Origin of the sequence: Legionella sp. 16cNR16C (assembly GCF_021297775.1) — a bacterium.
Taxonomy (GTDB): domain Bacteria; phylum Pseudomonadota; class Gammaproteobacteria; order Legionellales; family Legionellaceae; genus Legionella_C; species Legionella_C quinlivanii_A.
In genome coordinates this window covers 576,717-807,402 of record NZ_JAJTMX010000001.1, presented here as the reverse complement: position 1 = coordinate 807,402, position 230,686 = coordinate 576,717, and the positions used below count along the sequence as shown (strand labels likewise).

The following is a 230,686-nucleotide window of genomic DNA, read 5'->3' as shown; positions in this document are numbered from 1 at the left end:
GGCATAGTCCTGTGTGGTTTCATTATAAAGCTGCCTGATAGCCTCAAATTTATCACAGGTAATTGGATTATTATCTCCAATCTGAATCATTTCATCCAGACGACTATAGAGCCTCTTTGCAATAGCCAGAGTTTTGGGATGCATGTTTGTAAATGCATTTGGCGGAGGAGGTAGCAGAAAGAAATGATCCGTTTCAACAAGCCCTTCATTTAATTTCATGGACAAAGGCAGTCTGCGAAAGAAAAATCGTGAAACTCCTTTACCAAGATTATCCAATAGAGTGGCGCGACGGGTCATATCGACAGCGGTATGTCGGCAGGTATTCCGCTGGCTTATTTCACAGTAATCGGGTTTAAAGCCCTCCTCTGTATCCGGAGAGGTTAAGTCTCTCAGAAATCGATGCTGAAAAATGATTTCATCCTCATTTTCCTTAACTGGCTGAAACGCTGATAAGTACTTGCTGGTTACTTTTCTCTTTACTTGTTCGGAAGAAAATGTAGCCATTTCCGCCATATGCCGCTTATAACTCTCATAATCGATTTCAAAGGCTTTATAGGTTACCTCCTGCAGATAGGCGCCTGAAGTATTTAACAGGATTGATTCATCATACATAACCCCCTCCGCCTGCCAAAAAGCCATTTCACAACGGGTAGCATTTTTTTTCTTGTATTTACCGAATCCAGCAAGGATCAATGGAATGTTGTTATGAATAACACCCAGACAACTAAAGGAATGTGGATTGTCCTTCCTTTTACAGATAGCCACAAAAAATTTATCGTCAGGCTTAATCTTTAAGGAAAATTTACCATCGGAATCTGTAAATAAAGAGTGTTTCATGGAAAGTCCTGGTTTTTACACACATTACTATAACTCAAACTTCTTAAGAAACCCTTAAGCGAGATAAAGTTTTGTTAGCGCTTATGCCATCTGCTTTAAAAATTCCTGACAATGCAGCCGTTCATTTTCTCCTGCCAGATAAGTTTTGAGAGTCACGATTGCATTCTCATACTCCTGCTGCGTTAAGCTTCCCCGAATTAACTCAAAGCGGAGATAGACACAATAGGTATTGAGAACGTCCGTTTCACAATAGTCACGAATACTTTTTAATTGACCTGCCTGATATTGATCCCAGACTTTTGAGCCGCTCATTCCCATTTTACCGGGGAAACCCAGCATATGAGCAATGTCATCTAATGGTGCAGAGGCGCGGCTCTGATAAGCTGCGAGCACGTCCATCAAATCAAGGTGGCGATAATGAAAACGGTTAAGATAATTGTTCCAGCGAAAATTCTGCTGATTTTCTCCATACTCCCAATAGGTAGGGGCAGGAATTCCATGCAGCAAGGCGCGATAATGCAGGACCGGCAAATCAAAACCACAGCCGTTCCAGCTCACCAGAATAGGAGTATATTTGTCAATACCGGAAAAAAAACGGCTAATCAGTTCTTTTTCATCGGCCTGTTCATCGCCCAAAGACCAGACCCTGACCTGATTGTTATTCTGAATCACCGCTGAGATAGCGACTACTCTTTGCAGATAATGAGGCAGGAAATCATTCCCGGTCTTGGCACGACGTAAGGCAAACATCGCTTTGGCCGTCTCTTCATCACTGAGATTGTTCAAATGAAACAGCTTTCTGCCAGAATGCACATCGGGAACCGTTTCAATATCAAAGACTAAAACACTCATAAAGTACTTGATAAATAATAAATCTCAAATTTTAGCACAGTTATTGCTGCCAGGATATTTGTTCCTGTTGCCAAAGGAAAAACTCGATGATATTGCGAGACAGTGGGATTTTTGTTACTAATACGCTCATTTATACTAACATGACATGGTCTTTTAATATGAAACGCCTTTTATTGCTTGTTCCTTTTTTATTGCTCAGCGCCTGTGTCAGTACACCGCCGCCGCGAGATGTTAATAACGTTTGCAGTATTTTCAAGCAATACCCTAAATGGTATCTGGATGCAAAAGATGCTGAGCGTCGCTGGCGGGTGCCTGTGGCTGTTCAAATGGCGATTATTCATCAGGAATCCAAGTTTGATGCCAATGCAACGCCCAAGCGAACCAAATTGTTATGGATTATTCCCTGGAAGCGTCCTTCTTCTGCCTATGGCTATACGCAGGCTTTGCGTGCTACCTGGGCTCAGTATAAGAAATCAGATGGCGGGGTATGGGCGGCTCGTGATGATTTTACCGACGCAGTTGACTTCGTTGGCTGGTATGCTAACCAGGCTTATCGTCGTGCCGGAATCCAGAGAGATGACACCTATAATCTTTATCTGGCGTATCATGAGGGAATAGGAGGTTTTATGAAAAAAACCTATTTGCAAAAACCCTGGCTTATTGGCGTTGCCCGCAAGGTTAAAACCCGCGCAATGATCTATCAGGCTCAAATGGCGCGTTGTGGCCGTGGCTCATCTTATTATAGCGGGTATAAATAAGCGTCTATTATTAAAGGATAGAATAGGCTAATGCGGAGATTTCCGGATACCGCGGCTTGTTCGCGGAATCCAGAAAAAGTGCCTGTTAGTGACATTTTCATTCAGGCAAGTTAAAATAATAAAGCCGTTTGACGGATGTTGCCTTGAGTCGATAGCACAGTACTCTTCTTTAAAAGTTGAGGGCTGCTTTTCAAGTCTGGTCAAGCTTGAACTTTCCATGTAGGAGTCACGAATGCGTTTAATGTTATTAGGTGGGCCAGGTGCTGGCAAGGGTACTCAGGCAGTACGGTTAATTGAATATTTTGATATTCCGCAAATATCCACAGGCGACATGTTAAGAGCCTCTATTGCAGCCGGTACTGAATTGGGTCGAAGTGCCAAAGCGGTCATGGATGCAGGCAAACTGGTTTCTGATGACATTATTATTCGCCTGGTAAAAGAAAGGTTACAGCAGCCAGATTGTACAAATGGCTTTTTATTTGATGGATTCCCGCGAACTATTCCCCAAGCTGAAGCATTAAGAACCGCTCGTATACGTCTGGATCATGTGATTGAAATTGCGGTTCCCGATTCTGAAATTATCAGCAGACTTAGCGGGCGGCGTGTTCATCCAGGCTCAGGCCGTGTGTATCACATTCGATTTAATCCTCCCCAGACTGAAGGCCGTGATGACCTGACCGGTGAAACACTCATCCAGCGGGATGACGATAAAGAAGAAACGGTTAAGAGACGGCTTGAAATTTATCATCAGCAGACGGAGCCTTTGGTTCAATATTATCAGCAATGGGCGGATAGCGACAGTTCAGGTGCTCCGGCATTCCATAGAGTTTCTGGATTAGGAAGCGTTGATACCATTTTCTCCCGCATTCTGGAAGCTATCACGACTAAGGAAGAATCATGCTCAAAAGCGTGAACGAAGAGCAGCTGGATGTATTGATTAATCAGAAAGGATTGTTCCTGATTGATTTCTGGGCTCCCTGGTGTGCACCTTGCAAGCAATTTGGCAGGATTTATGAACAAGTAGCAGAGCAAAATCCAGATATCGATTTTGTAAAGATCAATATTGAAGAGCAGCCACAAATCGCAGACGCATTTCAAATTCGCTCTATTCCCCATTTAATGATTATTAAAGAAGGTATCGCTATTTATTCAGAATCAGGCAGTATACCCGAATCAACTCTTAAAGAATTACTGCAGCAGGCCCAAGACATCGATGTCAGCGAGATCCTCAATAAAATGAATCAAGATGAAGGCTAGAGATTAAAAATCAGGTGTAACCTAATCATGATCGCAAGACAGTAAAATTCAACAGTTTAGGAAGTTTTCTATGTCAACAACACAGACAGTATTGCTTGAGATTCAAAAAACTGATAAAAAAAGGAATAACTTTTTTAAGCGTCAAAATGAACTGCGTTCTGGTGCCCCCGCTCCAACTCCGCCTGATGGAAGTAAAACAGTTTTTGAAGATAATCAGAAGGATTCCAATAACCGCCCCGGTAGTTGCTGTGTGATCAGCTAACTCTGAACTAAATTTGAATAATAATAACTATATGATTTTATTGATTATTAAAAGATTCACTAAATATTTTCTCCCAATGCTGCTGGCTGCTTGTGCACATCAGCAATCTAATACTCCGGATCACTATGTGGTTAAAGGAAAAACATATCAGGTGATGAAGTCAGCCAAGCACTACAAAGCGAAGGGAGTTGCTTCCTGGTATGGTGGACGCGGACGGAATCAAAAAACATCTACTGGAGAGCGCTACAACATGTATGCAATGACAGCAGCTCATCCAACACTCCCGTTTGCTACCCGAGTGCGTGTCAAAAATCTGAATAATGGCCGCTCAATTGTGGTTCGCATCAATGATCGAGGTCCTTTTTTATCGAACCGATTGATTGATTTATCCTTTGCTGCCGCTAAAAAACTCGGCATAAAAGGTATCGCCCCTGTTGAAATTGAAGTAGTTTAAATTGAGCTTCATTCAAGACAATTTTATCACTCTTCTGGTTGTTTATACTGTAAGAGATAAGTACATAAGACTGATTTCTGCACGAAGGGCGAGCAAAAATGAAAGAAAATATTACAAAGACCAGAACTAAAGGCAAAACAGACTGGAAAAAAGTAAAATCCATGAGTGAAGAAGAAATCGCCCGAAACGCAAGTGAAGATGGCGACGCCCCTTTTCTGACAGATGCTGACCTTTCTGGCTTTAAACGAGTAACTCCTACCTCTAGTATTGATGTGAAGAAAATACGGAAGAACTTACACATGACCCAAGAAGATTTTTCACAGTGTTTTGGTTTTAATCTCAAAACACTACGTGATTGGGAGCAGCATCGTAGAGAACCCAGTGGCGCCGCTAAAAACTTACTAAAAGTTATTGAGCTAGAGCCGAAAGTAGTTCAAAGGGCATTGTCAACAAACTGAGCGGGTAATCATCAAAAACCTTTGATTGTTAATGTCACTCAGAGTCTGATTATCATTTGAACTTATAATTAACTGCACCATTAATTTGCCGAGCACTTTCTTCCTTCCCAAGCTCCTCGCTTTCAGTATTAACAGGATAAGGCGTGGGAATAAAAAACCGTGAGTTTTGAGCTCCCGCCGCTTTGTTATGGTAATATCCTAACAAATCCAGCATGTGCTTATCCTGTTTACTGTAAGCAATATTGAAAGGGCTGCGGTTTAAAGAATCGACAGTAGTCAGCTGCAGCAGGCTTTGTTCTAAAATAGCCTCAACAGCTTCATAGGCTGATTCATAAACGGCCCGGTGTATTGCAAAATAGTGATAATCTCCTACTATGAATGAAGTATGAGCGGCTTCACTTTGCAGTAGTTCGTTTATAATTTCTTTGCGCTGATTACAGCAGATAGCCCAGTGAAGAACCGATGGAATAAATGCAGGCTCTCCCTGACTCGTCTGCTGTTGAAAAAATTTCATCCCCAAAGAGAAAATACAATCAATAACCTGCTGAGTATACGTTTCACGAATACAACTCAGCAGGGAGCGTCCTGAGCTCTCTGTATAGAATAATAGGGGAAGCAGGCCTTCATACATTGAACTAACAAGCATCTTTTCTTTTGCATAAATAAACATATCTATGACATTGTCAGGGAGATTTTGATACTCCTGAGCGGCAATAGCTGTAAATTGAGTAACAAATGATAGAGATTGATCAAAACCTGCTGCCTGGATCACTGATGGACGGAAATGCTGGTTTAATTTTAAACGCCAGAACCCGTTGTTTCTAAGTACAGAATGATGTTCCGCACTTAAGGACGAGCACTGATAACGCGCTCTTAACCCATATCTGTATACCAGAAGGACATCTTTGGGAGCAAACTGTATCTCTAAAGGATTGAACCTCTCGGTATTCACTACTTTTTCAACTACTGGTTCTCGTGCCGGCACTTGGACACTCTTCGCTGTTAGCTCTTGTTGCTCTGGCAAGGTCTCAGCAGATGCAGGTGCAGAGGATTCAGCTTCCGGTAATGTTGCCTGTTCTGGAATAGAAACAGGTTTCCGTAAGGCGTTATGATAATCGGCAGAGCTGGTTTTAAGCGCATTAATAATTTTTTTGGCTGTGTTATTTATTTGCTCAAGCTTAACCACTTTGTCCCATGCTATTTTGCACATTAAGAACTGATCAATGACTTCGACTTCTTTGTTACCCAAAATTTTGCTTATACTGCTCAGAAGCGCTGTGCCGAACCAGGTTTTTGTTGCATAAAAGCGGCTGACTCGTTCATTCGATTTGCTCGTTTTAACCTGCCAGTAACTATTAATTTCCGGGGGTTGAATTTTTAGTTTGAAATAATCAGTTTCCCGCAGTACAACGTCGATAATCAGGTTTTGTGCTTCTCCAAAAATAAGGCCAATTGCTTTTTTCCAGGCTTCAATTTGCTGATCCGGGCTTGGATGAGTCGTAGACTTGTCTTTTTCTATCTTCGATGCTGTTGATTCAGTCAGTTTAGCCTCTGCCAGTTTCTGGCTGATTTGTTCAACTTTTTCAGGAACGGGCGCTTTGGCTGACGGCTTATTTTCTGGAATAATTATCCTTGATTTTGGAGCTGGAGGGTTGTCGTTGGTTGTCAGCTCTGGTGCTGGGGCAGCTGTTTGTTCAATACTTATTCGCGGGCTAAGTTGCTGCTCAACCTTATCAGGGACGGACGCTTTGGCGGCCTGCTTATTTTCCGTAATAACTAAACTTGCTTTTGGAGTGGGGGGATTGGCTTTGGAAGTTGGTGATGGCACAGCTATACTTATTCGCGGGTTCAAGTGCTGCTCATATGTTTTTTTTAGCTGATACGGCAGCCAGTCGATCAGTTTAGGATTTAAAGTAAAAAAACTTCGCCTGTCAGGCCTGCTCATTAAATATTCAGCAGGGGATAAATTATCAAGCTTGGAAAACTTTTGCAAAAAAAGTCTTTGCGTAATTAACGATACCAGTCGAGGTTGATTTTTGAAGTAATTGAAATGTTGCTCAAAAATAAGAAACAAAATAAATACCGGGAATTCGCCCCTAATGGTGTTTTCTTTAATTAAATTGTTCATCGCCTTGGATGAAATAGCATTTGTAATTTCCGGTCTGATCTCAAATAGTAAAATAGCCAGAGGATTTTTTAAGAGACAAGTCAAAACACTAACATTTGTTTTTTTGCCTTCAGCGTATATATAACTTTCCAGTAGGGCTTTCAGGGAAATTGTTGTATGGTGTTGGATGTAACCAATAAAACTGGTCAGAGTGTCTATGTTTGACTGGCAAAGTTTAATGCTACTGGCCAGATAGCCGTATAAGGCGAAATCTATGGTAAGCTTCGAGCGCATGTATTCCAGTTGTGAAATTAATGAGGTAACAGAGTTAACCGCTTCACAATTGTTAAGGCGCTCTAATGCGTCTTCGCGGCTTTTAACTGCCCGATTCGTTCTGGTTAGTTCAGGCATATAAAGAGCTGGATCGGCATCTAAAAGTTCCAAAAGTTCAGCATAAGAGGAAGTCGCCTTATCTATAGAGTTTTCTATTTTTGGAGCGGAATTACTGGCACAATCAGCTGTAGGTTGTGGCTGCATAATTTCTTGTTTTCGTGTTCCTGATGCTTCCGCTAAAACTTTGTAGGCTGTCAGGAGTAAAATACACTGTAGAATCGCCTGAGTTTCCTGACTATCTGTTATTGAGTTTTTCAAAGCATACAGCGCTTCAATAATCTTAAGCAAAGCTTCATATTTGCGGTCAGGAGCCTGATGGACGATTTCAAATATTTTTGATGCCGTTTTAGCGCTTAAATTTTTACGCAGGCAACTATCCGACGCGATTTGTCGATTGATGCTGAGTTGCCAGTTATGAAAGTGCATTTTAGCCAGCATTGTTAGTTTTTGCCGCTCAATTTGCTGGCTTAACTGCTCACATTCAGAAGCGTTGGTCAGGCGTTTAAAATCCGCTTCAACGGAACTCAATTGTTCAGGTGCTGATCTCTCATAGCTCGTAATTAATTGTTTTAATTCATCAAAAAGCATTATTAACTCGTTATTATGACTGCTGAAAATAATGGTAATCAGGTTTTACAAATTATTGGCAATCGAATAAAAATAAGGAAAAAAACAAATGCAAAAAGCGAGTCATTATATTAATTAAATATTAACTAAACCTTAAGCTGTTTTCGTTTTGAAAAAGTATACCACATTATTGCTTTAAACACGTTCTATATGTATCAAATAAGCTCATCTTGTGATAAGATTCGCTACTATGTCTGACATTGGATCGAAACCAGGTCTGACTTATAACGCTTATGAAAACGCATTATTAAAGCCTGCCAGTAGTATAAAGTTAAAAGGTTAAGTATGAACTATTTTGATGAAATTTATAAACTTGCTATTGAAAACAAACCTGAAGATTTGAAAGCATTTATTTTTAAACACAATATCAGTATTGATATTCGTAAAAAAATAGTTAATACAGAGGCAACCCCTCTAAACCCTGAAGATCCTGAAAATCCCGTTTGGCCAGGAATTATTGTATCAGCGGCAGAGCTACTCACTTATGAAGGAAAAATAGACGCTGCCAATCTGCTTATGCATCTCGGAGCCAACCGTGACTCGATTGTACGGGGAGCAGCAAGAGCCAACAATACAAGGTTGGTAGAATGGATGCTTACATATAGAAATGCCAACATCACTACGGCTGCTCAAGGGTATGCACTGCGTGGTAACCGAGATGAAGCAAGAAAACTGATAGAAAAAGGGGCAAGGATTGATGGAGTTGCCATAAGTGCAATTCAAGGAAATGACTCTCATTTTGTAGATGAACTGTTTGCTATGCTGGCCGACATCAATATAATGGCAGAAGCTGCCGCAACCTGTGGGGATTGGAAATCAGTAAATCTTCTCCGTTCACTGGGTGCAAGTGAAGATTCTATTACACTGGGTATCGCCAGTGGCGGCTGGATTGATAAATTACCCTCAATTGATAAAAACGTCAGTATCAATTTAGTTGCCAAAGGGTTGGCGCGAGCAGGGCTTATTGATTTGGCCAAATCCCTGCTGGACCAAGGTGCAAGCCTCGAAGCAGTCGCAGATGGTGCCAAACAGGCAGGCTATGATTTCCTGGCAATGGAATGTCGTGCGCGTATTGATTACCATGAAATTATTTGCCGTCTTGCTGAAGAAGGAAAGGAAGCAGAGTTAATAGATTTGTTGAAAGACCCATTGGTTAGCATTGACGTGCGAAAGCAGGGAACTGATTGGACTCCTGCAGAAGTGTTAGCCTCGCAAAAAAAGGTGGATGCGGTCAAATTACTGATCAAACTAGGAGCGAATATTCATTTGGCAGCCAGAGGCGCTGCGCGCATTGGTGATGTTGAAGCCACAGAGGTGCTCAGGCGCGAATCAAACACTTGTATTCATCAGATTGCTAAGGGCGCAGGTGAGAATGGTGATCCGGTTTTTACCAATTGGTTATTAAATCAGGGAGCATGTACTTCAGCGATTGCTGAAGGCGCGGCAATAAAAGGAGATGGAGATAAAGTCTCAGAGATGCTATTGAAAAAGGCTAGTTTTAAAGCAGTTTTACGAGGGTATTTACAGGGAAAACATATAGAACCGATACTAACTTACTATAATAACCCCCATAACTACGGCAATCGGACTTTTTTGGCTACTTATGCTGCTGCAAGTGGTTTACACGAATTAGCTTACGAGCAACAGCAAGCGGGAGTTGAGTTTAAGTATATTGCTATGGGACTGGCCAAAGGCGGATATATCAATGAACTCTTGCCATTGATAGACCAGATAAGCGACATCAGTGAGGTTGCTGCCGCAGCCGCTCTCAGCGGTCATTTGTATTTAGCAGAGATCTTGCGAAGAAAAGGTGCGGACATAACCACGCTTGCCGTAGGCGCTATAAAAGGCGGACAAGTTAAATACGCTGAATTTCTGCGTTTATCGGGAGCTGATATCCACAGGATTGCAGCAGGGGCCGCTGAGGTAGGAAACATTGCTTATGCTGAGGAACTGCGTCTACTGGGAGCTGATATAGATCATATCGCTCATGGAGCTGCCAGAGGACGTCAGCGTGCTTATGCAGGAGCATTGCGTGAGCTCGGTGCTGACAAGCTTACAATTGTCTCGGGCGCTATACTGGGGGAGGACTGGGAATATGCAGAATACCTAGGGACGCTTGGTGTTGAGTTGAGTCATTTAGCTCGTATGGCTGCTTATTACGATTACCAGGAATATGCCGAATTCCTAAGAGCAAAAGCAAAAGGGATGAACCTTGATCTGACTGATCAAATGGCTGAAGCTGCAGCCCACGGTGGAAATATGTACTATACCTTGTTTTTAAAGAATAACGGTGCCAATTGGGCTGCAATTATGAGGGGGGCTGAAAAAGCGGGTATCGATTTTCTTAACTATATCAGGCCATTCCTTAATCACTCTGAAACAGAGGCCCATCAGGGAGCAGTGTTCCCTGCTGTGGATGTAAATCCTGTATCGGATATTTTGTCCGCTGATATTGCAACTCTGGATAGAAGCCCAGGGCCAATGACTCTGGAAGTTTTTGATGTTAGCACACTTCGATTTTCTGAGTCTGACTCATCCAGTCAAATTATTATACAAGATGACTCCGAAGAAGAGTGGCTATCCCTTCGATTTCCTGAGTCTAGCTCATCCAGTCCAATTATTATACAAGATGGCTCTGAAGAAGAGTCGCTATCCCTTTGGTTTCCTGAGTCTAACTCATCCAGTCCAATTATTATACAAGATGACTCTGAAGAAGAGTTGCTATCCTTTTCTGAAAATAGAAAACGATCGAGCGAACCTTCTTCCGCAACTGCAGCCCTCGATATTTCTCATGTTATGGAGCAGCAGCAGGAACTTCCTGAATCCAGGGAACAGAGTCCCATCCCATCCTTCCAGGGGAGCAAGGAGAATCAATCCATACTACAAAAGAATAAGCGATTGAGCGAGTCTTCAGCAGCAGAAGATATGCAATCAAAAAAACGAAGTAAGAAAACCAAAGATCCATCGCGGATAAAAAAAGCAAATGAAAAAAATGCCCTGTTTAGTGCGAAATATTCGCAGACATTTGAACGCATACCGGAAATCCCTTTTTTATTAAAGAAATCCCGCCGCAATATTAACTATTCCGGGGCATTCCAGTTCAAATCCCTTGATTCCTTCAAACAGACAATGGATGAACCTGAGTTTACTCATGAAATTAGCAGTGGTGGGTCAAAATTTCGACTAGTCAGCCGCAGAAATGATTTGCCGTCATCCGATGAGACAGTGACCTTCGTGTTTGCAGGACGTAAGCACGAAGCGATGATCCCTGACCCCAGTATGCTGGGCGATAAGCAGCGTCTGTTAGTGGTGGTCAGCGCTTATGAATATGAGAATCTGAGCGATCGAAATAAGCCTGAAAATGTCGAGTTTTTAATTACAGACGCTCTAAGTTATAAAACACACGGCAATTACCATCCAGAAGATATACAAACGCGCCGTCTGACGGCATTTATGCTCTCGTATTTATGGAAACTCAAGCATTGTGTTTACCTTGATGACAATCTTAGTCAGATACAAGCCACAGAGGAGTTTTGCGATGTTTCGACATGGTCTGGAATAACGAAATCGCTTGCCGCCGCACGAGAAAACGATAAGGCGATTATCTGTGGCATGCAAACTTTATCCTTTAAACGGTTTTACTTTTTAGAACCAGACTATGGATATAAGCTGTTTGATTTTGATTTTGAGCAGGCAGCCCGGGTTTTAAAATTACAAACTGCTGAGGATGTGTCTATTCTGGCATACCCTGGAGTGCATTCTCGCTTGTGTATGCAAGACTTTTATTTTCAAATGATTATTGATAATGCGCTGGAAGAAGCAAGAAAGGAGAGTGGTGACCAGGATAATGAATTAGCCAGAAACCTTCTGCATTTACCTGGACTGAAGTCAATCAGCTTAACGCGCTCAAAGAAAGTTAAAAACCAGGCAAAAGCAAATGCAGGTGGATATATTGAGCAGATCCTGGCTATTCAGACTGAGGACTTTCCTCCTGTGGGATTAAGCCCATTTTATAATCGACTGATGAAAAAAAGTCTTTCACATATGAAAAGTGAAATCGAAAGAAGTTTTAAATCGGTAGAGAAACAAAAACGCCAAGTTGAAACTCGCGATTTCCGTTCAATAGTGGAAGCGAATAATCAACCGAAATCAGACTCTAATCCTAATCTTAGAGAGTCCTTTGATGGGGGAGAACCGGAAGAATATGAGAAGCCGAATCTCCTCGCCAAACAAAAAAGATATGCGAAATCAGCTGCTCCATGTAATGAGACATTTCTCCAGAAACAATGGACTGGATCCAGGCTTAATTCACTTTTTGACCCCCATAAACTGGAAGAGTTCTTAAAGGAAGAAAAAGTATATCTTTATCCCTACCAGGCTGATGCGCTAAGAGCTGTAAGTCAATGCGACTCATCAAACGGAGTGGTCCAAATCACAACCGGCGGAGGGAAGACACTGACTGCTATTCTGATGCTCATCTACCTTTTTAAAAATAATCCTCATGCTGTGTTTCATATTGTGGTGCCCACACTTCAACTGGTAGATCAATATCATAAAGAGTTTATGGCAGTTCTGGAAAGGCTAGGGAAGTTTGCAGAAATTAAGCCAAAGAATGTGATTCCAGTCGATAGCAAAGAAAATGCAGTAACAATTAAATTGCTTCACAAGAATAAACCCCTAAGGGAAGAGGCAAGCGTTCTGATATTCTGTAAAGCCAGCTATGCAAAATTTGTCAGTGCACCGGATGATATCCTGAAAAAGCACCGTAAACCTTTGCTCACTGTCCTGGATGAGCATCATCTTTATCAGAAAGATGCTCAACGCATAATGGAAAGCGGGGTAACCTCGCTGGGCTTTTCAGCAACGCCGGGAAATTCGGTTAAACCACTATACGTGTTTACGCGAACGGATTCTCGTAAAGCGGGTAAAACAGCCCCGCTGATAGTGGGGCGTTTGCCTTATTCACTGGCTATTGATTCGGCCGAAAAATGTCAAAAAATTGCGGCTTTAATTAAAGAGCATCGCCATCCGATGGGTAAGGCACTCGCTTCCTACAAAGGCATCATTTATACTTCGAGTATTCAAGAAGCGAAATTATTAACAGCTGCAATCAATGAAGGAGCAGGAACTAAACTCGCCAAGCCGATTCACTCAAATGTCAAAAAGAATAAGGATTGGATTGAGCTTTTCTATAAGCGGCCAATGGACCAGCCTGGGATTCTGGTCGTCGTTAACATGTTAGGTACGGGTTACAATGACAAGAATGTGGCCTGGGGCCTGTATGCGAAAGAAAAAAACCCGGAAGAGAGTCAAAATAAAGGTTGCTCTGTTGATATTCGTACAAAGATTGATAAGCGCTCACAGGAGGTGGGTCGTAGTTTACGCATTCCCCCGGAATTTCCAAATAAAATTGCCTATTATCTGACTGGATTAGGAGTGCCGCTAAATGACGATGAAGTGTTTAATGACGAAGATGCTTTAAGAAATGCACATCCTGATTATTATAAACATAATCTACAAGTGATATACCTGGAACTTTTAAACGCAATCGAAACTCCACGGCCCTTTAAGCATTATTCGCCCATGTTTCAGTATGATAAGTTGAGCCCGCTTTGCAGTTTATCCAAAAATCTGATGCTGTTATTAAAAGCACTGGTTAGCGAAAACGAGGAATGGAGCAGAGGTCTGCTTGAATTGAACCAGGGGCTTAAAAGAAGCTGGAGAGACCAATGGGGTAAGGAATTCAATCTTTTGGAGATATTTATTAACGAGGCCATTGGAGCATCCCTGCGCCTCCGAAATGCCTCGCAAAAAGATCCCTTGAAAGACGCTTTGTTTAATACGGAAGTCTTCGATAAGTTATTGGACTTGCTGAGCAGACAAACTCCGGAGTTTTTAATGGAGTTGATGGCAAAAACCAGTCTGAAGGAGTTATTAAAAAGAGTTGATCCCCAGTATAGTATTATCCTGCAAAAATATAGCAGCCTGAATGTTGGAGAGTCTGCTGACATGACTTTATCCTGGCCAGATCACATACGAATAAGGACCACTACAACGGTATCCTTGTCATCGAATCGCTACAGTTTTGCGAATTTGCAGGCGACCTCAAGATCAGGAGAGGGACTGAGCAGGAGGGATGAGAAGACAGAAGATACTGGGTTTGGCTCAACTTACCAGTAAAGGGTAATCAATAGAAACTGTGTCATACCATGTCGTCTCGAACGCAGTGAGAGATCTCCCAGATTCTGGTTTGTGCCAGCATTCGGAGATCTCTCACTGCGTTCAAGATGACGGCGTGCCGGTGAGTAATGACACAGTTTAATGAACACTCTCCGGTGTCCAGTTCTACACACTCTGATACTATGCTAAAATTTCAATTTGTATAACTAATCTCAAAATATCAATGCAAATATGGATCGATGGCGATGCCTGTCCAAAACCGATTAAGGAAATCGTATTTCGGGCAGCAATCAGAACTCAGCGCTTACTCATGATTGTCTCAAACCATAATCTGACTATTCCTGCCTCCCCCTTTATCAGAAAACATCAAGTGGGTGCGGGGTTTGATATGGCCGATAAATACATTGCAGAAAATATAGAGCCTGGTGATTTAGTGATTACCGCTGATATTCCACTGGCGGATATAATAATCACTAACGGAGGTTTTGCTTTAAATCCGAGAGGAGAGATGTATACAGCAAACAATGTAAAAAGCCATTTGTCGATGCGTAACTTTAATGAAGTCTTGCGCGGTGCGCAAATGCTCTCTGGCGGTCCGCCTAAAATAAGCGCCAGAGAAATCCAGAGTTTTGCTAACGGTCTCGATCGATTTTTAGCGGGTAATGTCAAATAAACTGAGACTATTCTTGCGAACGATTGCAATACCTCTCCAGTTTGATTTTTTCCTCAACCGAGAGCTCAAGCCCCAGTTTGGTTCTTCGCCATAAAATATCATCGGCGCAGCTTGCCCATTCCTGATTCATTAAATAATCCACTTCTTTAGTATAAAGTCCATGACCAATTTCCGATCCAAGATCATTCATTTTTTTACAGCCCGCCAGAAGCAGCTCGGTTCTGGTTCCATAGGTTCGCAGGTAGCGGCTGAGTATACCAGGGGCAAGCCAATGATACATTTCCCTTGCATGAAATTGATATTCATTAAAGGACATCGATTCTAGTTTCGCACCAGGAAGAGCTGCTTTTGAACTGCCTGATGCAGGTAAACCGGGAAAAACCGGCTTTAGCTGATCAATCGTTTCAGTAGCTAACTGGCGATAGGTGGTAATTTTACCCCCGTAAATAGAGACTACTGGCGCAGGTGAGTAATTCATATGAAAAAGATAGTCCCTGCTTAATGCCTGAGGGCTTTCTCCCAGCTTGAATAGTAGAGGACGAACCCCGCTCCAGGTATTGATAATATCGCCGTGTGTCAGATGATGCTTAAAATAACCGCGAACGAGCTTAAACAGATAGTTTATTTCAATGGGAGAAATGGCTACGTGATCCAAATCGCCTGAAAATGGCACATCGGTGGTGCCAATCATGGTATGACCATAATAGGGAATTACAAAAACGATGCGGTTATCCGTATTTTGCAATAGATAGGCGTGATCTCCCTCATAGAGTTTGGGAACGACGAAATGACTGCCCTGAACCATCGATATTTTATATTCAGATTTAATTCCAAGAAGGGTATTCAGCGATTCCACCCAGGGGCCTGCTGCATTGATTACCGCCTTGGCCGTGATGGTTTCAATCGATTGATTTTTACTGCGTATGCGCAGTGTCCATTGATTATCATGGGCTTCGGCAGCACATAATTCCGTTTGAGGTAAAATGTGTGCACCATGTTCTCTGGCAAGCAATGCATTGACCAGGGTTAGACGGGAATCATCCGTAGTACAGTCCGAAAATAAAAAGCCCTTGTTAAATTCCGGATTGAGCGCGCTGAAATAATTCGGGCTTTTGTTGCGCTTAATTAAACGGCTTTTGGGTAATTTATTTTTACGACTGAGATTGTCATATAAAAAAAGACCAGTACGTAAAAGCCAGGTCGGGCGCATGGATTGCAGATAGGGCAGAACAAAGGTAGTAGGGTAGACAAGATGTGGAGCAAGACTGATTAGCAATTGTCTTTCGTCCAGTGCCTTTTTTACCAGAGAGAAATCATAATATTCGAGGTAGCGCAGGCCCCCGTGAATTAATTTACTGCTGTTTGAGGAGGTTTTTGAGGCAATATCATCTTTTTCCAGCAAAACTACGGAAAGTCCGCGCAATGCCGCATCCGCTGCGATACCACAGCCATTAATCCCTCCGCCAATCACCGCCACATCATATCCTTCAACCATGTATTTTGCTCTCCGTAAAAAGCGTATAGAATTATTTCCAGGGATAATACGAAAGAGAACAGGGCATGAAATACTTACTTGCAATCGATCAGGGAACAAGCAGTACCAGAGCCATGCTCTATGAAAGTAATGGCAGGCTTATCACCTCCAGTCAATACCCTCTCACTCAATATTATCCTGAACCCGGGTGGGTTGAACATTGTCCTGAAGAAATTTGGTCTAAAACCCTGGCCGCTTTAAAAGATGTTGTTAGCAGTGTTGAGTTAAAATCGATTGCTGCCTGCGGGATCACGAATCAGCGGGAAACCGTTTTACTCTGGAATAAAAAAACTGGCGAATGCCTGCACCGGGCTATTGTATGGCAGGACAGAAGAACCCAGGATTTTTGCGATAGCTTGCATGCTGAGAAAGAACTGATTCAGGCAAAAACCGGACTCCTGCCCGATCCCTATTTTTCCGCCAGTAAAATACACTGGTTAATTAAAAATATTCCTGAAGCCGCGAGGCTGGCGCATTCAGGTGAACTGGCAATCGGTACAATTGACAGTTTTTTAATCTGGCGTTTAACGAGAGGCAAGGCGCATGTCACCGATATTACCAATGCCTCAAGAACTTTATTATTCAATATTCATGAAAGACAATGGGATAAGGAATTACTCGATCTCTTCCATGTCAACTCCACACTCTTGCCGGAAGTGCTTGCCTCTGATGCTTATTTTGGAACAATACACAACTCATGGCTGGGTGCTGAGATTCCCATTACAGGAGTTGCTGGAGATCAGCAGGCTGCATTAATCGGACAACGTTGCTTTAATAAAGGAATGATTAAAGCCACCTATGGTACAGGCGGCTTTCTGATGATGAATACAGGTGGAGAACCGGTGTTCTTTGCCAGTCATTTGCTAACTACGATTGCCTACGAGATTAAGGGCCAGACTGCTTATGCGCTCGAAGGCAGTCTCTATCATGCCGGAACCACGATTAAGTGGCTGAGAGATGAGATGAAGCTTATCCAAACGGCTGCAGAAACGGAACAGCTGGCGGAATCACTGAATGATAATGCGGGTGTATATCTTGTGCCATCATTTACAGGACTCGGAGCTCCGTACTGGCTTTCGACTCCTGGCGCCATTATTGTGGGATTGTCTCGCAAGAGTAACCGTGCTCATATTGCCCGAGCGGCACTGGAAAGCGTAGCTTATCTCACGCGCGAGGTGATACGCTGCATGCAAGATGCTGTTGAGACCGACTTGAATGTTTTACGCGTGGATGGGGGAATGGCTGCCAATCACTGGCTTCTTCAGTTTCTTGCTAATCAGTGTCAGATGACTGTACAAAAGCCGCTTGATATTGAGTCTACCGCGCAAGGTGCTGCCATGCTGGCCGCTTTGGGCTGCGGTCTGTATTCTGAGCCTGGCGATGTGGAGAGCAGCTGGCAATGTGCAAAAGAATTCAACCCTGATGAAGGTTATCAACAGAGAGACTGTGATTTTACCGGCTGGCAAAAAGCGGTGGCTTTACTGCTATAAAATGCTCTTGCAAGTGCTGTTTTTGTTTATCCGTGGGGCTGTAAATCACAATTAGACCATCAATAGGATATGATAAAAAAAATATTGATAGCTGCCCATAAATTATCCAAAAAGTAAACTATAATTAATCATCAAATGTTTCCTGGAAGGATGTTGTTCTATGGCTGTTGCTGTAAACTCCGGGATCTTTAGTCAGCTGGCTTTAAATACACAGTTTGAGCTTCCACAGGTTGCTAGGATTCTTCCTTTCTTTCTTTCAAATACCCTGGTGATTTCCATTAATGATAGTTTTTTTGCAGTGCAACGTCCCGCCTATCCGCCAGCTGAGGCCGCTGAACGAGATGATGGCGCTGAGCAGACGGATCCTGATCTTTTCAATTATCTGCTTAATTTTCTGCCTCCTTCCTATCTGATCGTCGAACCTGATAATCTCGATGGGAGCACTTTCGTTTCATTCAATCCTTATTATTCTCTGGGATATGTGGATGCAGGATATGATACATTAGGTATTAGTCAGTCCATTATTAATACATTATTGGATAACTGGTTTTTTCTTACCAGGCATTTAACCTTACTCGATTCTGACGCTGATCAAACTAATAATACTGAATCAACGGAATCAAGAGAGTCGAATGCTTCGGTTAGTGTCTCTCTTTTTGAATCAGGACTTCAGAATGGACATGCCCCCGGTGCGGCTACAACTTATTCCGGGAACCTGACTCTGTTAAATCCAGAAAACAGCCCTGTTGCTTTAGCCGCAGGCTCGGGAGTTCTACCCTTCACTTCAAATGATCTTCCGATTAATTACATTATCGAAAACTCTCAACTGATTGCCCAGGCTGGTGGGGAAACGATATTTATTCTGCAGATTTTACCGAATAATCAGTTTAGCTTTCAGTTAAACAATAATCTTGATCATCCCTTACCCGGTGCGGATGCGATTGTTATTGATTTAAGCGAATTTATTCAAATAGGAAATATTAACTTACCCCCCGGTACTTTTATTGTCCGGATCAATGATGATATTCCTCTGGCTGTGTCTGGAAGCAATCAACAGTCGCTTCTGCATGAAGATGCTTTGCCTGGAGCCAATATGGATACTCCCAATCCCATATCCGAAATTAGTGGAGCATTATCCGCACTTGTTTCATTTGGTGCGGATGGTCAGGCCGGTTTTCATTTTATATCAGAACCTGTCTTAAGCACTGTTCTTGAGAGTTTTGGGCTGAGTTCAGGCGGGCAACCATTGGATTATCAGATTTCAGACAATCGATTACAGGCTTTGGATCCTGACGGGAATGAAGTTTTTACCTTAATAGTAAACTCAGATGGCAGCTACCAGTTTATTCTGCAGCAATCATTGGATCATTTGGGCTCTAATTCATCAGTTATTCCTATTCCCTTAGGTTTTCTAATCGAAGCAACGGATGGCGACGGAGACGGCATCACCTTAAATAATCAGTTTATAATTGTTATTGCTGACGATACGCCGTTCGTAGTCCTGTCCACTGACATTCCCGAGTCAATCCAGTTTAGTGATAGTGTTTTGAACGTCACATTAAGCACTTCTCTGGCCGATAGTTTTATTGGTCAGGGTGGAGCCGATGGCCTGTCATCCCTTGAGTATCAACTTCAACTTAATAATACTATAAGCGGCCTGACTGATAGTTTAACCGGACTGCCGATAATTCTTAGCGTAAACGCTGCTGGTGAAATAGTTGGTTATGCCGGAAGCAATCTGGTATTGGTATTTACTATTGATGCCAATGCTGAGCTTTCATTTACACAATTTAGGCCTGTTGTTCATCCGGATAATGCCCTCCCCAATGAAGTGATAAATTTTCCCGCCGGGATAGTGAGTGTTGTAGCTACCGCAACAGATGGTGATGGGGATCAAAATAACGCCTCTTTAGATATCGCTTCGTTGATATCCATTCAGGATGCCGGCCCTGGTTTATCATTGACTGATCCTGGTGTGGGTGCTTTGACTGTGAATGAAGCGGATCTAGCGGTAAATAGCTCGATTACTTTGAACAACGTATTTAACAGCAATGCAGGTCCTGATGGCGGCAGTGTTGATTATCATTTTGAACTGGCCAGCAATGACTCTGGTTTAATCGATAGCCTAAGCGGTTTGCCGGTACTGCTGAGTATCAATGCCCAGGGTAATGTCGAAGGACGAGCCGGCGGGCTTTTGGTGTTTACTTTGAGTGTGGACGCCAATGCGATTGTACTGGATTTAGATCGCGGGGTGATTCATCCGTCCGGCAATGGCACGAACTCGCTGTTGTTTGCTGAAGACCTGATTAGCCTGGTGGCTACAGTCATCGATGGCGATGGGGATACGGTCAGAGAGAGTCTCGATGTGGGCGCCCTGATTCAGGTGATAGATGGAGTGCCTTCGTTAACGGTGGATGCCGGTTTGGCCGGCACACTGAATGCCAATGAAAATAGCTTAAATACCACCGTCAGCACATCGCTGGCCACGGCATTTATTGCTGATTTAGGAGCGGATGCCGGGTCACTGACCTTTGGCTTGTCCATTATCAATGCCAATTCAGGCTTGACTGACAGCTTAAGCGGTGCCGCAGTTCTTTTAACTGACAACAATGGCGCTATCGAAGGCCGTGCCAATGGCGAGCTGGTTTTCACCATCAGTATTGATGCCAGCGGGGTGCTCAGCTTTACTCAGCTGCGCACCGTTATTCATCCGGATAGCAATGATCCAGCGGATACTCTGATCTTTCCTGCCAATATCGTAGAAGTGTTTGCCTCCGCTCTTGATGGCGACAATGATCAGGCAATTCAGGGTATTGATTTATCGGCCATAGTGTCCATTCATGATGCGGGTCCGAGTGTATCAGTGACCGATCCTGGCGTGGGTGCTTTGACTGTGAATGAAGCAAGTCTGGGAGTCAACAGCTCGATTGCCTTGAATACGGTATTTAACAGCAATACGGGTCCAGACGGCGGCAGTGTTGATTATCAGTTTGAACTGGCCAGCAATGACTCCGGTTTAATCGATAGCCTAAGCGGTTTGCCGGTGCTGCTGAGCATCAATGCCGAGGGCAATGTCGAAGGACGAGCCGGCGGGCTTTTGGTGTTTACTTTGAGTGTGGACGCCAATGCCATTGTACTGGATTTAGACCGTGGGGTGATTCATTCCGCCGGCAATGGCACGAACTCACTGTTGTTTGCGGAAGATCTGATTAGGCTGGTGGCCACGGTCACTGATGGCGATGGGGATACGGTCAGTGAAAGCCTCGATGTAGGGGCTTTGATTCAGGTGATAGACGGGGTGCCTGCATTAACAGTGGATGGGGATTTGGCCGGCACTGCATCGGTTAATGAAAACAGTCTCAATACCACGGCCAGCGTTTCTCTGGCGCTGGCCTTTGAAGCCGCGATTGGCGCGGACGGCAGCCTGCCGATAGATTACGCCTTGCAGATTAACAATGTTAACAGCGGCCTGTTTGATACCCTCAGTCAGGAAGCGGTGATATTAAGCTTTAATGGCACTGTAGTGGAAGGGCGCACGCAATTAGGTGATGAACTGGTCTTTAGTGTCAGCATAGACAGCAGCGGTGAACTGTCGTTCACCCAGTTTCGCGCGGTGGTGCATGGCGATGGCGGCGGCACTAACTCAATTAATCTGGATAACAATATTCTAAGTGTCATCGCCAATTTAACCGATCGCGATGGTGATAGCAGCAGCGCCCAGCTTGATTTAACCTCAGTCCTGTCTATCATCGATGGTGTGCCCCAACTAACGGTGGATCCCGGATTAGTTCCGTTATTAACAGTTAATGAAGCTCTGTTAGGCATAACAGGCACTACATCGGTTGCCGCAGCTTTCGGTGCGAATTTGGGTGCGGATGAAGGCAATCTTGATTATGCGTTGCAGATTAATGGCGGCGATAATACTGACTCAGGACTAATCGACAGTTTAACCGGCGCCTCCATTCTGTTAACTAACAACAATGACAGCATTGAAGGCCGTGCAAATGGACAGCTGGTATTTACTGTGAGTGTTGACGCTGCTGGGCTGGTCAGCTTTACCCAATATCGCTCGGTAATCCATGCTGATGCAGCGGGAGCTAATGCTCTAAATCTGGCTGTGAATAGTATTTTTGTCATTGCAGCGGCACTGGATGGGGATAATGATCAGCTTAGCGCTCAGATTTCATTGGGTGAACATCTCCAGATAACCGATGCCATTCCCTCGCTAAGTGGAGCTTCATTAAGTGAAACTGTACATGAAGATGTGCTGCCAGCGGGTAACAGCGAAGGAGGGCAGACCTTATCGGTCAGTGGTTCGCTGGCCGCTCTGGCGAGTGTTGGTAACGATAGTGGGCAATGGATTTTTGATACCAATTATGAAGCTATTTTAAGCGCCAATAATCTGACAGCGAACGGTGTCAGTCTTAGTTATTCCCTGAATGGGAATATTCTGACAGCCAGCGCTGCGGGTGTAGACATCTTTACTTTTGAATTGAATAGCGGCGGTATAGCAGGCAATTTTATATTCAATCTTTTAGCAGCGATAGACCACCCACTTACAAACGGCAATGATCTTGAACAAGTATTGGTTAATCTGGGCTCAGTGATTAATCTTATCGACAATGATAATGATCTGGTGAATCTGGGTAGTCAGTTTGTGATTGCTATTCAGGATGATGTGCCTATTGTGACCGCCAGCGCTGAGAATGCCAATGTGTATGAAAGCAATCTAAGTTTAGGGCCTGTTGCTGTTTTGGGTAGTCTTGATGCCTTGGTTGCCTTTGGCGGAGATGAGCAGGGCTTCTTTTTATTCCGTCCCCAGGCCGAACTGACTAACTTGCCAGCGGTAACTGTCAATGGTGAAGCGGTTACTTATGAAGTGAATGGCAATACCTTGTCGGCACTGGTTAATGGCTCGCCAGTCTTCACACTTGAGCTGGAAGCTGATGGGGATTATACCTTTACCCTCATTACAGCAATTGATCATGCTGCCAATCAGGAGTGGCTCGCTCTTGATTTCAGTACGGCTATTCGCGCCGTGGACCGCGATGGCGATCCGGTCAATCTCGGTGCTGCACAGTTTGTAGTCAATGTGGCTGATAATGCTGTTTTTAATCCCAATGCCGGGGATACGATGTATCTGACAACCTCTTTAGGCGGTGTAGTGCCTATGGAGGGTTTTTACGGCTTGTCGGCATTGGATCCGATTGAGGGTGACTTGCCGGCGTTGATAGCGGCGTTAATCGGCCCCGGGGGGATTCTTGCGGGAGGAACTACCGAAGATGCTCTGGCTCTGATTCTCGAGCAGGAAGGTGTGTTCTTTAATGAAGACATCTTAAAATTAACTGCCGATGGCTATGAGATGGCGTTTAATGGCAGCGAGAATTTCAATTTTGAAACCAGTCTTTTAAATCAGCTCTCGCTTTTAGGATTCAGTATTGACGGCTTGCATGTTGTGGGAAATCAGATTTTATTTTCTACGGCAACTGGGGGGAATTTACCGGGAATTGGCAATTTTGAAAATCAGGACATTGTTCTGGCGACCCAGGGCAGCGATGGACGGTATACTTTTGAACTGTTTCTTGATGGCAGTGCTCAGGGGCTTCAGGATGGTATTTTAAATGACGGGATATTCCAGAATCTGCTCGTTGACTTTAATATGGATGATTTTTCCTTTACCTCAAGTGATAACAGTTTTAATAACGGTACTTTGTATTTTACATTAAGTAATCTGGTTGACGTTGATTTGGCCTATGCTTTGCAGACATTGGATGTCTGGGGTGGAATTACCGCGAATGGCACCGAGGTTTTATCGATTAATCGCGTCAATGGCTCCTGGGATATTGGCTCTCTGGATATTTTCTTCAGCGGAGAGGATATTGGACTGACGGATGAATTGCTTGGCAATGCACTACAGGCATTGAACAATGTTGATTTAGCCGGTTTAGTCGCTGCCTTACTGGATCCGGACACCCGCTTAATTGAGATTGATGGCCTTGAGGTGAAAGGGGATACCTTGTATTTTTCTCTGGCTCCCATTCTGAATGTTGACCTGCTCTTCGGCTCCCTGGGTGAACTCTTATCCAATCCATTTGATCCGCTCTCGGCATTAACCTTTAGGGGTGAGGATATTTATTCTGTGACCAGGAATCCAGTTACTAATCAGTGGGATGTTAATACCCTTAAATTATTCTTTGACGGCAGCGAACACGGACTGGCCTCCAACGATGGTTTGCTTGGCGGTTTACTGGATAATTTGCCGGAAAATCTGAATGCCTTTTCCTTAACCGAAGGTACGGAAGTTCATGATACGATTCTGTTTTCTACTGAAGGAGGCGGAAATGAGCGTCAGGTCGGCGGCTACGACAATCAGACATTAATTGAATATAACAATGGACAATTTCATGAATCATTCGATTTAGCTGCAATTACAAATGGCAGTTTAAGCAATCGAAATATCAGTTCCGTACATATTCTTGATAATGGCTCAGTATTATTTACCCTCTCAACTGCTTCAACCTTGCCGGGTAATGTGCTTGCCGGCACCAATGATGTAATCCAGTGGAATGGCAACAATTTCAGTTTGTATTTTGACGGTTCCAGTCATGGTCTGGACGATAGCCAGAGCATCAATTCCCTGTATGTTTTTCCTGATAATCATGCCAATGCCGGACAGATGGTTTTCTCACTGGCTGCGGATAGTAGTCTTCCGGGTGTAGGGGATTTTGCCAATGAAGACCTGATTTTATTCAATCCTGTAAATAACAGTTACTCCCTGCTATTTGATGGCTCCACTGCAGGAATTAATGATCTGAGCCTCGATGTAACCGTGACCACTGATTTATCAGCCAGTGTCGGGTTGCAGGTTGATTTATTGTTTAACCCCTTACTGACTGAACTGGATGGGCTGGTGGATGATGCACTGGGAGCAATTGAAACTAATCTGAATACTCTGGATGGTTTATTACTACAATTACAAACGGTTCTAAACTCCAATCCCATTGCCATTTTACTGAATTTAGTCGGCGATTTATTGACTGGACTGGACAATTTACTGGGGACCGGCCTGAATAGTTTGCTCGATGGTTTGTCGACAGTGGCTGGTATAGATAATCTCATCGGCGATCTGACTGATTTAATCGACGAACTAACACCGACTCCTCTAAGTTTACTTCTCAATCAAACACTGGTTAACTCTATTACATCATTATCAACGACCATTATTGGCCAACTGGATGCTTTGGATGCCAATTATTTGTCCACTCTGAATAATGCGATAGATACTGTGGATCAGGGGATTCTTGCTTTGACCTCAACGCTTGAAGATGCGGTCTCAGCAGGTGCTCAGCTGGAAGTTAAAATACTGGATGTCTCAGTAAATGGCCTGCATATCAAAGAAAACGGTGATTATCTCTTAAGTTTTTCTCAGGATTTGCGAGCAGATATTATTTTAAATCTCGATACCAGTTTCCTGGCAGGTTTAGCCAGCTTAAATCTTGCGGTGAATACCGATACATTAATCACTGAACTCAATGATATCCTTGATCCAATTGTCGCACCCTTGCTAGGTGCTTTGAATTTAACGGATGTATTAAGTCCTGATCTAAGTTTGACCGGGATGAATATCTATCAATTGCATCAGGATCAGAATAGCGGTACCTGGCTGTTCAGTCTTTATTTTGATGGTGTCGATCACGGGCTTGATAATGGCGGATTAGGCGATACTGTGCTGGATTATGTCACGGCAATTGATTCCAGTCTTACTGTGCTGGATTTACAGGATTTGGGTGTATTGCATTTGAGTTCGAATGAAAATCTTGATGCCATTTATGTGAATGAGCAACATGGAGGCGCGGTTATTAATGGCAGCGATATAGGTGATTTACTGGTTGGTGATGCTGGAAATAATAGCTTTAATGGCGGGATGGGAAGTGATTTGATGATCGGAGGCAAGGGCGCTGATAATTTTCATTTTGATGCAGCATCTTTGACTGCGCAATCTCCACAACAGGATGTAATTGCCGATTTTAAGCCTGCAGAAGGCGATGTGCTCACGCTGGATCAGATATTTAATAATTATAATGCCTCCAATCCATCCAGCCTGAGTAACTATATCAATATTTCTGTCATTAACAGTGACAACATAGGAGGAGTGAATGACAGCCTGTTGAGTTTATCGGCTGATCCCAATGGGGCAGTGGTTCAGACGATTACGCTGTTAAACTATGTCCCCGCTGGTGCAACTTCCGTTGAAATGTTGCAGAATTTATTAAATCAGGGCAGTTTAGTGGTCAATTCCTGACCTCTGCCAGACCGGGTGTATTCATCAATTTGAGTACCATATCTTTTCCAATGGCTTCAAGCATGAAAATAAATAATCCAGGTTGACGTTCCTGTAATCGCTTGAGCGTTTCATATTCCCAGTAGATAAATTTCACAGGTTCTTTTACGATGACATCCGCAGTGGCAAGTTGATTATTAAAAAAACTCATTTCTCCCAGAAAATGATAAGGCTTCAGTTCAATGATCTGATTATCGCGGTAAATTAAGGCTTTTCCTTCAGTCAATAAGAGGACACGTGATACGGGTTGATCCCTGCTCATCAATGATACCGTGCGAGCTTCACCTTCCTTGCTGAGTTTAATTAACTTCACAAACTCGGAGGTTAGCATGTGAGTAAACAACTGGTCTTTAATCGCTTGCAGGGGGGGAGCGAGCTGGGCAGGTAATTTTTGTCTGAAAATTAATAAGATCTGGAAAATATTGACTACAAGATAAATAATCGACCACCAATAGATCTCGGGCAGATTGTGGTTCATGCCATAGAAAATATAAAGCAGGCTAACGAAACAGGCTACTATTCTTAGATGAAGCATGTCACGTAATAAATAGGAAACGAGTAGTAAAAGTTCTGCAATATGGTAAGTCAAATCCATTGCCGGTCTCCAATGAAAGTATCTCGGATGTTAAGCTCCTTTCAGTCAGCATTCATCTTAAACTGAATTGGCTTTACGCGCGAATTTTATTTCTGAAGCAGTGGTCAAAATAAGGTTTTCTTAATTATTTTCTGATAGAGTTTTGATCTGAATGAATATATCGAGTACCAAAATGCTTCAACTTATTACCAAGGGAAATTCAGATAATAATGACTATAAATTGTATTTGAGCGATACAGGCTTTTCCAGTCTTGAAGAGAGTTTGGAACAAGATGTAACCCAGGTGCTTACTTTTTTATGTAATGAAGAGATGATGCATGCCGGTTTTAAGAAATTCGCTAAAAGTTACTATGAATTTAAACAATCGGAAGTCGGAGAAGGCTGCACAGAGAAGCATACTATAAGAAAGTTTTTTGATGAATGGGGAAGTGTAAATCATTTTAATCAGGGATCAGACGAGCCTGTTACTGCAGAATATCGAACCAATACTAAATTTGATTTCCCCAAATCGACAGCCGTTTTAATCGATGAATTAACCACGGGTTTGTTTCTCGATGTGTTACTGAAAAATGCTTATCTATCCTCTGATCCGGGAGCTGGAGTCACTCATGGTAAATGGTCGCACTCAATTCAGTTATTCATATTGGAAGAAGCACGCAAGTCCGGCTTTTTACAGTTAAATGCAGTTAATACGGCTGAATTCATCAAGCAGATTTCACAGATTAAACCGGAATTTGGTTCCTTAAATCTGTGGTACCTTATTTTCGACAGCACATTGGAAGGAACATTCACTTGCCCCGATACGATAGTCAGAACCCTGGAGTCCGCCTTTGATGAAGCCGAGGAAAGCATTTATTTAAGTAAAAAAATGAATGTGTATAAGGAAAAATCTGAAAAGTCTGATGCGTCCACAGTTATAGATGAGAAACGCTATAATCCTTATGTTGCTAAAAAATATGCGCGAAGAACTCCTGAGCTGGGATTTATTGAAGCGGACCAGTCAAGAGGTTTATTATGGTTTACTCATAAAAAAATCACAGACAACGGGCAGGAAGGATCGCCTTCGATAAATATTGAGATTAAGTGAACGTAATCACAGGGATGCGAGGGGAGATAGATTCGATAAGCGGGTAATCAAACCAGCTTAAAGGGATCGTCATTCTCTGTTTCATAACTCATCTCTTCCTCATTTGCTGTCATAGCTGCCTTAATCACATTCCCAAGCGCCACTTCTTCTTTGGGGCTAAAGAAGCTGAATTTTGAAAGGAATTGATCAAAGGGGAGTCGGGTCGCCAGATAGATTCCGGCCAGGGCGCCCATTACAGCTCCAAACGTCGCAATGAAAAGAGCGCCAGGGCCTGTCATCTTAGCGCCAAGTGCCAAACCTACTACAAAGCCGGCCATGGTCGCTGCCATAATAAAAACGCTAATTAACAAAATTTTAAACAAAACACGAGAGTACCATTTTCGCCAGCGAAAGCTGGAGTCTGCATTATCATAAAGTATTTTTGTACAGGTTTGCTGGTAGTAATTAATGGCAGCGAGTTTGGAAATATTTTCATCCCGGGTAAAGCGCTCGACCAGATTGACTGTTTCATTCTCTATTCTGTTTCTCTCTGAAACTGGTAAATGGTTCAGGGCAGTATGCAGATCTCTCAATGCTTTTTTAAGCTCTGGATACTGATCATTCAGGAGCGAAATTGCGTAGTCGATTGGCTGTGTTTCCAAATGGTTTTCAACGGCTTGCCTTAGCAACCTGATTCCAGCAGCTCCTCTGGAAGGAGAATGAGTCTGGGTATTATCCGGTTTTGCAGAGGTAATAAATGTATTAAATCCGGCTGCAATTAATTGCCTTTCAAGTGTGTCCACTGAGTGAGTAAGTTTCTCGTCCAGCTTGTCATAATTTGTCAAGGCCACAAAAGTCAGAATACCTGATTTTTCGGTGGATAATTTCATCGCTTCTACGGTGGATATTTCGTAAGAATGGCCCTGATCTGGTTTTAAAAACTCTGGCAGGTCGATACAATAAATAAGAATATCAATATCCTTAATAAAGGCATTCCATTTTAAACTATCATTGGTCAGGATTAACTCCGAGCTTAATTCATAGAAATTAAACTTGGCATGAGATCCCGGGATCTGTCTGGTGCGAAAGAATAGAGAGGGTAATTCGCCAGTTGAAAAGGGAGCATCACATAAATACTTGATAAGCGCCGTTTTTCCTGATTTTTTTCCTCCAATTACTGCAATATTGGTTTTGTTTTGGAAAAACATAGGCCTTGATACTCTCAGGAATGTGTAATAATAATTGCATCATTGTACACAAATTAATCTAAAAAGTCATTGCTCAATTAATTGTCTTATATTTAATACAGTTAATTGTATTGCTTAACTCATTCTGAAACGGGTAAATTATTATTTTAACAGGAGCCTTTATGAAAACTAATGATTGGCCAGCAGAGGATTATGCCATTGGTTCTTATGTTCAGGCGACAGCCGCAAGGGAATATCTCCCCCGACTGCAGTTCAAGCCGCAGGATAAGATATTGGACATTGGTTGTGGAAACGGGTCATTCACCGAGCACCTGATTAGAATGTTACCAAATGGCTCAATTCTTGGGGTCGATGCCTCAGAAAATATGATTAGTCTGGCGGCAGAGCTTAGCCGGGTTTATCCCAATTTTTCAGTAAAACAAATGGACATGGAGTCACTGCAATTTGAGGAACAATTTGACTACATTGTATCATTCTGGTGCCTGCAGTGGTCGAAACATCTGATAGGGGTTTATAACAATATATTTCGCGCCTTGAAAAAAGGGGGCAGAATCTTTCTGCTTTTTCCATGCGGTGATGATCCATTTATTAATACAGCGGTCGCGGTAACCCAATCGGGGCAGTTCCCAGAGTTACGTGATTTCGTTTCGCCAGTGGACCGAAGCCAATACAGTGACTTTGATAAGTTAAAAGAGAATCTTAACAAAAATGGGTTGTTCAGCAAATTCCATATAGAAAAAAATCAGCATTCTTTGCTGTTGCCTTCACTGGATTTTTTCCGCAAATTTGTCAGAGGAGTGGGCTATTTTCAAGGCCAGGTTTCCCCTCCTGTAATCGATGAAATCAATGAGGCGATGGTAGCAATGTATGCGAAAGAGTGCGAGGAAAAATATAAGGGTCAGTATTATTTTAATTTCAGCCTTTATGTGATTGAGGCAGAAAAATAGCTAAAACTATAATTCAATCGAACGAATCTGATTTTTCCCTGATTTTTTTGCCTGATACAAGGCTTTATCCGCTGCAGAAATTATGTCTTCGGCCTCTATGTTCTCAGGTGGTACGCTTACTATACCAATGCTAAGCGTGGTGTTATTCACAGTCGATTCTTCTATGAAGCATTCCTGTATTTTCTTACAAATATTAATTGCCTCCGCAGCGGTACTGTTGGCGAGCATCGCGGCAAACTCATCACCTCCAATTCTGAAAGCGGCGTCGTTTGCCCGAGTAGCAGTTTTTTTAATGGCCCTTGCCAATTGTTTCAGCATTAAATCCCCAGCAGGATGGCCGAAGTTATCATTCACATATTTGAAATCATCCACATCGATTAATATCAAATTAAAATAATGCTGATTACGCCTGGCCCTTCGCAACTCTTCATCGAGACGCGCGTCAAAATATCTTCTATTATAAAGTCCAGTAAGAGAATCAGTTATTGAGATGCGATGAATTTCTTCAAGTACCGCATCTTTTTCATGATTTGTGTGATTCAGATTCTGAATCAGACTGTCTTTTTCTCTTCCCAACCTGATAGTTTCTGAAAGAAGCTGGGATGGGAACTTGGCAGTTACCATGAGCATTATTATAAAAAGAAGAAACATAGTGGCTAGTATGCTTTTATCTGCTTGTAGAAAGGAATAATTGTAAACAATTAAAGGGATAAACATAGGAAGTAAATAGGCATAATAAGCCGGTAAATAAATAGAAAGTGATGCAATACCGCCAGCAGCCATTCCTCCAAGCACCAGAGTGATTATATTTTGATGTGCAGCAGATAAATAATCATAAAAAAAAATATAACAGCTACCCCATAATCCTCCCATAATGAAAGTGAAACTGACGAATAGAGTCAGTTTTGATTTTTTGGAATGGATATAGGATTTGCTGGCAATACATTGTCGGCTGTAAATCCAGCGTATAATGCTTAAAATGGAGATTGCCAGAAACCAGACTGTGGATGCAGTAACAGGGGCGCCCCTAAAGATGAGATACCCCCAGATTATTATTGATAGAAAGATATTAAAAGGTATCGCTTTAAGTGAGCTTTGCAGCAATAATAAAAAAGATTCATCCTGGATTTGACGAATGTCTCTCATATGGTCTCCTGTCCTTTGCCGCTTATATCCTTCAACAAACTTGTCGTCTTTGCGAACGAAGTGAAGCAATCCAAGATCGAATCCTATAAACTAATGAGATGGATTGCTTCGCTGACTCTCGCAAAGACGGTTTTATGTATCATCTTCCATAAATGTAATAACACAGACTCAATAAGTATCGAAATACTTGACCTATTTGAATTATAGTCGAATCAGTTATGCACAGCTGAAATCAGATGAGTACCCGTCTGAATCAGAAGAGAGTTCGTCAGGAATCGGTTCAGGTTCAGCATCACCCATTATTTCCGAATACTCGGCCAATGTCCGTGCTTCCGCTGTGAAAGCAGTTTGCTGACGCTGGAAGGCGTGAATAAAACGATTAATGGACATAATCATGAGCATAAAAGGGGAGAGAATCGTTCCGGCAGTGGTCCCGCCAGAGAGAATTGTACCGGTTATGGTCACTGCAAAGAGTACAATGCTGGCCAGAGCTAAAAGGGATGCAATTAGGATATCTTTTTTATTTACACGGGTAGTCTCGTATCCGCCTTGATTAAGCAGTTTCACTAAATGCGCAATAGCCTGGGGATTTTCCGGTTGGCTAGTCACTTTTTGTGCTGCGTTCACGCATTCAGTTAGTTTCTGTATACGGTGCATCGAAGGTTCTTCTGCTCTTAATAAATCAAGCGCCAGATCCTGAGCGCAGCTTAGAACAGTCTGGGCCTGTTTTTTCAGCAGTTCTTGACTGGATAAATTGCTGGATTGCTGAAGTGCTCGCAAGGCAGTCATCAAATTGATGGCTTCTTTTGATAAATCGGAAGTGTCCTTGTATTTTTGCGCAATTATTTCATCCAGCAATTCAGTTCTGCGATTTACCAGATCATTTTGGTTTACCCAGTCCTGATGTGAGCTTGACAGGTTGGTGGCGCTACACATTTTTTCCATAGAATCAAAGAAAAAGGTCTTTCTCTGATCACTGTTAGAGAAATAGTGTAATTGACCAAGACCCACGCCAAGACTTACTCCCTCAGCGGAGATAATCCAGGCATGTACAGCCATGGATAAGCCATGACTGGCGACTGCTTCAAATATAGCTAAGCCTAAAAGGGCTGCAGACACCAGGATATGAATAACTGCATAACTGGTTTTTTCACGATCTGCTCGATAGCGGCTATAGTCACTTTGTTCCACCATCTCCGAAAGTTTAAGGACCTGTTCTTTGTTGCCTGGATTTTCAATGACTAATGCAGTTTGTTTGAAACATACAGACAATTGTTTGATTTTAGTGATTGAAACTTTCTTGTTATTGAGTATTTCAAGAACCAAATCCTGACAGGCCAGAAACGCTTTCTTTGCGGCGGCATGAATCACTTGATTATGTTCTGCACCAGCCAGCTGTTTTGCGATTCCATTTAATGAGGCAATTAATGTTCTGACTTCGTCCGTAAGTTTAGAATTAGCTTTATTTGCAGCAATAAAACGAGCAAAGGCCTCTGTGACCTCTGGATTCAAGTGACGTATTAGTTCGTCTTCAGGATTATCAGGGCATGAAGCAAGACGAGATAAAACCATTCGCGAACTAGCGCTACGATTAACGAGAGTGAAATGCTCCAGTGTCTCTGACACATAATCTTTTCTGGCCAAGTGAGAGCGTGGATAATCGGTACGGAAAATCCCACTGCGCCCGTAGTTAACCGCATTAACCACCGAATCAATCAAGACCAGGGGATAATGTTTCCAGGGAGAGGAATATTTACGAAACTCGAAAGCATTGCTATTAAGCAATCGACGCAATTTTTGGTGATACTTTATGTTGTCCTGATTAGTATCACTTTTAGTGATAAGCCTGGTGCAGGTGATAACGTTTTTGGCAATACGATTTTTTTCAGCATTCGAGAGATAATCAGCATTTTTTAAGACGTGAATGCTAATAAGATGCAGGCGAATTAGGAGCGATTTTAATGAATCGTTATACGCACATTCTTTAAGATTAAGCAGCTTCGCTGTATTTTCTAATTCTGTCGTTAAATGGTCAGGAAATCCATTAATTTTTTTTTGCTTGATGAGTTTATTAAGCTTTCTTGTTAATCCTGTAATTTCTGATGATTCTGCCATTATTATTTATCATCTTCCTTTGGGTGATAATTATGAAGGCGAGTTTATCAGGAAAAGCTTAAGGAATTCTTATCAGATTTTTTGTAACTCCCCAGGTACGTCATCCTGAGCGTAGCGAAGGATCTCAAACTGCTTAGAGCTAAGCCAGATTCATGAGATCCTTCACTGCGTTCAGGATGACGTTGAGACCTGGGGAGTTACGATTTTTTAACTTAAAATGGTTTAAATACCATCAGGTAAAAAATTGCTAATACCGAGAAAAATGCAGGCCAGCCTAAAATGAACCATAATTTTGCATAGCGGTGGTATTTTGCAGGCAAACCTTTTACGGATAGGGTAGTTTGATTTAGCAATTGATCCATTTTGATTTGCAGCCATACCACCGGAAGCCAGCAGGCGCCGGTAATTACGTATAGAATCAAGCTGAGAATAATCCATTTGCTGGTGATTGGATAATGCATAATAGCCATTAACCAAAATCCGGTAATCGGCTGAATAATGACGGCAGGCGCTGTAAAGATCCAATCGGCAATCACCACATTCCTGGCCGCAAAACGCATCGCCTCAACATTAGCGCTTTGATTGGCGCGCCACATATAAAAAGCACTGCCTAAACCTGTGCCAAACAATAAGGTGGAGCTGATGATATGAATATATTTCAGTAGGAAATAGGCCATGGTATCCGTTTATCAACGATAGTCATTTCATGCAGCATAAAATGCTTTTGCTATAAATAAAAGGAAATAGGAGAAAATTATGGGATCAATTAAAAAAGACAAAGCCAAGGATCATCCGGAAATTAAGGAAATCAAGAATGTTTGCGATATTACGCCTGATTCCAGCAAGCCGGTGTGTAATGAAATTAAAAAGGAAAAGAAGCAATCGCCAAAAAATTCCCCTAAGGGAATTTAAAGCGGCTTTTCCGGGATATTAAGGGGTTCGGGCTCAGGAATATGAACAGGTTCTGGCTCGGGTGTATTTTCCGGGCTGGGTTCTGGAGTGTCATTTGGTAAGGGTTCAAACTGGTCAGGAGAGGATGGAATCTCATCAGGTTTTTCAGAGATTTCACCAACTATATGTTGCAAGTCATTATTGCTCATGATAAATATTTCCTTATGTTGAGTTTAATCAATTCATAACAATTAAAAAAATATCAGTATGATTTCCGCTGGGCAGAAACATAATTACTCTTTATTAATTATGGCAGCTGAGAGCATAAGTTAAAGCAGGAAATCGATAGTCGGGGAGGACGCTATGTTTGAATTTGAGAAACTTGAAAAGCATCATCTGGAAATAATCTTTTCCTGGCTTGCCGAACCTCATATGCTGGAATTTTGGGATAATAGCCAGGAACATAAGGATGATATTATTAACTTTGTGGATGGCAGGAAAAAACCTTCAGCTTATTTTTCTGGAAATGTCAGCTATTGGATTGGCTCCATCAACAAGGAAAAATCCTGTTTCATTTTAACTTCCCCGCTTGGATCCAAAGAGGACTGCCCTAAGATTCTGGCTGAAAATCGCTCTGTAACCGGCGCTACCTATTGCATCGATTTTGGTATAGGTAACAGGGAGTTTCTTGGTAAGGGATTTGCCAGTGAAGCGCTTTGCGCCTTTATCGACTTTTTCCGTAAAAAGGTCGATCCTGCTGCGGATACTTTTTTTATAGATCCTGATGCAAATAATCCCCGCGCACAACATGTGTATACGAAGGCAGGGTTCAGAACAGTGGGAAATTATATAATGGACAAAGGCGTGTTTGAGGGGCAAAGAGCCTGTTTGATGGTGCAAAAATTTGAAAAATAGGACCTTGGAAAATTCGTCGAGATTAAAAAAAATTGTATTTAAAATCAAATGAATTTTCTGTTTCTTTCATGCTGATTCTTACTAAAAAATTGACAATTTTATTGAATTTGAGACAATGAGCTCGCGCATAACTAGAGTGCCGATTGATTGCCTCTGAATAACAATTAGGAAGAATTTTCATGCGAGCAAAAACTGACCTTGGCGATACGGTTCAAATTCCCGCGGGTATTCATCCTCAAATACGACTGTTGGCCTGTGATTTCGATAACACACTAGTCAATTTAAAGGGAAAGTATGCCTCTGTTCTCAATCATGATTTGTTAATCCCCATATTACGCTGGGCATCATTAACCATCCATTTGGGAATTGATACTGCCCGCGATAGAAAACTCGATAGCGATATTGGTTCCAGTGGAGGGGCATCAATCACTGATTTACTCAAACTGTTTGAACGATTTGGCATTCATTTTTCGGTAAATAATCCGAATCTTGTAATTGCCAGCGAAGATGTCACCGAGTTTAGAAATATTTTGATGAAAAGGTATGAGCATGATCTCGAAACAAAGAACCTGTTCACTAAACAAAAGAACGCGGATCTTCACTTCATCATGCAGGAGTTCAACAAGTCATCCAGCGGCATTCCTCTCAGACCTGAAGACGTTTTAATCCTTGATGACACTGAAGGGGTAGTAGAGTGGGCAAGAAAGGCCGGATTTAAGGCGATACATGTAAAGCATGAGTTTAACAAAAACACCGTAGATGAGAGCTATGCCTATGAACTTGCAAAAGTTTTAGGTCTTGAAGACTATGCAAACGATGTGCAGGAGCATCCTGAGAATCATTTCGATGATCCTGAAGTTTTTCTGACTGTCGCGAATGAATATTGGGCTGCGCAAAAGGCTCGAAAAGAGAATAAACTGCCTGCTACTTTACTGGTTCATCCTTTACTTAATGATTTATTAGGGCATTTCCGAAAAGATCCAAGACAGGTTTTTCCTTTATTAAAGCAATTGCATGGTCGAGCAGGGTATTCTCAGATAATTGATGAGGAATATGAAATTTCTGATACGCTTATAAGCTCGCCCAGACAGCAAATACTGACTTCAAGGCCAGTCAAACAAACCCTGTTAGGTCATTCGATACAGGCCGATGATTTTTACAGGGTCAGCGATTTATTAAAGTTAGGAGCAAGCTCTAACCATTGCTTCGATTTAGGACCAAACAAGAGACAAATCAAGCCCTTGGTCGCTGCCGTTATTCTGGATTGCTCTTCCGATATTTTAGCCGCACTGATAAAGGCAAATGCACAAATTGATTTGACTCATGGTGATGTGTCCATTTTAAAAATAGCGCTTGAAAATTTACACGGAAAGTTATTGCATCTTGTGCCGGGAAAAAGACAACCTCTCTATGAGCAATTACAATTGACAGTTGAGGTCATTCAGAAACAGCATGGTCTGAACAATTATTTTAATCATTTAGCTGCTATTTTCCCAATAATCCTGAAAATTGAAGACGCTAATATCCTGGCCATTTTTATGAATAATCTGAGCCTTAATCATAGACAGTCTCTTTATCATTTCGTGGATATTTCAGCGCAGAAAAATTCTGATTTTTCTCAGCAACTAACGGTAGAGTTCTTTTTTCAGCAGTCATTGAAATCGCTGAAAGAAAAGTTCGATCCCTTAGCCCCTGCGCCAAACGAACTTGCCCCCCCGGAAAAGCAGGGGAAATGTCCTCATTATAACTCAGCCAAGGCACTCTTTGAGCTTTTAAGACATGAATCCCTCAGTTCACCAAGGCAGACTAAAAAAACCGGGAGTGCAATTAAATTATTCCGCTCCTCCGCCGAAGCACTGGCTGATGTTAAGTCGCTTCAGCGGCAATTCTTTTTTAATGTTTTGGGTCATATGCTGCGAATGAATTTGAGTGAGTTCAGAGTTCAAAGTCTTTTAAACGTGTTCCTGACGATGTTCTGTAAAAAAGACACTGTGGAAAGTCCAAAAGGAGAAAAAAGAAAAGCGGAAGATCTTGATATTGATAAGGTTTATTCGTCTCGTGTTCCACAATTTGAATTAAGTTTACTTGGAGTAGCTGTCACACATAATAATTCCTGGTTTGCCGAGCGATTACTTGAGCTTGGAGCAAATTCAAGCCAATTATTTCTTTTGGATCAGACAAAAATCAAGATGTTAAACGCGGCAATAATTTTTGAGTGTGAACCTAGTCTTATCAATGGGCTCATAAAAGCTGGTGCTACAATTGGACAAATTGAGGGAACCTATATAAATGGTGTAAAAGAATCCATACTCAGCATAATGATTAAACGAATTTGTAGTACAGCAAATATTAGTCTTAGAAAGGAGTTAATTGAACAATTACATCCTGTTATTCAACTGTTTTTATCGCAACATGGTGTCGATAATTATTTTGCAGCCTTATATCCTGCTATTCAGTCCATTATAGAAAGTAAGGACAGTAAATTAATGGCAAGCTGCTTTGGCATGCTCCCAAGCCCATTCAAACAAAGTTTGTGGGATATCTTTGCAATCGAAGGTTTATATCCCCTGAAGCCTGCTACAGATGTCAAGCAGGAAGATTTTAAATTAAGATTCGAGATGGAGTTCTTTTTTCAGTTGAAAGAGGAGGAACTGCCTCTGCAGGGAAAGGCATTTCGTCGCATTCTTCCATTAATTCAATCAGAATATTGTCTGCTTGTTGAGCTGCGCGCCCGTTTGAGAATTGCTTTCGCAAATTTCGAGAAACCTGAATCATCAACCCAGGGAAAAAGAAGTTTTTTTAGCGTATCCGATGTGAATCCAATTGAAGAATGCAAACTGAATGCTCGAGTCAGGCGTTTGAAACTGTTTTTTAATACCGTGAATTGCTTAATCGAAACAGTTCCAATAGACTCGCTTCAAGCAAAAAGCCTTCTGCATTCCTGCTATTTCGCCATTAAGGAATTAAAAAATTTCTCAGGTTATGCCGCCTATTTCAAAGGGCAGACCAAGGTAATTGATGAGCTGCTCTTATTTTTGAAAAACTCATTAAAGGAAAGCCAGACAGCGGAATACCACATCCAGGCTCCACTCACCTCACCTGAGAGGGTCCAGATAGCGAGTTACAGAGAGCCCTTGCTGCCAGTATCTCCAATTGCTGGAGTTAATCCGGACGAATCTAATGTTTCATTGACTGGTAGTCGATGAAGCTAAACACTGTTTAGGAAAAATCCCCTTAAACACGTAGGTTGGGCCTTGGCCCATAGCCGTCATCGTCAGGCTAAGAAGTAATGTTATCCCCTCTCCACCACGCGCAGCGTGGGGGAGAGGGTAGGGGTGAGGGGGTTAAAAAATTTATCACGTTAGTGATTCCATTTTGTTGTAGCAATAAACCATAATCACAGAAATATGATTAATAAATCGCTACGCGAACTTGTTTATAGCCCCCTCTCCCTAACCCTCTCCCCCGCTGCGCGGTGGAGAGGGGATCAGATATTCTTAGCCTGACCGCTATGGGCCTTGGCCCAACATTGAGTTCTCAATCTATCATTTTTTGCAGATACTCGCGGGCTCTTAGAGCATAGGCGAGAGGCGGTGCTTTGGCAGGATCCTGCTCGGCTTCCACAATCATCCACCCTTGATAACCAGTTTTCTTAAGTTCTGTCATTATTGGTGCAAAGTCAATCATCCCATCACCGGGTACTGTAAAAACACCGGCACGCACCGCATCCATAAAGCAAAGTTTCTCTTGTGAAACTCTTTCAAAAACAGCTGCACGGATATCTTTTAAATGAATATAACGTATGCGGCTTCGATATTTTTGAAGCAGATCCATTGGGTTTATCCGGGCAAAGGCGGCGTGACCGGTGTCCAGTAATAAGGAGACTAACTCCGGACTGGTATGTTGCATGAGATAATCAATTTCTGAAGCATTGAAAACCCCGGTTCCGGCATGATAGTGATAGACAATCTGCATGCCATAATCATGAGCGATACGACCTATTGCATGCAAACCCTGAATCAATCGAGTCCATTGTTCATCGTTAAATACTGGTTTATTCTCACCTAGTACCGGCTGCCCGGTACCCTGAACTGCATATCCGCATTCACAAATATTAATAAATTTTGCATTCATCGCACGCATAAAACTTAAGTGATCCAGAAAACGCGACAAGGTTTTCTGATAATTTTCAGGTTCAGTAAAGTACGTACTGAACCAGGCACTGCTTAATACGAGGCCCACTTCATCGAGTGTTTTCTTCAAAAAAACAGGATCTTTGGGAAATTTATTTCCCAATTCCGTACTTTGATAGCCAGCTTGGACCATTTCATTGATACATTGTTCAAAACTAATATTTGATCCGAGGCTTGGATCATCATCATTAGACCAGTTGATCGGAGCAATACCCAATTTCATTGTTATTCCTTAAAACAATTTTGCGCTTTCAATTTGCTGCTGCATATTGGCGTGAGCAGCTCTTACTTTTTCAGAATTGGAGACAGCAGCCACTCCCACACGCCACCATGTTTCGTACCCCTTACTCATTGTTTTTGGTAAAACGGGGAGAACAATTACGGTGCTGCCTGTATTCTGTTTTGCATTTACGAGTGCCGTTTTGAAGTCGTCATAACTATCCGCATAAATGGCTTTTGCTCCCAGCGCTTCGGCATAGCGGCAAAAGTCAATTTTAATGTAATCGCCGTCTAACCGCCTGCTTTGCAAAGAGCGATAGCGGAATTCATTTCCGAAACCCATGCTGCCATTGGCTTCTTGCAGATTGCGTATGCATTGATAGCCATGATTATCAAAAAGAATAATCGTTATTTTCAACTGTTCCTGAATACAGGTGAGTAACTCCGAGTGCAGCATAATATAACTGCCATCTCCAACCAGTACATAGACTTCGCCTTCCTCTTTTTCCTTAGCCATACGAACGCCAAGGCCCGCTGAAATCTCATAGCCCATGCAGGAATACGCATATTCAAGATGATAGTCCTTGGCTGCTTTGGATTGCCATAAGCGATGCAAATCCCCTGGCAGACTGCCCGCTGCACCGATGATTACATCATTTTTAGTGGTCAACTGATTTAACAAGCCAAGAATAGCTGTTTGAGACAACCCATTCGCTCTTTTCTCAGGAATGGCGATAACTCGGGTTAATTCGTCCTGCCAGGCTTTTCGGTATTGCTGAATATGCTGGCGATAGCTCGGAGAGGTTTCAAAATTCTTCATTGACTGGCTTAATTGAAGAAGACCGCTTTTGGCATCGCCTTTTAAAATCAGGCTATCCATTTTGACGGCATCAAAGCGGCTGATATTTAAGTTAATCAATTGGCAGGTTTCGTTTTTAAACCCCCATTTGGAGGCGGTAGTGAAATCCTGCAGGCGCGAACCGACCACCAGAATCAAGTCGGCCTGTGCCGCTAACAGATTGGCAGCCTCCGAGCCAGTAACCCCAATACCTCCTACATTCATTGGATGTGAGGCGGGAAGGGCGCTTTTACCCGCTTGGGTTTCTGCCACGGGAATTTGATGCTGCGAGGCAAATTCAGCCAAGGTGTCTGCTGCCAGAGAATAGTGAACTCCTCCGCCAGCAATAATCAAAGGTTTTTTTGCTTTCAGTAGGAGAATGGCTGCTTCATCGGTAGCTTCCTGACTGACAGATTCTCTTTCAATTCGCCATACACGTCTGGCAAAAAAGGTTTCCGGGTAATCGTAACTTTCGGATTGAACATCCTGAGGAAGACAAAGGGTCACGGCCCCTGTTTCTGCAGGGTCTGTAAGAACCCGCAGTGCGTTCATGCAGGCGCTTATCAATTGTTCAGGTCTTTGAATCCTGTCCCAGTATTTACTCACCGGTTTGAAGCAATCATTTACAGAAACTGTGTAATCATGAGGCACTTCCAACTGCTGTAAAACCGGATCGGGCTGGCGGCAGCTGAATATATCGCCTGGAAGCAGCAATAGAGGAATTCGATTGGTAGTGGCTGTTGCCGCTGCGGTAATCATGTTGGTCGCGCCAGGTCCAATAGAGGAGGTGCAGGCCAAAATTCCCAGCCGGTTTTTTTGTTTGGCATAGGCTGTGGCTGCATGCGCCATGCCTTGCTCATTATGACCCTGATAGTATGTCAGACCACTGTCATCGTATTCCAGTGCTTCGCCAATCCCGGTCACATTCCCATGGCCGAAAATACCAAAAATGCCCTGTACAAAACGGTATTCTCTGCCATCAAGTTTAATATACTGATTAGCAAGAAAACGAAGTAAAGCCTGGGCGGTCGTTAATTTTATAGTTAGCATTAAACATCTCTCGTTAAATTAATCGCCATACTCTTTGGTTTGCCGAGTCTCTGCGAGTCCAGTCGTGTTCATCAACAAAAGTTGGATGCTCATAAGGTTCACCCGGCAAATGGCGTATAAACCACAGGGTGTAAAGCGAATAGCCTGGAGCAGTGCAGTGGGCATGGGTTTTATTGGCGGCTATCTGATAGGTATCGCCATGTGCTATGCGAATTGTCTGCGTTCCATTTTCTGCCAATGCGAATCCCTGCGGTTCTGAAAATCGATAATGGTAAATTTCAGGCTGTGCATGGTAGTGGGAAGGATAACTCGACCAGCGCCCCTGGAAACTGATAATCTCGCCCACAACAAGATTTGATTCTGGCCGATTACGCTTGTCAAAAACCGTACGAACTATACGATAAGCGGTATTCTCCAATTGCTTTTGTCCGCGATGATCGGTTTCCAGCATATTGTGCTCTGTAAAAACCATCGGTTCAAAAGGAGTAGGATTTTCAGTTTCCATAATTAAGAGCTCGCAATCGCTGTGAGCTTGTACGGAAGCTGTGGTGCCGCTTGAACAGTGTAAGACAATCGGGTTTTCAGCAAAATAATCGCAGCGTTCCGCTCTAAGTTGTTTATCTTCAAAGTGAAAATCAACTCGTCCAGTCATTAGCAGTACGGCAAATTCAAATAAGGGATTGAACTGAAAACTTTCTCCTTTATTTAAACGCAGTGATTTGAAATTCATTTGCATTTCAGAAGGATTATTGTCCATTTCGACAATTGAATTTATGCCTTCATTGAATGGATAAGCAGATGTAAGTACATTAGTTTTTTCGTGTAACTGATTTAATACATGACTTTTCCAAACCAGTGGATTATTAGTGAACTCGCGTATAAAGTACTGATGCTCTTCCCAATAAGGCATTGCGGGCGCACAGCCATGTCGCGTAACCAGCAAGGCGCCGCTGGCATTCGCCCACTGCATGGCAGTTTCCCAACTCTCTTCGCGCAGCAAGCCTCTTAACAAGCCGGCCATAAAACCATCACCAGCCCCTAGAACGTTTAGCACTTCAACCGGAAAAGGTTTTGATTCCAGGGTAAAAGCGTTTTTAAAATAAACCTGGCAGCCCAGCTGTCCGCGTTTAACTACAATCGGCGCCTGGCTAAGAGATTGAATACGATGAATTGCGGCAGGCAGATTGTCCGCACCTCCCGCCAATAACACTTCTTCCTCGGTGCCAATAATGAGTGAGCAGTCAGCAAGAACCTGTTGGTAAATAGCGGTGACTTCTGCCGCTGGCAGATAGCGGGTTTCGCCATCACCTGCTGTGGTCAGATTCCATAGAACTGGCCGGTAGTCCAGATCCATAATAATGAGTGTACCGGCTTTTTTAGCGAGAGCAATTGTATGCTGTGTCGTTGCAAGCATGGTTTTAGTGGATAAACCTGTGCCGGTGAAAAGAAGGGCCTTGGCCTTTTCCAAATCCTCTATTGAAATATGCTCAGCTTTAAGCTGCATGTCGGCGCAGTTATTTCGATAGAACATCAGAGGGAAATGATTCGGTGGACTAATACCCAAAAGCACCAGCCCTGTCAGGTGGGCATCTGACTCCTGAAGTAAATCGATATTAACGTTTTCGTTAATGAGTGTCTTCTTTAAAAAAGTGCCCATTTCATCCCGGCCCACACAGGAAAGCATCTGGCAGCTTAATCCCAGTCTCGCTGCACCAACAGCGATATTTCCAGCACATCCCCCCAGATATTTTTTAAAAGTACTGGCTTCAGAAAGGGCAAGGCCTATCTCTTCTGCATAGAAGTCTACAGCCACCCGGCCCATGCAAATCAAATCGATAGGCCTTGTTTTTAAATAATTTAGTTCTGACATTTATCGCTCTCATTTAGAATTACAATTTGACCGGCGCACTCATTTCCAGTGATTGTTTTGCCGCCTGAGCAATTTTTAATGCCTGAAGTCCATCGAAGGCTGAAACCAGCGCAGGCTTTTCAGAAATCCAGCTCTGATAGAATGCGGTTAATTCGGCAATAAAAGCCTGCTGGTAGCGCTCTAAAAAGAAATACAGGGGATTAGCAGAGTGAATGCCATTCATTGCATAACTTATTACCTGATTTGATGGTTGGTTTCCAGCGAGGAGCATCCCTTCTGCCCCCAGTACTTCAATTCGCTGATCATAGCCATAGACTGCTTGTCGGCTATTATTGATAATACCCAGTGCGCCATTCGCAAAGCGGAGTTGTATAGTTGCCGTATCGACATCATTCAAGGCTTCAAATTCAGGGTTTATCAGGATAGCGCCAGCTGCATAAACTTCAACCACCTCTGAATTGGCGAGGAAGCGTGCCATATCAAAATCATGAATACTCATGTCCATAAAAATGCCGCCTGAGGTTGCACAATACTCCTTTGAAGGGCAGGCTGGATCACGTGAGGTAATGCAGATAAGTTGTGTCTGGCCGATTTCCCCTGTTTTTATACGGTTTTGCAAGTTTGAAAAACTGGGATCAAAGCGACGATTAAAGCCGACTTGCAGGAGAGTATTATTTTTATTTACTGCTTCAATTGTCTGAAGGATTTCCTGTTCGGATAAGCCTAATGGTTTTTCACAGAAAATAGCTTTTCCAGACTCGCAGGCCGTAAGAATCTGTTGGCTATGCAAATGAGAGGGTGAAGCAATTAATACAGCGTCGATGTCCTGATTATCAAGTATATCTTCAACCGATTTGCTGCAGAGGGGGATATTCAGGGTTTTTGCCCAGTGAGTATCCAGCTGTGGGTCCGCAATGGCGTTCAACTCAAATTGAGGGAGTTGTGATTTTAAATTGGCGGCATGTAATTTCCCAATCCGTCCTGCACCGATGATTCCTATTCGACATTTTTTATTCATTTGAGACTTCCCAGTTTAATGCTAATTTATTTTTTTGCTTGTTAAGATTTTGCCCAAGATCCCTGATTTTGTGACCTTTAAGCAAATTGTCTTCAATTTTTTCGAGAGAAACACCGCTTGTTTCCGGTATAAAATAATAAATAAAGAAAAAAGCGAGTAAACAGAAGCCCCCGTAGATGGAAAAAGTGAATGAGGGTCCGGTATTGGTAAAGAATGTAAGGAAAGAAATCGATACAAGAAAATTCGCCAACCATTGAATGACGGTGGCGATACTCATGGCAAATCCGCGAGTGGCTTGTGGAAATATTTCAGAAATTAATACCCAGAATAGCGAGCCAACACTAATGCAATAGCCTATCACATAAGTACAGAAAAGCAGGAGAATGATTGCAGGCGATATGCGGTTAAAGCAGAATGCTATAGCGAACAGGCTCAGACTGGCGAGCATCATCCCGTTTAATAGCAGAAAACGACGGCCAAAGCGATCCACAAAGCAGAGCGTGAACGCGGTGAAAATAAAATTGACTACTCCAATGACAAAGGTGGCGAGAATAGCCGATCTGATAGATAGAATTCCTGCGCCTTGGAAAATCATCGGACCGTAGTACATCAGCGCATTAATTCCTGAGAATTGTTGAAACACGCCAAGCAGCGTTCCAACTGCCAGCACTGAAAGAAAAGGCTTGCTCAATAACAGCGCTTTAGACTGTTTGAGGGGGGAACTATTATTTTTTATTTCAGCGACCTCGCTCCTGAGATCTGCGTCTTTTGGTCTTATTTTTTTCAATGCGTCAATCGCTTTTTCAAGCCCCTGTTTTTTTACCAGCCAGCGCGGGGAATGAGGTACAAACAGCATACCGATAAACAATAAGAGTGCGGGTATTATCCCTGTCCATAAAATTAAACGCCAACTCGAGGCGGCGCTATCCTGCAATAAATAGCCAATTAAATAGGCAACAGCTTGACCAAAGGTGAGTGCTAGCCCATTAATCAAAACCAGTGCGCCTCTGTTTTTTGGAGGAGATATCTCCGCGATAAATAAAGGGGCGATGTATGAGGCAATTCCTATACAGACCCCGATGATAAACCGGCCGAGCAATAAATAATTAAGTGTATTGGCAAGCGCGCAACAGGCGGTTCCCAGAATAAAGCCAATGGCAACTGTTTTTAGCAGCGTTTTACGGCTAATCTGATCTGAAAGATATCCGCTTAGCGGAATGCCTGCGACTGAACCGAGCAGACTAAAACTGACAACGAGAGACCATTCCCATGAATTAAGGGATAGCTGACGGATAATTTGATCCTGCACATCGGCAATCACGCTTGAATCAAAACCAAAAAGGAAACCACCCAAACCTGCGATTATCGCAACCAGTATCATATACGAATTAATATTGCCATCCATTGCCATATCCTGTTCCACTGTTGAGCAGCCTGTGCTTCCTGAAAAGAGAGGCTTTATCCATCGAGGCAAATAGTATCACTGTCTTTTGCAAATGGAAAATCCTATTGCATTTTTTGTCTGATTCCATGACCATAAAAAAATCCCGTCTTAAATTAGTTACCTATGCTTCGTAAATCCAAACGACACTGGTATTGGCTCTTGCTGATTCCCATTCTGGCGGTTCTTCCTTTACACTGGTACAACAAGCTTGAACCCAGACTATTTGGTTTTCCCTTTTTCTACTGGTATCAGTTAGCGTGGATTTTTCTGGGAGCGGTGATTATTGCGATCGTGTATTGGGCGACTGAGGTTAAAAACGACTAAATGATGAAGTCTGTTTTAAACCGATGGTTTACTTAAAGAAGAGGATGTCTCAGGAGCTTGTTCACTGGATGCTTTTTCAATCGACAGGCGAGATTTGATGCTCTGGCCAGTTGCGGCTGGAGCATCTGCTAATGGAGTCGCAGACTTCACTTCATCAATCTGTGTCTTGTATTTTTGAGTAGATGAATCAGCCTCGGCTTTTGACGATCTAAAAAAACTGGCTATTTTATCTACTATCATGGAGATAACTTCTCTGAATGACGGCAATCTCCAGATAAAATGCTTAACTTCCTCTTCATTAGAAGGGTAGTTGGGCTGCTCATCCTCTGCCGAATTCAGGTCATTTGCACTGTCCTGAGCCATATCAGGTTTTTCAGCAACAAGATTTTTTAATATCTGAACACATTGGGGATTCCCCGCTTCCCGGGCGATTTCCAGCACATTACCGGAATTGATTAATTGAGCGAAATCCAGATCGGGAACATTATCCTTCAGAAAATCAGTTAAAATTCGGATACAATAGGGGTTACGTGATTTTGCCGCATTGCTTAGAAGTTCAAGCTGAAATTGGGTTCCCTGCGTATTATTTTGAAGTAACTGGCTGATAGATAAGCGGATGTCACTATCATTCAGCAATTTTCCAAGTGATTCTGTACGTCCTTTCTTAAGAGCCACTTTTACTGCATCATAATAGGCTGAGAGGGGGCTGTTTTCGGGATCGTTTAAGCAATGCCGGTATTGATTTTCAAGTAGCACTTCCAAAGATTCAAGCCTGTTATCCTGAACAGCTGCCAATAAAGCGACGTGTGAAGAAGAGCTGCCGTTCTCAAGCCACAATCTTAACATTTCTGTATCGTTGACTCTTGCTGCCATAGCCAATTGATTGTAGGGTGCCCCCTTGCTATTCTTTAAAGCGTCATTTTTTGCGTCAGGATACCTTCGACTAAGATTGTCGATGATAAAGCTTGCTTTATCAGGGAATGTAAAATCGATTGCTGCCTGCGGATGAGCTACTACGTCAATAGTCAATGCCATCTTATTGGTTTCCATTGCAAATCGTCTGAATAAAAAATTTTCCAGTTGACCTGCTGCTGTGGATTCAGGTTTTGGATGGCCATCTTTGAATACCGCTATTTTACGAAAGTTGGGATCATAAACCTCGAAATTACCCTCTTTATTGACATGAACCGCCACTGCGTGATCAAGAGAGCCTACGTGCCAGGCAGTATCAGGTGCCCTCATCTTATTGAAAATCTGTTTCCAGGCTCCCTTTTCTGCAACCAGTCCCAGCTTGTAAACAGATTGCAATTTCTGAGGTTCAGTGATTTTGGTTACATTTCCATCAGGGCTTTCTATATGCTTTTCCACAGGAACTGTTACCAGATGCACGGCGTCAACCTGACTCAATTGTTTGTTAAATTCATCAGGCAGAAAGCAAAAGACGACCTCCTGAATGAAGCGGTTGATATCACTATCTGAAATTTCATCATCTGAACTAGTGGACGGAGGAGGGGATTCAGTAATCCCCTCCATAATTGCCTGCTGACCTCTCTGATTAATGGCATTCAGCATGGCTGCAAACTCACTGCTTTTTCCCTGCAAAGCATATTTAATGTACACGGCTGCGAGGCCATTACATATTCCATCATCATTGGCTGTTAGGTTGATGCCTCCTTTTTCAAGAATACGATTTATCATTGGGATCAGGAAATCCTGGGACATTTCCTTGTTACTGGTGTAGCCCAATTGGGCTTGGAGATTTGAGCTTGGCATAAACTTCTCAATGCAACATCATATATTACAAATGTAGACCATATATTGAGCAATTCGAGAGGCCTTTCTCAAATAACCATAAGATTCAGAACTTACTGGTATTCGTTTGTATTTGTTATTTATAATGAGCAGGTTTCAGGGAGTGATACACAAGGGAGTAAATCGTGTCTCTTAGCATGTTGCTGATTTTTCTTTTCCTTTTTCTATTGGTAAGCCTCATCGGATTTATGGCTGTTCACTGGCGAAAGGCAGACATGGATTCTCTTCATGAATGGGCTCTGGCCGGGCGCAGTTTCGGAACCATTATCTCCTGGTTTCTGGTAGGAGGCGATTTATTCACAGCTTATACCTTTATTGCTGTTCCTGCGTTTATGTATGGGGCTGGCGCTCTTGGATTCTTCGCAATTCCCTACACCTTTATTGTTTATCCGCTCGGCTTTCTAATACTTCCCAAATTATGGACGATATCCAAACAACATGGATTTATTACTGCCGCCGATTTCGTCAGGGCTCGCTATGACAGTTCGCTGCTCTCTTTACTGGTTGCGATAACCGGGGTTATCGCGACGATGCCCTATATCGCTTTGCAATTAGCCGGAATTCAGATCATTATTGCTGCCTTAGGCTTCCCTACTACGGGTCTGGCTGGTGAGGCACCTCTAATCATCGCCTTCATTGTATTATCTGTTTATACATATCGAAGCGGGGTCAGAGCTCCTGCTTTAATTGCAATAGTGAAAGATATATTAATTTATATCGCTTTGATTGCAGCCATTCTGATAATTCCGGCGAAGTTAGGGGGATTCTCTGCTATTTTTGCTAAAATCCCCATTGACAAGCTGCTCTTAAAAGTCCCGACAGTGAATAATATGAATCAATACAGTGCTTATCTTACACTGGCATTTGGCTCAGCATTGGCATTATTGTTATATCCGCACAGCGTTAATGTGATGCTGAGTGCTAAAAGTGAAAACGCGATCAGGAAAAATATGATTCTTCTTGCGCTTTTCTCGGTGCTATTAGGGATTTGCGCTTTGCTTGGGTACATGGCTTTCGCGGCTGGTGTTGAAGCAAATCCTCGATTTACCGCCTATTTCCAGCAATATAAAGCGAATTTTGCAGTGCCTGCTTTGTATCTTGACAGTTTTCCGGACTGGTTTCTTGGCATTGCTTTCGCAGCTTTTGCCATTGGCGGCTTGGTGCCGGCTGCAATTATGTCTATTTCTGCTGCTAATTTATGCACCAGAAACATTTATAAAGAATATACCAGGGCTTCAGTATCGCTTAAGGATGAGGCGAAAATTGCCAAGATTATCTCCCTGCTGATTAAGGCTGGCGCGCTGGCATTTATTCTCTTTTTGCCGTTGGATTACATCATTCAATTACAATTATTGGGTGGAATCTGGATTAGCCAGACATTTCCTTCTGTTATCCTGGGTTTGTATACGCGCTGGTTTGATTATCGCGCTCTGATTTTGGGCTGGATTGCGGGGATTATCAGCGGCACCTGGGGGATCCTGTGGTTAAACTTTAAATCTTCCATTTATCCACTGAAAATAGGAGATTATATTATACCGGGATATTTATCCTGTTACGCATTAATCCTCAATTTTCTAATAGCTGCTTTGGGTACTTTTTTAATCAAAAAAATGCAGTTAAAACCATCTGATGATTTAACGATATTAATGCAAGAATAAATGTAATTCCCCCCGTCATCCCGAGCGCAGCGAAGGATCTCCTCGGAGTGGTACGGTTTTTACCATTTCGAGATCTAATTCATCCTGCCGGGATTTAACTCACTATTCGAGTGTGTGCAACTGCAAGGAAATCCCTCACGGTGCTCCGGATGACGTGATTCAAAAATATGCAAAAAAACAACTGTTTAGACTATACTAATAATATAGAAACTGTATTTTGGAGCACGCTATGGACATTACAATTTTCCTGGCGAAAGTAATCGGCTGGTATTTGGTGATTACCAGTTTATACGTGTTTTTCCGCCGCAGAAATATACACCCCTTAATCAATGCGATGGTTGCTGATTCACCGTTGATGCTTTTTATGGCCATTATAACGTTGATTCTGGGATTACTGCTTGTTGTCAGTCATAACGTCTGGGTAGTCGCCTGGCCATTGATTATTACCATTGTTGGCTGGCTTATTCTATTAAGTGCGCTCCTGCGTTTATTTTTTCCGGATCAGGCAGTAAGAATGGCTCACTGGTGGTCGGCACATGCCAATGGATTGATGATAATGGCTTTGATTTATTTGTTGATTGGTTTGTTCCTGTTATACAAGGGTTATTATTATCTGTTTACAACTTTTTAATCAGAAGCTTATCAGGACTGCAATTCTTGTAGTCCTGATAAAGAATGGTAGTGTTTTACATACAACGTTTGTTGGTATATTTAGTGCAGGTGTGAGCAAAATAATATTTCAAATTAGACACAAAAAGATCACCCTCATGGTCCATTACGAATATCCTTTCAGGCTGTAGCTCGACATAATTGGAAGAGCGAAGAATTCCAGGATAAATAGAGCTCGCATAGGGGCTAATCCATTTGTCGAGAAAAGGTAAAACGACTTCCGGATCGTTGGAATAGAAGCGGCTGTAAATATCAGCTATAAGCTCTTTCTTCAAATCATAATTGCTTTTAAAAAAATAATTCCCACGATCCTGGTGATATAAAGTATAAGTGTTTTTTCGCATGTTGTTCTTATAACCGGCATTGAGGTTCATGGAGATAACAACGCCTTTTGCGCTTTCAATATTAAAAGCCGTTCCTAGCAGATCTGAACCATTATATTCGGCCAGATAGTTATTTAAATAATCGATAGCATTATCTGAAAGCGGGTCAAAATAAGTATTGATTAAAAAGCTGGTGGCCAGACGAGTCTGAGGATCATAGCTGCAGGAAATATAAATATTGTAAGTAAATTTATCAGGAGTTATTTTTGAAACCATCGCCTTATCAATCGCTTTATTGACCTCATCGCAACTTAAGTTTTTATCTGCAAGGCTTCCTTTGATTCGCACTATTTGTGTGGGATAATCAATACTGCGCTGGAAACTGGCCAGTTCAGCTGTTTTGTCTTCTGTTGTATATTGGCGCAGAACTGTATTTTCAGGAGCCGCGTTTGCAGCAGGTATTACAGGTTGATTTTCAGGAACCTCATCCGCAAATGCTGACAGGGGAGACAGGAGCAGAGCCGCATAAAATAATCTGAACTTCATTACAACCTCCTTGTTGAGAGTTAAATCCTTTTAACATCTATGAAGCATGTGAGGTTTCAGTATACTCCAGCTGACTCATGAATCAATACATGTAAATTTGTGCATAATAATTCAAAAAGTATTCATATTTTAATATTTTGTTAATTTTTGACCTGTAAACTACTCGAAAATGTTCAGCTTTCACTGAAAGCAAGATTCAATTTCCGAGGTTTAAAATGCGCCAATCTCAGATTCAAGAGTTAATCCTTAATAGTGCTGCCGCACACCAACCAAAAATCAATATCTCCAATAGTAAAGCAAAAGGGATTGCTCATTATTTAACAGAGACTGGTGTAGAGGATAGCGACATCATCCATAAAATCGTTCCTGCAATAATTGATCAGTTAGCGTTGACACCTGCTGTGACGAATAAATTTCCGCATGCTGCTTTTCTTGATCAATTTATCCGTGACAATCATATCGCTGTTCCTCCTGAGCCACTGAGAACAAGTAAAAGCGCAGTAAAAGCACAACGGCGAGTCGATAGCTTGAGTCGTCTTATGGCGGTGCCTGATACGATTAGCCCCTGTGTTGCAGTCGTATTGCATGAAGGGAAATTTGTAATAGCCTCTAACTTTCCTCGTATTGCAGGTACTGACGAAGCGGAAACTATCAGCAAGTTTACTAAACTGATGGTGCGACGCCTGCAGATAGTGCAGGATTTCATCAAAAAAATGGAAGCCGATTTTCTGGCTGGTTCCAAATTTGAAGCCTCCGAAGATATCGATATGTTCCTTACCGACGATGAATCGCTTGCGGCTGAAGAGTTAAAGATTGCTTTTAATGCCAAGGGATTGGCTTTGGCAGCACTGGCAGTCAGGGCTTTAGGTAAGGATGATGCAGGCGGTTATGCTACGGTAGTGCCAGAGCGCAATAAAAAGTGCGAGAGTCAAAGAGAGCACCTGCAAAAAGCATTATTAAAGCTGGCGTCCTCTTATTTCCTCGCAAAATACTATGGTAAAACGGATACCGGGTTATCTGTCGAGCAAGCCAACGCATTAACATCTGGCAACTACGAAGTATTAGTCCGCTCAGACAGCATTGGCAAAGGGAACTGGCATGCAGAACAATTGATAGTTGACTATCTGCGTCAGAACAACTCGATAAACCCGGAGGAACCTGTTCATATTGGTATATCCAAGCTGTGCTGCCAGGCATGTGATAGTGTGTTATCTGAATTCAAAGGTATAGAATATCGTGGATCGCACGGAGTCAGTTTTCCGGGTGTGCACAATATGTTAACCGGGGAGGTTCATCAGGGACTTAGGACAGGAAAATCAACGCATCTTTGTGCGAGCGATAGTGATAGCGAAGTCGATTTGAGCAGTTCAAATTCTTCTTTGACCAGCTCAATGGATTTACCCAGTTCCAGTTCACAGATCACTGCGGACAGTGAATCAGGAATTGGAAGTCTGAAGCGATCCGTTGATTCGATGTATGGTTGTGGACAAACCTTTTTTATGGTGAAGAAAGCAAGAGAGGCGCATCGTTTAACGGCATCATGCGATGAAATTACAGTGCCTATAAAAGTCTAAATATAAAACTTAGTGGATAAAAATTGTTATTTGCTGTAAAATTATCAAAGTAACTAGCCGATTAAGGAGCGACTGTGCCGCGTAAATCTCAGGGTCATCATACTTTAAAGGGAGATAGAGGTGTGTACAACTCAGATCCCCAGCAGCCTCTGCCTCCCGGCCTCTATAAAAAGCAGAAATCTTCTGAAGAGGAGCTCAATGATGCCTCAAAAAACATTGAGTATAAACTCGATGGAGATTCAAAAAACAACGAGTATAAAATAGCCAAAAAAAATACAAAAGGGCTGGAGGCTTTTAATTCTGATATGAATGACATGAATAGCTTGATTCAAAACTGGGATAATTTTTTTAAGACACAATTCCCTGAAAAAGGCGTTCCCGGAATTAAGAATGTTCAGGAATTTCTTGTCAGCCAGATTGAGTTATTCCTGATCCTATTTGCAGACTCATACAAAGTCTTTGCAAATGATAGTCAGAACCCGGTTTATAGCACCTCTGAAAGGCTTGATGCACAGAAACCGCTGAAAGCACTTCATAATCTTGTGAGACCCTGGTTTGGTGAACTGCAATCTACTTTGAATAAAGAAATCAACTTTTTAAAGACCAATGCTGGAAATTTGAAACTTCATGCACTGCTTATCTTTTGTTTGAGTTTTATGGATAAATGCGCAAAGCTCATCCAGGATGACCTTAGCGAAAACAAGCTTCCTCAGGCCTATTTATTAGATTTGGAGTTGCATCTGATTGAGGTAGCTAAAGATACTTACAAACTGGGTAAGGACAAGCGTATCAGATTTAATGAAGATGCTCTTCGATCGTCTAACTCGCATCAGATAGCTAATCCAGAGCTGGCTGATAATCTTATTGGTACACTATTGGACAACATTACTAATATATCTGGTCCTGGCTTTAATATCAAAAATGATTTGTAGCCTGTCTCTTGCTATTGTAAACTTCAGGGATTGAAGTAGGAATGAAAGGATTCAATTCAAGATGTTGGTTAAACACAAACCCTGCAATCTTTTTTTATTCGGCACCCAAGGTGACCTGGCTCGCCGAAAACTCTTACCCGCACTTTATCAATTGGAAAGTTCAGGAATGCTGCATGCGGATACGCTTATCCACGGTGTAGCCCGCGAAGAGTTTAGTCTTGAGTCCTATGGGAATTTTGTTTCTTCCAATCTCAAAAAGTTTTTGAATACTCCTTTTAATAATGCAGTATGGGATCGCCTGGCTTCGCGTCTTCGTTATTCACAACTGGATTTGTTACAGATTGATGAGTATCAGAAATTAAAACGACAAACGGCAGATCATCTGATCCCGATTGGCTATTTTGCAACACCTCCTTCATTATTTGGCCATATCGCCGAGGGCATGGCGAAAAATGGTTTGGCTGATTTTCCTGCCCGTATAGTTCTTGAGAAACCTATCGGCAAGGATCTGGCTTCAGCGATTGTAATCAATAATCAAGTCTCCTGTTATTTTGCAGAAAACCAGATTTACCGAATTGATCATTATCTCGGAAAAGAAACCGTTTTGAATTTGCTGGCTTTGCGTTTTGCTAACTCATTATTTGTAAATAACTGGGATCATCAGTCAATTGACCATGTGCAGATCACTATTGCCGAAGAGGTTGGTGTTGAAGGGCGGTGGAGTTATTATGATGATGCGGGCCAGATGCGCGATATGCTGCAAAATCATTTGTTACAGGTTTTATCCCTCATCGCTATGGAGCCTCCGACCAGTCTCGATGCAGACAGTATTCGGGATGAAAAACTAAGAGTGCTAAAGGCATTGCGTCCAATAAATCATGCCAATGTTCAGGCCTCGACTGTTCGCGGGCAATATACTAGTGGATTTGTGAATGGAAAAGCTGTTCCTGCGTATCTCGAAGAAGAGGGAGCCCGTTCTGAGAGCAGAACTGAAACTTTTGTCGCAATGAAGGTCAATATAGACAACTGGCGTTGGGCAGGTGTTCCATTTTATCTGCGAACTGGCAAACGAATGCCGAAAAAGCACAGTGAAGTAGCTGTTTACTTCAAAGCTCCCCAGCACAACATTTTTCAGAAAACCTACAAACAGCTTGCTCCCAACAAGTTAATTATTCGCCTGCAGCCTGATGAAGGGGTCGAAATTCAAATCATGAACAAAATTCCGGGACTTGGGGAAACAATGCAGCTTCAGGAAAGCAAACTGGATTTAAGTTTTGACAAAACCTTCAACAAACAGCGCATCGCTGATGCCTATGAGCGTCTCTTATTAGAGGTAATGCTGGGTAATCAGTATTTGTTCGTACGCCGAGATGAAGTTGAGCAAGCCTGGGATTGGATTGACGGGATTTTAAAGGCCTGGCAAGAGAGCTCGGAAGCACCTCGCCCGTATCAGGCAGGAACCTGGGGGCCGGCGATGGCAACCAGTTTATTAGCACGGGATGCGCATAGCTGGGATGAATAAATGGATATACATCGTTTTGATAACTGTGAAATGCTTCACGAGGAATTTGCCAATCGATTGATACAAATTCTTGACGAGGCTATTACTGCAAGAGGTGAAGCCTATCTGGCTGTTTCTGGTGGTAAAACTCCGGCTGCATTATTTGAAGTGATGGCTGGCAAAGATTTAAACTGGAATGCGGTTTCGGTAATTCTGGTAGATGAGCGCTGGAATACCGCACAGGACAGCGATAGTAATGAATGGATGGTGAGGAACTGTCTTTTAAAAAACAAGGCCGCTGCTGCCGCCTTCATCAATTTTTCTACTCAAAATTTAACTATTGAAGAGGCTATTGGCGAAGCTGAGGCCAAACTTGCCAGGATTCCTTTGTTTGACGCAGTGATATTGGGAATGGGAGAGGATGGCCATACTGCCTCTTTATTTCCTGGCAGCAGAGAGCTGGAATATGGATTATCGAATTTCGCAAAGGACGTGATTGCACTAACACCAATTCATGCACCGTTTCAACGAATTACACTAACCAAACCCCGTCTGCTTAGAACCCGAAAGTTGTTTTTGCAGCTAGTCGGTGAGAACAAGATGCGTGTCTTTCAGGAGGCATTAGCAGACAATGACGCACTGACCATGCCTATTCGTGCTTTTATTAATCAGCCTGCGACCCGATTGCAGGTTATGTTTGCTCCCTCTTGAGGTTGTTATGCATTTTCGTATCAGAGATATCACCGATAAAATTAATGAGCGCAGTCTTAAGTTGCGTGAAAAATACCTTTCACAACTGACAGAGGCCAGAGTGCAAGGCCCTCATCGTAAAGGCCTGCACTGCGGTAATCTGGCACATGGATTTGCTGCCTGCCTTTTGCATGAGAAACAGATTCTCCGTGAAATGAGACAGCCTAATATCGGTATTATTTCCGCTTATAATGATATGCTATCCGCGCATCAGCCTTATGAGCATTATCCTTCACTAATAAAGAAGGCGGTTGCAGAAGCTGGAGGCATTGCTCAGTTCGCCGGCGGTGTGCCCGCCATGTGTGATGGTATCACGCAGGGACAGCCTGGCATGGAGTTAAGCCTCTTGAGCCGTGATGTGATAGCCATGTCCGCGTCTATCGGCTTATCTCATAATATGTTCGACGGCGGTCTGATGCTTGGCATCTGCGACAAAATAGTACCTGGTCTGTTGATTTCAGCCTTATCTTTTGGTCATTTGCCCTTTATGCTAATTCCCGCAGGGCCTATGCCATCCGGGATCTCGAACAAAGAGAAGGCGCGAATACGCCAGTTGTATGCCGAAAAGAAAGTGGACAAAGACAAGCTTCTGGACGCTGAAGCGGCTTCCTATCATTCTCCTGGTACCTGTACTTTTTACGGAACAGCCAACTCTAATCAACTCATCGTGGAAATAATGGGTTTGCAATTACCTGGCTCGTCATTTGTACATCCTAACACAGCTTTACGTGATGAATTAACCAAAGCCGCTGCACAGAAAATTATTGAACTGACCGATTTAAGGGGGGAGTATTTACCAGTAGGCAAAATTGTTGACGCAAAATCGCTGGTGAATGCAATTATTGGCTTACTGGCAACCGGTGGTTCAACTAATCATACCATGCACCTGATTGCTATTGCGCGTGCAGCCGGCCTGATTATTAATTGGGATGATTTTGCAGAGCTATCGAAGATTATCCCGTTACTTGCCCGTGTCTATCCGAATGGTGATGCCGACATTAATCAATTCCAGCAGGCAGGAGGTATGGGCTATCTGATAAAAACTCTGCTTGAAAATGAGTTACTGCATGCGGATGTGCACACTGTGGCTGGATTTGGTCTTCAGCGTTATACACAAAAGCCGACTCTCGATAACGGGCAACTGGCATGGATTGAAAGTGAACCTCAGTCAGCTGATATCAATGTTTTGCGCCCGGTGAGCAACGCATTTCAACCTCAGGGAGGATTGCAGGTATTATCAGGTAATCTCGGGCGAGCTGTTTTCAAAACTTCTGCAGTGGCTTCGGAAAATCAGGTGATTGAAGCGCCTGCTTTGGTTTTTTCAAGCCAGGAAGAGTTTGAAATGGCCTTTCATGCCGGCGAATTGGAGAGAAATTGTGTTATCGTTGTACGCTTCCAAGGGCCTAAAGCCTGTGGCATGCCTGAGTTGCATAAACTCACTCCGCCACTGGGTGTATTGCAGGATAGAGGCTTTCGCGTTGCCCTTTTAACGGATGGCCGCATGTCCGGCGCTTCCGGCAAGGTGCCAGCCGCTATTCATGTCACGCCTGAGGCTGCAGACCAGGGGCTTATTTCAAAAGTAGAAAATGGCGATATGATCCTTATCGATGGGCAAAGAGGTATTGTCGAACTGCTGGTATCTGCTCAGGAGTTAAAAAATAGACAACATGCTGTCAGAACGCTCGAACCAGTTAATGGAATGGGGAGAGAGTTATTTATTCATTTAAGAAATAATTTTTCAAGTGCTGAGGAAGGGGCCTGTAGTCTTTTTCCTGCGGGAGTTGCAATAAATGGCGAGTGAGCAGTATGCGGTTGCCGCTGACATAGGGGGTACAAATGCCCGATTTTGCCGTGTTGAGCTGAACAGTCTGGCTATAGATCAGATTAAAATCCTTCCCTGTGCCAATTATCAGCGCATAGAGGATGCCTGGATTCACTATTTGAACAGTTGCGAAGTGGAAGATATTAAGCATGCAGCGATTGCTATTGCCTGTCCCGTCAATAGCGATACAATTTCCATGACCAATTCCCACTGGCAATTCTCAGTTAACTCTGTAAAGCAGAAACTAGGTTTAAACCGCTTATATATGTTGAATGATTTTACTGCCACGGCCATGAGCCTTACTGTATTACAATCTTTGCATAAATTGCAGATAGGCGGCGGTTATCCAGAACCAGATCAAAATATGCTGGTTCTTGGTGCTGGTACGGGTCTTGGAGTGGCTCAGTTAATTCCCGGCAGTCATGGGTATATACCTGTTGCGGGTGAGGGAGGGCATGCTGACTGGCCAGCCCAGACTGAACAGGAGTGGTTCATTTACCAATATTTGTCCCGAAAATACGGACATGTCTCCTGCGAGCGTGTTTTATCAGGAGGAGGGCTTGAAGATCTTTATCAGGCCTTGGCAATGTTTCAAGACCAACCCATTGAGTTTCGATCTGCTGCTAAAATCGCAGAATTGGCGCTCACTACAGCTTGTCCTCTTGCAGTAACGGCGGTCAATCAGTTTTTTGCAAGTCTGGGCAGTTTTGCGGGGAATCTGGCTTTAACAGGTAATTCTCTGGGGGGTGTTTATCTCGCAGGAGGAATTGTTCCCAGGTTATTGCCATTATTGAGCGATAGTGAGTTTCGTGAACGGTTTGAAAATAAAGGACGTTTTACAGGCTTTAATCAGAAAATTGCAACATTTGTAATCACTGCGGAACAACCTGGCTTATTGGGAGCTGCTGCATATTTAAAACAAAGGATGAATGAGAATGGAGCCTTTTAACTGGAAACTATCGGCTGAGAAGGTTTTTTCTGCCAGTGCGCTGATTCCTGTCATTGTTATCAGAGATCTTAATCAAGCCTTACCCTTGGCTGAAGCCTTGTTAAAGGGAGGCATTTGCATCATGGAGGTGACATTACGCACTGAAATCGCTCTTGAAGCGATTCACCTGTTGAGCCAGGAAATGAAAACAATGGTTATTGGCGCGGGAACGGTGCTTAATGACTTACAGCTACAGCAGGTGCTCGACGCGGGTGCGGCCTTTGCATTAAGCCCAGGAGCTACCCCCAGTCTGTTATCAGCAGGGCGAGAAACTTCGATTCCCCTTATTCCGGGAATATCCAGTGTTTCTGAGGTCATGCTGGGTATGGAGATGGGATACAGGCATTTTAAATTTTTTCCCGCAGGCGCAATGGGCGGTGTTGCGGCATTGCAATCATTTTATGGCCCATTACCCGATGCTGTATTTTGCCCTACTGGCGGAATTAATAGCAGCAACTGTATGGACTATCTGGCATTGCCTAATGTACAGTGTGTTGGAGGTTCCTGGATGGTTCCTGAAACAGCGGTGCAGAACGGGGATTGGCAATTAATCACGGATCTTTGCAAAAAAGCCAATGCTCTGATTTACGACAAAGTGTAGATGGATCAGACTGGTAAACTTGAGCTGAATTAAGGATAAGAAATGGCATTATTAGTTGCAATCATTGGATCATTAGCAGGTTTTCTATTTGGCTATGATGAAGGAATCATTGCAGGCTCCCTTGCTCTGGTGAAAGAGTATTTCGCTTTGAATCATACTGAAGTTGGAATTATGACCTCCGCGTTGCCTTTCGGGGCACTTCTTGGCTCTATGTTGATTGGTGCTTTGCTGGTTTCCAAACTGGTAAAATATTTTGGCAGACGAAGTGCTTTATCGGCAGCCGGTCTGCTCTTTTTTCTCGGCGCTCTGGGGGCTGCTCTTGCCGCTGAGGAGTGGATTCTGATTGTGTCACGCTTTATTCTCGGCATCGCTATTGGTACTGCAGCAGTAATAACACCGCTCTATCTGGCTGAAACTGCTCCTGAAAAATGGCGTGGAGCGATGGTCGCTATTTATCAGCTTGCGATAACAATTGGGATTGTATGTGCTTATTCTGTTAACTATTTATTGATTGAACAGAATGCCTGGCGCGCGATGTTTGCTTCAAGTGCCATTCCAGCCGGTTTGTTGACTATTTTCATTATGTTTTTACCTGAATCTCCACGTTGGTTGTATAGTGTTGGAAGAAAAAAAGAGGCTGCTAATGCCTTACAGCGTCTGAGAAAAGAAAACTGCAGTCACGAATTACAGCATATTGAATTAACTTTAAGCCGTGAACCGCACACACAGGGCTGGAAGCAGTTATTCAGCCGCTCCATGCTGCCGGTGTTATCGCTCGGTATGATGCTATTCTGCTTACAGCAATTAAGCGGAATAAATGTCATCATCTATTATGCACCGGAGATTTTTAAGAATCTGGGTTTCAATAATGCAACCGGACAGATTCTGGCAACCATGGGGATTGGTTTGGTCAATATGCTGGTTACCATAGGCGCTATATTCTGGGTTGATCAACTTGGGCGGCGAAAGCTTCTTTTAATTGGTTTCTCTGGGGCATTTATCAGCCTTTTTGCGCTGAGCCTCTTTTCATTTTACCAGACCTCTTTAATCGCTTCTCTTTCTGTCATTTGCCTGACGGTTTACATATTTTCCTTTGCTATCAGCATTGGTCCCATCCCGCATATAGCAATGTCGGAAATCTTTCCCTTGCATGTAAGAGGGGCAGGGATGGGCTTATCCTCAATCAGCAACTGGGGTTTCAATACACTGGTCGTTTTTAGCTTCCCCCTTTTGCATGCCGGAATTGGAATTGAATATACTTTCGCATTGTATGGAGCGATCTGTTTCTTTGGGCTCATCTACAGCTATTATTTCATGCCTGAAACCAAAGGTCTCAGTTTAGAAACGATTGAAGATTATTTAATGAGTGGCAAACCGCTGAAAGAATTAGGTCGTACTGATTCAAGCTCTGAGGACTATGTTAAAAATGGATTAAGAGCTAGTTGATTCATCCAGGGAATGCTTGCTCTTGATGAGAAACTTCTGGATACCGCGAGCAAGACAATCACTTAGCCTCAACCCCTGGCTGCCATTAAGTTACAGAAATTTTGTCATTCCCGCGAAAAGCGGGAATCCATTCCTCAGCCGGCATTGTAGCTAGCTCAGAGATGGATCCCCGCCTTTCGCGGGGATGACAGTTTTTGCCTCGTAAGAGGCACAGTTTGCTCCCACCAACAATTAAGCTGAAACAGTATCTTTCACTGTTCGTGAATGATTAACAGGCAGCTGCTCCAGTGCCTCTCTCGCCTGAATTGCTCTTAATACAGCGACATAACTCCAGGTTAAGGAATAGGCGCCTTGCTGTACTCCGGTTTCAAGATTAATTTGCTCACTCATTAATAAATCAGGGGCGTAGTCTTTGATCAGACGTAAATAAGCATCACCAAGCTGGATGTATTGTTCGACAGTGCTCTTGTGGTGTGTATGTTTCAGTTCATTTGCTGCAAGGGTATAGTAATACTCAGCGGCAGCGGCCGTTAATATAAACCAGGGGTTTCCTTTACCGTCATTGCGATAGCCGTCATAAGTATCTCCCGGGTAACGTCCAAACAACAGGGCATGATCATATTGCTCATTAATTGGATACAGGGATTTAAATTGATCTTTGAGTGCCTCCACCGTGTGCTTAACATAGCTTGTATCGGCTGAAAAGAAATTGTCATGAGTATTGCCTAACAAGACACCCAGAATTACTGCGCTATCCAGCTCCAGAGTTTTTTGCGGGCCTGAGTGCGGGGGCAGGGTAGCCTGAATCAGGTTGTTTTTACAATCGATGTGTTTATAAAGGCGCTTTTCAATCAATCGAGCCTGTTCCAGATAGAATTGAGCAGCAAGCCTGTCATTGAATCGTTTGGCGAAGGCTGAACCCTCCAGCAGTGCTTTGCGCTGTACCATAGCAGTAAAGAAATGATCCCCTAAAACCTCTTCCCAGAGATCAAAGTTTTTATCCTGCCAATGATGAGCGGTATACTCGAGATCCATTTTGATAGCGCCCATCGTATCCGGGTTTAAGCCTTCAAAGTATAAGTGCTCACGTACATAATTACTTTCACCATCTGCAATAAGGCTATTTGCAAATCGCATCAGGGTAATCGCCCTTATCGCCGGACCATCGTTTTGGGGACGACCCCAGGGGCCTGTGTAGGGCTGGCTGGCTAATGGACTGTCAGGCATATAAAATTTGGGTTCTCCTAATATATCCTGTCCGGGTAACGGATCTTGCTGGTGTTGGAGACGTTCAACCCAACTGACATAGTTAAATAACTTTTGTTTGCTATCCTGATCCCGATATTGCTCATACCAGGAGGCAATAAGATTCATAGATATTGCTGAGTCACGTGCCCAGTCGAAATAGTAGTCAGGATTACTGCGTGAGGGGGAGGCCATAATCGCACCTTCCGCGCTGATATTCGCTTTGAAATGTTCTTTAAGCGTATTGACATCTTCTGCAGTGAAGATTGATGCTATTGCATTGCTGCCAATAACACTCAGCCATAAGACAAATAAAATCCTTTTCATAATTTCCTCTATCAGAGCATTAATATAAAACGCTCACATACTACAGGAAACCTGTGCCGGTGGCTATAACATGCTCCGGGCTTCGGCACACATTCTAGGGGCAGATAGCGATAATCTCGGCGAGCTCAACTGTTTCGCTTACTACTACCGGGAGTTGTGATTCAGTAACAATATTACTCACTGCAGTATTGATTGTCGTGTTTTCAATTAGTGAAGTGGTCAGGCCGATTGTCTCAGTAGCAATCTGGCTATTTTGCTCTATTGTACTGCTATTACTATTTCCTCCCGTTGTCCCCGCGGAGCTATCCGTACTGGAGGTTTGTGTGCTGTCTGAATATTTCCAGGGAATAGGACCGGGTGTAAAATTTCCACTTCTATCGAATGAGCCGCTGGAAAACTGCTGACCAGGCCCTACAAGCTGATTTCCTCCTTTCACCAGTCCCTGTTTTACATCCAGATAAGTATTGCTGGGAGTTGCAATAGCCTGAAGCTTTGTACCTAGAATGGCCAGTGCAACTACCGGCGTCTGGATGCTTCCTTTTTTCTTTTTACTGGAGGTATACTCGATCGCACCTTTATTTAATTTGGTTTTAAACTCTACATTCTGCTGACTGGAATAGGAGACAATCTGATAGCTGGTGTTTTCCTGTATACTGACCAGGGAACCATCCGTATATTTTATTTCGGCTTTGGCACCGGCGCCGGTGATGATGGTGTCGCCAGTAAACAGTTGCGATCCCCTACCTAATGTACGTTCCTTTCCTCCCTGCTGCGCGCTGACTTTACTGGTGACCGAAAGCACTAAAGCGGCAGGAGCAGTAAAAGCCGTTCCTGTAAATAATATAAAAATCAGCAGTATTATTTTCTTCACTGTCATTCCCTCATCATTTGCTTACATGTGTGAATGTGCCATCCCAATCCGAAGAGGGGGGGTGGCTGATAAATGCATTAATTCGCGCCAGATAGAGGCTATAGAGATAGCGTTCTGGATAAGAAGAATGTAAGGTTTCAAATTGCGTTTTTGCAGCCTGCCAGTTTTGCATATAGTAAGCTTGCAAACCCGCTTCATAATCCCTGATCTCATCTTTTTTTTCCTGGGGAACCTCCGCATAATACCCTTGAGGCTCATAAATTGTAACTGCTTTATGGGAGCCTTTAACAACTACTTTATCAACCGGCATCCAAAGAATGTCGTCTTGATGATGACGGCTTGCTTCTGAAACTAAAATATCCACTCGATAATATTTGGTTAAATCCTGCAGACGAGAAGCCAGATTAACTGTCTCGCCAATCACTGTGTAGGAAAGGCGAAATTTGGAACCCATATCGCCGACATTCATGATGCCGGTGCTTAGCCCCATTCCAATTTTTACAGAGGGGAGGTTAAGCTGGTTTAATTGCTGATTAATCTCGGGAAGCTTGCCTCTAATCGCCAAAGCAGCGGCTAAAGCATTATGACAGTGCTTTTCATCTACTAAAGGTGCTCCCCAGAATGCCATGACCATATCGCCGACATATTTATCGATAGTGCCCTGATGATCAAAGATAATATTGGTTAAAGGAGTAAAAAAGCTATTGAGCAAACGTTTGAGCTCTGTTGCTTCAAGTGATTCGCTTAAAGTGGTGAAGCCACGTATATCAGCAAAAAAAACGGTCATCTCACGTGATTCGCCTCCAAGATTTACCTGTTCCGGATGATCAGTAATTTCTTTCATATAGGAAGGAGGAATATATTGGCTGAACAATTGTTTAATACGATTTTTTTGCCGCCTTTCCTGAATAAAGGAATAGGTAAAGTTAGCGAGAGCCTGTAATGTAATTAAAGCCAGTAAAAGTCCTGGAGCTAGGAAGATATTTTTAAAATGAAAGAAGAGGTAGCTGGCTATTAAAATTACTGTGATGAAGAAAAGAAAAAGAATGGGAAGAAGAACAGGTCCCAGGTAGGGAAATAACAAGGTGAACACTATACCTGATAACAATATTAAGATAATCCCTGTATTGGTATGCCAGTCAAATTGGCTGGTGATCTTTTTTTCCAGAATTCCGGTAATAATATTGGCATTCATTTCCACGCCGGGAAAGCTTTGAGATAAGGGTGCCTGGTGAAGATCCCCCAGTAATACCATAGTAGAACCTAAAAGGGCTATACTGCCTGATAATTCCTGAGAGGATACTTTATTGTGAAGGATATCCGTAGCGGAGTAGGTTGGAATTGTTGCAGGTCCGCCCCAGAAAGGAATCAGCAGCTGCCCTTTGGAATTAGTAGGTATGAAAAGACCGCCCACTTTAATACCATACAACTCTTCTTTTCCCTGAATCCTATGAGTCATCAACTCGACATTGTCTGCTAATAAATAGCGCATGACACTTGAGAGGGCAAGACTTGAATATAGTTGGTTGTTATAAACTGCTAATAAAAGTCCATGACGAACCGAGCCATCGAGATCAGGAACATTGCTGACAAAGCCAGCATGACCTGCCGCCTTTAAAAATAGATTGAGTATACCGTTATAGCCAGTGAAGTGCAGAAAACTGAGTGTTAGTGTATTGACTGATTGTGAATTGTTAATCAGGAGCGGTGAGGGTAAAGCGCCCTTTTTAATATCGGGATTGTCATGGAAAAGAAATCCCAGTACCACTTCGTTCTCTGATAGACTTTTCGCAAAGGCCTGATCGTTATCTATCAGTGGGGCAGCTTTCATCAGTAAAGGCATTAGCTCTTGAGAAAGTGTCTGGTTATTTAAGCTCTGTAATTTTTTTTCCAGCCCCTGGGCATAATTAATTTCCGCCTCGGATAACACAATATCAAAGGCAATTACCACAACCCCCGCATTTTTCAGGTTGCTTAGCAGCGTTACAAATTTGTCTCTCGGCCAGGGCCATCTTCCCTCAGCCTGAGTGGAATAATCATCGATATCGATAATCACCACACGAGGCGGCAGGCTTTTATTGCCAACAGTCAGATGAAGGATCTGGTCATAGATAAAGCTGTTACTTCGGGTTATGAATTGATCAAGATAGGGAAAGGCATTTTTCTGCAGGGCAAAAATAAAAGCCAGCAGCAAAAAACCAATTCCGAATTGAAGTAATTTTTTTTTAAACTGACCTATCAAACAGAACTCCATTTCAACAAGCGGTAACGAACACTTTTTAAGCCATATTCATATGGAGTGAAAGCATTGTCAGATTACTATGATACACACTGCCTCGCTGGCTATACTGATGTTCAATACGCAGGCTTAATTGCTTATATTTGAATGATAAACCGCCTCCTGCGCGATAACCATTCTGATCCAGATTAAATTCAGGCAAAGCACCCACAAACTCACCCGAAATGCCGGGACGATTATTGGAAAATTGCAAGACTTGTATTAATCCCACATTCACAAATGGCTGTACCCATTCTTTTAACTGGTACCCGATTTCTGCGTTTTCAAGCGAAAAGGCCGATTTGTTACGTAAAAATGGCACTCTATTTACAATCTGATTAGGAATAAATGAATAGTTAAAACTGTCCTGATCGATCTGGCTGTATAATAATCCAACACTCCCCAGAAATTTCCAGTTTGAAAACGAACGGCTGTAAATTCCGTTAATGCTGGTAAACCAATTATTGCTGTTACTGTGTGCACGCCCTAATTGCTGGTTCTCAGTCTGGGCCGCAATAGTAGTGGAATAGGAAAGTGAGTTATAGCCCAGCCCCGCCATTAAATCGATAAGTAAATTGGGCGTAATGGTTTTCAGCAGGTGACCATAAATAGAATCATTTTTTACCTTTTGGTCCGTTTCACTGGGTAAACCGGGATCGATTCGCATGGATGAATGGACATTGCTTTTGACTTCATAAATATAAAGGCCGGCAGTTAATCCTTCGCGTAAGCGAAAATTATTACCGCCCGCCATATACAAATTTAAATGACCGCTAAAACGATTAAAACTGGTCGGTTTTGTGGAATCAAATTTAAAGCTTTGATAGCCATAGAGTCCACTGAGATTATATCCCTGTTTGGGAGAAGGGGCCGGGCTTTTCTCCACAGCAGCCTCTGCCTGTGTATATAAAAGTGCCAGTAAACAAACCAATGAGCTGTTAATTCTTTTTTTATTCATTTCTCTATAATACTTTATACTAATCACCATCAAGTATGGTATGAGATATCTCAACATCCCATACATAACCTTACACATATTCGTGTATCTCTAATTGATTAATCTGTCATTGAACTATCCTAATTAATTGCCAGGTAGAGAGGTCCCGTTAACAGTGTGGCTCCCGCATTAACACAAGCTCCCAGATTCCCGGTTAGCGAATCAATGGTGCATTTGGTAATGGTGGAGTTTCCAGGATTGCTGATGTAAGCGAATTCATTGGCATCGTCCAGAACAATTCCAAATGCCGTACTAAGTGCGGTGGCTCCTGAGTCGGCACATGCCAGAAACTGTCCGGTTACTCCATTCACAGTACACTGGCTAACACTAGGCGTATCCTGATTCGTGATGTAAGCAATGGTCTCAGTAGAATTAAAGGTCAGTGTTCTCACACCATTAAGCCCAGTCGCTCCGGAATTAACACAGCCACTTAAAAGGCCTGTACCCGCGTTGATATTGCAGACACTAATTGTATCGGTACCTAAGCTGGTAATGTAAGCGCGGGTACCCGCTGAATTGATAGCGATTCCACCGGGAGCAAACCCCACTACCGCTCCAGAGGGTACACATCCACTTAAGTTGCCAGCAGGGGCATTAACAGTACACTTGGTAGCTCCACCGGTGAAGTTAACAATATAAGCGAATGTGCCTGCAGGATTTAGCGTAATTTGCTGAGGCAGAGAAATTCCCGTGGCGCCCGAAGCCTGGCAATTTGTTAATGCGCCTGTTCCGGGGGTCACATCACATTGAGTTACCGAATTACTACTTTGACCGGTGATATATGCGATAGTACGAGCTGGATTGAATGTTATGCCGACAAGTTGCGCTGGTAACCCCCCAGTATTACTACAGCTTCCTAACTGACCTGTGATGGCATTGATAGTACATTGAGTTATATCCACTTGATCTGGTATATACATATAAGATGACTGAATGCTGATATTCGCAGTGATAATAATGGTGTTATTTCCAAAAATAGGAAAATTGGTAGGGGTTACAGTAGTGGTTCCAGCAGTATAACTGATTGTGCAACTTGCACCCGGATTAACTATTGCGCAGTTATTTGCTGTCTCGCTGACATTTCCCGCTAATGCAGTTCCTGTAAAATCAGAATGGATAGAAAACGCCGGAAAAAGAGGGGAATTATTGGTAATGGTTAGCGATTGTGTTTCACCGGAACGCATTACGATAGGAGAGCCTGTAACTGAAATGCTCAGCTGTGTTGGTGCGACGACAGACATAGTAACCGCCGTTGTCGCAGCATTCACTCCAACGATTGGAACTGAGGCTGGCGGATGGACAGTGTTGCCAGGGAGAAAAGAGAGAGTGCAGCTTGATTGTGGTGGTAACGTATTGCATCCCGAAGCATTTTGCACTACATCAGTCCAGTCTGAAGGTAAAATGGCATGAATTTGGGAGGCGGTAACTCGAGTTGAATTATTAAATAATGTCAGTGTGGCAGGAACTCCGGAAGCGGCGGTCATTTGAATAGAGCAGGCGGTAAGATTTTTTTTACCATAGCAATACTTGCCTTTGGGAGTGACTGATAATAAGGCTTTATCATCTGAAACCACTTTCAGATTAAGGATCGTGTTTCTACTTAAGGGCTGGGTACAGTAGCGTGGTTTTGTATTGTCCCTGGAATCAAATTCGCATAGTACAGGACCTGAACTAATCGCATCCGGTAGTTGGGCTGCATCTATTTCCAGGCTTAAAACACAGGATTTTCCTTCAGCGAGGGTAATTTGTGGATCACAGCTATTTTCCCCGTCAACTAGTTGAGTTATGCCATTGACTGGAATCATCTTTAGAAGACGCGAAGTATCGGAATGATTCACAAGGCGATACTTTATGATAATTTGACTGTCTTTGGGTAGCTCGCTGGAAGTAGAGTTAAGAGGGATGAACTCAATATGGTTTTTCGCATGGCCTGAAGCCATTCCCAGGGTAAGTAGTAAAAAACACAAAAGCCCCGTGAATTTTTTTTTTGATAGGTTATTAATCATTAATTGTAATGTCTTTCCTGAACTATCTTCATGATCTGAATAACACATTCAATAAACCCCTATCCATTTTAAGCAATCTATCTATCTACCGCAATTTAAAAAGAGAGTCAATAAACGCTCTCTATGATTCGCTGAAAGAGATCAGTATTCATGCAAGCTGCGTAAAAAGTTGATTGAAATCAATAGATATTATTTTTCAAGGTACTAGAAAAAATGATAGTCTTCGACTATATACTAATAAACCAGACTAATTTAGTTAAGGTCATATCATGGACATAAAGCGATACGTATTATCCCTCTCATTATTGGCTGCTCTGAGTCACCCCGCTTTCGCTACTACCCAGGAAGGGGAAGAGGCCTACAATCAGCAGCATTACGATAAAGCCTACATTCTTCTGTCAGAGGAGGCAGCAAAAGGCGATCCCAAGGCACAATACCTGCTGGGTAAGATGTATTACAATGCACAAGGTGTGACCTACAATCCGCAAAAAACTGAAGAACTTTTACTTGCTTCAGCGAATCAGGGGAATATTGATGCGCAGGTACTTCTGGCAGGATTTTACTGGTATCAGAAAACTCCGGAAGGTTACGCCAAAGCATTAACCTGGTATGAAAAAGCGGCATCACAGAATAATGCAGATGCTCAATACGCTTTAGGTTATATGTACAACTATGGCAATGGTGTGCCTCAAAATTATGAAACAGCGATGTCCTGGTATAAAAAAGCCGCTGATCAGAATCATTCGGATGCTTTGTTATCGATTGGCTATATGTATGACACGGGCACAGGGGTCACAAAAGATTTGCCAGAGGCTATCAAGTGGTATGGCAAGGCCGCTGATCTGGGTAATGCCAGTGCACAATACAATTTAGGTTCGATTTATGAGTATGGTGATGGTGTGCCTAAAGATGAGAAAAAGGCTTTTGAGTATTTTCAGAAAGCAGCTGATCAGGGACATGCCAAATCGCAGCTTGAACTGGGCAGTTTTTATGATACGGGTAAAACTGGTTCGGTGGATCTGCAAAAGGCAGCCTACTGGTATCAGAAAAGTGCTGATCAGGGGAATCCAACTGCCCAGTATAATATAGGGGATATGTATTTTTACGGAGACGGAGTCAGCAAAAACCTCGATACAGCCATGAGCTGGATCAGGAAGTCCGCAGAGCAGGGATTTGGCAAGGCTCAAAATCGTCTGGGTGTTTTTTATCGTGACGGCATCGGTATTACTGCAAACCCTGTGGAAGCCTATGCCTGGTTTAGCACAGCAGTAGCCAATAATTATGCGGATGCGAGCAAAAATCGTGATGATCTTGAGAAGAAATTAACTCCTGATCAATTGAAACAAGCCAAGGAGTTGTCTGATAAGTACTCCGCGCAATATCAGGCGCCTAAATAGCAGGTTTCACAGAGAGACGGTTGATTTTGACCCTTTCTAACTCTCACTACCATTTTTTGTCCTTCCCGCGAAGGCGGGAAACCATTCCTCAGTTGGCATTTAGCGAGCTCAGAGATGGCTCCCCGCCTTCGCGGGGAGGACAGTTTATTGGCGGGGAGAGAGGATTTAAAGAGCGAACTCCCTTGTATATTTTATCCTTCCGCAGTAAATCGTTTCTCAACATGGATGGTGCTGGCGGCTGGGGCGATGGCATCTTCTGCTTCTATAAATCTTACAACATCACCAATTTCAAGTTTTTCAAAATCATAGGAAACAACGCTGGCACTGGTAAAGCGAATTCGGCGACCGTCAATGGTTTCGATGAATCCATAATCAGCAGGTGGATAGATTTCGGCAATTTTTCCCTGAGGTGCAGTCTGGTGATGCTTGACATGCCCTCGAACCTTTTTTATATGGCTTTGAAGTTGCCGTTTCATCGCGTTAAAAGCATCGCGGATAGCAACATAAACGTCTTCATGCGCATGTTCATCACCGTGGCTTTTGCTTACCACTAATTCAGAGCCGGGTAGAGTCAGATCAATTCGTACATGATAGAGGTTGCCCTTATAATGATGCCGATGCTCAGATTCAATCACTACATCACAGCGAGTTATATTCTGATAAAATCGATTCAGCTTTTCTGCCAGGTGAATAGCTTTTTCTTCGGCGGTTAATGAACGATCCATATTTCTAAAAACAACATTGATAGGAAGTTTCATGGGTCCTACCTCCATTGTAAAGTTTATTATTAAGCGAAATGAAAAATAGATTTTTTCTCATCATTCATTATTAATTGTAGAGGAGTTTTTAAGATAGTAGTAATGTTTCTCTGTTATGGGCTATTTTAGGGAGTAAAGCGATGTCAGTATCCTGCTTGCACTGTTTTATATCAGGCAAAGTTCAAGGTGTATGGTTTCGGGCTTCTGCCAGAGAAGAGGCCGAACAGTTAGGCATTAAGGGCTGGGTCCGTAACCTGGCCGATGGCCGGGTTGAAGTAATGGCCTGTGGTGAAAATGAGAAACTGGAGGCGTTTTTTCATTGGTTGAAGCAGGGGCCAAGTCTTGCTCATGTCACAGACTGTGTCAGGGAGGATCTCCCCTGGAGAGAGTACTCAGAATTTCGGTCTTTTTAGTGAGGGTCTATACTTAAATTAAGAAAGCAGCTAAAGGAGAACCTCATGGCTAACAAAAATCATGAAGAAAAAAAGAAAGTTATTCCAAAGTCTGATGAGAATAAATCCAAACGGGCAAAAGATCCCATTCCTGAAACTGAAGAAGAATTGGATGAAACAATTGAAGATACATTTCCTGCCAGTGATGCGACAGCGCAATACTAGTGATGTGACGGCGCAATATCAAAACGTATTAATGAATAAAATAATAGCGGTTTATCACCGCTATTATTTTACTAGCTCTACTTAATTTGTAGTAAAATAAGTTTCATCATAGGCATAGCAGGTCCATTGGACTTGTTTTCCACCGACTTCAACGTTAATTACTTCATTGTTAAGAGACGCAAGGTTGGGTTGTTGTTGCAGGTAACAAACGCGATTCGTTCCACCGATTGTTACATAATTATAGTCAGTAGTAGCACTATAGGTTTCAGGCACATAATACACATTACCTTTTTGCTCTAACACTACGGGGGAACCAGTAATAACCACTTTATCAGCAAAGGAAGCTGCACTGAATAACATAGCTAAGGCTGCAAAGGCTATAGTAATAATCTTCATTTTGTAAATCTCCTTATTTACATGACTAAAAGTTTAAACTGTAGAGAGATGAATGAGTATATGAAAGAGTAACCTACGAAATTTCCAAACAACTTCCTCTACAGAAGATACATTTCGCAAACCTCTCCGGTTTACTTTTTAAGTATAGATTACAATTTAAAAATTTAAACCTCATAATTTTAATTTGCTGCTGGATGTTTACCTTTTCTTTGTGACTGCGCAAATTGGATGCAGATAGACCAATACAAAATCTAAATTATACTTTAAGAAGGAGAAAAATTGGTAGGGAGCTGATTATGAAAATCATGGAAGTGTATGTAAGAAAAGACTGGATTAATACCAACACATCACGAAGGCGTTACCGTCAATCAGATTTACAGGACTCCTTATCCATGCTGACTAAAAGCGCAAAGGCAGTACCCGCATTTTTACTGGCGGGTGCAGGAATGAGCAGAAATCTCCCCAATCAATCAATGTCTTTATCCAACTATGCTATGCATACACTAAAAGAAGTCCATAATGGCATTGGGAATGTCGGGAAAAATAAAGATTGTCGTTTCAATACCCTTGTCGAGGTATCCGGGCAAAATGAATTGAGAAAAGCAGTTGATTTGCATGGGGCTTTGCCTTATTCCAGGGTTTATATCGTAACAGATGACGATGTCACAGAAGATGAACTTGATAGAGGGGTGGTTTTTCATAGCAAAACAGAGGCAATTAAATTTAGTGAAATGTATAAGGATTTAGACGACTATAGGCAGTCCAGCTTCTATAAAGAGCCGGTTGGAATCTCGGTTACAATCAATAAAAAAGATATGGGTATTTTTTTAAAGGAAATGACTAACTTTATAGATAAAAGAAACAGAAGCTGGCGAGCTGATATGACGGTTATCCCGGAAATCAATGTAGACAGCTTCGATTTATCTTCGGATGGTGATAATTATATTATTGATTTTCCTGTGGATATTACTAAAAAAGAATTTAAAAAATATTTTAAAGGTACTTTTCAGGCCAGTACTCAATCAGAACCAGGGCTTTCATCACTGAATATGGCAGGGGGGAGAAGAGGAAAATGGGGCCGATTTTCAGAAGAAGAAAAGGAAAAAGAATCCTATGATTCAAAAGAAAGCTCTTCTGAGGAAGAATTAGTATTAAAAAGAAAGCATCCGAGAAGCGAGCCATCAGCCACTACAACTACCACGACTACTTCTGTTCAGGTTCCTGCCAGTGGATTGTTAGCAAAGTCAATGAGTAAAGGGGTATTCCAATCCGCAGGCGAAAAAATAGTGGGTCCTGAAACTAGTGATGAGGTTTCGGCTGAACTGCATAATAAAGGGGCAACGCCTTCTCAATGAGCGGATGAGACAGGCTCAGTGAAATAGAGAATAAGGATGGCAACCATAATCGGGATATTCTTTACAACGGAGCCAAAAGGCTCCAGCCAGTAATAAGGCAATTGAACGCTGATGATTAAGGTATAAATAACAATAATGAGCAGCTGAACCATACAATTGCTACGCGTCCTGAAATTGAATAACAGCCCTAGTCCAAGCAGAAAATTAATAAAGGAGGCACCAAACAACAGCAGGGATTGCAACGTGTCCGGAACTCCGGCCTGCTTTAAAATTAGATAGGATGTTTCCTGGGCAAAGAATGCGCTGGTCAAGGCACTGGCGAACCACATAAAAACCAGACTTAGACGAAGCAATGGTCTTAGCCATCCTAATCGTGCCTGCCAGCGATCTCCATCGGTACCTGGTTTTTTTTCAAGCCCCTCTTTAAAGGATTCGGGGTTGACGCCTGTAATCTGGTAAAAAGCTGAAGTCTCTTCGGCTGTCGCTATATTATTACTACTCAACATGCTGATAGCCGGGGAATTAATTTTTGATGAGGAACTGAAATTACCGAACCAGGCCATTGTCTTAATTAATACCATTGGAACTTGAACAAAAATCCTTTTTGGTAACTGAAGCCAGTGGCGTAAACTGCCCAGAATTGTTTTTAGTGATATTGCTGCAGGAGAAACTGCCGTTAAAACGTAAGATGGGCCGTGAGGTAAAGAAGCCATGTTTGAAATTGCGGTGCATAATGTATCGATATGAATAGGTTGTAGCAGCTGCTCGCCCTTTTCTGGCAGTGGGATAATCGGAAAAGAGGCCATTGTCATTAACAAGGCCATGCCTCCCTCTGAACCAGGCCCGTAAATAAATGAGGGTCTGAAAATCAGCGATTGAACAGGTAGTGTTAGTAAATAATTATCAAGCTCCAGTTTGCTTTTGGCATATTCTGAATCATAGTGTTCGACTGCCAGAGCTGAGAGCTGAATTATTTTTTTTACCCCGGCTTTTAAAGCTGCCTCGAAAATAACACGGGGAGAATTGAAATGAATTTGCCAGACTATGGATGGGTTTCGATGATAAAATATGCCGATACAGTTAATGACTACATCCACATTTTTCATGCGTAACATCCACTCTTCGAGGTTTTGCTGTTCTGTAAAGTCGCATTTTATCAGAGTGGCTGAGGGGAACAGTTCCTGACCTGTCTCAATCGTCCTGACGACTGCATGGATCTCATGCCCTTCATTTAAGAGTTTTCTCGTTAAATGAGTTCCAACAAACCCGGTTGCGCCAAGCACCATGATAATCATTACTTAACCTGCTTTTTCTGTTTTTTCTGAAAACCCAGGTAGCCTCCAAGGCTGCTGCACAAGGCGCCGTAAAAAAAGGTCAGAAAGCTTGCTTTGGGTTCAAGCGTAACCATACTGATATAGCCATGCGAGACTGAGAAACCATCATGTAATTCTAATGAGGTACGGACTATTCGTATGCTGATTGTCCTGAAATGAGCGTTTGAATATTGAATGCCGTTATTTAGAAGTATAATAAGCACTATTAGTACTATAGACCAGGCAAGGAAGCCAATGAGAAACCCAAAATACTGCTTCTGTACTCCTGAGGTGTAAAGTTGGCCGCTGATAAAGCCGGTGAAATACATGGCAACAGCATAGGAAAACGCCAAAAGAAAAAAAAGAGAGCTGGTATTGGAACTCTCCGGAGCTATCAGATAAACATTAATTAATATGGCAGCAAAGCCGAAAAGCGGTACCAAAAAGAGACCGCTGCTTGCGCCGATAATCAAAGGGATCCAGGAAAAATAGAATTTATTCATACTAGTGATTCAGCATTACTTATAGGCAAGTATATGCTGAATCAGAATTTTTGCGAATGGTATTCAGAAAACTCTATCTAGGTCGTTCAGGAGTCTGAAATATATCAAATTCCGCATCTGAGTCTGCCTGATACTCGGCATCATTAGCATAAACAGCAGTGGGCGAAGTACATTCTCTCTCAAAAAAACGCATACGATAAAACTCCGATCCTGATCGTGTCAGATTGACGGCAGGTTGTTCTTCCTCTTCTTTTTCCAGTTCTTCGTTCAGGTTCATAAGTACCAGATCGTCCTCTGCCTGAAAAAAATCATCCATTCCCTCAGGAGAAGGAGACTTTCTGACTTCTTCCTGTGCAAAAACAAAACCGGAAAGACGTAGCGCATTCTCTTGCTTAACCCGTAAACCAGTTGGACTTATAAGCGATGGCAGATTGCTGGTGCTGCCAGAATAGCTGGAACTCGCAGAGGTTAATCCCTCGTAATCCATATCTGGAAATTGAATTTTTAATCTCGTTTGAAAGTCCTTTATGTCCGGATTAAAATAGAAAACAATTTCTCCGACGGTGCAGGCCATTAGCTGTGTAAGAGGACTGAACATATTATAAAAAGAAGTGACGGAGCTTTCCACAAATGGGTCGGAATGTTCAAGCGCATTACGTAAAGAAATAAGATCTCCCAGTTTATCATGTAAGGTCTGATTGATCAGACTTAAATCACAAAGGCTGGATAATTTATTGATGCAAGAGATAATCTGACCAAGCAAATAGGCAATACTTTGTGAAAAACGGATATCATCCTTAATTCTGGTATGTAACAATTCCTGAAATTCACGAAGTGAATCATCATCGAGCTTTTCTTCTTCCAGCAAGGCAGTGAGCAGATCAAGACGATCGATCAATTTTTCCAGTATTTCGGAAAGATCATTGGAGTCAGTTGTCTCAGCTTTCCAGAATGTTTTTGCAACTTGAAGAATTCCTGGGTAATGCTTGGTCATCGCATCGGCCTGATTTTGTTTAATACGTTGATTATTAAGCGTATCTTCCTTTCTTTTTTTAGTTTCAAAATCGCTTTTATACACTCTGTAGATTTTATCGGCTTTCGTCAATAATTTCTTTACTTGTCTTTTATCTGCATTCTGTTTCTTATCTGTAGAGGATAGATTAGCAGTAATCTCGTCGAAAAGATTAAGGGGTGATTTTTTATTGGCGAAGAAAAAACTGACGTCATTGGCAAGACAGTCCTTGAGCATTTTATGATGAGCAGGGAGTACCAGTCCCAATAGGGTATCGCGCTCTGTTTCTTCCAAAAGCGGCTTGGTAAGAATGTGAGGGGATGTTTTTTTATCCAGAGAATAATGCTTTTTAATGGATTGCCAATACAGGTCCATGGCATCTTTCCAATCATCATATCCTGAGCTGGTATCCTCTACTTGCCAGTCCAACTCACTTTCGCGTGACACAACGAGTTCATAAACCGAGCCACTGAAAATCATTAATTCATTATGAAGCTGCTCAAGGAGTACTGGATCTTTTTCCAAATCTTTTATAACTGACAAATGCTCTCGTTCTTCAGGATGCGAAAGGGCGCTTCTGATTTTTCCAACCATATCGATGTCAATAATATCCAGTGTTTTTTGCTTATTTCCCCAATTTCTGGGCATAAAAAATTCACCGGTCATCTCCAGTACTCGCAAAAGCGATAAGCGATTTTTAATACTTTTAAAATCATCAAAACCCAGTATCTGGAAGCGGGTATGGGGAGCTAACTGATTGCTATCCTTGATAGCACACAACGTGAGTTGTTGTCTCTTGGTGGCTTTTTGAGTCGATTCCAAAAGTGATTGGGACCAGAAAGGATGTCCTTTTTCAGGTTCAGACTCTGGTTTTTTGTTATCGGCAGGTAAAAACTTGTCAATGGGGGTAATCGGTTCTGACTTATTAGCTAGCCATTCACATAATTTTTGCTTGTCAACTGATTCAATCGTATCAAGAGAGACGCCGGTTTCCTGGATAACTTCCAGGCTGTAAGTGGATTTAGCATAATTTCTCGGCAGTAGAGCGATGAGTTTAAGTAAAAGAAAACTATGCTTGCTAAATCTTAGCAGTGTTTCAAGGTTCTCAGGCTTCGCCATTGGGGTGAGGGGAGTGCCGGATGAAAGATGATTTTTAACCTGCTCAAAAAAGACAGACAAGACATCCAAATCCTTGGTAAGAATATCAGTAATGCTATGCTTAACCAGTGCACGAAATGTTAGCATTACAGAATGAAATTGAATCAACAGTTTCTGCTTTACAATGTCACCATCGAAATTAAAAGGTGCGATAGATAATCCATTTTCAAAACCGTCATTAATAAAGCAAAGATCAGTTGTTGCAAAAATGGCACTAAAAAAATCCAAAAGATACCAGGAGTGTTCTCCCCAGGGTAAATATTTTGTCAGAAGTCCGCGCTCATTACGTGGAAAGCGATAAATCGTCTCAAAGAGCATACGTAATATATCGACTGAATCCTCAAGGTAATAATCGTTCGCTGCATTTTTAAATGAACGATCGCACATGCGTTGCATAAGAATTGAAATCCCATTTCTATAACCCGAAAAATAAGGAAGTGTTATGTTACCCATGAATGAGAAGCGCTTTTGAGCCCCCGCTGCATTCTGCTGCAAGAATTCTTCCTTAATAAAGGGAAACGTATCGTTGGCTTTCAGCATGTGTTGTTTAAGAAACTGAATCAGACGCAGGACCCAGTCAACATGTGCTGAAAAGCTCTCTTTCATTTTGAGAGGATGCTGTGCAAATATTTCTTTCTTTTCCGCAAGATAGCTCTCCTTACATAGCACAGTTGAAGGTATTGTCTGATCAATTGTCTCTTTGGGTGAAAAAATGCCCTTGATCTTTAAATGTGCTTCAGCAACAGTCTCCTCCAGTAATTGCAGGATTTTTTGATAGGTATCAGGGCTTAAGACAGTGGTTTGGCTCAATTGTTCCAGGGATTGGATGGAATCAGCAAATCGTCCGATGTTGCGCATCACGATGGCTTTTTTAATTTCAAGGCTTATTGACTCTTCCTTGATCTTCGTTGCCGAAGTGGCTATTTTCGGAAAGGTTTTCAGCACTTTGGGATTGCTCAATATTGTGTCGCATAGCTGAGCCGCTTTGCTATATTGCATATCATTTTTCTGATTTTTTGCTTGTGTTAATAGTGTCTTATAGTGCCGGCGAAGTTCTTGTTTGCTTTTCACAATTTGTACCTGTTACAACAAAAGTCCAAAGTATACATTCTGTGAATAAATTAATCAATATGGTTTTTTTGCTGTCCATAAAGACCTTAAGTGCTCTCCGTAATTGGACATTGCCTAATTAATTTGCCTATTTTTCTTCAATACTGTATAAAGTGCGCCTTTTACTATGATTGGAGGTACGACATGTTTAAATTTAATTCTAAATCAATGCAGTGCGAAGAACTAAACTCTAAGTTCAATAGAACAAATTGCAGAGATGATGCCAAGGCCTATGTTGAATACAATGCAGGAAGCAGATTGTTTCGCATGGTCGTTGAGGATGTGGAATTCTTTTCTTACGAGAAAAAACAGGATCATGGATTTACAGCCAAATTGGAAAATAAAGCAGTTCAAATTGAAATGAGTGTTTCAGAAGATTCTGTAAAAGCAGAAAGTCAGTTTAAGGGGCTTAAGAATTTTATCGCCCGATTAGGCACTGACTCGCACAATAATAAATTTTATTTATCCCGCGCAGATTTTTTTCAGAGACAATGTGACGCTTTTGAAAAATTACTTTTTAATCGCTCGCAGCTAAAGGCTAACCGAGATGCTCAAAGCAGCCATGCTCAGGATCCAGGAAGTTATTCTTGCTGAGCCTGTGACACCTCAGGGTCAAAAGAAGCAGCTATGTATTAGCTAATGATTCCATGCCAGGGAGCTTGCTCATTAGCTAATTCATAGATAATATGGACTTATATTTTGAGCTTGGATAACAGGCTTACTTAGCTATAGGGATATTGTTGCTTCCATGTTCAAATATTGCTGTATATTTTTCTGCCTTATACTTTGTTCATGCATGGTGGGTCCAGACTATAAAGAGCCGCCAAAGCCTGTAGCTGGCCATTGGATACAGAACAGCCCCGTGGTAAAAGCTACTCCTGCCCAAACAGCAAACTGGTGGAATATCTTCAAGGATCCTGTTTTAACGGAGTTAATTCAGCGAGGCTATCAAAATAATCTCTCCGTACAAATTGCCGGCGTAAGGGTTTTGCAGGCAAGAGCACAATTGGCGCAATCTGTTGGCGAATTATATCCCCAACAGCAGGCCATGATTGGTGATTATACCTATTACCGTATTGGCGGCAGCCAACTGCAGACCGTGCTTCCCTCGAGTTTTGAAACCGCTTCGCTCGGTTTTACTGCCAGCTGGGAACTTGATTTCTGGGGAAAATACCGAAGAGCAATTCAATCCAATGATGCAATTTTTCTGGCCTCACTGGCGGCCTACGACAATGCCTTAGTCACCTTAACTGCCGATATTGCGGACACCTATGTCAATATTCGTACTCTTGAAAGACAGGTTGCAGTTACAAAAGCAAACATTCAATTGCAAGTGACCAGTTTGAAAATTGCAAAAGCACGATATCGGGGCGGTCAAACCAGTTTGCTTGATGTGGAGCAGGCAGAAACCCAGCTCACTGAAACACAGGCCAGTTTGCCCAAACTACTCAGTGAATTACAGCATCAGAAAGACATCCTCGGATTACTTTTAGGCACTGTGCCTACCCAGGTGAATCCGCTGATTAGTAAAAGCCGCGGTATTCCCCGGGCACCATCTCAGGTATCTGTCGGGATCCCTCGAGAGGTAATTGTAAGGCGGCCCGATATTTATCAGTCCCGCATGGAGGCTATTGCCCAGTCCGAAGCAATTGGCGCAATTAAAGCGAATTTGTTTCCGGCACTTACATTAACCGGAAATTTTGTATTTTCATCGAATAGTATCGGCAGTAATTCCATAAGTGATCTGTTCAACTGGTCTAATCGCAGTATTACAGCAGGTCCTTCGCTGACCTGGCCTTTATTAAATTATGGTCAGATTACCAACGCGGTGCGTGTGCAGGATGCGGCTTTTCAACAAGCGCTTCTTAAGTATATTAATCTGGTCTTACAGGCACAGCAGGAAGTACAGGATAATATCAGCCGTTATATCGAAAGCCGAAAATCAGTTTATTTTTTACAACAATCTGATCAGTCAGCAAGAACTTCTACCAGGTTAGCCCTGGTTCGCTACAAAGAAGGCGAAGCGATTTATACAACCGTTTTAGATGCTGAGCGTCAACAGCTAAGAGTTGAAACCTCGCTTACTAATGCGCAGGGCGAAGTTGCGAAATCATTAATTGCACTCTATCGCTCTTTAGGCGGGGGCTGGCAAATCAGAGGCTGTAATGACATCCTGCCCAATTATATCAAGCAACAAATGGACGAAAGAACCGATTGGGGTAATTTGCTGAAACAGCAAAATCACCAAAGGCCAAATACGCAAATGGATGTTTTAAAACAACTTTATCTTCCAAATTGGTGATAACGATGAATTCTGAGAAGAGACAAAAGCTAAAAATAGCAGCCCTTATAATCGCTGTTCTGCTAATTGTATATTTATATAGCCATTTTAAGTCTAAAACAAACACTCCGGTACTGCCGACTCCGGTCGTTTATGTTGAGCATCCAAAGCCCAGGAAAATGGGAGATTATGTTTCCCAGACAGGTAATACGGTTGCCTTTAACTCTGTCAATCTGGTGGCACGGGTTGAAGGCTATCTCGATGCGATTAAATTCGTGGATGGCTCGTTTGTGAAAAAGGGAACTGATTTGTTTATTATTGAGCCCCAGCCTTATCTGGACAAGGTGGACGAAGCCAAAGCGAGCCTGGCTGCACAGAAAGCCGCCTATGCGTTTGCGGTAGCTGAGTATGAGCGTCAGCAGCAGATGTATAAAGAAAATGCTACTTCATTAAAAAATGTGGAAAAGTGGGGTGCCAGACGTGATGAAACCAAGGCGGAAGTTGCCAAAGCTGAAGCTAATCTCAATTCAGCAGAAATTAATTATAGTTACACTCATGTAACCGCGCCTTTTGATGGGCGAATTGGGCGTCATCTGGTTGACGTAGGGAATCTGGTGGGGCATGGCGAGGCCACTCAACTCGCCACAATCGAGCAAATTGATCCAATTTATGTCTATATCAATTTGAACGAACTTGATTTAATCAAATTAAGAGAGGCCGGAAAAAGCAAAGGAGTTAATGCGAATAATCTTAATACGGTTCCGGTTTTTGTGCGTATGCAAAATGAAACAGGATTTCCACATGAGGGGAAACTGGATTTCGTCAACACGGGTTTAAATGCCTCGACCGGAACAATGCAGTTCAGAGCACTGCTTCCGAATAAAAACTATCCTCTGGTTCCCGGCTTATTTGTACAAGTCAGAATTCCTGTTAAGAAACCATCCATACAACTCACAGTACCAGATACAGCCATACAATATGACCAAATCGGCGCATACCTTCTTATTGTTGATAAAGAAAATCTGGTGCAAATGGCAAGAATTCAAATAGGCAGTATTGAAGAAGGGCAGCGAGCCATCCTTAAGGGAATAAGCCCTCAGGATAATATTATTGTTACCGGTACACAATTCGCAACTCCCGGAACTAAAGTGGACCCCAGAACACAAAGTTCTGCTGATAGTTCATTTGTGGAAAGCATCCATTAATCGCATGTAATCTCAAATCAAGAAGTGAGAAAAAAACAGAAATGATTTCTAAATTTTTCATTGAGCGTCCAGTACTGGCAAATGTTATTGCGCTTTTAATTGTTTTCATTGGGCTGGTTGCGATTGTTGTTTTACCAGTGGCTCAATATCCGGCGATTGTTCCGCCGACAATTCAGGTCACCACAACTTATCCTGGAGCCGATGCCAAGACATTGATTAACACCGTTGCTTTGCCGATCGAACAGCAGGTGAACGGCGTTGAAAATATGCTTTATATGCAATCTACAAGCACCAATAGCGGAAACTATAATCTGATTGTTACCTTCGCTATTGGAACAGATTTAAATTTTGCCCAGGTTCTGGTGCAAAATCGCGTACAGGCAGCAATGGCTCAATTGCCTATGGATGTTCAAAAGCAGGGCGTACTTGTTCAGCAGAAATCGACCGCCATTCTACAGTTTATTACGCTCACCTCTGAAAATAATGAATATGACGGCCTGTTTCTTGACAGTTATGCCACCATTAATATGCAAAATGAACTGGCTCGCCTGCCAGGCGTGGGTAATGTCATTATTTTCGGATCGGGAAGCTATGCGATGCGCGTCTGGCTGGATCCCCAGAAAATGATGGCCTATTCTTTAAATCCCAGTGACGTTTTAAACGCGATCAGTTATCAAAATAAGGATGTCTCGGCAGGGCAGGTCGCAGCGCCCCCCGTTGTTGGGAAAGAATCCTATCAGTTCACAGTGAATGTGCCTGGGCAACTCACTGATCCTGAAGAGTTTGCCAATATTATTATCAAAACTGTGGATACTAGTCCCGATGAAGATGCCAACGCCAGCAGTTCGGCCCAGGTGGTAAGGATTCGTGATGTCGGCAGGGTCGAATTGGGTTCATCAACATACAGCCAGTTAGCTAAACTCAACGGAAAACCGGCTGCTGCTATTGGCATATTCCAATTACCAGGTGCCAATGCGCTCGATGTCGCCAAAGAAGTGCGTGCCACTGTAGCGAAAATGGCGAAGAAATTCCCGCCGGGGTTACAATACTCTATTCCTTTCGATACAACGGTGTTCGTCGAAGCCTCTATCGAAGAAGTGTACAAAACGCTTTTTGAAGCGGGTATTCTGGTATTGATAGTGATTGTGGTGTTCCTGCAGAATTTTCGCGCTTCCCTGGTTCCAGCAACGACTGTACCAGTAACGATAATTGGCACTTTTTTCGGGATGATGTTACTTGGTTATACTATCAATCTCCTGACTTTGTTTGCGATTGTTTTGGCTATCGGTATCGTAGTGGACGATGCAATTGTTATTGTGGAGGGCGTGTCACAGCATATTGAAAGAGGCCTGAGTCCCAAAGAGGCTTCCATTATTGCTATGAAGGAATTATTTGGCCCCATCATTGGTATTACATTAGTGCTGATGGCCGTTTTCGTTCCTGCGGGATTTATGCCTGGATTAACAGGGGCCATGTATGCACAGTTCGCTTTGGTTATTGCAGTAACCGCATTAATCAGTGCCATCAATGCTATGACTTTAAAGCCCACCCAGTGTGCTTTATGGCTAAGACCGATAGATCCTAACAAAAAGAAAAATGTCTTTTTCAGAGCCTTTGACCGCGTTTACAACCCCATCGAGGAGCGTTATTGCCGTTTTATTGACCGGCTGGTCCATCATAGTAAAACCGTTTGCATGGTGGGCGCATTATTAGTGGCGGCTGCCATTTTTGGTTTAACACGAATACCTACCGGTTTTATTCCAATTGAAGATCAAGGGTATCTGGTGCTGAGTGTTTTGCTGCCGGATGGTGCGAGCCTGGGGCGAACGGATGAGGTATTAAATCGCTTAAGCAGTGAAATTTCCAAAATTGGGGGCATCGACAATGTGATTGGTATTGACGGTATTTCTCTCCTCGATAACAACGCCAATCTGGCCAACGCCGGCGTTTTGTACGTGATGTTTAAGGATTGGAGCCTCAGAGGAAAAGATGAGGATTTACTGGCTTTATATACCAAATTAAATGACATTGCCAAAAAAACCAAAGACGCAAAACTCCTGGTAGTCGTTCCGCCGCCTATTCAGGGTCTTGGTTTGTCTGGAGGCTTTCAAATGCAGGTGGAGTTACAGGACGGCAGCTTTGATTACCAGAAACTTCAAAGTGTGACCGATCATCTCATTGATAATGGCAACCATGATCCGGTATTACAAAACCTCATGACCTCCTTCAGGGCAAATGTTCCACAGGTAGCTGCCCCCATTAATCGAACCAAAGCAGAATCTTTAGGGGTTACAGTAGGCGATGCGTTTGGAACCCTGCAAACTTATCTGGGATCAAGTTACGTTAATTTATTCACTAAATTTGGACAAGTGTTCCCAGTTTATGTGCAGGCTGATGCGGGCTCAAGAGGGCAGATCGATGATTTACGAAATTATTATGTCAGAAATAAACAAGGGGATATGGTTCCTTTGGGTACCCTGACAGATATTGACCGGGCTGTTGGACCAGGCTTAATTTCACTTTACAATTTATATCCTTCAAGCAGCATTAATGGCATGGCCTCGCGGGGATTCAGCTCGGGGCAGGGTATTCAGGCAATGGAGGAAATGGCTAAAAACTTATTGCCGGCCGGGCTTTCCTATGAATGGACGAGTACTGCTTATCAGGAAAAAATCGCTGGTAATCTAAGCTATATTATTTTTGCCATGTCGCTGGTGCTGGTTTATTTAATTCTGGCCGGACAGTATGAAAACTGGCTGACGCCATCCGCCATTATTTTCAGCGTTCCATTGACGCTGATTGGAACAGTCATCGCATTAACCACTCTCGGACTGGCCAATAATATGTATACTCAAATTGGCTTGTTATTATTGATTGCGCTTGCTGCCAAAAATGCCATTCTGATTGTTGAGGTAGCGCATGAGCAGCGGCATATACACGGAAAATCCATTCTTGAATCGGCAGTTATCGGTGCAAGAACCCGATTCCGGCCTATTCTTATGACCTCATTCGCTTTCATCATGGGCGTCATGCCCTTGGTATTCGCCAGTGGTGCAGGGGCCAATGCCAGACGTTCTATCGGTATTGCCGTCAGCAGCGGTATGCTGGCCTCTACTTGCCTTGCAGTGGTCTTTGTTCCCGTCTTTTATGTGCTGCTACAGACCTGGCAGGAGAAGCGGTGGGCGAAGAAGCAGGAGAAGGCCAGGATTAAGGCGGAGTTGCCTTCACATTGATCGAATCAGATAGAAATACAGTGTAGGTAGACGCGCTTCGCCTGGGCTGCATTGGCTGAGGAGAAAGCCAAACAAAAAGACTTCAGTGTTAAACAAGATCTCTGTATTATGGATGAGTTGACTGTATATCGGTTCAGCAACCTCATAAATTAAGATGGAGTTTTACATGAAAAAAGCACACGGGCATCAACCACCAGCACAGGGGCATGGACATGTTACGCCGCATGGGCAGGTACCTTCTTCAGGTCATGTCCACTCACAACACCATGTTCCACCGCATCATAACTTTCCCCAGCCTCCTCATAGTCACAATCACCACCATGGACATGGGCATCCCTTACCGCAAGTCTATACTGTCGGTGGATATGGTGCCAGATCTACCTTTTTAGGACATGGATGCGCGCATCAGATGCCTCCTGTCGATGAGCATTATGGGCACACACATACACACGGTCATCCCTGATAGAGAAAATCCCCCTCTTCCTAGTTGAGAGAGGGCAGCCATTAAGTTAAGCCCAACTGTATATAAACTGTCATCCCCGCGAAAGGCGGGGATCTATTTTCTGAGCCAGGTATAATGCCAATAGATGAATGGATTCCCGCCTTCGCGGGAAAGACAAAATTTTCGTAACTTCTAGTAAGCCATTTAACGAGTCGCAGCAATAACCAGCGATAAAATATAAGAGCAGTAAATCAGAATTAACAATCCGCCATGCCAGCGAGTAATTTTTTTCTTATGACGCATGTTGAACCAGAATAATAGTAAAGTGGTCAATAACATGACGGGCATATCTCGCCAGATGATGGCATGGCTAATTGCCGATGGATGGATGATGCCGGGAAAAATCATTACTGCCAGCAGATTGAAAAGATTTGAACCCAGGATATTGCCAATAGCGATATCATCGGCTCCTTTGCTGGCAGCGACAATCGATGTTGCAAGCTCGGGAAGACTGCTGCCAATAGCGACTATGCTTAGACCAACAAGCAACTCGCTCATCCCTAAGTCCTTGGCAAACTGGGCACAGTTGGTGATAAGGAGATCGGCACTGAAGGGAAGGATGATTAAACCCACAACCAGCATAGCGACATGGTGTTTCAGGCTTTGCTGGCGCAGCTTTGCGCGCCAGAATTCATCAGTAAGATGACGCTGATGAGAGGATTCACGGGCGGATATTATCAGATAGGCGGTAAAAATCAGACAGACGATTAAGGCCAGACAACTGTCGAGGATTCCGAGATAGCCGTCCAGCATTAGCGAATATGCGAATAGCATTACAATGAATAATAAGGGAAATTCTCTTTTGAGAAAGCTAGACTGGGCGTTTAAAGGCCGCAGTAAAGCAATTAAACCCAACACTAATCCAATATTTGCAATATTGGAACCAACGGCATTTCCAACCGCCAGGTCTGTATAGCCATCAAGAGATGCGGATACCGCAATCACTATTTCGGGTGCAGACGTTCCCAGAGCGACTAAGGAAAAACCAATCCAAAGCGGTGATAACTTATAATAGTGAGCGATGCCTGAAGCGCCCACAACAAGATGATTAGCAGACCAAAGCAAGGCAATAAAACTAATGAGCAACAGAAAAAAATGATACATATTCCAGACTCAAAAAGATTAATGTAATGATGATACGTTAATTGACAGGCAAGACAATAGCTGCCAGCACATTTGTGGAATCTACCGTGAGTTGATCTCATGCCTTAAAGGGTTATTAATGGTCTAATTGTACACATAGTTTTCAAATAGTAGGCTTTTATGTTAGAATAGCCTGCTTAATAATTTTAATAACGAACCAGGGTAGGTGTTTGGCTCTGGGATTTTATCCAGGTGTTACTATGTTTTCCAATCAATATCGCGTGTTGAGCGATGCGAAGTTCAGACGGTTTACATTAAGCTGTATGCTGGCAATGTTCGGTAACGGCTTAACGTATATCATTATGGTCTGGGCTCTGATGCGTTTTGATACCTCTGTTGTCTCGACTTCAATATTAATGGCTTGTTTCTGGTTGCCCAATGTATTGCTTGGCCCATTCTTTGGTGTCCTGGCGGATCGCTGGAACCGAAAAACCCTGCTGCTTATGGCCAATGGCTCTCGTGCAATGGTTCTTTTTGGTTTTGCCTATCTGGCTAATGATCATATGACATCGCTTTCAATCTATATACTTGCCGCACTGATTGGAACGTTGTTGGCAGTTTATATTCCTGTAGCAATGAGTTTCGTAAGAGAACTGGTCAACGAAGAGGAGTTACTGGCCGGGAATGCGATGGTTGATATTGCCTATGAACTGGGAGCTGTGGCCGGCATGGGAGGCGCCGGATTTATATTGGCTAGCGCGTCCTTTGCGGGATGTTTTGCAATAAACGCGGTTTGCTATGTAATGGCAACTTTGTTGCTTTTAGGGATTCCTTTTGTAAAAAAATCCAATGAAGAGAAAAAGAGGACCTCTTTTTTCAGACAATTTATAGATGGAGGACGCTATATTTTAGCGCGCCGAACCTTACTATTACTGTATTTAACTCAAGGATTATTTTTTGTCTCCTATATGACGGCACCGGTGTTACTGGCACCTTATGCAAAGACTGTTCTAAACAGTAATGTAACCCAATTTGGCTGGCTTGAAGCAATGCTTTCACTGGGTATCATACTGGGAGGATTTTTCAATCCCTGGCTGGCTTCGAAGTTTTCAATGTTTAAAGTCATTGTCGCTGAAATTCTGGCAGGAGTAGTTGGGTTTTATTTATTCAGCCATACTTCAAATATCCATTTAGCCATCTTCTATCATTTCCTGATCGGATTGTCCTTTTCCTCCTGGGCATTGCTCACCACGTTGGCTCAGGAAATGACGGCTTTGGATTTCCAGGGGCGCGTTCAGTCTTTGTTTAACAGCGTCTCCGGTGTGGTGATCGTATTGTTTTATTATCTGCTGGCAAAATGGAAAGATATTCCAGTTCAAAAACTGTACTCTGGTGAAATCGTGTTACTGCTAACAGCCTTGATACTCCTGGGGATAGCGATACTGAAAAAAACCAGTAATGATAATGAGCTTGATTTGAATGTGGACGAGCTTTCTTTTGAGTAAACAATTCAGGTGCTTTGGATAAAATACTTTAGGATATCGCTCACAGGCTTGGCCAGTCCAAGCTGGCTCAATTCATGTTTATTATACCAGACACCTTGTTTTTCACTGACAGAAAGCACAGAGCCTCGTACTTCTAATGCCATGGCCTGAATGTTTAAGTGATAATGACTGAAACTATGCCTTATATGAAGAAGGGGAGTGAGTTGCAGACAATCCAGCGAATAGTTATCTTTGATGTAAGCATGAGGGCTGGCATCTGCTTCGATTGCCGGCAGGCACCAGAGCCCGCCCCAGATCCCGTGGGAAGGTCTTTTCTCAAGATAAATTTCGCCCTTTTCATTATGCAGCAATAGAAACTGCTCCAGTTTTTCAGGCAGGCGCTTTCTGGGTTTCTTCTCCGGAAAGTTACTCACTGCACCAGCCTGATACGCTTTGCAGGTTTTCACCAAAGGACAGTTGCCACACTGGGGATTTCTGGTGGTACAGCAGGTTGCCCCCAGATCCATAATGGCCTGCGTGTAATCAGCGCAGCGCTCATCTGGCATACACAAATCAGCATGATACCAGAACTGTTTTTTGGCAGCGCCTTGTTCCGGCCAGCCGGAAAGCATGAAATATCGAGCCAAAACGCGTTTGACGTTACCATCCAGTATAGCCTGAGGCAAATTAAACGCCTGAGACAAAATGGCTGCGGCTGTTGATTGACCCAAACCCGGTAATTCCATCATTTTAACTAAATCAGGTGGAAATTCACCGGCAAATTCCCGAACAATGATTTGCGCGCATCGGTGCAAATTCCTTGCTCGGCTGTAATATCCAAGCCCTGCCCATAGCGCCAATATATCGTCTTCTGGCGCATTAGCTAAACGCTGGATAGTTGGAAAGCGCTCCATGAAACGCAGAAAATAGGGAATAACCGTTTTCACCTGCGTTTGCTGCAACATGATTTCAGAAATCCACACACGATATGCAGAGCGCGGATGCTGCCATGGCAAGTTTTTTCTTCCGTATTGGTCAAACCAACTTAAAAGGGGTTTTGCAAAATGATTTGCCAGTGTTTTTTTATCCATAATTATCGGGTAAACATCGATTCGAATTGGTATTTCAATTTTTTTACAGGCTGAGCGACTGTGTTAATTAACCAGTATTTTCCCAGTTGTGCGTTTACTTTTATAATGTCAGGCGAAATCAGTGGCTTCACCAGAGTTCCTTTAACCTGTAAAGGAAAATTGCCACCCAGCATTTGCTGGATTTCTTCAAGCTTGCCAGTTGCGTTTAAGACGCTTGTCAAAAGTTCAGCCGATAAGCTGTAGTCAGTGAGGCTAAGATTTCCATTGCCTTTAAGATGAAGCTTATCAGTTTGTAAAATAATCGAATCAGTCCGCAGCCGGCTTTCAGCTAACTTGTAATTCATCGAAAGCAGCTTAAAGGGGGTAAATCCTTTATTGTTCATCAGTCCGGTGAATTGCTCAAAGTCCAGCATATTTTTAAGATTATCCGTCTTCATTGACGATAACTGATCGATCTTCTGACTCACTTGCTCAACTACCTGATGCAGGTTAACCGTGTCGATTCTTCCATCCTTTATCATTATCGTTCCGTCAGCCATACTAAGATTTAAAGCAGGTGGTACATTAGTAATAGCCTCTGCATGCAAAGAAAAGTCGAGCTTTCCTCTGACAATTTTTTCACCAAGAAGATCATTGAATAATTTTTGGGAGTCAAGACCGGCAGCAGTCTGGTTAAATTTTAATTGATGATTTTCAAAATTAAAATTCAAATCGCCGACCGACTCTCCTTTATAAAGGCTAAGAGTCAGGGGAGTTATCTTTAGCATTTTTCTTTTTAAAGAAGCACTGCCCTGAATGCGATTTATCGAAATTTTATTAAGCAGAACATCCTGTAATAGCAATTGCCCTTTAAGAGAAAGAGATTGCCAGTTGGCGAGTGGGTTACTTAAAAAGGTGGGGGAAAAGCGTGTGCTTCCCTTAAACTGGATTTGCGCACGGCCCTTGAGATTTCCTGCATTGGAAAGATTTAGGGCTGCTTTAAACTGTAAAGGGAAGGATGAATCATTTAAGTTTAAACTCTCTGTACCCATTTGGATATTTGAGAAAATCAATTCATTATCTGAACTGTGGAATTTAACAAGTCCCTTGCTCAGCATAAAGTGATCGATAGCGAAATGTTCTGTCAGAATTGTACCCGGCTTGCTATCCTTCGTTTTGGAGTGTTCAGCAGGAGCAGGGAGGTGATCTGTAGATACGTCAGCAGTAAATCCATCCACCTTGAATTCGCTAAAAACCAGAGTACCTCTTAACAGCGGGGTTATTCTCAGATTAAGAACAAGATTATCCAGAATTGCATGAAAATCAGCCTGCCTGTCACTGCCGATTTCTACCTTGCTTATCCTGATTCCTGGTTGTGGAAATAATTGCCAGCTTATGTTCCCTTTAATTGTGGTTGGTTCATGACTTAAAGTTGATAATTGACTACTCACGTAATCCCGGATGCTCTCAGCACTGATGGCTTTTGTAAGAAGCCAGAGAGACAAAAGAACGACTATTACTGTACTGAGAAGACCTATTGCCAGCTTCTTGAAAAGATTCATAAGAGGATCATACTGTAAAAATGTGAAGCATAACGATTCATTGATTGCTGTCAAGGATTATTAAAGAAAAAAAACTGAAACTAAGCTTTGAAATATGCTTGATATTAAATTTTTACGAAGGTAATCTGATAGTCTTCTCCATTAAAAATGGAAGAAAATAGCTAACTCCCCAGGCTGTGGATCGTCTCAACGTCAGTTTGAGATCCTTCGCTACGCTCAGGATGACGTGCCTGGTGAGTTACGAAAATAGACGTTGATTTTGCTTTAAAGAAGTACTCAGGATGAGTTCGGAATAAATCAAGGAGAGCGTCATGCGCCCAAGCCAATGGGAAATAGTCATATTAAAACCCACAAAACTATTTTTGTCTTTTTTAGCGTCACAATTACCAGAAGTAGACTTACCTTCTTTAAAAATGTTGCAAACTGATAATACAGCCTATGTTATCAGGAAGCAAAAAGATGACGAAGCGACTCTGGATGAGATCGAACGCCATTTCACTTTCATGTTTCGCCATGAAATCAGCCGCTGGTTAGGGGAAGATGCGCGTAATGAAATTGAGGGCAGTTTTCTCGATTTTTTATGCTGCTTTAAATTTGAATTGCATTCGCAAATTGTTCTGATGGAGCCAGCTATGGAAAATGGCCAGTCATTGCTCCGTGTTAAACCTCGCTCTGTCTTGCTGAAATGGATGCGATCCACTGTTGATGAACAAAGTGATCTGATTGAAGTTCTCGATCATATTAACCTTGCTCAATTAGCGGAAAATGCGACTGTGATCGTTAAAAATTTTGAAAATCTCACGGATATTAAACCCTTCTTAAAACAATATTATCGTCCTGTTTTCGAGGCCGAGATGTTGAGAATGTGTGAAAGCTCTGAGCAATGGCCAGAAGTTGACAGTTTTGAAGATTTCAGCCGCTATTTTATGGTAAATGTTCACACGCAATTGATCCATTTGCATTAAGGAGAGCCTGTTATGGAACCAATAACTATCGCCATAATATGCGCAACCGTATTTGGGGTTATTTCCGGTTTGGCAGCTTTTATCAGGCAGCTTATTCTTAGCCGCGATAAGGAAATGAATGATAAAGCGCAAAAGAGGGCCCTGAATCAGGAAGCCAGGGAACTCGAGAAGCTCAGAAACCAAATGGTTGATTTCAAGCGTTTTGACTCGCACTATCAGATGTTAGGGAACAATAAAGATGCCATTCAATACCTTGATCAGAAAATTGAAGAAATATTAAAAAGAAAATACGAGTTAATTGAGCGTTATGCCCAGGCTACTATGAAAGAAACTTCGGCGATTATGGCAGGAAACGGATCAGAGGAAAGAAAGGAACTTTGCAATAAATTAAAAGCTGAAATGGATAGCGAATTGTCATTCTATGACAGTGAGTTGCAACAATTGCAGAAAAGACGCGCTACGCTATGGGATTCGCACTCAGAATTACAACATTATCTGGTTGATCAGGAAAAGCTTAAAAATGAGCATCTCGACAATTTATACCAGCAACACACCAATGTTCTGGAAAAAGTGTATATAAGGCATATTGAAGACAGTGAAGCGATTGCGAAAGACAGTATCGATGCCAGTACTCAAACATTTAAATCCTTGTTCGCCTCGCCTATTCAGTACATTCTGGGATTATTCAAGCCTTCTTCCGGATTAGCCGCAGCGCAGGCGCCGAAAGAAGCTGCTGAACGAGGGAATGTCTCTGATATTGAGGGTAGTCTCAATGGCCCAGAGCCAGACATTAATACCCCGTTTAAACCTCAATTTAAATCTGCTGCAAGAAAGCTGGAATCCTTAATTTAGCATCCCTCTATCATCGGCCTGGTTATGTTTAACCAGGCGACCCTCATATTGTTCATAATACTAATAGTCTCCATAATGGATTTTTATTTGTCAATTGCGAGAAAATTATGCATAATTCGGTACATTACATAAAAAGGAATCAGTAAATGATATATGTCAAAAGGAATGAAAAGGGAGAGATCTGTGCTCTATTTGATAAGTCAATGCCTGGGTTAGAGGCTGTTGATTTGGAAAACCCCGAAATAGTCGAGTTTCTTAACCGCTGCGACGGAGAGCATAAATTCAAATTGATTCAGTCAGACCTGCAGCTAATTCGTGTATTGGAAGATTTAATCGAACTGTTAATCAGTAAAAATATTATTTCGATTACCGATTTTCCAGAGCCAGTAATCAGGAAGTTATTAGCAAGACAAGGTATTCGTAAAAAAATTTCAGGTGCAATTGGTATGGAGTTTGATGATGAAAGTTAAAGTTTTACTCGCAGCAGCTTTACTCAGCTTGAGTTTCACGCAGGCAAATGCGGCTAACGTTGAGGAATTATTACCCAATGAACGAAACACCGTGGAAATTTTCCAGAAATTTTCACCGAAGGTAGTGTATGTTCATCGTTTGACGACTGTTGTGAATCATTCCTTTGAGCGTAGCAGCGTTCCCGCAGGTGCTGGCTCAGGGATTATCTGGGATAACCAGGGGCATATCGTGACCAATTTTCATGTGGTCAATGGTGCAGATGGCTTAAGAGTCAGTCTGGGTAAAATGACCGTTCCTGCCAAAGTGGTAGGAGTTGAACCCCGTAAGGATATTGCCGTTTTAAAAATAAGTTCTCCTCAAGCCCTTGAGTATCTCAAAACCTTTGAAGCGTTTCAGTTAGCTCATAACAATGATTTATTGGTAGGTCAGAAAGTCATAGCCATTGGTAATCCATTTGGCCTGGATCACAGTCTTACTGTGGGTGTTATTTCTGCATTGGGCAGACAAGTTCCAGGTGCCGGCGGAGTCAATATCCGCAACATGATTCAGACTGATGCCTCGATTAATCCTGGAAATTCAGGAGGCCCTCTTTTAGACAGTAAAGGACGATTATTGGGAATGAATACTGCTATTTATTCCAATTCAGGTTCTTCAGCGGGTATTGGTTTTGCAGTACCTGCTGATGATATTGAGCGCATAGTTCCTCAATTGATTAAAAACGGACGCGTAATGCTGTCTGGAATAGGGATTCAGCGTGTTGAACCCAATGTGGCTTCACGTTTGGGAATTACCAATGGAATATTAATTGGCGACATTTTGCCACATACTCCTGCTGACACTGCAGGATTAAAAGCAACTTACCGTGATCACCTCGGTCGGGTAGTACTTGGCGACGTAATTGTTGCCCTGAATGGACATCCTGTAAAAGATTATGACGCTTTATATCAATTATTAATTGACATCAAAGTAGGAGAGCCTATTACTTTAACCGTGAATCGTCATGGAAAAAATCTGAACTTCAAGATGAAAACGATTGATATCGCCGCTTATTAATCCTTATATGCTGTCATCCCCGCGAAGGCGGGGAAACATCTCTGAGCTCGCTATAATGCCAATTGATGAATGGATTCCCGCCTTCGCGGGAATGACAAGATTTTCCGTAACTTAATTTGAGAGAGAGGTTTAAAACCAGGCTCTTAATTTCCAAATTGTCTTAAGCTCCATACTCTTTACGATAATCTTCAAGACTCTTCAACTCGACACCCATCTGTTTTTTCTTAAGGTAATCTACCAGGTCATGAAAGTTGATCACTGAGACTACTCTAATACCCTGCCTTTCAATTTCCTGAAGAGTGGATATTTCTCCCTTTCCCCTCTCACAGCGATCAAGTGCAATAATTACAGTCTCAAGGCTGCCGCCATGTGCATTAATGAGTGCCTGTGATTCTCGAAACGCGGTACCGGCAGTGATGACATCATCAACCATTATTACCGGACCATTTAATGGGGCGCCAATTAATTGACCGCCTTCACCGTGATCTTTAACCTCCTTTCGGTTAAAGGTCACGGTGGCGTTCACATTTTTTTCAGAGAGGGCGATAGCAGTGGATGTCGCAAGAGGGAGGCCTTTATAGGCGGGGCCAAATAGCTGACGGCAGTCAATGTCTTCTTCAATCAGTCTATTAGCATAGAACTGGCCTAAAGTACGAAGAGTTGCACCATGATAAAATAGCCCGGCGTTAAAAAAATAGGGGCTGAGCCGGCCGGATTTTAATGTAAAACTGCCAAACTTTAATACTCCGCAGCTTAAGGCAAACTCAATAAAGTGGTCCTTGGAAAAATTATCTATTGTGTTCAAAAAAAAATCTCCGCCAATGTTTTTAAAAAAAATCCTTAACAATCAATAAAAAACTGTTATGCTAAGACAAGCCAAATTGCTTTTATATCAAGTAGTATTCTAGCTTAAATGGCTCACACAAGATATTTATTCTAAGCTATAAATGTGGTATGTCTATTATAGAAGTAGACAGATATGACAGAAAGGGGATTGTGATGTCGCAAAGAGAAAGTGGAACTGTAAAATGGTTCAATGAGAAAAAAGGATTTGGCTTTATTGTTAATCAAAATGGTGACGACATATTTGTTCATTATAAAGATATACAAGGCGCAGGATTCAAAACACTTCATGAAAATGATGCAGTAACCTTCGTTCTTGATAAAGGGCCAAAAGGATTGAAAGCTCAGGACGTTATGGTTACTTCTGAATAATATCCCTGGCAACAAGGATTGTTCAGCAAACTAATCAAAGTTCATTACCTGGCGAGGGATGACTGTTCCCTCGCAAGAAGCTTTAGTATTTCCTTATTATTGCAACCCAAATATCATTCTCTGCATCCAGGTTTTTATTTATTTCTTGACCAATATCTTTGGTAGTCGTTATCATCTTATCCTAATAATTTCGAGACTTTCATCTTTCCCCATTTGCGGATTGTGACGCTTGCATTATCAACAGTCTCCTGAATACCCTATTAACCAGAGGAGAAATTGAATGGACTCCGAAAAGCGAGTAGCAGTGATCACTGGTGCTGCCAGCGGAATTGGATTGGCATTAACTGAAAAATGTCTGGCCGAAGGAATGAATGTAGTAATGGCTGACATATCCGTGGCGACTTTATGTGATAAAGTTGAACAATTAACTGCAAAGTTTGATTCAGATATCCTTGGGGTTGTTTGTGATGTCAGCCGCCCGGAAAGTCTTCGACATCTTGCCAAACAGACGATCGAGAAATTTAATCGGGTTGACTGGTTATTTAATAATGCCGGTATTAGCGGCCATCTGGCTCCTTTATGGGAGTTGACCAATGAGCATATCCGCAAAGTAATGGATATCAATCTCTTTGGAATTATTCATGGTGTTCAGGCATTTCTGCCTTACATGTTCAAGCAAACTCATCGAGCACATATTATTAACATGGCCAGTCTTTATGGTTTGTGCAGCGGTTCCCAGATGACAGCTTACGCTATGTCGAAACATGCTATCGTGGCTTTATCAGAATCTCTCCACTTCGATTTGCAAAGGCTTTCCAAACCAGTAGATGTTTCCGTAGTATGTCCTTCATTTGCAAACACTCAATTACTAAGCAACTCGTCTCCTTTGCATAATGATGTATTTCATGACATGTTAAGCGAGTTAATCGCACGAAGCCGGCCTGCAGAGGATGTGGCTGAGCATATTGTGAAAGAAATAAAAAATAATGTCTTCTATGTATTGCCAGATCGAGAAGTGAAAGACTATTGCGAGCAGCGTACTCAGGCAATATTAGAACAAACACCTCCGCATCAGCATAGTCTGGAAAAAATTCTGGCCTCTCTCAGTCGAAGAGCAATGACAATTGAATAAGGAAGCGATTATGAAACGTATCTTAGTACTTACTTTTGCCTTGTTGTCAGGCATTACACATGCCCAGGAGTTTAAAATTTTCTGGCGCTGTGCGGATACACATCTGGAGGCCATTGAGTCGCAAGCCAATCTGAACGGTAAACTTCGCGACCTCTATATTAATTATGCTTCACCGGGAAATAACAATTTTAATTTTTCACCGGTGAGCAAAAAAAGCCTTGTTGAGCTTCCCAAAGATGTGGTTCATGGTAACTATCTGATGCTGGGTATAAAAGGCGAATGGTTGATGAATTGCGTCGGCCAGGTTGTTGTAAGTCCCAATTATCATTATCCAAAAGTAGTGTTTGATGCGGGTAAAAATGCCTATGGTTGTCCGCTCATTCCCAAAAATTGTGCCGGAGAGGGCGGCGTGGTGCTTCTCGACTATTAATTTTGCTCGCACTTGCAAGAGGGGCTTAGTCTCTGCAGGTGCAATTCATCTACGAGCTTTTAGGTGTGCCACCACGGTGCTGCGATAATATGCTGGTCTGTGCCTGTTGTTCAGCGGGCCTTGCACTGGGTTTGAAAAACTGTTGTCTGGCTCCCGGGTTTGCTTCTGGCTGCTCTGAAGGTGGGGAAGTAGCAGCCTGCTGCGAAGGCATTAAAGGATCAGATTGGGTCACATCATAGTCGGGATCACTAATTACCGTTGGTAAGCTATTTGTTTTTCCCAACAGGTTACTAGCTGATTCGGAAGGCGGAGTGGGGAATGACCTGGCTTTATACTTTGATCCTTTTTCAGGCTCTTTCTCTTTATTTTTACTCCGTACAATATTTGGCAGATTAAGCAGGCTGCTCCCCATTCGATCCAGAAAACTTTTTTTGCTCTGCGCTGAGGACTCTGCAGCCGCTGGTGCAACTGATGCAGCGGGTTCTATAAAAGGGGTCTCATCGACAACCGCCTTATCACCTGGCAGATAGTGTTTTACACACTCAAGATGCCCCATCTGAAACCCTGCCTGATAGGCAGACAGATAGTCCCGAATGGGCCTGCCCTGCGTTGGCTCTGACAGCTCTCCTGGTGTTCGCCCCAGTTTGGTGATAGTAACCGCAACGATATTTTTCACATGGGCGATATGATCAATATCCAAACTACCTTCGCCGGCTATGGGGGCATATCGTTTAAATAATTCAGGATTTGGGGTACCATCCGGCTTTAGCGGGCCCTCATAACCAATTATATGAAGATTGATGTTTTGGGGTATCATTTGCGGATATTTCGACAAATAACTATGTAAGTCATTCAATATTTCCGGATTATCATCCAGGATATAAAAATCGTGTGTTTCAGAATCGTTGCGGTACTTTAATGCAAATTCATACATCTCCCAAATGGCAATTATTAATTTGCTTTTATCATGGGCCCATTCAAGATGCTTATATTGTTGTTTGCGCGCTTCACCAATTTTTTTAGGATCGTATTCATTCGCAGGATTAACAAACTGCTTTATTGCCTCCATTGCAGTTCCATAAGGCTGTTTATTAAAAACATCTGCCATGAGCATGTAATTTGGAGTGGCATCGATTGCTTTACAGATCAAATTAAAATAATAAAAGCCGGACCCGCTTTTATTAGTGTAAGAGTTCAACAGATCATCAGTATAACATTGCCTGTTGCTAAACACATAAGCATCAGAGGATGCGTACTCAGAAGCATTGTCATTAAAAAGCAGAATCAGCTCTCTATTCACTTTATAAAAGATGGCCGTTAATTTTCCCAGATGCTCCTGATAAATTGCGTCTAACTGTTCTGTGTTATTCGAGTTAATTGCTTCTTCTTCAAGCGAGCTTAGCTGTTTCTGCAGGTTCTTATAACCTTCTTCTGCTCCCTGGACATAACGATAAAAAGCTGCGTTTAGCAGGCAATTATCGATATCAAATGCAAAGCCGCGTCTTTTGGGCATAATTTGTTTCTCAAGAAAACGGATGTTGTGCTTAGATTAAAGCACAGATTGAGCAAAATGTCATCATATTGCGTGGTTTGTGTATACGCTGATAAATGCCGAATGTTGCCTGAGTTTGACATCACAGCGCTTTGTGATTAACTTAGCGAGTTTATATCATAAAATCGAATAAATAGAATGAGATGGTACGAATTATTAGCTAAAAGAAACTTTCTTCCCCTGTTTATTACTCAGTTCTGTGGCGCATTGAATGATAATGTGTTTAAGCTGTCAATGCTTACGCTAATCAGTTACCATCTTAGTACCTCTCAAAGTCAGTCCGAGCATTTTCAGGCCTTGGCCGGTGCCTTATTCACACTTCCTTTTTTTCTCTTTTCAGCGACTGCAGGACAACTGGCTGACCGCTACGACAAAGCAACAATTTCAAGGGTTGTTAAATTACTGGAAATTATTTTAATGATTATTGGGAGTATTGCGCTTTATCGAGGGAGTATAGTTTTGCTCATGTTAACTCTTACCGGAATGGGAATTCACTCGACTTTTTTTGGTCCTATCAAATATGCCATACTTCCCGATCACCTACCCAAAAGCCAATTACTGAATGCCACCGCATTAATTGAAGCCAGCACCTTTCTTGCCATTCTACTGGGCACAACCCTGGGCGCTTTATCGATTGGCAATACAGGCTCCAAGGTTCATCTGGCCGTGTTTATCATTAATTTTACTGCAGTTACTGGTTTGATTTTTAGCCTTTTTATTCCTAAAGCACCTGCTTCTGCAAGCCAGTTCACTGTAGACTGGAACGTTTGGAGGGCAACAAAAACCATGCTTCGGGAAGTTGTGCATAATCCGAAAGTATTACCCGCAATACTTGCAATTTCCTGGTTTTGGCTTATTGGGGCAGTTGTGTTAACCAAGCTACCGGATTATACGCATTATATTTTACGTGCAGATACAACCGTTTTCGCATTGTTTCTTACACTATTTTCAATCGGAATAGCACTTGGTTCAATGGCGATCAGCCGATTTCTTGCTGGACGAATTACCATACAGTTCGTGCCTTCAACTATGCTGCTTATGACCTTGTTCGCCGCTGATCTGTATTGGGCTACTCCAGCGCTCAATAGTCAATTGCCTTTGCAAAGCTTAATCCAGTTTATGTTAAAGATACAAAACTGGCGTATTATTTGTGATTTCTTCTTTTTCTCTGTATGTGGCGGGTTGTTTGTTGTTCCTCTGTATACCTATTTGCAAATTTGTAGTGAGGAAGGCCAAAGGGCGCGCACCATCGCTGCCAATAATATTTTCGGAGCGCTGTCGATGGTTCTTGGTAGCCTGCTTATCATGGTATTGCTGCAATTCAATATCAATATCGCTTCGATATTTATCATTCTTGCCGTGCTTAATGCCTTGGTTGCCGCCGCGTTCTGGGGCACATTAATTTATAGTAATCGAAAAATTACGATGGGGGCGTGAACCAGGGCATGTCCATTCGCCTGGTTTGAAATTAGCCACGCTGTTGTTTCATTTTTTCAGCCAATCTTTCGCAGGCAGAAAATCACTATACAAAGCAGCCTCCGGAGTACCGGGCTGTGGTTGCCAGTCATAGCGCCAGGAAACCTCCGGAGGCATGGACATTAGAATAGATTCCGTACGCCCGCCTGATTGGAGTCCAAACAGGGTGCCTCGATCATATACCAGATTAAATTCCACATATCGCCCTCGGCGATAAAGTTGGAATTCTTTTTCCTGCCGGGTGAAAGTACAGTTTTTTCTGGCTTCCACTATCGGAAGATAAGCTTTTAAAAAATGATCGCCAATGCTTTTCATTAGTCCAAAACTCTCTGTAAAACCCAGCTCATTGAAATCATCAAAAAACAGGCCGCCAATTCCGCGTGCTTCCTGACGATGCTTAAGAAAAAAGTAGTCATCACACCATTTCTTAAAACGTGGATAAATATCAGTTCCAAAAGGGTCGCAGGCCGCTTTGGCCGTTTGATGCCAATGGATACAGTCTTCTTGAAAAGGATAAAAAGGCGTTAAATCAAAACCGCCGCCAAACCACCAGAAAGCTTCATTCTTTTGATTTCTGGCTATGAAAAATCGAACATTGGCATGGGTAGTGGGAATATAGGGATTATGGGGATGAATCACTAATGAAACACCAAGGGCATCAAAGTGGCACCCAGCTAACTCAGGACGCTGGGCGGTAGCGGAAGGAGGCAGCTGATCCCCATGGACATGGGAAAAATTAACGCCAACTTTCTCGAAAATCCCGCCATTAGCCAGCACTCGCGTTAAACCACCGCCGCCCTGGGCCCTTTGCCACTCATCTGTGATAAAAAGGGCCTTCTCATCAATTTGCTCCAATGCGCCACAAATTTCATTTTGCAAATTAAGAAGATAGTTTTTTACCAGTTCAATGCCATTGGATGGAAGCTCATGCTGGTTCATTATTCTGACCCCCTGATGGACAACTCAAATTGGCACATTAATTGCTTGGGCATTAGCAGTTAATGAAGGAGTTGCTATGGTTGATTTGGATACTTATTTTGGCACGCATTCCAAAGCCTTGTTACTAAGAGAGCAGCGCGCTGCTCAGCTGGCTACCAATATAACAAATGCTGATACCCCTAACTACAAGGCAAAAGACCTTGATTTTAAGAGCGCACTGGAGAATGCAATGGGTTCTTCGCCCCGTCAAATGGTAACTGACCAGCCCGCCCATATCAATGCTTCCACTGATTTTTCAGCTCAATTAAAATTTCGTCAGCCCAATCAGATTTCATTGGATGGAAATACTGTGGATAAGGATTTGGAAACGACCGAATTCGCAAAAAATGCTTTATCCTATCAGGCATCCCTGTCTTTCCTCAGCGGTAAAATTAAAAGCATGCTCATGGCATTAAGAGGGGAATAATGTCTTTAGGTAAAATATTTGACATAGCTGGCACAGGACTCGCCGCCGAGACAACACGGATGACCGCCAGCGCCAGCAATATGAATAATGCCAATGTGGCAACTGGCAATCCTGACGAAACGTATCGTGCTCAGTATCCTGTCTTTAGTACAGTTCAGGAGCAGATGAGCGGTCTGGCTGGATTAGAATCCAGGCCAGGGGTTAAAGTGACAGGAATCTATGAAAGCGAAACCCCACCCATACAGCGTTATGAACCGAATAATCCCCTCGCTGATGCGGATGGATTTGTTTATGCACCCAATATCAGTTATGTTGAGGAGATGGCCAATCTGATTTCTGCCTCACGTTCCTATCAGATGAATCTGGAAATGATTAACACCACCAAGCAGCTAATGCAGCGGACACTGCAATTAGGTGAATAGTGTAAGGACAAAATTATGTCAATGGATCAAATTAATGGCATCAATTCAGTAGGCAGTAACATGACAACACCGGGTAATAATCTGGGGCAAAAGGATTTCTTAAGGCTCATGATTGCTCAGTTTAAAAATCAGGATCCCACCAGCCCTAAAACAAATGGCGACTTCCTGGCTCAACTTGCTCAATTCAGCACCAATGACGGAATAGGAAAAATGCAAGAATCAATACAACAGCTGGCCAATTCCTTACAATCGAATCAGGCACTCCAGGCTTCATCCCTTGTAGGAAGAAAAGTATTGGTGAATAGCAATACTGTCAAATTAGCGGCAGAAGGTGAGTCAAAAATATCCGTCGATCTTCCTGCCCCAGTTAATAAAATAACAGCTTCAATTTATTCAGAAACTGGTGAGCTGATCAGGCAAATTCCTCTGGGTCAACATGGAATGGGCTTATTTGATTTTAGCTGGGATGGTATGAATCAGCAGGGTGAGCGCGTTCCTGCAGGTAACTATGCGATTAAGGTAAATGGAATTTTTGACGGAAAGGAAGTCGCATTAAGAACAATGACTGCCGCTAATGTGGATAGTGTAAGCCTTGGACAAAATGGAGAAGGTGTTAAACTGAATGTAGCCGGTATAGGTTCATTAACGCTGGATCAGGTCAGGCAAATTACTGCTTAAATCAGCAATATGACTTTAGGAAATGGTCAGTGATGACCTGTTAAATAATGCAGGAGGCAAATATGGTTTTCGGAACAGCGATTAGTGGAATTCAAGCCGCTTCAAAAGACCTGGAGGTTACCGGTAATAATATAGCCAACGCCTCTACATACGGATTTAAAAGTTCGCGCGCAGAATTTGCAGATGTCTATTCTACCGGAAGTTTTGGCGGCGGACGTTATGCAATCGGCAATGGAGCGCGACTGGCGCGTGTCCAGCAAATGTTCGGGCAGGGCCAGTTCGTTTTCAGTAATAACAGTCTGGATCTTGCAATCAGCGGCTCTGGTTTTTTTGTTTTGAATGATCAGGGCTCAAGAGTTTATTCGAGAGCAGGGGCATTCGGTGTTAATAAAGACGGATATATTGTAAACAGCTCTAATCAGCGTCTTGTCGGATACACCGCTGATGATAATGGACAAATTACCACACTAAGCGGCGATTTAAAGGTTCAGACTGCTAATATTAATCCTCAGGCCACTTCCAGAGTGACTGCAGGTTTTAATCTGTATGCCAATGCGACACCGCCCTCTGTGGACTGGGCTGGCGGCAGTAATCCTGCCACCGATACCTACAATAATGTCGCCTCGTCAACGATTTACGACAGTTTGGGTAACTCACATGTTCTGTCAATGTATTTCATTCGAGCCAATGCGGATGCTGCTGTCGGTGATCCCAATGCGTCTTCACCTGCAGGAACTGCTAATCAATGGTATATCGCCTTCCAGATTGATAATCAGAATGTTCCAGCCAATGTGGGGAGTCAGAATATTGACAATTTATATCGTGTCAATTTTAATTCTGACGGATCATTTGCCGGGGTTAGCGATACTTCCAATACTCCCTTAGCCAATAACGTGATCCCATTGAGCATGGCCTTAAGTAATGGCGCAAATGCATTAAGTTTTGATGTGGATTTGTCCGATACAACACAATTTGGCAGTCCTTTCGCTGTACAGGAGAATGTTCAGGATGGCTACACAACCGGTAGACTGGATGGTCTTGATATTAATGAGGAAGGGATTGTTTTTGGAACGTATACCAATGGACAGTCGCGTGCAATGGGACAGGTTCAACTCGCTAATTTTGCCAATCCGGATGGTTTGCAAAATCTTGGCGATACCAACTGGGCTGAGACATCGGGCTCAGGACAGGCACTAATTGGAGCGCCCGGAACCGCGAGCCTTGGACTTATTCAGTCCGGTGCTCTTGAAAATTCCAATGTGGACTTAACGAGTGAGCTTGTCAATCTCATTACGGCGCAGCGTAATTTTCAGGCCAATGCGCAAACCATACGCACAGCGGACGCTCTTGCGCAAACCATTATTAATATTCGATAAACGGAGTTAAGATGGACCCTCTTTTGTATAATGCAATGAATGGCGCTCTGCATAATATGGATCGCCAATCCTTAATTGGGAATAATCTTGCTAATTCCAACACGCCGGGATTTAAGGCTGATATGGCTCAAGCCTCGAGTATGTATTTTAATAAAGAGAATCTGAATGGCGGAGCTCTGGTTGTTGCAGACGTGAACGCCAGCGATTTCACCCCCGGCCCCTTACTCACAACGGGAAGAGATTTGGATGTCGCTGTGCAGGGAGAAGGTTGGTTTGCTGTGCAGGATAGTTCAGGAAAAGAGGCTTATACGCGTGCGGGAAGTTTTCAGATTAATGAAAATGGCATGCTGATTACGTCTAATGGCAGGCCCGTTTTAGGCGATGGCGGCCCAATATCGATTCCACCGGCCCAAAAGATAGAGATCGGCAGTGACGGCACTATTTCAATCGTTCCGCTGGATGGGAAGCCTGATGAACTCGCTGTTCTCGACCGTTTAAAACTGGTAAGAGTCAAAAACAATGAACTGATTAAGGGAGGCGATGGCTTGATGCGGCTTCAAAAAGGTGGCGTGGCCCCGGCAGATGCTGATATTATGATTACTCCCGGCGCATTGGAAGGCAGTAATATCAATGCAGTGAACGAAATGGTTCATATGATTGAGGTGGGAAGAGAATTTGATGCGGAAATGCAGATAATTCAGACAGTTAATGAAAATTCACAGAAGCTGGCGCAGATTTTGCAACTCTAGGCGGCTATGTGAACAGGATTTGAGGAAAAGCAATGGAACCTGCACTGTGGGTCAGTAAAACCGGGCTAGAAGCCCAGGATAAAACAATTGCCAATATTGCCAATAATCTGGCGAACGTCAATACAACCGGCTTCAAGAAGGGGCGGGCAGTATTTGAAGATCTGATATATCAAAACCTGCGTCAGGCAGGGGCTCAGGCTACACAAAGTACAGAAATTCCTACGGGTATTAATATGGGAACCGGTGTGCGGATGGCCGCTACACAGAAAGTGTTCACTCAGGGAAGCATTCAAAATACTCAAAACTCTCTCGACATCGCGATACAGGGACGAGGCTTTATGCAGGTTCTACTGCCTGATGGCACACAGGCGTATACGCGGGATGGCACCTTGCAGATTGATTCACAGGGCCAGATTGTTACGGCGGATGGCTATGTCGTACAACCGCCGATTACCATACCCGAGCAAATGATAAGTCTCACCATTGGAACAGATGGTACTGTTAGTGCCTTAACTGCCGGAAATAATATACCGACACAGATAGGTCAGATTCAGTTGAGCGATTTTATTAATGCCACCGGTTTACAGCCTATTGGACAAAATCTCTTTTTAGAAACCCAGGCCAGCGGTCCGGCGCAGACCGACAATCCCGGAAATAATGGATTGGGAACCCTGCTTCAGGGATCGCTTGAAGCTTCCAATGTAAACGTGGTTGAAGAACTGGTTAATATGATTCAGGCTCAGCGTGCCTATGAAATTACAGCAAAAGGCATTCAGACTGTGGATAATATGTTGCAATATCTGACGCAAACGGTCTAATGGAACAGTAATGGGTTTATTACGCATTGTATCAACTGGTGTTTTAATCAGCCTCCTGGCAGGCTGTGAATTATTTCATCCACCAATTGCCGGTACTGATCCTGAGTATGCGCCCACTTATCCGGTGACCCCCGATGTCAAAAAAAGCAAATACATGAGCGGGGCTATTTACAGCGCTGAGAGTGCTTTGCCCTTATTTGAAACCCCCAGGGCCAGACATGCAGGGGATATTGTCACTGTACTGCTTATTGAAAAAACGGATGCGAAAAAACAAGCGACTACCCGACAACGGAAAAATGACAAAATGCAGATTCTGACCGCCAAATTTATGGGGCGGCCTATTGATTTTGGTTCTGGCTATAGCGCTGATTTTGACATTAATGCCAAGCGTCAATTTGACGGCGATGGGCAATCAGTACAAAACAATAAACTGGCAGGCAGCATCTCCGTGACGGTAGCCAAGGTACTTGCCAATGGCAATATGGTTGTCCAGGGTGAAAAATGGATCCAGATTAATCAGGGTAAAGAGTTTGTACGCCTTTCTGGAATTATCAGACCGCAGGATATCTCTCCGAATAATGTGATCACATCAGACCGTATTGCCAATGCGCGTATCTATTATGGTGGAACAGGACAAGTGAATAATACCAATGCTCAGGGCTGGTTTTCCCGTTTTCTATGGGGCCCCTGGTTTCCTGTATAGCGTCCTTCCGGTATGGGTTGATGGATTTGAATATGGATAGTACATGCTAAGAATTTATGCCTTACTTTTTTTATCATGCTTTGGCTCTGTTCATGCTGAACGCATTAAGGATGTCGCAACACTGGCGGGGGTACGTACCAACCAGTTGGTTGGCTATGGTTTAATGGTAGGTCTTGATGGCACCGGTGATCGAGCCGGCACCAAGTTTACAGAGCAAAGCTTCGGTAACATGCTGACGCAACTTGGAATTAATATTCCACCGGGTACAAAACTTAATTCAAAAAACATAGCTGCGGTAATGGTGACTGCCAATCTGACCTCGTTTATGAAAAAAGGGCAGACCATTGATGTCAATGTGTCGTCTATCGGTGATTCAAAAAGTTTACGAGGCGGCACCTTGCTGCTTACTCCCTTGAAAGGGGCTGACGGCCGGGTTTATGCGATGGCACAGGGTAACGTGGTGGTTGTGGGGCTTAGTGTTACCGGAGAGGATGGTTCCAGTGTCACAGTGAATGTTCCAAGTGGTGGACGAATTCCCAATGGAGCAACCGTTGAGGTGGATATTCCAAACCCATTCTATTTTTCGAGAACGCTTACCTATAATCTGCGGGTTCCTGATTTTACAACAGCAAAACGTATGAGTGACGCAATCAATGAGATGATGGGTCCCGAAACGGCCCATCCTCTTGATGCCGCCTCTATTGAAATCACCGCGCCTCGCCTGATGTCACAGCGTGTTGATTATGTGTCGGTACTGGAGAATATTGAGTTTCTTCCGGGTGAAGCTGAAGCCAAGGTTATTATTAATGCGCGAACTGGTACCGTGGTGATTAATCAATTGGTAAAGGTCAAGCCGGCAGCCGTTTCTCATGGAAATCTGATTGTCACTATCAGCGAAAACCCCCTGGTAAGCCAACCCAATCCATTTGCAAACGGGCGGACTGTGGTTACACCGGAAACACAAATCAATGTACAGCAAAAAAATAACCGCGCCTTTGTATTCGCGCCTGGCGCCAATTTGCAGGATATTGTGAAAACATTAAATTCAGTAGGAGCAGCCCCCGGCGACATCATCGCTATACTGGAGGCTTTAAAACAGGCTGGCGCACTGAATGCCACATTGATTGTGATATAAAATTAAAGCAGGAAAAATAATGACGATAGAAGGGATTGCAGTTAGCGATTTTAAACAATTGAATGACTTGAGATATAAAGCTCAAACGGATTCGAGGCAAGCGCTGCCCGAAGTAGCCAGACAGTTTGAAGCAATATTTTTACAGTCAATGCTAAAAAGCATGCGAATGAGCCAGCATTTCCTCGATGACAGTAACCCGCTAAGGGGAAAGCATCAGGAAACTTTCCAGGAAATGCTGGATGGCCAATATGTCAATAATATTACAAGCAGACAAACTATCGGTCTTGCGAGCATGCTGGCTCAGCAACTGGAAAAAACGATAAGTGGTGCTCAGGTGACAAATGCTGCGGACCCCACGCCAGGGATTTCAGCAGATCGCTATCTGAAAAACCTCCATCCAACAACTTCTTCCCTCAAGCCTGAAAATGCAGGCAGTATCGATGATTTTGTAAAATCCGTCTGGCCTTATGCACGTCAGGCTGCCAGTGCGATCGGTCTTGATCCTAAAATTCTGATGGCGCAGGCTGCCCTTGAAACAGGATGGGGAAAACACATTATTAAAGATGAAAATGGCTTAAGCAGTAATAATTTGTTTAATATAAAGGGAGTACAGGGGGATAAGGAAAACTCGGTAGAGATCAGAACGACGGAATACATCGCTGATACGCCGATTAGAATGAATGCGTCATTTAAACGCTATGCGACTCCAGGCCATAGTTTCAGTGATTACATTGATTTAATAAAAGGCGACAGCCGCTATGAGGCAGCTCTTGCGAATACCGCAGATCCCCAACGCTACATTAATGAATTGCATCAGGCGGGTTATGCAACCGATCCTTCCTATGCTTCTAAAATTTTGTCAATATATAATGGAGGCGAGTTGCAACAGGCTTTAGAACGCAATGGTTTATTGTAAAGTTGAATTGAGCCTGGTTCGCACTCACCTGTAAACTGTCGGATAGGAGAAAGACAGCATGGCAAATATTCTGAATATCGCGACTTCCGGACTCCTGGCCTTTCAGCGGGGCCTGGATCTCACTGCCAATAATATTTCAAATTCAAAAACACCGGGCTATAACCGACAAATGCTGCTTTTAAAAAGCCTGCCCTCACAGCGGTTTGCCGGATCGTTTATCGGGGCGGGAGTTAATCCGGCCGAAGTGAAGCGCAATAGTGATCGTTTTGCCACGCAGCAAGTCCGTGAAACCTTAACAACCAAGTCACAATACGATATTTTTTTCGAGCAGGCCTCTCAGATTGACAAATTGCTTTCCCAGGATGGCACCAGTATTTCGGCCACGCTGCAAAACTTTTTTAATGCATTGGGGCAGCTTAATGAGTCTCCTGATAATACGGCGTCTCGGGGTGTAGCCTTAAATCAAAGTCGTTTATTAGTTGAACAATTCAGAACAATGCAGCTTCGTCTGGATGAGTATCAGCATAACAATAGTCAGCAACTTGATGAAGCAGCCAATCAGATTAACCGTTTAACTGCAGATATAGCGAAGTTAAATGAAAAAATAAGCGTTGTCGGAAACTCCCCTGAGTTACTGGACACCCGCGATGAGTTATTACGTCAGCTTTCCCAATATACAGACGTTATTGTGGTTGATGATGGAAACGCAGGCATTAGTGTGGCTATTGGGAGCGGGGAGGTTTTGGTCAACGGCACCAATCAGCGGAATCTTGCTGTGCTACCAGGATTTAATGGACAAAGCGGGTCTCGTCTGGCAATTCAAAACGGAACTGCTTTCATTGACGTGACTGATAATCTTCATTCAGGGATGATTGGAGGATTGCTGGATTTTGAAGATACAGTGTTAAAGCAAGCTAGCGAGCTTTTGGGACAAATGGCAATAGGTTTGGCAAGCCAGTTCAACCAGCAGCAAAGACTGGGTATGGATATGAATAATGCAATTGGCAAAAATGTATTTACCGATTTCAATGATGCCATGAGCCAGATAGCCCGCGCCATACCCTCATCGCTTAACACCGGCACAGGTGTCATGTCAGTAAACCTCTCAGACCTTACTCAGCTTAAATTAAGTGATTACGAGCTATTTGTAACCGACACAGGAAGCAATGAGGTACGCATTTTAAGAAAATCAGATAATCAATCCTTTGTAATGAATTTAACAAGCTCACCCCCAGCACCTCCGGCAGGTCAATTGCAGATAGATGGGATGACCATTTCGATTGACAATCTCTCCAATATGGCGAATGGCGATCGTTATTATTTTAATCCAACCAAAGGAGCAGCTGGCAAGCTGGAATTGGCCGTCAGTGATTCCAAGGAGTTCGCCCTGGCTTCTCCCGTCCGTGTGCAGGCGGCACTTGGCAATTCAGGAGAAGGAAAGATACAGTTGGGTGACATACTGAATACCAGCAATGTTAACAAGGATTTTCGCATTGAATTTATTTCGGATACGCAGTATAACCTGGTCAATCTAACTGATGCAGTGACTAGTGGTCCCTTCAGTTTCACCCCAGATTCCGATAATCTGGTGCAAATACCTGATTCGTTCAATCCTTCCTATTCGATCGTTCTTTCAGGCAGACCCTCTGCAGGAGATCAATTTAATGCCTCCTATAATACCAATGGTTTTGGAGACAATCGCAATGGTCTTAAGCTTGCAGCCATACAGAAAGCAAACTTGTTTGAAGGCGGAACTGAAAATCTCTCGGATCGCTACGCTAATTTATTGGCGCAAGTCGGTAGTAAAACCAATCAGGCTAAACTGCGCAGTGAGGCTGCCGATATATTGCATAAGCAGGCACTGGATTTTAGAGACAGCAAGAGTGCGGTGAATCTGGATGAGGAAGCAGCCAATCTCATTCAATTTGAACAGGCCTACCAGGCGGCCAGTAAATTACTTACTGTAGCCAGTGAAATGATGGATGTCCTATTTGCAGCAATGAGGTAGATCATGCGTATATCAACTAACCAGATTTACAGACGCGGCCTGGATAATATCCTTGAGCAGCAACTACAGGTCTCCAAATATCAGGGCCAGCTCTCTTCTGGTAAAAAAGTTCAGTCGCCTTCCGATGATCCCATTGCCGCTGCCAAAATCAGTTTAATGAAACGGCGAATTGCTGCTACCGAACAACTTCAGAAGAATAAAGAGGGCGCCCAGGCGGCTGTCAGTCTTGAGGAGCAGGTTCTGGGAAATACAGTAAATGTGGTTCAGCGCATCAGAGAACTGCAGGTACAAGCCGGCAATTCTGCACTTTCAGAAGCAGATCGCCTTTCCATAGCCGGTGAAGCCCAAACATTGCTTAATCAACTGCTTGATTTGTCTAACAGTCAGGATAGTAATGGCTATTATATGTTCAGCGGCGGCTTAACAGGAATGCAGTCTTTTAGTAAAGACAGCAGTGGCCAGTATGTTTACAATGGCGATGACACCCAACGTTTTCAGAATGTAACAGACAGTATGGGTGTTGCATTAAATGACGCGGGTTCCGATGTGTTTATGCGTATTCGTAATGGGAATGGCTATTTTGCAATCAATGCAACCGGTGCGCCTAATACGGGAACCGGGGTCGTGAGTTCAGGAGGGATTGTTAACTCGACGCCTTATGTACCTGATAATTATACGCTGCAATTCAGTTTGAACAGTTCTAATCAATTGGTGTATATGGTAAGCGGTGCGAATGTGGGTAATGTCATCCCGCCTAGCGGAAATCCCGATGATGCGCCTTTATATTCAGACGGGGAATCAATAAGCTTTAATGGAATCCAGTTTAAGGTAAGTGGAATGCCCAATCCTGGAGATGATTTCTTAATTACCCCCGCCAGAAACGAATCTGTTTTTTCTACTGTGGAGCGGATGATTAATAATTTAAAACAGCCAGTGACCACTCCTGCTAATAAGGCGGCTATTGAAACGGAAAATAACCAGATTTTAGAACAGTTAGACAGTAGTATGGATAACTTGCTTGCTTTCCAGGCTCAAACGGGAACAAGACTCAATCAACTCAGTATTGTCGAAAAACTGAATGATGATTTGTTACTAGTTAGCAATACTACCCTGGATGGATTAGAGAATGCAGATTTAAATGAAACTGCTGTGAATTTAAATCTGCAGTTAATCTTTCTGCAAGCGGCACAGCAAAGCTTTGCCCGCATTCAGGGGTTAACCGTATTTAATTACCTCTAATCAATATCACTTCAATTCAACGTCCTCCTGAACGCAGTGAAGGATCTCCTGAACCTGGCTCAGCTCTAAGCAGTTTGAGATCCTTCGCTACGCTAGGATGACGTACCTGGTGAGTTACGTTAAAAGCAGCGTAGCCTGGTTGACGCCTTGCGACAACCGGGGTTTCTTGAAACTTATACTGAAAAACCCCGGTTGTCGCAAGGCGCCAACCAGGCTACATAGGATCTAAATTATAATAAGGACTCGCGGTCTTGCTTATACCCAAAATGGTTATCATCCCAAAGAAAGATTTTTAAATCAACTTTACCCTTTTCGACAATAACACCTTCTGCTTCGAGCTTGCTTTTCTGAGTCTCGAAAAGGGGAGAGGACTGTGGAAAAGAAAGTTGTCCGTTTGATTTGATAATTCTATGCCAGGGAAGATGGTGTTTATCAGTGCACGAATGAAGCAGCCAGCCCACTCCGCGAGCTCCCTGCGGACTACCGGCGAGTCTGGCGATAAGTCCATAAGTGGCAACACTACCTTCAGGTACCGAACGAATGAGTCTGATTACATTTTTAGAAAATTCGGTGCGATTGTCTTTCATGAATACTATTGTAGAAATCGTAGCAGATTATTGAATTCTACATTGATTTTAAATCATTTACAGAAGTTTGTATGCTACCAGTTTAGCAGGGACATTAAGCCCCAAAATATAAACTATACTAGATGTACATATTTCTATCAGAGATTACAATGGGAAACAAGAAATCAGGTCATAGATTTAAAGATAAACTGATATCGGATAAAGAATTAGAAAATGTATCTGGTGGTAGATCAGGCCCAGTAGCGCCAGGATTTTCACCCAGTCGTGCTTCTTCAAACTCGAACTACTCCTCATCATCTACCAAAAGAAAGCGTCCTAAATAAAGTGCTTGAGAGGCGCGCTAGTTCTGCTGAGCTATTTATTATGTACTTCTCAAGGTATAGGTTGAGGAACCTAATCCTCTTTTTTTGCGGCAATGCTCGCTTTTCTTAACAGTTGTTCCATTGAATCTGCGTTTAACGGTTTGCTAAGCAGATAGCCTTGAATTTCATCGCACTCCTGATCCTTAAGAAAGTTCATCTGGTTTTCGCTTTCCACTCCCTCGGCCAATACTCGAAAATTCAGGCTTCTGGCCATTGCGATGATCGCTTCGATAATGACTTCGTCGCTTCTGGATTTTGAAATATTCTGTACGAATGATTGATCGATTTTCAGGCGATCTATGTGAATTTGTTTCAGATAATTGAGGCTGGAATTACCGGTACCAAAATCATCCAGTACGATTTTTACTCCAATTTTATTCAGTTCATGAATCATGCGCTGGACCTCAACATGAGTAATGATCACATTTTCAGTAATTTCAATTTCCAGATATTCAGCTGGAATCTGATATTCATTAAGAATAGATTGAACTGTTTCAGCAAAATTCCACTGTTTTAGCTGATGTGTGGCGACATTTACAGCCACACGAACCAGCGGGAGCCCACGGTCGCGCCACTCAATTATTTGTCGGCAGACTTCACGAATCACCCATTCACCAATCGGGATGATGAGCCCGGAATCTTCTGCTACTGGAATGAAATCCAAGGGTAAAATAACGCCATTTTCTGGATGCTGCCACCGTATCAGGGCTTCTAATGCCAACAGGCGTGTCTGATTCACATCAAACTGGGGCTGATAAAGCAGGAAGAATTCCTGATTGCTTATTGCTCGGCGCAATTCATTTTCCTGTTTCAGGCGCTTCAAACTCTGATGATTTAACTGATTAATATAAAATTTGAGTTGGTTCCCGCCTTGCTCTTTGGCCATATACATAGCTAGATCAGCGTGTTTTAGCAAGGTATTCGCAGTTTTGCCATCAGTGGGATAAATACTGATGCCAATACTTGCACTGGTATTAATTTCCTTACCCAGAATCATGAAGGGTTGAGTAAAGAGCATTAAAATCTTATGAGCGACATTGAGGCTTGCTTCCGATTTATTCAACTCAGGAATCAGCATGACAAATTCATCACCACCCAAACGTGCCAAAGTGTCCTCTTCCCTCACTAATGAAGAAAGCCGTTTTGCTACAGCGCATAACAATTCGTCGCCAAATTGATGACTATAACTATCATTCACCAGTTTGAAACGGTCAAGGTCGAAAAAAATAATTGCGAAATAACGCTCATGCCTGGCTGAGGATGCAATTGCCTGCTGAATGCGATCATGGAGTAATACCCGATTGGGCAGCCCGGTCAGGGGATCGTGTGTAGCCTGATATTCGAGTTTCTGTTCCAGTAGTGCCTGATCGGTTATATCGCGAAAACTCCATACCCGACCCACCGTTTCATAATTTATTCTGTGGGGTTGAGAACGGCATTCGAGAATCCTTCCTGTTTTAAATTTAACCACAATTTGACTAATTTCATTGATATTATCAGACAAATGGTCAATCTGGCTTAACAATTCACCCGCATCCTGCAGTTGCTCAACCATATATTCCAGCATTAATGTCTGATTACCCAAATCCATGATTGATTCTGGTATTTCCCACATAGCAACAAATTTAGTATTGTAATCTATAATTTTTTTATCCAGATTAACCACCAGAATGCCATCGGCGGAAGATTCAATGGTTGCTCGCAATAGCGAAAGCGATTGTTGCAAGGACTCTGTTCTTTCTTTAACAATGCGATTTAAGGATTCTGTATGGCTTTTGGATTCTTTGGACAAGATCCATTTCTTGGTCAATGCACAGGCCAGTTGGCGCACAGCTACTTTGTCGAATGGTTTTTTAAGAACAAGCAGATTATCTGTCATCCCCAAATTAGTGACAGTTTCTTCCCAGGAGTAATCCGAATAGGCAGAACAAATAACGACCTGAATTTCCCGGTCAATTTCCCACATGCGCTTAATTGTTTCAATTCCATCCCAGCCTGGAGGCATGCGGATATCTACAAAAGCGAGTGCATAGGGTTTTCCTGAGTAATAGGCGGTCTTTATTTTTTCAACACCTTCCATTCCCTGGGATGCTGTATCAATTTGAAATTCCGGAAGTAAATTAAGATTTTCTTTAGGCTGGGTTTCGCCAAATAATTCCATATCCAGTTTATCAAACAGTGGAGACCTTTTTTCTGTGGTCAAAACTTTGATGAAATCCTGATGAATGGCGGGATTATCATCAATAATAATAATGCGTAATTCGATGTCATTCATTGAAGATCCGTTTCGGTTGAAGATAATTTTTCTGGGAGGGTAGTGTTAATCTGAATACTGCCCCTTTACCCAACCCTTCACTGTAGGCCGTCAATGAGCCTCCCATTTCCTGAGTGGACAATCCCGAGCTATGCAAGCCGAAACCATGCCCCTCTGCTTTGGTAGTAAAACCAAAGGAAAATATTTTATTCAAATTCTCAGGGTCAATTCCCGTACCATTATCTTTGACAGTAATATGAATGCTGTCATTATGCTTTTGAGCGATTAATTCAATTTCCTTATTCTTGTTAATATTGCTTAAAACGGCATCTTTTGCATTGCGAATTAAATTAACTAATATTTGTAGCAACTTGGATTTATCTGAAACGATAAAAACGGGCTCAAGATCTTTTTTAATTTCAATGAACGTATCTCGTGCCAAATTAATTGACAACTGTAAGGCAGTGTCGATGATATCCGGAATGAAAATTTTTTCCTGGACTCCGGGTACGCCGCTGAAACATTGCTGCATCGAAACGATATCTTTAATATGATGTAAATCTCTGCTGATATTGGCAATTTCTGCTTCGCATTTTTGATTGTTTTCTATAATGATCTCGCTTAATTTTAACAAGTACTGGGGGATCAATCTGCCCTTGGGATCCTCATCAAAGTAATTGGCTAAATCTTTTTCGTTATTCCTAATCATTTCAATGACCTGTCCCAATTTCTGATAATAAGGTTGTTTAAATTCATCTCTTAAAATATTTATAGAAAGATTGGAGCTGTTTAAAATATTGCCGATATTATGTAAAATTGACGTCGCTACTTCGGACATACCTGCTCGTCTGGCGGATTGCATAAACTGATCATGCAATTCTCGAATTTTTTCTTCTGCTTCTTTTTCTTTGTGAATATCTCTGATAATTCCGGTTAGTTGGCCAGGCTCTTCAAGACAGTGAGCAATAATGTGAAACCATCGGTATTCACCTGTAGAGTCTTTAATTTTAATTTCGCAGTCATAATTAATTTGCTTGTCTATAGCATTGCTCACCAGCTTTTGAAGCAAGTCGTGATGATCAGGGTGTACCAGTGTGAAAAACTCATTATAGTCTGGAGCTCCGTGCAAGGGGTCCAGATCAATAATTCTATAAAGTTCCTTCGACCAAACGGTATTACCGGTATTATTGTCATAAAACCAGTAGCCCATTTTTGCAATATGCTGAGCCTGTTCAAGTTTCTCATTGAGCATCTGCATTTCCCGAGAGGAAATATCCATCGACCGTTCTATCAGATATCTGTCCTGATCTGCTTCCTGATAGGTTTTATTAATACGAGAAATCAACTCTTGCCATTTATCCAAATCAGGCGGCAATTCATCAATCTTCAATTGCAGTCGGTTTAACTGTCTCGCTAAGAGCTTATGAACTTCCATCGCATTTCTCTCACATGTAACAGCGATTTACAATTAATTGCTTTCATAATACGTTGTCAGGGTCATGGTTTGATTATGTAATTCACAGCTTCCCAGATTAAAAGGACTAAGCTCGCCATAGGAGTAAAATCCAATCTGCGTGGTCATGGGAGGCAGGGCTTCCAAAGTAGATTCAGTTTCTTCTTCGATTCGCTCTCCTAACAATAAACGTCTTCCTACGCAACTTACGGCAATTGCCAAAACCGGACAATTTAATGGCTCTTCTTTGTCATAGAGCCTGTTTTTTGCCAATTCGCCTGCCTCATAAGCACTGGTTATCAAGCGATCGAAATTAGCCCGCATTAATTGAGCCTGATAGCCCATCGGCATGTCACCAGCAAATATCAGAGACTGAGTTTTTTCATCGACTCCCAGAATTGTTCTGACTAGCTGCACTGGATTTTTGGTATTTCCATCTTTTATCGCCAGAGGATACAGTAAACCGGAGGCAGGTAATTCTGCTGCCCGTTCCCCCAGATATTCTTTATATAACTGCAGGGCGGGTTGATTATCCAGCTCGTATAAAATATTTCCTTCAGATCGCGTGATGCGCCTTGCCGGACCAAAAATATCCCAGCCTCCCTGTGAGGCGTGGCCCACATGAATATGATTACCATAAAAACCCACAGCGACTACATAATTGTCAACGATTTCACCATTACATAATGTCCAGGTATGGCTGAAATGGCTGCCGTCTGCCGCCAGCCCTCCAGTAATAATTAAACCCTCCTGGGTATTGGCATTTAAACCTTTGACCAGGGCTGTGCCATTAACGGTTAAGCCATCAGATAAAACAAAAATACTCCGCAGAGAAGGGCTTTGTAGCTCATTAGCAATTAACTCACCAGCCTTATAGGATTCTGCGGGTTGAGCTACCCTGGCTGTGCATAAGCGAAGTGCGGTTTTATCAAACTTTATAACAGCAACTGCCAGGCTTTCATCAACAATGTGAGAACCGAATATTTCTCCGGCTGTGGAGCACCCTATGATTTTAGATTTCTTATAAGTATCTGCTAACTGCCTTAGAGGAACTTGATAATTAAGAAAAAAGGGGGAAGAAAAAACTAATACCAAAGTATTTTCTGAATCAATTTGTGGGAAGTTGTTGACACTCCATCCTTTATTTTTTATATACTGAAATGATTGAATTTGCATGCTTTATACTTTTCCTGGTTACTATTCAGCGATCACTAGGAAAAGTATAGTTTATAAAATCAACAATTTCTCAGGCTAGACAGCCGCTTCCTCGTTGGGCACTTCTATGTCATGGGCAAGAAGTCGTCGATAGGCTCGAAAATAAGTGATAGGGGATTGAGCGAACAAATCAGTCAGTTTTTCCATATATATACAGGCGAAACGATCCACTTGATAGGCAAAATAACTCTCTTCAGCGCCAGCTCGAAATGTTCTGCCCCAGCGTTTGTTATAAAAGGTTTGCTGTTTTTGTAACAAGGATGAGATCTCGGTGTCAATGGACACAATTTTTTGTTGCAGTTCGCTTAAAAGTTCTTTTCCTTCCTCAAAATGCTCTTCGATAATTCTGGAGTGAAGTTCGACATATTGTTTCTCCAGTTTTTTCTTTGAATTCATTGAGGCAATAATTTCCTCCTCAATCGGAAGAGAATTGACCTGTGCCTGAATTTCTTCGCCAAGCTCTTCAACAACCAGAGCAGTACGCCAGTTGCAATCTTTTTTCAGACGAAGTATGTCGCCGTAAATATGATCTCCAATATAGAGAATTTCGTCACCATTTAACTTCAGATCGTCGGTAAATTTTCTGGCATTACCTCCCTGGTAAACCCCATGACTAATCAAACCATTCGTGTTGGTCATCGTGCCATCCTGCGGATTAACCGTCAGAAAGCGAAGATTGTCATAAAAAAAGCGGGGTTTATTAGCAAGCGTTATAACTATCTCAAAAAAATCCTCCCATGTTTCGCTTTGGCCGAGGAAAGGATTGATGGCAAAATCGAGTAAAAGTTTGGAATAAAAATAATCGGAATTTGTCAGTATAAAAATCTTCTTACCATAGTGGACATAGCGTTTCAATCCAGCCACAAGTTCAGGATCCTTTTGGACGAAACTCTCGAGGTGCTGCGCGATATAGTTTTTGATACTGCCGTCCGAGTGGGCTGTATCGACACAATACAAAACGTCCCGGGCAATTTCTGAATAGCTGGGCAAATCATCCGGAGATTCATCCTTGTAATCCACTAATTGGCCATACAAAACGCAGAACGCAATCGAGAATGAGGTATCAATTGCCATATAATTGCTATCTTTTAAATCCACATAGGTGCTGCGATAGATTTCTTTCTGCTCGGCAAAGCTGATTAGACGGGTGCCGTGATAGCTTTGTCGTATAGCACCATAACGGCTTAACTTAAGAATATTTCCATTTTTGCTGTCTATAATCAGGCCGCGAATTGCATCTGAAAAGTTAAAGGTAAAGTTTAAGACAGCTGATGGATATTTTTTTTGCTCAACCAGTTTCCTGACGACGATTTGATAAACGAGAGCCTCAAAGTTCTCTGTATTATATCGAATAAGTGTATGATCCATATCCAGACCAATATACTTAATCTTTTTCATGTTCAATATTCGGTTCACAAACACAGGCTGAGACATCTGACTTTCCTTACCAGTTATTCAAATTGTGACAATCTGGCGCAATTATCCACAAAAACTGCTTCCTACCAATTATCCAACTAATGTTTCTATCACCAGAGGCGACGACAAAGGCCTTTATAGCACTACAGAACAAATTATTCTACTTTTGCATTAGTTAGAACGACAGGGTCTTATCCTTTTGCAGATTATTGTTTATTATTCATGCGGGCGTTAAAGCTAGCTAAGGAGTGACAGAATGACAATATCGTATGATGAGTTTGAAAAAGTTGATTTACGATCGGGCACTGTTGTAAAAGTTGAGCCATTTACAAGAGCCAGGAAACCGGCCTATAAAGTCTGGGTTGATTTTGGACCGGAGATCGGCGTACTGCAAACCTCCGCTCAAATCACAGTGCACTATACGCCAGAGTCTCTACGCGGGAAAACAGTGATAGGCTGTGTAAACCTGGGAGAGAAAAATATCGCGGGATTTACCTCACAATTTCTGCTGGTCGGCTTCTCAGATTCGGAAGGGGCCATATGCCTGGCTACGATTAATCCCCTTGTACCTAATGGAAAAAAAATGCATTAGGGTCGTGAAAGCGACCCTGCATTAATCGATTCAATTTGTTCTTTAAAAACGGCATTCTTCTCTAAGTCGTGTCGAATTTCTTTGAAGCTTAAATGATTGGAATGTCTAAAGGAATCAAGTACCTCATTAACATACTCAGTGCTCTTGAATTGACCTGCGTCGCGAATCTTTATCTTAATTGTAAGAAGTGTGTGAGAGATATTTTCTTCATCTGAATAATCAATAGCATTCGCTAAATCTCGTATTTCCTGAATAAGAATGGGTACAGTTCCATCCAGGCCTTTCATCAGATCATCATTATTTAATATATTACATACAGCAGTAATATTTTCTTTCCGATCATCTTCGGGCACTCGTAGAACATTATTTCTGATTTTAAAATTATTGGGAACGCTAACACTATTCGATGGGTTGCCTGGAGTGGGGGCATCTGTAGGTTTACTGGCTTTTATCAATTCATCTTGTTTTATACCCTCTACAATCTTCTGTAGTCGGCTTTCTATTTCAGTTAAAAAGGAAGGATCGATTTCTTTTTGCAGATCGTTTTGTTCCTTGATCTTTTCTTTTAAATTTCTTAGGTTCTGTAGAGATTGTTCTAAAATTCTCAGATATTCTGTAGAGTCTGATAATATAGACGGTACGTTCTCCAGAGCGGCTACATGTTTGCTAATCTCTGACAACAATTTCCTTACAGTCACTTGTTCACTTTGTATAATCCTCCAATTGGGTGTTATAACAGGAGCGAGTGTGGAGTAGCGCTCTGCAGCATGTTTGCTTAGTTTAAGGATGTTCTCTCGTAAATGGGTATCCATTATTCCTTTAACAAATCTATCTTTCGACAATAGCAAAAACTCTTCGGACGCAGTGGATAGATCATACTGCTTCGCCATCCTGATACTATAGTCTATAGCGCCTAACGCTGATTCAATCCCGGATCTGTTTCCTATCATTAATTTAATGATGTTCAAACTTTCTTTCGCGCGTTTCGCTTCTGGAAAGTCAAAACGAGCCCATTCTTCATCATCAGGAAATTTATGCAGCATATAGGATGCCTGATATCCGCTTCCTTGTAGAATCGCAACATATTCTTCTAACAGAGGATTAATTTTTGTTTTTAGAAATTCTTTGTATTCCTTAACGCTGTCACTCTGAGTTTCCAATGGCAAGAGTTCTTGTGTTTTGAGTTGAATATATAGCTTATAAACGGAATCTAATTGATTTTTCTGATTATTCTGTAGCTCTTTTAGTTCCTGGTCCAGGGTATTTTTTATCTTTATTGCATCAGCAATTATGGTGTTCACTTCATCCGCCAATGGAGCCAGGTCTATTACGGGTTGTATCGTTCCACTGTTTATCAGTTCCAGTTGTTCATTTAACGTATTCAATATTGGTAAAGTTGCCGCTGCTTGTAAATCCTTCAGGCTGGTATTGTCGTTTAATTCTGTTTGAGAACTATATTCTGGTACAACAGATTCTCCACCAATGCTAAATGATTTGATATGGTGCAAAAATTCATTGAAATCTTTTTGCGCTGAAGGAGTAAAAATATACTGTCTAAAGGAACTATTTTCCAGCGCAGCTATTTTTAGATTGTCTCTGCGGGTTTTGATTAACTCGGCATATGACTTTCTGCTTATTTCATTGTCTTCTGGTATGTAAAATTCAACAAATTTATCGACATAATCATCAGATAAAGCTAAAACTCTTAGCATTGCCTGATTTATTTCAGAGCGGTATTGTTCATTAATCGAAAGCGTTTTTGGAAGAAAACTCAGCCAATTACTTGCGGAAAATGTGCTTTTAGCGGGTAATTTAGCAATGGTTTCAGATGTAAGATTAAATTTAAGGTTATAATTCAATAAAGATGCGAGGCTCTGATCACCATCAATTTTTACAACTCTGTTCTGGCCATCAATACCTATGTTACCATTTTTTAAATCCATTTCCTCAAGAAAAACTGCAACCAACATGGCTTGACCCAAGCCTGTAATATCTCCTCTCTCAAAACGGCTGCTGTCATAAGGGAGGTCTCTATATGATTCTATTTTTTCTGAGCAGACAAAGTAGGTTGTTTCATCCTGTGCAATGCGTGTTTGCTGCTGATGAGGAATGAATAATCGAAAAAGCTCCTGTGCCAGCACCTCGTGTCTGGCAATCATGTGATCATCGGCAATCTTGACAATCCACTTCCCAGGCAGTTCTGAAAATGTTCCTTCAGAAAATAAATGAGTAGCTGCATGACCTTTTTCAGGTTTAGGACCTATAAAATTATTATAATTTAATAAGGAAAGAACCATGGGCTGCCCTTGCAATAACCTTTTTGTAATTATGGTGAACACAAATAAGAAAATCCAATTACAAGAAGTGTAGGAAAGCCGGGGAAAAGAGCGACGGTCTCATTTGGAGCTAGAATGTATATCCGATTGCTTTTCGCGCCTATTGCTTTGAAAAAACTCCAATAGAGCCAGCGTACTCGCTCTTTTCAAAACAGTAGACGTAAAAATCAGGTCGCTGGAAACTTGCCATTTTTTCAAATATTAACTAGCAGTAGCCAGGAGGTGTTCTGTCAGGTCATATTTAGTTTATCAATTTTCCATCTAATTGGTTTCCTAATATAGAGGTCCAGCTACATCGTAAAACTAACTTGGGAACGACTTCCTAAATCATTTTTTTCAATATCTTCATTACATAGTATGGCACGAGTGCTAATAGCAACTATATAAATATTAATAGTATTCTCTGAGTTCATAGATGCTAAATCCTGTGCAGTAATTGCTTTTTTTTGACATACAAAGTTGCCTGCTTCAATTAAATTAAGTTCATCTTCAAAACTGAACGTTGTGCCGTTATGATTTTCATAATTAGGTTCAGAATCGATTTCAGCGTTTAAAAAGTCCTTTAATACCAGACTCAAATACTCTCTAGCCTCTTCAAGATCCTCCGCAAATAACATCATCTCATAATAAATATTGGTTGTTTTTACAGTAAGTTTGAATAGTTCAAGTCTATGCGGTTTAAGTTTAGACATATAGTTATCGATAATTAAAAGATAAAAATCATATCAATTTATCAATATTTTCGTCAAATAGATATATGCGCTTGGAATGATTAAAGTGTGGGGATTCTCAGGTTAACCTCATAGTCTTTATTCACAATGGAGAAAAATATTACAGAAATTATGAGATTCAAATGCATAGCATTCAGATAGATCCGGCAAACCACAACTTATATTATATAAAATTTTTATAGTATCATCATATGCCGGACGAAATGGCCCGACATACGACAAAGATAATTTTTACATCTCCAATGTCTTGCTAGTGCAGGGAGATTCTTCAGACTCATTTCGTGGCTTTTTAAAGAAACCTACTTGATGCTCTTTTTCATTAGGTTGTAAAACATCCTGATTACGTTTCTTGCTATTATTATCAGAAAGAAGAGTTGGCGATAGATTTCCCTGGAAAATTTCTTCACATCGAGCGCGTAAAAAAGCAGCTTGTGGTAATGGATTTCCTAATAATAATTCGTACACATGCCTTGCTCTCTGGTTCATAATGGGCAGGTTTTTGCTTTCTTTTTCCCTTAATTGCTCGAGTTCTTGGCCTCTTCAAGTGTAGTTGGATGTCTCGCTCCAGAGGCTGCAAAATTAATACTATGATTGTCAAATAATATTATTTCACCACGGTAAATCAAATCAGCCATTTCAAATTCCGCTTCATGCTGTCGGGGCGAGTTATTGCGCCTCACAATACTTTCATATTGTAAAAATGAACGAATAAAATCAGTTCGTTCTGCAAGGAATCTGGCAATGACAAAATCTGCTTCATCGGAATTGCCAGATAACTTATTAATTTCCTCCTTAATAAAATTTACTTCAGCATAATTAACATTTTCTCTTGCATATAATTGGCATAATACAGATTTCATGAATGCAAGACACATCTCCTTCAACTCTTTGTGCTGATTGATCAGTTTTCTATAGTCATTAAGCCATCTTAAAGCATCCCCTAATCTTCCATTTCCTAATTGTCGCAGTTGATAACGGAATATGAACTTCAGCACTTCTAAATCGTCTGAATTATTACGCAATGCTTTTTCAACGTTAAATGGGAGCCCAAAACCGCCCTGAGAAATGGGTTTTATAAGCTCATTTAATATGCGGATTTTACCGAGCCTAACCGCTAAGGACACAGGGGTAAAGCCGACAATATCTCTTGTATTGAGTGAAAGGCCAAAACCACCTTCTGAGACAGGCTTTATTAGCTCACGCAACATCTCCACCTGATCGCCCATGACTGCACTTAATACCAAGTCACCACCATTATGATCTTTGGTATTAATCGAGAGTCCAAACTTACCGCCTTCAGAATGAGGTCGGACTAACTCTCTAAGCATCTCAATTCGCCCATGCTTAGCCGCTGTAAACAGATTGTCTTCCGCTTTAAAAATACCAATATGCATTGGAAGATTAAGTCCGCCCTCTTCCTTAGGATTGATTGGCTCGTGTAAAGCCGACACATTCCCGGATGCAACAACGAGTGAAACCGCTTCTAAAGCGTCTAGTGGGAGAAAACCATTTGGATGGGGATCTGCTAATCCTAAGCCTCCCTCCTCTGTGGGTCGAATCATATTTTTCAGTATGTCGCTTCGTCCAAGGGATGCCGCTATCACTGAGGGAAAGGAATATAAAGAAAATCAAGTTTGCTTTTTTGAAAAATTTGAGTCAGCTTCAGATTTTGCATCGCGACTTATCAGTCTGGTTGTCGCTCCAATCATTTTCACAGTAGTATCTGCGGGATTTGCTGTGTAGCAGCTGCTCAGTTTTTATGGGGGCTTTGCAACTATGTGGCTGGCAATATAAAAGGTGGGAATCACGCTATGGGGGAAGCTTGCGACACAATAGGTTTTTCTCTGATGAGCTCACTTGTAGCTATAGCAAGTGTTCCTTGCAATTTAGTGGATTTTGGTGGCGCTTTATGGAATTCACTGCCCTCATGTTCAGAAGAAGACTTTAGCGAAGCCCCAAGCCTTAATTAAACTTTGCAAGAACATACTTTCCCCTCCGCAAAAGCGGTGCGAATCATGATGTCTCGCATTGTGGAAGTCAGATGCTTAATTACAGGGGCTAATCTAGAATGCACCCGAGAGGTATTAAAGTAACCATCTGATCTATTGGCGTCCCGGAGAGGATTCGAACCTCCGACCTGCCCCTTAGGAGGGGGATATAATAAGCATCTCGATATATCTCTATGTATCTCCATGCAAGTAGTGCCCTTATAAATAATGGGTTTAACGGGTTTTTCATTGCATGGAAATACATTGTTATATAACCATACGCAATTAATTTGCACCCTATATGCACCCTAATTGAAAAAGTATATACTGCTTAATAGAAATAATCATCCATGGATAGAGAGCTGTTTGTGAACGAACTATCAACCCAAGACCTGCCAGAATATCATAGTTTTTTAAATCGAGTAGCTAGTGAGATTCGCCAAGCTAGAACACGTGCCGCTAAATCGGTAAATAAAGAGGCTATATCTCTTTATTGGTGGCTTGGTGAGCATATAGTGCAACATCAAAGTGAACACTCTTGGGGGAAGTCTTTCGTAGAGAAATTGTCTGTAGATTTAAGAAAAATCTTTCCTGAGGCAAAATTTGGTTTCTCTCCCAGAAACTTATGGGATATGCGGCGCTTTTATATAGAGTATAAAGATCACCCAAATCTGCGACAGCTTGTCGCAGAAGTTCCCTGGGGACAAAATCTACTCATTATGAATAAAGTCAAAAACAATGAGGCGCGACTTTATTATCTTACTGCGACTAAAGAACAGGCCTGGACAAGGGACGCGTTAAGCACACAAATTAATTCAAATGCTTATGAACGTCACCACTTAGCTGATAAAAAACATAACTTCAATGTCACGTTGCCAAGAGAGCTAGCAGAACAAGCGGATCAGTCCATGAAAGATGTTTACATGTTCGATATGCTTGGTATTACTAAGCCAATGATAGAAACTGAGATTGAAAGCCGTATGGTGGAAAAGATTAAGGATGTTATTTTAGAACTCGGTTATGGTTTTAGTTTTATCGGTAATCAATACCGCATTGTTACACCAGATTCAGAATACTTTATTGACTTATTATTCTATCACCGCAAACTGCAAGCACTTGTTGCTTTAGAGCTAAAAAGATCGAAATTTAAGCCGGAATATGCTGGTAAAATGAACTTCTATTTAAATTTGTTAGATGATTTTGTTAAAGAACCTCATGAAAATCCCTCTATTGGTATTATTTTATGTGGTGATCATAGCAAGTTTGATGTTGAGTATGCATTACGAGGTATTGATAAACCTGTTGGGGTAGCAGGGTATCAATTAACACGTGATATACCTAAACAGTTGAGAGATGCTTTACCAGACGCAGATCAACTAGAAGAAAAAATCATGTTTGAATTGGGGCTGGATAATGAAAGCCAAAATTAACAATACGTTACTAAAAAAATTAGTTCACCAAGACAAAGAATATGAGGTACATGATACCGATTTAAAAGGATTTATTCTTAGAGTATTCCCCTCTGGAACAATGCGTTATGTTTGTCAGTATAAACGAGGTGGCAAGATAAATATTGGTTCTGTGGGAGTAATTACTCCTGCTCAGGCTCGAGAAAAGGCAGTCGAAATCTTAAATGACTTTAATAAAGGGATTGACCCAAAAGCCAAAAGAGGAAGCAATAAGCCTAAAACGTTAGGGGAGTTCTTTGAAAATGAATATAAACCTTGGGTTTTAACTCATCATAAAAGAGGGGACAAAACGCTTGCCACAATCAGACGCTGCTTTGATAAGTTATTTTCTAAGCCTTTAGAAGAAATAACGCCTTCGCTTATAGAGCAATGGCGAATCAAACGATTAAATGATGGCATTTCTAACGCAACACTTAATCGAGATATTGGTACATTGAAATCTTTATTTACTAAAGCGGTAGAATGGGGATTTATTAAAGAGAATTACTTAAAAAATTTGAAGCTTTCTAAAATTGATAGAGCACCTAAGGTACGTTATTTATCTTTTGATGAAGAAAGGAACTTACGGCAAGCCTTGGCTGAGCGAGAAGAGCAATTAAAGCAAGATCGAAAAAAAGGTAACGAGTGGAGGCAAGCACGTGGATATAATTTGCTGCCGGAGTATGATGAAAATGATCATTGTGACTATCTAAGACCAATGGTTCTGATTTCAATTAATACCGGGTTGAGGCAAGGCGAGCTTTTTCACTTAACTTGGGAAATGATAGATTTACAAGAGCGCTCAATTATAATTACTGGCGAGATCACAAAAAATAGTAACTCTCGCTATATTCCTCTTAATGATGAGGCTTACAAAATAATTGAGCAGCTTTATAAAAAAAATACTGTACCAAATGGTCTGGTATTTCCAAGTAAGGAAAATAAGCCATTCAATAATATTAAACGATCTTGGACAACAATTTTAAAAAAGGCGCAAATATTTGATTTTCGCTGGCATGATTTAAGACATCATTTTGCTAGTAAATTAGTGATGGCAGGAATAGATTTAAATACAGTGAGAGAGTTACTGGGTCATTCTGATATAAAAATGACATTACGATACGCGCACTTAGCCCCGGAGCATAAAATTAAAGCGGTAAACAAAATTAATTGGGCTGGTTAAACCATTCTAGGAATCGCATAAAATTTAGCAGTTGATCCCATGAAGGGGGGGAATGTATTTACAGCCTTGGAATTACTGTAGCCTAGCGATTGAACGCTATCTAAAAACCATAGTGGATGATATAACCATAAATACTTCAATTCCTCCTTACGGACGGCACTCGCCAGGTTTTAAATCCCCCATGATCCTCCACTCATACATCTCTTAATACCAAGGAGAAGCATTACAAAAATGTTTGCAAGAATTTCTCCTTACTAATTCCGTAACTTCTCAAGTTAGAGGCTCAATATTTATTGTAGTACAAACAACGAACCTTATGCCGCGCGATGAATTATTTGCAAAGAAGAAATAAACGATAGTTGTTGCGTTTTATGATTGGATATATTCAAACTTTGTATTGGATGTAAGGTAAAGTAACAGCTTAGTTATGGAGAACCATGGAATAACCACCACTTCATTTTCGTTTATATAATTTTTCTTTCTAAATCATGTATTTGCGCATTTGTTCCAGTGAACTTAAAATACTTCTATTTTTTTAAATTAGTTAAGTTCGACTATTAAACTCTGAGTTTCCAACGGTGCCAAATAATGGGGGTAGCCACTAGAATTTTTTTTGTGAAGATTACCGGCTCTTCTGTTTCTGTTTGAGGATTTAGACAAGTTATGGCAAAGCCATCTTTTCTTTTCATTAAACGTCGGACATACGTTCCCTCACTGAGCTCAATTATACAATCATGCCCGATGCATTTTTCAATATCCGATGGATTAAAGTATTGAACACCCCCAACAAAATCACCCTTGGAATATATGGGCTCCATTGTGTCATCCGAAACCATGACGGCAATGGCATTTGGATTGTTTGACTTAAAAAACTCGATTTCTCTCTGGATGGAGCTTTCTTGACTAAGCAGGGGGGCTATATCTTTATCAAGTGCTGGGAAAGGTACAAAGTCAGAATTCAGTAGACTCGGGCTTTTACCTGATCCATTAAGAAGCCATTGCATTGAACAGCTAACGCCTGCGTTATGCAATATCTCTACTAGTTTGGATGCTGTTTTTTCATTCAGAGGGTTTCTGCCTAACTCCCATGATTGGAGAGTATGCATACTAATACCGAATTTCTCTTCCAAATCTTTACGAGATATACCAGCCAAACTTCTAGCGGTTTTAATACGCCGGCCGGCATTTAAACGTTGATCATCTGTATTTTCATTCATAGAAACCTAGTACAAATAATTTATATACCAAAATTGCGTATAATGTATTTACATAATACGCATTATAGGTATAATTTATTTTAATATACGTATTATCCCATAAAACACAACCCATTGAACTAATAGCTTTAACAAATTTGCATCAAATGGTCAATGAATTAGTCAAGAGTTAAGGGATAGTCAGTATCGATTCGCTCAATGTATGTGAGTGTTGGCTCAAAATCAAGTGCATTAAAACGTTAGGGATGAAGTGTTCGTTATGGATTTTTTTATTAATAAAGATGAGCTTGCAGGGCTTTATGGCTTACCGCAGGTTCAACAGTTGGCTTACTTAGTAGGAATACGCCCTTATATGGACATAAACACACGCATAACAGGAGTTAAGCGCAAGATCAGTTATCAATCGATAGCTGAGTCTCTCTATGCTGAACCTCATCCTGGTATTCAGAGCGGAAGCCCAAGCAAAGATCAGATCCGCCGAGCCATTAAAGGGTTAGAGAAAGCTGGATTAATCGAGATTCATAGCACTGAGCACGCCCTTATTTTTAAATGTTTATTAGCGACTGAGCGTTTTTCTGTCCAAAATAAACCCGCCACTAAGGCGCCACACCATTCCGCCATTGTGGATAACTCAAATAGCCCAGACGGGGCAAGGGCTTTTGATAAAGTTAATCAGCAAGCCGCCATAGCAAAAACAGCTCAACCCGCCATACCTCATATTAGTAATAATAATTATTTATTTTTATTAGCTAAGCAATTCGAGCAATTTTGGTCGGCGTATCCGGTCAAGCGCTCCCAGCCTCAGGCCTTGCAGGCTTTTCAGGAATTAAATCCCTCTGCGGAATTGTTTCAGCGAATGATGAATGCCTTGCAACTGCAAATCGCTTACTACGACCAACAAATTGCCCTCAAGCGCTGGATGCCGAACTGGAAGAACGCCGGCAACTGGATAACCCAGCAATGCTGGAACGATGAATTACCGACTCAAAACAAAAAGGACGACCACCATGCAACACATCAAAAATCTTATTCAGCTACCCCAAACCACGATCCGCTCTGGTCAGAATGCCAAAGCGGATGTGAAACCGAAAGCACAGACTCCAACATCATCCCCTTCAGGGGAAACGTTCGAGGCGCACATTAACCGCTTGTTTATGAAGTTTGCCTCGTTCTACGGCGCGGTTTGGCGCTCACAGCTGAAAGAAGAAGGCTTTATCGCGTTCATGAAAAAAGAGTGGCTAAACAGCTTGAAAGACTTTGCGCCAGAAATCATCGACAAGGCAATCGAATGTTGCCTGAAACAGAAGGAGTTTCCGCCAACACTGCCGCAATTTTACGACCTGTGCCGAAGCTTTCAAAAGCGGCAAGACGAGCAAAAAGAACAGGAAAACAAAAAGCAGGCGAACCCTGCGCCGTTAGAAGTAGGACTGGCGCATTTAAGATTCATCAAACAAATGTTAAACAGCAACTAAGGGAGAACACCATGCTGATATTGGGAAGAAGAGAAGGCGAGTTGATTCTGATTGATAAGGGTCAAATCCAGTTGAAGGTACTGCATCTCGATAGCGACCTTATTCACTTAGGCATTAAATCCTCGACTCGGATTGATATCGATACGCCGGCGGAGGGAACGCAGTTTATCAAGACCGACTCCATGCTGGTTTTACAATGCCGGCTTGGCGACAAACTGTTTTTAAATAACAGCCAAATTCAGGTGAAGTTATTAGCAGCACATCACGGGATAGTGTATCTGGGCATTCAAGCGCCTGTTCATATTGATGTCGACCGTGAGGAAATCTTTGCGCGCAAGATGGCCACCGCCCGATTAAGCGAGAAAGCCTGCAATGACGTGTACTTCAAAAAGCCTAATGTTCGCTAAGGAGAAGGCCATGCGCAAACTCAATGGTTTTAAACAGTTCGCAAAAGCGAAATACCTCGCCTTGTTAAGTTCTTTACTGCCTGTACCCTGTTTTGCGACCTCAGTTGAATCGGTGATTGATGGCGCCGTGCGTTATTTGCAAGGATCATTGGTGCGCTCAGTGGCGGTAGGCATTATCGTCATACTGGGCTACATGTGCTTTAAATTGCAAAAATTTCCCAAAGAGTATTTCGTGTATTTCTTAGTCGGGTTGGGGTTGGTGTTTGGTGCTGACGAACTTTATTCTCGCCTGGCAGGTTGATATGTCTGACTATAATTTACATCGCAACCCAGTATTTGGCGCCTTAACCCGCCCGGCAATGACCGGCGGGGTCACGCTTGAATTCCACGTGATGAATTTAATCCTGTCGATGGGTGCATTCATCGGCTTAGGCAGCATGCTGTATGGCCTTATTTTTCTGCCGATTCATGCCTTTGGCTGGTTAGCCTGCAAACAAGACACGGCCTTATTCACCATCTTAAGCAAACGCTTTTTCCTGTTGCCCAATATGCCTAATTCATCTTTTTGGGGAGTCCGCGCCTATGAGCCTTACTAAGATTAAACAGCGTATGCAACAGGAGACTGGAATCAGCAGCTTGTTTCCGATTACGCACCTTAATTCAGCGAGCCTTTTTGAAACCAAACAAGGCGCAATAGGCGCCACTTTGCAGGTCGAAGGCATATCCTTTGTCATGGCTGAACCTGACTATTTAAACGAGATGTCCTATCGCTTACACCAAGCGCTGCTCCATCTCGATGAACGCTTCATGGCGTATGTGACCATCCACCGCCATAAGGAAGATATTCGCTTAAACGGCGAATTCAACTCGCCCTTTGCCAGGCGGGTTAATGAGAAATACCACGCCCGTTTTCAGGGGAAAAGCCTATACCGCAATGCGATTTATATCACGGTGGTACTGAAAGGCGATAATTCCAGCAAAGCCGCACGCACCTTAAACTGGTGGAGTAAAATCAGTGCGTCTAAACATATCAGCGAGCGCCAACAAAAGCGGGAAGCGCAAATCGCCTTGCTGCTTGGGAAAATGGAGCAGTTAAAGACGAGCCTTTCGCCCTTTAAACCGCATTTGCTAGGCGAAAAAGACCGCCAAAAAGGCTACAGCGAATTACTGGCCTTTCTCTCCTTAATTCCTAATGCTGGCGAGCGCTTGCCCTTTACCGAGCCGCAATTTAACGCCATGACCGGCAAGGGCTTACTGGACACCTTAAAAGCCAATGCCTTATACCCAGAAGGGAATTTGAGCCAATACGTAACCAATAAGCAACTCTTCTTCGGCCAAACCATTCAGTTTCAAGGGGCAAGCGACAGCAGCTTTGCTGCACTGCTCTCTATTAAAAAATACGGACTGGAAACCAACTCGATTATTCTCGATAAACTGTTAGAACTTGATTCCGAATACATTCTAACCCACAGCTTCGCCCCGGTACCGCGCGAAGTCGCATTGGATTTAGTGGATAAAAAGCGGGGCAATTTACTGAATGCGAAAGACTTAGGCAGTAGCCAAATCCTGCAATTAAGCGCATTAGAAGATGGGCTTTCCAGTGAAGTGGCTCGCTTAGGCTTCCATCACAATAGCCTGATGCTCCTATCCCCCAACAAAGCACAATTAGAGGATGCCATTCGCGAAGCCGTCAAAGCCTATGCAGCTGCTGGCATTGTCCTGGTGCGCGAAAACATCGGCCAAGAACTCGCTTACTGGGCGCAAATTCCCGGCAACCATGCCTTTATTGCCCGCGCCAGCCTGGTGACCTCACACAACTTCGTTGATTTCTGCTCATTACATAATTTCGATACCGGCTTTCGCGATGGCAACCATTTAGGCGAAGCGGTAACCTTATTGGAAACACCGTCAAAAACCCCGGTATTCTTCAACTATCACAGCCAATCGTCAAAAACAAATCCCGCCAAAGGGCATACCGCCATCTTTGGCGCCACCAATGCCGGTAAGAACACCCTGGTTTCGTTTCTTGATGCGCAAATGGGGCGCTACAATAATCGAAGCTTTTTCTTTGACCGCGATGAATCCTCAAAGATTTATGTCTTAAGTGCGCCCAATAGCAGCTATACGGTGATTTCACCGAAACATGCTGACCGTATCGCCATGAACCCGTTCATGATGGCCGATACGCCTGGCAACCGCAGCTTTGTAAAAGACTGGTTCGCAGAACTCATCAAACAACCCAATGAAACCGACTTAGCGAGCAGCATTCGCGAAACCATTAACGAATGCGTTAATTACGCCTTTGACCACCTAGAGCGCCGTTATCGTAACTTAAGCAATATTGCCCGCTGTCTTCCGAAGGACTTCCCACGCTGGCCGGAACTCAATCGCTGGCTACGCGAAGATACCACCAGAGAGGCCGGCGAATACGCCTGGCTGTTTGACCACGACCATGATGCGCTCAATGTTAATTTCGACAAGGTAGGCTTTGACATTACCTATTTAATGGATGAAGTCTCGCCTTTAATATCGACACCGGTTTACATGTATTTATTACACCGGGTGCGCCAGTGCCTTGATGGGCGCTTAACCTCAATTATCATTGATGAGGCATGGCAGGTATTCAATTCCCCGTTCTGGCTCAAGCATTTGAAATCATGGGCAGCCACTATCCGCAAGAAAAACGGCCATTTCATTTTCATGACGCAAACGCCTGAATCCATCATTCATTCACCGATTGCAGCGGAAATCATTACCAATGTCGCCACCAGTCTTTATTTCCCTAACCCGGCAGCCAATGAGGCCACTTACAAAGACGCTTTAGGCTTAAGCAATGGCGAATATCAAACCATTAAATCCTTAACACCGGAATCAAGGCTTTTCCTCTACAAGCAAGACCGAAAGAGCATTCTCTGTAAATTGGATTTAAGCGATTTACCAGAGGAAATACGAGTTTTCTCGGGCAATGAAAGCGCTGTTCGATTGCTGGATAACATCATTGATGAAGTCAGTGCCAATGCCGACGACTGGCTACCGGTCTTTTTACAAAGGAGTGGCACATGACCATCCGACTACTGCTTGTAGGCCTTTGTTTAAGCGTCAATGTGCATGCCGATGTATTGGGTGTCTCCGATGCCGCCATGCTTGAAAAAGCCATTGAGCAATTAAACCACTTGAAAGCCCAATATGAGATGCTGGAAAAAACTTACCAGAACGCCGAATCCCAACTAAACAGCTTGCAGAAACTTCAAGACCTAAACACTGGAAATTACGGCTTTGGAAACTTAAACAATAGTGTCGCGGATTTAAAGAATCGCCAGTGGTCAGCCAATACCTGGGATGAAGCTTTAAAAAATATTTCAGGAGGTAATCCAACCCGTTATCAAGAGCTGGTCAAAGCCTATGAGCGCAACCACATCACCTTGGATGATGCGAGCTTCTTAAAAGGAGCCACCACAGAGCGCCTGAAACAATACCAGCAAAACAAAGCGGTGAATGAAGCGGTCAGCGTGCAAGCGACTTACGCCTATAACGAAATCAACCAGCATTTAAAGGCCATCCATGAGTTATCAGCCAATATTGAAAAAACGGCCAATACCAAAGCGGCTATTGATTTAAATTCACGCCTGATTGCAGAGCTTGCCTTCATTCAAACCGAACAGTTAAAGCTGCAAACCCTAATCGGACAACAATCGGCAATGGCAGGATTTAACGACATTAGTAGCGAAACTGACATGGCACGCTTTAACCGCTTGCCGGATGAATAAGAAGGAGGACTAAATGCGAATAATCCTTGTATGCCTTGTATTACTGAATGCCGCTGCTTGCAGCCAACCGCCGGACTTGGACTCCCCTTGTCCGAATTACGGAAGAACCTGCTCGCAGCACCCGGTGAACTAAATAAAACTAACTTGTTAAGGACGACCATGAATCGATTAGCCATTACCCTCACACTTGCCTGCACCGTGGTTTTAAGTGCTTGCGACAAGAACCCTTTGTACTCCCAGCCGCAAGCTGACCAGGTTAATGCACTATTGCAAGCATCCCGCGCAGCCGAAAAAGCCATGCACCTGTTTTCAGCGCCCGGTGGCGGTTATTACCTAAGCTGTATGGGCATGAATGAAGGAATGGTCGACTGCCCCTTGCTGTTTAAACTGATGGTCAATGAATTACAAACCCATCCCGCCTTTGCCTCCCTCAAGGTCAAGGATATTGCCGATAAGCCCTTCTTTAATGGCATTGCCCTCGCGTATCAGCAGCGCTTTTTCAATAGCATTGAGGACTAACCATGGAAAGCCCAACCTACGCCAATATCATCGGCCAATTGACTGGCCAGATTGATGAAGTTACTAAAACCTTCGTGATGAATGGTTATCAAGCGCTCGCCTCGCACTTGGAAAGGCCGTTGGCGAGTGCTTGTGTGCTCGCCTTAATTCTTATCGGCCTGGGCATTATGATGGGCTTTATTCGCACGCCGTCACAAGACCTAATGAAGTTGGCGTTAAGAATGGGCGTGACATACCTATTTGCCATGAACTGGGGCTTTTTTTCCGAGTATTTTGTGGGGCTTTTCGTTCATGGTGCCAGTGAGTTGGGCGGTGTCTTAATGAAAGCAAACCTTCCCGGGGTCTCGGTCGATGGTGTTAATAGTGGCTTGCAATCGGTATTGAATGAAGTCGTTCGCGTAGCGTCCTGGACTTGGGACAAAGCAAGCTTGAAACATTGGAGTCCAATTTTTGTTGCGTTAATGATTTACGCATCGGGTATTTTGGTGATTGGCCTGGCCTTATTCGAACTCATTATCGCCAAATTAATGCTGGCCGTGTGCTTAAGTACCGCACCTATTTTCATCATTTTCACTCTCTTTGACTTCACCAAATCCTTTTTTGAGCGCTGGCTAGGAACGCTGGTGGGCTTTTCGTTGGTGCTGGTATTTGTCTCATCGGTGGCGAGCTTTTGCATGCGCTTAATCCATTGGTCGGTCTATGCGCATTACGTCAATCACGCCATCGATATCGGCCTCTCGGATTGGATCCCGATATTATTGGTGGCCATCTTTTGCGTCATGGCTTTGCTGGAAGTCACTGGTATTGCCAAAGGCATTGGCGGTTCTTGTTCCACAAGCAGTGGGGCTGCCATGATGGGCGGGTTCATCCGTGGGGCAATGGGCGCCGGTCGTAAGGCGAAGCAAGCCGGTCAAAAATCGAAGGAGGCTTTAGGAAAAATGATGCCAGCCAGTGCCAAATCGGCCGTGCAAGTTTATCAGGCCGCAAATTCCCCTCTCAACCTTCAATCCTTTCGAGGTTAATCATGAAAACAAGCAAGCAGCCTTTGAACGACTACTTTAAACAAGCAAAACACTGGGCGGATGACCAGTTTGCCAGGGTAGAAGTCTCTCGAAACCGCTATCAAGTGGCCTTTTTAGCCTCTATGGGATTGAATCTTTGTGCGGTGCTCGCGGTCAGCGTTTTAGCACCCATGCAAACATTAATTCCCATGCTGGTACATCATTATGACAATGGGGTAATGACCATTGAGCCGGTGACGCAAGCCAATGCGCCAATCAATAAAACACAAGTGGAAAGCGATATTGTCCGTTATATCACCCAGCGGGAAAGCTATGAGGTTAGCGCCTATCGCTCGCAATTCGATTTAGTAAGCCTCTTATCAAGCGGCTCGGTCAATGATGAGTACCTGCGCGAACAATCAAAAAGTAACTCCCAGTCGCCGGTGGTGCAGCTCGGCAATAAAGCCATGCGAAGCGTTCATGTGTACAGCATCAACTTTCTCGATAATGTCTTATTTAACGACCAGGATTTTCCGAAAAATCATCACAATGTCGCGGAAGTCGTTTTTACCTTGATTGATACCGATAAAGCAACGGGGCAGCAAACCGAAACCCAGTACAGCGCTGTCATTGCCTGGGTTTATAACCAACCCTCGAATGCGCCAGATATCCGCTGGAAAAATTGGGATGGCTTTCAGGTAACCCGCTACAGCAAACAACTTCGTAATGTGTGAGGTGATGATGAAAAAATTAATAACGACACTGTTACTCGTTGCCAACGCGCTGGCGTTTGCGCAACAACTGCCACAGCCCACTAAAGAAGATGCGCGAGTCACGCGCGTGCCATTTCAAGAGCATAATGTGGTCAAGCTTAAAGCACGCACGTTTACCAATACGCAAATCCTCTTTAATCCCAAGGAGACGGTTTTAGTCGTGGAAGGTGGCGACACCGCTGGCTGGATGGTTACTTTCCATGAGCACTTGCCCTACATGGTGTTTGTAAAACCCACGCTGTTTAATAGCAATACCAATATGACCGTGGTGACTGACAAACATAACTACTACTTTCAGGTGACCAGCAACCAATCGATTGAGAATGATTCGGTAAACCCCATCTATGCCTTGCAGTTCACCTATCCCGAAGAAGAAAAAGCCAAGCTTGAAGCGGCAAGAAGGGCGGCTGTTCTTCGCAACACAGCCCTAAGCAAGCAACACAAAGACCCGAAAACACTTAACTGGAATTACCGCTTTAGTGGCAGTGCCGAACTCATTCCACAGCATGTCTATGATGACGGGCAGTTTACTTATTTTGAATTAAGCCCGACGCAACCGGTGCCTGCTGTTTTTGCCGTTGATAACAAGCAAGGCAAGGAGTCAGTGGTGAATACCCGCCGGCAAGGCCAGCTCTTAATCATTCAACGCTTAGCTCCTCAGTTTACCCTTCGAAGCGGTGGCCTGGTGGCTTCCATTTTTAATAGCAATGAGATTGTACGACTTCAACAAGGCAGGAGGTAGTCATGCAGGCAAGTGATAAAAATAACGATGAACGCTTAAGCGAATTATCACAGGTGACACCGCCCAAGAAGACCTGGTTAGGGATGAATGCCCGAATCGCAGTGACTATTGGCGTTTCAGTTACCTTGCTAGGTTATGCGTTTATCCCTAAGCATGCCCAATCAGTCAAGACCGATGAGCCATCGAGCCATTCACAGGGCGATTACACCTTGTCGCAGAATCTTGAGCTGATTGAGAAAATGAAGGCGGAAGCGGCAAAGCCTATTACTAATAGTGAAAAGAACGCCTCTTATTCAAAACCCATTAAGCCCCCTAAACTGCGGCATAAAGACCATTTAAGCAAGGAAATGCTTGCCCGCATGAATGCGCCGACCACCTTTCTGGTGAATCGGCAAGCAGCCAGTGGCACAATCGCACAAGGCAGTCCAGGAAACGCCAATGCCTTTGCGGGGAATAATCCCAATACGCAGTTCTTAAATCAGCAGAATGAAATTACTTCGGTGGTTGCCAAGAAATTACCGCATCCGGCGGCTACTGTACCCGCGGGCGAAATGATTGCAGCTACCTTGGAAACCGCCATTAACTCCGAATTGCCGGGCATGGCACGAGCAATTACCATGCGCGATATTTACTCGCTAGAAGGCCAGCATTGCCTAATCCCTAAAGGCTCGGTATTAGTCGGGCAATTTGATTCACAAGTTGTCGATGGGCAAAGCCGCATACTCGTAGTTTGGAATCGGATACAGCTCGCCAATGGTGTGATTGTCAGTTTGAATAGCCCAAGTACTGATGCGATTGGGCGCTCAGGCCAAGGTGCTGACTATATCAATCGCCATTTCGTTGAGCGGTTTGGCACCAGTGCCTTACTGTCAATTTTAGGTGCTTATACCGCAACCAGTGGCGTTAACGGCCAAGACCAGTATAACTCTGAAGCACAATATAGAACGGCGATTGCGTCCAGCTTTCAGCAAACCGCCGGGCAAGCAGTGAATGCGGGCATGGCCATTCGGCCAACCTTGCAAGTCAACCAGGGCAGCTTAATCAATGTCTTTGTAGCGCATGATTTGGATTTCTTTAGTGTGAAGGGAGGCCGGGGCTAATGACGGAGAAAGCCTTTTATGCGCCAGGTTCAGACGGGTTACTGCAGCCCTTATCGCCCTGGCTAAATGATTTAAGCGTGTCGGAAATTTTAATCAATCGGCCGCAGGAAGTGTTTGTTGAACGACAGGGTCAAATGGTCGCTCATGCAGTGCCAGCACTCGATAGCCTGCATTTAAAGCGCCTCTTTGGCCTGATTGCTAATGAGAACCGGCAGTTGCTCAATGAAGCCAATCCCTTATTATCCGGTAATCTAATGGATGGTTCACGGGTTCAGTTAGTCATTCCGCCAGCTGCCAAGCATTACACGTTATCGATTCGGCGCCAGACCGTAGCTAATCGCAGTTTAACTGATTACGAACGGGATTTTTATCGTGAAGCGAAGCCATTTCTTATTCATGATAAGGAAGCGCTTTTCAGTGATGCTGATAAACAATTGCTGGCGGTGTATCGCAAGCAATTGTGGCCAGATTTTATTGATATGGCTGTGTTAGCAAAAAAGAATATCGTTATTTCTGGTGGCACATCCTCCGGTAAGACCACCTTTTTAAATGCCTGTTGCCAGCGTATCCCCCAGGGGGAGCGCATTATCACCCTAGAGGACACTTATGAAGTGAGATTACCGCATAAAAATCAAGTGAATTTGCTAGCCCCTAAAACAAAGGATGAGAACGCGCTCACGATGCAAGACCTGGTGCAATGTTCACTAAGGCTGCGCCCCGACCGTTTGATGATGGGGGAAATCAGAGGCCGCGAAGTACTTGATTTTATCGCAGCTTGCTCGACCGGCCATGACGGCTCAATGACCAGCATTCATGCCAATAACCCACAAATCGCACTCATGCGCATGGTGCAACTTTATAAATTGAATAATGTGCCTTCGATGCGCGATGAAGACATCTTGCGCGAAATCAACCAAGTGGTCGACATCATCATTCAATTGCAAAAAACACCCAATGGACGCGGCATTTCATGGATTTATTTCAAAGGAGCAACCAGCGAACCGTTAGTGAGGTGATTCATGAAAAAATTAATTTTAGCTACTTTTTCTCTTTTAGGTTGGGCAGGAGTTACCCATGCCGAAGATAGTGAAATTTGGATGCAAATCGGCATTTTGCAGACCCAGATGGTTGTTGTATCCAATCAAATCATAGCACTGGCCAACCAAATTGCGTCTATTCCGGCAGGCCCTCAAGGTCCACAAGGCATTCCCGGGCAACGCGGTGAGCGAGGACCAGCCGGGCGTTATCAGGCAGGCAATGGCATTCGGATTGAAGGCGAAGTGATTAGTGCGAATACCAGCACTCATCAAATCGGCGAGCCGTACCAGGGCGGTATTGTCTTTTGGGTGGATGACACCGGCCAGCATGGCTTGATTGCCAGCAAGAATGACGTGTATACCCAAGGCATTCAATGGCGCAATGGCGAAAGCGGTAACAAAATTACCAATGCGCGAGCCGATGGCATCGGAGCCGGTGAATCCAATACCCGCTTAATCATTGCCGAGCAAACCATTGATAACCAAACAGGCGAATTTGCAGCGCTCCTGGCGAATCAATACAGGGTGGCAGAAGACGGCGAAACGCCTTGTGTGACACCGGCCAATCCGCAAAGCCTTTGTTATGGCGGCTGGTACCTGCCCTCTATTTACGAATTAAGCCTTTTAAAAGCCAATCTTCAACCGCAGGGCTTAGCCAGTTTTACACCGGATTATTACTGGAGTTCGACTGAATCAAGTGTGTCTAAAGCATGGTTACAAAACTTTAGCACTGGGGAAGTTATAACCAGCGATAAAGCTAGCACTCTAGGCCATGTGCGCGCTGTTCGTCAGTTTTAAGGTGTTCCCCATGAGCAAAAAAACGATAACGCTTGTCCTATGCTTACTGCTGGTGTTAGAAATTGCCAGCATTGTTTCCCTGTGGGGTTTAGGTCTTACGAATACGCCTTATCCCTGGTCGCTATTTATCCTGCTCCATTTTGGGTATAACGGCCTGTGTATAGGGGCGCTACTGGTGGCAACACTGCCATTCATTTTGACGGCCAGCTATCTGAAAGGCGGATTTACACGCTGGTTAAGCGGTATTGTACTGGTGTGTATAGTGCTTTCAGCATTAGCCTTGGTTGGTGGCGTTTTCCTTTATCAATGGTGGTCGCAAGAAACGTTTAACAGTACGGCTGAGCTCACGTCCTTTTTGCAGGCGCTTTCCGAAGAGCCCGAGCAGTTAAGGCGTTTCATCGGCTGTGAGTTGCTGAGTTTGTTGCTGGCTTTCGCAATCCCGGTGCACCATCTGTTTGAACGAGTTCGCCTTGGCAATAAAGTACTGGGGAATGCCCATTTTGCCAACGGCTATGAAATCCACAAAGCCGGGTTTTTTAAAAAAAAAGAGGAAAGTTTAATCATCGGTAAAAAATACGGGGTTCCACTGTACTCCAATGGCTTTGAACATGTCTTAGTCTTTGCACCGTCCGGGAGTGGTAAAACCCGCAGTATTGCCATTCCCAATCTGTTTAATTACCCCTATTCAGTCGTTTGTAATGATGTAAAGCTCACGCTCTTTGAAACTACCTCTGGCTACCGGAAAAACGTCTTAGGCCATGAGTGTTTTTGTTTTGCGCCAACCCATCCAGCAGGAAGAACCCATCGTTTCAACCCCTTGGCCAGTATTAGCTCAGATATTAATCACCGTATGACCGATATTCAGCGAACAGCGCATATTCTGATCCCAGATAATCCGAAAGGCGATGTTATCTGGACACAAGCCAGCCGTAAACTCTTTAAATGCATAACACTCTACCTACTCGATACACCCGAGCGCCCTTGTACGTTGGGTGAAATGAACCGCCTGATCAAACAGCAGCAATTTGATGTGTGGCTACAAGACATGCTCGATAATACAGACCAGCTTGATCCCGAGTTTTACCGCAATGGTTATTCCTACATTAATAACCATGAGAAAACCAGAAGCTCTATTTTGGAATCCTTCTCCGGCTATTTGGAACTCTTTGACGATCCCTTTATCGATGCAGCGACCAGCGCCAGTGATTTTGATTTTAAAGATTTACGGCGTAAGAAAATGACGATTTATGTTGGTTTTACCGATGATGACATGGAGCGCTTAGCACCCTTGCTGACATTATTCTGGCAGCAATTGATTTCTGCCATGATTCGAGAAATACCCGACCCAAAAAAAGAACCGTACCCCTTATTATGTCTTATTGATGAATTTTCATCCCTAGGGCGAATTGAGCGCTTGAGACGGTCGTTAAAGCTGCTTCGTGAATACCGGGTACGCTGTATTTTGATGTTTCAATACATTGCCCAAACCTATGAGAAATATTCTCAAGATGAGGCGAAAGCCTTTACCAATATCAAAACAAAAGTAGCATTTACGACTGAAGACTTAGGGGATGCCGAATTCATCAGCAAAATGTTAGGCACTAAAACGCAACGGGTATCAAATGAATCCACTTCTTTACAGACACAAGGCATTAGCAATAGTCATGGCAAAAACTATCAAGCCATACCCCTGATGCGACCTGAAGCGATTATGAAGATTCCGGCGCAAAATACCTTGATCATGCGTTCTGGATTCCCCTCTGTTAAATCAGCGCAATTCATTTGGTATAAGGAATCAATGAAGGCATTACCTCAGCCCTGTTTACGTATTCCTGTTCAATCTATCAAGAGAAATCCGTTTAAAAGAGAGTTATCCAATAAAACCAGTTCAGAAATGTTGGATCTATTGTGAGGGTGTCGGCGAGTTCGTTTTATTTTTCCTGAAATCCCAAGGTGGAACCGGGTTATTATCCTTCCATAAACCTGACTTCTTTGCCTTGGCGTTATTTTGTAATTCGTAGAGACTGCGATCAGTGGATATTGATCATAGACCCAAGCCATACCGCTTTTAACTTGCTCGGCACTGGTATCTTTATTATCACAGATTACCCGGCCTACTGTTCGCCTATAGCGATCCAGCTTGAGAATTTGAACTTCGGCTTTTTTCTTAAAACACATTGTCGATAAAGCCTGCCGTGAACGTGTACCAAACGCTTGATGACGTTCCGGGGCATCGATATCGGCAAATACAAGGTGGAACGGAGGAGCTTGCGACGAGTAGATCTTGTATTGGTTAGCCATGAAGTTATTTTTACTCACGAATGAAGATTGGGTGACGATTTTTGGAAGGGAGTTATGAACTGGTGGCTTTTATTTACTACCGGTTATTGAGTTTATACAGTCTTTCTTTATACAAGGTGGAATTCATCCTTTGTGTCATCGGAAATGAAATAAATCGAATGCCATTGGATCCTGCAATAATGTCTGAGCATCTTAAGCTGAGAATGATCAGAGGAAAGCCACTGCTGTTTTTTGCTATGATTTACAGAATGTATCCCTTTGTGATTATTATATAATAACCAAATAAACGGAATGTTTAAGGATAAATGCGAATGATGAAAAACTTGGCATCGCAAGAATTCATAAAAATCATGAATGAAAAATTAAAAAAATGGATGGGTATGAATATGGTATGAGGGTTTATCTTGTCCCTAATAGTGAAAACCCCTTGGGATATGGCTTTGATAGAAATTATTGGCATATTCAGCTTTTGGTCTCAAAAGCCAGGCAAGAAGTTGCCGAACAATTTAATATAACATTACTGTTAATTGAGCAAGAAGAACGGTAATCTGCGGATCAACACTCTCGAATCATTAGACAAAAAGCCTGTAAAGAGTTCGCTCTACAATGTAGGAAGATAGTTTTATGTAAAAAATTCGTTTTACTTATAGAATCAATTTTATAGTAAAAGTTTTTTTAATGTATGAGTTTTTAGAATCACATGTCAGCCATTATTGATATTGCTATGTATTATATAATTTGGATGCCAGGGTTTTAGCGCATCGTTTTATTCGTATTATTATATTTGTTGACTAGCATAAATCAATGTAAATAAAATGATCAGCTGCAAGGAGCTTAGTGCTGAAACTTCATGTAATTGAGATGCTATTATTATATAGAATGAATTATAAGAATTTTAGCAATGGATAAGCGAACTATGTTGTGCAAAACATTTGCCTGCATTGGGTTTTTACTCTTTTCTTTTATAGTTTTTTTTGCCCCACCATACTTTGCAAATCGTGCCGATTTACATCCAGTATACTCAATGGATTTGTCTATCATAGTTGAGATAGGTAGTGTGTATCTTAGTGCCACATTTATTACGTTCTCGTTTATATTTTTTGCAATGCAGGTGAATTATGAATACATGCCGTACGATTTATTCAAAAAATATAATGCGATTCATTTGTTTATTCGTAAATTTATCATTTGTTTTTTATTGTCAATTGGATTCATATGTCTGAGTTTTTTAAATGCCTCTAAATTGGAAATTGCCATTCTCGCACTTGAGATTACCATATTGCTAATTTTACTTTTTTTACAGACTTACTCTTGGGCTTTGAAATTAATTAATCCGCATGTTCAATTAGATTTTCTGCTAGAGGTTATTAGAAAAGATTTCTTAATGCTTGAGAAAAAAATAACAAGAAGTTACTATTCGAACGACTCTAAAGAAAAGTTTTTTGTACAAAACTCCAATTGGAATTTGTTTATACTTACTGGATTAAGAATATGTGAGGTTTATATTAAAAAATACTCGGATAAAGGCGATTACCAAGTGTTTGACAAAGTATTTTCAGTGATAAATAACATTACTGATGAATATATTTCAATAAAAAAAAATACCTTCCACTCAATTTCTTACACCCCGCTGCCTAGCGCGCACCCGGATAGGAATGACATAGTTATTTTAGAAAGTTTAGAAATACTTAAACGGTGCTTTTCTCACGCGATAATAAATCATGATGAGAAACTGATCCAGCGAGTAATTCAGGAAACATATGAATTGTTTAAATCTTATTCTGAAATTGAATATGTGGAGCCACATTCTGAGAAATATCATGCAAAGATAGCAGTGGAATACTGTTGTTATTTTTTTAGCAAATCCAGAGAAGGAGGTTATCAGAATTTAGTTAACATTGAGCTCTACGTCCTAGGGCTAATGGCTGAAGCATTGATTGAAAAAGACCCAAAATTATCCATTATTATCATTGATTATTTGTTCGATTTATCAAAAGATATCTTAAAGGAAATCCCTGTAAAACCTAACAACTTATTGGCAGAATGTGTTAAAGAAGAAAGCGCAATTTTATTTAAGGCAATTGTAACTTTGGAAACTAAAAGGAAAATCATACGCCAAATAAATGAAAGACTGTATTCTTTGTTGTCAATGGGAAAGGCTGACATTTATGATGATGATTTCAGACATTTTTTTTCATTAACTGGTTTCGATGTTCCTTTCCTCATTCGATTTTCATGGATACTTGATTTAGATGATATTAAATTAAAAAGACATGTTGCAGAAAATTTTTTCTACTGGGCGCAATGTAATCTATTCACCCAAGTTAGGTATATTAAAAAATTAATACAGGAGGGTTCAAACTATATCTTCATCATCTTTAAATGGGATATGTATTTAATTCATTACTTAGTTCTCTTTGCAAAATTTATGCAAACAGATAGTCAGCTACTAAGTATTTTTAACAATATACAAACTAGAATAACGGCTTGGTTTGATATCCTCAATACTAATTTTGGGTATACGGTCTTTATTCAATTTTTCATGATAAATGATCTTGTTCTTCTTGATGATGAATTTTGTAAATTAAATGAAACAGCCATACATAATTCTTTAATAAATGGGTTATTAGCATTGCTCTATTTATCGCTAGAAGTGAATAATTCGACTGGGGTACGAGATGCATTTTTGAGTATCTATTTTCTTCATTCAAAATGGGTTTCACGCTGCAAAACACAAATCAGTTTGATTGATCTATTGCGGAAGCATCCTGGATTTATAGCACAAAGAGCAAATTTAATGCAGGCGCTGGATGATTTAAAAGGCAGATTACTAATTAAGAGCTTGGACTCTAATCTTGATATAGAAATATTAAAGAAATTATCTAGTGCTGATATTTTGAAAAAAGTAGACTGCCTATACAACAGCTTTAATGAGTAAAGTTTAGTCATTATTATCTTGATTTTTTATTTTTTGTAATCAATTATTGTTTTCTTAAATTCGCTAATAAGACAACGAGGGTTTCTTTTACAATTCGAAATTTTGGATAAATTCTTTCGAGCTAAAATCCCTCAATTTTGCAAAATAGTTTTATCGCTAATACCTGGTGTCTTCTTTTTTTTCCAAAATAAAAGTTAACTTTGATATGAGATATATGACAGAAGAGCCAGTTATTGATTCAAATAATATACTATCGTTCATGCGCTTTGTTTTTATCCAGTGCATATATGTGCTTTGTAATCCTTTCAGTTAAATTGGGTAAATTTTTCTGTAATCTGTCATGCAGGGGTTTGTTTACCAGTATCATTTTGGCTGTTTTTAATAGTTCGTTATCTGCTTGTTCCGCATTCAATCCTGTCTGTTTTGAGCGCATGGCCGAAAGTTCATGATATCGTTTTAATAATGGGAACTCATCTTTTAATTTCTCATAAACTGTTCGCCTATAGTGTTGCTGTAACGATTCTAATCGCTCTGCGAACATTTCTTCACAGCATTTGGCCTTTTTAATTTCTTGAGCAATGCGCATCGCATCTTTTGTAGTCGATAGTGAATGTGCTCGTTTGCTTAGCTCGCTATCTTCTTGCCAATTGGGTTTTGCATTAATAATGGCTCGAATCGTTTTTACCTGCTCATAACGGGCTGCTTCTTTAGCCAGCTGGCCCACATCACAATGTTTAAGCTTTATTTTGGAAAGCAGTTTCTGTTCGGTATGCAGCAACTCGGACGCTTTCTTGTCGCGAGCACAGGCCAGCTTATAGAAATAATCGTATTCTTTTAGCTCGGGCATTTTGAGCCCCAGTGTTTCCGCTTTAGCTTTTAGTTGTTGGTGTTGCGTTGCTATTTGTGTCTTTAAATCAATATACTGTGCAACATCTTTCCCAACTTGTCGGAGGGTTTTTCTATTATCCGGTGTTAACTGCTGCATTTGAATAGCCTGCGCATAATGGTAGAGATAGTTAAACTTATCTTTAATGACGCGTGATGCTGCAGTAATGCGCTTCACAGCCCGCTCCACCAAGCTATCAAACTCAAATCCATGCCGAATGCCGTGATTCATCGGGTAATCAATTACGTTATCCTGCAAGGTTTTGCGCGATAGCTGTTCTACCATGGTTTTAAAATCAGGATGATTTTTACTGTTTGCGAATATTTTTAATTTCTCTTTGTGGCGGGTAAAGGCGACAAAGCTTAGCGCTCTATCCCACCATTGGGTATCGATGCAAACATAGGTATTTTCAACGGACATGCCTTGTGATTTATGAACGGTCATAGCATAAGCGTAATCAATTTGCTTGTAGCGTTTAGGTACGGTCACGGTAGCACCCGAATCCAAACGTGCGATGAAGCCTTCCTCATTAACTTGCAGAATAGTCGCTAAATCGCCGTTCTTTACCCCAATGTCTGTATCGCCTTTCTTAAAAAATATTCGCTCGCCTTTCGTTAGATAGAAATCTTGAAGGCCAGTTTGTTCGACATAGCGCCTTAAGTGAGCCGGCACTTTGATTTCCCGGTCGTCATTCATTTTTAGGGTCAAATTATGTTCTTCATCGACTGCTGCAATACGGCCTTGCTCGCCACCGATAAGCCCTAATTCGTTATCGCTGTGAGTCACCATGATGTATTGGCCGGATTGATATTCACGGTTTTTGCTTTTTATTTCTTTGATGAAGTTGGCTTGCTTAGTATCCAGAATGCCTTTTTGCATTAGTGTTTCGCGAGCGCTTAAGTTTAAGCTATCCACGGTCACGTTGGCATGGGCAAGGATGATGCTATTTCTTAAATCGTCATGCGTTGTGATGTGCTTTTGCCAGGAGTTAACCAAAAGGTCGGTTGCATAGTTATAACGCTCATTGTTGGCAATGATTATCGCATTTTGTTTGAGATAGTGAGTTAGCCCTGTTTCAATATTGCCTTTCGCCAATTCGATGCTCGCTTGGCGGTCGCCAGCATGCCGTTGTCGTTTGATATCCACCATGGTAAAGCAGCCCACCTGCGATGCAATCCCTTTGAAAATGGCACCTTTCTTAATGGGTTTAAGCTGGTCGGGGTCACCGACTAAAACGAGCTTAGCCTTGGCTTCTTTCACCCTACTAATGAGATAAGACATATTGGCAAAGTCCACCATGCCGGCTTCATCAATGATTAAAATATCATTGGCAGTTAATGTCAGTTTTCCTGACATCATTTGCGCAGTTAATGAGGCGATTGTTGATGATTCGATACCGGATTCAATTTGTAATTGCTTAGCCACTTTTCCAGAAAGGGTTGCTCCTAGCACGCGGCAACCTTGCTGCTGATAGAAGTCTTTGACTGGCGTTAACATGTAGCTTTTACCAACACCTGGGCGACCGATTATGCAACTGATGTCACCACCATTTACAATAAACTCAAAGGCTTGTTGTTGTTCTTCGGTGAGGGTCGTGGCCTGTAAAAACTTCACTGTATCGGTTTTATAAACATGTGCGGTTCTTGCTTGAAGACCTACGACATCCTCTAAGAGCTTGCTTTCCTGTAGGTACTGATGCCGAGTGGTAAAGGCTTTCTGGCCTTGCTCGTTTTCGCCCAGGCAAATGACATTTTTATTCGATAACACCCGTTCGACAGTAACTTGAAAGAACTCCCTATAATTTTCTTGTGTAATGGTTTTGAATAACAGCGTTTCGATATCTTTCCGTGTGAATACACTGTGTTCAATCGACAGAATATTGATGAAGTTTTCGATATCGTTTAGCGCTATTTCTTCACGGGCTTGCTTGATGAGTTCATTTTCTTCAGAGATATAGTGATTCGCTTTATCCCTAAAACCGCCATGGTGTCTTTCTGGAATGATGTGGTCAAGGTCAACTGTTAAATCAATTCCCTTTTCTTCAAAATACGCATTTTGGAAGTCTCGCCATTGGTGATGCCATTGTTCTTTTTCAGTGATAAAGCCCTTGGCGAACTGCGGATTTAAATCGCGTGCTTTGTGCTTGGAGAATTGATTTTGTTCTAAACGTCTGGTGGTGATTAGGATGTGCGCATGCGGATTGCCATCACCGTGGTCGTGAATGGAAACATCCGCCGGAATTCCCTTATCGACAAAATGAGTTTGAGCAAAACGCTTGGCTAGTTCGATTTGCTGAATCAAACCCAGCTCTTTGGGCAAGGCGAGCATGATATCTTTACAGACTTGGGCGTTTTTTCTTATTTCTGCCCGTTCGACTTCATTCCAGATAAATTGCCGGTCTGTGAAATCTTGCTCTGCGCCCTCAGGTAACAGGAGTTCGGAATATTTCACGTCATGCCTGTGGCTGAAGTCATAAGTCAGGCCAAGTCGTTCATCATATAGCTTAATCCCGGCACGGTACGCGGCGGCAGCCACGGCACTGTGCCCTTTGCTCCTGCTATGGACAGAAATATTCGCATAGGAAATAGCCATATGCGTGAATTTAGCAAACAAACGATAGTTTGTATATTGCGCCCTTAGAAAATTCTTTTCTTCGGGACAGGTGGAATTCGCTGGCGCTCATGGTGGTAAAAACTATTGAACTCGAAGATCTGTGGGTATATGATGTTTTTGATCTCGTTAAAATTTGCGGAGTAATTATGTCAAAGAAGACAGTATCGCAAATGGAAGCTGTACTTATGGATAAAATTCAGAAAGCAAAAGAAAGGCTGGATCTATTACAAGAAAAGCACCAGCTCAAAATCGGACACTTGGCCTATAAACATGGCCTCCACCAAATCGAACTCAATCAGCTAGATTCTCTTTTTGCCAAGTTAGCCCAAGAGGTGATTCATGGACATAACTAAGCAGATTACTAGACAAAAACAAATCATTTGCCGTGAAGAAAAATCCTTGGCTGCTGAAAAGCTAAAAAAACGGCGCGCAGAAACCCGGCGAAAAATTGAATTAGGTGGCTTGGTTGTTAAGGCTGGGATGGATGCTTATAACAAAGCTGTTATTCTTGGAGTATTGAACTACATTAATGAGCTTTTATCCAACGAGTCCAAACTCATAGAGCTATTTGAACAGAACGGGAGTCTCTTGTTTATGGACAAGCTCAAAAATTGAGCTGTCCGAGTTGAGATTCCATTGAATAGCCTATCCATCTCTTTTCACATACCATGAGTTAAATTCAGAACCATTCTACAAAAACCAAGCAGTTCTTCCTTGCTTGTTTCAGTAGACGGGTCTCCTTCAATCGCTGCATGATTATCTGTTCTTGAATAGCAATTAATTTCTTTCAAATCGTCCAAAGCACCTTTATATGGATGAGAAGAATCGGCCTTTTCCAGTCTTCTAATAATTTCATCAAGAGTGGCACTTTCATTAAACAGTTTGGGATCTCCTCTTCTATAAAAATCTTCACAAACTGTTCTTAATCGAGTCCTAATATATACTATTGAGTGCTCTTCTCCTTCCACGAACTCTTGAATTTCCATCCGCTCAGTGACGTGTCGCGGTTTTGTTTCCAACTCGATGTCAAATGGAGCTATAGTAGAAATTCCTGGCGAGCCAGTTTGTAAAGCCAATGAAGAAATAATCGAGCGGTCAATTTTATCCCATAATAAGCGTAAGAACATTTTGTCATGGGAAAGAACAATAGTCTGTGCACAAGATGAGCATAATTTTTTTATCTCAATTGCAGTAAAATGCCTTCTAAATTCATCTTGACTAGTGAAAGGATCATCAAGAACCACAATAGTTGAGTTTAAATCTTTGGATTGGTACAGCTTCGCAAGAAAAAATGCTAAAGCCAAAGTGGATTTATCTCCGGCACTTAATGTATTACGGAAAGAAGGTTTATAAATTTCAACTCCTTTGGGATGTATGGGTTGCTCGTTAATGATGATATGGTAGCTGGCGGCGGGTTCTTTTCCCTTGTAATCAGGTTCAAAATATTCAATTCGAAAACCGGCATTTAATCTTTTCAAGTAAGAGTTTATTGATTTACCCATATTTTCTGTGATTGTTTGGCCATGAGTATTAAGCTCTTTTCTGAGCCGTTGCTTCTCTTGGCTTAAACTTGTTTTTTTTGATTGTTGGTCGTGCAATTCTTTAATTAAATCGTTGCATTCTGGAGCGGAGCGCTTCTTATATGCTAGAAGCATAAGGTATTCATTCTCCAGCCGTGAAATAGGCGGGTCAATTAACGATTTTTTAAGTGAATCGAGCTCAATATTATAAGTCTGAATAGCTGCATTATAGTTTACAAAATCATTACAAATGATATTCCATTGAGCCAACAAATCAATAAAAAGCTCTTCAGAAATGGGTTGGGTAATATTTTCTAATTTTCTAGTCAAAAGTAATTCTATTTCTTTGCTGAGTATTTTTAGCTTGTTTAATGACTCATCAGTAGCAGGTAATTGGGGTATGAGCATTTGAGCGTTATCACACCAGTAATGAAATTGATCATCATTTATCTGGGTTTTCATCACTGTAGTTCTTTCAAATTCATTTTGAATTTTTTTTATGTGTTCTCTTGCTAAACTGATTTCATGCGCCAAATTTTGATAGGTCTTTCCGAAAAATATTTTGTAAGCTTCAAATAAGCTGTTATTGTTGAGTTCTTGCCCGCAAAAAGCACATTCATTACCATCTATAAAATCTAGCCCTATCTCAATCCAGCTTTCATGGGATAGTGAAGAATTAGGGCTTTCTTTATGTTCCTTAATATGGTCTCGTACAGTGGATGTTACTTTATTGCCTACATCCTCTAATGTAGACAAGAATAATGATTCAATATTAGGCGCTAGTTGTGGTAGCTCAAGTGGGGTCGGTATTTTAGCCGTTGGGAATTCTCTCGCCTTATTAACTCTGTCCAATTCAGCTTTTTTGGTATTGAGTAATTCATCAATATTGGGTTTTGTTTCTAGGATAATAAAATCTTCTAACCTCATATCTGAAGGTAAGCTTCCCTTTAGGGTTATTTGTAATTCTTGCTCAAGTGATTTGATTGCATTGTTGCAAACGCGATTTTCATCATCGATTTCCGCAATTCTACGTATTCGGGATACTCCTTCTTCGCCCACCACCAGGCCATATTGATTTTTCATGTGATCAAGAGAGACCATATCTCCTGAATAGATATTCTCGTTAATGAATGTAGTATCATAAACAACAACTTTTGGTTTATGGCCTGTCCAATTTTCTTTCACGAATTGCGAATGACCGTTCCTAAAATTGAGTGCAGCAAATTGTTCCCCTTCAGACCCCAAGGTTTTTCGCCCAATAAGGATGTCTGAATTTTTATTAGAGACAGAGCGAAATAAATCGGCCAACGTTGACTTTCCCCAGCCATTTTCTCCAAAAATTAATGTGCACTGACTTAAGTGTACATTAGGCAAAGACTTACATTCCGAAAATCTTCCGATATTTCGGAGGCATTTGATATTCGTCAAAATGGTGGGGAGGTGATTCAATTACGAACTCCTTATGGTGGCTATCCTTTGTGGGAATGCATTAATTATTCAATATACATCATCCAAATAAGCCTCACATCAGAGTGGGGTTGAAATTGGACATAATACGCATATGCTGATCAAATAGCTTCGTGTAATTACAAATTACTTGTTCCAGCTTATTCATATTTTCCAATAAGAGGTATCTCGCCAAATCATGCTCTCTCAATTCTGTTGCCAACGCAAAAATATATTTTCTGTTTCGAAACTGACGTGAAATAGTCATTCCATTGAACAGCCCGTGCGAAACCCTTGCACACATCGTTTTTTTCTCATTCCCATGGAGGTGAGTGATTTGAGCCCAAGGAACAAGGATAAATGTACCGCTTTCTGCAACTCGCCTAAGTGGATCATTTAAAATGAGCTTTTCAGTATTATAGATATCCATCCAATTTTCATGGGTACAAAATCGATAAGAAACACCATTCTCAACAGCAAGAAAATATAAATAATCACAACCTAATCTCTTAAGGGTATGAAAGGCTTGATAAAATTGGAGTTCAAATTTCTCATGAAAACTATTGTGTGGGTTTTTCGCTTTTGGAGCCGCCTGTAAATCCATACTGCTAATTAATTACGTCCAGTGTTATAATAATGTACTCAAACTTTACTGGGATGTAAATGAAAAAAGCTCCTATTATCTCTGTATTTTTAGGAACGATTATCGAGGTATATGATTTTACAGTATTTCCTTTTCTTATTCCTGTTTTGGCTGACGTTTTTTCTCATGAGTATTCGGGCAGGGAGAGTATAAATTTTACTGTTTTAGCTTATATAGTGAGCTATTTGATAAAACCTATTGGTGCAATTAGCTGTGGCTATTTAATAGATCAATTTGGGCAAAAGAGGGTGATGTTGTACGCGACGTTATTAATGACTATTGCCACATTATTGATTGGTTTGATGCCTACTCACTGGTTGTGCACCAGTTATGGTTCCGTTCTAATTGTTTGTCGAATAATGCAGGGTTTATCGATATCGGGCGAATTCTCATCCGCTATGATCTTTGCTGTTGAACATGGAAAAAAAACGCCGGCCTTGTTAGGAAGCTTGGCCTTTGTTGGGGGTTGTATTGGAATAGTGTTTGCAAATTTAGCAGCATTTATTCTTTTATATATGGTACCTCATGAACAAATAATTCAATTCGCTTGGAGAATTCCTTTTCTATTTGGGGCGCTTGGCTGTCTAGCTGTTTTGTTTATCATAAATAGTATCCAAGAGGAGGGTAAAGTGCAGGGCTCATCAGCTTTAACTTATCGGAGTCTGGTAAAAACTCATAAGCGGAAATTAACTGAAGCGTTTCTAATCTCAAGTTTATCTGCCTCAGCTTTTTATATTACCTTTGTTTTCTTGCCGACATTGTTAACGTCCTTATTAAATGTGCATTCTCATAAAGACTCGATTCTGATCACTCTATTAACGTTAGTTGTCTATTTATTGCTTTTGCCATTTGGAGGGATGTTGGCGGATAGGATTGGAATCAGAAGACAAATAAAAATCGCGTCTGTCCTCTACCTATTGTTTTCATATGCAGTATTTGCATTATTGCCGCAGCTGAGTGTTACCAGCTGCATTGCTACTTTAACACTGTTTTCAATAACTCAGGCTTTACTCAACTCGGCTCTTCCAGCATTTCTTGTGGTGCAGTTTCCGAAAGAACAACGTGGTAAGGCTCTCGCTGTTTCTTATAATGTCAGCCTGGCTTTATTTGCAGGGCTAATGCCTTACTTTCTCTTATCGTCAAACAATCAGTTTAATCCGGGTATCCCAATAACAATTTGTGCAGTTCTAAGTTTGTTAATTATTAATCATGAAAGGAAAAGCTATGGTTATCTACGAAGTAAATTTGGCTATCGATTCTGATATATATCCTCAATACCAAGAATGGTTAAAGAAACATGCAGAGGAAATGGTTCAGTTACCGGGTTTCATTAAGGCCAAGATTCTAAGGCCAGAAGGGTCGGTAAGTGGTCAAGAGAAATTGACAGTACAATACCAACTAGAGAGTAGGGCAGCGTTAAATCAGTATTTTACAGATTTCGCACCCAAGATGCGGGGGGATGGACTTGCACGATTTGAAGGTAAGTTTTCTGCTGAAAGGAAAGTATTTGAAGTTCAGCATAGTATGAAAAAATAAATATACCTAAATAATGTATCTATATTGAAATTATACGTAACGGCGTATAGTATAAGCTTACATCTGATTAAGTCTTCTAATATAAGGATACAACATGGAAAAAAGGGTTTTCAAAGAGGCGGAAGCAGCAAGCTATATCTGCATGAGTCGATCTTTTCTTTCTCAAGATAGAGCTAATGGAACATTAGCTAACCGCACACCCGGTCCGAAATATATTAAAATTGGTCGTTCTATTCGCTATTTAAAAGAAGATTTAGATACATGGTTAAATCAACAAAGAAAGCCGTAATCAATACGGCTTTTAAATTTCTTTCTAGTAATTTTCTGCTTCTGTATTTCCAATATCTAAATGGCGGAGTTATTTAAATAGATATTATAGTGGCAATTACACTTATGATGTGGCTCAAACACTTATTAATGCCATTTGCTCAAATTTTTGAGACCTTATTGGGGGAGGAGGTTTTTTTTAGTATTTTCGATAAACGTTTGTATTTCAACATTTGTCATATTATGTTTTTTTGCATTACTTATCATACGAAAAAAATTTCTTAGATTAACTAACTCTCTATCACTACCTTGGCAGACCTCACAAATATCATAGCATCGCCTGGCGCAAGAACATCTTTCAAGCACATCTCGAAGCGCAATTTTAAGTTGATTTTTTGTATCCTTAATTATTTTGGAGTCACTAATGTTGCTGTCACACTGGCTCATAGCGCTAATTGATTCAAAAAATCTGCGTAAAATGTTTTGTTCATTCAGCTTAACTGCTTGATTCATACGATCTAAACCTATACATGATGACACATTCAAATTGCACCCTGAGTGCACCCTAGAAAAGTATTTCCAGTTTACCCTATCCTCATTGCGCCTTGATAAATATGGCGTCCCGGAGAGGATTCGAACCTCCGACCTGCCCCTTAGGAGGGGGCCGCGCTATCCACTGTGCCACCGGGACTGAGTTACAGAGAGCAAGTCTACTCTCTGATTTGATAAATGACAATGAGATTTACATTTCACTGTAATTTGGGCCGCCACCGCCTTCTGGAGCTACCCAGACGATGTTTTGTTTGGGATCTTTTATGTCGCAGGTTTTGCAATGAATGCAGTTTTGCGCGTTAATTTGTAAGCGTGGTCCTTTTTCTTCCTCAACGATTTCATAGACGCCGGCTGGGCAATAGCGCGTTTCAGGAGAGGCGTATATTTTATAATTGACGGATATGGCGAGCTCGGGATCCCTAAGCTTAAGATGGACTGGCTGGTTTTCTTCGTGATAGGTATTGGTGAGATAAACTGACGACAGTCTATCAAAGGTTAGTAGACCGTCTGGTTTGGGATACACAATTTTTTTGCATTGAGCTGCCGGCAGAAGGGTGCTGTGATCTGCGTGGTGCTTGAATGTCCAGGGAGATTTGCCGGCTGTAACATAGGTTTCCACAAATGCATTTGCAAGGCCAATCCATAGTCCATGACGAAAAGCGGGGCGTATGTTTCTCACTGAATATAACTCATCGCTTAGCCAGGATTGCTTCACTTTTTCGGGGTAAATGGTCATTTCCTGGGGAGATGAAGTTTCATTCGCAAGAAGGCTAAAACAGGCTTCGGCTGCCAGCATACCTGATTTCATTGCGGTATGAATTCCTTTGATTTTGGGCACATTGAGAAATCCGGCAGCATCGCCAATCAGTGCGCCTCCTGGGAATGTTAATTTAGGCAATGCCTGCCATCCGCCTTCATTTATGGCACGAGAGCCATAGGCGATACGCTCTCCATCTTCAAGAAGCGGGCGAATCAATGGGTGAGTTTTAAAACGCTGCATTTCATTAAAAGGACTTAGCCAGGTATTTTTATAATCGAGTCCGATCACAAAGCCCAGGGCTACCTGATTATTTGCCAGGTGATAAACAAAGGAGCCTCCGTAGGTTTTCGTGTCCAGAGGCCAGCCAAATGTATGGATGACCTTTCCAGGCTGATAATGAGAGGATTTTACCTGCCAGATTTCTTTAATCCCTATCCCATAGGTCTGTGGCTGCACCCCTTCACGAAGTTGGAAGCGGTTCATTAAATTCTGGCTTAACTGACCACGGCAGCCCTCTGCAAAAAGGGTCTGTTTAGCCAGTAAATGCATGCCTGGTTGATAGTTAGGTGTTTGCCTGGACTCTTTATCTATACCAACATCACCGGTGGCCACGCCAATAACTTCACCCTGATCATTATAAAGGATTTCAGAGGCTGGAAAGCCGGGGTAAATTTCGCAGCCCAGATTTTCGGCCTGGGTGGCCAGAAAGCGGCATAATTCCCCAAGGCTGATGATATAATTTCCTTCATTTTTCATAGGAGGAGGAGTGGGCAGGCGAAAGCTCTTTTTAGCAGTCAGAAAATAGAATAAATCCTCTGTGACTGGCGTATTGAATGGTGCCGTTTGCCATAGATCAGGCAATAACTCTTTGAGGCTTCGTGGTTCAAGTACTGCGCCTGATAGAATATGAGCCCCCACTTGCGCGCCTTTTTCCAGGATACAGACACTGATTTCTTTGCCCGCCTGTGCGGCAAGCTGCTTAATTTTAATGGCTGCTGATAAACCAGCAGGTCCTGCGCCTACAATGACTACATCATATTCCATCATTTCGTGATCCACACCGAATTCCTTTACACAAACAAAAAAAGAATAATCGCCTGTCTGATTCTCAAGATCAAGCTTTTCCAGACAATGAGAGAATGATTTTTATGGCTAAAGTGTTCAAATTTACTCCATATTGTAGTATGATCGTTAATCTGCAGATAAGAGGATGGTTAGATGTCTCTTGATAATTGTTACGCTGGTGGTTTAACGCTTGATTTTTTCCCTTCTCGCGAATTAGAAAACGTAGATCCTTCTAACGAAGAACAATATGTTCTGGCGCAAGCTCGAAATGTGCTTCGTATTCTTATGATGGGCTGGCAAACGGATTGGAAGAAACTGTTATCATGGCGCGCTTTTAATGCCGTTTTTGTAGAACGGGATCATCAGCTGACCAGGGCCATGCGACGAGGCTTTCAGGAGGGTTTTGATTATGTGTATGAGCAGCTTAAGAGTCAAAAAGAATTATCAAAAGAGCAAATAAGACAGGCTCAGTTATATATCAGCAATTGTTTATGCCTGCTTCCCTATGGTGATATCACTCCTTACGAAAGCTTCCATATTCCTCAGTTTGTAAATGGCCAGTGGGTCAAGGTGGAATATAAAGTCACCCAAATTGAATTAACACCAACCTCCGGCCTGAAAAAATTATTTCTAAGCGACAATGACCGTGTTTTTGCTTATGGGCTTACCCCGGTCAATAATAAAGATGCAGAACCCCATTTAGTCTTTATGGGTACTACCTATCCTGCAGGACAAGGATTCTGGCAGCAAGTCAAAACCGACCTGGAAGATGTGGAAACCGCAGGGAAGGAGTTATATCGCTCGGGAAATGAAAAGGTGATTCGCTGGGCGGAAAAGCAAGATAAGAAAGTACATGTTTGCGGAACGAGTTTGGGGGGAGCGCTTTCACTGATATTCGCCTGCCACCGAGGCGATTTAATTTCGAGTGTGGATGCTTTAAATCCGCCTGGCCTTTATAAAGGCCTAAGAAAAAGCCGTTATGATAATTGGGATGCTCTGGTCGCCGAAGGGAAAGCCCCTGAGGTACGTGTTCAAAAGCAAAAAAACGATCCGGTATCCAAATTTGGGGAATGGAAAAATGAATGGATCATTCTGGAGGTTGACCCGCCACAGGAACTGGAAGGCCCGAATTCGGTCACAGCTCATGCCTTGAATTATGCTGGTTTACCCGGAACTGAATTTCATCAGATCAATACTGAAGAAGATAATCGTGAGCGCAAGCGTAGAAACTTCTGGTTATATATTTTGGCTCGCAGTTTGTTTTCCTATTTTGTCATGCAGCCATTCAGATATCTGATACTCCCAACGGTTCGTTTTCTATGGGAGCATAAATTACAGCTGTTATTTTTTATTCCTCTGGTGGCTGTATTTTATATGTTTCCTCCACTGGGTGTAAGCCTCACAATTACTTTGCTCGGAGCGTCCACTCTATTGCTGATTAATGCAGTGATTTCAGCGGCAATAACCAGCTATTTTATCGATTCGGTTTTACGTTTTATAGGTGATCAGGTCTCAGGTAAAAGTACGACACTCTTATCGCGAGCACTGGATTGGTTTGGACAGCATCCTTTTCTAAAAACAGCAGCGTATTTTGCAATCGGAGCTTCGGTGGTTGGTCTGCTTGCAGCGGCTGTTTTCTTTCCCCCATTTTTACCAGCAGTCATTCCTTTAATAAAACCGGTTATTATTCTAAGTGTTTTAAGTATCCCATTAGTTATCAGTATCGCTTATAAAGCCGTCACTAACTTTATGCTGCTATTTGGTTTGAAAAAGCCGGACCCAGCCGCCTGCCATGATCCTGCGCTTCCCAGAAATAAAGAAATGGATATTTACGCTAATAAACAGGAAGGAACCTTCACTATGAAGGAAATACATGATTATTATCATGTAACGCGCTGCCTGTTAAAAAATAAGCCCTTAATTAAAGCTGAAGATGGTTCGTCAACTGAAGTGGATCTTGAGTCTGGGAAACCACAGAAACTGAGTAAAAGGCAAATACTGACGAAGGGAATTAGCAAGGAAAATTCTAGTACGGAAGTGAAATGGACAGTTAGTAAAGCCAAGCTCTTTCACATAAAAGAAACTGTGAATATCTACAATAAATTAAGTGATCAGCCGCAACGATTAATGGATGAACTACATGAAGAAAAAGAAAATTATCGACTAGGAAAGAATAGGTAATTGCTGTGATGACTGGATCCCTCGGACAGCCCTGAGGAATCCCCCTCATTATTCCATTCAAAAAATACGTAGCTTATCAGGTCAAAATGACTGTAAACAGTGTCGTTTCCGCGTAGGCGGAAATCCATCTTGCAACCAACGTCAGGAATTATCTTGAGAAATAGATTCCCGCCTTTGCGGGAACGACACGATAATAGATCTGTTTGAGTAATTGGTAAGTGATCCGCTGACTATATAAATAATGAGGGGATCCGTCGGACAAGCCGTGGGATGCAGAAGCCAGAAGAAGGCTTTGTTATCGAGATATTTAGATAAGTATGCAACAAGTCGGGGGGCGAAGGTAGCGAGTTAATTTTTTCTTAATCTTCATTTCTTATAATCATTATATATTTATAGTTCCATGGCTAATTTATAATGACACATAATGAATTTCTTGATTGGCTGGATGAGCTTGACAGGCTTAATCCAGAGCAGCCTAAACTGGCGGTTTTAATTGAAAGACTGAAAGGAGAAGCGTACAACCTCAACCAAGATCAAGTTATCGCGAACATTCAGGCTTTACTCAACCAGATAAGTACCTTTGACGAGAGTATTGTCTATCCTCGTGCTCATCCGGTAGGTCGGGTACTAAACACCTTTATCAGAGGAAGTGAAACAGAGCTTTTTTTTAGCACGAGAACAGCGGTTGCAGCCATTCAAAGAGTGCTAGACGCTTTGCCATCAAACAGCTCTCCAGAATCAATACAACGGTTTTATACCCGTGTAATGGATTGGAAACAGTTTGGTACTAAAGATAGGGAAAATGCTTTAAGTCAAGAAGAACAAGCCTATATCAAGGCAGATTTTAAAAACAGGGCAACTGAAAGTGTTAAACAGACGCTTGCCACTATTTATTCTGTAAATGATAAAGTTTCCAGAAGAGCCGCGCATGAGCGTTATATCTCTGCAACAGCTTCAAGCGTCAATACAGCCATCTCGACTCTGTATAATTATGTTCTGGAGCCTAATGAGCGGATCTCACCTGAGAGAACTCTTTCTCCTCAGGAACTGGCGCGGGCAACTACCCAAATTTCCATGACGTCATTAAACTTCTATGCTCATAAGCTGAGCCTGATTGATCAACACCAGCGCGAAGTAAATCAGCTTAGGAAAAGAGCGGAAATAATCAGCGATCTGGCTGAAAGTGGATACAGGAGCACGAAGGATGTGAATCGCTTTTTAGATCTTTTAGTGTCGATTCCAGATGAACATATCAGCTTCCTAAGCTATATGAAATCATATAAGAAAGCGATACATAGGGCTTCTAATACCAATGTGTTTGCACAGGAATTGGCAAGTAAGGAAATCAATCATCTGATAGATCGATGCCTTAAATATTTTGAGCAGCCACAGACTAAGGAAAATGTAAGACAATTCATGGAACAGGCTGATTTAGAAATCATTGGCATCTACAGCGCTTTCCAAGTACACAGCAAGCAGATTTTTAGTACTTCGGCTAGCGATAAAATTACTGCTTTGCTGCAGCTTGAGAGTGATACAACTTATTTTGTCCGAGTGTTATTTGCATTACAACAAACAATTGACCATAGCAAAGATCGAGCTACTCGACAAAGAATTTTCGATATGATTTTAGACGCTGGAGTTGCTTATCACGGTGATATAGAAAATCGCTGGTCAATTGATACCCTGGCAATTTGCCTTGCAGTTGTTAGTGTGGCCTTGAAGACGCCAGAAGAAGCCCAGCAAGTTATTGATTTCGCAGCCAGGATCAAACCTTTAATAAAGCTGCAGGAAGATAAAACCGACCTGGTTAGTCAGTTATTCAAACTTCAGCTGAAAATTGATAGCAGTAACTCTCCTCAGGAAAAACAAACGCAGCAAGAGATCTTTGATATTATTTTGGAAGAAAGTATTGCCTATTTTTCCAATCCTAAAACGCAATGCTCAAGGGACTTTTTTGAATATTACATCGAAATATGTGGAGTTGATCATTTCAAAACAGCCGATCAGGCTCGTCAATTTATGGCATTTGCTTCTGCCGTCACCAACGATGGCACTGCATTGTTCAAAGAGCTGGCCGATTTTCATTCGAAAATAATCAGTATGGAAAAGAAAAATCCGGTTGTTTATCAACCAGCCGTTGACACGGCTACGAAGCTACTGTTTGATCTTATGAAACGAAGCACGGAATTTCTCGCAAAACCAAAAACCAAACAACTTTGCAAAGATTATGAGAATGACTGTCAGGAAATTATCAACGCGGCTCTTCCTGTACTGAAGGAGCACCGCGGTGCAAAGAACGTTTTGGCCTGGGCTGCTTTAGTAATGAGTGTGGGCATTATACCGTTGGCTGTAGCCACGTTTAACAAACTTTTTTATGGGGAATTTAAGTTTTTCCCTCAGACAGCAACAGAAAAAAAGGTGGATGGTTTAGAAGCGGTGATTCATATTGTATCGGAACCTCCCGAGGAAAAGCCGGAGGGAACGGATAGTTCTGAACCGTTTCAGAGTCCATGAGCTCAGATTGATTGACATTTAATTTTTCATACTCAAATATTAAACAATAGTCAGCGGTTTAAAACAGGGAACGTATTATGACTAAGCGCAATCATTTTGACAGGGATCCCAAGCTCTACCGGCAGCATCGTCCCCAGTATCCCGATAGCCTGTATCAATTTCTTTGGGAACAAACACTCCATCACGATACAGTATGGGATTGCGCTACGGGCAATGGCCAGGCAGCGCTGCCCTGGCTCAATCGTTTCAAACAAATCATTGCGAGTGATATCAGCCAGTCGCAGTTGGATGAGGCTTTCAAACATCCGTCTGTTGATTATCGCTGCTGCTCAGCAGAGGACTCTGGTATCAAAGCGCAAAGCGTAGATTTAATCACCATTGCCCAAGCCTTACACTGGTTTAATTTTGACTTGTTTTATCAAGAGGTCAGACGAGTAGCCAAACCTTCGGCCCTGATTGCCGCCTGGTGCTATTCGTTGGGACGCTTCGATTGCAACCTGGATACCATTGTCTGGAATTTGTATGAAAATATTCTGGGCGACAACTATTGGCCCCGTGAACGTCGTTATATTGATAACCGTTATACAGATATTCCTTTTCCTTTTGAAAAAATTGAAAGCCCTTTGTTTTTTATCGAAAAAGAATTTAATCTTGATGATTTTAAAGGTTATTTGAATACCTGGTCTGCTGTGAAAGAATACCAGCTTCAAAATCAAACCAATCCAGTTGAATTAATTTCCGATGAATTAACACTGGCATGGGGCGCAGCTGATCAAATCCGCAAAATGCAATGGCCTATTCATCTGCTGGTGGGGCGGATAGATGAATAAGCCAACTACGCTGAGATTAACGAAAACCTTCCAGTACAATTTTTCCAACGGATTTTCCACTTTCAAGTAAGCTGTGAGCTTGTTGCAGATTGGCTGCAGTGATTTTACCCAGATTTTCATTCAATGTGGTTTTGATCGTACCTGCATCAACCATTTTAGCCACATCGCTAAGAATCTGGTGCTGTTTTATCATATCAGGAGTTTTGAACATGGATCGTGTGTACATCATTTCCCAGTGAATGGAAATACTTTTTAGTTTGAACAATTTGATATCAAGAGACTCCGGATTATCGATGAGCGCGAATTTACCCTGAGGTTTAAGGCATTTTATAAGCTCGGCTGCATGCTCATCGGTGTGGGTGAGACTAATCACATAATCGACTTCACTTATCCCCAGTTGCTGCAATTGCTCTGATAGCGATTGCTGGTGCGAAATGACATGATGGGCGCCGTTTGCTTTAATCCATTGCGAGGACTCAGGGCGTGAGGCAGTGCCAATAATGGTGAGAGAAGTTAACTGTCTTGCTAACTGCACAAGAATGGACCCGACACCGCCTGCCGCTCCAGTAATAAGCAGAGTGCCTGCATCTGCCTTATCAATTTGCAGACGATCAAAAAGCAGTTCCCATGCTGTGAGTGTAGTAAGCGGCATCGCAGCGGCTTCCGCATTGGAGAGGCTATGTGGTTTTAATGCGGCAATACGTTCATCAATCAAATGAAACTCTGAGTTACATCCCGGGCGGGTTAAATCACCGGCATACCAGACTGTATCTCCTTTTTTAAATAAGCTGACTTTACTGCCGATATCTTTCACTATACCGACTGCATCCCAGCCTAGAATTTTATAGGGGCTGTTTTCGGGTTGAGTCCTTGAGCGTACTTTTGTATCAATAGGATTCACGGCTATCGCCTGAACTTCAACCAATAAGTCATGTTCCATCATTTCTGGCATTGGCAGCTCAATTTCCTCGAGAACATCTGCCACACCTGCTTGTTTATAACCAATCGCTTTCATAAATTGTCCTTAATAATAAAAGTTTGATTATACTTCAAATAGGATGAACTGAGAGGATGTAATATGAAAAAATGGATACTGCTGATTGGTTTATACTTATCAGGCCAATCGTATGCTGCAGTTTATGATTCCCCTGAAATATTCATGAATGTAGATATAAACCACCCTCATTTTTCGATTAGTTTGCCCTCTAATCCAACCACAGGCTATAGCTGGACCCTGAAAAAATATAATGACAAATTGTATGAACTGATGACGCATCAATTTCATCCCAGCAAACCCAAATTAATCGGAGCAGGGGGGAAAACTGTATTTGTTTTTGAGGTGTTAAAAGGAGTGACTCTTCCTAAGAGAAGCACCTTTGAATTTTTTTATGCTCGCCCGTGGGAACCTCAGAATGGAAGAACGCAAAAAGTGATCATTACATTTCAAAAAGGATTGAATACCGCTCCGCCTGTGCTGGAGCAGTAAAACCTGTTGGTTTAAAATCAACCCTCACCCTAACCCTCTCCCAGCTTGGGCGAGGGGATTTTCTCTTTAAATAAATTTTTCCTACAGTCCTCTCTCCCTCAGGGAGAGAGTTAGAGAGAGGGTTGATTTTTAAACATTATGCCTTGCGTCGAAAGGGCAAATACCGTGCTTCCCAGAACCGATCATTAATCAGCTTGACCAGATTTTCATTCTGATTGGTCTGTGCCAGTCCTTCCTCAATCGCGGCCTTCGCAACGCTTACAGCAATTTGTCTGGCAACCAGTTGTGCGTCATTCAATGAGGGCAGAAGCGGCAGAAAACTGTCTTTACGGCTAGGTGAAAACTCACTTAAGGTTTTTGCAGCAGCCCAAATCATTTTTTTGGAAAGACGAGTTGCCTGTACAGTTAATATGCCCAACCCAATGCCTGGAAATACCAGTGCATTGTTGCATTGCGCGATATCAATCAGGCGATTTTGATATTCTACCGCTGGAAAAGAAGTGCCGGTAGCGACTAGTGCCCGTCCTTGGCTCCACTGCAAAATATCGGCGGGTTGCGCTTCGCATTTTTCATCGGGATTGGATAAGGGGAAAATAATTGGGCGATCACAGGCTTGCGACATCGTCTCAATGATATCCTGTGAAAAAGCGCCTGGTTGTGCAGAGCAGCCGATTAAAATGGTTGGTTGTACATGGCGTACAGTATCCGTTAATGATGGATTTGAACCATTTAATGACCAGGATTGGATTTCACTGCGCAAACGTGCATAAGGCTGTTGGGCTTCAGTGAGATCCGAATCATCATTTATCAGTAAGCCCTGGCGGTCTATCAGCCAGAAGCGCTGATAAGCTTCTTCCTCAGTTAAACCTTGCTGGATTAGCGCATCAACGATCTGATCGCTTATACCTGTGCCTGCCGAGCCTGCTCCGAATACTACAATCCGGTGTTCAGAAAGCTTCTGACCGCTTACATCGGAGGCTGCCAGTAAAGCTGCCAGAGTAACAGCACCCGTCCCCTGTATGTCATCATTAAAAGTACAAAGCTCATCCTGAAACCGTTCCAGAATCCGTCTGGCATTGCCGCGTCCAAAATCTTCCCAATGTAAAAATGCGTTTGGAAAATGCTTATGCACCGTTTTAACAAAGGCATTAATGAAGTGATCATAGTCCGCAGCGGGAATGCGTGGATGACGACAGCCTAAATAAAATGGGTCATTCAGCAGTTCCTGATTATTGGTTCCCACATCAAGGAACACCGGCAGGGTACGGCTGGGATCAATTCCTCCGCACAGGGTATAAACCATCAGTTTGGCCACCGGAATATCCATACCGCCAATTCCCTGATCCCCAATGCCGAGTACACCTTCGCCATCGGTTACGACAATTAAGTCAATTTCAGGATTGGAGCGATTATTAAAAATTTCATCCAGTTGGTTTTTGTCCGAATGTGCAATGTACAAGCCTCTTGGCTGGCGATACTCATGGCTAAAACGCTTGACCGCCGTGCCTACGATGGGGGTGTAGATCGTAGGAAGCATTTCCCCGAGATGCCTGCTTAACAATTTATAAAAAAGGGTTTGATTTTTGTCATGCAGATTATTCAGATAGATATTTTGCTGGAGCCGGGTTTGATAACTTGAATACTGCAAATAGGCGCGCTTGACCTGTTCGTCCAGGGTTTCTACTCGATGCGGCAGTTTTCCCAATAAACCAAAGGCACGACGTTCCTCCTGAGTAAAGGCGGTTCCCTTGTTTAATTGCGGCAGAGTCAGTAAAGCTTTACCTGTGATAGACGTTTCAATATATATCTCATCGGTTTGTTTATCGCGAACAACACTAAAATCCAGCATAAATAGAATCTGTTGATTAGAAAGCTGACAACGATACCCAATTGCTGGCATTTATTCAATGAACAAAATAGCAATTAATGGATATTCTGAGCAAGATTTGGATGGTGAAGCTATTCCTGGCAATATAAACATCGTGGCATAAGTATTTGACTAATGATAACATGCAGGTTTTCAGTATTTTGTGAAGAGGTTGGGATGATAAAACATTTTGTCTGGGGGATGGCCGTTCTTCTCTCAACAAGCTGCTCTGCCCGAGACGAAAATTATTATCGACTAAATCCAGAGAAGGTTGAGCAGGCTTTAAAAAACTGTCCGGCGGCAAGCCCCGGCAAAATCAGCTGTAATGAGCTGAAAGCTTTGTCTGCCCGCCAAAATCAACTGGCTTATGAGCTACAATTAAGTCCACAGGGTTTTGGGCAGCGAATTTTGTCCTTGCAAATGAAGCTGGCCGGACAAAAACTGGAGCTGAAAGAAAACGCCAATCAGACTGAGTTACGGGAAATCATTGATCAGAATGAGCGGCAGCTGGCTGAATATCTGGCAATCGTAAAATGGTTAGAGTCTCCTGAGAGTTGATGAATGAGAATATTAGTAAGTAATGATGATGGTGTTTCTGCGCCTGGTATAAGAGCTTTGGCAAATGAAATGTCGACATTAGGCGAGGTCAGTGTGGTCGCTCCTGATCGCAATCGCAGCGGTGCCAGCAATTCCTTAACCCTGACTCGTCCGTTACGGATAAGACAAATGGATAATGGCTATTATAGTGTCGATGGGACACCGACTGACTGTGTGCATCTGGCTCTTACAGGATTTCTCGAACCAACGGTCGATTTGGTTGTTTCCGGTATTAATGATGGCGCAAATCTGGGTGATGATATTCTGTATTCAGGAACAGTGGCCGCTGCTATGGAGGGCCGATACCTTGGTTTGCCGGCTATCGCGTTTTCTATGGCGGGTGAAAACATTCAGCATTATGATTCTGCGGCAAATATTGCAAAGCAGCTTGTTTTGAACATGCACACTAATATGCTGCCTTCGCAAACGATTTTAAATGTAAATATCCCCGATCTACCCTTAAACCAAATTAAAGGATTTGAGGTGACGCGTTTAGGTACACGCCATTGTGCTGAACCTACGATTACCGAGCTTGATCCCCGAGGCCGGCCGATTTATTGGGTAGGACCCTCAGGCTCTCAGGCTGATGCTGGGCCGGGAACAGATTTTTATGCAATCGCAAGGCAATACGTTTCAATTACTCCCTTGCATCTTGACATGACCCACTATAAGGTTTTTGATCAATTATCAACATGGGTGGATAAGTTAAATTGGGAATAATGAAAATCTTCAGTTTTCTGTATGATAAAACGGTGCAGTGGTCCGGTCATGCGCATGCGCCTTATTATCTGGCAGGTGTATCGTTTGCGGAATCTTCTTTTTTCCCTATCCCGCCTGATGTCATGCTTATTAGTATGGGCCTGGCAAATCCCAGACGTTCCTGGCAATATGCTTTTATCACCACGCTTTTTTCGGTGCTTGGTGGAATTTTTGGCTATTTGATTGGTTATTTTTTTATCGAAGCGATACTACCCTGGATTGAAAGCTCTTCCTGGAGTGATAATTACCATTTGATTCAGCAATGGTTTACCCAGCATGGTATTCTGGTTATTTTTATAGCGGGTTTTTCACCCATTCCCTATAAATTGTTTACGATTGCGGCAGGTGCTATGAGCATGGCTTTTTTGCCCTTTGTTTTTGCTTCGATTCTGGGAAGAGGGCTGCGATTTTTTCTGGTTTCAGGCATTATGTATTTTTATGGTCATAAGCTTCATAATAATTTGCGGCAATATGTCGATATAATTGGCTGGAGTGTGCTGGCCCTGTTAGTATTGATCCTTTTAATAATGAAATTTGTTGCATGAGACAGACTATGCCTGCTTTATTTCTCCTGCTTTTAATTTCCTTTTTATCCGGTTGTGCGGTAAATCCGCGGCCGGTACCTGTTGAGGATATTCGTTCCCGGTGGGAGCTTAGCCATAAAACTATCCATGTAGTTCAGCCTGGCGACACCTTGTACGCAATAGCTTTTCGTTACGACCGGGATGTGCGTCAGCTGGCAGCCTATAATCATCTACGTATTCCATATTCTGTTCGCGCAGGTCAAACCATCCGTTTAAGCCCTAACGCACAAATCAGGACAGGCAGCAGCGTCAAACCTGCTCCACAACACTATGAAAAACCCTTTAAAACGGCAAAAACGCCACAATATATTCAAAAGAAACCAAATTCTGCCGTTGTTCCTCAACCTGTTCCCGCTCAGTACGTCGGTGGTCAATGGAGATGGCCTGCTCCAGGTCGTGTGGTTACAACATTTAATCCTGGGCAAGGAAAAAAAGGCATAGATATTGCTGGTAGTAAAGGGGCGGCAGTGTATGCTGCGGCAGATGGAGTGGTTGCTTATTCCGGGAATGGCCTCTCTGGTTATGGTAATTTAATTATCATAAAGCACAATGGCCAGTTTTTAACTGCCTATGCCAATAATTTAAAAAATAAGGTACAAGAGGGGCAAAAGGTTAAAGCGGGACAGATTATTGCCGAAATGGGAATTATAGACAGGCAGTTTTGGGGCGTTCATTTTGAAATTAGAAAATCAGGTCAACCTGTAAATCCAATGCTGTATTTGCAAAAAAGATAATACTGACCTAATTTATATAATTCAGTGGCTAATTTCAAATGAGACTGTGTTTTTTTCAGGCTGATATAAACACAAAAGGTGACAATCATGCAAGCCGAAGATGAATCAATAAAAGAACCAGAGATCGCAGAGACTGAATGGGAAGATCCTGTCGAGGAAGATTCATTGCTGTTGGAAGAGGAAACCTTGGCTACTGAGGATAATGAGCCTGATTTTACTGATGAAGAGATTTTCCCTACCTACCAGCGAGGTAGACAGACCTCCAAAGCAATGGATGCTACTCAACTCTATTTAAGTGAAATAGGTTTCTCGCCATTACTTTCCGCCGAGGAAGAAGTTCATTATGCTCGCCTGGCATTGAAAGGGGATGTTGCAGCGCGTAAAAAAATGATCGAATCCAACCTTCGTCTGGTGGTTAAAATTTCCAGACGCTATCTTAATCGTGGACTGCCTTTACTGGATTTAATTGAAGAGGGAAATCTGGGATTAATGAAATCCGTTGAAAAATTTGATCCGGACAGAGGGTTTCGATTTTCAACCTACGCTACCTGGTGGATTAGACAAACGATTGAACGAGCAATTATGAACCAGACTCGAACGATTCGTTTACCAATTCATGTGGTTAAAGAACTAAATGTTTACTTACGCGCAGCCAGACAACTGACGCAAAAGCTCGATCATGAGCCCTCTGCGGAAGAAATTGCCGAGATGGTGGACAAGCCTCTTGAGGACGTTGAAAAGTTACTGGGATTAAATGATAAGGTTGCATCAGTAGATACACCTATCGGCTATGACGATAATAAATCCTTGCTTGATACAATAGCTGATGAGAATAGTGTGAATCCGGCTGAATTGCTTACTGATGAAAATCTGCGAGCTCACATTGAATCCTTACTGGATAAGCTAACAGATAATCAGCAGCAGGTCATTGCCCGACGCTTTGGTCTTCGTGGGTTTGAAAAAGCGACGCTCGAAGATGTAGGTAAGGAGATCGACCTTACTCGTGAACGGGTTCGCCAAATCCAGGTGGAGGCTCTGAAAACCTTGAGAGGATTATTGGAAAAAGTGGGGTTAACTCAAGAGGATCTTTTTTAACTATACCCAAGCAACTTCAAAAATAGCATTTTAAAGTTGCCTGGGTATATACTGTATTTAGGAAGATCCGCATGCAGGTAAAGTATTATGATAAGGGATTTAAATTGGTTCCAGGAAGGCCCTTTGCCTGCGGATACTATTTATGGCAGCTATGATCCCAAACTGGTTGTTCTTTCATATATTATTGCTGTTCTGGCTTCTTATGTCGCCCTTGATTTCGCAGGGCGGCTAAGAGCAGAAAAAAATTCACGCGACAAAATATACTGGCTTCTGGGCGGCGCTTTTGCAATGGGAGCTGGTATATGGTCCATGCATTTCATCGGTATGCTTTCGTTTATTATGCCGATGGCAATGGGATACGATGTCTTCTGGACTGTTTTCTCCCTTCTCCTGGCCATCGCTGTCTCCTTCTTCGCCTTATTTATATTAAGGGCGGATAATCATTCTGTTCCAAATCTTATCGCCGGTGGGATTGTAATAGGTCTGGGAATTGCAGGAATGCATTATGCAGGCATGGAAGGAATGCGGGTGCATGTTCAAATCCACTATATAATGCCCACGTTTTTCCTCTCCATTCTGATTGCTATTCTGGCTTCAGAAGCGGCACTTTGGCTTGCTCTGGAAAGTAATCGAGGATCATCGCGAAAGCAGTTTTATACTAAAATGCTAAGTGCTTTAGTAATGGGAATCGCGATTTGCGGTATGCATTATACAGGCATGGCGGCAGCCGTATTTACGCCACTGGCAGCACATGGCCCGCATATTGAAACGGTTAATCAGGATTTCCTTGCTTTTTTTGTAGCAGGTATCACCGGTCTTATCATAAGTCTTGCCTTGATGGTTTCTACTTATTATAAACAGATGCTTAAAGTCGTGCAGAATGAGCGTGAGTTTGTAGACGCTATTCTGAATAACCTTGATGACGGAATCATTGCCTGTAATACGAGCGGGATCATTACTGTTTACAATAAAGCACTGAAAAAAAACTATCAGCACAGTTCACACGTTGCCGGCTTAAAATTATCTGATTACTTACATTTTGAATCATTAGACAATCAAAGAATCAATGACAATCAGTCGCCCTTGATTCGTGCTCTGCGCGGCGAAAAGATTCATGGTATGGAGTTGTTAATACAATTTAACAGTGGTGAGCGTCGAAATGTGATGGTAGATGGCCAGGCGATAAAGAGCGCCGATGATTCCACAATGGGTGCGGTAATTGCTATTCATGATATTACTGATTTAAAAGAAACAGAAAAAATGAAAAGAGAATTTGTTTCAGTGGTCAGCCATGAGTTACGAACCCCCCTTACATCTATCCGGGGGGCGCTCGGTCTGCTTTTAGGGGGGGCTGTAGGCAGTTTTACGGAAAAAGCGCAACGCCTGCTTGATATCGCCAATAAAAATTGCGAGCGTTTGTTATTATTAATCAATGATATTCTGGACATGGAAAAAATCCAGGCGGGTAAAATGGATTTCAAAATAACAAAAATAAATCTATCCAGTCTAATACAGGATTCGATTCAAGCGATAAAAATGTATGGTGAAAAATACAATGTGTCAGTTCGCTTTGAAAAATCACTGCCAGATATTATCGTACAGGTTGACCCGGATCGTTTGATGCAGGTTATCGCCAATTTATTATCCAACGCCATTAAGTTTTCACCATCAGGAAGTGAAGTCACGATTTCCATGAAACAGCAGGGAAATCAGGTTCGTGTGATTATTACCGATTGCGGCTCAGGGATCCCACCGGAGTTTCAACCGCGTATTTTCCAGCAATTCAGTCAGGCCGACTCCTCCTCAACGCGCGGAAAAGGTGGAACCGGGTTAGGTCTGAGTATAAGTAAAGCAATTATTGATAAAATGGGTGGCCACATTAATTTCACAAGTCAGCCGGGAGTAGGCAGCCAATTTTATTTTGATTTGACTACATGTTCTGAAGCACAGGAACAAACGGCGCCTCCAATTATTAATCAAAATCGCGACAGATTTTTAATATGTGAAGACGATCCGGATCAGTCCAAATTTCTCGCGCTATTAATGGAAGGTGCCGGGTTTGCTGTGGATATTGTAGATTCAGTGGCTGAGGCAAAAAAATATCTGAACACAACAAAATACAAGGCCATTTTGCTGGATCTCATTTTACCTGATCAGGATGGAATCAGCTTTATCAGAGAATTACGAAACTCTGAAAAAACAAGAGAGCTGCCTGTAATTGTACTTTCCGTTATTGCTGAAACAGGGCATTCAATTATTAATGGTGATGCCATTTCAGTAATTGACTGGTTAGACAAACCTATCAATTTTGACAAATTATTATTATCTATTGGGAAAATTAAAGAAAAAAATAAAGACAGGATCCCGCTTATTTTACATGTTGAAGATGATATCGACATGCAGAAAGTCGTTCGAACTGTGTTAGAAACAGAAGCAAGCTTAACCTCTGTCTCCACATTGCATGAAGCAAAAGAAGTCTTGGAAAAGCAGCAGTTTGATCTGATTATTCTTGATTTGCTTTTACCGGATGGCAGCGGTACTCAGCTTCTGCCTGTATTGGCTGAGAAGAAATTCCCGGTGATTGTTTATTCAAATACGGAGCTGGATCAGGAGTATTCCAAGTATGTAGTTGATGCTTTGGTTAAAGCAAAAACGACTAATGATGATCTTTTAAACAAGATTAAGCATTTGTTTAATGAACAGCAGGGAGGCCATTATGCCTGATAAAGAATTGTCGAGCATTCTGTATGCGGAGGATGAGGCCGATATTCGTGAGATTGCTCAGGTTGCACTTGAGGATTTGGGAAATTTTAAAGTCATTTTTTGCCATGATGGCTATGAGGTCATTGAGGCGGCAAAAGGCATTATTCCCGATCTTGTTTTATTAGATGTGATGATGCCAGGAATGGATGGTCCGTCTACGCTGATTGAATTGAGGAAATTACCGAGGTACACAGATATTCCAGCTATATTTATGACCGCAAAAATACAGCCGGAAGAGGTTGAACAGTATAAATCGCTAGGCGCTGTAGACGTCATTGCCAAGCCATTTGATCCGATGACCTTAGCCAGCGATATAAGAGCGATCTGGGATCAATTATGAAAGCTGAGGTTAAGGAAAAACTCCAGGCTTTATATACTGATTATGCCAGGGGCTTGCCAGATAAACTACAGTCTATAAAGGCTGAGTGGTTAAACCTTAAAGCGCATTGGGATAAGAACAGATTTCAGGATTTTCATAGAACACTGCACAGCCTTTGTGGTTCTGCAGGCACTTATGGTTATGACTCGCTTTCAAAAGCTGCAAGAAAGATTGAAATTTTCTTAAAATCAAAAACCAGTCAGGAATTTCTTTCCAGGGAAGACATGGATGAAATCTCCTCTCTGCTTGACAACCTGGAGGCTTCATTCAAACCAGCTCAATCACAAACTACCATTTCTGAAGATTTTTTTACTAGCAATGGAAAAATTTTACTGGTAGATAATGATAAGCGATTCATTCAGGAGTTAAATAGTAATTTGCAAGAGTCAGGTTATCAGGTTCATGTTATTTCCTGCGAGGAAAATATTAGAGAAGCTTTTTTTGAGATCTCTCCAGCAGCATTAATTGTAGATGTCGAAAACATCAGCCAATCGACGTCAGATTTCTTATTTGAAATTTATAATAAGGAGAAGCTATCAACTCCCTTGTTCTGTATGGCATATAGTGCCGATATTCTCACCAGGCTGAAAGCGATTCGTCTGGGTAGCAGTGCCTTTTTCCAAAAACCAATGGAATCCATTTATCTGACTCGGAAACTTGATCAGTTCTGTGCCAGCATGCCGGGTGAGCCTTATCGGGTATTGATAATCGACGATTCTCTGTCGCTGGCTGAATATTACGCGCTTATTCTTAAAGAAGCCGGCCTTATTGCGAGATACATTACGAATCCTTTGCTTCTGATTGAAACGCTTGGAGATTTTCAACCTGATTTACTGCTAATGGATCTGTATATGCCAGAATGTTCTGGCCTGGAGCTGGCAATTGTACTTCGACAAGAGCCCCAGTATACAGGGCTGCCGATTATATTTCTGTCAACTGAAGACGACAGATTAAAACAATTATCAGCCTTGAATCTTGGTGGAGATGATTTTCTTGTGAAACCAATTGTTCCCCAGCATTTAATCAAAACCGTATTTTCCAGAGCGAAGCGAGCGGAGATTTTAAACTCATTTATGACCAAGGACAGCTTAAGCGGATTGTATAATCATACTAATATATTACAGCGCCTTGACCTGGAAATCGCTCGTGCCAGCAGACAAAATGAGCAACTGTCATTTATCATGGTTGACATTGACCACTTCAAATTGGTTAATGATAATTATGGTCATCCTACTGGCGATAATATAATTAGAAAAATTTCTTCCATGCTTTTACTGTGTTTTCGTAAGACAGATATTATTGGACGATACGGGGGAGAGGAATTTGCTGTAGTGATGCCCAACACCAGCCCTGAGGACGCTTTTCGGGTGATAGAAAATTTTCGGATTAAATTTTCAAGGTTCAGTTTCCAATGCAATGGGCAAACCTTTTCAGTCACCATCAGTGCCGGTTTATCCAGCTTTCCGGCTATTCAGGACGTAAGCAGCCTCGTCTCCGCTGCAGATCAGGCTTTGTACGAGGCTAAAAATCATGGACGAAATCAGGTTATAATTGCTGACGGTGGTATTTAATCATCGATCGATGCTGCGAACAGGAAAGTTCTTCCAGCAATCCGTGTAATCCTTTTGTCTGGATGAATGCCTCATTGCCGCTTCGCTGACCTGCCATATCTCACGGGTCTCAAACATAAATGCCAGGGTATTTTCATAACGTACCGGCTTAAGATCCGCAGAAACCGCCTGCTCATAGCTTTCAATATCTGGGCCGTGACCACTCATACAATTATGAATGCTGACGCCTCCCGGTAAAAAGCCAGATTTTTTCGCATCATATTCTCCCCGAATCAGGCCCATTAATTCATTCATAATATTACGATGAAAATAGGGGGGGCGAAAACTGTGCTCTGCCACCATCCATCTCGGTGGAAAAATAACGAAGTCGAGATTAGCCACACCTGCTGTTTCACTTTCAGAAGTCAGAACAGTAAATATTGAGGGATCGGGATGATCAAAGCTTACCGTGTTAATAGTGTTAAACAGGGATAAATCGTAGCAATAGGGTGCCAGGTTGCCATGCCAGGCAACCACATTCAAAGGAGATGTGTCACTTTGAGCTGCCCATAAGCGCTGTTGTGATTTACAAACCAGCGTAACTTCTCGGCTTAGCGATTCAAAAGCTGCCACGGGATAGAGAAAATGCCTGGGGTTGGCCAGGGAGTTAGCGCCAATGACTCCTAAAGGCGGGAGTGTAAGAGGAGAGCCTCCATTTTCGCACAAATAGCCGCTTGCTGATGCGCCATTTAATTCCACGCGAAATTTAACTCCTCTGGGAATTACAGCAATTTGCCCTGGTTTGATTTTCAGATGACCAAACTCGGTGAGCAAAGACAATTCGCCTTCATAAGGGACGAACAATAATTCACCGTCAAAATTGCTAAAATAACGATGTACCATCGATTGATTGCACTGATAAATATAAGCCCGGATTAGATTGCTTCCTGCAATAGGGAATAATCCATCGATAAAATCCACTGAATTCTGAGGTGAGGGCAATGGCGACCAGCGGTAGGGATTAGGGGCCTGATATTCGAGCAAATCATTAAACTGAGCGCCTTCATAGGGAACATAATCCTGCTGTTTAACCGACGGAGCTGTTTTATAAAGCCAGCTGTGCAAATTTGCTGCACGCGCTTTGGTAAATGCAGAGCCGCTCAATTGCTCAGCATAAAGCCCATAAGCGCATTCCTGGGGAGAGTTCTGATTTTTGGGTAGTGCCCCTGCTATCGCTTCTGTCTGATGATGATTGCCAAATCCGGACAAATACACCGCAATTCTCCCTGAAGTTAGTTATTTTCTAGAATATCTCGATCGATTCAGCCTGTCGAGAACATAATTCTATCGGCAGAACCTCTATTCCGGAATCGGCTTGAATGCTATAATTTTTTCAATTTTTTTAGCATTGAGGTGTGTTGTGGCCGGTCATAGCAAATGGGCGAATATTAAATTCAGAAAAGGTGTTCAAGATGCCAAACGAGGTAAAATTTTTACCAAATTAATCCGTGAAATTACGGTTTCTGCTCGGATGGGCGGGGGAGACGAGTCTTCCAACCCGCGTTTGAGAGATGCGGTGATTAAGGCACTGAAAGCCAACATGAAGCGGGATACAATTGATAATGCCATTAAGCGCGGCGCCGGCGGTCTTGACGGTGACAATATGATGCAAATGCGCTATGAAGGCTATGGTCCGGGTGGTGTGGCAATTCTAGTTGATTGTCTGTCAGATAATAAAAACCGCACGGTATCAGAAGTTCGCCATGCGTTCACCAAAAATGGTGGAAATCTTGGAACTGATGGTTCCGTTGCCTATTTATTCAATAATCAGGGTGAGATTTTATTAGCTGCTGGTCAATCAGAAGATGCTGCTATGGAAGCTGCCATTGAAGCAGGGGCTGAAGATGTTTCCACAGAGGAAGGGCAGGTTGAAGTGATTACCGCTTCAGAAAACTATCATGCAGTACTGAATGCCCTGCAGAATGCTGGTTTTGAAGTTGAGCAATCAAGTTTGACTATGCGTGCGCAGACAATGATTCCCGTCGATAAAGAGACTGCAGAAACCTTAATTAAGCTTATTGACATGCTTGAAGATCTTGATGATGTGCAGGATGTCTATAGCAATGCTCAATTGCCGGACTCATTGTTTGAATGACTGTTATTCTAGGGATTGATCCCGGTTCAAGGGTTACCGGATATGGAATTGTCAGAGAAGAAAAGCGCAAGCTGGTTTATGTAGACAGTGGCTGCATTAGAACATCCGATGCTGAATTAAGCCAGAGATTGCTGGAAATCTTTAATGGTATCTGCCTCTTAATGGATAATTATACACCTGATGAAGTGGCTATAGAGCAGGTGTTCATGCATCAAAATCCTAATTCTGCTCTAAAACTGGGGCATGCCCGAGGCGTGGCTATGGTCGCCGCGGCTTCGCATCGCGTAAAGATCAGTGAGTATTCTCCCAGAGAAGTCAAGCAGGCGATTGCGGGTTATGGCGCAGCCGAAAAAGAGCAGGTTAAGCGAATGGTGGTCAGTTTATTAATGTTAAATAAAGCTCCACAAAGTGATGCGGCTGATGCGCTTGCTATAGCAATTTGTCATTGCCATAACCGGCGAACGCTCAAGGCATTGGCTTTAAGTTAATTGTTGTCTCTGAGGTTTGGACTGTGCAGACGGAGATGCTGATCGTTAATATAGAAAATCAGGAGTTATGCTTATGATTGGTTGGTTACAGGGAACGATTATCGATAAAACGCATCCCGGGCGCTTTGTAGTGAACGTCAACGGCGTTGGCTATGATGTGGAAACGTCACTTAATACATTTTTCCAACTGGAGGCTTCTGGCGGTCAAATTGCTTTGCATATTCATACCATCGTTCGTGAGGACGCTTTTCTGCTATTTGGTTTTGCCGATAAACTGGAGCGTTCACTATTCCGCGCTCTGATTAAAGTAAACGGGGTAGGGCCGAAGTTGGCAATTAATATACTTTCCAGTATTGCCCCCACCGAGTTCATCCAGACGATAATACAGCAGAATGCGGTCTTTTTAACTAAACTCCCTGGAATAGGTAAAAAGACAGCGGAGCGTTTAATCATTGAAATGAAAGACAGCATTGAAAAACTGATGGTTTCGGAATCTCTTGAAGTGCCTAAACGGGAGCAAATTGTTAGTCATCGCGAACAAGACGAAGCGATTCGCGCCCTGGAGGCTTTGGGCTACAAGTTGCAGGAAGCGACAAAAGTAGTTTCACGCCTGGATGACGGAACTAAAAGCTGCGAGCAATTAATCCGACAGGCACTGAAAGAATTGGCAGGTCGAGCCGTATTCGGCTGATACAAATGGATTAACTTAAAGGAAAAAGGACTCTGACGATTAAACCGGTACCTTCTTTAGGCGACTCCAGCTCGACTCTGGCGCCATGAAGGTCACAGATTTGTCTGACTATAGCAAGGCCAAGGCCGCTGCCTGGGCTTTTATTTCCAAGGACTCGGAAAAAGCGCTCAAAAACACGGCTCTGTAATTCTTCCGGGATACCTGGACCATTGTCAGATACTTCGAAAATAAGCTGACTATCTTTTTGAAACACTCTAACGATTACCTTGCCATTTTCCTTGCAATAGCGAATTGCATTATCAACCAGATTACGAATTAAAATTCCTATTGCTGTAGAATTACCTTCCAGAACTGGCAAGTTATCATCATGTTCAAATTCAAGTTCAATTTGTTTTTCTAATGCGCTAGGAGCGAGCATGGCCATGATTTCGCGAGCGACTTTAATCAGATTGACTTCATCGACATCATTAATACCTGTTGAGCCTGGAACCAGTTTGCTCATGGTTAAGAGCTGCTGGACAATATGAGTACTGCGATTGACGCTGGCTATGAGTTTATGCAATGCCTGATTTTTTTCATCAATATTGCTAGTATTTAATGCGACTTGCGCCTGAGCTTTTAAAGCAGCCAGAGGAGTACGCAACTCATGAGCTGCATCAGCGGCAAATCGTTTTTCGCGCTCAAAACCTTCCTGCAGACGATAAAATAGTTTATTTAATTCATCAATTACCGGCTTAATTTCTTCCGGTACCTCCTGGAGATCTACTGGCTCCAGATGGGTTGGGGCTCTATTCGCGACCTCTTGGGCAACTCTATCCAGGCTATCCAGCCCGCGTCCGATAATAATCCATATTAACAGGCCTGACAGCGGAAAGGTCAGCAGCATGATATACAGATCGTCCTGAGCGATGCGGTGTCCCAGTTCGTTGCGTGTGTCGTAACGTTCTGCAAGTACAGTGCGGATTCCGGCTTTATCATTATAAGTAGTGAAAACCCGCCATTTCTGATTCGATAAAAATCGATCGCTAAATCCATCTATTTCTGAGGTCAGGGGAATTTTGGGAGCCGTTGGTGAGTGCAGCAATAATTTACCGCCATTAGTCCATACCTGAAAATTAAACTTGTCCATGTAGTTTTTAGGCGGTAAATCATTTAAAAAACGGCGCTGATAATAATTCTCGATTTTCTCTGGAATGACCTCCAAAGCATCCTGAATCTTTGCTAAAGGACGCTGGTGCAGATCGTCTCCTAAAAGCGCCTGATAAGAAAGCGCGGATACTGCCATGAGTGTATCGAGATGCTCCTGGATATCCTTCTGGTCGAGATAATAGTTACCAATAGCAGTCAGGGTTGTTGTTATGGTAATTGCCAACAACAAATTGATTAATAGAAACTTGCGTATTGATGATTTCACAATAGCTAACTACTCTCGCTTTTATCAGTCTTTTCGGCCATGTAACCTACGCCGCGTATAGTTCGGATAAAGTTTGCATTGAGTTTTTTGCGAAGATTGTGGATATGTACTTCGAGTGCATTGCTATCCACATCCTCGTCCCAGCCATATATACTTTGCATTAATTGCTCTCGGGAGAGAACCTGGCCACTGTTTTCCAGCAGTTTTTGTAAAAGAGCAAATTCACGTCGTGGTACATTGACCATGACATCATCCACATAAACAGAGTGAGCTGCGGGATCAAGTGTAATATTACGGTATTGAAGCAGCGCGTCAGCTCGTCCCTGCGAACGCCTGACCAGGGCTCTTACTCTGGCGCTCAGCTCATTTAAGTCAAAGGGTTTGATCAAATAATCATCGGCCCCGGTATCCAGGCCTTTCACCTTGTCTTCTACCGAGTCTCTGGCTGTTAATATAATTACTGGTGTGGCATTGCCGTCATTGCGTAAGGATTGCAGAAAGCCCAGTCCTGAGAGTTTGGGTAATCCCAAGTCAAGGATGATTAACTCAAAGGACTCTGATTTCAAAGCAGCGCGAGCCGCTTCACCGTCTTTTAGCCAGTCAACCACATAACCAAACTGGGTAAGCCCTGCCTTAACCGCATCTCCAAGCAGTTCATCATCTTCTACCAATAGTAATCGCATTACAACTCCTTTATTCAAGGCAGACTCTTTCCTGAGTCACCGGAGGGTTGATCACTTACTTCTTTATCTAACAAATGCCTGGTCAGATAAAGTGCCTGAAGAAATACAAAAACCAGAGTTAAGCCTGCACCGCCAAATAATTTGAAGTTTACCCATATATCCGTACTGTAAAAATATGCAACATACAGGTTGATTGCGCCCATTATCGTGAAAAAAAAGAACCAGGCGTAATTAAGACGATACCAAATTTTAATTGGGAGTTGAACATTATTTTCCATCATACGCTGAATAAGCGGCTTGCTGGTTACGTAAGGGGAAAACAGAAAGGCCAGAGCAGTCAACCAATAAATTCCGGTAGGCTTCCATTTTATAAACCAGGGATTATGGAAAATCAAAGTGGCACCGCCAAGAACCGTTATTATAGCAAAGCTTATAACGTGCATTTTTTCAAAGCGTTGATGCCTGAGACGGTAAATAAAAACCTGCAATAAGGAGGCCACCATAGCTATTGCGGTCGCTGTGTAAATACCAAATAGCTTATAGCCAATAAAAAACAGAACAATAGGAAAAAAATCAAACAATAATTTCATAGTATTTATATGAGTTTACATAGTCTTAAGTATAACACACGATTTAAAATCAACTTGCAAGTTTTAAACATAGTATTTCGTTGTTATTTCTCGGTACAAACAGAGCAACAGTATTAAATGCTTATTCAATCAAATCGTCCCAGCGTCATCCTGAACGCAGTGAAGGATCTCCTGAATCTGGCGCCGCTCCAAGCAGTTTGAGATCCCTCGCTACGCTCTTGATGACGTGCCTGGGGAGTGGGGGAGTACTTTCCAGAATTAATGTTTTTTTGCAAACTGCCAGGGCAGCAATACAAATAATACTAAACCGCCCACTAAAAAACTTTCATAGGCAGCTACATTGCCTATAGGAATCTGACTGGGAGGAATGAAACCGATGAGCATGGCGAATAAACAACATAATGTGCCAATTCCTGCGATTATCCACATCATGATATTTCCGCCTGGAACTGTATAGGCGCGCGGTCTTTGCGGATCGCTGTAACGTAATTTAATAGCAGCTGCAAACATGAAGATGTAAACCAGCAATGCCATTTGCGCGCATAAATCGCTGAGAACCCAATAGGCTGCGTTTATTGAGTCAAAGAGAATGAAAACACTACTAAGCAGAGTAAAAATTATACCTTGGGCAATCAGTATTCTGACAGGTGCATTGTATCGATTAACTTTTGCAAAATAAGCAGGTAGGGAGCCATCTTCCGCGGAAACCAGCAATCCTTTTGTCGGACCAATAATCCAGGCTGAAACACCGCTTAATCCACCAAGAATAACCAGAATCGCAATGACCTTTGTCATCCAGGACAAGTGATAGGCATCAAAGAAAACGGCATAGGCATCAATTAACCCCGATACGACGCTTAAGCTGCCGCTTGGAACTACGATTACAATGGCGAGTGAGCCAAAAACAAGGGTGGCGAAGATCAGAATAGTGGAATACAAAATTGCTCTCGGATAGTCGCGCTGGGGATTTTTGACTTCCTCGGCATGAACTGCAGACATTTCCATACCAATTAATCCAAAGAGAACGACTGCAAAAAGCGATAAATTACTCAGCGAGCTTAAGTCAGGCAGCCAGGAATTATGAATTCCATCTGCCAGCGGACGGCCTTGGATGAGCCATACAATACCCAGGCCTATAATGCCGAGCATAGGAATAATTGTGCCAAAAATAGCGCCCAATATGCTCACAATACTGGAGAGCCGCATGCCAAAACAATTTAAAAAAGTGAATAGCCAGAAAAGGCCGATAACCGTGCTTAACAGGTAAATCTTATTATTGGCCAGCTCCGGGGAAAACAGATAGGAAAATGTAGCCGCAATAAATGCAAGAATTGTGGGATACCAGACCACATTATAAATCCATTGCAGCCAGATGGTGATAAATCCGGCACGTTTACCGAATGCCTCGCGCACCCAAACATAAAGTCCGCCAGTATTAGGATATGCAGTAGCCAGTTCAGCAGCGACCAGGGCAATGGGGATAAAGAAAGCAAAGGCGGCAAGCAGGTAATAGGAGACGAGAGAAAAACCCAGCGTAGCGCTGATGGGAAGCGTTCGTAAGCTGTCAACAGCAATCACATTAATCATAACCAGAGAAAAAATGGATAAAACTTTTTTGGGTGATTGCATTTAAAGCCCTTTTCGCAAGTAACAGCGAAATTTAGCAGTTAATATGAACAAAATCAATGAAGGCCTGTTAAATCTTAGACAGTAATTATTGTAGGTTGGGCCCTTGGCCCAACAAAAGGGGTTGAACCAGCACAGAGTTCAATGTTGGCCAAGGGCCCAACCTACAGGTAATTGCAGAACTCCCGTACTCTTATTGAGCGAGATTTCTTAACACATATTGCAGAATACCGCCATGACGGTAGTACTCCAGCTCATTGACAGTATCGATTCTGCAAAGCACTTTTACCTCTTCTTTTTTGCCATTGCTTCGCTCAATCTGCAGAGTCAGGCGGGCGGCAGGTTTCAAGGAATCATCCACCGCAATGCTAATGCGCTCATCGCCTGTTAAATGGAGTGATTTTCTGTTTGTTCCTTCCTCGAACTGCAGAGGGAGAATACCCATACCAATCAGATTGGAGCGATGAATACGTTCAAAACTTTCTGTAATGACCGCTTTTACACCCAAGAGATTGGTTCCTTTAGCCGCCCAGTCTCTTGAAGATCCTGTGCCATATTCTTTTCCGGCAATCACTACCAGCGGGTTACCATTTGCCTGATATTTCATTGAAGCATCGTAGATTGACATCGTTTCACCCGATGGAATGTAGCGGGTAACGCCGCCTTCTACTTCCGGAGTCATTTCGTTGCGGATTCTGATGTTGGCAAAAGTACCTCGCATCATGACTTCATGATTACCCCTTCTTGAACCATAGGAATTAAAATCAGCTTCACTGACGCCTTTGGATTTCAGATACAAACCTGCCGGCGAATTTGCCTTGATAGAACCTGCTGGCGAGATATGATCCGTGGTAATTGAATCGCCCAGCAAAGCCAGAACATAGGCGCTTTCGATGGACTTAATCGGTGCAGGCTGTTTGGGCAGGTTATCAAAGAATGGTGGATGCTGAATATAAGTGGAGTTTGAATCCCATTCATAAGTGGTTCCACTACTGGTTTTAATAGCTTGCCAGTGAGCATCACCCTGGAAGACTTCGGCATATTCTTTTCTAAACATGGCGCCAGTCACCTTATTAACCTCTGCAGCCACTTCCTCATTGCTTGGCCAGATATCTTTGAGATAGATTTCCTGACCGGAGGCGTCTTTACCGACAGGCTCTGTATTCAGGTCAATGCTGGTTGTGCCGGTTAAAGCATAAACCACTACCAGTGGAGGAGAGGCCAGCCAGTTTGCTCGAACCTGAGGATGTACACGGCCTTCAAAGTTACGATTTCCTGACAGTACCGAGCAGACAACAAGGTCGTTCTCACTGACGCTTTCAGCGATTGCATCTGGCAGAGGACCTGAGTTACCGATACAGGTTGTACAGCCGTAGCCCACCAGATTGAAGCCTAACTGATCAAGATAGGGCTGTAATCCGGCATGTTTCAGATAGTCAGTTACCACCTTGGAGCCTGGAGCCAGAGAAGATTTAACCCAGGGTTTACGAACCAGGCCTTTTTCAACTGCTTTTTTGGCAACTAATCCCGCCGCCATTAAGACACTTGGATTGGAGGTATTGGTGCAACTGGTGATTGCTGCAATCACCACATCACCGTGGCGTAATTTGAATGAATTGCCTTTGACCGGGAATTCTTTCTGTTTTTCGTCTGCTTTTCCAGATTGAGTAAGGAAGCTGTCAAATTCACCGGGAAGAGTAGCCAGATTGACCTTATCCTGCGGTCTTTTTGGGCCGGCCAGGGACGGCTCAACAGTTGACAGGTCAAGACTTAGCGTATCTGTAAATTCAGGATCAGCAGAGTTTTGGTCATACCACATGCCCTGTGCCTTGCAGTAGGCTTCAACCAGCTTGATACGATGTTCGTCTCGGCCAGTTAATTCAAGATAGCGCAAGGTTTCCTTGTCAACGGGAAAAAAGCCGCAGGTGGCGCCGTACTCAGGAGCCATATTGGAAATAGTCGCCCGATCAGCTAAGGGTAAAGCAGCAAGCCCTGTTCCATAGAACTCAACAAATTTGCCAACCACGCCTTTTTTACGCAGCATTTGAGTGACTGTAAGCACCAGGTCGGTTGCAGTGATACCTTCGCGCAGCTTACCTGTTAATTTAAAGCCGATCACTTCTGGAATAAGCATGGAAACCGGCTGGCCTAACATGGCTGCTTCCGCTTCAATACCGCCCACTCCCCAGCCAAGGACCCCCAATCCGTTAATCATGGTGGTATGAGAATCGGTACCTACCAGAGTGTCCGGATAAGCATAGAGATGGCCATTGTATTCGCTGGTCCAAACCGTTTTTCCCAAATACTCAAGATTGACCTGATGGCAGATCCCGGTACCAGGAGGCACCACCTGGAAATTGGCGAATGCTTTCTGTCCCCAGCGTAGAAATTCATAACGCTCTTTATTTCGCTGAATTTCTATCTCGGTGTTGATAGTCAGGGCATCGGCCGTGGCAAATTTGTCAACCATCACAGAATGGTCAATGACCAGATCGACTGGAGAAAGCGGGGAGATTTTACTGGCACTTCCGCCCATTTTTTCGAGAGCAGCCCGCATGGCTGCCAAATCGACTACAGCGGGAACACCGGTAAAGTCCTGCATCAGAACACGCGCTGGTCTATAAGCAATTTCATGCTGTGAGGTTTTAGTATTCAACCAATCGGCCAATGCTTTAATATCCTCGACAGAAACAGTAGTTCCATCCTCAAAACGGAGCAGATTTTCAAATAATACTTTTAGAGAATAGGGCAGGCGGTTAATACCTTTAAAGTGCTTGTTTTCAGCTTCTTTCAAGCTGTAATAATGGTAGGTTTTACCATCGACCTCTAATTGACTGCGAGTTGAAAGACTATCTTGTCCAACTATCATAAATCCACTCCAGAGTTCAAAAACGCTAATCATAGCCTAAAAATTCAAGCTTTTCATCGAAAACAATAAGGCTTGTACCAGGCAGATGAAAAAACTTATTTTCAAAAATAAAAGATATTTGCTATTAATAAGTAAATACCCGATGTTTATGACAACCAGGATGTCATTTATGATTAATCAGATTCCCCCAGACTCCTTTTTTATGGTATCCGATGAGATCCCTCCTCTTGAGACCAGTGGGGAAATTGAAGCTGGGCCTTCTGGTATCAGCAATTACTTTTTAGAATTAATTACTGACTACTTATCTGAAGGTACCCTCCCAGAGACAAAACCTGTTAAAAATGAGGTAAGCCTCCCGGTCGAACAAGAACTTTCTCCTGATTCAAATCCCAAAGAGGCGCTTGAATTGCCTCTTGAGAATGTATCTTCTGTGGAGACTGACAGTGAGGATGATGGTGAAGAACTGCTTGTTAATCCAGCGCTGACCTGGCTAAATGCTATTCATAATGAATCTTTGACTCTTCAGCAGTTAAAAGTCGGAGAAAAAGTCCCTGATGAAAACCTGTTGTTACAATCACCTGTTTCCGACAGATCGATTATAAATCAAATGCAAAACCCTAGCCTAAGCCCTATTGAGAACAATAGTCAGATACCGCCAAAAGAGGCGGTTGATATTGAATTTGCACCCATAGATTCAGAGGAAAAATCAGCGCAGGCAGTCGAGAGTGAGGCATCAACTAATCAAATAATCCAGGCTGAGCCAGTCAGTGAAGATCAATCGATTGATTCTCAAAAAAACCTGAATGCTGATATAAAAGAAACTCTTGTGAGAGTAATTAAACCAGATTTTGCGCTTTCTCATTCAGAAAGTAAAACATCAGTGAGTGCAGCGAACAGGTTTGAGATTTCGGCCGAAGTAAATGAAAGCAGCTGGCAAGAGGATTTCAGTACACGCGTCACATGGTTAGGGCAGCATAAGATTAATCAGGCCATACTCAAGCTGAATCCCCTGGAGCTTGGACCGGTAGAAGTTAAAATTCATTTATCAGAGGATTCGGCAAAAATAGATATCAGCACTCATAGTCTCCAGGTGCAGGACTTAATTGAGCAATCGATTCCGAGATTAAGGGAAATGCTGATGAGTCAGGGCGTACAGCTGTCCGAAGTGAATATTGAAACCGGAGATCGACGCTCGCGCCCGCAGAATACTCCCCAGCCCGATGAGACTTTTTTTCAACACCAGGAAGAAGAGGGCAGTGTTGTAACGAGACAGACGAAAGGGATTGTTGATTATTTTGCCTGATTTTGTAGCGCCTGCGTACCGGGGTTTGTCCGTGTTATTCACGTTGAGCAGTACGCAGGCGAAGGTCAGAGGAAGGGCTGGTCCAGGCTAACAACGTCTGACGCATTTTATAACTTGCCCATTCCACTGATTAATCAGACAGGTCTGGCGGCAATGGCCATATGGGCGCCATCCTGACCAATAATTTCGATAATAGTGTTTAGGATAATAGGTTCGGTTATAATAGCGGGGGCCATAGTAGATGTAGCCAGGGCCATAATAATTTCCGGGGTATCGATACCAGTGTCCTCCATAATAGTAAGCGAGTTGTTGTCCTGCCAGAGTAGTTTGTGGGTTATTGGGAGTTGTTTGGGCTTGTACAGATTGAATTGATCCAAAAGTCATTAATAAAACTAACAGGGTAGGCAGCATTTTCCTTATCCTTGCAATATAATGATTCATTTTTCACTCCCTAAATCACATGGTGCCATTAAAATTATAGCCCCGTTGGTAATTTCTTGCCTGATGTATTCAGCTAAACACTAAATCGAGCTTTATATGAAAATTTTTGACGCGATAGAGAAAAATGAATTCCTGGAAAACTATTGGCAAAAAAAACCATTCATTTTTCGTCAGGCCTTTGGCCAATTTGACAGTCCTCTCAGTGGGGACGAGTTAGCCGGACTAGCGATGGAGGAGGAGATTGAAAGCCGTCTGGTCTGGCAGACACCAGGGAAGACACCGAACTGGCATTTAAAAAGAGGACCATTTTCCGCTGGTGAGTTTAAAAAACTGCCGGCTTCTCATTGGACCTTATTGGTCCAGGCCGTCGATCGATTTGTTCCAGAGGTAACAAAATTATTGGACGCCTTTAATTTTTTACCCCAATGGCGGGTCGATGACGTCATGATTAGTTATGCGACAGAGCATGGCGGGGTGGGTCCGCATTATGATAATTATGATGTGTTTCTGCTTCAGGCCAAGGGGCGCAGGCGATGGCTGTTAACGACTCAAAACTGTCAACCCGATAATTATCTGCCCAACCTTGAACTGCGTATAATGAGCCAGTTCGAAGTGGAAGATGAATATATTCTGGAAGAGGGAGATATGCTATATCTTCCGCCACATGTCGCTCATAATGGTATATCGCTTTCAAAAGAATGTATGACCTATTCATTTGGCTATCGAAGTTATCCGGCGAGAGAGTTATGGGATAGTTTCAGTCAACATTGCTGGGATGCTCCGATTTTTTCGCAATTATATAAAGATCCCATCTGGTCAACATTGAAAAACAGCGCTGAAATCCCACAGCAAGCTGTAGATCAAGCCAGGAATCTCCTAAAGAAACTGATTGATGACAATGAAGCTTTCAGCTCGTGGTTTGGTGAGTTTGTTACGGGCCTGGATGAGCAGGCAGAGGCTTTTTTGCCCTGTGAAAAGCAAAAGAAAAAAGCGAAACTGTCCAATTATTTAAAAAAATCAGGAGAGCTTGCTCGAAATCCCTTCAGCCGCTTTGCTTATTACGAAAACCCTGATCTTGAATTATTTATTAATGGCGAGCGCTGGAATATTCAGGATGTTTCAGCAGAGTTGGTTAAACTGATTGCCAGTCAGCGGATTATTTCTACTAGTCAATTATCAGATTATTCCGGGAATAGCCGGGATATCTCTTTTCTAAATAGTCTATGGGATATGGGTTTACTGGAGCCGGTTTAAAGGCACAGGTTTTGCATCTTGAGGATTACTGGCTTGTTTTATCAAGGATATCCATGAACATTAAGTCTATTGTTGCGGCTATGTTTCTATTGTTCAGCTCTAATCTTTTAGCTGCCGGGAAAGAAATTGCAATAACGATTGATGACTTGCCTTTTGTAGGCTCCGCTAATAATGATCCAAAGAAATTGCAGCGAGAGCATGATCGGTTTATGGCCATTTTACAGGCCCTGGTTGATCATAAGGTGCCGGCAACCGGTTTTATTATTGCCGGTAGTATTGAAAAGGGTCAATGGGAACTTCTGGAGGAGTTTCGTAATCAGGGATTTCAATTAGGAAATCACACTTATTCCCATCGAAGCCTGAACAGTGTGACACCTGAAAAATACATTGAAGATGTTAATAAGGCAGATGAGATTCTGTCACGGATTATGACCAGCCCTAAGTATTTTCGATACCCTTATCTTGCCGAAAGCAAGGGAGAAAAACGGGAAAAGGTGTATCAATTTCTGGCCGAGAAGAACTATACCATTGCTCCGGTGACTATCGACAGCAAGGATTTCATATTTAATAATCAGCTTTTCGCAATCCCCTATCGTCTGCGCCCGCAAAGTTTGCCTGCGCTGAAAAAAAGATATTTGAATTACATCTGGGGGCAGACTCTGAAAGCGGAAGCACGCTCCAATAAGCTTCACCCGGGAACCAGCAAGCAAATATTACTTATCCATGCCAACCTGATTAATAGCCATTTTTTAGGAGATATTATTGATATGTATCAGAAAAACGGCTATCGAATTGTGAGTCTCAACGAAATTATTAATCAGGAAAATATGCCCGTTGCAGGCGAGGTGAGTGGGGTAGTGAGGAGTTTGTTTAAGCAGCAATGATTTATGGCTATGTTATTTTGAGGGAACTTAAGAACCCCTCTCTCTAACTCTCTCCCCTGAGGGGCGAGAGGACTATTAAGAAAATCCCCTCTCCCAAGTTGGGAGAGGGCTAGGGTGAGGGTTGATTTTACCCCCTAGATCAATCAAATTGCTTTGGCAATTTCCCCGCAGCCTGTCGAGGTAAAAATAACCAATAATGCCCCGGGTTTTTCATTAGGCCCGCGGTGTAAGTTGCTTCCTCTCCCTCTCCCCAGAACACATCACCACGCACCTGGCCGCGAATGGCACCGCCTGTATCCTGAGCAATCATAAGACGCTGGAATGATTGCGGTGTTGAATCATTGGGAGTGGGACGTGATGTATCTAGCCACAGGGGAGTTCCCAGAGGGATCCATTTCCGATCGACAGCAAGAGAGTAACCTGGCGTGAGTTGCACTCCCTGGGCACCCATCGCGGCGCTGTCCTTCAGTTTCTTGAAAAAAACAAAGGATTTATTTTGATTGGTAATCGCTAGTATTTCATCTGGATGAGATTCCAAATAAGCACGAATGCTTTGCATCGAAGCATTTTCCTTAGTCAGAACTCCTTTTTCTATCAACACACGACCCACCGGGGTGTAAGAGGCGCCGTTCTCTCCTGCATATCCCAGAAAGACAGTTTCGCCGTTTGGCAGTTTGACTATTCCAGAACCTTGAATTTCCAGGTAGAGGCGATCAATATGGCTATCCACCCAGAGCAACACCGGCGCGTTCTCTTTCAGTACACCCTTATTAATTTCCTTACGTACATGAAAAGGGAGAAGTTTGCCCTTCACTACACGGCCAACGAGTCGACGATTAATCCCGTTATAACCAAAGTCGGCCGGATTAACTGTCACAATATTGTCAGGAAGCCCATAGATAGGCACATTAAACTCATCTGTTTTAGCCAGGCTGCCGTGCAACAAGGGTAAATAATAACCGGTAAATAGCCCTTCAACGGATTTTTCCTGATAAAATTCATAAGGCTTAAACCATTTTTTGAAAAATGATCGCGCTTGTTTTTCTGAAATCAGGGATTTATGTTCTGCTGCTTTACAGGCTGGCAGCCAATCCTTGACTTTCAGAGGAATCTGACTGCTCCCGGCATCAGCAAGCGGATCCTGTTTCAAAAAAGTTTTGCAGGATTTCTGAAAAGCTATGAATGATTTTTTTATTTTTGTTTCTTTCCAGCCTGGCAACTGGCTAAAAAGAGCAGGTTTAAGCTGAAGTGGGGGGGGTAATGGAAGAACGGGTTCAGTTTGAGTCACTGCTGGCGGTATAATTTGAGGTTCAGGATCTTTCGACCAGAACTTGAAAATCAGGATTGCTGATAAACAGACGCACAACAAAATAAGAGAATAAATTAGTCTTTTCATGCTTTGAGCAAACAATATTCTAACTGGAATTAATTTCAGCAATTTATCATTATTCGTTCAAAAATGCTACTAAAAACCCTCAAAAGTTTGGCATGATAATTAAAATATTTAAATTATTCATATGCTTGCTGAAGCTACCCGCAAATTTTTATTTTGCTGACAAGATAATGAAAGAAAGCTCGCCAATCCCGACTGGGCTATTTTTTCCCCTAATTGATACATGGTATAGCATTCAAACTTATCCTTAATGGAAGCAACATGCCGCTCAACCGTTTTTCGAGAAACGCCCTTGATTTCCGCAATTAACTCTGCTGATTTGCCTAAACGAATCCATTGTAATAATTCCCGCTCTTTGGATGTCAGCAAATAATGATTACTATTGGTCCACTCAAAGCTGTTTTGCGCTACTTGCTCAAGCTCCATTGTTCTAAGATCGGCTTTTATATTGACGACTTTTTTCCCTATAGAAGCATGATCGATATCAATGTTAACAGGCAATTGATAGACTGAAGTCAATTCCGGAATCATTTGCAGACAATCTTTGAAGTAAGCAATAAAGGCATGCAATGAATCCATTTTTTCGAGATAAATCTGATTAATGCCCGTTTGACTAAGAGATGCGCTGAAATGATAGCAGTGGGTCATCTGTGGATCATGTGAGGTTATTGTCAATGTGTGGCTTTGATCAAATAATGCCGCCATTTGATAGAGTGATTGGGTGTGACTGTCTTTTTCAAGATAATCCCAGAAAGAGTATTCAAATTGATTTTTTTCTTTAGCATGATGGTAGTGGACATCATTCTGAGCATGATTTAATCGTAGATATTCTGATGCATATTCTGGTTTGGATCCCAGACAAAATGCTTCCCCCTGCGCATTGACGGCTGTATAACCAAAAAAATTGACACCCAATTGTTCAAGAGGATTACAAATCTCTCGAAGAATATTATGATGAGCAAGGCTAGGATTTTGTAAGATATGATCAATATTCATTAGTACTCCTTTATGATGGGAGAATAATAACATACAAAATGTATAAAATAAATACAAAATAAATAGAAATTAATCTCCTTTGTCTCCTTATGTCCGTTTTTCGACATTCCTATGTGCAAAATTTAGACATATCATTGTGTCATAAATGAGCAACAGGAGAATTTAATGAAATCCAAGCATGAGAACAAAGCGTTCTTTGAGAAGAACTCATGGCCTAACAAAAGAGGCCTGGAAAAAATCCGTAAACTTCATGCGTATAACACAGAAACAACCTTAAAAAACACGCCCAACTTATTAGATATCGTTAACAATATTAAGGATGGTGATATCGTAATGGATATGGGAATGGGTAACGGACAATTTTTAATTGATTTACGAATCGAACTCAATAAGGTAAAGAAAAGAGCAGAACTAATTGGTGTTACTGCTTCTGAGAAAGAAGTACGGCATCACACTTGTGAATTGGCTAAAATTAAGATTGCTAAAATGAAGCTGCCCTGCGATTCAGCACGATTCCAATTATTGCAGGACACGCCGCAATTGGAAGCGGTAAAGCGTCCAGAAGATGATCGCGCTCAGGAATTCTTGCAAAAGCGGGAAGGGACAGTAGGTTTTATTTTTGATACTTATGGTCCCGGTACCTACAGCTACAATGTCTTACACAATCTAATTTATGCAGCGATACTTTTAAAGCCGAGCGGAAAGTACTCAGCTATCTCGTCAACAGGAGGAGATAATGAGGCCGACTTGTCTGTGTTGGGTGATACTAATTGCCGCGAGAAGATTCAGAAATTTTTTGAAGAAAAACTGGGAATTAGCATTACTTTTGAAAAAACTGCTATTGTTTCTGAGGTAGATCCTGGAGCAATCAATAGTGACTGGTTGATAAAGTTTGAGAAAGCTGCTGAGCCATTAAAGGCTTTGACTGCGATGGATTACAATGTTTTATGCAGGGCTGCTGATGAGATGATCGGACTTCCCTGGAAAAAACAGAAAAGCTGGTTTAAATACCGTGAGTTTGAGATCAATATGCGTGATTATGCACCTTTGAAAAGTAAGGAACCTGAGGCGGCGAGCACTCTTGTTATGAAATAGCAGGTTGGGCTTTGAAGCCCAACCAAAAAACTAGGGTACATTCCTTTGTTTTTCACCAGTATATAATTGCCGTGGTCTGCCAATACGTGATTTGCTGGCCACCATTTCCATCCAGTGAGACATCCAGCCAACTGTTCTGGCCAGTGCAAAGATTACCGTATACATGTTGGTTGGAATACCTATTGCACTCAAAGTGATCCCTGAGTAAAAATCAACATTGGGATAAAGTTTTTTCTCAATGAAATAATCATCTTCCAGCGCAATACGCTCAAGTTCCATAGCGAGTTTAAATATTGGCAAGTCATGAGCGCCAACGGCATTCAGCACATCATAACAGGTTTTTCTCATTACTTTAGCGCGCGGATCATAACTTTTGTAAACCCGATGACCAAAGCCCATCAGACGGAATGGATCGTCCTTATCCTTAGCGCGTTTGATAAAATGATTAATGTTTTTTACATCGCCAATTTCTTTCAGCATGTTCAGACAGGCTTCATTGGCTCCGCCATGAGCAGGCCCCCATAGGGCACCTATACCGGCAGAGATACAGGCAAAGGGATTGGCTCCGGTTGAGCCGGCCAGACGCACTGTAGAAGTTGATGCGTTTTGTTCATGGTCTGCGTGCAGAATAAAGATTTTATCCATCGCGTCAACAATAACCGGATCAGGCGTTGTATCTTCTGATGGCACGCCAAACATCATGTGCAGAAAGTTTTCTGCATAGGACATTTTATTCTGGGGATACATGTAGGGCTGGCCCACAGAATATTTATAGCTCATTGCTGCCAGCGTAGGCATTTTGGCTATAAGCCGTATAGCAGAAATATAGCGATCATGTTGATTATTAAGATCCATTGAATCATGATAAAAAGCAGAAAGGGCACCTACAATACCGACCATAATCGCCATAGGATGCGCGTCACGACGAAATCCATTCAGGAAATTATACATTTGCTGATGGACCATTGTGTGGTTATTAACCAGGCTGACAAAGCTGGTTTTTTCATTCGGATTAGGCAGCTCGCCGTTCATTAACAAATAGCAGACATCAAGAAAATCTTTCTTTTCAGCCAGTTGCTCAATGGGATAGCCGCGATATAACAGGATGCCCTGATCGCCATCGATGTAAGTAATCTTGGATTCACAGGACGCTGTAGAGACAAAACCGGGATCGTAAGTGAAATATCCTGCTTCACCTAATTTATTGATATCAATAACATCATTGCCAATAGTAGGCGTTAATATCGGTAATTCAATAGGCTCCAGGCCGTCAATACAAAGTTGTGCGGTTTTGTCGGTCATCGTGTCTCCTCATAAACAGTTGACAGCCAGCGCTGCGTTAAGCGCTGAACTATATAAAAATGCCAGGGTTGAGTCAATTTATCATTTAGGCATGTGTTATGATTTAGTATGAAGCAGTTTGATTATTATTCACAGCGTTTTAGCCAAAATTTAATTGTCTCCTGATAATACAAGCATAATCCAAAAACAGTCTCAGAGGCGAACTTTGCGAGCAAAGGCATTTTTATTCAATTGAAAGGCTGCTTGTGGTATAATTCGTGGTTTATTTTGAGTGATGCAGAAGGACGCCAGTTAGCTATGATCAATTCAGCAAAAGAAATCATCCCGGTCAATATTGAAGACGAGCTCAAACAGTCTTATCTCGACTACGCTATGAGTGTTATCGTCGGCCGCGCCTTGCCGGATGTTCGCGATGGCTTAAAACCGGTTCATCGCCGAGTCCTGTTTGCTATGAGCGAGTTAGGGAATGATTGGAACAAGCCCTATAAAAAATCCGCTCGTGTGGTCGGTGACGTAATCGGTAAATACCATCCACATGGTGATACTGCGGTGTATGACACGATTGTTCGGATGGCACAGCCTTTTTCAATGCGTTATATGCTGATTGATGGTCAGGGAAACTTTGGATCAGTCGATGGGGATATGGCCGCCGCCATGCGGTACACGGAAGTGCGTATGTCCAAGGTCGCGCATGCCTTATTGGCGGATTTGGAAAAAGAAACAGTTGATTTCAGTCCAAACTATGATGAAACAGAGTTCGCTCCCGTCGTTTTACCTTCGCGCATTCCCAATCTGCTAATCAACGGCTCATCAGGGATCGCAGTAGGTATGGCGACCAATATCCCGCCACATAATTTAACCGAGGTTGTCAACGCCTGTATTGCACTGGTAGAGGAGCCCGATTTAACGCTTGAAGATATCATGGGATACGTTCCAGGTCCTGATTTCCCGACTGCGGCTATTATCAATGGTAAAGCGGGCATCCTGGAGGCATACCGTACAGGTCGGGGTCGAATTTCTATTCGAGCAAGGACTGAAATTGAAACCGACAGTCATTCCGGACGCCAGGCTATTATCATTAATGAACTTCCTTATCAGGTAAACAAGGCTCGTCTGGTTGAGAAAATCGCTGAATTGGTCCGGGATAAAAAGATTGAGGGCATTTCCGGACTGAGGGACGAATCGGACAAGCAGGGTATGCGCGTTGTGATCGAGCTAAAGCGCGGTGAGGTGGCTGAGGTCGTTCTAAACAATCTCTATGCTCATACCCAAATGCAAAATGTGTTTGGTATCAACATGGTTGCCCTGGTTGATGGTCAACCGCGAACACTGAATTTAAAACAAATTCTTGAATACTTTATCAAACATCGCCGCGAAGTCGTTACCCGTCGTACCATTTACGAACTGAAAAAAGCACGAAACAGAGCTCACTTATTAGAAGGACTGGGGATTGCCTTAGCCAATATTGACGAGATGATTGAGTTAATCAAAAAGTCTCCCACTCCACAGGATGCGAAGGAAGCCCTACTGGCCAGAGAGTGGCAGCCAGGCTTAGTCAAAGCCATGCTTGAAAATGCCGGCAGCGATGCTTGCCGTCCTGATGACCTCCCATCAGAGTATGGCCTTGGAAGTAATGGATATAAATTGTCTCCAGCACAGGCGCAGGCAATTCTTGAATTAAGATTGCATCGTTTGACTGCGCTGGAGCAGGAAAAAATCATTAATGAGTTTGAAGATTTACTCAAACAGATTAAAGATTTAATGGATATTCTTGCCTCACCCGAGCGATTAATGCAGGTGATTAAAGATGAATTAATTGAAATTAAATCACAGTTTGGCGATGAGCGCCGCACAGAAATTACGGCATCACAGGAAGATCTGACTATTGAAGATCTGATCACTGAAGAAGATGTTGTTGTAACTTTATCCCATCAGGGCTATGTCAAATACCAGCCTATTTCATCCTATCAGGCCCAAAGAAGAGGTGGAAAAGGCAAGTCTGCAACTAATGTTAAAGACGAAGATTTTATAGAACGTCTTGTGATTGCCAGTACTCATGACACGCTTCTTTGTTTTTCAAATCATGGCAAATTGTATTGGCTTAAAGCCTATCAACTGCCTTTGGCCAGCCGAATTTCTCGAGGCAAGCCCATTGTGAATATTTTACCTCTGGCAGAAGATGAAGCCATTAATGCCATGTTGCCGGTGAGAGAGTTCAACGAAGGATATTTTGTGTTTATGGCCACCCGTTTTGGAACCGTCAAAAAGGTTTCTCTGGAAGCCTTCAGCCGTCCACGAGCCAATGGGATTATTGCAGTTGATCTGGATGAAAATGATCGCCTGGTCGGTGTGGATATTACTGACGGCAGTAAAGATATTATGCTCTTTACAGATGCGGGCAAGGTGATTCGATTTGATGAGAAATTAATCAGGCCAATGGGGCGCACCGCGCGTGGTGTGCGGGGAATACGATTGGGTGAAGATCAATCGGTTATTTCTCTCGTTGTCGCCAAACCGGAAGGCACCATCCTGACCGCTACTGAAAATGGCTATGGCAAGCGAACCGATGTTGAAGAATACCGTGTGTCCGGTCGCGGCGGTCAAGGAGTTATTTCTATTCAGGTTAATGAACGAAATGGTAAAGTGGTAAGAGCGCTGCAGGTCAGTGAAGGAGACGAGGCGATGCTCATCACCGATAAAGGCACTCTGGTCCGCTTCAGAGTGGATGAGCTATCCATTATTGGACGAAACACCCAGGGAGTACGTCTGATTAATGTCAGCTCAGGCGAGCATGTGGTAGGAATGCAGCGCATTGAGGATCTGGGTGAGGCTGATAGCGATTCAGAAGATTTTGAAATGGATGATGATTCTGATGAGTAGAGGATACAATTTTGGGGCGGGACCTGCGATGCTGCCCGATGCAATCCTGTCAGAGGTTCAGGCTGAGTTATTAGACTGGAACAATACCGGGATGTCGGTGATGGAAATAGGCCATCGCACTAAAGAATTTACTCAGATAATGGAAGAATCAGAATCGCTTCTACGAGAGCTGCTGGTTATTCCCAGTGATTATCATGTGCTATTCATCAGTGGAGCCGCGCGTAGCCAATTTGGTATGATTCCCTTAAATTTTTTGTCGGAAAATCAAAAGGCAGGCTATTTTCAAACAGGGATCTGGTCAGAAATGGCCTATGAAGAAGCTTGCCGCCTAAGCAATGCCTATAGCGTATGTTCTGCTGATAAAAACTATAGCCGGATACCAGAACGCTCCACCTGGGAGATTTTGCCGGATACTCGTTTTTTATATTATACGCCTAATGAAACAGTCAATGGACTTCGATTTCCTCAACCGCCTATTATTAATGATATCCCTTTAATCGCTGACATGACTTCTTGCTTGCTTAGTGAGCCGATTAATATTAATGACTATGCACTGATATTTGCAGGTGCACAGAAAAATATAGCCAATGCCGGTTTGACGCTGGTTATTGTGCGAGACGATTTAATTAAAGAAATAAGCAATGACGCAATTCCGCGAATGCTTGACTATCGAACATACACCACAACTCGCTCAATGTATGCCACGCCTCCCACATTTAACTGTTATCTGGCGCTTAAAATGTTCCAGTGGATTAAAAGCCAGGGAGGAGTTGAGGCTTTGTATCAGTTAAATTGTACTAAATCCAGATTGTTGTACGAATTTATTGATTCTTCTGATTTTTATGACTGTAAGATAAGGAAAGAAGATCGAGCGCTGGTTAATGTTTGTTTTAATCTGAAAAAGCCTCAGCTGGAAGATGAATTTCTCGCAAAGGCTCGTGACCGGAGCTTGCTTGCTCTGGCGGGACATCGTACAGTGGGTGGCTTAAGAGCCAGCATGTATAACTCCATGCCGCTCGCTGCAGTGGAGAAGCTGATTGACTTTATGGCAGTATTTGCCAAGGAACATGAAAATGAATGCTAGTTATGATTTTGTAAGTTCACCGGTTAAAACAATTTCCGGGGAAATTTCTGTTCCAGGTGACAAGTCAATTTCTCACCGCGCAATTATTCTTGGTTCAATTGCAAAAGGCACAACCAGTATTCAAAACTTTCTGCAGGGGGAGGACTGCCTGGCTACTTTGCAGGCCTTTCGCAGCATGGGAATCGAAATCGAAGGCCCTTTTAACCAGCAGGTAATTATTCATGGCAAGGGTAAATATGGTCTGAACGCTCCCAAGCAGGTCATTGACTGTGGAAATTCGGGAACCAGCATGCGTTTATTAGCAGGTTTGCTGGCTGCCCAGTCATTTAGCAGCATCCTGACAGGGGATGAAAGTTTGCTTCGACGCCCTATGGAGAGAGTAAGCCGCCCTTTAACGCAAATGGGCGCTGATATCAGCACCGAGCATGGAAAACCTCCAATTACAATCAACGGTAAGCAGGAGTTAAAAGGAATTCATTATGTGATGCCAGAAGCCAGCGCCCAGGTTAAATCCTGCCTGCTTTTAGCTGGAATGTATGCAAAAGACGAAACAACGGTTACCGAGCCTGGGTTTACCCGGGATCATACAGAGCGTATGCTGACTACGTTTTCATACCCCATCCAAAAATGTGGCCACCATATTACAATTAATTCCGAGAGCGAATGTATTGCAACTGATATTATCGTGCCCGGCGACATTTCCTCAGCCGCTTTTTTCATTGTGGCCGCTACCTTAATTCCTGGTTCTGAAGTGCTCATCCGAAATGTAGGCATTAATCCAACGCGTACAGGAATTATTCAGATCCTTAGTCAAATGGGAGCTTCTATTGAGCAAAGCAATAAACGTCTTTTTGGCGAGGAATTAGTGGCTGATTTGTATATCCGTCATGCTCCTCTGGAGGGTATTGATATTCCGGTGGAGTTAGTTCCCTTGGCAATCGATGAATTCCCGGTAATTTTTATTGCTGCTGCCTGTGCTTCCGGCCAAACCCGTTTGCACGGAGCTAAAGAGTTACGCAGTAAAGAAAGTGATCGCATTGGAGCGATGGTTGAAGGGCTGATCAAGCTTGGAATTACGGCTCAGGCATTTGAAGACGGCGTATTTATAAAGGGTGGTAAACTGCAGGGAGGCGAGATAAGAAGTTATGGGGATCATCGAATAGCAATGGCTTTTGCTATTGCGGGTGCGGCGGCAAAAGAGCAGATTGTAATCAAAGATTGCAAGAACGTAGCCACTTCATTCCCTGATTTTGTCAAGACTGCGCAAGCCTTACAGTTAAATATCCAAGAGGTACATAATGACGCGTGAGAAAAAAGCTCCTGTAATAACCATTGATGGACCTAGCGGAACAGGTAAGGGAACCATATGTCATATGGTAGCAAAACATTTGAACTGGCATGTGCTGGATAGTGGGGCAATATATCGAGTCCTGGCTTACGCAGTTCGATTACGAGGCATTCCTTTTTCAGACGCGGCCGCGATTGTCAGTTTAGCCAATCAGCTGAACGTCAAATTTGAAATGGATGCTGAAGAGCAGCAAGTCATTCTCGATGGAGTGAATGTTTACGAGAATATTCGCAGCGAGCAATGCGGGCAAGATGCTTCGGTTATTGCTGCAGTGCCGGAAATACGCGCAGCATTACTTGAACGGCAGCGTGCATTTGCCACGATCCCTGGTCTGGTAACCGATGGTCGTGATATGGGAACAGTAGTCTTTCCAGAGGCTATACTTAAAATATTTCTTTTTGCTTCAGCAGAGGAAAGAGCAAAGCGGCGCTACAATCAGTTGAAAGATGGTGGAATTGATGTTAGCCTCGCGCAGGTGATCGATGAGTTGGCTCAGCGTGATGATCGTGATGCAAAACGAGTTCATGCACCACTAAAACCGGCATCGGATGCGATTTTAGTCGACACCACTGGATTAACGATTGTACAAGTCTTTAATAATGTTTTAAAATTGATAAATGGGCATTCGTTCTTCCGCTAGATTGGGTCATTATTTCAACAACCTGATCGAATAAGAAAGGATTATTTGCATATTGGCAAAAAGCTGCTTATGCTTAGTCCAGTGTTTGTAAGATAGTTACAAACAGTTTGTATGGGGGGAAGGGTAATTCGGAATTACACTTTCATTTTTTTACTAAAGAGTTTATTAACATGTCTGAAAGTTTCAAAGAATTATTTGAACAAAGTATCGCTGGTGCGCAATTTTACCCTGGCGCAATTATCACTGCAAAAGTTATCGGTATCGACGACGATTTTGTCACATTAAATGCTGGCTTAAAATCCGAAGGTATTGTCGCTGTTGAAGAGTTCCACGATAAAAATGGTCAATTGGAAATTAACATCGGTGATACGGTCGAAGTAGCTCTTGATTCAGTGGAAGACGGCTATGGCGAAACTCTGTTATCAAGAGAAAAGGCCAAACGTCAGGAAGCCTGGCGCAAGCTGTCGAAAAGTCACGAAAACAATGAAACCGTTACTGGTTTAATTTCGGGCAAAGTCAAGGGTGGTTTCACAGTTGAGATTGGTACAATCCGCGCATTTTTACCAGGATCTTTGGTAGATGTCAGACCTGTTCGCGATCCTTCTTACCTGGAAGGCAAAGAATTAGAATTTAAAGTGATTAAAATGGACCTGAAGCGCAATAATATTGTCGTTTCACGTCGCGCTGTTGTAGAAGAAGAAAGCAGCGCTGATCGTCAGGCCTTGCTTGAGTCACTGCATGATGGTCAAATTCTTAACGGTATCGTTAAAAACCTTACTGACTACGGTGCGTTCATTGATCTCGGCGGTATTGATGGTCTTCTGCATATCACTGATATCTCCTGGAAGCGAGTTAAGCACCCAGCCGAATTACTGACTGTAGGTCAGGATGTCAAAGTTAAAGTATTAAGCTTTGACAGCGAACGTAATCGCGTATCTTTAGGTATGAAGCAGTTAGGTAATGATCCTTGGGTCGACCTGGTTGATCGTTATCCTGTCGGTAAAAAACTGCAAGGTAAAGTCACCAACATTACCGATTACGGTTGTTTCGTTGAAATCGAAGAGGGCGTTGAAGGTCTGGTTCACATGTCTGAAATGGATTGGACTAACAAAAACGTTCACCCAAGCAAAGTCGTTTCAATGGGCGATTTAGTTGACGTGATGGTACTTGAGATCGACGAGGAAAGACGTCGTATTTCTCTGGGTATGAAACAATGTGTCGGCAATCCCTGGCACCAGTTCTCCCAAAGCCATAGCAAAGGTCAGAAAGTCAGCGGAAAAATCCGTTCTATTACTGACTTCGGAATCTTCATTGGCCTGGATGGCGATATTGATGGATTGGTTCACCTGTCTGACATTTCCTGGACTATTCCTGGTGAAGAAGCTGTCAAGCAATTCAAGAAAGGACAAGAGCTGGAAGCAGTTATTTTAGCCATTGACGCAGAAAGAGAGCGTATTTCTCTGGGCCTGAAACAACTTGAAAGTGATAACTTCTCAAGCTTTGTTGATGAGTTTACCAAAGGAAGCGTTGTCAAAGGACGTGTTACTGCCGTTGACGCTAAAAATGTGACTGTTGAATTGGCTCCAGAAATCTATGGTACTATTCGCGCGAATGAGTTATCTGAAGATCGTGTAGATGATGCCAGCCATATCTGCAAGGAAGGCGATGAAATTGAAGCGAAAATTATCAATGTTGATAAGAAAAATCGCAGCATTGCCCTTTCTGTTAAAGCCAAAGATGCTCAGGAACAAGCTGAAGCCATCAAGAAATACTCCAGAAGTGGAGAAGTTGCTTCGACAACTCTTGGTGATCTGCTTAAAGAAAAAATGGCAACCAAAGATTAATTCTTTGTGCCAGTAAAAAAGCGTAGTTAAACTACGCTTTTTTTTTATTTATACAATTCTTAATCAGCTTTTGATATGTTCCATGCCAAGACTTGATTGTCCTCCTGCGAGGGATGATAATACTTCGTAAATTTATGCATTGTTTGCATAGGAAGGTAAATAAAAATGCGTTTACTTATGTTTTTTGTTTATTTAATTCTTATAATTGTAGGTGTGACATTTGCAGCTCTAAACGCGAGTTCCGTGCCGATCAATTTATACGTAAAGACCTTTAGCATGCCAATAGCCGTGTTAATGGCAATAATGCTAGCTTTGGGGCTTGTCATTGGTTTTTTCCTTGCACTAGGCAAGTATTGGCGCCTGAAAGTTGAATTTTCAAAAATGCGCAATCAACTCAGGCTCACTGAAAAGGAAATAAAAAACCTGCGAGATATCCCTCTAAAAGATCAACACTAGAGTCTGCTAAGTGATGCAAGCGTCCGCAAATTACCATAAAGCTGAGCCCTCCAAATCAAAGTAAATCAGGTCTTGTGGAGGGCAATCATATGGATATAGTGATGGGGCTATTTGGGAGCTGGTGCTATTTTTCTGATGTGGATTCGGCTGTGGGCTCAATAGCGGTTGGTTGTTTTACAACTGGTTTTTCCACCTTCCATAATGAATACAGCATAAACTGCTCTATTTTGCTTCGAGGAAATTTACCATTTAGCTCCTAACTATATCCTTATGGGTGATAAATGTTAAGGCATTGTGAGCGTTTTTAGGTTTGATTGAGCAGCGCCAATTCGAGCGCTAAATTTGCCTTTTAAGAAGGTTTTTTAATTGGGCTGAATTTGATAGTCTATTGCCATTGTTCTGAACAACGTATTTTGAATGCAGCACTTGTCTTTAAATCCAGGACCTAGTGAATTAATGGAGTGTGTTAATGATTAACTTATGGCCATTGTTATTACCTGCTGCTGCCTGGTCTGGTTGGTGGGTTGCAAGCCGTAATTATTCAGGTAAGAAATCTGAACAAAACAATAAACTATCAAGGGAATATGTCGTTGGATTAAATTATCTGCTCAACGAACAGCCTGATAAAGCAGTCGATGTTTTTATCAAGCTATTGGAAATTGATAGTGAAACGGTTGAAACCCATCTGGCTTTGGGCAGTCTTTTCCGCCGTCGCGGCGAAGTTGACCGGGCCATCAGAATTCACCAGAACCTGATTGCGAGACCGCAATTAAGTCTTGCTGATCGAAAACAGGCCTTACTCGCACTTGGCCAGGACTATATGAGCGCTGGCGTGTTTGACCGTGCGGAACGTATTTTTCTGGAAGTCGTGGAGCTGGGAGGCAGCAAGGAAATCTGTAGTTTACAAGGTTTACTTGCTATTTATCAGCAAGAGAAAGCCTGGGAAAATGCCCTGGATACTATCAAGAAGCTTGAAGTATCCACTGGACAGAGCTTGCATAGTCAGGCAGCCCATTATTATTGTGAAATTGCAACACAAGCGCTTAAAGATAATGCCATTGAAAAAGCTCAGAATGCCGCCAGGCAGGCACTGGCCATTGATAAAATGTCTGTGCGCGCCAGCTTATTACAAGCTTCTCTCGATATGAAACATGGGCGGTACAAGCAGGCGATTCGCTCATTGAAGCGGGTTCCTCAGCAGGATCCTGAGTTTATTACTGAAATTATTGAGCCGCTGGTAATCTGCCACAAAGAATTGGGAATTATGGACGAATGCGTGGAGTTCCTTCAGCAAACACTGGAGAATCATCCGCGGGCTTCAACTATTTTCGTCATTGCCGAGTACCTGCGTAACACAAAGGAGATGGATTCTGCTGTGGATTTTGTAGCCGACAAACTGGGCAGTTACCCTTCAATCAGGGGTATAAATCGATTAATTTTTTGGCATCTTGAAACAGCGCATGGTAAAGTACGCGACAAATTACAAATGTTATACGATATTACAAGCAAGTTTCTGGACAATAAGCCAGTTTATCGTTGCGGTCATTGTGGTTTTGGAGGCAAGCATCTTCACTGGCATTGCCCAAGTTGCAAACAGTGGGGTAGAATGAAGCCTGTGCATGGTTTAGAGGGTGATTAAGACGAGTTTTGGAATTCCGTCAGACCCTGATACGAACAAAAATTACTGAGAACATTATGCAATTTATTGATTTAAAAAAGCAATATCAACTCATTGAAGCGGATATTTTAAAAGGTATACACGCAGTGTTAAATCATGGACAGTACATAATGGGGCCAGAGATAGCCCAGCTTGAAAAAAAATTAGCAGAGTTCGCCGGCGTCAAGCATGTTATTGTCAATGCCAGTGGTACTGACGCCTTGCTTATGGCATTAATGGCTATTGAAATTGAGCCGGGTGATGAAGTGATCACCAGCCCCTTCAGTTTTTTTGCCACTGCGGAAGTGATCACCCTGTGTCAGGCCAAACCAGTATTTGTTGATATTGATCCTCAGACCTACAATATCGACCCGCAAAAAATCGAAGCAGCGATTACCTCACGTACCAAGGCGATTATGCCTGTCAGTCTGTATGGCCAATGTGCGGATTTAACAGCGGTTAATGCAATCGCCAAGCGTTATGGTTTGGCGGTAATCGAAGACGCCGCCCAAAGTTTTGGTGCGACTCATCACGGGCGCTATTCATGTGCCTTGTCGACAATAGGATGCACCAGCTTTTTCCCATCCAAGCCATTGGGCGGCTATGGTGATTCCGGGGCCTGCTTCACTGATGATGATATTCTGGCTGAGCGCCTGATTGAAATTCGCAATCATGGGCAAAATACTCGTTATAACCACCGCCGTATTGGAATTAATGGCAGAATGGATACGATCCAGGCAGCGATTTTAATAGAAAAAATGAAGCTTTTCCCCAATGAGATTCGGCTCAGACAACAGGTAGCCAGCCGATATATTTCCCTGCTATCCGACCATGTTAAAACACCTCAGTTATCTTCAGAAAACACCAGTGTTTATGCACAGTTCACTATTGAAGTAGATAATCGTGACGAGTTTCAACAGGCGATGCAAAAACAAGGCATTCCCACGGCAGTTCATTATCCTATCGCAATGCATCAGCAGCCGGCATTGTCCTTCTTAAACTATAAAACAGGGGATTTCCCTATTTCTGAGCGGGCAAGTGGACGTGTGGTAAGCTTACCCATGCATCCCTATCTGACATCGAAAGAGCAGGAAACAGTCGCTGAGGCAGTGAAACTTGCATTGGAGCAGGTTTCAGAGGTGTTGGCTTAAAATGTCAGCTCAACTAATTGTCGCACTGGATTTTGATACCAGGCAGGATGCCTTGAATCTGGTCGAGCAGCTCGACCCAGGCCAATGTGCAGTTAAGGTAGGCAGTGAAATGTTTACCTTATTTGGCACGGAATTCGTGAATACTCTGGTTAATAAGGGATATAAGGTTTTTCTTGATTTAAAGTTTCATGATATTCCCAATACGGTGGCTCAGGCCTGCCGTGCAGCTGCCCAGCTCGGAGTATGGATGATCAACGTTCATGCCAGTGGCGGAAGCCAGATGATGCAAGCGGCGAGAGAGGCTTTGGAAGAGGGCAGGAACAGACCTTTATTAATTGCCGTGACTGTATTAACCAGTATGAATGATGATAGCTTTTCTGCTTTGGGCATTCCAGAATCGATAAATAGCCATGTTCAGCGTCTGGCCAGCATGGCCAGTGAGTCCGGTGTCGATGGTGTTGTCTGTTCGGCTTTCGAGGTTCCTGAGATAAAGGGACTTTGTGGAAAATCTTTTCTTACGGTAACGCCCGGTGTTCGGCTGGATTTGAACTCTCGTGATGATCAAAGCCGGGTAGTCACTCCACTCGAAGCAAGCAGGCTAGGGAGCGATTTTTTAGTGGTGGGGCGCCCTATCACCAGAGCAGCGAATCCCGCGAGAGTCGTTGAAGCAATTCTGCAGGAAATCGGCTAGTCTGTCATAAAATTAACCTTGATACACCTGCTGTATCAAGGTATATCTTTCCGTTTTTGTGCGAATGTTCAGTAATCCTGGTCATTTAGCTATTCATTTCTGACAAAAAGTATGCTAGTTATAAATTAGATAAGCAGCTTAGCAACTGGGCAGGATCTATAGAACCTGGAATTTACAGATATCAAAGCTCATCTTAAGTAAAGGATTACTCTATGGACAGAGACCAGGTATTGAAGGAATTGATTTCTCAAAACAGTGTCTTTCACCCCAATAGCCAATTATTAAAAAAGTTTGTTTTGATTGCATACTATGGATGGCTACGTATTAACGGGCAACCACCCGATGATCAGTTTTCTTTAGCTGATTACTTATTCGATGAAGAGAAAATAATAATTGATTACAATGGCCTAAGCGACAAATCACGCAAAAAATTCAACCATTGGTTTTGGAAATCCCACGCTAACAATGCCCATCGAGCTTTTTTAAGCGACGCCGCCACTACTGATTACCGAGGCTATACTGCGGAGGTAGGTTTAAGTTGGTGGGGTAGAATTGTTAATTGGATATTTTATCGAAAAAAATCATATCAATGGCCTTTATCCCCTGTAGAACTTACTTTTGATTATCAGCTTAATGGTTTGGAAATTTGCAAGGGGCAATACGGTTTGCTAGTTGGATTAAATCAATTTTGCACCACAAAACAAATCAACAAATACCATCAGCCAGGCGATCCGCAGGAAGAACCCCTATTAAATACCAAGCGTCTCCGATTAACGGATGATATGGTGGAAAGCCTCTCCTCTCTGGATATTGAAAATCAGGAATACGATTCTATCCTAAATTCACCGCATCCTTTTTCAATCCATGTCAGAGACCCTAAAAAGCGCATGAAAGCCATGTATGAATACCGAAAGGTGGAGCGCTTTATTACTGCTCCTGCCTGGTATCTGCGCTTATGGCAACGACTGGTGAACATCTACACGGACAAAAAAGAGTCTGTAAAGCCTGAAAAAAAGCGGTCCAAACCCAATACGTTTCGCCCTGTCTTAAAAAAAGATAAAGCAGAAGTATTCCAGCATCCGGATACAGGAGAAATATTAATAATTGAAAAACGCCCTGAAATAGACACAATGGTCTTTTGCGGGGGAGGAGCGAAGATTTTTGCGCATGTCGGCGCTTATAAAGCGTTCCAGGACAGTGGAATACAGCCCAGTAAATTCGCGGGTAGTTCTGCTGGTGCCATTATGGCGATTCTGTGTTATCTCGGATATTCATGGTCAGAAATCCTTACTTTCTTTCAGCAGTTTAAGGAAGAAAACATTGTCCATTATAATATTGACAGCTCAGGGATTTCGGATACAGATGCCTTAAAAGCAGCACTGGATTTCATGATTATCAAAAAAGTAGATCAGATTTTATACGATTATGAGCTGATTGCAGGCAAAGCAGAAGCCAAAGCCTTACGAAATCAGGTTTTTGAACGAGGGGTGATAAGTTTTGAATCCTTAAAGCGCCTAAAGGAAGGATATCCTGATTGTTGTTTGGGCGAAGAGCTTATCGTAACGGCAACGAATAAAGAAAAAAGAAAAACAGTTTATTTTTCCTATGAGCATTCGCCGCACAAAGAGGTCAGTAAAGCGGGGGCTATGTCGTCCAGTTTTCCTATTGTTTTTAAACCGACCTTGCTGCCGGATGGCAATACCTATAACGATGGCGGGATTTTGAGTAATCTGCCTACAGAAGCCTTTAGCGATGATAAAACTACTTTTTTAAAATCAGAGCATGAGAATTGTCTGAAACTGGTTGCTTTTCAATTTGATAATGGACCGGAGCGCAGGATTTTGAATCGGTTTGTCCATCGTATTTATAGAGAAAATTTTTTATGGAACTGGATTTATGGCCTGCTCACCGGGGTACGGGACCCTGTCAGCGGATGGGAACAGGACCGTTTAAAATTGTTGCATTATAGTGGACAAACTGTGCTTATTCCTATTGGGAATGTGAGCGCGACCCAATTTGATATCTCTGCAGAGGATCAGGATAAATTATTCAAAAAAGGCTATAAAGCCGCTAAACGCTATATCGATACCCGGTATCAATTTTCTGAAAACGGAGCTGAAAATGCAGAATACTTGCATGTAAAATTTTCTGGTATCGAGGAAGCGATTTATTACAGCTGTTTCAGAGGTAATCGTGACTGGTTTGAAGAGTTGGCAAAACTTGGCTTGAGCCAGGGTATATGTGCTAGAAAAATTGAACAATTAAGGGATATGTATTTCACAGATGTTGAAATCGAGAAAAAAGACCCTGTAAGGACATCAAAAAACTCAGGCGGGCTATTTGATAGCCAACTCCCTAAAGTCATCGAGAAGAAAGCAGTGAAAACCAATATGCGAATTTTTCAATCGATTTATCCTATATTTCTGGACATTCCCTATGGATGGATAAAAAAAAGCAGTGATTTAAGCTTATATAAAGACGGACGGCATGCGAACTCTGCTCATTCCCCATTACGGGCCTTGCACAGTTTGAGTTTGATTAAGGGAGAAACTCATATTTTATTCCGTATCTTTGTCGAATTACTAAAAAATAAAACTGAGAAAAATATAAATGAATTATGCCGTCAGTTTAAAATACTTGAGCAGTCTTTACTACATAAAAATGAATTGAATCAGGTTGCCTTATTTGGGCAATGGGATTTGCTGCCTCATCAGGTGAATCGTATTCTTAAAATTTGTGAAAATAAAGCCTGGGCGGCTTTGACCAGACTTTGTGAGTCCCTGAAAAATGGAGAAGAGCCCTTGCAGGATATCGTTCGAGAGGGTGATTTACAGGAAATAGATTCCACCACGGATTATTGGCAGATTAACTCCCCAAAAGAGCCCACACCAACGGATCATTGGTACGAGCATGCTTGCAGTTATACTATCAGTGCCTAGATCTGCATAATCTATAAGCCTCTAATTATTTCATTCAAGAAATAGGTAGCTTATCAGGTCAAAATGACTTTAAATAGTGTCATTCCGCGTAGGCGGAAATCCATCTTGCAAACAACGTTTCAAAAGTAATTTATTATTAATTATTAGGTTGTTAACGAAGTGTTTGCCCTCTAAAAAAGCACTGAAAAAAAGTCAAGACTGGTTCTTCTAAAAAAAAGAAGATACAATGCATTTCCAAAAATTCTATCTAATTCATGCCTTTTGTGGATAAGTTTTTTGGTCTTTCCCCTTGTTTCACCGCTTTAAAACACACTCTCCCTTCAAACTCCGTGACTACAAAGGTTTCTTAACTTGTATTTGCTTCAAATGGCAGGCTTACTTATCCACAAAATCTGTGGATAACGATGTGTATAGAATGTTAGAGCGTCGATAAGTATAGGAAAAAGGAGACTGCCCAGACATTTCTCAATCTGTGTCGTTGCGAAGGACGCTATGCCGCCTGTACTGCTTAAGATCTCAATTAAAGAATGGCACTAAACAAAGTTCTAATTTTGTAATCGTCCATTTGAGTATTGTAGTCAGATTGTATTAAAATAGCGCATTGCAATTTGTGGTGTATTTCATGATTACAGTAAAACAGCTTAAAGATTTTCTGACAACCTTCAAAGATGCACCAATAGAATTACCTCCAGGGGTTGAGGCAGCAACAGTTAAAACGATACAGGACGAATCTCAGTACAGCTTTTCTTTCTTTAGCCGGTTTATTGCTCGCGATGAAAGTTCCGTTTTGTCCGCAAGTGTTGTTCAAGAAATAAGACATTATCTAGCCCTTCGCTGGAAAACACTTAAAACAGAACAGATTGCTTATACTCGTTTCCCTTTTTTACCCATCAATCAATTTTGCCTCAAGGTAGCAGAAGGAATTGCTGGCCCAGGAGAGGCCGTGTGTCAAATATTAATGCCGGGACTTACTGGTTTAAACAGGGCCTGTTTTTCTCTCAAATCTGAAACTGAACACAATGGTCATTTTGAGGTTGAAAACTTTATAGTCAATCAAAACTATACCAAGTTAATCCCCATTCAGGAAGTATTTGAAACGGCCTCACTGGACAGTAATCATATATTACTGGACTTTCAGCCGGAAGGAACGACGCTGTCCTACGAATTTGGCGGGCAGGATTTTCTTAATCTGTCGAATGTTGCAGGGGATGCGAGCAGGGCCTTTATCCAGGCTTTAAAACAAAATCATATTCAACGCTATGATAATAATTCATTAGGCTTTGCGATAAAAAAGTTGGCGACTGAACTTAAAAAAGCTTCGGTATCGGATGCCGGTTCAGAAGAAATGGTCAACAATAAGGTCCTGGGCGATGCGGTACAGTCATTTTACACTCTTTGGAAACAGCTCCCGTCTGAACTAAGTATGCCTCAGGAGCAAGGTACTGCACCAGGTGAAATATGTTTTGTGAAAGATATTAAACTTGAGACCTATGGGTACGATTTACCATTGGAGAGTTATTTTCTAACGCTTTTTTTTCATATGCAGCTCGCTATCACTGAGGAAGAGGGTAGGCGTGTTCTGGCAGAGGACGTCTTCCCTTGTGCCGATCAGCTTTCTAATATTTTGTCCGAGTTTCTAAACCAATACCCAGCGCTTTATCATATCCCAATTCAAAATAACCCTAATGAGTCCGTGGAAAAGTTGCCGGCCATGGCAGATTTACTGCCTGCTGTGCTTGAAGTATTGCGCCAACGCCCCCCTGTATTCGATGGTGAGGGCAATCTTGATTCACAGTTCATGCAGCTGCTCATAGAAAGCAACTGCGGTGTTCCCGCACGTCCTGAAGGATTAGTATTTATAGGGGAGCGAATAAAAAGTTATAGTTGTTTGATGCGCCTGAAAAATACCCCTGCGCTAGTGTCATCAGTCACTCCCCTCATTCATGATCGTCTTGCGGCCTTCCCGTATGAATCCAGTTTACATAGCCTTTTCTCTTTCGTTCCTGAAGCGCAACAACAAGTGATTATCGAAGCGCATGTTAAGAAGCTGATTCAGGAATATAATACCCTGGAAAAATACAATCTGTTAAAGTCGCGTTTAAAGAGCGCGCCATCTAATTTTCTGAAGCAACAATATGCTGAAATTCTAGCGCCAGATGTCCACACAGTAGATGATTTTTGTGCCTTAACAAAGAAGGTCGATAGCTCGATACTGGACCTGGTCTTTGGAAAACTACAAAATAAATATACCGTATTGCTTGGCTCTTGCGAAAATACGCTTAAAGTTTTACCACTTCTTACAGAGGAAGGTAGGCAGCGAAAGACGATTATTAATTTTGTCGGTCCCCATTTGTATGAATGGATAACGCCCGATAATTTCTATTCTTTTGAAACTTGGGTTAAATGTTCAGTTATAGTCGCAAACCAGATAAAAACCCGCATCGATTCATTCAATACATGGTTAAAAGAATATATTCGCTGGCAAACTTGCTTTCCAGTACAGGATATTTTACGGGAGCAGCTGTTCACTCAGTTCCTTACGGAAGTAAACGATAGCGCCACGTTGCTAAGTGTGGTGAAGGCGACTTCCGGGCTTGAGCGCTTGACAGTAATCGCGAAGTATACATCCTTAATTAGCTCAAAAGAGCTATTTACACAATTTGCTAAATTAATCTCTGAGCAAGACAAAGAACGCTATCTGGATTTAATTCCCTGGGAACGCTTTATAGGATCTGTAAGTGAGCTTACAGATCTTAAGACTATTTTTAGCTGGGAAACAATTCAAAAACTGATTCCAACCCGGTTTTCAGCGACCCAATTAGGTTGTACTGAAGAAGAGTTTTCGGCTTTATTGCCCCATTACACTCCGGAAGAGAAGGCGTTGCTTGATAAATTCGATTGTAACTATGCCATTGGTGAACTCAAGGGCTATCTCGAACAGATAGGTTTTGGCAGTTCCTTTCTTTTTGTGTCGTTCGGGAGCCAACTTTCGGAAGAAAAACGGAAAACCGCAATAGAGTTGATTAAAACGATGGAGTCTGAGCGGCTGACTTCACTCGAAAAAATTAAAGCGTTGCAAACAGCCTTAAACGCGCTTGAACATCGATACAATTCTTCGAGGGGACGATTAGAACAGATTATCTCAGGAATTTTAAAAGGAAAGACGTCTCCCGCTTATTCAATCAATTCCGCTGCAATGTTCTGGCGTTATGAACACATCCCTGAGCATGAAGAACGACTCAATCCACTGCGTCATGGTAACTAAATTGCCAATGTACCTTCTTTATTTGTAAGGAGATGCTTTTTAGTTTCATCTAATAATTGAGTTGGATTTTTTGTTTTGCTCATAATCCAGATAGCATTAGAAGAAGGATTATAACTCCACTTCCAGGTAATCACAGATTATCTTCCTGTCTATGATGATTTGCTAAAAAAAAGTATATTTTGATATTATATAAACATATTTTTCAACCATACTCACTATGTCACTGTTTAATCAAATTAATACACTTCTAATTAGTTACCAACCAATATCAGACATTGAAGTTACTCATATTGATACAATCACAGTGGAGCGAATGCTGTGGGACGAAGCTATTATTATTCAAAGCCTAAAAAATCTAGCGGGAAAATCAGATCTGGAAATAAAAGCCTGTCTGCGAGAGCTGTTGGCTCGAAGATCCAACTACACCCAGAGAGAGCCATTTAATTATTTTTGCTATCCTGGTTACCCTTTAAATGAGTTATGTGTCGAAATTGCCCACTTGATTGCTGAAAAAGAGGAAGCAGTTTGTGGTGTATTACTTGGAAGAAGTGAAGATTTGCTGTGTTGGCCCGTTTATTCCCTCAAAGATGAAACTGAAGAAGAAGTTAATGGGGAGAGCCGCTTTAATCCAAGGCATTTTTTCTTAAATGCCAATGGTCAATTAGTACCTGTTCGTGAGATTTATGAACGAAGTGTATCGCATCCAGAAAAATTATTCTCCAAAGATCCAGCAGTTCGATTTCCTGGTGTAAGTGAGTGGGACATTAAGGTTTTATATAGCATTGCCGGTAATGAAGGAAATAATTATTTAAAGCAGGCAGAAATCTATTTTTACCAGGATAATTCGTTGGCTGCCAAACTTAGGGAACTAGCCCGCGGGCTGCATGCGTCTTCATGGGTTGGAAATGGCACAGAAGCTTTAGCCGATCAGGAGATGGCTAAAAAAGCTGCAATACAATTTTATCACTATTGGAAAGCCCTGCCGCCCAACCCCGAAATTGATAAGCTCAGTATTAAGACCGTTTATTTAGAAGATGCCACATTAAAAGACTATCTGCTGGCAGTGATGATGCGTTTTGTGGACCCCGATCAGTTTACTGAAGCTGAGCGTCAGCAGTTTAATGTTTTAAACCGGTTTGGAGGGCCAAGAATTACGCCTTGCGCATTCGACATTTCTCAGGTTTTGAATTTATTTGTGGACCGTTATCCGATATTAAAGACTTTTATTTTAATGGGAGAGGAACAGCAAACTGACAATTTACAATCACTAATGGAGAGCGCTTTAACCTCCTTAAGTAGCCGCAAATTATATGTAGATAATGGGATTAACTGCCCTGGGGCAATGAAGCGCTTATATTCAAGAGAAATGATCGCCAATCCATTACTGAGCATGGAAGAAAAAAGTAATATGGCAGCAGAATTAGTGATTGATTTTGAAACACTGTTCGATCTGGTCTTCCCTTATCGGGAAACAAGGAAACAGGGAGAAACTACTGAAAAACCGTATAAAGAATTCTTGAGTTCAGTATCTGCAAAACTAAAATCCATATCGGTTGATAGATATAGTTATGAAACAATTGCCCAACTATTGAATAACTATACGGAAAGCGAGCAGATAGAAATTTTGAAATTTCTTGCTCCAAGTTGGAAAGAGGTTTGCAAAAGTTCACAGTCGATAAATACATTAGAAAGGCATCTGAGAGTTGCAAGTGCTAATATATTTCGTGAACTTCTTGCTGAAAGCTTACTGGGTTCTTGCAAGACATTGAGTGAAGGGTTAGCGATTTTTCATCAATATGATAGTGCCACACCGTTTCTCTCGTCCTTCATTCTATTATTGATAAAAAAGTTCCCCAACCAGTTTTCAAAAGTTGAGGCCATCAATGAATTAATCGTTCGGGAAAATATTCAATTTTTGAAGCATTTTTTGAATTTGGTAATTAAAAATGCAGCAGACTGGTTTGTGAACGAAGAAGAGTTTTCACAGTTTATTAATAAATTGAATACTGTACTGGGTGAAAATGAATTAGCAGCCCTGGTTTCAAACCATCAATTTAATCAATCGGAATTAGATTTTATTTTGTATTCTATTAGTATTAAAGCAAGTTATTCCTCCATATTCCCATTCTCTCAAAGTGCTTCTAATGTTCTAAGAAAGTGGATATTACAGTTTAAGTCACTCACAGGGTTTTTAAAGCAGTTTACTGCCAATCAAAGTGCTCTCAGAGACTGGCTGGTGGATTATTGCTCAATTGATGATATTGTAAGCGATAAAAACGATTTACTAGCGAGTATCGAGCTTCTATCAGATCAGGAGAGTGTATCCAAATTATTTAGATTCTGGACAATGAAGGAGCTATTACTCGATATTACCGCCACAGAATTGCAAAACATTGACTTGACAGTTGACGCAGTAAATCATCTTTTCAATCTTTGGCTTGAGCCACGAATTCGTGATGCAGAGACTTTTGAGGAAGTAGCTGGTTTTCTACAAGAGATGCCCTTGGCAACGCGGCCCGTAAAAACCTGGGTCAGGCATCTTCCTGAGAGCTTGGTAAATCAGCAAGACTCGTTTATTCGCATGGCAACTGAGTTTGAAGGTGCAAAGGAAATGCTCGATTATCATGGGCGCCATATCAATTGCTTTAGCTGGTTAATTCTAAGTCTTGAAATGGTAAAGCCTGCAGAACGGGTTTCATCACTTAGCAATTTATTGGTTAATTTAAAAAAAGGTTATTTAATTGATAATGAAGAAAAATATGCTCGCTTATCAGCCTTAATCCCTGATTTGCCCAGTACAATTTCAACTCAATTAGAGAAAACTCTTCATGCTGTTTCTAAAATGGATGAGCCCATTGATATCCATTCTATTCTGAAAGAGATACTCGAGGAAATAAAGGACTGTGAACTTCGCGACAAAGCTATGTTCACACCTAAGTTCTTCAGTTTTATAAGCCGGAATAGATCAATGTATAATTCTAGCAATGTGACTTTAATATCGGAAATTACCCAGTTGTCAATGAATCCTTCAATGTCACAACAAAGCGTTATCAGCTATTTTGAAGCCCTCCTGCAAAATCCTGGCATGATGATATATCATGATTGGGTATTAAGCTCTGTACTCCCCCGACTGAATCCTGTTAAGTACTTGATTTCCGAATTGATATATCTTGCGGACAAGAACAGTGATACAGGATTTCATAAAAGAAGTTTTAATCAAATATTTACAGATCAGTCTGATAGGTCGTTTTTTGCATACGAACTCAGAAGGTTTCAAAATAAAGCATCCTGCAAACTTTCTGACATAGTTAGCGACTTGCAAACACTTTTGGAAGCAAGTAAATGGCAATTTAATTGCTTTGCAATGTTGAAAGAGGCAGAAAGTATTTTACACCGTTATAAATCGCATGAATTTCCTAGTCTGACTAATCTGGCTAATGCAGAAAGCTACCGACCATCTATTACGAAAGTAATTTGAGCAGTTCCGAATAGATGTCGAAATTTACTCATTAATCTGGCACAATTCACATGAATCACCGCATTAATTGATCGATGAATAAAGAATTACAGCAATATTATTTACAGCAGATGGGTATTGAGCTTTGGCAGGAGCGTTCAGAAGAGATGGCAAAAGCGCCGGATTCTGATGATTTGAATGTTCTCTGTCAGGAAGTGGCATCCTGCCAGCAGTGTGCTTTGCATAAAACCAGAAGACAAACCGTTTTTGCAAGAGGTAATTCAAAAGCCCGATTAATGGTAATTGGTGAGGCGCCTGGCTATCATGAAGATCAACAGGGAAAGCCTTTTGTGGGCAGAGCAGGGGGATTACTCGACCAAATGCTTAAGAGTATAGGCTTTTCTGAAGACGATGTTTACATCGCCAATGTATTGAAATGTCGCCCGCCTGATAATCGTGACCCGAATGGCGATGAGATTGTCCGCTGCAGTCAGTATTTAACAAGGCAGATTGCGATAATTAAACCAGTAGCCTTATTGGCCGTGGGGCGCTTTGCAGGACAGTTTTTATTAAAAGAGGCCCTCTCAATGGCGCAAATGCGCTCAAGCGTGCATCATTATGAAGGCACTCCTTGTATCGTCAGCTATCATCCGGCCTACTTATTAAGAAAACCAATGGATAAAAAGAAGGCCTATAAGGATCTTTTGCAATTGAAAACACTTCTGAACTAATTATCACATACTACATGTAGGTTGGTCCTTGGTCTTATGGCGCTGTCTTAAGGTGTACAAGATATACTTTATACAAAGTAAGATGAAATCAATTTTCCTTTTTTGTATTATGCGGTTACGAGACGCATCAAAGAAGGAAAATTGATAGATGAATAAACGAAGATAAGGCTGTTCTTCAATTTATAAATAAGAAGCAATATTGTTAGACGTTTTAGGTTTTCCAACTAATTTTATTTATCGCACCAATTCTATGCTCAATTGCTAAGCAAAATAAGAATCTTGTTGTTTGTAACACTGCGTTATTTTTTTCTAATATTTGCCTCATCATAAACTTCATTTTTATTCCGTTTGCCAACTGCAATAACAGTTATAATCAATTTATTATCATTAACTTGATACACTAATCGATAACCTGATTGACGTAATTTCATTTTATAACAATCTTTTAATGTCCCACTCAGCATAGCTGAAATAACGTGCGGATTTTCAAGACGTCGTCTTAATATTTTCTTAAATTGTTCTTGAAGTCCTTTTGCTAATTTCTTCCATTCTTTCAGTGCAATAGGGTGAAAATGAAGCTCATAACTCATCAATATCAACCTTAATTGACTCAAAGGGAGAAGATAAACGTTGCTCAACTACTTTGTATAATTCATTTTCATCGATCAGATCCATTAATCGCTCAAATGTTTCTACCGGGATTAGATAGGCTGCTGCTGTATTATGATTCAAAATAGCTATAGGTTTGCCATGAGAATCATTAATAAGTTTGGTAGGATTCTTTTTTAATTCACTAATACTTGCTACCTGTGTTGCAAATAATGTTTGCATGGTATGACCTTAATTAAAACCTTTAATATGACCGAATTATAGGTCATAAGATAAGTGTTGTCAAAAAGATTTAAAAACCCTATTGTGAGATTACGTATTTGGGTACGATATCGTTATACACTGTATGCGTACCTAGATCACGCACTTACAGACTAACCTGATTATTCATTAGCCCTACCTACACAAATTAGCTGAAAGCTACCATTGATTCTCTTATCGGAGTTATAATGAAATTATTATCTGCATAGCCCATGTAAAAAAGCTGTTAAAGTGAATATCCATTCAAAATCTTCAAGGAAGTCCAGTCGCCCACTTTATGCCGGCTTTACGCTCATTGAAAGCCTGATTTGCCTGGCACTCATCCTTATTTCATTCTCTATAATCTCTCCCTTACTAAAAAATAATGATCAGCAGATTCGCTTAAATGTCTGTCAGAATCAGCTGATTCAGGCGCTTCATTTTGCCAGAAATCAGGCCATTCTTTCAGGAAAACCGATGGTACTACAGGCTGAGCACGCCAGTGATGACTGGACAAAAGGAATGGTTTTGCTTGCTGATACCCCTGATCATCGATATGAAACCAGCTTATTGCAACACCAATGGCACTGGAATTGCCGGAATGTCCTGATTAAATGGCAGGGATTTCTTTCAGACAAGTTTCTGGTTTTTGCAGCCAATCCTACCCAGGCAGCATCCAGCGGGCGATTCAAGCTTTTTGCCGGGAACAGATATTCCGATGTGATCATCAATCGATTGGGACGAATCAGAAGCTTGTCACGGTCTTAGTCGTATATCTCAACTGTATGATATAATTATCAGAGGCAATTCAACGAACAACCAGCATGAAAAGGATAGTTGAAAAAGGATTTACTCTGACCGAATTGATAGTCACTCTTTGCATTGCTGCCATTTTTATCACCGTGGCGGTGCCGGGTTATTATGCTTTAATCCAAAATAATAAAGTAGTTGCCATGGTGAATCGATTGTCAGCCAGTTTGAATTTCGCTCGAATGGAAGCTATTAAGCGCGGAGTGCGAGTATCGGTGTGCTCTGCAGGAAATGCCGCTTTAACCACCTGCGGTTCCGCCAGCCAGTGGGCACAGGGCTGGATTGTATTTGTGGATGCCAATAACAACAATCTCATCGATAGCAATAATGATTTAGTGAAGGTCAATGAAGCCTTACCCTCAGGAACTCGGGTCAATGCCGATGCCAGTATAGTCAGTTACAATAGTATGGGCTTTGCATCCAGCGGGGCCATGAATTTAAGTGTTACCGCAACGGGTTGTAAGGGCAACAATGCCCGCTCTTTGAATATATCCGCCAGCGGGCGTCTCAGCATCAGCCGAATTGCCTGTCAGTAACTCGTGTTTCTTATGATATACTAGTCGAAATTTTGAATGAGACGATTCTCCTATGCAAACGCTATTACCGCCAGCCGAGTGGGCTACATGGCTGACTCATAAAGCGGCATTGACTGAAAAATTAAGGCAGGAGACGGGCGATGCGCGTCTGGAATTAATTCAGCAGGTCATGACAAAACGCAATTGGTGGGATCGATTTTTCCTAGGCATCTCGGAAGAAAGTGTAATTCATCGGGATGTAATGATGTTTTCAGGGAATCAATGCTGCTGGTTTGCACGTTCTGTGATACCAGAATCCACTTTTGAGCAGAATAACTCTTTTTTTAATCGATTACAAAAGGAATCCCTGGGGCAGATCGTTTTTAACAGCCCAAATGTGGAGCGAGTGTCTTTAAGTCATTATTCTATCGATAACAATTTTCAGGAATATTATTGGATTAAAGAAGAGTTAATACGAAACGCTTCTAAACTGTGGGTACGTTATTCACGATTTATTATCAACGGTCATTTTCCATTTTATCTGATAGAAATTTTATTGCCTGATTTGTCGAGGATTAAAAAATGAATTGGCATGCCTATTATCGATTAGGGCGTTTTGATAAACCTATTGGAATTATCTTACTGTGGAGTCCTTCCGCCTGGGGATTATGGTTTGCCAATAAGGGCCATCCTTCCCTGATTTTATTTCTGCAGTTTTTAGCCGGCACTATTTTAATGCGGGCTGCAGGTTGTGTCATCAATGATATTGCTGATCGAAAAATTGATTGTCATGTTCGACGCACACAACATCGGCCTTTGACCGCAGGGGAGATCCCGCTTAAAAATGCCTTGGTCTACCTGTTCTTTCTGCTGTTTGCTGCCCTGATGATCCTGGTTCAACTACCGCTGGCCTGCACATATTATGCCTTATTCGCATTACTCATTACCATTGTGTATCCTTTTTGCAAACGCTTTATTCAGGTCCCGCAGGCGGTGTTGGGATTGGCTTTTTCAATGGGTATCCCAATGGCTTATGCTGCTTCCCATGTTCCCCTGGATTCTATCGCAATCAGTTTGCTTCTCATCAATTTTCTGTGGACTGTCGCCTATGATACAGAATATGCAATGGCTGATCGTGAAGATGATTTGAAAATTGGAGTTAAATCGAGTGCTATCCTGTTTGCAGATAATGATCGTTTGATAATTGGTTTATTGCAGGCAGTCGTTCACGCCCTTTGGTTCTATTTACTGCTCAGTGCCCAGTTGTTTAATGGCGTGCTGGCACTGTGCTGGATAGCCGCAGGAGCCAATTTATTTTATCAGCAATATCTAATCAGCAACCGTGAGCCTGCTGCCTGTTTCAGAGCGTTTATTAGTAATGCCTGGTATGGTCTTTTCTTATGGCTGGGAATGGTTGTCGGTTTTTGAAACTCATGCCGTTATTAGCTCATCCAGCAGACTGCTTGCTCCAATTCTGAACCAGGAAGGGGCGATTTCTTTTTTGAGTAATAGCGTTGCCATTTCAGCGTAGAGAAATGCGTCCTCAGTTTTACGAACACCGCCCGAGGCTTTAAACCCGACTGAGGCGCCAGAATCCTGGATAGCTTTGAGAAGAGTGTAGGCAGATAAGGGTGTTGCGCCAATGGCAATTTTGCCAGTCGAGGTCTTTAGGAAATCACAGCCCAAATCTATAAGCTCGCGAGCCAGGATATACAAAGAGTCTGACTCTGTAAACTGACCGGTTTCCACAATTACTTTGAATAAAACATTTCGATGCTGACATAAGGATAGAGCTTGCCGACAGCGCTCAAGTGCTTGCTGTTTGTATCCTTTCAGGTACAGCGAGTAGGGAAACACATAATCTATTTCATCAACTGGATAAGCCGATAGAGTATCTTCCAGTTGTGACATTACCAATGCTGCTGGCAAATCGCCACTGGGAAAGTTAAGCACGGTCGCTCTTTTGCAGATATCCTGGGGTGCCAGAAAGGCTAAATGTTGCGGATAGATGCAAAGAGCGGCCACTTTATACTGATTCGCTTTGAATTGCAGCTCGCTAATCTGTTGTTCAGTGGCTTTCTCATCCAACAATGTTAAATCAATGCAGGATACAATAGCCTGCCGGGACTGTGCTGTCTTAATATCCTGCTTTTCCAGACAAAAGTCTGCAAATCCGGTTTCTATATTCATGCCAGACTAGCAATAAATTCTTTAACCAGAATATTTAAACGCTTGGCTGCCTGATTGGCCATTTCCACTACCGAATCATGACTATGACTGCAGCTTGCAAGCCCTGTGGCGTGGTTGGTAATGGTGGCAATAACTGCTACTTTCATTCCACAATGATTAGCGACCAGTACTTCAGGCACAGTTGACATGCCTACGGCATCCGCACCTAAAATGCGAAATGCGCGAATTTCAGCTGCTGTTTCATAATTAGGGCCAATCACTGAAATGTAGACGCCTTCATGCAGCTTGATTTGAGTCTTTTCTGCAATTTGCAAAAACTTCTGACGCATTGCCAGATCATAGGCGTTATCCAGCGGGAAGAAACGTGGTCCGAATTCTTCTTCATTATGACCTACCAAGGGGTTGCCTGGCTGAAAGTTGATGTGGTCGGTGATCAGCATTAATTCACCGGGGCCTACTTCTTCACGTAACGAGCCTGAGGCATTAGTGGCAAGAAAATACTCACATCCTAATAACTTCAGAGTACGTATATAATTTTTGACAATCTCATGGTTCTGACCTTCATAGCTATGCGCTCTGCCTTGCAGACATGCGATATTAACACCTGCCAGTTTCCCCAATACCAGATTACCGCTATGCCCTTTGACTGTTGTGCAGGGAAATCCGGGCAGGCTGTCGTAACTGATAGTCACCGCGTCTTCAATCTGTTCTGCAAAACTCCCCAGCCCTGATCCCAATACAATACCAATCAGAGGTTTAAAATCAGGCAGTATTTTGCGAATTTCTGAAACAGCCAGAGAAGGGGTGCTTTTAGTGATTTCGTTCATTTTACAATCGATTTAAAACTAAAAAGAGGAAGGAATATACTGGGTAATTGCAGTAATGACAAGTGGCGTATTTGATTTAAATTGATTCAGGCAGAAGCCTCTCGAAGGAGAGGCGCAGGCTGATTGCTTAAGATGGGTAGAATGATTCTTACCTGCAAACCACCGTGAGGACGATTATACGCCTTAATCTGGCCCTGATGCAGCTTCACTGCTTTTTGTGCAATCGACAGGCCTAGACCATATCCACCTGTTTTCTTTTCTCTGGATGTGTCAACCCGATAAAATGGGTTGAAGATATTCTCGAGCTGGTCTTCCGGAACTCCCGGGCCGCAATCACAGATATCTATCAGCAAATTGTCCTCTACTATATCTAAATGGACGGTAACGAGTTCGTTGGGAGGCGAATAACGTAAGCCATTGCGAATGATGTTTTCTATGGCTCTGTGAATCAGGCGCTCGTCAATATAGAGCACGCAATCCACACTGTTTTGTAAGCTTACCAGTGGTTTTGAATTGGCAAACTCATAATTTGCATCAGCAATAATCCGGGTAAGTAACTCTTTAATATTGCAGGGTGTACGCTGCAGTTCATCTGCGGATTTATCAAGACGTGCGAACTGCAGGATTTCACTGATTAAGGTATTTAAACGGAGGCACTCCACTTCCATACGGCAAAATTCTGTATCTGCAGCGCTTTGAGCTTTCTTGCGTCCCAGTTCTATCGCTATCTGCAATCTGGCGAGAGGTGAGCGCAATTCGTGGGAGATGTCCTGCAGCAATCGTTCTTTAGAACTGATGATCGCTTCAAGCTTCTCAGCCATACGGTCAAATTCTCCACTAAGCTCGGCAATTTCATCGCGACTGTGTCCTTTGAAGCTGCCTACCCGAGTATTTAATTTACCAGTGGCAATGGATCTGGCGGCCATTCTTAATGAACGAAGAGGTTGCGTCAGGTAAATTGAGAGCAAGTAGCATATAAGGCCGCTAATAAAAATGGCAATGGTCAGACGAATGGTGAGTCCTGCCCAGGGAATTTGTACAAAATGAGCCAGGGGTTTTTCACTGACAGCCACCAGACGGTAGGCTTTACCTGATGTTGACAGGATCTCATGACTGACAATAATTAAATTTCCATATTTTATCAGGCCGTCATCAAGTTCTTCTTTAACCAGATGTTCAGTAATATCCTTAACGACATGAGGCGGCGACTGATTACCAATAATTTCACCGGTGCTGCAAATTAAGAACAATTCCATATGCCTGGCAATTCCAATCTGCGCCAGCCAGGTTTTTAAAGCGGTGTGTTTACCTGATTCAAAGGTCGCTACGGCTGCATTGGCATAACTATCCATAAAAACGTGTTCGCGTGCCGGTATTGACGATTTTTGAGCAATTTCACTGGTTACCCAAGCGGTAGTTATAATAATCAGAATGGTAGCCAGCCAAAAGGAAAGAAAGATTTTCCAGTACAGACTACGCATTAAACATATACCCAAAGCCACGGACGGTCTTAATGAAAGGTTCGCCTTCCTGATTATCTCCAAGCTTTGTACGTAGATTGCTGATATGCACATCGATACTGCGGTCATAGGCGGTGTATTTTCGTCCCAGAGCATACTCGGTTAATTCTTCCTTGGAAAACGCCTGGCCGGGGGATTTAATCAGCATTTCTAATATATTGAATTCTGCATTGGTCAATTCCATCACCTCGCCATGATGGGTAGCGATTCGTTTGGAACAGTCTACCAGGATGTCATGATGCTCAATAACAGGACGATGAACTGGAATTTTCTGAGTCCGTCTTAATATAGCTCGTAATCTCGCGACTAATTCACGGGGATTGCAAGGCTTTGGCAGGTAATCATCGGCCCCAATTTCAAGGCCAACAATACGATCAATATCATCGCCACGAGCGGTAAGCATCAGAACAGGGGTTTCCAAATGCTCTCGAATCGCTTTTAAAACTTCAAAGCCATTGAGTTTGGGTAACATCACATCAAGAATAATGGCATCAAAGGATTGGTTTAGCGCCTTTTTGACCGCGCTGTCTCCATCATGAACACAGACTACATTAAACCCCTCTGGTTCGAGATATTGCTCTAAAAGATCGGTTAATTCTGTGTCATCATCAACAATTAAAATATTACTGTTCATGCTATTTTATCCTGGAAGTCATTGATCTGAGTCCAATCACAAAGCAAACGATTGATCCAGATGTTTATCGCGTGGTCGTTTGTCCAGACAGGATAAAAGCTTAATCCGTCGGGCATCTGCATTAATTACTTTAAACTCAAACTGATCTAGGGTAATTATCTCGCCGCGCTTGGGCAAATATCCAAAACCCGCCATCACGATACCGCCGATCGTATCATAAACTTCATCACTGAAATGGCAGTTCAACTGCTCATTGAATTCCTCAATTGGCATATGTGCTTTAATAATGTATTGTGAATCGCCGTGTGCTTTTAAATAGGCCTCTTCATCGATATCAAATTCGTCTTCAATATCGCCAATAATCTGTTCGATTACATCTTCAATAGTCACGAAGCCGCTGACAGCACCATACTCGTCTACCACCAGGGCCATATGATTACGGTTATTTCGAAATTCGCTCAGCAACACATCAAGACGTTTGCTTTCGGGTACAAACGTGGCGAGACGGATAATATCACTTAAATCAAATTCGTCCTCAGTGTGCCCATTAAATCTCAATAAATCCTTGGCATGTAAAATACCGATAATATCATCCTCATCGTCATCCATTACCGGAAAACGCGAATGGCCTGAGCTTGTGACTGTCTCAACTATTTTATTAAAATCATCATGAAGTGATATGAAGGTAATTTGCTTTTTGGGGAGCATAATGTCTCTGACACGCATCTGACTGAATTGTATAACGCCTTCAATCATCCCCAGGGTTTCAGAGTCAATAAGAGAGCGAATTTGTGCATCTCTTAAAAGGCTGATTAATTCGTCTTTGTTTTGCGGTTCAACCTGAAGAAACTGCTTCAGTCGCACAAACCACGAACCGCCTTCGTCCTCTTTATTCAAGATGCTCATCCTCTTCGTTATAGGGATTAGGAAAGCCGAATTGTTCAAGCAATTGGATTTCCTGTTGCTGCATTTGTTGCTCATCTTTGGCTTCGATGTGATCATAACCCAGCAGGTGAAGTACGCCGTGAATGATGATGTGAGCCCAATGGGATTCAAGCGATTTTTCCTGTTCACGGCTTTCTTCGTCCAACACCTGAGGACAAACGATGACATCGCCAAGAAAGGGGAAATCGAGTTCTATATGCTCAGGAATAGCGCTTGGAAAGGCAAGCACATTAGTTGGTTTGTTTTTTTTGCGATAACTGTTATTTAATTCCTGAATTTCCCCGGCATCTACAAATCGTAAAGTGATTTCTGCGGAGGGCTTATGAGTGAGTAATGCGGATTGTGCCCAACTGATTACTGTTTCTTCTGCAAAGGGCAGGGGTTTCTCGCAGGCTACCTGTACGTCAACGTGATAAGTCATTGTTTATCATCCTCGGATTGCTGCTGCTCGTAGCAATCCACAATTTTTGATACCAGAGGATGTCTGACGACTTCCCGGCTTGAAAAAGTATGTATGGCAATATCGTCCAGCTTTTCAAATAATTTTACGGCATGAATTAAACCGGAGTCTATATTTTTAGGCAAGTCAATCTGCGTCATATCGCCAGTAATTACTGTTTTAGAACCAAATCCCATCCTGGTCAGGAACATTTTCATCTGCATAATCGTTGTGTTTTGCGCCTCATCAAGAATAATAAATGCCTCATTGAGGGTTCTGCCTCGCATAAACGCCAGGGGCAGAATTTCAATAACGTCACTTTGAATGAGTTTCTGCGCTTCCTTGAAGCCGATCATCTCATATAAGGCATCGTAAACAGGACGAAGATAAGGTAATACTTTTTCGACCAAATCACCGGGTAAAAAACCCAGTTTTTCTCCTGCTTCAACGGCAGGTCTTACAAAAACAAGCCGTTGAACTTCGCCTTTTTCAAAACATTCAATGGCTTTGGAAACTGCCAGATAAGTTTTACCTGTACCGGCAGGGCCCACAGCAAAAATTATATCATGTGAATCAATACTTGAAAGATATTCTGCCTGCCTGGGATTTCGAGCCAGGATCGTTTTTCTGCTTAATCTGACTGGATGATGCATAGGTTTTTTAGATTCCTTAATTAACAACAGGGATTGAACATCGTCCCGACTTATTGGCGCATCAGCCATTTCATATAAATCGACAATAATGCTTCCAGCCTGGCTGATGGAGTCTCGGGAACGACCGGACAATGAAAAACCGCTCTGGCTCGATTTAATCGACACAGAAAATTTTTCTTCAATAAGGGAGACGTTTTCGTGGAAAATACCACATAGATTCGCCAGCCTTTCAACTGTTAGTTCAGGCAAACGAATATGTTTGTTATGTAGTGTACTGCTCAATGCAATATGGGGATTAAATAACGTACTTTAAGGATAGTCTAAGTGATGGGTATTTCGCAAGCTGTCTCGGTCGCCCTATGTCATTCCTGCGAAGCGATTAAGCGTGAATTAAGACCAAATCCCCTGCCATTAAGTTAAGAGAATTCATAACTCCCCAGGTACGTCATCCTGAGCGTAGCGAAGGATCTCAGACTGCTTGGAACTGAGCCAGAATCAGGAGATCCTTCACTGCGTTCAGGATGACGTTGAGACGGCCCACAACCTGGTAATTACGAGAGCTCTACAATGCCTTCTCTATGGCCTCTACAGGCTCTCTGGCAAGCAGCGTTATGCGTAAGCAAAGAGTACCTTTTCATGGACACTCAGTGGCTGTAATGCTTCTTTATAAGTGTTGATAATCTTTTGAAGCGTGTTTTACTGGATATTTAATTATTTATCCATGTTGTATAAAATTTAAGTTAATCAGGGGTGTGGAAAAACAGATAAGCTGATATAATCATCTGTTATACAGCCAGAAGAGTTTGCATTCTTCAAATCCAAAGCGATACCCAAATGATTGATTTACATTGCCACAGCACATTTTCTGATGGTCTGCACTCTCCCGAAGAATTACTGCTTAAAGCGCTCCAGGCAAAGCTTGAAATAATGGCATTGACCGATCATGACACGATAGAAGGCAGTATTCGTCTCATCGAATTGGCGCAACACCAAGCAATTCGTATAATTCCTGGGATAGAAATCAGTACACGGTGGAAGAAGTACGATATTCATATTCTGGGTTATCAACTGGATTTGCAGAGCGAACACCTAAGTGCACTCATTCAGAACCAGGAAGCCAATCGTCATCAACGCGCTTTGGAAATAGCGGAAAAACTGACTCAGCTTGGGATTGAAGACGTCATTACCAAGGTAAGTGCAATAGCCGGCCATCGCCGAATTGGACGTCCGCATTTTGCACAGTTGTTGATTGATGAGGGTAGAGTAGTAGAGAAACAGGCGGCATTTAGCCGTTTTCTTGGTCATGGAAAAATTGCCTATGTACCGACCCCCTGGGTTTCAATTGAAGAGGCGGTGCAAACAATTATCCAGGCTGGCGGACAGGCGGTTTTGGCGCATCCAGCAAAATATAAATTAACCCGTACCAAACTGCATGAGTTGATCACTGTATTTAAGGAGGCAGGCGGGAAGGGTATGGAAGTGGTTTCGGGTGAAGGAATGGCAAATGAAACCCAGGAACTCGCGGGGCTTTGTCTTCGCTATCAGTTACTTGCCTCAAGCGGCTCTGATTTTCATGGTGAGGGTATGTCCAGAATATCCCTGGGGCGACAGGCCAGACTACCAGAGTATTGCAAGCCAATTTGGCAGGAATGGTAGCTGATTCTCAGCGATTTAAATCAACCCTCACCCTACGCCCTCTCCCAGCTTGGGAGAGGGGACTTTTTAAATGAATCTTTCCTAAAGTCCTCTCTCCCCTCAGGGGAGAGAGTTAGAGAGAGGGGATTTTCTCTTGCTATCTTAGAAATCCAGTTTCAAGCTCCATACCTTCACTCTCAAGTTCCTCCTTCAACCAGTCATCAATTTCTCCATCGAATATAGAACTGAATGAGTTTGAAAGGGCGTCAGTCTTCTCCAGGGAATAAGTACTCTGTGGTTGTTCATGGCCAGGCTCCGCGCGGTGTTGCCGTTTGCAATCTTTCATGCGAACATCGGCATTTTTCCGCTTGAACCCAAAAAAAGCCTGTGGATTACGGCCAGGGTAATCGATTTGCTCAATATCCTCGCTGAGCGCTGGAAAACATTGAACTGTCTTCTGGTATTCAGCAGGGAGTAAACAATGGCTCAACCTGATTTTCTCGCTGGCCGATGGATTGAGCGTTTGTAAAAAAGGTTTGGCAGCCTCAAGAAACAAATCGGTATTCAGAAATAAACCTCTTTGCATGAAATAAAGGAAATCCTCGATGGTATGAAGCCAATTCGACAGAGGAAAATAAGGGTTGTTGCAAAAACCTAAAAATTTGTCCGGCGAATCATTAAGAGTTTCCAGCATAAGGCAGAAAATAGTGCGGGATAATTGCTTAGAAAGACTCCTGGTTATTTCTGGATAAATCAGACAAGCCTTTTCAAACTCCAATAATTCAAGGAAATTAAGATAATCACCTACCGTCGTTAAGCGAGGAGTGATTAGGTGATGCGTTTTTGAGATCAATAGCTGATAGGGTGCTGGCGGCAGATATCTGCCCAACTCGATTAGTATGCTCAGTGTGAGACCGCCCTGCGAAGCATCCGCAAATGCTCCAATCAGAGTATTAAAGACGGCTTCGGATATCAATTCCGGGCGTTTTTTGCAAGCTTCATGATAGATTAAAAAGCCCTGTACGCAATCTAGTGATTTGATAAATTGAAGGTATTCATTTACTCCAGACAGAAGGGGCGATAATTTATCCAAACAGCTTATAAATACAGCACCGCACTGAGTTGAACCCAGGAGTTTGCTGAGTTCAGAAAAGTCTCTGAGTGAATTAATCTGATCAGGCAAAAAATCAAAAATAGTATCCACTGCTGCCGCTCGTTCACCGGAAGACATATGGCGAAGCACATGCAATGTTTCTGTAATCGAATACTGGTCTGCTTTAAACTTTATTTTAGAGCGTATCTGTTCAAATTGGCTCTTGTTCAGAGACCGACAAATTAAAATCAGGTCTCTTGCTGAGCTAATATGTTCAGGTATAAATCTTTTCAAAAGATCGAAGGCTTCCTGAATTTGTGTATCCTCTAAACAAGAAAAGAGTTGACTGATAGTGTCCGCATCTTTGCCTTTCCAACGGCTTAAATTGTTTTTAAATAAATCAAACAGCTCCTTATTTTCTTTTTTGGGACGGGCTAAATTGGTTAATAACTGAGTGAAGGCTCCAAACGAATTAATACATTTTTGCAGGGAGTGTCTCTGACTTGAAAATATAATATGGATTTGTTCGGGTTCAAGAAATCTGAAGGGGCCATCTATGAAATCACTTTGTTTAGTAAATAACTGCGAGAGCTGAAGATTGTCAAAGACGAACTTATTAATAATTCGACGTTGAATAGGATTCAGATAAAATAACAGATTTGTCCAATCCTGAGGCTTGCGAATTAAAATAGCTAATTTGGGTTGAATATATTTGTCAAATACTCTATCACGCTGCGCTTCACTCAGTCCTTTCAGCACTTGTGAGATAACATAAGTGGAATTGTGTAATAATCCTCCGATGCGAAATTCAATACGTTCAAAAAGATAAGTAATATGGGCTCTGGAGATATTTAAAAAATGACGATCTGCTCCACTGAGAAGCAATTCATACTCAGCGCTTGTTTCCGGAAGAGGGCCGCTCATGTCAAAACGCTGGGCCTTTCGCATTACCTCCTGTTGCTCTTGGTTGATAGGTTCGATGGCATCCCATAAACACTGAAAGGAATGAACGTTTTCAATTCTAGTCAAAGGAACAATCAAAGAAAGATAATTATGAGGAATCTGATTGGAATATTTACTTGAAAGTGCAGAGCGTACCTCTCGAGAGCTCGTTTTTATTTCCAGTTTATCGAGCTGTATTTCTGAAAGCAGCTCATCAAATTGATACGATATCAGGATTTTAAATAGTTGCAATAAATGAGTTGATGATTTAATCCACGTTAGAAGCATAGGCTTGTATGAGGCGAACAAATGCTCTCGTTCCTGAAAATTTAAGCTATTGAAAAGTGCAATAAACTGATTGAGCGTTTTTACCTTATCTGATTGATTCAGCAGACCATCAGGAAAAATGAGATCACGATGCTCAGATCTCAGTCTGTTATACACCTGAGTGCTGCCATTTATTGTTCTCATCATACCAGGAAGTCTGGGTCGCATTTGATTGAAAAATAGTTCATTTTTCTCTATGCTGTTCGTATGAAGCAGCGAATAAACTTTACAAAAAGAGGCTGCTGTTTTAATCGAATCTGGAAGTTCATTGATTATGGTATCAAGCAAAAGTTGTTTTTTGGCCTGTCTAAGCGGCGCAAGAAGATCACCGGAAAAAATACTCGTTTTATCGGTACATAAACGAAGGATATAGTCCTTAATTCTTTCGTATATCAACTTGCACTGCTCAATCTCAAAGGCATCGGAAAGATGGAGCAACAAGGGAATTAATTTTTCCAGATTTTTTTGGTCCCCATTAAGTAAGGACTGACTTAGCCCGTCCAGAAGCGCATACAGTTTATCGGTTGATGCAGTCAGGGCAAAGAGAATTAGCTGGTCGGTATTCCTTCTGTGAAGTAAAGACAATACCAGCCTTTCATCACTACACAGGGAATTAATCTCATCTGCACTTAGCGTTTCTAAAATTTCCAGGTCCTGAGAATGCTCAAATGACAGTCTAAGATTCAACTCATTAAGAATGTTACGATTTAACATTAATTTGTCATGACCATTCAGTGGTTCACCCTTATCCAGTTTTTCCTTAAATGATTCTTTAACTGATCGGAAATCTTTGAGTGCTTTTTCCATTAACACTTGTTGCCGGTCATCACTCGTTTTGATTCGAGATAATGCTTCAGAATGCCTGATTAACAGATTATCCAGTTTGGTTCCCAAAATAGAGAGGCAGGTGTTGGGATCTTCCTGATTATTTTTTTTAAACGCGTATCGTTTGAGCTTGCCTAGTTTATGAGCGAGCGGTTCGGGAATGGCATGAGGAAGAGGGTTATTGTGTGTGGCGGTTGTGATAATACCTAATTGTACAAGCAATTGATAAATGATTTGCCTTGCCTCTTCCAGTTGCTCCGGACCGGGGTTATTCATTGCCACAATGGTTTTCAAAGGAGCAAAATAATGCTGAAACACATTTTTATCATCCGGAGATAATTGTTCAACGATTTGAAGGGTCTTGACAATGAGCGATCTTTTAAAAGGCCTGACCAGAGGACCGCTGAAATCACGAAGTGTTTGAATGAACAGCCTGACTTCATTGGGTTCTTCACTATGATCTTCAATTTCATTATACCAACTGATGAAATCCAGCATGCTATTATCAAAATACGCACCCGCCTCCAATTCAGTGCCCTGGCCTCCCTGCCTGCTGTTTTCTTTCATCTTCTTGCGCAGGAGTCTTAGCTGACCTAATAAACCCTCATTATTTTCAGCAAGCACATCAAAACGTTGCTTTGCTTCATAGATGATCTGTGTATCAAAAGAATAATGGTGTAAACGGAAAGTTTCCTTTTCCTTTAGTTCAACTAATGCCGGATCAGTATTATCATCGAAATAGGGGTTATAAATTACCGGCAAGCCCACCGTTTCATCCAGTTTAAGCAAGGTGCTTAAGGGAATAAGATGAGTGCCTGCATCATTCAAAATATGTGTGGACAGAATTTTCAGGAGATCCATTTCCCATTGGCCAGTTGTCTGATTATAAACCGGTGTTAGATCAGGATAATCAAAATGCTGAGAGATTACACACTGCAATTCAGGAATTAATAATAAAAGTGGATTTACAGGTTCTTCGGCTCTGGATCTGGAGGAAGCTATCAGCTTCGCCGCTTCACACCAGATAGCGGTCAATGGATGAAATGGTAAGGCTGTATATGAAAGTAAGCTGTTTCTTATCAACTTCCAATTATTCCGAAGGGCTTGCTCCAATGCTTCTAATGGATTTTGCGAATCAATTAATTCACGAAGTAGCTTTGCACAACGTATAGTATATGCCTGGATGGATTTTTCATGCATATTCTGCAAAGGACCCATTGAATCAAATTCTGCAATCACATTGGCAAGTGTTTCCAGGCTGTTGTCTAAAAATAATCGAATATCGTTGCTCATTGGGCCTCTTATTTGTCTAAATGGCGGTGTATATTTATCCACTTTACTGACCTTTTACAACTTGGGTGAAAGACCAGAGTGAACTCAAATTTATCTTATAAATCCAGCCTCGAAATCCATAGATTCACTCTCGGGTTCTTCCCTCAACCAGTCGTCACAAGTTTCATTCCATCCAGTGAATAATGATTCAATCGAACGTGCTAAAGAAGGCTCCTCTTCATCCGGAAGAATGTAGGTATGACCACAATCAATCATTTCCCGGCGTAGTCGTTTGCTGTCTCTGCATTCATTGACGGCTTTACGTTTCGTTGAGCCAAAAAAAGCATAAGAGTTGGTACCTGGAGAGTCGATTCCGGGTTGACCTTCTTGTTCCGGGGCTGGAAAACATTTAATTGTTGCCGCGCATTCGGCTGGTGATAAACGTTGTCTTAGCCTGTCTATTTCACTGGCTGATGGATTAAATGTTTGCAGGATGGGTGTGGCTGCTTTGAAGAGTAAGTCGGTATTTAGAAATAAATTTTTCTCCATGAAGTAAATGAAATCATCCAGG

The 230,686-nt window shown here is 42.3% G+C and carries 189 protein-coding genes and 2 tRNA genes (2 of these 191 only partly in view); 117 read left to right on the top strand and 74 right to left on the bottom strand.

Features of this window, described 5'->3' with window-relative positions; all coding sequences use genetic code 11:
* Both LXA66_RS03610 and LXA66_RS03605 read right to left on the bottom strand, forming a co-directional pair.
* A protein-coding gene (locus LXA66_RS03610) for a hypothetical protein (protein ID WP_233011954.1) crosses the window boundary here: on the bottom strand, positions 1-837 show its 5' portion. The gene continues 162 nt to the left of window position 1, outside the view; the window shows 837 of its 999 coding nt (coding positions 1-837); the start codon lies at positions 835-837; the stop codon falls past the left edge of the window.
* 81 nt (positions 838-918) lie between these two features.
* Positions 919-1,689, bottom strand: a complete 771-nt coding sequence (locus LXA66_RS03605) for a 3'-5' exonuclease (RefSeq protein ID WP_233011953.1) — start codon at positions 1,687-1,689, stop codon at positions 919-921.
* A gap of 158 nt (positions 1,690-1,847) precedes the next feature.
* Between LXA66_RS03605 and LXA66_RS03600 the strand changes: the two genes are divergently transcribed.
* The 6 genes from LXA66_RS03600 to LXA66_RS03575 all read left to right on the top strand — a co-directional run bounded on the left by LXA66_RS03600 (position 1,848) and on the right by LXA66_RS03575 (position 4,878).
* On the top strand, positions 1,848-2,447 hold the full coding sequence (locus LXA66_RS03600) for a transglycosylase SLT domain-containing protein (RefSeq protein ID WP_233011952.1): 600 nt from the start codon (positions 1,848-1,850) through the stop codon (positions 2,445-2,447).
* Positions 2,448-2,679: 232 nt separating this feature from the next.
* On the top strand, positions 2,680-3,360 hold the full coding sequence (adk, locus tag LXA66_RS03595) for an adenylate kinase (protein WP_112218591.1): 681 nt from the start codon (positions 2,680-2,682) through the stop codon (positions 3,358-3,360).
* Positions 3,345-3,704, top strand: coding sequence for a co-chaperone YbbN (locus LXA66_RS03590; protein ID WP_255665164.1), 360 nt, complete (start codon positions 3,345-3,347; stop codon positions 3,702-3,704). The genes adk and LXA66_RS03590 overlap by 16 nt, the downstream gene beginning before the upstream one ends.
* 70 nt (positions 3,705-3,774) lie before the next feature.
* Positions 3,775-3,966 (top strand): hypothetical protein, encoded by a 192-nt coding sequence (locus LXA66_RS03585; RefSeq protein ID WP_233011951.1) that lies wholly within the window; start codon positions 3,775-3,777, stop codon positions 3,964-3,966.
* Between the two features lie 31 nt (positions 3,967-3,997).
* Positions 3,998-4,420, top strand: coding sequence for a septal ring lytic transglycosylase RlpA family protein (locus LXA66_RS03580; protein ID WP_233011950.1), 423 nt, complete (start codon positions 3,998-4,000; stop codon positions 4,418-4,420).
* A 98-nt stretch (positions 4,421-4,518) separates the two neighbouring features.
* Positions 4,519-4,878 carry a DNA-binding transcriptional regulator gene (locus LXA66_RS03575; RefSeq protein ID WP_233011949.1) on the top strand — a complete coding sequence of 120 codons (360 nt, stop codon included), beginning with the start codon at positions 4,519-4,521 and terminating at the stop codon, positions 4,876-4,878.
* Positions 4,879-4,930: 52 nt separating this feature from the next.
* Here the strand turns inward: LXA66_RS03575 and LXA66_RS03570 are convergent, their stop codons facing one another.
* The gene (locus LXA66_RS03570; protein WP_233011948.1) at positions 4,931-7,966 is read right to left on the bottom strand and encodes a hypothetical protein; all 3,036 of its coding nucleotides are present in this window, start codon (positions 7,964-7,966) and stop codon (positions 4,931-4,933) included.
* 324 nt (positions 7,967-8,290) lie between these two features.
* On the opposite strand from LXA66_RS03570, the gene LXA66_RS03565 reads away from it, so the two are divergent.
* A complete protein-coding gene (locus LXA66_RS03565) occupies positions 8,291-14,188 on the top strand; it encodes a DEAD/DEAH box helicase family protein (RefSeq protein ID WP_233011947.1) in 5,898 nt (1,965 codons plus the stop codon).
* 223 nt (positions 14,189-14,411) lie between these two features.
* The gene (locus LXA66_RS03560; protein WP_233011946.1) at positions 14,412-14,861 is read left to right on the top strand and encodes a YaiI/YqxD family protein; all 450 of its coding nucleotides are present in this window, start codon (positions 14,412-14,414) and stop codon (positions 14,859-14,861) included.
* A gap of 7 nt (positions 14,862-14,868) precedes the next feature.
* Here the strand turns inward: LXA66_RS03560 and glpD are convergent, their stop codons facing one another.
* Entirely contained in the window at positions 14,869-16,356 is a 1,488-nt protein-coding gene (glpD, locus tag LXA66_RS03555; RefSeq protein ID WP_233011945.1) for a glycerol-3-phosphate dehydrogenase, read from the bottom strand.
* A 65-nt stretch (positions 16,357-16,421) separates the two neighbouring features.
* Here glpD and glpK point away from each other — a divergent pair, with 65 nt between their 5' ends.
* Entirely contained in the window at positions 16,422-17,885 is a 1,464-nt protein-coding gene (gene glpK / locus LXA66_RS03550; RefSeq protein ID WP_233011944.1) for a glycerol kinase GlpK, read from the top strand.
* A 160-nt stretch (positions 17,886-18,045) separates the two neighbouring features.
* Entirely contained in the window at positions 18,046-26,187 is an 8,142-nt protein-coding gene (locus tag LXA66_RS03545) for a DUF5801 repeats-in-toxin domain-containing protein (RefSeq protein ID WP_233011943.1), read from the top strand.
* Here the strand turns inward: LXA66_RS03545 and LXA66_RS03540 are convergent.
* Positions 26,177-26,821 (bottom strand): popeye domain-containing protein, encoded by a 645-nt coding sequence (locus tag LXA66_RS03540; RefSeq protein ID WP_233011942.1) that lies wholly within the window; start codon positions 26,819-26,821, stop codon positions 26,177-26,179. The two genes, LXA66_RS03545 and LXA66_RS03540, sit on opposite strands and share 11 nt — an antisense overlap.
* Positions 26,822-26,993: 172 nt before the next feature.
* Here LXA66_RS03540 and LXA66_RS03535 point away from each other — a divergent pair, with 172 nt between their 5' ends.
* Complete coding sequence (locus LXA66_RS03535; RefSeq protein WP_233011941.1) at positions 26,994-27,908, top strand: LirA/MavJ family T4SS effector; 915 nt, start codon at positions 26,994-26,996, stop codon at positions 27,906-27,908.
* A gap of 47 nt (positions 27,909-27,955) precedes the next feature.
* On the opposite strand, the gene LXA66_RS03530 is transcribed toward LXA66_RS03535, so the two are convergent.
* Entirely contained in the window at positions 27,956-29,095 is a 1,140-nt protein-coding gene (locus LXA66_RS03530) for a hypothetical protein (protein ID WP_233011940.1), read from the bottom strand.
* A gap of 161 nt (positions 29,096-29,256) precedes the next feature.
* Here LXA66_RS03530 and LXA66_RS03525 point away from each other — a divergent pair, with 161 nt between their 5' ends.
* A complete protein-coding gene (locus LXA66_RS03525; protein ID WP_233011939.1) occupies positions 29,257-30,042 on the top strand; it encodes a class I SAM-dependent methyltransferase in 786 nt (261 codons plus the stop codon).
* A 6-nt stretch (positions 30,043-30,048) separates the two neighbouring features.
* Here the strand turns inward: LXA66_RS03525 and LXA66_RS03520 are convergent, their stop codons facing one another.
* The 3 genes from LXA66_RS03520 to LXA66_RS03510 form a co-directional block, all read right to left on the bottom strand.
* Positions 30,049-31,188 carry a GGDEF domain-containing protein gene (locus LXA66_RS03520; protein ID WP_233011938.1) on the bottom strand — a complete coding sequence of 380 codons (1,140 nt, stop codon included), beginning with the start codon at positions 31,186-31,188 and terminating at the stop codon, positions 30,049-30,051.
* A gap of 216 nt (positions 31,189-31,404) precedes the next feature.
* Positions 31,405-33,303 carry a hypothetical protein gene (locus LXA66_RS03515; RefSeq protein WP_233011937.1) on the bottom strand — a complete coding sequence of 633 codons (1,899 nt, stop codon included), beginning with the start codon at positions 33,301-33,303 and terminating at the stop codon, positions 31,405-31,407.
* Between the two features lie 212 nt (positions 33,304-33,515).
* On the bottom strand, positions 33,516-33,980 hold the full coding sequence (locus tag LXA66_RS03510) for a DUF2269 domain-containing protein (RefSeq protein ID WP_233011936.1): 465 nt from the start codon (positions 33,978-33,980) through the stop codon (positions 33,516-33,518).
* Positions 33,981-34,059: 79 nt separating this feature from the next.
* Here LXA66_RS03510 and LXA66_RS03505 point away from each other — a divergent pair, with 79 nt between their 5' ends.
* Complete coding sequence (locus LXA66_RS03505; protein WP_165483030.1) at positions 34,060-34,215, top strand: hypothetical protein; 156 nt, start codon at positions 34,060-34,062, stop codon at positions 34,213-34,215.
* On the opposite strand, the gene LXA66_RS03500 is transcribed toward LXA66_RS03505, so the two are convergent.
* Positions 34,212-34,403 carry a hypothetical protein gene (locus LXA66_RS03500; protein ID WP_233011935.1) on the bottom strand — a complete coding sequence of 64 codons (192 nt, stop codon included), beginning with the start codon at positions 34,401-34,403 and terminating at the stop codon, positions 34,212-34,214. The two genes, LXA66_RS03505 and LXA66_RS03500, sit on opposite strands and share 4 nt — an antisense overlap.
* 154 nt (positions 34,404-34,557) lie before the next feature.
* Here LXA66_RS03500 and LXA66_RS03495 point away from each other — a divergent pair, with 154 nt between their 5' ends.
* Positions 34,558-35,109 carry a GNAT family N-acetyltransferase gene (locus tag LXA66_RS03495; protein WP_233011934.1) on the top strand — a complete coding sequence of 184 codons (552 nt, stop codon included), beginning with the start codon at positions 34,558-34,560 and terminating at the stop codon, positions 35,107-35,109.
* A gap of 179 nt (positions 35,110-35,288) precedes the next feature.
* Complete coding sequence (locus tag LXA66_RS03490; protein ID WP_233011933.1) at positions 35,289-38,315, top strand: hypothetical protein; 3,027 nt, start codon at positions 35,289-35,291, stop codon at positions 38,313-38,315.
* A 331-nt stretch (positions 38,316-38,646) separates the two neighbouring features.
* Here the strand turns inward: LXA66_RS03490 and iolE are convergent, their stop codons facing one another.
* The 5 genes from iolE to LXA66_RS03465 are packed head-to-tail and all read right to left on the bottom strand — an operon-like array spanning position 38,647 to position 45,702.
* Entirely contained in the window at positions 38,647-39,525 is an 879-nt protein-coding gene (gene iolE, locus LXA66_RS03485) for a myo-inosose-2 dehydratase (RefSeq protein ID WP_255665152.1), read from the bottom strand.
* 9 nt (positions 39,526-39,534) lie between these two features.
* Entirely contained in the window at positions 39,535-41,409 is a 1,875-nt protein-coding gene (iolD, locus tag LXA66_RS03480; RefSeq protein WP_233011932.1) for a 3D-(3,5/4)-trihydroxycyclohexane-1,2-dione acylhydrolase (decyclizing), read from the bottom strand.
* A gap of 13 nt (positions 41,410-41,422) precedes the next feature.
* Positions 41,423-43,279 (bottom strand): 5-dehydro-2-deoxygluconokinase, encoded by a 1,857-nt coding sequence (gene iolC, locus LXA66_RS03475; RefSeq protein WP_233011931.1) that lies wholly within the window; start codon positions 43,277-43,279, stop codon positions 41,423-41,425.
* A gap of 19 nt (positions 43,280-43,298) precedes the next feature.
* A complete protein-coding gene (gene iolG / locus LXA66_RS03470) occupies positions 43,299-44,297 on the bottom strand; it encodes an inositol 2-dehydrogenase (protein ID WP_233011930.1) in 999 nt (332 codons plus the stop codon).
* A complete protein-coding gene (locus tag LXA66_RS03465; RefSeq protein WP_233011929.1) occupies positions 44,290-45,702 on the bottom strand; it encodes a sugar porter family MFS transporter in 1,413 nt (470 codons plus the stop codon). Before LXA66_RS03465 ends, iolG begins: the two co-directional genes overlap by 8 nt.
* A gap of 162 nt (positions 45,703-45,864) precedes the next feature.
* Here LXA66_RS03465 and LXA66_RS03460 point away from each other — a divergent pair, with 162 nt between their 5' ends.
* The gene (locus LXA66_RS03460) at positions 45,865-46,065 is read left to right on the top strand and encodes a DUF3311 domain-containing protein (protein ID WP_233011928.1); all 201 of its coding nucleotides are present in this window, start codon (positions 45,865-45,867) and stop codon (positions 46,063-46,065) included.
* A 15-nt stretch (positions 46,066-46,080) separates the two neighbouring features.
* Here LXA66_RS03460 and LXA66_RS03455 read toward each other — a convergent pair whose 3' ends face one another.
* Positions 46,081-47,838, bottom strand: a complete 1,758-nt coding sequence (locus tag LXA66_RS03455; protein ID WP_233011927.1) for a hypothetical protein — start codon at positions 47,836-47,838, stop codon at positions 46,081-46,083.
* 164 nt (positions 47,839-48,002) lie between these two features.
* Here LXA66_RS03455 and mctP point away from each other — a divergent pair, with 164 nt between their 5' ends.
* Entirely contained in the window at positions 48,003-49,535 is a 1,533-nt protein-coding gene (gene mctP, locus LXA66_RS03450; protein WP_233011926.1) for a monocarboxylate uptake permease MctP, read from the top strand.
* Positions 49,536-49,764: 229 nt separating this feature from the next.
* Positions 49,765-50,166, top strand: coding sequence for a hypothetical protein (locus tag LXA66_RS03445; protein WP_233011925.1), 402 nt, complete (start codon positions 49,765-49,767; stop codon positions 50,164-50,166).
* Positions 50,167-50,221: 55 nt separating this feature from the next.
* Here LXA66_RS03445 and LXA66_RS03440 read toward each other — a convergent pair whose 3' ends face one another.
* Positions 50,222-51,073, bottom strand: coding sequence for an Lpg0189 family type II secretion system effector (locus LXA66_RS03440; protein WP_233011924.1), 852 nt, complete (start codon positions 51,071-51,073; stop codon positions 50,222-50,224).
* A gap of 215 nt (positions 51,074-51,288) precedes the next feature.
* On the opposite strand from LXA66_RS03440, the gene LXA66_RS03435 reads away from it, so the two are divergent.
* The 8 genes from LXA66_RS03435 to LXA66_RS03400 all read left to right on the top strand — a co-directional run bounded on the left by LXA66_RS03435 (position 51,289) and on the right by LXA66_RS03400 (position 60,687).
* Positions 51,289-52,647 carry a nucleic acid/nucleotide deaminase domain-containing protein gene (locus LXA66_RS03435; RefSeq protein WP_233011923.1) on the top strand — a complete coding sequence of 453 codons (1,359 nt, stop codon included), beginning with the start codon at positions 51,289-51,291 and terminating at the stop codon, positions 52,645-52,647.
* Positions 52,648-52,721: 74 nt separating this feature from the next.
* Positions 52,722-53,579: a hypothetical protein gene (locus tag LXA66_RS03430; protein WP_233011922.1), complete on the top strand. Its 858-nt coding sequence runs from the start codon at positions 52,722-52,724 to the stop codon at positions 53,577-53,579.
* A 61-nt stretch (positions 53,580-53,640) separates the two neighbouring features.
* Positions 53,641-55,101 (top strand): glucose-6-phosphate dehydrogenase, encoded by a 1,461-nt coding sequence (gene zwf / locus LXA66_RS03425; RefSeq protein ID WP_233011921.1) that lies wholly within the window; start codon positions 53,641-53,643, stop codon positions 55,099-55,101.
* A complete protein-coding gene (pgl, locus tag LXA66_RS03420) occupies positions 55,102-55,791 on the top strand; it encodes a 6-phosphogluconolactonase (RefSeq protein ID WP_233011920.1) in 690 nt (229 codons plus the stop codon).
* 7 nt (positions 55,792-55,798) lie between these two features.
* Entirely contained in the window at positions 55,799-57,631 is a 1,833-nt protein-coding gene (edd, locus tag LXA66_RS03415; protein ID WP_233011919.1) for a phosphogluconate dehydratase, read from the top strand.
* Complete coding sequence (gene glk / locus LXA66_RS03410) at positions 57,621-58,601, top strand: glucokinase (RefSeq protein WP_233011918.1); 981 nt, start codon at positions 57,621-57,623, stop codon at positions 58,599-58,601. The genes edd and glk overlap by 11 nt, the downstream gene beginning before the upstream one ends.
* On the top strand, positions 58,588-59,241 hold the full coding sequence (locus LXA66_RS03405; RefSeq protein ID WP_233011917.1) for a bifunctional 4-hydroxy-2-oxoglutarate aldolase/2-dehydro-3-deoxy-phosphogluconate aldolase: 654 nt from the start codon (positions 58,588-58,590) through the stop codon (positions 59,239-59,241). Before glk ends, LXA66_RS03405 begins: the two co-directional genes overlap by 14 nt.
* A gap of 42 nt (positions 59,242-59,283) precedes the next feature.
* Positions 59,284-60,687, top strand: coding sequence for a sugar porter family MFS transporter (locus LXA66_RS03400; protein WP_233011916.1), 1,404 nt, complete (start codon positions 59,284-59,286; stop codon positions 60,685-60,687).
* Between the two features lie 231 nt (positions 60,688-60,918).
* Here LXA66_RS03400 and LXA66_RS03395 read toward each other — a convergent pair whose 3' ends face one another.
* The 5 genes from LXA66_RS03395 to LXA66_RS03375 form a co-directional block, all read right to left on the bottom strand.
* Positions 60,919-62,259 (bottom strand): glycoside hydrolase family 15 protein, encoded by a 1,341-nt coding sequence (locus tag LXA66_RS03395; protein WP_233011915.1) that lies wholly within the window; start codon positions 62,257-62,259, stop codon positions 60,919-60,921.
* 94 nt (positions 62,260-62,353) lie between these two features.
* Positions 62,354-63,130: a FecR domain-containing protein gene (locus LXA66_RS03390; RefSeq protein WP_172458094.1), complete on the bottom strand. Its 777-nt coding sequence runs from the start codon at positions 63,128-63,130 to the stop codon at positions 62,354-62,356.
* Positions 63,131-63,143: 13 nt separating this feature from the next.
* Positions 63,144-65,372 carry a CHASE2 domain-containing protein gene (locus LXA66_RS03385; RefSeq protein WP_233011914.1) on the bottom strand — a complete coding sequence of 743 codons (2,229 nt, stop codon included), beginning with the start codon at positions 65,370-65,372 and terminating at the stop codon, positions 63,144-63,146.
* A 37-nt stretch (positions 65,373-65,409) separates the two neighbouring features.
* Positions 65,410-66,366, bottom strand: a complete 957-nt coding sequence (locus tag LXA66_RS03380) for an autotransporter outer membrane beta-barrel domain-containing protein (protein WP_233011913.1) — start codon at positions 66,364-66,366, stop codon at positions 65,410-65,412.
* Positions 66,367-66,485: 119 nt separating this feature from the next.
* Positions 66,486-68,459: a YncE family protein gene (locus tag LXA66_RS03375; protein WP_233011912.1), complete on the bottom strand. Its 1,974-nt coding sequence runs from the start codon at positions 68,457-68,459 to the stop codon at positions 66,486-66,488.
* Positions 68,460-68,680: 221 nt separating this feature from the next.
* Between LXA66_RS03375 and LXA66_RS03370 the strand changes: the two genes are divergently transcribed.
* On the top strand, positions 68,681-69,808 hold the full coding sequence (locus tag LXA66_RS03370; RefSeq protein WP_233011911.1) for an SEL1-like repeat protein: 1,128 nt from the start codon (positions 68,681-68,683) through the stop codon (positions 69,806-69,808).
* A 191-nt stretch (positions 69,809-69,999) separates the two neighbouring features.
* Here LXA66_RS03370 and LXA66_RS03365 read toward each other — a convergent pair whose 3' ends face one another.
* Positions 70,000-70,566 carry an HPF/RaiA family ribosome-associated protein gene (locus LXA66_RS03365; RefSeq protein WP_112218546.1) on the bottom strand — a complete coding sequence of 189 codons (567 nt, stop codon included), beginning with the start codon at positions 70,564-70,566 and terminating at the stop codon, positions 70,000-70,002.
* 140 nt (positions 70,567-70,706) lie between these two features.
* On the opposite strand from LXA66_RS03365, the gene LXA66_RS03360 reads away from it, so the two are divergent.
* Positions 70,707-70,979 (top strand): acylphosphatase, encoded by a 273-nt coding sequence (locus LXA66_RS03360; RefSeq protein ID WP_233011910.1) that lies wholly within the window; start codon positions 70,707-70,709, stop codon positions 70,977-70,979.
* 45 nt (positions 70,980-71,024) lie between these two features.
* The gene (locus LXA66_RS03355; RefSeq protein WP_233011909.1) at positions 71,025-71,183 is read left to right on the top strand and encodes a hypothetical protein; all 159 of its coding nucleotides are present in this window, start codon (positions 71,025-71,027) and stop codon (positions 71,181-71,183) included.
* 81 nt (positions 71,184-71,264) lie between these two features.
* Here LXA66_RS03355 and LXA66_RS03350 read toward each other — a convergent pair whose 3' ends face one another.
* On the bottom strand, positions 71,265-71,579 hold the full coding sequence (locus tag LXA66_RS03350; protein ID WP_133138718.1) for a hypothetical protein: 315 nt from the start codon (positions 71,577-71,579) through the stop codon (positions 71,265-71,267).
* A gap of 296 nt (positions 71,580-71,875) precedes the next feature.
* On the opposite strand from LXA66_RS03350, the gene LXA66_RS03345 reads away from it, so the two are divergent.
* A complete protein-coding gene (locus LXA66_RS03345) occupies positions 71,876-72,934 on the top strand; it encodes a hypothetical protein (protein WP_233011908.1) in 1,059 nt (352 codons plus the stop codon).
* On the opposite strand, the gene LXA66_RS03340 is transcribed toward LXA66_RS03345, so the two are convergent.
* The 3 genes from LXA66_RS03340 to LXA66_RS03330 form a co-directional block, all read right to left on the bottom strand.
* Positions 72,928-74,229 (bottom strand): SDR family oxidoreductase, encoded by a 1,302-nt coding sequence (locus tag LXA66_RS03340; RefSeq protein ID WP_233011907.1) that lies wholly within the window; start codon positions 74,227-74,229, stop codon positions 72,928-72,930. The two genes, LXA66_RS03345 and LXA66_RS03340, sit on opposite strands and share 7 nt — an antisense overlap.
* Positions 74,229-74,750 (bottom strand): hypothetical protein, encoded by a 522-nt coding sequence (locus tag LXA66_RS03335; protein ID WP_233011906.1) that lies wholly within the window; start codon positions 74,748-74,750, stop codon positions 74,229-74,231. Before LXA66_RS03335 ends, LXA66_RS03340 begins: the two co-directional genes overlap by 1 nt.
* A 73-nt stretch (positions 74,751-74,823) precedes the next feature.
* A complete protein-coding gene (locus LXA66_RS03330; RefSeq protein WP_233011905.1) occupies positions 74,824-77,991 on the bottom strand; it encodes a hypothetical protein in 3,168 nt (1,055 codons plus the stop codon).
* Positions 77,992-78,174: 183 nt separating this feature from the next.
* Between LXA66_RS03330 and LXA66_RS03325 the strand changes: the two genes are divergently transcribed.
* The 5 genes from LXA66_RS03325 (at position 78,175) to LXA66_RS03305 (ending at position 85,212) form a co-directional block, all read left to right on the top strand.
* Positions 78,175-78,624 carry a hypothetical protein gene (locus tag LXA66_RS03325; RefSeq protein WP_233011904.1) on the top strand — a complete coding sequence of 150 codons (450 nt, stop codon included), beginning with the start codon at positions 78,175-78,177 and terminating at the stop codon, positions 78,622-78,624.
* 154 nt (positions 78,625-78,778) lie between these two features.
* Positions 78,779-80,332 carry an efflux transporter outer membrane subunit gene (locus LXA66_RS03320; protein WP_233011903.1) on the top strand — a complete coding sequence of 518 codons (1,554 nt, stop codon included), beginning with the start codon at positions 78,779-78,781 and terminating at the stop codon, positions 80,330-80,332.
* 5 nt (positions 80,333-80,337) lie between these two features.
* On the top strand, positions 80,338-81,516 hold the full coding sequence (locus tag LXA66_RS03315) for an efflux RND transporter periplasmic adaptor subunit (RefSeq protein WP_233011902.1): 1,179 nt from the start codon (positions 80,338-80,340) through the stop codon (positions 81,514-81,516).
* 41 nt (positions 81,517-81,557) lie between these two features.
* Complete coding sequence (locus LXA66_RS03310) at positions 81,558-84,749, top strand: efflux RND transporter permease subunit (RefSeq protein ID WP_233011901.1); 3,192 nt, start codon at positions 81,558-81,560, stop codon at positions 84,747-84,749.
* A gap of 166 nt (positions 84,750-84,915) precedes the next feature.
* Entirely contained in the window at positions 84,916-85,212 is a 297-nt protein-coding gene (locus LXA66_RS03305; RefSeq protein WP_146740003.1) for a hypothetical protein, read from the top strand.
* 183 nt (positions 85,213-85,395) lie between these two features.
* Here LXA66_RS03305 and LXA66_RS03300 read toward each other — a convergent pair whose 3' ends face one another.
* Positions 85,396-86,355: a calcium/sodium antiporter gene (locus tag LXA66_RS03300; protein WP_233011900.1), complete on the bottom strand. Its 960-nt coding sequence runs from the start codon at positions 86,353-86,355 to the stop codon at positions 85,396-85,398.
* 239 nt (positions 86,356-86,594) lie between these two features.
* Here LXA66_RS03300 and LXA66_RS03295 point away from each other — a divergent pair, with 239 nt between their 5' ends.
* Positions 86,595-87,839: an MFS transporter gene (locus LXA66_RS03295; protein WP_233011899.1), complete on the top strand. Its 1,245-nt coding sequence runs from the start codon at positions 86,595-86,597 to the stop codon at positions 87,837-87,839.
* Positions 87,840-87,844: 5 nt separating this feature from the next.
* Here the strand turns inward: LXA66_RS03295 and mutY are convergent, their stop codons facing one another.
* A complete protein-coding gene (gene mutY / locus LXA66_RS03290; protein WP_233011898.1) occupies positions 87,845-88,909 on the bottom strand; it encodes an A/G-specific adenine glycosylase in 1,065 nt (354 codons plus the stop codon).
* Between the two features lie 2 nt (positions 88,910-88,911).
* Entirely contained in the window at positions 88,912-90,450 is a 1,539-nt protein-coding gene (locus LXA66_RS03285; RefSeq protein WP_233011897.1) for an AsmA family protein, read from the bottom strand.
* 311 nt (positions 90,451-90,761) lie between these two features.
* Here LXA66_RS03285 and LXA66_RS03280 point away from each other — a divergent pair, with 311 nt between their 5' ends.
* From LXA66_RS03280 to LXA66_RS03265, 4 genes are all read left to right on the top strand, one after another.
* Entirely contained in the window at positions 90,762-91,415 is a 654-nt protein-coding gene (locus LXA66_RS03280) for a hypothetical protein (RefSeq protein ID WP_112218531.1), read from the top strand.
* A gap of 12 nt (positions 91,416-91,427) precedes the next feature.
* On the top strand, positions 91,428-92,267 hold the full coding sequence (locus LXA66_RS03275) for a hypothetical protein (protein WP_233011896.1): 840 nt from the start codon (positions 91,428-91,430) through the stop codon (positions 92,265-92,267).
* A gap of 146 nt (positions 92,268-92,413) precedes the next feature.
* The gene (locus LXA66_RS03270) at positions 92,414-92,737 is read left to right on the top strand and encodes a hypothetical protein (RefSeq protein ID WP_112218529.1); all 324 of its coding nucleotides are present in this window, start codon (positions 92,414-92,416) and stop codon (positions 92,735-92,737) included.
* Positions 92,724-93,791, top strand: a complete 1,068-nt coding sequence (locus LXA66_RS03265) for a S1C family serine protease (protein WP_370637133.1) — start codon at positions 92,724-92,726, stop codon at positions 93,789-93,791. The genes LXA66_RS03270 and LXA66_RS03265 overlap by 14 nt, the downstream gene beginning before the upstream one ends.
* 160 nt (positions 93,792-93,951) lie before the next feature.
* On the opposite strand, the gene pyrE is transcribed toward LXA66_RS03265, so the two are convergent.
* A complete protein-coding gene (gene pyrE, locus LXA66_RS03260; RefSeq protein ID WP_112218664.1) occupies positions 93,952-94,587 on the bottom strand; it encodes an orotate phosphoribosyltransferase in 636 nt (211 codons plus the stop codon).
* A gap of 203 nt (positions 94,588-94,790) precedes the next feature.
* Between pyrE and LXA66_RS03255 the strand changes: the two genes are divergently transcribed.
* The 3 genes from LXA66_RS03255 (at position 94,791) to LXA66_RS03245 (ending at position 96,568) form a co-directional block, all read left to right on the top strand.
* Entirely contained in the window at positions 94,791-95,006 is a 216-nt protein-coding gene (locus LXA66_RS03255; RefSeq protein ID WP_112218527.1) for a cold-shock protein, read from the top strand.
* A 280-nt stretch (positions 95,007-95,286) separates the two neighbouring features.
* Positions 95,287-96,138, top strand: a complete 852-nt coding sequence (locus tag LXA66_RS03250) for an SDR family NAD(P)-dependent oxidoreductase (RefSeq protein WP_233011895.1) — start codon at positions 95,287-95,289, stop codon at positions 96,136-96,138.
* 10 nt (positions 96,139-96,148) lie between these two features.
* Positions 96,149-96,568 carry a hypothetical protein gene (locus LXA66_RS03245; RefSeq protein ID WP_233011894.1) on the top strand — a complete coding sequence of 140 codons (420 nt, stop codon included), beginning with the start codon at positions 96,149-96,151 and terminating at the stop codon, positions 96,566-96,568.
* A 49-nt stretch (positions 96,569-96,617) separates the two neighbouring features.
* Here LXA66_RS03245 and LXA66_RS03240 read toward each other — a convergent pair whose 3' ends face one another.
* Positions 96,618-98,081: a hypothetical protein gene (locus LXA66_RS03240; RefSeq protein ID WP_233011893.1), complete on the bottom strand. Its 1,464-nt coding sequence runs from the start codon at positions 98,079-98,081 to the stop codon at positions 96,618-96,620.
* Between the two features lie 177 nt (positions 98,082-98,258).
* On the opposite strand from LXA66_RS03240, the gene LXA66_RS03235 reads away from it, so the two are divergent.
* A complete protein-coding gene (locus LXA66_RS03235) occupies positions 98,259-99,557 on the top strand; it encodes an MFS transporter (protein WP_112218523.1) in 1,299 nt (432 codons plus the stop codon).
* A gap of 48 nt (positions 99,558-99,605) precedes the next feature.
* Here the strand turns inward: LXA66_RS03235 and hemF are convergent, their stop codons facing one another.
* Entirely contained in the window at positions 99,606-100,535 is a 930-nt protein-coding gene (gene hemF / locus LXA66_RS03230; protein WP_233011892.1) for an oxygen-dependent coproporphyrinogen oxidase, read from the bottom strand.
* Positions 100,536-100,611: 76 nt separating this feature from the next.
* On the opposite strand from hemF, the gene flgB reads away from it, so the two are divergent.
* The 11 genes from flgB to flgL all read left to right on the top strand — a co-directional run bounded on the left by flgB (position 100,612) and on the right by flgL (position 111,045).
* On the top strand, positions 100,612-101,001 hold the full coding sequence (gene flgB / locus LXA66_RS03225) for a flagellar basal body rod protein FlgB (protein ID WP_112218521.1): 390 nt from the start codon (positions 100,612-100,614) through the stop codon (positions 100,999-101,001).
* Positions 101,001-101,423, top strand: coding sequence for a flagellar basal body rod protein FlgC (flgC, locus tag LXA66_RS03220; protein WP_058507441.1), 423 nt, complete (start codon positions 101,001-101,003; stop codon positions 101,421-101,423). The genes flgB and flgC overlap by 1 nt, the downstream gene beginning before the upstream one ends.
* A gap of 15 nt (positions 101,424-101,438) precedes the next feature.
* Positions 101,439-102,101 carry a flagellar hook assembly protein FlgD gene (locus LXA66_RS03215; RefSeq protein ID WP_233011891.1) on the top strand — a complete coding sequence of 221 codons (663 nt, stop codon included), beginning with the start codon at positions 101,439-101,441 and terminating at the stop codon, positions 102,099-102,101.
* Positions 102,102-102,163: 62 nt separating this feature from the next.
* A complete protein-coding gene (gene flgE / locus LXA66_RS03210; RefSeq protein WP_233011890.1) occupies positions 102,164-103,477 on the top strand; it encodes a flagellar hook protein FlgE in 1,314 nt (437 codons plus the stop codon).
* An 11-nt stretch (positions 103,478-103,488) separates the two neighbouring features.
* Positions 103,489-104,226: a flagellar basal-body rod protein FlgF gene (gene flgF / locus LXA66_RS03205; RefSeq protein WP_133140708.1), complete on the top strand. Its 738-nt coding sequence runs from the start codon at positions 103,489-103,491 to the stop codon at positions 104,224-104,226.
* Positions 104,227-104,258: 32 nt separating this feature from the next.
* On the top strand, positions 104,259-105,044 hold the full coding sequence (gene flgG / locus LXA66_RS03200) for a flagellar basal-body rod protein FlgG (protein WP_233011889.1): 786 nt from the start codon (positions 104,259-104,261) through the stop codon (positions 105,042-105,044).
* A 10-nt stretch (positions 105,045-105,054) separates the two neighbouring features.
* A complete protein-coding gene (locus tag LXA66_RS03195) occupies positions 105,055-105,747 on the top strand; it encodes a flagellar basal body L-ring protein FlgH (RefSeq protein WP_112218515.1) in 693 nt (230 codons plus the stop codon).
* Positions 105,748-105,790: 43 nt separating this feature from the next.
* A complete protein-coding gene (locus LXA66_RS03190; RefSeq protein WP_133140709.1) occupies positions 105,791-106,882 on the top strand; it encodes a flagellar basal body P-ring protein FlgI in 1,092 nt (363 codons plus the stop codon).
* A gap of 19 nt (positions 106,883-106,901) precedes the next feature.
* Positions 106,902-107,798, top strand: coding sequence for a flagellar assembly peptidoglycan hydrolase FlgJ (gene flgJ / locus LXA66_RS03185; RefSeq protein WP_233011888.1), 897 nt, complete (start codon positions 106,902-106,904; stop codon positions 107,796-107,798).
* A 58-nt stretch (positions 107,799-107,856) separates the two neighbouring features.
* Positions 107,857-109,806 (top strand): flagellar hook-associated protein FlgK, encoded by a 1,950-nt coding sequence (flgK, locus tag LXA66_RS03180; RefSeq protein WP_233011887.1) that lies wholly within the window; start codon positions 107,857-107,859, stop codon positions 109,804-109,806.
* A gap of 3 nt (positions 109,807-109,809) precedes the next feature.
* Positions 109,810-111,045 carry a flagellar hook-associated protein FlgL gene (gene flgL / locus LXA66_RS03175; protein WP_233011886.1) on the top strand — a complete coding sequence of 412 codons (1,236 nt, stop codon included), beginning with the start codon at positions 109,810-109,812 and terminating at the stop codon, positions 111,043-111,045.
* Between the two features lie 230 nt (positions 111,046-111,275).
* On the opposite strand, the gene LXA66_RS03170 is transcribed toward flgL, so the two are convergent.
* From LXA66_RS03170 to LXA66_RS03150, 5 genes are all read right to left on the bottom strand, one after another.
* Positions 111,276-111,632: an MGMT family protein gene (locus LXA66_RS03170; protein WP_233011885.1), complete on the bottom strand. Its 357-nt coding sequence runs from the start codon at positions 111,630-111,632 to the stop codon at positions 111,276-111,278.
* Between the two features lie 393 nt (positions 111,633-112,025).
* Positions 112,026-114,269: an EAL domain-containing protein gene (locus LXA66_RS03165; RefSeq protein WP_233011884.1), complete on the bottom strand. Its 2,244-nt coding sequence runs from the start codon at positions 114,267-114,269 to the stop codon at positions 112,026-112,028.
* Positions 114,262-115,683: an ATP-binding protein gene (locus LXA66_RS03160; RefSeq protein WP_233011883.1), complete on the bottom strand. Its 1,422-nt coding sequence runs from the start codon at positions 115,681-115,683 to the stop codon at positions 114,262-114,264. The genes LXA66_RS03165 and LXA66_RS03160 overlap by 8 nt, the downstream gene beginning before the upstream one ends.
* A gap of 33 nt (positions 115,684-115,716) precedes the next feature.
* Positions 115,717-116,877 carry an FIST signal transduction protein gene (locus LXA66_RS03155; RefSeq protein WP_233011882.1) on the bottom strand — a complete coding sequence of 387 codons (1,161 nt, stop codon included), beginning with the start codon at positions 116,875-116,877 and terminating at the stop codon, positions 115,717-115,719.
* A 75-nt stretch (positions 116,878-116,952) separates the two neighbouring features.
* On the bottom strand, positions 116,953-118,350 hold the full coding sequence (locus LXA66_RS03150) for an HAD-IG family 5'-nucleotidase (protein ID WP_233011881.1): 1,398 nt from the start codon (positions 118,348-118,350) through the stop codon (positions 116,953-116,955).
* Positions 118,351-118,588: 238 nt separating this feature from the next.
* Between LXA66_RS03150 and LXA66_RS03145 the strand changes: the two genes are divergently transcribed.
* Positions 118,589-118,924 (top strand): tRNA-binding protein, encoded by a 336-nt coding sequence (locus LXA66_RS03145; protein WP_233011880.1) that lies wholly within the window; start codon positions 118,589-118,591, stop codon positions 118,922-118,924.
* Here LXA66_RS03145 and LXA66_RS03140 read toward each other — a convergent pair.
* The 5 genes from LXA66_RS03140 to LXA66_RS03120 form a co-directional block, all read right to left on the bottom strand.
* The gene (locus LXA66_RS03140) at positions 118,921-120,867 is read right to left on the bottom strand and encodes a hypothetical protein (RefSeq protein ID WP_233011879.1); all 1,947 of its coding nucleotides are present in this window, start codon (positions 120,865-120,867) and stop codon (positions 118,921-118,923) included. The genes LXA66_RS03145 and LXA66_RS03140 overlap by 4 nt on opposite strands.
* A gap of 683 nt (positions 120,868-121,550) precedes the next feature.
* Positions 121,551-121,952 (bottom strand): hypothetical protein, encoded by a 402-nt coding sequence (locus LXA66_RS03135; RefSeq protein ID WP_233011878.1) that lies wholly within the window; start codon positions 121,950-121,952, stop codon positions 121,551-121,553.
* Positions 121,953-122,222: 270 nt separating this feature from the next.
* Positions 122,223-122,456 carry a hypothetical protein gene (locus LXA66_RS03130; RefSeq protein ID WP_233011877.1) on the bottom strand — a complete coding sequence of 78 codons (234 nt, stop codon included), beginning with the start codon at positions 122,454-122,456 and terminating at the stop codon, positions 122,223-122,225.
* A gap of 50 nt (positions 122,457-122,506) precedes the next feature.
* Entirely contained in the window at positions 122,507-123,385 is an 879-nt protein-coding gene (locus LXA66_RS03125; protein ID WP_233011876.1) for an ankyrin repeat domain-containing protein, read from the bottom strand.
* A gap of 712 nt (positions 123,386-124,097) precedes the next feature.
* Positions 124,098-124,170 (bottom strand) — tRNA-Arg (locus LXA66_RS03120).
* A 177-nt stretch (positions 124,171-124,347) separates the two neighbouring features.
* Here LXA66_RS03120 and LXA66_RS03115 point away from each other — a divergent pair.
* Positions 124,348-125,409 (top strand): PDDEXK nuclease domain-containing protein, encoded by a 1,062-nt coding sequence (locus LXA66_RS03115; protein ID WP_233011875.1) that lies wholly within the window; start codon positions 124,348-124,350, stop codon positions 125,407-125,409.
* On the top strand, positions 125,393-126,610 hold the full coding sequence (locus tag LXA66_RS03110) for a tyrosine-type recombinase/integrase (protein WP_233011874.1): 1,218 nt from the start codon (positions 125,393-125,395) through the stop codon (positions 126,608-126,610). The genes LXA66_RS03115 and LXA66_RS03110 overlap by 17 nt, the downstream gene beginning before the upstream one ends.
* Positions 126,611-127,167: 557 nt before the next feature.
* Here the strand turns inward: LXA66_RS03110 and LXA66_RS03105 are convergent.
* Positions 127,168-127,827 carry a helix-turn-helix domain-containing protein gene (locus LXA66_RS03105; protein ID WP_233011873.1) on the bottom strand — a complete coding sequence of 220 codons (660 nt, stop codon included), beginning with the start codon at positions 127,825-127,827 and terminating at the stop codon, positions 127,168-127,170.
* 259 nt (positions 127,828-128,086) lie between these two features.
* On the opposite strand from LXA66_RS03105, the gene LXA66_RS03100 reads away from it, so the two are divergent.
* From LXA66_RS03100 to LXA66_RS03030, 15 genes are all read left to right on the top strand, one after another.
* On the top strand, positions 128,087-128,971 hold the full coding sequence (locus tag LXA66_RS03100) for a hypothetical protein (protein ID WP_233011872.1): 885 nt from the start codon (positions 128,087-128,089) through the stop codon (positions 128,969-128,971).
* Between the two features lie 10 nt (positions 128,972-128,981).
* Positions 128,982-129,299, top strand: coding sequence for a Vir protein (locus LXA66_RS03095; protein ID WP_233011871.1), 318 nt, complete (start codon positions 128,982-128,984; stop codon positions 129,297-129,299).
* A gap of 11 nt (positions 129,300-129,310) precedes the next feature.
* Positions 129,311-129,706 carry a carbon storage regulator gene (locus tag LXA66_RS03090; protein ID WP_233011870.1) on the top strand — a complete coding sequence of 132 codons (396 nt, stop codon included), beginning with the start codon at positions 129,311-129,313 and terminating at the stop codon, positions 129,704-129,706.
* Positions 129,707-129,716: 10 nt separating this feature from the next.
* A complete protein-coding gene (locus LXA66_RS03085) occupies positions 129,717-130,007 on the top strand; it encodes a TrbC/VirB2 family protein (RefSeq protein ID WP_233011869.1) in 291 nt (96 codons plus the stop codon).
* A gap of 1 nt (position 130,008) precedes the next feature.
* Positions 130,009-130,302, top strand: a complete 294-nt coding sequence (locus tag LXA66_RS03080; RefSeq protein WP_233011868.1) for a type IV secretion system protein VirB3 — start codon at positions 130,009-130,011, stop codon at positions 130,300-130,302.
* Positions 130,289-132,769 carry a VirB4 family type IV secretion/conjugal transfer ATPase gene (locus LXA66_RS03075; protein WP_233011867.1) on the top strand — a complete coding sequence of 827 codons (2,481 nt, stop codon included), beginning with the start codon at positions 130,289-130,291 and terminating at the stop codon, positions 132,767-132,769. The genes LXA66_RS03080 and LXA66_RS03075 overlap by 14 nt, the downstream gene beginning before the upstream one ends.
* Positions 132,766-133,473 (top strand): type IV secretion system protein, encoded by a 708-nt coding sequence (locus LXA66_RS03070; RefSeq protein ID WP_233011866.1) that lies wholly within the window; start codon positions 132,766-132,768, stop codon positions 133,471-133,473. The genes LXA66_RS03075 and LXA66_RS03070 overlap by 4 nt, the downstream gene beginning before the upstream one ends.
* 159 nt (positions 133,474-133,632) lie before the next feature.
* On the top strand, positions 133,633-133,992 hold the full coding sequence (locus LXA66_RS03065) for a hypothetical protein (protein WP_233011865.1): 360 nt from the start codon (positions 133,633-133,635) through the stop codon (positions 133,990-133,992).
* Between the two features lie 2 nt (positions 133,993-133,994).
* A complete protein-coding gene (locus LXA66_RS03060; RefSeq protein WP_233011864.1) occupies positions 133,995-135,014 on the top strand; it encodes a type IV secretion system protein in 1,020 nt (339 codons plus the stop codon).
* A 2-nt stretch (positions 135,015-135,016) separates the two neighbouring features.
* Positions 135,017-135,727 (top strand): virB8 family protein, encoded by a 711-nt coding sequence (locus LXA66_RS03055; RefSeq protein WP_233011863.1) that lies wholly within the window; start codon positions 135,017-135,019, stop codon positions 135,725-135,727.
* Positions 135,728-135,731: 4 nt separating this feature from the next.
* Positions 135,732-136,508, top strand: a complete 777-nt coding sequence (gene virB9 / locus LXA66_RS03050; protein WP_233011862.1) for a P-type conjugative transfer protein VirB9 — start codon at positions 135,732-135,734, stop codon at positions 136,506-136,508.
* A 2-nt stretch (positions 136,509-136,510) separates the two neighbouring features.
* On the top strand, positions 136,511-137,608 hold the full coding sequence (locus LXA66_RS03045; RefSeq protein WP_233011861.1) for a TrbI/VirB10 family protein: 1,098 nt from the start codon (positions 136,511-136,513) through the stop codon (positions 137,606-137,608).
* Positions 137,608-138,624, top strand: a complete 1,017-nt coding sequence (virB11, locus tag LXA66_RS03040; protein ID WP_233011860.1) for a P-type DNA transfer ATPase VirB11 — start codon at positions 137,608-137,610, stop codon at positions 138,622-138,624. The genes LXA66_RS03045 and virB11 overlap by 1 nt, the downstream gene beginning before the upstream one ends.
* 3 nt (positions 138,625-138,627) lie before the next feature.
* Entirely contained in the window at positions 138,628-139,443 is an 816-nt protein-coding gene (locus tag LXA66_RS03035; protein WP_370637131.1) for a DUF1566 domain-containing protein, read from the top strand.
* Between the two features lie 10 nt (positions 139,444-139,453).
* Complete coding sequence (locus LXA66_RS03030) at positions 139,454-141,355, top strand: type IV secretory system conjugative DNA transfer family protein (protein WP_233011859.1); 1,902 nt, start codon at positions 139,454-139,456, stop codon at positions 141,353-141,355.
* Here the strand turns inward: LXA66_RS03030 and LXA66_RS15890 are convergent.
* Positions 141,280-141,744 carry a thermonuclease family protein gene (locus LXA66_RS15890; protein WP_370637158.1) on the bottom strand — a complete coding sequence of 155 codons (465 nt, stop codon included), beginning with the start codon at positions 141,742-141,744 and terminating at the stop codon, positions 141,280-141,282. The genes LXA66_RS03030 and LXA66_RS15890 overlap by 76 nt on opposite strands.
* A gap of 370 nt (positions 141,745-142,114) precedes the next feature.
* Between LXA66_RS15890 and LXA66_RS03025 the strand changes: the two genes are divergently transcribed.
* Together LXA66_RS03025 and LXA66_RS03020 are read left to right on the top strand one after the other, a co-directional pair.
* Complete coding sequence (locus LXA66_RS03025) at positions 142,115-142,291, top strand: hypothetical protein (RefSeq protein WP_233011858.1); 177 nt, start codon at positions 142,115-142,117, stop codon at positions 142,289-142,291.
* Positions 142,292-142,645: 354 nt separating this feature from the next.
* A complete protein-coding gene (locus LXA66_RS03020) occupies positions 142,646-144,682 on the top strand; it encodes a hypothetical protein (RefSeq protein WP_233011857.1) in 2,037 nt (678 codons plus the stop codon).
* A 250-nt stretch (positions 144,683-144,932) separates the two neighbouring features.
* On the opposite strand, the gene traA is transcribed toward LXA66_RS03020, so the two are convergent.
* On the bottom strand, positions 144,933-148,160 hold the full coding sequence (traA, locus tag LXA66_RS03015) for a Ti-type conjugative transfer relaxase TraA (RefSeq protein ID WP_255665222.1): 3,228 nt from the start codon (positions 148,158-148,160) through the stop codon (positions 144,933-144,935).
* 167 nt (positions 148,161-148,327) lie between these two features.
* Here traA and LXA66_RS03010 point away from each other — a divergent pair, with 167 nt between their 5' ends.
* Positions 148,328-148,534, top strand: coding sequence for a hypothetical protein (locus tag LXA66_RS03010; protein ID WP_233011855.1), 207 nt, complete (start codon positions 148,328-148,330; stop codon positions 148,532-148,534).
* On the top strand, positions 148,521-148,796 hold the full coding sequence (locus LXA66_RS03005; RefSeq protein WP_233011854.1) for a conjugal transfer protein TraD: 276 nt from the start codon (positions 148,521-148,523) through the stop codon (positions 148,794-148,796). The genes LXA66_RS03010 and LXA66_RS03005 overlap by 14 nt, the downstream gene beginning before the upstream one ends.
* Before the next feature lie 44 nt (positions 148,797-148,840).
* Here the strand turns inward: LXA66_RS03005 and LXA66_RS03000 are convergent, their stop codons facing one another.
* Together LXA66_RS03000 and LXA66_RS02995 are read right to left on the bottom strand one after the other, a co-directional pair.
* A complete protein-coding gene (locus LXA66_RS03000; protein ID WP_370637130.1) occupies positions 148,841-151,075 on the bottom strand; it encodes an AAA family ATPase in 2,235 nt (744 codons plus the stop codon).
* Positions 151,076-151,223: 148 nt separating this feature from the next.
* Positions 151,224-151,751, bottom strand: a complete 528-nt coding sequence (locus LXA66_RS02995) for an autoinducer binding domain-containing protein (protein WP_233011852.1) — start codon at positions 151,749-151,751, stop codon at positions 151,224-151,226.
* 59 nt (positions 151,752-151,810) lie between these two features.
* Between LXA66_RS02995 and LXA66_RS02990 the strand changes: the two genes are divergently transcribed.
* From LXA66_RS02990 to LXA66_RS02980, 3 genes are all read left to right on the top strand, one after another.
* The gene (locus tag LXA66_RS02990) at positions 151,811-153,052 is read left to right on the top strand and encodes an MFS transporter (RefSeq protein ID WP_233011851.1); all 1,242 of its coding nucleotides are present in this window, start codon (positions 151,811-151,813) and stop codon (positions 153,050-153,052) included.
* Positions 153,015-153,326, top strand: coding sequence for a DUF4286 family protein (locus LXA66_RS02985; RefSeq protein WP_233011850.1), 312 nt, complete (start codon positions 153,015-153,017; stop codon positions 153,324-153,326). Before LXA66_RS02990 ends, LXA66_RS02985 begins: the two co-directional genes overlap by 38 nt.
* Before the next feature lie 94 nt (positions 153,327-153,420).
* Entirely contained in the window at positions 153,421-153,615 is a 195-nt protein-coding gene (locus LXA66_RS02980; RefSeq protein ID WP_233011849.1) for a helix-turn-helix domain-containing protein, read from the top strand.
* 155 nt (positions 153,616-153,770) lie between these two features.
* Here the strand turns inward: LXA66_RS02980 and LXA66_RS02975 are convergent, their stop codons facing one another.
* The 3 genes from LXA66_RS02975 to LXA66_RS02965 all read right to left on the bottom strand — a co-directional run bounded on the left by LXA66_RS02975 (position 153,771) and on the right by LXA66_RS02965 (position 155,964).
* Complete coding sequence (locus LXA66_RS02975) at positions 153,771-154,106, bottom strand: hypothetical protein (RefSeq protein WP_233011848.1); 336 nt, start codon at positions 154,104-154,106, stop codon at positions 153,771-153,773.
* A 102-nt stretch (positions 154,107-154,208) separates the two neighbouring features.
* A tRNA-Arg gene (locus LXA66_RS02970) sits at positions 154,209-154,284 on the bottom strand.
* Positions 154,285-154,335: 51 nt separating this feature from the next.
* On the bottom strand, positions 154,336-155,964 hold the full coding sequence (locus LXA66_RS02965; protein ID WP_233011847.1) for an electron transfer flavoprotein-ubiquinone oxidoreductase: 1,629 nt from the start codon (positions 155,962-155,964) through the stop codon (positions 154,336-154,338).
* 159 nt (positions 155,965-156,123) lie between these two features.
* Here LXA66_RS02965 and LXA66_RS02960 point away from each other — a divergent pair, with 159 nt between their 5' ends.
* The 3 genes from LXA66_RS02960 (at position 156,124) to LXA66_RS02950 (ending at position 161,498) form a co-directional block, all read left to right on the top strand.
* Entirely contained in the window at positions 156,124-158,151 is a 2,028-nt protein-coding gene (locus tag LXA66_RS02960; protein WP_233011846.1) for a hypothetical protein, read from the top strand.
* A gap of 414 nt (positions 158,152-158,565) precedes the next feature.
* Positions 158,566-160,668: a hypothetical protein gene (locus tag LXA66_RS02955; protein WP_233011845.1), complete on the top strand. Its 2,103-nt coding sequence runs from the start codon at positions 158,566-158,568 to the stop codon at positions 160,666-160,668.
* 77 nt (positions 160,669-160,745) lie between these two features.
* Positions 160,746-161,498, top strand: a complete 753-nt coding sequence (locus LXA66_RS02950; RefSeq protein ID WP_233011844.1) for a class I SAM-dependent methyltransferase — start codon at positions 160,746-160,748, stop codon at positions 161,496-161,498.
* A 16-nt stretch (positions 161,499-161,514) separates the two neighbouring features.
* Here the strand turns inward: LXA66_RS02950 and LXA66_RS02945 are convergent, their stop codons facing one another.
* On the bottom strand, positions 161,515-162,513 hold the full coding sequence (locus LXA66_RS02945) for a zinc-binding alcohol dehydrogenase family protein (RefSeq protein WP_233011843.1): 999 nt from the start codon (positions 162,511-162,513) through the stop codon (positions 161,515-161,517).
* A gap of 63 nt (positions 162,514-162,576) precedes the next feature.
* On the opposite strand from LXA66_RS02945, the gene LXA66_RS02940 reads away from it, so the two are divergent.
* On the top strand, positions 162,577-162,984 hold the full coding sequence (locus LXA66_RS02940) for a protease inhibitor I42 family protein (RefSeq protein ID WP_233011842.1): 408 nt from the start codon (positions 162,577-162,579) through the stop codon (positions 162,982-162,984).
* Positions 162,985-163,120: 136 nt separating this feature from the next.
* Here the strand turns inward: LXA66_RS02940 and LXA66_RS02935 are convergent, their stop codons facing one another.
* Positions 163,121-164,833 carry an NAD-dependent malic enzyme gene (locus LXA66_RS02935; protein WP_233012056.1) on the bottom strand — a complete coding sequence of 571 codons (1,713 nt, stop codon included), beginning with the start codon at positions 164,831-164,833 and terminating at the stop codon, positions 163,121-163,123.
* A gap of 195 nt (positions 164,834-165,028) precedes the next feature.
* Here LXA66_RS02935 and LXA66_RS02930 point away from each other — a divergent pair, with 195 nt between their 5' ends.
* The 8 genes from LXA66_RS02930 (at position 165,029) to LXA66_RS02895 (ending at position 173,333) form a co-directional block, all read left to right on the top strand.
* On the top strand, positions 165,029-165,409 hold the full coding sequence (locus tag LXA66_RS02930; RefSeq protein ID WP_233011841.1) for a hypothetical protein: 381 nt from the start codon (positions 165,029-165,031) through the stop codon (positions 165,407-165,409).
* A 3-nt stretch (positions 165,410-165,412) separates the two neighbouring features.
* Positions 165,413-166,168, top strand: a complete 756-nt coding sequence (gene surE, locus LXA66_RS02925; RefSeq protein ID WP_058507473.1) for a 5'/3'-nucleotidase SurE — start codon at positions 165,413-165,415, stop codon at positions 166,166-166,168.
* A complete protein-coding gene (locus tag LXA66_RS02920; RefSeq protein WP_233011840.1) occupies positions 166,168-166,752 on the top strand; it encodes a YqaA family protein in 585 nt (194 codons plus the stop codon). Before surE ends, LXA66_RS02920 begins: the two co-directional genes overlap by 1 nt.
* An 8-nt stretch (positions 166,753-166,760) precedes the next feature.
* Positions 166,761-167,525: a peptidoglycan DD-metalloendopeptidase family protein gene (locus LXA66_RS02915; protein ID WP_233011839.1), complete on the top strand. Its 765-nt coding sequence runs from the start codon at positions 166,761-166,763 to the stop codon at positions 167,523-167,525.
* Between the two features lie 87 nt (positions 167,526-167,612).
* The gene (rpoS, locus tag LXA66_RS02910) at positions 167,613-168,620 is read left to right on the top strand and encodes an RNA polymerase sigma factor RpoS (protein ID WP_133140880.1); all 1,008 of its coding nucleotides are present in this window, start codon (positions 167,613-167,615) and stop codon (positions 168,618-168,620) included.
* Between the two features lie 87 nt (positions 168,621-168,707).
* Positions 168,708-171,344, top strand: a complete 2,637-nt coding sequence (locus LXA66_RS02905) for an MHYT domain-containing protein (protein WP_233011838.1) — start codon at positions 168,708-168,710, stop codon at positions 171,342-171,344.
* Complete coding sequence (locus tag LXA66_RS02900) at positions 171,337-171,723, top strand: response regulator (RefSeq protein ID WP_233011837.1); 387 nt, start codon at positions 171,337-171,339, stop codon at positions 171,721-171,723. Before LXA66_RS02905 ends, LXA66_RS02900 begins: the two co-directional genes overlap by 8 nt.
* Positions 171,720-173,333, top strand: a complete 1,614-nt coding sequence (locus LXA66_RS02895) for a diguanylate cyclase (protein ID WP_233011836.1) — start codon at positions 171,720-171,722, stop codon at positions 173,331-173,333. The genes LXA66_RS02900 and LXA66_RS02895 overlap by 4 nt, the downstream gene beginning before the upstream one ends.
* Here LXA66_RS02895 and hmgA read toward each other — a convergent pair whose 3' ends face one another.
* Complete coding sequence (gene hmgA, locus LXA66_RS02890; RefSeq protein ID WP_233011835.1) at positions 173,334-174,587, bottom strand: homogentisate 1,2-dioxygenase; 1,254 nt, start codon at positions 174,585-174,587, stop codon at positions 173,334-173,336.
* A gap of 145 nt (positions 174,588-174,732) precedes the next feature.
* Here hmgA and LXA66_RS02885 point away from each other — a divergent pair, with 145 nt between their 5' ends.
* The 3 genes from LXA66_RS02885 (at position 174,733) to ruvA (ending at position 176,646) form a co-directional block, all read left to right on the top strand.
* Complete coding sequence (locus LXA66_RS02885; RefSeq protein WP_112218478.1) at positions 174,733-175,467, top strand: YebC/PmpR family DNA-binding transcriptional regulator; 735 nt, start codon at positions 174,733-174,735, stop codon at positions 175,465-175,467.
* On the top strand, positions 175,464-175,955 hold the full coding sequence (gene ruvC, locus LXA66_RS02880; protein WP_133140874.1) for a crossover junction endodeoxyribonuclease RuvC: 492 nt from the start codon (positions 175,464-175,466) through the stop codon (positions 175,953-175,955). The genes LXA66_RS02885 and ruvC overlap by 4 nt, the downstream gene beginning before the upstream one ends.
* A gap of 73 nt (positions 175,956-176,028) precedes the next feature.
* Positions 176,029-176,646: a Holliday junction branch migration protein RuvA gene (gene ruvA / locus LXA66_RS02875; protein ID WP_233011834.1), complete on the top strand. Its 618-nt coding sequence runs from the start codon at positions 176,029-176,031 to the stop codon at positions 176,644-176,646.
* Positions 176,647-176,656: 10 nt separating this feature from the next.
* Here the strand turns inward: ruvA and LXA66_RS02870 are convergent, their stop codons facing one another.
* From LXA66_RS02870 to acnA, 5 genes are all read right to left on the bottom strand, one after another.
* Positions 176,657-178,060 carry an ATP-binding protein gene (locus tag LXA66_RS02870; RefSeq protein ID WP_233011833.1) on the bottom strand — a complete coding sequence of 468 codons (1,404 nt, stop codon included), beginning with the start codon at positions 178,058-178,060 and terminating at the stop codon, positions 176,657-176,659.
* A 5-nt stretch (positions 178,061-178,065) separates the two neighbouring features.
* Positions 178,066-178,743 (bottom strand): response regulator, encoded by a 678-nt coding sequence (locus LXA66_RS02865; RefSeq protein WP_058507485.1) that lies wholly within the window; start codon positions 178,741-178,743, stop codon positions 178,066-178,068.
* Positions 178,744-178,757: 14 nt separating this feature from the next.
* Complete coding sequence (locus LXA66_RS02860; protein ID WP_233011832.1) at positions 178,758-179,333, bottom strand: septation protein A; 576 nt, start codon at positions 179,331-179,333, stop codon at positions 178,758-178,760.
* A gap of 258 nt (positions 179,334-179,591) precedes the next feature.
* Positions 179,592-180,962 carry an amino acid permease gene (locus tag LXA66_RS02855; protein WP_233011831.1) on the bottom strand — a complete coding sequence of 457 codons (1,371 nt, stop codon included), beginning with the start codon at positions 180,960-180,962 and terminating at the stop codon, positions 179,592-179,594.
* Positions 180,963-181,152: 190 nt separating this feature from the next.
* Positions 181,153-183,828, bottom strand: a complete 2,676-nt coding sequence (acnA, locus tag LXA66_RS02850) for an aconitate hydratase AcnA (RefSeq protein ID WP_233011830.1) — start codon at positions 183,826-183,828, stop codon at positions 181,153-181,155.
* A 169-nt stretch (positions 183,829-183,997) separates the two neighbouring features.
* Here acnA and LXA66_RS02845 point away from each other — a divergent pair, with 169 nt between their 5' ends.
* Positions 183,998-185,131, top strand: coding sequence for a flagellar hook-length control protein FliK (locus LXA66_RS02845; RefSeq protein WP_233011829.1), 1,134 nt, complete (start codon positions 183,998-184,000; stop codon positions 185,129-185,131).
* An 87-nt stretch (positions 185,132-185,218) separates the two neighbouring features.
* Here the strand turns inward: LXA66_RS02845 and LXA66_RS02840 are convergent, their stop codons facing one another.
* The gene (locus LXA66_RS02840) at positions 185,219-185,572 is read right to left on the bottom strand and encodes a hypothetical protein (protein WP_233011828.1); all 354 of its coding nucleotides are present in this window, start codon (positions 185,570-185,572) and stop codon (positions 185,219-185,221) included.
* 96 nt (positions 185,573-185,668) lie between these two features.
* Here LXA66_RS02840 and LXA66_RS02835 point away from each other — a divergent pair, with 96 nt between their 5' ends.
* Both LXA66_RS02835 and LXA66_RS02830 read left to right on the top strand, forming a co-directional pair.
* A complete protein-coding gene (locus LXA66_RS02835) occupies positions 185,669-186,826 on the top strand; it encodes a cupin domain-containing protein (protein WP_233011827.1) in 1,158 nt (385 codons plus the stop codon).
* Positions 186,827-186,879: 53 nt separating this feature from the next.
* Positions 186,880-187,710 (top strand): polysaccharide deacetylase family protein, encoded by an 831-nt coding sequence (locus LXA66_RS02830; protein ID WP_233011826.1) that lies wholly within the window; start codon positions 186,880-186,882, stop codon positions 187,708-187,710.
* A 139-nt stretch (positions 187,711-187,849) separates the two neighbouring features.
* Here the strand turns inward: LXA66_RS02830 and LXA66_RS02825 are convergent, their stop codons facing one another.
* Positions 187,850-189,106 (bottom strand): murein transglycosylase A, encoded by a 1,257-nt coding sequence (locus LXA66_RS02825; RefSeq protein ID WP_233011825.1) that lies wholly within the window; start codon positions 189,104-189,106, stop codon positions 187,850-187,852.
* A gap of 117 nt (positions 189,107-189,223) precedes the next feature.
* Positions 189,224-190,099: a helix-turn-helix transcriptional regulator gene (locus tag LXA66_RS02820; RefSeq protein ID WP_233011824.1), complete on the bottom strand. Its 876-nt coding sequence runs from the start codon at positions 190,097-190,099 to the stop codon at positions 189,224-189,226.
* Positions 190,100-190,264: 165 nt separating this feature from the next.
* On the opposite strand from LXA66_RS02820, the gene LXA66_RS02815 reads away from it, so the two are divergent.
* Positions 190,265-191,194, top strand: a complete 930-nt coding sequence (locus LXA66_RS02815; RefSeq protein WP_233011823.1) for a hypothetical protein — start codon at positions 190,265-190,267, stop codon at positions 191,192-191,194.
* A gap of 30 nt (positions 191,195-191,224) precedes the next feature.
* Here the strand turns inward: LXA66_RS02815 and gltA are convergent, their stop codons facing one another.
* A complete protein-coding gene (gltA, locus tag LXA66_RS02810; protein ID WP_233011822.1) occupies positions 191,225-192,496 on the bottom strand; it encodes a citrate synthase in 1,272 nt (423 codons plus the stop codon).
* Positions 192,497-192,793: 297 nt separating this feature from the next.
* Between gltA and gyrA the strand changes: the two genes are divergently transcribed.
* From gyrA to LXA66_RS02745, 13 genes are all read left to right on the top strand, one after another.
* The gene (gene gyrA / locus LXA66_RS02805) at positions 192,794-195,376 is read left to right on the top strand and encodes a DNA gyrase subunit A (protein ID WP_112218465.1); all 2,583 of its coding nucleotides are present in this window, start codon (positions 192,794-192,796) and stop codon (positions 195,374-195,376) included.
* Positions 195,366-196,460 carry a 3-phosphoserine/phosphohydroxythreonine transaminase gene (gene serC, locus LXA66_RS02800; protein ID WP_233012055.1) on the top strand — a complete coding sequence of 365 codons (1,095 nt, stop codon included), beginning with the start codon at positions 195,366-195,368 and terminating at the stop codon, positions 196,458-196,460. Before gyrA ends, serC begins: the two co-directional genes overlap by 11 nt.
* A complete protein-coding gene (gene aroA, locus LXA66_RS02795; protein WP_370637129.1) occupies positions 196,450-197,769 on the top strand; it encodes a 3-phosphoshikimate 1-carboxyvinyltransferase in 1,320 nt (439 codons plus the stop codon). The genes serC and aroA overlap by 11 nt, the downstream gene beginning before the upstream one ends.
* Positions 197,759-198,448 (top strand): (d)CMP kinase, encoded by a 690-nt coding sequence (gene cmk, locus LXA66_RS02790; RefSeq protein WP_233011820.1) that lies wholly within the window; start codon positions 197,759-197,761, stop codon positions 198,446-198,448. Before aroA ends, cmk begins: the two co-directional genes overlap by 11 nt.
* Before the next feature lie 170 nt (positions 198,449-198,618).
* On the top strand, positions 198,619-200,292 hold the full coding sequence (gene rpsA, locus LXA66_RS02785) for a 30S ribosomal protein S1 (protein ID WP_233011819.1): 1,674 nt from the start codon (positions 198,619-198,621) through the stop codon (positions 200,290-200,292).
* Between the two features lie 165 nt (positions 200,293-200,457).
* Positions 200,458-200,748 carry a lipopolysaccharide assembly LapA domain-containing protein gene (locus LXA66_RS02780; RefSeq protein WP_112218460.1) on the top strand — a complete coding sequence of 97 codons (291 nt, stop codon included), beginning with the start codon at positions 200,458-200,460 and terminating at the stop codon, positions 200,746-200,748.
* Positions 200,749-201,217: 469 nt separating this feature from the next.
* A complete protein-coding gene (gene lapB, locus LXA66_RS02775; RefSeq protein ID WP_112218458.1) occupies positions 201,218-202,387 on the top strand; it encodes a lipopolysaccharide assembly protein LapB in 1,170 nt (389 codons plus the stop codon).
* Between the two features lie 56 nt (positions 202,388-202,443).
* Positions 202,444-203,556, top strand: a complete 1,113-nt coding sequence (locus tag LXA66_RS02770) for a DegT/DnrJ/EryC1/StrS aminotransferase family protein (protein ID WP_233011818.1) — start codon at positions 202,444-202,446, stop codon at positions 203,554-203,556.
* Between the two features lies 1 nt (position 203,557).
* A complete protein-coding gene (pyrF, locus tag LXA66_RS02765; RefSeq protein WP_233011817.1) occupies positions 203,558-204,247 on the top strand; it encodes an orotidine-5'-phosphate decarboxylase in 690 nt (229 codons plus the stop codon).
* A 212-nt stretch (positions 204,248-204,459) separates the two neighbouring features.
* The gene (gene vpdC / locus LXA66_RS02760) at positions 204,460-207,186 is read left to right on the top strand and encodes a Dot/Icm T4SS effector VpdC (RefSeq protein WP_233011816.1); all 2,727 of its coding nucleotides are present in this window, start codon (positions 204,460-204,462) and stop codon (positions 207,184-207,186) included.
* Between the two features lie 622 nt (positions 207,187-207,808).
* Positions 207,809-210,451 (top strand): hypothetical protein, encoded by a 2,643-nt coding sequence (locus tag LXA66_RS02755; protein ID WP_233011815.1) that lies wholly within the window; start codon positions 207,809-207,811, stop codon positions 210,449-210,451.
* Positions 210,452-210,764: 313 nt separating this feature from the next.
* Entirely contained in the window at positions 210,765-213,929 is a 3,165-nt protein-coding gene (locus tag LXA66_RS02750) for a hypothetical protein (protein WP_233011814.1), read from the top strand.
* A 74-nt stretch (positions 213,930-214,003) separates the two neighbouring features.
* Complete coding sequence (locus LXA66_RS02745) at positions 214,004-214,639, top strand: uracil-DNA glycosylase family protein (RefSeq protein ID WP_233011813.1); 636 nt, start codon at positions 214,004-214,006, stop codon at positions 214,637-214,639.
* A gap of 299 nt (positions 214,640-214,938) precedes the next feature.
* Here LXA66_RS02745 and LXA66_RS02740 read toward each other — a convergent pair whose 3' ends face one another.
* Both LXA66_RS02740 and LXA66_RS02735 read right to left on the bottom strand, forming a co-directional pair.
* Positions 214,939-215,229 (bottom strand): type II toxin-antitoxin system RelE/ParE family toxin, encoded by a 291-nt coding sequence (locus LXA66_RS02740; protein ID WP_233011812.1) that lies wholly within the window; start codon positions 215,227-215,229, stop codon positions 214,939-214,941.
* Complete coding sequence (locus tag LXA66_RS02735) at positions 215,219-215,470, bottom strand: type II toxin-antitoxin system prevent-host-death family antitoxin (protein ID WP_136635195.1); 252 nt, start codon at positions 215,468-215,470, stop codon at positions 215,219-215,221. The genes LXA66_RS02740 and LXA66_RS02735 overlap by 11 nt, the downstream gene beginning before the upstream one ends.
* Positions 215,471-215,740: 270 nt before the next feature.
* Here LXA66_RS02735 and LXA66_RS02730 point away from each other — a divergent pair, with 270 nt between their 5' ends.
* The 4 genes from LXA66_RS02730 to ubiA are packed head-to-tail and all read left to right on the top strand — an operon-like array spanning position 215,741 to position 218,241.
* Entirely contained in the window at positions 215,741-216,256 is a 516-nt protein-coding gene (locus LXA66_RS02730; RefSeq protein WP_233011811.1) for a GspH/FimT family protein, read from the top strand.
* Between the two features lie 56 nt (positions 216,257-216,312).
* On the top strand, positions 216,313-216,834 hold the full coding sequence (locus LXA66_RS02725) for a GspH/FimT family pseudopilin (protein WP_112218450.1): 522 nt from the start codon (positions 216,313-216,315) through the stop codon (positions 216,832-216,834).
* Positions 216,835-216,886: 52 nt separating this feature from the next.
* A complete protein-coding gene (locus LXA66_RS02720) occupies positions 216,887-217,399 on the top strand; it encodes a chorismate lyase (protein WP_233011810.1) in 513 nt (170 codons plus the stop codon).
* Entirely contained in the window at positions 217,396-218,241 is an 846-nt protein-coding gene (gene ubiA / locus LXA66_RS02715; RefSeq protein WP_233011809.1) for a 4-hydroxybenzoate octaprenyltransferase, read from the top strand. Before LXA66_RS02720 ends, ubiA begins: the two co-directional genes overlap by 4 nt.
* Positions 218,242-218,244: 3 nt before the next feature.
* On the opposite strand, the gene LXA66_RS02710 is transcribed toward ubiA, so the two are convergent.
* The 7 genes from LXA66_RS02710 to LXA66_RS02680 form a co-directional block, all read right to left on the bottom strand.
* Positions 218,245-219,003, bottom strand: a complete 759-nt coding sequence (locus tag LXA66_RS02710) for a deoxyribose-phosphate aldolase (protein ID WP_112218447.1) — start codon at positions 219,001-219,003, stop codon at positions 218,245-218,247.
* Positions 219,000-219,830, bottom strand: a complete 831-nt coding sequence (locus tag LXA66_RS02705; RefSeq protein ID WP_233011808.1) for a purine-nucleoside phosphorylase — start codon at positions 219,828-219,830, stop codon at positions 219,000-219,002. The genes LXA66_RS02710 and LXA66_RS02705 overlap by 4 nt, the downstream gene beginning before the upstream one ends.
* A gap of 86 nt (positions 219,831-219,916) precedes the next feature.
* On the bottom strand, positions 219,917-221,311 hold the full coding sequence (gene cpxA / locus LXA66_RS02700; RefSeq protein ID WP_233011807.1) for a two-component system sensor histidine kinase CpxA: 1,395 nt from the start codon (positions 221,309-221,311) through the stop codon (positions 219,917-219,919).
* Positions 221,304-221,984: a two-component system response regulator CpxR gene (gene cpxR / locus LXA66_RS02695; RefSeq protein WP_112218444.1), complete on the bottom strand. Its 681-nt coding sequence runs from the start codon at positions 221,982-221,984 to the stop codon at positions 221,304-221,306. Before cpxR ends, cpxA begins: the two co-directional genes overlap by 8 nt.
* Positions 221,985-222,020: 36 nt before the next feature.
* Positions 222,021-222,881 carry an HlyC/CorC family transporter gene (locus LXA66_RS02690; protein ID WP_233011806.1) on the bottom strand — a complete coding sequence of 287 codons (861 nt, stop codon included), beginning with the start codon at positions 222,879-222,881 and terminating at the stop codon, positions 222,021-222,023.
* A complete protein-coding gene (gene ybeY / locus LXA66_RS02685; protein WP_233011805.1) occupies positions 222,874-223,350 on the bottom strand; it encodes an rRNA maturation RNase YbeY in 477 nt (158 codons plus the stop codon). The genes LXA66_RS02690 and ybeY overlap by 8 nt, the downstream gene beginning before the upstream one ends.
* Positions 223,347-224,303, bottom strand: coding sequence for a PhoH family protein (locus tag LXA66_RS02680; RefSeq protein ID WP_165483119.1), 957 nt, complete (start codon positions 224,301-224,303; stop codon positions 223,347-223,349). Before LXA66_RS02680 ends, ybeY begins: the two co-directional genes overlap by 4 nt.
* 552 nt (positions 224,304-224,855) lie before the next feature.
* Here LXA66_RS02680 and LXA66_RS02675 point away from each other — a divergent pair.
* On the top strand, positions 224,856-225,677 hold the full coding sequence (locus tag LXA66_RS02675) for a PHP domain-containing protein (protein WP_233011804.1): 822 nt from the start codon (positions 224,856-224,858) through the stop codon (positions 225,675-225,677).
* A 136-nt stretch (positions 225,678-225,813) separates the two neighbouring features.
* Here the strand turns inward: LXA66_RS02675 and LXA66_RS02670 are convergent, their stop codons facing one another.
* Both LXA66_RS02670 and LXA66_RS02665 read right to left on the bottom strand, forming a co-directional pair.
* Positions 225,814-230,136 (bottom strand): hypothetical protein, encoded by a 4,323-nt coding sequence (locus LXA66_RS02670; RefSeq protein ID WP_233011803.1) that lies wholly within the window; start codon positions 230,134-230,136, stop codon positions 225,814-225,816.
* A gap of 90 nt (positions 230,137-230,226) precedes the next feature.
* Positions 230,227-230,686 carry the end of a hypothetical protein gene (locus LXA66_RS02665; RefSeq protein WP_233011802.1) on the bottom strand. Its footprint extends 3,869 nt past the window's final position, so 460 of the gene's 4,329 nt are visible here — the last part of the coding sequence; its start codon lies off the right edge, out of view — the gene reads right to left on this strand; the stop codon is at positions 230,227-230,229.

Excerpts from the sequence above, each read along its gene's own strand:
- rpsA (WP_233011819.1), top strand. The coding sequence starts at position 198,619 with ATGTCTGAAAGTTTCAAAGAATTATTTGAACAAAGTATCGCTGGTGCG.
- LXA66_RS02740 (WP_233011812.1), bottom strand. The coding sequence starts at position 215,229 with ATGAGTTATGAGCTTCATTTTCACCCTATTGCACTGAAAGAATGGAAG.
- LXA66_RS02675 (WP_233011804.1), top strand. The coding sequence starts at position 224,856 with ATGATTGATTTACATTGCCACAGCACATTTTCTGATGGTCTGCACTCT.
- LXA66_RS03195 (WP_112218515.1), top strand. The coding sequence starts at position 105,055 with ATGGGTTTATTACGCATTGTATCAACTGGTGTTTTAATCAGCCTCCTG.
- LXA66_RS02960 (WP_233011846.1), top strand. The coding sequence starts at position 156,124 with ATGTCTCTTGATAATTGTTACGCTGGTGGTTTAACGCTTGATTTTTTC.
- LXA66_RS03605 (WP_233011953.1), bottom strand. The coding sequence starts at position 1,689 with ATGAGTGTTTTAGTCTTTGATATTGAAACGGTTCCCGATGTGCATTCT.
- ybeY (WP_233011805.1), bottom strand. The coding sequence starts at position 223,350 with ATGACTTATCACGTTGACGTACAGGTAGCCTGCGAGAAACCCCTGCCC.
- LXA66_RS02920 (WP_233011840.1), top strand. The coding sequence starts at position 166,168 with ATGAAAATCTTCAGTTTTCTGTATGATAAAACGGTGCAGTGGTCCGGT.
- LXA66_RS03265 (WP_370637133.1), top strand. The coding sequence starts at position 92,724 with ATGATGAAAGTTAAAGTTTTACTCGCAGCAGCTTTACTCAGCTTGAGT.
- glpK (WP_233011944.1), top strand. The coding sequence starts at position 16,422 with ATGAAATACTTACTTGCAATCGATCAGGGAACAAGCAGTACCAGAGCC.
- LXA66_RS02725 (WP_112218450.1), top strand. The coding sequence starts at position 216,313 with ATGAAAAGGATAGTTGAAAAAGGATTTACTCTGACCGAATTGATAGTC.
- LXA66_RS02985 (WP_233011850.1), top strand. The coding sequence starts at position 153,015 with ATGGTTATCTACGAAGTAAATTTGGCTATCGATTCTGATATATATCCT.
- LXA66_RS03095 (WP_233011871.1), top strand. The coding sequence starts at position 128,982 with ATGAAGTTTGCCTCGTTCTACGGCGCGGTTTGGCGCTCACAGCTGAAA.
- LXA66_RS03100 (WP_233011872.1), top strand. The coding sequence starts at position 128,087 with ATGGATTTTTTTATTAATAAAGATGAGCTTGCAGGGCTTTATGGCTTA.
- flgE (WP_233011890.1), top strand. The coding sequence starts at position 102,164 with ATGGTTTTCGGAACAGCGATTAGTGGAATTCAAGCCGCTTCAAAAGAC.
- LXA66_RS02930 (WP_233011841.1), top strand. The coding sequence starts at position 165,029 with ATGATAAAACATTTTGTCTGGGGGATGGCCGTTCTTCTCTCAACAAGC.
- LXA66_RS03505 (WP_165483030.1), top strand. The coding sequence starts at position 34,060 with ATGGGATCAATTAAAAAAGACAAAGCCAAGGATCATCCGGAAATTAAG.
- LXA66_RS03165 (WP_233011884.1), bottom strand. The coding sequence starts at position 114,269 with ATGAATGACATCGAATTACGCATTATTATTATTGATGATAATCCCGCC.
- LXA66_RS02995 (WP_233011852.1), bottom strand. The coding sequence starts at position 151,751 with ATGGATTTACAGGCGGCTCCAAAAGCGAAAAACCCACACAATAGTTTT.
- pgl (WP_233011920.1), top strand. The coding sequence starts at position 55,102 with ATGGATATACATCGTTTTGATAACTGTGAAATGCTTCACGAGGAATTT.
- mutY (WP_233011898.1), bottom strand. The coding sequence starts at position 88,909 with ATGGATAAAAAAACACTGGCAAATCATTTTGCAAAACCCCTTTTAAGT.
- LXA66_RS03585 (WP_233011951.1), top strand. The coding sequence starts at position 3,775 with ATGTCAACAACACAGACAGTATTGCTTGAGATTCAAAAAACTGATAAA.
- LXA66_RS03465 (WP_233011929.1), bottom strand. The coding sequence starts at position 45,702 with ATGGATGGCAATATTAATTCGTATATGATACTGGTTGCGATAATCGCA.
- LXA66_RS02860 (WP_233011832.1), bottom strand. The coding sequence starts at position 179,333 with ATGAAATTATTGTTTGATTTTTTTCCTATTGTTCTGTTTTTTATTGGC.
- LXA66_RS03150 (WP_233011881.1), bottom strand. The coding sequence starts at position 118,350 with ATGTCTCAGCCTGTGTTTGTGAACCGAATATTGAACATGAAAAAGATT.
- LXA66_RS03435 (WP_233011923.1), top strand. The coding sequence starts at position 51,289 with ATGCGCCAATCTCAGATTCAAGAGTTAATCCTTAATAGTGCTGCCGCA.
- LXA66_RS03235 (WP_112218523.1), top strand. The coding sequence starts at position 98,259 with ATGAGATGGTACGAATTATTAGCTAAAAGAAACTTTCTTCCCCTGTTT.
- flgJ (WP_233011888.1), top strand. The coding sequence starts at position 106,902 with ATGACGATAGAAGGGATTGCAGTTAGCGATTTTAAACAATTGAATGAC.
- LXA66_RS03580 (WP_233011950.1), top strand. The coding sequence starts at position 3,998 with ATGATTTTATTGATTATTAAAAGATTCACTAAATATTTTCTCCCAATG.
- LXA66_RS03455 (WP_233011927.1), bottom strand. The coding sequence starts at position 47,838 with ATGCCAAGCTCAAATCTCCAAGCCCAATTGGGCTACACCAGTAACAAG.
- LXA66_RS03365 (WP_112218546.1), bottom strand. The coding sequence starts at position 70,566 with ATGAAACTTCCTATCAATGTTGTTTTTAGAAATATGGATCGTTCATTA.
- LXA66_RS03310 (WP_233011901.1), top strand. The coding sequence starts at position 81,558 with ATGATTTCTAAATTTTTCATTGAGCGTCCAGTACTGGCAAATGTTATT.
- LXA66_RS03460 (WP_233011928.1), top strand. The coding sequence starts at position 45,865 with ATGCTTCGTAAATCCAAACGACACTGGTATTGGCTCTTGCTGATTCCC.
- ruvA (WP_233011834.1), top strand. The coding sequence starts at position 176,029 with ATGATTGGTTGGTTACAGGGAACGATTATCGATAAAACGCATCCCGGG.
- LXA66_RS03575 (WP_233011949.1), top strand. The coding sequence starts at position 4,519 with ATGAAAGAAAATATTACAAAGACCAGAACTAAAGGCAAAACAGACTGG.
- LXA66_RS03515 (WP_233011937.1), bottom strand. The coding sequence starts at position 33,303 with ATGGCAGAATCATCAGAAATTACAGGATTAACAAGAAAGCTTAATAAA.
- LXA66_RS03335 (WP_233011906.1), bottom strand. The coding sequence starts at position 74,750 with ATGAATAAATTCTATTTTTCCTGGATCCCTTTGATTATCGGCGCAAGC.
- virB11 (WP_233011860.1), top strand. The coding sequence starts at position 137,608 with ATGACGGAGAAAGCCTTTTATGCGCCAGGTTCAGACGGGTTACTGCAG.
- LXA66_RS03380 (WP_233011913.1), bottom strand. The coding sequence starts at position 66,366 with ATGAATAAAAAAAGAATTAACAGCTCATTGGTTTGTTTACTGGCACTT.
- LXA66_RS03020 (WP_233011857.1), top strand. The coding sequence starts at position 142,646 with ATGGATAAGCGAACTATGTTGTGCAAAACATTTGCCTGCATTGGGTTT.
- LXA66_RS02780 (WP_112218460.1), top strand. The coding sequence starts at position 200,458 with ATGCGTTTACTTATGTTTTTTGTTTATTTAATTCTTATAATTGTAGGT.
- LXA66_RS02670 (WP_233011803.1), bottom strand. The coding sequence starts at position 230,136 with ATGAGCAACGATATTCGATTATTTTTAGACAACAGCCTGGAAACACTT.
- cpxR (WP_112218444.1), bottom strand. The coding sequence starts at position 221,984 with ATGAACAGTAATATTTTAATTGTTGATGATGACACAGAATTAACCGAT.
- iolC (WP_233011931.1), bottom strand. The coding sequence starts at position 43,279 with ATGTCAGAACTAAATTATTTAAAAACAAGGCCTATCGATTTGATTTGC.
- LXA66_RS03350 (WP_133138718.1), bottom strand. The coding sequence starts at position 71,579 with ATGAAGATTATTACTATAGCCTTTGCAGCCTTAGCTATGTTATTCAGT.
- LXA66_RS03060 (WP_233011864.1), top strand. The coding sequence starts at position 133,995 with ATGGAAAGCCCAACCTACGCCAATATCATCGGCCAATTGACTGGCCAG.
- LXA66_RS02935 (WP_233012056.1), bottom strand. The coding sequence starts at position 164,833 with ATGCTGGATTTTAGTGTTGTTCGCGATAAACAAACCGATGAGATATAT.
- gltA (WP_233011822.1), bottom strand. The coding sequence starts at position 192,496 with ATGACCGACAAAACCGCACAACTTTGTATTGACGGCCTGGAGCCTATT.
- LXA66_RS03440 (WP_233011924.1), bottom strand. The coding sequence starts at position 51,073 with ATGAAGTTCAGATTATTTTATGCGGCTCTGCTCCTGTCTCCCCTGTCA.
- LXA66_RS03530 (WP_233011940.1), bottom strand. The coding sequence starts at position 29,095 with ATGTTTTTCCAAAACAAAACCAATATTGCAGTAATTGGAGGAAAAAAA.
- LXA66_RS02915 (WP_233011839.1), top strand. The coding sequence starts at position 166,761 with ATGCCTGCTTTATTTCTCCTGCTTTTAATTTCCTTTTTATCCGGTTGT.
- flgF (WP_133140708.1), top strand. The coding sequence starts at position 103,489 with ATGGACCCTCTTTTGTATAATGCAATGAATGGCGCTCTGCATAATATG.
- LXA66_RS03245 (WP_233011894.1), top strand. The coding sequence starts at position 96,149 with ATGAAACGTATCTTAGTACTTACTTTTGCCTTGTTGTCAGGCATTACA.
- LXA66_RS03090 (WP_233011870.1), top strand. The coding sequence starts at position 129,311 with ATGCTGATATTGGGAAGAAGAGAAGGCGAGTTGATTCTGATTGATAAG.
- LXA66_RS03395 (WP_233011915.1), bottom strand. The coding sequence starts at position 62,259 with ATGAAAAGGATTTTATTTGTCTTATGGCTGAGTGTTATTGGCAGCAAT.
- LXA66_RS03520 (WP_233011938.1), bottom strand. The coding sequence starts at position 31,188 with ATGAGAGACATTCGTCAAATCCAGGATGAATCTTTTTTATTATTGCTG.
- LXA66_RS03295 (WP_233011899.1), top strand. The coding sequence starts at position 86,595 with ATGTTTTCCAATCAATATCGCGTGTTGAGCGATGCGAAGTTCAGACGG.
- LXA66_RS03170 (WP_233011885.1), bottom strand. The coding sequence starts at position 111,632 with ATGAAAGACAATCGCACCGAATTTTCTAAAAATGTAATCAGACTCATT.
- virB9 (WP_233011862.1), top strand. The coding sequence starts at position 135,732 with ATGATGAAAAAATTAATAACGACACTGTTACTCGTTGCCAACGCGCTG.
- ubiA (WP_233011809.1), top strand. The coding sequence starts at position 217,396 with ATGAATTGGCATGCCTATTATCGATTAGGGCGTTTTGATAAACCTATT.
- LXA66_RS03070 (WP_233011866.1), top strand. The coding sequence starts at position 132,766 with ATGACCATCCGACTACTGCTTGTAGGCCTTTGTTTAAGCGTCAATGTG.
- LXA66_RS03030 (WP_233011859.1), top strand. The coding sequence starts at position 139,454 with ATGAGCAAAAAAACGATAACGCTTGTCCTATGCTTACTGCTGGTGTTA.
- edd (WP_233011919.1), top strand. The coding sequence starts at position 55,799 with ATGCATTTTCGTATCAGAGATATCACCGATAAAATTAATGAGCGCAGT.
- acnA (WP_233011830.1), bottom strand. The coding sequence starts at position 183,828 with ATGATAGTTGGACAAGATAGTCTTTCAACTCGCAGTCAATTAGAGGTC.
- LXA66_RS03190 (WP_133140709.1), top strand. The coding sequence starts at position 105,791 with ATGCTAAGAATTTATGCCTTACTTTTTTTATCATGCTTTGGCTCTGTT.
- LXA66_RS03105 (WP_233011873.1), bottom strand. The coding sequence starts at position 127,827 with ATGAATGAAAATACAGATGATCAACGTTTAAATGCCGGCCGGCGTATT.
- LXA66_RS03255 (WP_112218527.1), top strand. The coding sequence starts at position 94,791 with ATGTCGCAAAGAGAAAGTGGAACTGTAAAATGGTTCAATGAGAAAAAA.
- LXA66_RS03305 (WP_146740003.1), top strand. The coding sequence starts at position 84,916 with ATGAAAAAAGCACACGGGCATCAACCACCAGCACAGGGGCATGGACAT.
- LXA66_RS15890 (WP_370637158.1), bottom strand. The coding sequence starts at position 141,744 with ATGGCTAACCAATACAAGATCTACTCGTCGCAAGCTCCTCCGTTCCAC.
- LXA66_RS02840 (WP_233011828.1), bottom strand. The coding sequence starts at position 185,572 with ATGAATCATTATATTGCAAGGATAAGGAAAATGCTGCCTACCCTGTTA.
- LXA66_RS03065 (WP_233011865.1), top strand. The coding sequence starts at position 133,633 with ATGAATCGATTAGCCATTACCCTCACACTTGCCTGCACCGTGGTTTTA.
- flgK (WP_233011887.1), top strand. The coding sequence starts at position 107,857 with ATGGCAAATATTCTGAATATCGCGACTTCCGGACTCCTGGCCTTTCAG.
- LXA66_RS03600 (WP_233011952.1), top strand. The coding sequence starts at position 1,848 with ATGAAACGCCTTTTATTGCTTGTTCCTTTTTTATTGCTCAGCGCCTGT.
- LXA66_RS03010 (WP_233011855.1), top strand. The coding sequence starts at position 148,328 with ATGTCAAAGAAGACAGTATCGCAAATGGAAGCTGTACTTATGGATAAA.
- LXA66_RS02865 (WP_058507485.1), bottom strand. The coding sequence starts at position 178,743 with ATGCGATTACTATTGGTAGAAGATGATGAACTGCTTGGAGATGCGGTT.
- vpdC (WP_233011816.1), top strand. The coding sequence starts at position 204,460 with ATGGACAGAGACCAGGTATTGAAGGAATTGATTTCTCAAAACAGTGTC.
- LXA66_RS03005 (WP_233011854.1), top strand. The coding sequence starts at position 148,521 with ATGGACATAACTAAGCAGATTACTAGACAAAAACAAATCATTTGCCGT.
- LXA66_RS03240 (WP_233011893.1), bottom strand. The coding sequence starts at position 98,081 with ATGCCCAAAAGACGCGGCTTTGCATTTGATATCGATAATTGCCTGCTA.
- LXA66_RS03300 (WP_233011900.1), bottom strand. The coding sequence starts at position 86,355 with ATGTATCATTTTTTTCTGTTGCTCATTAGTTTTATTGCCTTGCTTTGG.
- LXA66_RS03125 (WP_233011876.1), bottom strand. The coding sequence starts at position 123,385 with ATGCATATTGGTATTTTTAAAGCGGAAGACAATCTGTTTACAGCGGCT.
- LXA66_RS03025 (WP_233011858.1), top strand. The coding sequence starts at position 142,115 with ATGGATGGGTATGAATATGGTATGAGGGTTTATCTTGTCCCTAATAGT.
- hemF (WP_233011892.1), bottom strand. The coding sequence starts at position 100,535 with ATGAACCAGCATGAGCTTCCATCCAATGGCATTGAACTGGTAAAAAAC.
- LXA66_RS03135 (WP_233011878.1), bottom strand. The coding sequence starts at position 121,952 with ATGTCTAAACTTAAACCGCATAGACTTGAACTATTCAAACTTACTGTA.
- LXA66_RS02820 (WP_233011824.1), bottom strand. The coding sequence starts at position 190,099 with ATGAATATTGATCATATCTTACAAAATCCTAGCCTTGCTCATCATAAT.
- LXA66_RS03110 (WP_233011874.1), top strand. The coding sequence starts at position 125,393 with ATGAAAGCCAAAATTAACAATACGTTACTAAAAAAATTAGTTCACCAA.
- LXA66_RS03565 (WP_233011947.1), top strand. The coding sequence starts at position 8,291 with ATGAACTATTTTGATGAAATTTATAAACTTGCTATTGAAAACAAACCT.
- LXA66_RS03215 (WP_233011891.1), top strand. The coding sequence starts at position 101,439 with ATGTCAATGGATCAAATTAATGGCATCAATTCAGTAGGCAGTAACATG.
- flgC (WP_058507441.1), top strand. The coding sequence starts at position 101,001 with ATGTCTTTAGGTAAAATATTTGACATAGCTGGCACAGGACTCGCCGCC.
- LXA66_RS03340 (WP_233011907.1), bottom strand. The coding sequence starts at position 74,229 with ATGATTATCATGGTGCTTGGCGCAACCGGGTTTGTTGGAACTCATTTA.
- glpD (WP_233011945.1), bottom strand. The coding sequence starts at position 16,356 with ATGGTTGAAGGATATGATGTGGCGGTGATTGGCGGAGGGATTAATGGC.
- ruvC (WP_133140874.1), top strand. The coding sequence starts at position 175,464 with ATGACTGTTATTCTAGGGATTGATCCCGGTTCAAGGGTTACCGGATAT.
- flgB (WP_112218521.1), top strand. The coding sequence starts at position 100,612 with ATGGTTGATTTGGATACTTATTTTGGCACGCATTCCAAAGCCTTGTTA.
- LXA66_RS03075 (WP_233011867.1), top strand. The coding sequence starts at position 130,289 with ATGAGCCTTACTAAGATTAAACAGCGTATGCAACAGGAGACTGGAATC.
- LXA66_RS03345 (WP_233011908.1), top strand. The coding sequence starts at position 71,876 with ATGAAAATCATGGAAGTGTATGTAAGAAAAGACTGGATTAATACCAAC.
- LXA66_RS02855 (WP_233011831.1), bottom strand. The coding sequence starts at position 180,962 with ATGCAATCACCCAAAAAAGTTTTATCCATTTTTTCTCTGGTTATGATT.
- pyrF (WP_233011817.1), top strand. The coding sequence starts at position 203,558 with ATGTCAGCTCAACTAATTGTCGCACTGGATTTTGATACCAGGCAGGAT.
- LXA66_RS02710 (WP_112218447.1), bottom strand. The coding sequence starts at position 219,003 with ATGAATATAGAAACCGGATTTGCAGACTTTTGTCTGGAAAAGCAGGAT.
- aroA (WP_370637129.1), top strand. The coding sequence starts at position 196,450 with ATGAATGCTAGTTATGATTTTGTAAGTTCACCGGTTAAAACAATTTCC.
- LXA66_RS02750 (WP_233011814.1), top strand. The coding sequence starts at position 210,765 with ATGCTGTGGGACGAAGCTATTATTATTCAAAGCCTAAAAAATCTAGCG.
- LXA66_RS03275 (WP_233011896.1), top strand. The coding sequence starts at position 91,428 with ATGGAACCAATAACTATCGCCATAATATGCGCAACCGTATTTGGGGTT.
- LXA66_RS03370 (WP_233011911.1), top strand. The coding sequence starts at position 68,681 with ATGGACATAAAGCGATACGTATTATCCCTCTCATTATTGGCTGCTCTG.
- LXA66_RS03495 (WP_233011934.1), top strand. The coding sequence starts at position 34,558 with ATGTTTGAATTTGAGAAACTTGAAAAGCATCATCTGGAAATAATCTTT.
- LXA66_RS03535 (WP_233011941.1), top strand. The coding sequence starts at position 26,994 with ATGCTTCAACTTATTACCAAGGGAAATTCAGATAATAATGACTATAAA.
- traA (WP_255665222.1), bottom strand. The coding sequence starts at position 148,160 with ATGGCTATTTCCTATGCGAATATTTCTGTCCATAGCAGGAGCAAAGGG.
- LXA66_RS02735 (WP_136635195.1), bottom strand. The coding sequence starts at position 215,470 with ATGCAAACATTATTTGCAACACAGGTAGCAAGTATTAGTGAATTAAAA.
- LXA66_RS02975 (WP_233011848.1), bottom strand. The coding sequence starts at position 154,106 with ATGAATCAAGCAGTTAAGCTGAATGAACAAAACATTTTACGCAGATTT.
- LXA66_RS02815 (WP_233011823.1), top strand. The coding sequence starts at position 190,265 with ATGAAATCCAAGCATGAGAACAAAGCGTTCTTTGAGAAGAACTCATGG.
- LXA66_RS03085 (WP_233011869.1), top strand. The coding sequence starts at position 129,717 with ATGCGCAAACTCAATGGTTTTAAACAGTTCGCAAAAGCGAAATACCTC.
- LXA66_RS02950 (WP_233011844.1), top strand. The coding sequence starts at position 160,746 with ATGACTAAGCGCAATCATTTTGACAGGGATCCCAAGCTCTACCGGCAG.
- LXA66_RS02900 (WP_233011837.1), top strand. The coding sequence starts at position 171,337 with ATGCCTGATAAAGAATTGTCGAGCATTCTGTATGCGGAGGATGAGGCC.
- LXA66_RS03155 (WP_233011882.1), bottom strand. The coding sequence starts at position 116,877 with ATGCAAATTCAATCATTTCAGTATATAAAAAATAAAGGATGGAGTGTC.
- LXA66_RS03545 (WP_233011943.1), top strand. The coding sequence starts at position 18,046 with ATGGCTGTTGCTGTAAACTCCGGGATCTTTAGTCAGCTGGCTTTAAAT.
- LXA66_RS02705 (WP_233011808.1), bottom strand. The coding sequence starts at position 219,830 with ATGAACGAAATCACTAAAAGCACCCCTTCTCTGGCTGTTTCAGAAATT.
- LXA66_RS03500 (WP_233011935.1), bottom strand. The coding sequence starts at position 34,403 with ATGAGCAATAATGACTTGCAACATATAGTTGGTGAAATCTCTGAAAAA.
- LXA66_RS03320 (WP_233011903.1), top strand. The coding sequence starts at position 78,779 with ATGTTCAAATATTGCTGTATATTTTTCTGCCTTATACTTTGTTCATGC.
- cmk (WP_233011820.1), top strand. The coding sequence starts at position 197,759 with ATGACGCGTGAGAAAAAAGCTCCTGTAATAACCATTGATGGACCTAGC.
- LXA66_RS03270 (WP_112218529.1), top strand. The coding sequence starts at position 92,414 with ATGATATATGTCAAAAGGAATGAAAAGGGAGAGATCTGTGCTCTATTT.
- LXA66_RS03160 (WP_233011883.1), bottom strand. The coding sequence starts at position 115,683 with ATGGAAGTTCATAAGCTCTTAGCGAGACAGTTAAACCGACTGCAATTG.
- LXA66_RS02825 (WP_233011825.1), bottom strand. The coding sequence starts at position 189,106 with ATGAAAAGACTAATTTATTCTCTTATTTTGTTGTGCGTCTGTTTATCA.
- iolD (WP_233011932.1), bottom strand. The coding sequence starts at position 41,409 with ATGCTAACTATAAAATTAACGACCGCCCAGGCTTTACTTCGTTTTCTT.
- LXA66_RS03250 (WP_233011895.1), top strand. The coding sequence starts at position 95,287 with ATGGACTCCGAAAAGCGAGTAGCAGTGATCACTGGTGCTGCCAGCGGA.
- iolE (WP_255665152.1), bottom strand. The coding sequence starts at position 39,525 with ATGAAATTGGGTATTGCTCCGATCAACTGGTCTAATGATGATGATCCA.
- LXA66_RS03140 (WP_233011879.1), bottom strand. The coding sequence starts at position 120,867 with ATGGATTTAAAAAATGGTAACATAGGTATTGATGGCCAGAACAGAGTT.
- LXA66_RS02830 (WP_233011826.1), top strand. The coding sequence starts at position 186,880 with ATGAACATTAAGTCTATTGTTGCGGCTATGTTTCTATTGTTCAGCTCT.
- cpxA (WP_233011807.1), bottom strand. The coding sequence starts at position 221,311 with ATGCGTAGTCTGTACTGGAAAATCTTTCTTTCCTTTTGGCTGGCTACC.
- LXA66_RS02955 (WP_233011845.1), top strand. The coding sequence starts at position 158,566 with ATGACACATAATGAATTTCTTGATTGGCTGGATGAGCTTGACAGGCTT.
- LXA66_RS03525 (WP_233011939.1), top strand. The coding sequence starts at position 29,257 with ATGAAAACTAATGATTGGCCAGCAGAGGATTATGCCATTGGTTCTTAT.
- LXA66_RS02940 (WP_233011842.1), top strand. The coding sequence starts at position 162,577 with ATGAAAAAATGGATACTGCTGATTGGTTTATACTTATCAGGCCAATCG.
- adk (WP_112218591.1), top strand. The coding sequence starts at position 2,680 with ATGCGTTTAATGTTATTAGGTGGGCCAGGTGCTGGCAAGGGTACTCAG.
- LXA66_RS03285 (WP_233011897.1), bottom strand. The coding sequence starts at position 90,450 with ATGAATCTTTTCAAGAAGCTGGCAATAGGTCTTCTCAGTACAGTAATA.
- LXA66_RS02755 (WP_233011815.1), top strand. The coding sequence starts at position 207,809 with ATGATTACAGTAAAACAGCTTAAAGATTTTCTGACAACCTTCAAAGAT.
- LXA66_RS03490 (WP_233011933.1), top strand. The coding sequence starts at position 35,289 with ATGCGAGCAAAAACTGACCTTGGCGATACGGTTCAAATTCCCGCGGGT.
- zwf (WP_233011921.1), top strand. The coding sequence starts at position 53,641 with ATGTTGGTTAAACACAAACCCTGCAATCTTTTTTTATTCGGCACCCAA.
- glk (WP_233011918.1), top strand. The coding sequence starts at position 57,621 with ATGGCGAGTGAGCAGTATGCGGTTGCCGCTGACATAGGGGGTACAAAT.
- LXA66_RS03400 (WP_233011916.1), top strand. The coding sequence starts at position 59,284 with ATGGCATTATTAGTTGCAATCATTGGATCATTAGCAGGTTTTCTATTT.
- LXA66_RS02845 (WP_233011829.1), top strand. The coding sequence starts at position 183,998 with ATGATTAATCAGATTCCCCCAGACTCCTTTTTTATGGTATCCGATGAG.
- LXA66_RS03280 (WP_112218531.1), top strand. The coding sequence starts at position 90,762 with ATGCGCCCAAGCCAATGGGAAATAGTCATATTAAAACCCACAAAACTA.
- surE (WP_058507473.1), top strand. The coding sequence starts at position 165,413 with ATGAGAATATTAGTAAGTAATGATGATGGTGTTTCTGCGCCTGGTATA.
- flgL (WP_233011886.1), top strand. The coding sequence starts at position 109,810 with ATGCGTATATCAACTAACCAGATTTACAGACGCGGCCTGGATAATATC.
- LXA66_RS03325 (WP_233011904.1), top strand. The coding sequence starts at position 78,175 with ATGTTTAAATTTAATTCTAAATCAATGCAGTGCGAAGAACTAAACTCT.
- LXA66_RS02945 (WP_233011843.1), bottom strand. The coding sequence starts at position 162,513 with ATGAAAGCGATTGGTTATAAACAAGCAGGTGTGGCAGATGTTCTCGAG.
- flgG (WP_233011889.1), top strand. The coding sequence starts at position 104,259 with ATGGAACCTGCACTGTGGGTCAGTAAAACCGGGCTAGAAGCCCAGGAT.
- LXA66_RS03355 (WP_233011909.1), top strand. The coding sequence starts at position 71,025 with ATGGCTAACAAAAATCATGAAGAAAAAAAGAAAGTTATTCCAAAGTCT.
- LXA66_RS03405 (WP_233011917.1), top strand. The coding sequence starts at position 58,588 with ATGGAGCCTTTTAACTGGAAACTATCGGCTGAGAAGGTTTTTTCTGCC.
- gyrA (WP_112218465.1), top strand. The coding sequence starts at position 192,794 with ATGATCAATTCAGCAAAAGAAATCATCCCGGTCAATATTGAAGACGAG.
- LXA66_RS03375 (WP_233011912.1), bottom strand. The coding sequence starts at position 68,459 with ATGTGTTATTCAGATCATGAAGATAGTTCAGGAAAGACATTACAATTA.
- LXA66_RS03315 (WP_233011902.1), top strand. The coding sequence starts at position 80,338 with ATGAATTCTGAGAAGAGACAAAAGCTAAAAATAGCAGCCCTTATAATC.
- LXA66_RS02835 (WP_233011827.1), top strand. The coding sequence starts at position 185,669 with ATGAAAATTTTTGACGCGATAGAGAAAAATGAATTCCTGGAAAACTAT.
- LXA66_RS02745 (WP_233011813.1), top strand. The coding sequence starts at position 214,004 with ATGAATAAAGAATTACAGCAATATTATTTACAGCAGATGGGTATTGAG.
- LXA66_RS03445 (WP_233011925.1), top strand. The coding sequence starts at position 49,765 with ATGGACATTACAATTTTCCTGGCGAAAGTAATCGGCTGGTATTTGGTG.
- LXA66_RS03080 (WP_233011868.1), top strand. The coding sequence starts at position 130,009 with ATGTCTGACTATAATTTACATCGCAACCCAGTATTTGGCGCCTTAACC.
- LXA66_RS02980 (WP_233011849.1), top strand. The coding sequence starts at position 153,421 with ATGGAAAAAAGGGTTTTCAAAGAGGCGGAAGCAGCAAGCTATATCTGC.
- LXA66_RS03360 (WP_233011910.1), top strand. The coding sequence starts at position 70,707 with ATGTCAGTATCCTGCTTGCACTGTTTTATATCAGGCAAAGTTCAAGGT.
- LXA66_RS02990 (WP_233011851.1), top strand. The coding sequence starts at position 151,811 with ATGAAAAAAGCTCCTATTATCTCTGTATTTTTAGGAACGATTATCGAG.
- LXA66_RS03570 (WP_233011948.1), bottom strand. The coding sequence starts at position 7,966 with ATGCTTTTTGATGAATTAAAACAATTAATTACGAGCTATGAGAGATCA.
- LXA66_RS02770 (WP_233011818.1), top strand. The coding sequence starts at position 202,444 with ATGCAATTTATTGATTTAAAAAAGCAATATCAACTCATTGAAGCGGAT.
- LXA66_RS03035 (WP_370637131.1), top strand. The coding sequence starts at position 138,628 with ATGAAAAAATTAATTTTAGCTACTTTTTCTCTTTTAGGTTGGGCAGGA.
- rpoS (WP_133140880.1), top strand. The coding sequence starts at position 167,613 with ATGCAAGCCGAAGATGAATCAATAAAAGAACCAGAGATCGCAGAGACT.
- iolG (WP_233011930.1), bottom strand. The coding sequence starts at position 44,297 with ATGAATAAAAAATGTCGAATAGGAATCATCGGTGCAGGACGGATTGGG.
- lapB (WP_112218458.1), top strand. The coding sequence starts at position 201,218 with ATGATTAACTTATGGCCATTGTTATTACCTGCTGCTGCCTGGTCTGGT.
- LXA66_RS03510 (WP_233011936.1), bottom strand. The coding sequence starts at position 33,980 with ATGGCCTATTTCCTACTGAAATATATTCATATCATCAGCTCCACCTTA.
- LXA66_RS03540 (WP_233011942.1), bottom strand. The coding sequence starts at position 26,821 with ATGGATTTGACTTACCATATTGCAGAACTTTTACTACTCGTTTCCTAT.
- LXA66_RS02720 (WP_233011810.1), top strand. The coding sequence starts at position 216,887 with ATGCAAACGCTATTACCGCCAGCCGAGTGGGCTACATGGCTGACTCAT.
- LXA66_RS03560 (WP_233011946.1), top strand. The coding sequence starts at position 14,412 with ATGCAAATATGGATCGATGGCGATGCCTGTCCAAAACCGATTAAGGAA.
- LXA66_RS02895 (WP_233011836.1), top strand. The coding sequence starts at position 171,720 with ATGAAAGCTGAGGTTAAGGAAAAACTCCAGGCTTTATATACTGATTAT.
- LXA66_RS02905 (WP_233011838.1), top strand. The coding sequence starts at position 168,708 with ATGATAAGGGATTTAAATTGGTTCCAGGAAGGCCCTTTGCCTGCGGAT.
- LXA66_RS03590 (WP_255665164.1), top strand. The coding sequence starts at position 3,345 with ATGCTCAAAAGCGTGAACGAAGAGCAGCTGGATGTATTGATTAATCAG.
- LXA66_RS03055 (WP_233011863.1), top strand. The coding sequence starts at position 135,017 with ATGAAAACAAGCAAGCAGCCTTTGAACGACTACTTTAAACAAGCAAAA.
- LXA66_RS03145 (WP_233011880.1), top strand. The coding sequence starts at position 118,589 with ATGACAATATCGTATGATGAGTTTGAAAAAGTTGATTTACGATCGGGC.
- LXA66_RS03045 (WP_233011861.1), top strand. The coding sequence starts at position 136,511 with ATGCAGGCAAGTGATAAAAATAACGATGAACGCTTAAGCGAATTATCA.